Source organism: Metallumcola ferriviriculae (assembly GCF_035573695.1).
GTDB lineage: Bacteria > Bacillota > JADQBR01 > JADQBR01 > JADQBR01 > Metallumcola > Metallumcola ferriviriculae.
Map to the genome: position 1 here is coordinate 739215 of NZ_CP121694.1, position 230686 is coordinate 969900.

The 230686-nt window shown below is 42.5% G+C and carries 220 protein-coding genes, 1 tRNA gene, 1 other RNA gene, 5 pseudogenes and 1 riboswitch (2 of these 228 only partly in view); of the genes and pseudogenes, 173 read left to right on the forward strand and 54 right to left on the reverse strand.

Annotated features, from left to right (window positions below; translation table 11 throughout):
- The 13 genes from MFMK1_RS03745 to MFMK1_RS03805 form a co-directional block, all read left to right on the forward strand.
- Positions 1 to 126, forward strand: the final stretch of a protein-coding gene (locus MFMK1_RS03745) for a phosphoglycerate kinase (RefSeq protein WP_366923828.1). 1056 nt of this gene lie to the left of the window's left edge; the window shows 126 of its 1182 coding nt (coding positions 1057–1182); its start codon lies off the left edge, out of view; its stop codon occupies positions 124 to 126.
- A 44-nt stretch (positions 127 to 170) separates the two neighbouring features.
- Positions 171 to 926, forward strand: coding sequence for a triose-phosphate isomerase (gene tpiA, locus MFMK1_RS03750; RefSeq protein WP_366923829.1), 756 nt, complete (start codon positions 171 to 173; stop codon positions 924 to 926).
- 33 nt (positions 927 to 959) lie between these two features.
- Entirely contained in the window at positions 960 to 2522 is a 1563-nt protein-coding gene (gpmI, locus tag MFMK1_RS03755; protein ID WP_366923830.1) for a 2,3-bisphosphoglycerate-independent phosphoglycerate mutase, read from the forward strand.
- Positions 2523 to 2581: 59 nt separating this feature from the next.
- A complete protein-coding gene (eno, locus tag MFMK1_RS03760) occupies positions 2582 to 3865 on the forward strand; it encodes a phosphopyruvate hydratase (protein WP_366923831.1) in 1284 nt (427 codons plus the stop codon).
- A 208-nt stretch (positions 3866 to 4073) separates the two neighbouring features.
- Positions 4074 to 4295, forward strand: coding sequence for a preprotein translocase subunit SecG (gene secG, locus MFMK1_RS03765; protein ID WP_366923832.1), 222 nt, complete (start codon positions 4074 to 4076; stop codon positions 4293 to 4295).
- 27 nt (positions 4296 to 4322) lie between these two features.
- Positions 4323 to 6320 (forward strand): sodium-translocating pyrophosphatase, encoded by a 1998-nt coding sequence (locus tag MFMK1_RS03770; RefSeq protein ID WP_366923833.1) that lies wholly within the window; start codon positions 4323 to 4325, stop codon positions 6318 to 6320.
- Between the two features lie 231 nt (positions 6321 to 6551).
- Positions 6552 to 7340, forward strand: coding sequence for an alpha/beta hydrolase (locus MFMK1_RS03775; RefSeq protein WP_366923834.1), 789 nt, complete (start codon positions 6552 to 6554; stop codon positions 7338 to 7340).
- Entirely contained in the window at positions 7327 to 7740 is a 414-nt protein-coding gene (locus MFMK1_RS03780; RefSeq protein WP_366923835.1) for a PaaI family thioesterase, read from the forward strand. The genes MFMK1_RS03775 and MFMK1_RS03780 overlap by 14 nt, the downstream gene beginning before the upstream one ends.
- A complete protein-coding gene (locus MFMK1_RS03785) occupies positions 7733 to 8284 on the forward strand; it encodes an HDIG domain-containing metalloprotein (protein ID WP_366924861.1) in 552 nt (183 codons plus the stop codon). The genes MFMK1_RS03780 and MFMK1_RS03785 overlap by 8 nt, the downstream gene beginning before the upstream one ends.
- A gap of 82 nt (positions 8285 to 8366) precedes the next feature.
- The gene (gene rnr, locus MFMK1_RS03790; protein WP_366923836.1) at positions 8367 to 10481 is read left to right on the forward strand and encodes a ribonuclease R; all 2115 of its coding nucleotides are present in this window, start codon (positions 8367 to 8369) and stop codon (positions 10479 to 10481) included.
- A 153-nt stretch (positions 10482 to 10634) separates the two neighbouring features.
- Positions 10635 to 11099, forward strand: coding sequence for an SsrA-binding protein SmpB (gene smpB / locus MFMK1_RS03795; protein WP_366923837.1), 465 nt, complete (start codon positions 10635 to 10637; stop codon positions 11097 to 11099).
- Between the two features lie 67 nt (positions 11100 to 11166).
- Positions 11167 to 11523: a transfer-messenger RNA gene (gene ssrA / locus MFMK1_RS03800) on the forward strand.
- Positions 11524 to 11795: 272 nt separating this feature from the next.
- Complete coding sequence (locus MFMK1_RS03805; protein WP_366923838.1) at positions 11796 to 12764, forward strand: DUF2971 domain-containing protein; 969 nt, start codon at positions 11796 to 11798, stop codon at positions 12762 to 12764.
- A gap of 355 nt (positions 12765 to 13119) precedes the next feature.
- On the opposite strand, the gene MFMK1_RS03810 is transcribed toward MFMK1_RS03805, so the two are convergent.
- From MFMK1_RS03810 to MFMK1_RS03835, 6 genes are read right to left on the reverse strand one after another with little or no spacing between them, the layout of a single operon-like run.
- The gene (locus MFMK1_RS03810; RefSeq protein WP_366923839.1) at positions 13120 to 15627 is read right to left on the reverse strand and encodes a DEAD/DEAH box helicase; all 2508 of its coding nucleotides are present in this window, start codon (positions 15625 to 15627) and stop codon (positions 13120 to 13122) included.
- Positions 15627 to 17945 (reverse strand): site-specific DNA-methyltransferase, encoded by a 2319-nt coding sequence (locus MFMK1_RS03815; RefSeq protein ID WP_366923840.1) that lies wholly within the window; start codon positions 17943 to 17945, stop codon positions 15627 to 15629. Before MFMK1_RS03815 ends, MFMK1_RS03810 begins: the two co-directional genes overlap by 1 nt.
- 17 nt (positions 17946 to 17962) lie before the next feature.
- A complete protein-coding gene (locus MFMK1_RS03820) occupies positions 17963 to 19600 on the reverse strand; it encodes a DUF2326 domain-containing protein (protein WP_366923841.1) in 1638 nt (545 codons plus the stop codon).
- Complete coding sequence (locus MFMK1_RS03825; RefSeq protein ID WP_366923842.1) at positions 19578 to 19817, reverse strand: ABC-three component system middle component 7; 240 nt, start codon at positions 19815 to 19817, stop codon at positions 19578 to 19580. Before MFMK1_RS03825 ends, MFMK1_RS03820 begins: the two co-directional genes overlap by 23 nt.
- Positions 19804 to 21039 carry an ABC-three component system protein gene (locus MFMK1_RS03830; protein ID WP_366923843.1) on the reverse strand — a complete coding sequence of 412 codons (1236 nt, stop codon included), beginning with the start codon at positions 21037 to 21039 and terminating at the stop codon, positions 19804 to 19806. The genes MFMK1_RS03825 and MFMK1_RS03830 overlap by 14 nt, the downstream gene beginning before the upstream one ends.
- A 23-nt stretch (positions 21040 to 21062) precedes the next feature.
- On the reverse strand, positions 21063 to 21284 hold the full coding sequence (locus MFMK1_RS03835; RefSeq protein ID WP_366923844.1) for a helix-turn-helix domain-containing protein: 222 nt from the start codon (positions 21282 to 21284) through the stop codon (positions 21063 to 21065).
- Positions 21285 to 21548: 264 nt separating this feature from the next.
- Between MFMK1_RS03835 and MFMK1_RS03840 the strand changes: the two genes are divergently transcribed.
- From MFMK1_RS03840 to MFMK1_RS03910, 15 genes are all read left to right on the forward strand, one after another.
- Positions 21549 to 21758 carry a hypothetical protein gene (locus MFMK1_RS03840; protein ID WP_366923845.1) on the forward strand — a complete coding sequence of 70 codons (210 nt, stop codon included), beginning with the start codon at positions 21549 to 21551 and terminating at the stop codon, positions 21756 to 21758.
- 153 nt (positions 21759 to 21911) lie between these two features.
- Positions 21912 to 22400 (forward strand): RNA polymerase sigma factor, encoded by a 489-nt coding sequence (locus tag MFMK1_RS03845; protein ID WP_366923846.1) that lies wholly within the window; start codon positions 21912 to 21914, stop codon positions 22398 to 22400.
- Positions 22401 to 22519: 119 nt separating this feature from the next.
- Positions 22520 to 22735 carry a hypothetical protein gene (locus tag MFMK1_RS03850; RefSeq protein WP_366923847.1) on the forward strand — a complete coding sequence of 72 codons (216 nt, stop codon included), beginning with the start codon at positions 22520 to 22522 and terminating at the stop codon, positions 22733 to 22735.
- A complete protein-coding gene (locus MFMK1_RS03855) occupies positions 22722 to 23030 on the forward strand; it encodes an rRNA biogenesis protein rrp5 (protein ID WP_366923848.1) in 309 nt (102 codons plus the stop codon). Before MFMK1_RS03850 ends, MFMK1_RS03855 begins: the two co-directional genes overlap by 14 nt.
- Positions 23027 to 24154: a DUF2800 domain-containing protein gene (locus MFMK1_RS03860; protein WP_366923849.1), complete on the forward strand. Its 1128-nt coding sequence runs from the start codon at positions 23027 to 23029 to the stop codon at positions 24152 to 24154. The genes MFMK1_RS03855 and MFMK1_RS03860 overlap by 4 nt, the downstream gene beginning before the upstream one ends.
- Positions 24155 to 24156: 2 nt before the next feature.
- A complete protein-coding gene (locus tag MFMK1_RS03865) occupies positions 24157 to 24717 on the forward strand; it encodes a DUF2815 family protein (protein ID WP_366923850.1) in 561 nt (186 codons plus the stop codon).
- Positions 24714 to 26648, forward strand: a complete 1935-nt coding sequence (locus tag MFMK1_RS03870) for a DNA polymerase (protein WP_366923851.1) — start codon at positions 24714 to 24716, stop codon at positions 26646 to 26648. Before MFMK1_RS03865 ends, MFMK1_RS03870 begins: the two co-directional genes overlap by 4 nt.
- Positions 26649 to 26736: 88 nt before the next feature.
- Positions 26737 to 27528 carry a phage antirepressor gene (locus MFMK1_RS03875; protein ID WP_366923852.1) on the forward strand — a complete coding sequence of 264 codons (792 nt, stop codon included), beginning with the start codon at positions 26737 to 26739 and terminating at the stop codon, positions 27526 to 27528.
- Between the two features lie 2 nt (positions 27529 to 27530).
- Positions 27531 to 27947 (forward strand): DUF7768 domain-containing protein, encoded by a 417-nt coding sequence (locus tag MFMK1_RS03880; protein WP_366923853.1) that lies wholly within the window; start codon positions 27531 to 27533, stop codon positions 27945 to 27947.
- A complete protein-coding gene (locus MFMK1_RS03885; RefSeq protein ID WP_366923854.1) occupies positions 27944 to 30289 on the forward strand; it encodes a virulence-associated E family protein in 2346 nt (781 codons plus the stop codon). The genes MFMK1_RS03880 and MFMK1_RS03885 overlap by 4 nt, the downstream gene beginning before the upstream one ends.
- A 265-nt stretch (positions 30290 to 30554) precedes the next feature.
- On the forward strand, positions 30555 to 30836 hold the full coding sequence (locus MFMK1_RS03890) for a VRR-NUC domain-containing protein (RefSeq protein ID WP_366923855.1): 282 nt from the start codon (positions 30555 to 30557) through the stop codon (positions 30834 to 30836).
- Positions 30817 to 32172 (forward strand): SNF2-related protein, encoded by a 1356-nt coding sequence (locus MFMK1_RS03895; protein ID WP_366923856.1) that lies wholly within the window; start codon positions 30817 to 30819, stop codon positions 32170 to 32172. Before MFMK1_RS03890 ends, MFMK1_RS03895 begins: the two co-directional genes overlap by 20 nt.
- A complete protein-coding gene (locus MFMK1_RS03900) occupies positions 32172 to 32606 on the forward strand; it encodes a DUF1492 domain-containing protein (RefSeq protein ID WP_366923857.1) in 435 nt (144 codons plus the stop codon). Before MFMK1_RS03895 ends, MFMK1_RS03900 begins: the two co-directional genes overlap by 1 nt.
- Positions 32607 to 32710: 104 nt before the next feature.
- Positions 32711 to 33064 (forward strand): HNH endonuclease, encoded by a 354-nt coding sequence (locus MFMK1_RS03905; protein ID WP_366923858.1) that lies wholly within the window; start codon positions 32711 to 32713, stop codon positions 33062 to 33064.
- Positions 33065 to 33131: 67 nt separating this feature from the next.
- Positions 33132 to 33674 carry a hypothetical protein gene (locus MFMK1_RS03910; protein WP_366923859.1) on the forward strand — a complete coding sequence of 181 codons (543 nt, stop codon included), beginning with the start codon at positions 33132 to 33134 and terminating at the stop codon, positions 33672 to 33674.
- A gap of 324 nt (positions 33675 to 33998) precedes the next feature.
- Here MFMK1_RS03910 and MFMK1_RS03915 read toward each other — a convergent pair whose 3' ends face one another.
- Positions 33999 to 34517, reverse strand: a complete 519-nt coding sequence (locus MFMK1_RS03915; protein ID WP_366923860.1) for a hypothetical protein — start codon at positions 34515 to 34517, stop codon at positions 33999 to 34001.
- A 729-nt stretch (positions 34518 to 35246) separates the two neighbouring features.
- On the opposite strand from MFMK1_RS03915, the gene MFMK1_RS03920 reads away from it, so the two are divergent.
- From MFMK1_RS03920 to MFMK1_RS03940, 5 genes are all read left to right on the forward strand, one after another.
- Positions 35247 to 36476 carry a site-specific DNA-methyltransferase gene (locus tag MFMK1_RS03920; protein ID WP_366923861.1) on the forward strand — a complete coding sequence of 410 codons (1230 nt, stop codon included), beginning with the start codon at positions 35247 to 35249 and terminating at the stop codon, positions 36474 to 36476.
- Positions 36477 to 36541: 65 nt separating this feature from the next.
- Positions 36542 to 36853: a DUF6329 domain-containing protein gene (locus MFMK1_RS03925; RefSeq protein ID WP_366923862.1), complete on the forward strand. Its 312-nt coding sequence runs from the start codon at positions 36542 to 36544 to the stop codon at positions 36851 to 36853.
- A 104-nt stretch (positions 36854 to 36957) separates the two neighbouring features.
- A complete protein-coding gene (locus MFMK1_RS03930) occupies positions 36958 to 37722 on the forward strand; it encodes a virulence-related protein (RefSeq protein WP_366923863.1) in 765 nt (254 codons plus the stop codon).
- A 99-nt stretch (positions 37723 to 37821) separates the two neighbouring features.
- Positions 37822 to 38304 (forward strand): phage terminase small subunit P27 family, encoded by a 483-nt coding sequence (locus MFMK1_RS03935; RefSeq protein ID WP_366923864.1) that lies wholly within the window; start codon positions 37822 to 37824, stop codon positions 38302 to 38304.
- Positions 38297 to 39841: a terminase large subunit gene (locus tag MFMK1_RS03940; RefSeq protein WP_366923865.1), complete on the forward strand. Its 1545-nt coding sequence runs from the start codon at positions 38297 to 38299 to the stop codon at positions 39839 to 39841. The genes MFMK1_RS03935 and MFMK1_RS03940 overlap by 8 nt, the downstream gene beginning before the upstream one ends.
- 1 nt (position 39842) lies before the next feature.
- Here MFMK1_RS03940 and MFMK1_RS03945 read toward each other — a convergent pair whose 3' ends face one another.
- The gene (locus tag MFMK1_RS03945) at positions 39843 to 40250 is read right to left on the reverse strand and encodes a hypothetical protein (protein WP_366923866.1); all 408 of its coding nucleotides are present in this window, start codon (positions 40248 to 40250) and stop codon (positions 39843 to 39845) included.
- A gap of 224 nt (positions 40251 to 40474) precedes the next feature.
- Between MFMK1_RS03945 and MFMK1_RS03950 the strand changes: the two genes are divergently transcribed.
- The 26 genes from MFMK1_RS03950 (at position 40475) to MFMK1_RS04075 (ending at position 62436) form a co-directional block, all read left to right on the forward strand.
- Positions 40475 to 40777 carry a hypothetical protein gene (locus MFMK1_RS03950; RefSeq protein ID WP_366923867.1) on the forward strand — a complete coding sequence of 101 codons (303 nt, stop codon included), beginning with the start codon at positions 40475 to 40477 and terminating at the stop codon, positions 40775 to 40777.
- Positions 40778 to 40993: 216 nt separating this feature from the next.
- Positions 40994 to 41458, forward strand: a complete 465-nt coding sequence (locus tag MFMK1_RS03955) for a hypothetical protein (RefSeq protein WP_366923868.1) — start codon at positions 40994 to 40996, stop codon at positions 41456 to 41458.
- Between the two features lie 6 nt (positions 41459 to 41464).
- The gene (locus tag MFMK1_RS03960; protein WP_366923869.1) at positions 41465 to 42478 is read left to right on the forward strand and encodes a type II TA system antitoxin MqsA family protein; all 1014 of its coding nucleotides are present in this window, start codon (positions 41465 to 41467) and stop codon (positions 42476 to 42478) included.
- A 107-nt stretch (positions 42479 to 42585) separates the two neighbouring features.
- Positions 42586 to 43815: a phage portal protein gene (locus tag MFMK1_RS03965; RefSeq protein WP_428846287.1), complete on the forward strand. Its 1230-nt coding sequence runs from the start codon at positions 42586 to 42588 to the stop codon at positions 43813 to 43815.
- Entirely contained in the window at positions 43812 to 44522 is a 711-nt protein-coding gene (locus tag MFMK1_RS03970) for a head maturation protease, ClpP-related (RefSeq protein ID WP_366923870.1), read from the forward strand. Before MFMK1_RS03965 ends, MFMK1_RS03970 begins: the two co-directional genes overlap by 4 nt.
- The gene (locus MFMK1_RS03975; RefSeq protein WP_366923871.1) at positions 44515 to 45708 is read left to right on the forward strand and encodes a phage major capsid protein; all 1194 of its coding nucleotides are present in this window, start codon (positions 44515 to 44517) and stop codon (positions 45706 to 45708) included. Before MFMK1_RS03970 ends, MFMK1_RS03975 begins: the two co-directional genes overlap by 8 nt.
- Before the next feature lie 10 nt (positions 45709 to 45718).
- Positions 45719 to 45940 (forward strand): Head fiber protein, encoded by a 222-nt coding sequence (locus MFMK1_RS03980; RefSeq protein ID WP_366923872.1) that lies wholly within the window; start codon positions 45719 to 45721, stop codon positions 45938 to 45940.
- Between the two features lie 21 nt (positions 45941 to 45961).
- Entirely contained in the window at positions 45962 to 46237 is a 276-nt protein-coding gene (locus MFMK1_RS03985; RefSeq protein ID WP_366924863.1) for a head-tail connector protein, read from the forward strand.
- On the forward strand, positions 46237 to 46563 hold the full coding sequence (locus MFMK1_RS03990; protein ID WP_366923873.1) for a phage head closure protein: 327 nt from the start codon (positions 46237 to 46239) through the stop codon (positions 46561 to 46563). Before MFMK1_RS03985 ends, MFMK1_RS03990 begins: the two co-directional genes overlap by 1 nt.
- Complete coding sequence (locus tag MFMK1_RS03995) at positions 46556 to 46963, forward strand: HK97-gp10 family putative phage morphogenesis protein (RefSeq protein ID WP_366923874.1); 408 nt, start codon at positions 46556 to 46558, stop codon at positions 46961 to 46963. The genes MFMK1_RS03990 and MFMK1_RS03995 overlap by 8 nt, the downstream gene beginning before the upstream one ends.
- Positions 46960 to 47337, forward strand: coding sequence for a tail completion protein gp17 (gene gp17 / locus MFMK1_RS04000; RefSeq protein ID WP_366923875.1), 378 nt, complete (start codon positions 46960 to 46962; stop codon positions 47335 to 47337). The genes MFMK1_RS03995 and gp17 overlap by 4 nt, the downstream gene beginning before the upstream one ends.
- 3 nt (positions 47338 to 47340) lie before the next feature.
- Entirely contained in the window at positions 47341 to 47724 is a 384-nt protein-coding gene (locus MFMK1_RS04005) for a phage tail tube protein (RefSeq protein WP_366923876.1), read from the forward strand.
- A 14-nt stretch (positions 47725 to 47738) separates the two neighbouring features.
- The gene (locus tag MFMK1_RS04010) at positions 47739 to 48353 is read left to right on the forward strand and encodes a phage tail protein (protein WP_366923877.1); all 615 of its coding nucleotides are present in this window, start codon (positions 47739 to 47741) and stop codon (positions 48351 to 48353) included.
- Positions 48354 to 48358: 5 nt separating this feature from the next.
- A complete protein-coding gene (locus tag MFMK1_RS04015) occupies positions 48359 to 48679 on the forward strand; it encodes a hypothetical protein (protein ID WP_366923878.1) in 321 nt (106 codons plus the stop codon).
- Positions 48680 to 48720: 41 nt separating this feature from the next.
- Positions 48721 to 48990, forward strand: a complete 270-nt coding sequence (locus MFMK1_RS04020) for a phage tail assembly chaperone (RefSeq protein WP_366924864.1) — start codon at positions 48721 to 48723, stop codon at positions 48988 to 48990.
- A gap of 4 nt (positions 48991 to 48994) precedes the next feature.
- Entirely contained in the window at positions 48995 to 51175 is a 2181-nt protein-coding gene (locus tag MFMK1_RS04025) for a phage tail tape measure protein (protein WP_366923879.1), read from the forward strand.
- On the forward strand, positions 51172 to 53172 hold the full coding sequence (locus MFMK1_RS04030) for a glucosidase family protein (RefSeq protein WP_366923880.1): 2001 nt from the start codon (positions 51172 to 51174) through the stop codon (positions 53170 to 53172). Before MFMK1_RS04025 ends, MFMK1_RS04030 begins: the two co-directional genes overlap by 4 nt.
- 1 nt (position 53173) lies before the next feature.
- Positions 53174 to 55126, forward strand: coding sequence for a distal tail protein Dit (locus MFMK1_RS04035; RefSeq protein WP_366923881.1), 1953 nt, complete (start codon positions 53174 to 53176; stop codon positions 55124 to 55126).
- A gap of 13 nt (positions 55127 to 55139) precedes the next feature.
- Positions 55140 to 57482: a phage tail spike protein gene (locus MFMK1_RS04040; RefSeq protein WP_366923882.1), complete on the forward strand. Its 2343-nt coding sequence runs from the start codon at positions 55140 to 55142 to the stop codon at positions 57480 to 57482.
- A 10-nt stretch (positions 57483 to 57492) separates the two neighbouring features.
- The gene (locus MFMK1_RS04045) at positions 57493 to 57717 is read left to right on the forward strand and encodes a hypothetical protein (RefSeq protein WP_366923883.1); all 225 of its coding nucleotides are present in this window, start codon (positions 57493 to 57495) and stop codon (positions 57715 to 57717) included.
- A 1-nt stretch (position 57718) separates the two neighbouring features.
- Complete coding sequence (locus MFMK1_RS04050) at positions 57719 to 58126, forward strand: phage holin family protein (protein WP_366923884.1); 408 nt, start codon at positions 57719 to 57721, stop codon at positions 58124 to 58126.
- A gap of 1 nt (position 58127) precedes the next feature.
- A complete protein-coding gene (locus MFMK1_RS04055; RefSeq protein WP_366923885.1) occupies positions 58128 to 58838 on the forward strand; it encodes an N-acetylmuramoyl-L-alanine amidase in 711 nt (236 codons plus the stop codon).
- A gap of 64 nt (positions 58839 to 58902) precedes the next feature.
- Positions 58903 to 59340, forward strand: a complete 438-nt coding sequence (locus MFMK1_RS04060) for a helix-turn-helix transcriptional regulator (RefSeq protein ID WP_366923886.1) — start codon at positions 58903 to 58905, stop codon at positions 59338 to 59340.
- A 43-nt stretch (positions 59341 to 59383) separates the two neighbouring features.
- On the forward strand, positions 59384 to 59476 hold the full coding sequence (locus MFMK1_RS04065; protein WP_366924865.1) for an SHOCT domain-containing protein: 93 nt from the start codon (positions 59384 to 59386) through the stop codon (positions 59474 to 59476).
- A gap of 64 nt (positions 59477 to 59540) precedes the next feature.
- Positions 59541 to 60968: a recombinase family protein gene (locus tag MFMK1_RS04070; RefSeq protein ID WP_366923887.1), complete on the forward strand. Its 1428-nt coding sequence runs from the start codon at positions 59541 to 59543 to the stop codon at positions 60966 to 60968.
- A complete protein-coding gene (locus MFMK1_RS04075) occupies positions 60904 to 62436 on the forward strand; it encodes a recombinase family protein (RefSeq protein WP_366924866.1) in 1533 nt (510 codons plus the stop codon). Before MFMK1_RS04070 ends, MFMK1_RS04075 begins: the two co-directional genes overlap by 65 nt.
- 146 nt (positions 62437 to 62582) lie before the next feature.
- Here MFMK1_RS04075 and MFMK1_RS04080 read toward each other — a convergent pair whose 3' ends face one another.
- Entirely contained in the window at positions 62583 to 62735 is a 153-nt protein-coding gene (locus MFMK1_RS04080; RefSeq protein ID WP_366923888.1) for a hypothetical protein, read from the reverse strand.
- Positions 62736 to 62915: 180 nt separating this feature from the next.
- The gene (locus tag MFMK1_RS04085; protein ID WP_366923889.1) at positions 62916 to 63275 is read right to left on the reverse strand and encodes a hypothetical protein; all 360 of its coding nucleotides are present in this window, start codon (positions 63273 to 63275) and stop codon (positions 62916 to 62918) included.
- Positions 63276 to 63530: 255 nt separating this feature from the next.
- Here MFMK1_RS04085 and MFMK1_RS04090 point away from each other — a divergent pair, with 255 nt between their 5' ends.
- The 23 genes and pseudogenes from MFMK1_RS04090 to tnpC (MFMK1_RS04200) form a co-directional block, all read left to right on the forward strand.
- Positions 63531 to 63866, forward strand: coding sequence for a hypothetical protein (locus tag MFMK1_RS04090; RefSeq protein ID WP_366923890.1), 336 nt, complete (start codon positions 63531 to 63533; stop codon positions 63864 to 63866).
- A gap of 109 nt (positions 63867 to 63975) precedes the next feature.
- On the forward strand, positions 63976 to 65637 hold the full coding sequence (locus tag MFMK1_RS04095; RefSeq protein ID WP_366923891.1) for a hypothetical protein: 1662 nt from the start codon (positions 63976 to 63978) through the stop codon (positions 65635 to 65637).
- A gap of 36 nt (positions 65638 to 65673) precedes the next feature.
- Complete coding sequence (locus MFMK1_RS04100; protein WP_366923892.1) at positions 65674 to 66489, forward strand: hypothetical protein; 816 nt, start codon at positions 65674 to 65676, stop codon at positions 66487 to 66489.
- Positions 66490 to 66737: 248 nt separating this feature from the next.
- Positions 66738 to 67124, forward strand: a pseudogene (locus MFMK1_RS04105) (DUF4365 domain-containing protein).
- 94 nt (positions 67125 to 67218) lie between these two features.
- Entirely contained in the window at positions 67219 to 67788 is a 570-nt protein-coding gene (locus MFMK1_RS04110; RefSeq protein ID WP_366924867.1) for a hypothetical protein, read from the forward strand.
- Between the two features lie 30 nt (positions 67789 to 67818).
- A complete protein-coding gene (locus MFMK1_RS04115) occupies positions 67819 to 67998 on the forward strand; it encodes an SEC-C metal-binding domain-containing protein (protein WP_366924868.1) in 180 nt (59 codons plus the stop codon).
- Between the two features lie 10 nt (positions 67999 to 68008).
- Complete coding sequence (locus MFMK1_RS04120; RefSeq protein ID WP_366923893.1) at positions 68009 to 68821, forward strand: hypothetical protein; 813 nt, start codon at positions 68009 to 68011, stop codon at positions 68819 to 68821.
- Positions 68822 to 69046: 225 nt separating this feature from the next.
- Positions 69047 to 70030: a DUF2971 domain-containing protein gene (locus MFMK1_RS04125; protein ID WP_366923894.1), complete on the forward strand. Its 984-nt coding sequence runs from the start codon at positions 69047 to 69049 to the stop codon at positions 70028 to 70030.
- Between the two features lie 447 nt (positions 70031 to 70477).
- A pseudogene (locus MFMK1_RS04130) lies at positions 70478 to 70549 on the forward strand (hypothetical protein); the annotation flags it as partial.
- Complete coding sequence (locus MFMK1_RS04135) at positions 70550 to 70987, forward strand: recombinase zinc beta ribbon domain-containing protein (RefSeq protein ID WP_366924869.1); 438 nt, start codon at positions 70550 to 70552, stop codon at positions 70985 to 70987.
- Positions 70966 to 72558, forward strand: coding sequence for a recombinase family protein (locus MFMK1_RS04140; protein WP_366923895.1), 1593 nt, complete (start codon positions 70966 to 70968; stop codon positions 72556 to 72558). The genes MFMK1_RS04135 and MFMK1_RS04140 overlap by 22 nt, the downstream gene beginning before the upstream one ends.
- A gap of 2 nt (positions 72559 to 72560) precedes the next feature.
- Positions 72561 to 73763 (forward strand): recombinase family protein, encoded by a 1203-nt coding sequence (locus tag MFMK1_RS04145; RefSeq protein WP_366923896.1) that lies wholly within the window; start codon positions 72561 to 72563, stop codon positions 73761 to 73763.
- Complete coding sequence (locus tag MFMK1_RS04150) at positions 73681 to 75111, forward strand: recombinase family protein (RefSeq protein ID WP_366923897.1); 1431 nt, start codon at positions 73681 to 73683, stop codon at positions 75109 to 75111. Before MFMK1_RS04145 ends, MFMK1_RS04150 begins: the two co-directional genes overlap by 83 nt.
- A 290-nt stretch (positions 75112 to 75401) precedes the next feature.
- Positions 75402 to 76613: a hypothetical protein gene (locus MFMK1_RS04155; protein WP_366923898.1), complete on the forward strand. Its 1212-nt coding sequence runs from the start codon at positions 75402 to 75404 to the stop codon at positions 76611 to 76613.
- A 75-nt stretch (positions 76614 to 76688) separates the two neighbouring features.
- Positions 76689 to 76883 carry an AAA family ATPase gene (locus MFMK1_RS04160; protein ID WP_366923899.1) on the forward strand — a complete coding sequence of 65 codons (195 nt, stop codon included), beginning with the start codon at positions 76689 to 76691 and terminating at the stop codon, positions 76881 to 76883.
- A gap of 27 nt (positions 76884 to 76910) precedes the next feature.
- Positions 76911 to 78533 (forward strand): ATP-dependent nuclease, encoded by a 1623-nt coding sequence (locus MFMK1_RS04165; protein WP_366923900.1) that lies wholly within the window; start codon positions 76911 to 76913, stop codon positions 78531 to 78533.
- Positions 78526 to 80490 carry a UvrD-helicase domain-containing protein gene (locus MFMK1_RS04170; RefSeq protein WP_366923901.1) on the forward strand — a complete coding sequence of 655 codons (1965 nt, stop codon included), beginning with the start codon at positions 78526 to 78528 and terminating at the stop codon, positions 80488 to 80490. Before MFMK1_RS04165 ends, MFMK1_RS04170 begins: the two co-directional genes overlap by 8 nt.
- 352 nt (positions 80491 to 80842) lie before the next feature.
- A complete protein-coding gene (locus tag MFMK1_RS04175; protein ID WP_366924870.1) occupies positions 80843 to 81640 on the forward strand; it encodes a recombinase family protein in 798 nt (265 codons plus the stop codon).
- 419 nt (positions 81641 to 82059) lie between these two features.
- On the forward strand, positions 82060 to 84693 hold the full coding sequence (locus MFMK1_RS04180; protein ID WP_366923902.1) for an RCC1 domain-containing protein: 2634 nt from the start codon (positions 82060 to 82062) through the stop codon (positions 84691 to 84693).
- Between the two features lie 130 nt (positions 84694 to 84823).
- Positions 84824 to 85967 (forward strand): IS3 family transposase gene (locus MFMK1_RS04185; protein WP_366922096.1). Its coding sequence is split into 2 segments (ribosomal slippage): positions 84824 to 85098 and positions 85097 to 85967, totalling 1146 coding nucleotides; the frame shifts between segments, so codons are not numbered across the junction.
- Positions 85968 to 86251: 284 nt separating this feature from the next.
- Complete coding sequence (tnpA, locus tag MFMK1_RS04190) at positions 86252 to 86566, forward strand: IS66 family insertion sequence element accessory protein TnpA (protein WP_366923903.1); 315 nt, start codon at positions 86252 to 86254, stop codon at positions 86564 to 86566.
- Positions 86560 to 86916 carry an IS66 family insertion sequence element accessory protein TnpB gene (gene tnpB / locus MFMK1_RS04195; RefSeq protein ID WP_366923904.1) on the forward strand — a complete coding sequence of 119 codons (357 nt, stop codon included), beginning with the start codon at positions 86560 to 86562 and terminating at the stop codon, positions 86914 to 86916. Before tnpA ends, tnpB begins: the two co-directional genes overlap by 7 nt.
- Before the next feature lie 70 nt (positions 86917 to 86986).
- Positions 86987 to 88000, forward strand: a pseudogene (gene tnpC / locus MFMK1_RS04200) (IS66 family transposase); the annotation flags it as partial.
- A 57-nt stretch (positions 88001 to 88057) separates the two neighbouring features.
- Here tnpC (MFMK1_RS04200) and MFMK1_RS04205 read toward each other — a convergent pair.
- From MFMK1_RS04205 to MFMK1_RS04215, 3 genes are read right to left on the reverse strand one after another with little or no spacing between them, the layout of a single operon-like run.
- Positions 88058 to 89083, reverse strand: a complete 1026-nt coding sequence (locus MFMK1_RS04205) for a tyrosine-type recombinase/integrase (RefSeq protein ID WP_366923905.1) — start codon at positions 89081 to 89083, stop codon at positions 88058 to 88060.
- Complete coding sequence (locus tag MFMK1_RS04210) at positions 89076 to 90059, reverse strand: tyrosine-type recombinase/integrase (RefSeq protein WP_366923906.1); 984 nt, start codon at positions 90057 to 90059, stop codon at positions 89076 to 89078. Before MFMK1_RS04210 ends, MFMK1_RS04205 begins: the two co-directional genes overlap by 8 nt.
- Positions 90056 to 91252 carry a tyrosine-type recombinase/integrase gene (locus MFMK1_RS04215; protein ID WP_366923907.1) on the reverse strand — a complete coding sequence of 399 codons (1197 nt, stop codon included), beginning with the start codon at positions 91250 to 91252 and terminating at the stop codon, positions 90056 to 90058. Before MFMK1_RS04215 ends, MFMK1_RS04210 begins: the two co-directional genes overlap by 4 nt.
- A 194-nt stretch (positions 91253 to 91446) precedes the next feature.
- Here MFMK1_RS04215 and tnpC (MFMK1_RS04220) point away from each other — a divergent pair.
- Together tnpC (MFMK1_RS04220) and MFMK1_RS04225 are read left to right on the forward strand one after the other, a co-directional pair.
- Positions 91447 to 92034: pseudogene (gene tnpC / locus MFMK1_RS04220) on the forward strand (IS66 family transposase); the annotation flags it as partial.
- 134 nt (positions 92035 to 92168) lie between these two features.
- Positions 92169 to 92546 carry a hypothetical protein gene (locus MFMK1_RS04225; protein ID WP_366923908.1) on the forward strand — a complete coding sequence of 126 codons (378 nt, stop codon included), beginning with the start codon at positions 92169 to 92171 and terminating at the stop codon, positions 92544 to 92546.
- Between the two features lie 275 nt (positions 92547 to 92821).
- Here MFMK1_RS04225 and MFMK1_RS04230 read toward each other — a convergent pair whose 3' ends face one another.
- From MFMK1_RS04230 to MFMK1_RS04240, 3 genes and pseudogenes are all read right to left on the reverse strand, one after another.
- A complete protein-coding gene (locus MFMK1_RS04230; protein ID WP_366923909.1) occupies positions 92822 to 93517 on the reverse strand; it encodes a stalk domain-containing protein in 696 nt (231 codons plus the stop codon).
- Positions 93518 to 93815: 298 nt separating this feature from the next.
- On the reverse strand, positions 93816 to 94991 hold the full coding sequence (locus MFMK1_RS04235; protein WP_366924871.1) for an IS110 family RNA-guided transposase: 1176 nt from the start codon (positions 94989 to 94991) through the stop codon (positions 93816 to 93818).
- Positions 94992 to 95735: 744 nt separating this feature from the next.
- Positions 95736 to 96812: pseudogene (locus tag MFMK1_RS04240) on the reverse strand (transposase); the annotation flags it as partial.
- Here MFMK1_RS04240 and MFMK1_RS04245 point away from each other — a divergent pair.
- From MFMK1_RS04245 to MFMK1_RS04255, 3 genes are all read left to right on the forward strand, one after another.
- Positions 96813 to 98354 (forward strand): DUF5050 domain-containing protein, encoded by a 1542-nt coding sequence (locus tag MFMK1_RS04245; RefSeq protein ID WP_366923910.1) that lies wholly within the window; start codon positions 96813 to 96815, stop codon positions 98352 to 98354.
- A 264-nt stretch (positions 98355 to 98618) separates the two neighbouring features.
- Entirely contained in the window at positions 98619 to 99170 is a 552-nt protein-coding gene (locus tag MFMK1_RS04250; protein WP_366923911.1) for a hypothetical protein, read from the forward strand.
- On the forward strand, positions 99157 to 101196 hold the full coding sequence (locus tag MFMK1_RS04255) for a hypothetical protein (RefSeq protein WP_366923912.1): 2040 nt from the start codon (positions 99157 to 99159) through the stop codon (positions 101194 to 101196). Before MFMK1_RS04250 ends, MFMK1_RS04255 begins: the two co-directional genes overlap by 14 nt.
- A gap of 658 nt (positions 101197 to 101854) precedes the next feature.
- Here MFMK1_RS04255 and MFMK1_RS04260 read toward each other — a convergent pair.
- Both MFMK1_RS04260 and MFMK1_RS04265 read right to left on the reverse strand, forming a co-directional pair.
- Positions 101855 to 102058 carry a 2-hydroxymuconate tautomerase family protein gene (locus MFMK1_RS04260; protein ID WP_366923913.1) on the reverse strand — a complete coding sequence of 68 codons (204 nt, stop codon included), beginning with the start codon at positions 102056 to 102058 and terminating at the stop codon, positions 101855 to 101857.
- Positions 102058 to 103197 carry a YbfB/YjiJ family MFS transporter gene (locus MFMK1_RS04265; RefSeq protein WP_366924872.1) on the reverse strand — a complete coding sequence of 380 codons (1140 nt, stop codon included), beginning with the start codon at positions 103195 to 103197 and terminating at the stop codon, positions 102058 to 102060. The genes MFMK1_RS04260 and MFMK1_RS04265 overlap by 1 nt, the downstream gene beginning before the upstream one ends.
- A 207-nt stretch (positions 103198 to 103404) precedes the next feature.
- Here MFMK1_RS04265 and MFMK1_RS04270 point away from each other — a divergent pair, with 207 nt between their 5' ends.
- The 8 genes from MFMK1_RS04270 to MFMK1_RS04305 all read left to right on the forward strand — a co-directional run bounded on the left by MFMK1_RS04270 (position 103405) and on the right by MFMK1_RS04305 (position 110794).
- Positions 103405 to 104265, forward strand: a complete 861-nt coding sequence (locus tag MFMK1_RS04270) for a LysR family transcriptional regulator (RefSeq protein ID WP_366923914.1) — start codon at positions 103405 to 103407, stop codon at positions 104263 to 104265.
- Positions 104266 to 104421: 156 nt separating this feature from the next.
- Positions 104422 to 104979 carry a transposase gene (locus MFMK1_RS04275; RefSeq protein WP_366923915.1) on the forward strand — a complete coding sequence of 186 codons (558 nt, stop codon included), beginning with the start codon at positions 104422 to 104424 and terminating at the stop codon, positions 104977 to 104979.
- Between the two features lie 93 nt (positions 104980 to 105072).
- A protein-coding gene (locus MFMK1_RS04280; RefSeq protein WP_366922096.1) for an IS3 family transposase occupies positions 105073 to 106216 on the forward strand; the annotation gives its coding sequence in 2 pieces (ribosomal slippage) (positions 105073 to 105347 and positions 105346 to 106216; 1146 coding nt in all).
- A 630-nt stretch (positions 106217 to 106846) separates the two neighbouring features.
- Positions 106847 to 108556 (forward strand): sensor histidine kinase, encoded by a 1710-nt coding sequence (locus tag MFMK1_RS04285; protein ID WP_366924873.1) that lies wholly within the window; start codon positions 106847 to 106849, stop codon positions 108554 to 108556.
- Entirely contained in the window at positions 108528 to 109199 is a 672-nt protein-coding gene (locus MFMK1_RS04290; RefSeq protein ID WP_366923916.1) for a response regulator, read from the forward strand. The genes MFMK1_RS04285 and MFMK1_RS04290 overlap by 29 nt, the downstream gene beginning before the upstream one ends.
- Before the next feature lie 230 nt (positions 109200 to 109429).
- On the forward strand, positions 109430 to 110044 hold the full coding sequence (locus tag MFMK1_RS04295; RefSeq protein ID WP_366923917.1) for a sigma-70 family RNA polymerase sigma factor: 615 nt from the start codon (positions 109430 to 109432) through the stop codon (positions 110042 to 110044).
- Positions 110037 to 110414: a hypothetical protein gene (locus MFMK1_RS04300; RefSeq protein WP_366923918.1), complete on the forward strand. Its 378-nt coding sequence runs from the start codon at positions 110037 to 110039 to the stop codon at positions 110412 to 110414. The genes MFMK1_RS04295 and MFMK1_RS04300 overlap by 8 nt, the downstream gene beginning before the upstream one ends.
- A 122-nt stretch (positions 110415 to 110536) precedes the next feature.
- Positions 110537 to 110794, forward strand: coding sequence for a Nif11-like leader peptide family natural product precursor (locus tag MFMK1_RS04305; RefSeq protein WP_366923919.1), 258 nt, complete (start codon positions 110537 to 110539; stop codon positions 110792 to 110794).
- A 154-nt stretch (positions 110795 to 110948) separates the two neighbouring features.
- Here the strand turns inward: MFMK1_RS04305 and nlpM are convergent, their stop codons facing one another.
- Entirely contained in the window at positions 110949 to 112370 is a 1422-nt protein-coding gene (gene nlpM, locus MFMK1_RS04310; protein WP_366923920.1) for a nif11-like peptide radical SAM maturase, read from the reverse strand.
- 186 nt (positions 112371 to 112556) lie between these two features.
- On the opposite strand from nlpM, the gene MFMK1_RS04315 reads away from it, so the two are divergent.
- The 10 genes from MFMK1_RS04315 (at position 112557) to MFMK1_RS04360 (ending at position 129729) form a co-directional block, all read left to right on the forward strand.
- Positions 112557 to 114176 carry a transposase gene (locus MFMK1_RS04315; protein WP_366922135.1) on the forward strand — a complete coding sequence of 540 codons (1620 nt, stop codon included), beginning with the start codon at positions 112557 to 112559 and terminating at the stop codon, positions 114174 to 114176.
- Positions 114177 to 114585: 409 nt separating this feature from the next.
- Positions 114586 to 115710: an ABC transporter substrate-binding protein gene (locus MFMK1_RS04320; protein ID WP_366923921.1), complete on the forward strand. Its 1125-nt coding sequence runs from the start codon at positions 114586 to 114588 to the stop codon at positions 115708 to 115710.
- Between the two features lie 15 nt (positions 115711 to 115725).
- Complete coding sequence (locus MFMK1_RS04325) at positions 115726 to 116682, forward strand: NHLP bacteriocin system secretion protein (RefSeq protein ID WP_366923922.1); 957 nt, start codon at positions 115726 to 115728, stop codon at positions 116680 to 116682.
- A 60-nt stretch (positions 116683 to 116742) separates the two neighbouring features.
- Entirely contained in the window at positions 116743 to 118857 is a 2115-nt protein-coding gene (locus MFMK1_RS04330; protein WP_366924874.1) for an NHLP family bacteriocin export ABC transporter peptidase/permease/ATPase subunit, read from the forward strand.
- A gap of 26 nt (positions 118858 to 118883) precedes the next feature.
- Positions 118884 to 121592, forward strand: a complete 2709-nt coding sequence (locus MFMK1_RS04335) for an NHLP bacteriocin export ABC transporter permease/ATPase subunit (protein ID WP_366923923.1) — start codon at positions 118884 to 118886, stop codon at positions 121590 to 121592.
- 441 nt (positions 121593 to 122033) lie between these two features.
- Positions 122034 to 122195: a hypothetical protein gene (locus MFMK1_RS04340; protein WP_366923924.1), complete on the forward strand. Its 162-nt coding sequence runs from the start codon at positions 122034 to 122036 to the stop codon at positions 122193 to 122195.
- 89 nt (positions 122196 to 122284) lie between these two features.
- Positions 122285 to 124696, forward strand: coding sequence for a heavy metal translocating P-type ATPase (locus MFMK1_RS04345; RefSeq protein ID WP_366924875.1), 2412 nt, complete (start codon positions 122285 to 122287; stop codon positions 124694 to 124696).
- 75 nt (positions 124697 to 124771) lie between these two features.
- Positions 124772 to 125002: a hypothetical protein gene (locus tag MFMK1_RS04350; protein WP_366923925.1), complete on the forward strand. Its 231-nt coding sequence runs from the start codon at positions 124772 to 124774 to the stop codon at positions 125000 to 125002.
- Positions 124986 to 126152 (forward strand): radical SAM protein, encoded by a 1167-nt coding sequence (locus MFMK1_RS04355; protein ID WP_366923926.1) that lies wholly within the window; start codon positions 124986 to 124988, stop codon positions 126150 to 126152. The genes MFMK1_RS04350 and MFMK1_RS04355 overlap by 17 nt, the downstream gene beginning before the upstream one ends.
- An 865-nt stretch (positions 126153 to 127017) precedes the next feature.
- On the forward strand, positions 127018 to 129729 hold the full coding sequence (locus MFMK1_RS04360; protein ID WP_366923927.1) for a stalk domain-containing protein: 2712 nt from the start codon (positions 127018 to 127020) through the stop codon (positions 129727 to 129729).
- Between the two features lie 89 nt (positions 129730 to 129818).
- Here the strand turns inward: MFMK1_RS04360 and mntR are convergent, their stop codons facing one another.
- From mntR to MFMK1_RS04380, 4 genes are all read right to left on the reverse strand, one after another.
- Positions 129819 to 130307, reverse strand: coding sequence for a transcriptional regulator MntR (mntR, locus tag MFMK1_RS04365; RefSeq protein WP_366923928.1), 489 nt, complete (start codon positions 130305 to 130307; stop codon positions 129819 to 129821).
- A gap of 124 nt (positions 130308 to 130431) precedes the next feature.
- Entirely contained in the window at positions 130432 to 131784 is a 1353-nt protein-coding gene (locus MFMK1_RS04370) for a nucleoside recognition domain-containing protein (RefSeq protein WP_366923929.1), read from the reverse strand.
- Positions 131781 to 132563: a FeoB small GTPase domain-containing protein gene (locus MFMK1_RS04375; RefSeq protein WP_366923930.1), complete on the reverse strand. Its 783-nt coding sequence runs from the start codon at positions 132561 to 132563 to the stop codon at positions 131781 to 131783. The genes MFMK1_RS04370 and MFMK1_RS04375 overlap by 4 nt, the downstream gene beginning before the upstream one ends.
- A gap of 16 nt (positions 132564 to 132579) precedes the next feature.
- On the reverse strand, positions 132580 to 132819 hold the full coding sequence (locus MFMK1_RS04380) for a FeoA family protein (protein WP_366923931.1): 240 nt from the start codon (positions 132817 to 132819) through the stop codon (positions 132580 to 132582).
- A gap of 286 nt (positions 132820 to 133105) precedes the next feature.
- Here MFMK1_RS04380 and MFMK1_RS04385 point away from each other — a divergent pair, with 286 nt between their 5' ends.
- Both MFMK1_RS04385 and MFMK1_RS04390 read left to right on the forward strand, forming a co-directional pair.
- Positions 133106 to 134080: an arsenic resistance protein gene (locus tag MFMK1_RS04385; protein ID WP_366923932.1), complete on the forward strand. Its 975-nt coding sequence runs from the start codon at positions 133106 to 133108 to the stop codon at positions 134078 to 134080.
- 12 nt (positions 134081 to 134092) lie between these two features.
- Complete coding sequence (locus MFMK1_RS04390) at positions 134093 to 134338, forward strand: 4Fe-4S binding protein (protein ID WP_366923933.1); 246 nt, start codon at positions 134093 to 134095, stop codon at positions 134336 to 134338.
- 58 nt (positions 134339 to 134396) lie between these two features.
- Here MFMK1_RS04390 and MFMK1_RS04395 read toward each other — a convergent pair whose 3' ends face one another.
- The gene (locus MFMK1_RS04395; RefSeq protein WP_366923934.1) at positions 134397 to 135689 is read right to left on the reverse strand and encodes a (Fe-S)-binding protein; all 1293 of its coding nucleotides are present in this window, start codon (positions 135687 to 135689) and stop codon (positions 134397 to 134399) included.
- Complete coding sequence (locus MFMK1_RS04400) at positions 135661 to 137106, reverse strand: FAD-binding oxidoreductase (protein ID WP_366923935.1); 1446 nt, start codon at positions 137104 to 137106, stop codon at positions 135661 to 135663. The genes MFMK1_RS04395 and MFMK1_RS04400 overlap by 29 nt, the downstream gene beginning before the upstream one ends.
- Positions 137107 to 137292: 186 nt before the next feature.
- On the opposite strand from MFMK1_RS04400, the gene larAH6 reads away from it, so the two are divergent.
- From larAH6 to MFMK1_RS04430, 6 genes are all read left to right on the forward strand, one after another.
- The gene (gene larAH6 / locus MFMK1_RS04405) at positions 137293 to 138549 is read left to right on the forward strand and encodes a nickel-dependent malate racemase, LarAH6 family (protein WP_366923936.1); all 1257 of its coding nucleotides are present in this window, start codon (positions 137293 to 137295) and stop codon (positions 138547 to 138549) included.
- Between the two features lie 40 nt (positions 138550 to 138589).
- Positions 138590 to 139843: a nickel pincer cofactor-dependent isomerase, group 22 gene (locus MFMK1_RS04410; RefSeq protein ID WP_366923937.1), complete on the forward strand. Its 1254-nt coding sequence runs from the start codon at positions 138590 to 138592 to the stop codon at positions 139841 to 139843.
- Between the two features lie 333 nt (positions 139844 to 140176).
- Positions 140177 to 140884 carry an ABC transporter ATP-binding protein gene (locus MFMK1_RS04415; protein ID WP_366924876.1) on the forward strand — a complete coding sequence of 236 codons (708 nt, stop codon included), beginning with the start codon at positions 140177 to 140179 and terminating at the stop codon, positions 140882 to 140884.
- Complete coding sequence (locus MFMK1_RS04420) at positions 140881 to 142656, forward strand: efflux RND transporter periplasmic adaptor subunit (protein ID WP_366923938.1); 1776 nt, start codon at positions 140881 to 140883, stop codon at positions 142654 to 142656. The genes MFMK1_RS04415 and MFMK1_RS04420 overlap by 4 nt, the downstream gene beginning before the upstream one ends.
- 4 nt (positions 142657 to 142660) lie before the next feature.
- Positions 142661 to 143983, forward strand: a complete 1323-nt coding sequence (locus tag MFMK1_RS04425; protein WP_366923939.1) for an ABC transporter permease — start codon at positions 142661 to 142663, stop codon at positions 143981 to 143983.
- A 201-nt stretch (positions 143984 to 144184) separates the two neighbouring features.
- On the forward strand, positions 144185 to 145297 hold the full coding sequence (locus MFMK1_RS04430; RefSeq protein WP_366923940.1) for an FUSC family protein: 1113 nt from the start codon (positions 144185 to 144187) through the stop codon (positions 145295 to 145297).
- Positions 145298 to 145302: 5 nt separating this feature from the next.
- On the opposite strand, the gene MFMK1_RS04435 is transcribed toward MFMK1_RS04430, so the two are convergent.
- The 3 genes from MFMK1_RS04435 to lipS1 are packed head-to-tail and all read right to left on the reverse strand — an operon-like array spanning position 145303 to position 147922.
- Entirely contained in the window at positions 145303 to 146112 is an 810-nt protein-coding gene (locus MFMK1_RS04435; RefSeq protein ID WP_366923941.1) for a lipoate--protein ligase family protein, read from the reverse strand.
- Positions 146109 to 147062 (reverse strand): LipS2 family lipoyl synthase, encoded by a 954-nt coding sequence (gene lipS2, locus MFMK1_RS04440; protein WP_366923942.1) that lies wholly within the window; start codon positions 147060 to 147062, stop codon positions 146109 to 146111. The genes MFMK1_RS04435 and lipS2 overlap by 4 nt, the downstream gene beginning before the upstream one ends.
- Positions 147059 to 147922: a LipS1 family lipoyl synthase gene (lipS1, locus tag MFMK1_RS04445; protein WP_366923943.1), complete on the reverse strand. Its 864-nt coding sequence runs from the start codon at positions 147920 to 147922 to the stop codon at positions 147059 to 147061. Before lipS1 ends, lipS2 begins: the two co-directional genes overlap by 4 nt.
- A gap of 139 nt (positions 147923 to 148061) precedes the next feature.
- Between lipS1 and MFMK1_RS04450 the strand changes: the two genes are divergently transcribed.
- Together MFMK1_RS04450 and ald are read left to right on the forward strand one after the other, a co-directional pair.
- Positions 148062 to 149624, forward strand: a complete 1563-nt coding sequence (locus MFMK1_RS04450) for a sigma 54-interacting transcriptional regulator (RefSeq protein WP_366923944.1) — start codon at positions 148062 to 148064, stop codon at positions 149622 to 149624.
- Positions 149625 to 149849: 225 nt separating this feature from the next.
- Positions 149850 to 150953, forward strand: a complete 1104-nt coding sequence (gene ald / locus MFMK1_RS04455; protein ID WP_366923945.1) for an alanine dehydrogenase — start codon at positions 149850 to 149852, stop codon at positions 150951 to 150953.
- A 27-nt stretch (positions 150954 to 150980) separates the two neighbouring features.
- Here the strand turns inward: ald and crcB are convergent, their stop codons facing one another.
- Positions 150981 to 151385: a fluoride efflux transporter CrcB gene (gene crcB, locus MFMK1_RS04460; protein WP_366923946.1), complete on the reverse strand. Its 405-nt coding sequence runs from the start codon at positions 151383 to 151385 to the stop codon at positions 150981 to 150983.
- A 38-nt stretch (positions 151386 to 151423) separates the two neighbouring features.
- A riboswitch (Fluoride riboswitch) is annotated at positions 151424 to 151487 on the reverse strand.
- 44 nt (positions 151488 to 151531) lie between these two features.
- Complete coding sequence (locus MFMK1_RS04465) at positions 151532 to 152599, reverse strand: Mrp/NBP35 family ATP-binding protein (RefSeq protein ID WP_366923947.1); 1068 nt, start codon at positions 152597 to 152599, stop codon at positions 151532 to 151534.
- Between the two features lie 174 nt (positions 152600 to 152773).
- Here MFMK1_RS04465 and MFMK1_RS04470 point away from each other — a divergent pair, with 174 nt between their 5' ends.
- Genes MFMK1_RS04470 through MFMK1_RS04480 form a run of 3 tightly spaced genes read left to right on the forward strand, consistent with a single transcriptional unit; the run spans position 152774 to position 155179 of the window.
- On the forward strand, positions 152774 to 153652 hold the full coding sequence (locus tag MFMK1_RS04470) for an MBL fold metallo-hydrolase (RefSeq protein ID WP_366923948.1): 879 nt from the start codon (positions 152774 to 152776) through the stop codon (positions 153650 to 153652).
- Entirely contained in the window at positions 153642 to 154304 is a 663-nt protein-coding gene (locus tag MFMK1_RS04475) for a YczE/YyaS/YitT family protein (RefSeq protein WP_366923949.1), read from the forward strand. Before MFMK1_RS04470 ends, MFMK1_RS04475 begins: the two co-directional genes overlap by 11 nt.
- A gap of 32 nt (positions 154305 to 154336) precedes the next feature.
- Positions 154337 to 155179, forward strand: a complete 843-nt coding sequence (locus MFMK1_RS04480) for an aminotransferase class IV (RefSeq protein WP_366923950.1) — start codon at positions 154337 to 154339, stop codon at positions 155177 to 155179.
- Between the two features lie 235 nt (positions 155180 to 155414).
- On the opposite strand, the gene MFMK1_RS04485 is transcribed toward MFMK1_RS04480, so the two are convergent.
- Positions 155415 to 155795 (reverse strand): DUF4363 family protein, encoded by a 381-nt coding sequence (locus MFMK1_RS04485; protein ID WP_366923951.1) that lies wholly within the window; start codon positions 155793 to 155795, stop codon positions 155415 to 155417.
- Complete coding sequence (locus tag MFMK1_RS04490) at positions 155795 to 156505, reverse strand: DUF421 domain-containing protein (RefSeq protein WP_366923952.1); 711 nt, start codon at positions 156503 to 156505, stop codon at positions 155795 to 155797. Before MFMK1_RS04490 ends, MFMK1_RS04485 begins: the two co-directional genes overlap by 1 nt.
- Positions 156506 to 156702: 197 nt before the next feature.
- Between MFMK1_RS04490 and MFMK1_RS04495 the strand changes: the two genes are divergently transcribed.
- Positions 156703 to 156900, forward strand: coding sequence for a PspC domain-containing protein (locus tag MFMK1_RS04495; protein WP_366923953.1), 198 nt, complete (start codon positions 156703 to 156705; stop codon positions 156898 to 156900).
- A gap of 86 nt (positions 156901 to 156986) precedes the next feature.
- Positions 156987 to 158675 (forward strand): glycosyl hydrolase family 18 protein, encoded by a 1689-nt coding sequence (locus MFMK1_RS04500; protein ID WP_366923954.1) that lies wholly within the window; start codon positions 156987 to 156989, stop codon positions 158673 to 158675.
- Positions 158676 to 158731: 56 nt separating this feature from the next.
- On the opposite strand, the gene MFMK1_RS04505 is transcribed toward MFMK1_RS04500, so the two are convergent.
- The 3 genes from MFMK1_RS04505 to MFMK1_RS04515 all read right to left on the reverse strand — a co-directional run bounded on the left by MFMK1_RS04505 (position 158732) and on the right by MFMK1_RS04515 (position 161824).
- The gene (locus MFMK1_RS04505; RefSeq protein WP_366923955.1) at positions 158732 to 160819 is read right to left on the reverse strand and encodes a diguanylate cyclase; all 2088 of its coding nucleotides are present in this window, start codon (positions 160817 to 160819) and stop codon (positions 158732 to 158734) included.
- Positions 160820 to 160928: 109 nt separating this feature from the next.
- Complete coding sequence (locus MFMK1_RS04510; RefSeq protein ID WP_366923956.1) at positions 160929 to 161213, reverse strand: hypothetical protein; 285 nt, start codon at positions 161211 to 161213, stop codon at positions 160929 to 160931.
- Between the two features lie 221 nt (positions 161214 to 161434).
- Positions 161435 to 161824 (reverse strand): DUF2680 domain-containing protein, encoded by a 390-nt coding sequence (locus MFMK1_RS04515; protein WP_366923957.1) that lies wholly within the window; start codon positions 161822 to 161824, stop codon positions 161435 to 161437.
- Positions 161825 to 161952: 128 nt separating this feature from the next.
- On the opposite strand from MFMK1_RS04515, the gene MFMK1_RS04520 reads away from it, so the two are divergent.
- The 4 genes from MFMK1_RS04520 to MFMK1_RS04535 are packed head-to-tail and all read left to right on the forward strand — an operon-like array spanning position 161953 to position 165974.
- The gene (locus tag MFMK1_RS04520; RefSeq protein ID WP_366923958.1) at positions 161953 to 163818 is read left to right on the forward strand and encodes a glycoside hydrolase family 125 protein; all 1866 of its coding nucleotides are present in this window, start codon (positions 161953 to 161955) and stop codon (positions 163816 to 163818) included.
- Positions 163772 to 164542 carry a nitrilase-related carbon-nitrogen hydrolase gene (locus MFMK1_RS04525; RefSeq protein WP_366923959.1) on the forward strand — a complete coding sequence of 257 codons (771 nt, stop codon included), beginning with the start codon at positions 163772 to 163774 and terminating at the stop codon, positions 164540 to 164542. The genes MFMK1_RS04520 and MFMK1_RS04525 overlap by 47 nt, the downstream gene beginning before the upstream one ends.
- Positions 164543 to 164545: 3 nt before the next feature.
- Entirely contained in the window at positions 164546 to 165595 is a 1050-nt protein-coding gene (locus MFMK1_RS04530) for a nitrilase-related carbon-nitrogen hydrolase (RefSeq protein WP_366923960.1), read from the forward strand.
- Positions 165596 to 165641: 46 nt separating this feature from the next.
- A complete protein-coding gene (locus MFMK1_RS04535) occupies positions 165642 to 165974 on the forward strand; it encodes a YkuS family protein (protein WP_366923961.1) in 333 nt (110 codons plus the stop codon).
- 33 nt (positions 165975 to 166007) lie between these two features.
- Here the strand turns inward: MFMK1_RS04535 and MFMK1_RS04540 are convergent, their stop codons facing one another.
- Complete coding sequence (locus MFMK1_RS04540; RefSeq protein ID WP_366923962.1) at positions 166008 to 166631, reverse strand: class I SAM-dependent methyltransferase; 624 nt, start codon at positions 166629 to 166631, stop codon at positions 166008 to 166010.
- Positions 166632 to 166756: 125 nt separating this feature from the next.
- On the opposite strand from MFMK1_RS04540, the gene MFMK1_RS04545 reads away from it, so the two are divergent.
- The 13 genes from MFMK1_RS04545 to MFMK1_RS04605 all read left to right on the forward strand — a co-directional run bounded on the left by MFMK1_RS04545 (position 166757) and on the right by MFMK1_RS04605 (position 177859).
- Entirely contained in the window at positions 166757 to 167458 is a 702-nt protein-coding gene (locus tag MFMK1_RS04545; protein ID WP_366923963.1) for a c-type cytochrome, read from the forward strand.
- A gap of 116 nt (positions 167459 to 167574) precedes the next feature.
- Positions 167575 to 168219: a CBS and ACT domain-containing protein gene (locus MFMK1_RS04550; RefSeq protein ID WP_366923964.1), complete on the forward strand. Its 645-nt coding sequence runs from the start codon at positions 167575 to 167577 to the stop codon at positions 168217 to 168219.
- Complete coding sequence (locus MFMK1_RS04555; protein WP_366923965.1) at positions 168212 to 169396, forward strand: acetoin utilization protein AcuC; 1185 nt, start codon at positions 168212 to 168214, stop codon at positions 169394 to 169396. Before MFMK1_RS04550 ends, MFMK1_RS04555 begins: the two co-directional genes overlap by 8 nt.
- Positions 169397 to 169544: 148 nt before the next feature.
- Complete coding sequence (locus MFMK1_RS04560; RefSeq protein WP_366923966.1) at positions 169545 to 170207, forward strand: GNAT family N-acetyltransferase; 663 nt, start codon at positions 169545 to 169547, stop codon at positions 170205 to 170207.
- Positions 170208 to 170497: 290 nt separating this feature from the next.
- Positions 170498 to 171046: a signal peptidase I gene (locus MFMK1_RS04565; protein ID WP_366923967.1), complete on the forward strand. Its 549-nt coding sequence runs from the start codon at positions 170498 to 170500 to the stop codon at positions 171044 to 171046.
- Between the two features lie 25 nt (positions 171047 to 171071).
- A complete protein-coding gene (locus MFMK1_RS04570; protein WP_366923968.1) occupies positions 171072 to 171281 on the forward strand; it encodes a hypothetical protein in 210 nt (69 codons plus the stop codon).
- Between the two features lie 159 nt (positions 171282 to 171440).
- Positions 171441 to 171956: a GNAT family N-acetyltransferase gene (locus tag MFMK1_RS04575; protein WP_366923969.1), complete on the forward strand. Its 516-nt coding sequence runs from the start codon at positions 171441 to 171443 to the stop codon at positions 171954 to 171956.
- Between the two features lie 142 nt (positions 171957 to 172098).
- A tRNA-Ala gene (locus MFMK1_RS04580) sits at positions 172099 to 172174 on the forward strand.
- A 316-nt stretch (positions 172175 to 172490) separates the two neighbouring features.
- On the forward strand, positions 172491 to 173297 hold the full coding sequence (locus tag MFMK1_RS04585; protein WP_366923970.1) for an epoxyqueuosine reductase: 807 nt from the start codon (positions 172491 to 172493) through the stop codon (positions 173295 to 173297).
- A gap of 412 nt (positions 173298 to 173709) precedes the next feature.
- Positions 173710 to 175299, forward strand: a complete 1590-nt coding sequence (locus tag MFMK1_RS04590) for a hydrogenase iron-sulfur subunit (RefSeq protein WP_366923971.1) — start codon at positions 173710 to 173712, stop codon at positions 175297 to 175299.
- Entirely contained in the window at positions 175292 to 176203 is a 912-nt protein-coding gene (locus MFMK1_RS04595) for an NADH-quinone oxidoreductase subunit B family protein (protein ID WP_366923972.1), read from the forward strand. Before MFMK1_RS04590 ends, MFMK1_RS04595 begins: the two co-directional genes overlap by 8 nt.
- Entirely contained in the window at positions 176196 to 177620 is a 1425-nt protein-coding gene (locus MFMK1_RS04600) for a Ni/Fe hydrogenase subunit alpha (RefSeq protein ID WP_366923973.1), read from the forward strand. The genes MFMK1_RS04595 and MFMK1_RS04600 overlap by 8 nt, the downstream gene beginning before the upstream one ends.
- A complete protein-coding gene (locus MFMK1_RS04605) occupies positions 177620 to 177859 on the forward strand; it encodes a hypothetical protein (RefSeq protein WP_366923974.1) in 240 nt (79 codons plus the stop codon). The genes MFMK1_RS04600 and MFMK1_RS04605 overlap by 1 nt, the downstream gene beginning before the upstream one ends.
- On the opposite strand, the gene MFMK1_RS04610 is transcribed toward MFMK1_RS04605, so the two are convergent.
- The 9 genes from MFMK1_RS04610 to MFMK1_RS04650 all read right to left on the reverse strand — a co-directional run bounded on the left by MFMK1_RS04610 (position 177830) and on the right by MFMK1_RS04650 (position 188909).
- Positions 177830 to 178300, reverse strand: coding sequence for a hydrogenase maturation protease (locus MFMK1_RS04610; RefSeq protein WP_366923975.1), 471 nt, complete (start codon positions 178298 to 178300; stop codon positions 177830 to 177832). The two genes, MFMK1_RS04605 and MFMK1_RS04610, sit on opposite strands and share 30 nt — an antisense overlap.
- 35 nt (positions 178301 to 178335) lie before the next feature.
- Positions 178336 to 179178: a response regulator gene (locus MFMK1_RS04615; RefSeq protein WP_366923976.1), complete on the reverse strand. Its 843-nt coding sequence runs from the start codon at positions 179176 to 179178 to the stop codon at positions 178336 to 178338.
- A 13-nt stretch (positions 179179 to 179191) separates the two neighbouring features.
- The gene (locus tag MFMK1_RS04620; protein ID WP_366923977.1) at positions 179192 to 180037 is read right to left on the reverse strand and encodes a CheR family methyltransferase; all 846 of its coding nucleotides are present in this window, start codon (positions 180035 to 180037) and stop codon (positions 179192 to 179194) included.
- The gene (locus tag MFMK1_RS04625) at positions 180027 to 181139 is read right to left on the reverse strand and encodes a CheB methylesterase domain-containing protein (protein WP_366923978.1); all 1113 of its coding nucleotides are present in this window, start codon (positions 181137 to 181139) and stop codon (positions 180027 to 180029) included. The genes MFMK1_RS04620 and MFMK1_RS04625 overlap by 11 nt, the downstream gene beginning before the upstream one ends.
- Before the next feature lie 16 nt (positions 181140 to 181155).
- The gene (locus MFMK1_RS04630; protein ID WP_366923979.1) at positions 181156 to 182055 is read right to left on the reverse strand and encodes a chemotaxis protein CheW; all 900 of its coding nucleotides are present in this window, start codon (positions 182053 to 182055) and stop codon (positions 181156 to 181158) included.
- A gap of 102 nt (positions 182056 to 182157) precedes the next feature.
- Positions 182158 to 183735, reverse strand: a complete 1578-nt coding sequence (locus MFMK1_RS04635) for a methyl-accepting chemotaxis protein (RefSeq protein ID WP_366923980.1) — start codon at positions 183733 to 183735, stop codon at positions 182158 to 182160.
- On the reverse strand, positions 183719 to 186739 hold the full coding sequence (locus tag MFMK1_RS04640) for a hybrid sensor histidine kinase/response regulator (protein WP_366923981.1): 3021 nt from the start codon (positions 186737 to 186739) through the stop codon (positions 183719 to 183721). Before MFMK1_RS04640 ends, MFMK1_RS04635 begins: the two co-directional genes overlap by 17 nt.
- A gap of 393 nt (positions 186740 to 187132) precedes the next feature.
- On the reverse strand, positions 187133 to 187939 hold the full coding sequence (locus tag MFMK1_RS04645) for an ABC transporter permease (protein ID WP_366923982.1): 807 nt from the start codon (positions 187937 to 187939) through the stop codon (positions 187133 to 187135).
- Positions 187932 to 188909, reverse strand: a complete 978-nt coding sequence (locus MFMK1_RS04650; protein ID WP_366923983.1) for an ABC transporter ATP-binding protein — start codon at positions 188907 to 188909, stop codon at positions 187932 to 187934. The genes MFMK1_RS04645 and MFMK1_RS04650 overlap by 8 nt, the downstream gene beginning before the upstream one ends.
- Positions 188910 to 189207: 298 nt before the next feature.
- Between MFMK1_RS04650 and MFMK1_RS04655 the strand changes: the two genes are divergently transcribed.
- Together MFMK1_RS04655 and MFMK1_RS04660 are read left to right on the forward strand one after the other, a co-directional pair.
- Complete coding sequence (locus MFMK1_RS04655) at positions 189208 to 191118, forward strand: ABC-F family ATP-binding cassette domain-containing protein (protein WP_366923984.1); 1911 nt, start codon at positions 189208 to 189210, stop codon at positions 191116 to 191118.
- 112 nt (positions 191119 to 191230) lie between these two features.
- Positions 191231 to 192388, forward strand: coding sequence for a DEAD/DEAH box helicase (locus tag MFMK1_RS04660; RefSeq protein ID WP_366923985.1), 1158 nt, complete (start codon positions 191231 to 191233; stop codon positions 192386 to 192388).
- Here the strand turns inward: MFMK1_RS04660 and MFMK1_RS04665 are convergent, their stop codons facing one another.
- A complete protein-coding gene (locus MFMK1_RS04665) occupies positions 192389 to 192505 on the reverse strand; it encodes a DUF421 domain-containing protein (RefSeq protein WP_366923986.1) in 117 nt (38 codons plus the stop codon). It abuts the gene before it with no gap.
- Positions 192506 to 192617: 112 nt separating this feature from the next.
- On the opposite strand from MFMK1_RS04665, the gene MFMK1_RS04670 reads away from it, so the two are divergent.
- Entirely contained in the window at positions 192618 to 192968 is a 351-nt protein-coding gene (locus tag MFMK1_RS04670) for an HIT family protein (protein WP_366923987.1), read from the forward strand.
- Between the two features lie 628 nt (positions 192969 to 193596).
- Here the strand turns inward: MFMK1_RS04670 and MFMK1_RS04675 are convergent.
- Positions 193597 to 195030, reverse strand: coding sequence for a transposase (locus MFMK1_RS04675; RefSeq protein WP_428846297.1), 1434 nt, complete (start codon positions 195028 to 195030; stop codon positions 193597 to 193599).
- 160 nt (positions 195031 to 195190) lie between these two features.
- On the opposite strand from MFMK1_RS04675, the gene MFMK1_RS04680 reads away from it, so the two are divergent.
- The 5 genes from MFMK1_RS04680 to MFMK1_RS04700 all read left to right on the forward strand — a co-directional run bounded on the left by MFMK1_RS04680 (position 195191) and on the right by MFMK1_RS04700 (position 199179).
- The gene (locus MFMK1_RS04680) at positions 195191 to 195544 is read left to right on the forward strand and encodes a hypothetical protein (RefSeq protein WP_366923988.1); all 354 of its coding nucleotides are present in this window, start codon (positions 195191 to 195193) and stop codon (positions 195542 to 195544) included.
- The gene (locus MFMK1_RS04685) at positions 195514 to 195798 is read left to right on the forward strand and encodes an iron-containing alcohol dehydrogenase (RefSeq protein WP_366923989.1); all 285 of its coding nucleotides are present in this window, start codon (positions 195514 to 195516) and stop codon (positions 195796 to 195798) included. Before MFMK1_RS04680 ends, MFMK1_RS04685 begins: the two co-directional genes overlap by 31 nt.
- Before the next feature lie 218 nt (positions 195799 to 196016).
- Positions 196017 to 196868 (forward strand): AAA family ATPase, encoded by an 852-nt coding sequence (locus MFMK1_RS04690; RefSeq protein WP_366923990.1) that lies wholly within the window; start codon positions 196017 to 196019, stop codon positions 196866 to 196868.
- Between the two features lie 9 nt (positions 196869 to 196877).
- Entirely contained in the window at positions 196878 to 198116 is a 1239-nt protein-coding gene (locus MFMK1_RS04695) for a vWA domain-containing protein (RefSeq protein ID WP_366924877.1), read from the forward strand.
- Between the two features lie 46 nt (positions 198117 to 198162).
- On the forward strand, positions 198163 to 199179 hold the full coding sequence (locus MFMK1_RS04700) for an aldo/keto reductase (RefSeq protein ID WP_366923991.1): 1017 nt from the start codon (positions 198163 to 198165) through the stop codon (positions 199177 to 199179).
- Between the two features lie 19 nt (positions 199180 to 199198).
- On the opposite strand, the gene MFMK1_RS04705 is transcribed toward MFMK1_RS04700, so the two are convergent.
- Positions 199199 to 199714, reverse strand: coding sequence for a DUF3231 family protein (locus MFMK1_RS04705; RefSeq protein ID WP_366923992.1), 516 nt, complete (start codon positions 199712 to 199714; stop codon positions 199199 to 199201).
- A 141-nt stretch (positions 199715 to 199855) separates the two neighbouring features.
- On the opposite strand from MFMK1_RS04705, the gene MFMK1_RS04710 reads away from it, so the two are divergent.
- From MFMK1_RS04710 to MFMK1_RS04740, 7 genes are all read left to right on the forward strand, one after another.
- Positions 199856 to 201388 carry a spore germination protein gene (locus MFMK1_RS04710; protein WP_366923993.1) on the forward strand — a complete coding sequence of 511 codons (1533 nt, stop codon included), beginning with the start codon at positions 199856 to 199858 and terminating at the stop codon, positions 201386 to 201388.
- Positions 201381 to 202541 carry a Ger(x)C family spore germination protein gene (locus tag MFMK1_RS04715; RefSeq protein WP_366923994.1) on the forward strand — a complete coding sequence of 387 codons (1161 nt, stop codon included), beginning with the start codon at positions 201381 to 201383 and terminating at the stop codon, positions 202539 to 202541. The genes MFMK1_RS04710 and MFMK1_RS04715 overlap by 8 nt, the downstream gene beginning before the upstream one ends.
- Positions 202542 to 202545: 4 nt before the next feature.
- Positions 202546 to 202785, forward strand: a complete 240-nt coding sequence (locus tag MFMK1_RS04720) for a hypothetical protein (RefSeq protein ID WP_366923995.1) — start codon at positions 202546 to 202548, stop codon at positions 202783 to 202785.
- Positions 202769 to 203848, forward strand: a complete 1080-nt coding sequence (locus MFMK1_RS04725; protein ID WP_366923996.1) for a GerAB/ArcD/ProY family transporter — start codon at positions 202769 to 202771, stop codon at positions 203846 to 203848. The genes MFMK1_RS04720 and MFMK1_RS04725 overlap by 17 nt, the downstream gene beginning before the upstream one ends.
- A gap of 89 nt (positions 203849 to 203937) precedes the next feature.
- Entirely contained in the window at positions 203938 to 204084 is a 147-nt protein-coding gene (locus MFMK1_RS04730) for a hypothetical protein (RefSeq protein ID WP_366923997.1), read from the forward strand.
- A 147-nt stretch (positions 204085 to 204231) separates the two neighbouring features.
- Positions 204232 to 204357, forward strand: coding sequence for a DUF1540 domain-containing protein (locus tag MFMK1_RS04735; protein WP_366924878.1), 126 nt, complete (start codon positions 204232 to 204234; stop codon positions 204355 to 204357).
- Positions 204358 to 204372: 15 nt separating this feature from the next.
- The gene (locus MFMK1_RS04740) at positions 204373 to 204528 is read left to right on the forward strand and encodes a DUF1540 domain-containing protein (protein WP_366923998.1); all 156 of its coding nucleotides are present in this window, start codon (positions 204373 to 204375) and stop codon (positions 204526 to 204528) included.
- A gap of 137 nt (positions 204529 to 204665) precedes the next feature.
- On the opposite strand, the gene MFMK1_RS04745 is transcribed toward MFMK1_RS04740, so the two are convergent.
- Positions 204666 to 205211 carry a hypothetical protein gene (locus MFMK1_RS04745; protein ID WP_366923999.1) on the reverse strand — a complete coding sequence of 182 codons (546 nt, stop codon included), beginning with the start codon at positions 205209 to 205211 and terminating at the stop codon, positions 204666 to 204668.
- 177 nt (positions 205212 to 205388) lie between these two features.
- On the opposite strand from MFMK1_RS04745, the gene MFMK1_RS04750 reads away from it, so the two are divergent.
- The 6 genes from MFMK1_RS04750 (at position 205389) to MFMK1_RS04775 (ending at position 211792) form a co-directional block, all read left to right on the forward strand.
- The gene (locus MFMK1_RS04750; protein WP_366924000.1) at positions 205389 to 206066 is read left to right on the forward strand and encodes a GNAT family N-acetyltransferase; all 678 of its coding nucleotides are present in this window, start codon (positions 205389 to 205391) and stop codon (positions 206064 to 206066) included.
- Positions 206067 to 206315: 249 nt separating this feature from the next.
- Positions 206316 to 207908, forward strand: a complete 1593-nt coding sequence (dcuS, locus tag MFMK1_RS04755) for a DcuS/MalK family sensor histidine kinase (protein ID WP_366924001.1) — start codon at positions 206316 to 206318, stop codon at positions 207906 to 207908.
- Positions 207909 to 207924: 16 nt separating this feature from the next.
- On the forward strand, positions 207925 to 208596 hold the full coding sequence (locus MFMK1_RS04760; protein WP_366924002.1) for a response regulator: 672 nt from the start codon (positions 207925 to 207927) through the stop codon (positions 208594 to 208596).
- Between the two features lie 18 nt (positions 208597 to 208614).
- On the forward strand, positions 208615 to 209625 hold the full coding sequence (locus MFMK1_RS04765; RefSeq protein WP_366924003.1) for a TRAP transporter substrate-binding protein: 1011 nt from the start codon (positions 208615 to 208617) through the stop codon (positions 209623 to 209625).
- A 12-nt stretch (positions 209626 to 209637) separates the two neighbouring features.
- Complete coding sequence (gene queG, locus MFMK1_RS04770; RefSeq protein WP_366924004.1) at positions 209638 to 210750, forward strand: tRNA epoxyqueuosine(34) reductase QueG; 1113 nt, start codon at positions 209638 to 209640, stop codon at positions 210748 to 210750.
- A gap of 31 nt (positions 210751 to 210781) precedes the next feature.
- On the forward strand, positions 210782 to 211792 hold the full coding sequence (locus MFMK1_RS04775; protein WP_366924005.1) for a lytic transglycosylase domain-containing protein: 1011 nt from the start codon (positions 210782 to 210784) through the stop codon (positions 211790 to 211792).
- 21 nt (positions 211793 to 211813) lie between these two features.
- Here MFMK1_RS04775 and MFMK1_RS04780 read toward each other — a convergent pair whose 3' ends face one another.
- Entirely contained in the window at positions 211814 to 211972 is a 159-nt protein-coding gene (locus MFMK1_RS04780; protein WP_366924006.1) for a hypothetical protein, read from the reverse strand.
- Positions 211973 to 212102: 130 nt separating this feature from the next.
- On the opposite strand from MFMK1_RS04780, the gene MFMK1_RS04785 reads away from it, so the two are divergent.
- Entirely contained in the window at positions 212103 to 213341 is a 1239-nt protein-coding gene (locus MFMK1_RS04785) for a substrate-binding domain-containing protein (RefSeq protein ID WP_366924007.1), read from the forward strand.
- Between the two features lie 53 nt (positions 213342 to 213394).
- On the opposite strand, the gene MFMK1_RS04790 is transcribed toward MFMK1_RS04785, so the two are convergent.
- The 3 genes from MFMK1_RS04790 to MFMK1_RS04800 all read right to left on the reverse strand — a co-directional run bounded on the left by MFMK1_RS04790 (position 213395) and on the right by MFMK1_RS04800 (position 214844).
- Positions 213395 to 214129, reverse strand: a complete 735-nt coding sequence (locus MFMK1_RS04790) for a glucose-6-phosphate isomerase family protein (RefSeq protein WP_366924008.1) — start codon at positions 214127 to 214129, stop codon at positions 213395 to 213397.
- A gap of 166 nt (positions 214130 to 214295) precedes the next feature.
- The gene (locus MFMK1_RS04795) at positions 214296 to 214454 is read right to left on the reverse strand and encodes a hypothetical protein (RefSeq protein WP_366924009.1); all 159 of its coding nucleotides are present in this window, start codon (positions 214452 to 214454) and stop codon (positions 214296 to 214298) included.
- 24 nt (positions 214455 to 214478) lie between these two features.
- On the reverse strand, positions 214479 to 214844 hold the full coding sequence (locus tag MFMK1_RS04800; RefSeq protein ID WP_366924010.1) for a hypothetical protein: 366 nt from the start codon (positions 214842 to 214844) through the stop codon (positions 214479 to 214481).
- A 219-nt stretch (positions 214845 to 215063) separates the two neighbouring features.
- Between MFMK1_RS04800 and MFMK1_RS04805 the strand changes: the two genes are divergently transcribed.
- The 10 genes from MFMK1_RS04805 to MFMK1_RS04850 all read left to right on the forward strand — a co-directional run bounded on the left by MFMK1_RS04805 (position 215064) and on the right by MFMK1_RS04850 (position 227177).
- On the forward strand, positions 215064 to 216959 hold the full coding sequence (locus tag MFMK1_RS04805) for a PrkA family serine protein kinase (protein ID WP_366924011.1): 1896 nt from the start codon (positions 215064 to 215066) through the stop codon (positions 216957 to 216959).
- 9 nt (positions 216960 to 216968) lie between these two features.
- Positions 216969 to 218111, forward strand: coding sequence for a sporulation protein YhbH (gene yhbH, locus MFMK1_RS04810; protein ID WP_366924012.1), 1143 nt, complete (start codon positions 216969 to 216971; stop codon positions 218109 to 218111).
- Between the two features lie 77 nt (positions 218112 to 218188).
- Complete coding sequence (locus tag MFMK1_RS04815) at positions 218189 to 219538, forward strand: SpoVR family protein (protein WP_366924879.1); 1350 nt, start codon at positions 218189 to 218191, stop codon at positions 219536 to 219538.
- Between the two features lie 329 nt (positions 219539 to 219867).
- On the forward strand, positions 219868 to 220914 hold the full coding sequence (locus MFMK1_RS04820) for a tripartite tricarboxylate transporter substrate binding protein (protein ID WP_366924013.1): 1047 nt from the start codon (positions 219868 to 219870) through the stop codon (positions 220912 to 220914).
- Between the two features lie 50 nt (positions 220915 to 220964).
- The gene (locus MFMK1_RS04825; RefSeq protein ID WP_366924014.1) at positions 220965 to 221402 is read left to right on the forward strand and encodes a tripartite tricarboxylate transporter TctB family protein; all 438 of its coding nucleotides are present in this window, start codon (positions 220965 to 220967) and stop codon (positions 221400 to 221402) included.
- A gap of 12 nt (positions 221403 to 221414) precedes the next feature.
- Positions 221415 to 222884 (forward strand): tripartite tricarboxylate transporter permease, encoded by a 1470-nt coding sequence (locus MFMK1_RS04830; protein WP_366924015.1) that lies wholly within the window; start codon positions 221415 to 221417, stop codon positions 222882 to 222884.
- Between the two features lie 37 nt (positions 222885 to 222921).
- A complete protein-coding gene (locus MFMK1_RS04835) occupies positions 222922 to 223578 on the forward strand; it encodes a GntR family transcriptional regulator (protein ID WP_366924016.1) in 657 nt (218 codons plus the stop codon).
- A gap of 24 nt (positions 223579 to 223602) precedes the next feature.
- A complete protein-coding gene (locus MFMK1_RS04840) occupies positions 223603 to 224934 on the forward strand; it encodes an MmgE/PrpD family protein (RefSeq protein ID WP_366924017.1) in 1332 nt (443 codons plus the stop codon).
- Between the two features lie 9 nt (positions 224935 to 224943).
- Entirely contained in the window at positions 224944 to 226386 is a 1443-nt protein-coding gene (locus MFMK1_RS04845) for an SLC13 family permease (protein ID WP_366924018.1), read from the forward strand.
- Positions 226387 to 226583: 197 nt separating this feature from the next.
- On the forward strand, positions 226584 to 227177 hold the full coding sequence (locus MFMK1_RS04850) for a SpoVR family protein (protein ID WP_366924019.1): 594 nt from the start codon (positions 226584 to 226586) through the stop codon (positions 227175 to 227177).
- A gap of 224 nt (positions 227178 to 227401) precedes the next feature.
- Here the strand turns inward: MFMK1_RS04850 and MFMK1_RS04855 are convergent, their stop codons facing one another.
- Entirely contained in the window at positions 227402 to 228166 is a 765-nt protein-coding gene (locus tag MFMK1_RS04855) for a DUF421 domain-containing protein (protein ID WP_366924020.1), read from the reverse strand.
- 272 nt (positions 228167 to 228438) lie between these two features.
- Between MFMK1_RS04855 and MFMK1_RS04860 the strand changes: the two genes are divergently transcribed.
- The 4 genes from MFMK1_RS04860 to MFMK1_RS04875 form a co-directional block, all read left to right on the forward strand.
- On the forward strand, positions 228439 to 229167 hold the full coding sequence (locus MFMK1_RS04860; protein ID WP_366924021.1) for a DUF421 domain-containing protein: 729 nt from the start codon (positions 228439 to 228441) through the stop codon (positions 229165 to 229167).
- An 89-nt stretch (positions 229168 to 229256) separates the two neighbouring features.
- Entirely contained in the window at positions 229257 to 229544 is a 288-nt protein-coding gene (locus MFMK1_RS04865; protein ID WP_366924022.1) for a DUF4363 family protein, read from the forward strand.
- Between the two features lie 45 nt (positions 229545 to 229589).
- On the forward strand, positions 229590 to 229925 hold the full coding sequence (locus MFMK1_RS04870) for a hypothetical protein (RefSeq protein WP_366924023.1): 336 nt from the start codon (positions 229590 to 229592) through the stop codon (positions 229923 to 229925).
- A 180-nt stretch (positions 229926 to 230105) separates the two neighbouring features.
- Positions 230106 to 230686, forward strand: the 5' end (the start) of a protein-coding gene (locus MFMK1_RS04875; RefSeq protein ID WP_366924024.1) for a sigma-54-dependent Fis family transcriptional regulator. The gene runs 1363 nt beyond the window's last position; only the first 581 of its 1944 coding nucleotides appear in the window; it begins with the start codon at positions 230106 to 230108; its stop codon lies beyond the right edge, outside the window.

Below are 230686 nucleotides of genomic sequence, written 5' to 3' on the forward strand. Positions count from 1 at the left end.
GTGGCAGCAGTGGAAAAGACCGGTGTGGCGAGTCAACTCACCCACATTTCTACCGGCGGCGGTGCATCGTTGGAGTTTTTGGAAGGCAAGGAATTGCCGGGTATCGCAGCTTTGACCGACAAGTAGTTTCAAGCAGGTAAACTGAATATTTCGCTTAGGGGGTTTTCAATATGCGTAAACCGATTATTGCTGGTAACTGGAAAATGCATAAGAATGCTGCTGAAGGGACTGTGTTGGTAAAGGAATTGAAACAGCTCTCAGCCGGTAACACCAACGTGGAAGTAGTGGTATGCCCGCCATTTACCGCTTTGGCCGGGGTAATAGCCGAAGCCAAAGGCAGTGGGATTAAGGTAGGTGCTCAAAACATGCATTGGGAAGAAAAAGGCGCCTATACCGGCGAGATTTCGCCCACTATGCTGATGGAAATGGGACTGGATTATGTTATTATCGGGCATTCGGAGCGGCGTCAGTATTTCAGTGAAACGGATGAGACGGTAAATAAAAAGGTAAAAAGCGCTTATGCCCACGGTATTAAACCAATAGTCTGTGTCGGAGAAACACTGGAACAGCGCGAAGCAGCCAGTACCGAACAGGTAGTGGGAAGACAAATTGAGGAGGGCCTAGCCGGTTTGGAGCAGGGTCAGGTGTCGGAATTAGTGGTGGCATACGAGCCCATTTGGGCCATTGGCACCGGGAAAACTGCCTCCAATGCTGATGCGGAAAAAGTAATTGCTCATATTCGTCGGGTATTGGCCGGAATGTATGGCGAGCAGTCGGCTGAGCAGGTAAGAATACAGTACGGCGGCAGTGTTAAACCTAACAATATTAATGAGCTAATGGAGCAGCCTAATATTGATGGCGCTTTAGTGGGTGGCGCGGCGCTGCAGGCGGAGTCTTTTGCCGGAATAGTAAATTTTAAAGCATAGCCGCAGGCATTATACCCGCCAGTTTCTGCTTCAATGAGGAGGATAAATGTGGCAAAACCGTTAATGCTAATGATACTAGACGGATGGGGTATCAGTACCCGGAAACAGGGTAACGCCCTGGCCGATGCATCACTGCCCAATTTTCAAGCGTTACTTAAACAGTATCCGCATACTGCCTTACAAGCATCGGGAGAGGCTGTGGGATTACCTGAAGGGCAGATGGGCAATTCTGAGGTGGGGCACCTAAATATTGGTGCCGGCAGGGTGGTTTATCAGGAGATTACACGGATAAATAAAGCCATCAAAGAGGGAGATTTTTCTAAGAACCCTGCTTTCTTGAAAATAATGGGCAGGGTAAAGGAACAGGGTGGCGCTTTACACCTGATGGGTTTGTTATCCGACGGCGGTGTACATAGTCACATAGAGCATCTGTTTGCTTTATTGGAACTAGCAAAAGCGCAAGGCGTTGAAAAGGTATTTGTCCATGCTTTTCTCGACGGTCGTGATGTACCGCCGGCTAACGCTATGGAATATTTCGATGCGCTGCAGAAGAAATTTGCTGAATTGAAGCTGGGCCAGGTGGCAACTGTAATGGGACGCTATTACGCCATGGACCGGGACCAGAGGTGGGAACGCGTCGCTAAGGCGTTTAAGGCAATGGTCAGTGCAGAGGGAATTAAGGCTACGTTTCCTAAAGCAGCAGTAGAGCGTTCTTATGACCGACGGGTTACCGATGAGTTTGTAGAACCCACGGTAATTGTGGACAAAACAGGACAGCCTGTGGGCCAGGTTAACAATAATGACGGGGTTATTTTTTTTAACTTTAGGGCAGATAGGGCCAGGGAAATTACTCGGGCATTTGTGGATGAGGATTTTCAAGGATTCGTCAGACCGGATGGATATAAACCGATTCCCTTTGTCTGTATGACCCAGTATGACATAACCATTGATACTCCCACGGCGTTTCTGCCGCAAAATTTGGTGAACACTTTGGGAGAGGTACTTGCGGCAAAGGGTATGAAGCAGCTGCGTATTGCCGAAACGGAAAAGTATGCTCATGTCACTTTCTTTTTCAACGGTGGCGCCGAAGAGGAGAATGAAGGCGAGGACCGGATATTAATTCCTTCACCTAAGGTTGCTACATACAATCTTAAGCCGGAAATGAGTGCCTTTGAGGTGACAGAGAAGGTGTTAGAGCAAATAAAGGCAGATAAGTACGATGTAATAGTGTTGAACTTTGCCAACCCAGATATGGTGGGGCATACCGGAATAGAAGAAGCGGCGGTAAAAGCAGTGGAAACTGTAGATGAATGCATCGGTAAGATAAGCAGGGTAATGCAAAAACGGGCAGCACCGCTGCTCATCACTGCAGATCACGGTAATGTGGAAAAGATGGTAGACTTGGATACCGGCGAACCTCATACGGCGCATACCAACGATTTGGTACCCTTTATTCTTGTGTATGATAAATTAAAACACAGTACATTGGCAACCCAGGGTTCTTTACGGGATGTGGCGCCGACGATGTTGAAACTGCTGGGTATCCCGTTGCCCGAAGAAATGAGCGGGAAAAGTCTGGCGGGGGAAGAAAAATAATAAATTGCTAAAAGATTATGCGTAACCTTACGTAAAATTGCAATAGGAGGTTTTTATAAATGACCATTATTAATGAAGTAGTGGCAAGGGAGATATTGGACTCTCGGGGTAATCCCACCGTGGAGGTGGAAATGGTTTTAGAAAGTGGTGCAGTGGGTCGCGCCGCAGTACCTTCAGGTGCTTCTACCGGCGCCTACGAAGCAGTGGAGTTAAGAGATAAGGATGACAACCGTTATATGGGCAAAGGTGTGCTGCAGGCGGTAAGCAATGTAAATAATATCATCGCTCCGGAAGTACTTGGGCTTGATGCAGTTGATCAGTTGGGTATCGATGAACTGCTTTTGGAGTTAGATGGAACAGAAAATAAGTCCAAGCTTGGTGCCAATGCGTTATTGGGGGTATCTTTGGCTGCTGCAAACGCCGCCGCAAACGCCTTAGGGCTGCCATTATATCAGTATTTGGGCGGTGTTAACGCCAAAGAAATGCCTGTGCCCATGATGAATATCCTTAATGGCGGCGAACATGCTGACAATAATGTGGATATCCAAGAATTTATGGTTATGCCGGTGGGGGCAGAAAGCTTCCGCGAAGGCTTAAGGATGGGTGCCGAAATATTTCACAATCTGAAAAAGGTGCTTCAGGCCAAAGGGTTAAACACCGCCGTGGGTGATGAAGGCGGCTTTGCCCCGAATCTCAAGTCTAACGAAGAAGCCCTGGAAGTAATTGTGGCAGCTGTTGAAAAAGCAGGATATAAGCCTGGTGAGGATGTGGTATTGGCTTTGGATGTGGCTGCAACAGAGCTGTACAAGGAGGGTTCTTACCGCTTTGAAGGCCAAGGGGAAACCTTCACATCAGACCAGCTGATAGACTTTTACAGCAGCTTAATTGACAAATATCCCATTATTTCAATTGAGGACGGTTTATCTGAGGATGACTGGGAAGGATGGCAGCGTTTTACCGCTAAACTGGGTAAAAAGGTGCAGCTGGTGGGGGATGACTTATTTGTTACCAATACTACCAAACTTGCTCAAGGTATTGAGATGGGGGTAGCCAATTCCATCCTGATTAAGGTCAATCAGATCGGTACATTAACCGAAACTTTTGATGCCATTGAAATGGCGAAGAAAGCAGGGTACACTGCGGTAATCTCACACCGCTCAGGTGAAACGGAAGATGTAACCATTGCCGATATAGCGGTTGCTGCCAATGCCGGACAGATAAAAACCGGCGCACCGTCAAGAACTGACCGAGTGGCAAAGTATAATCAGCTTTTACGTATTGAAGAAGACCTGAGTTATCTGTTTAGGTATAAAGGTAAAGGAGTTTTTTACAATCTCAAATAGAACACCTGAGTGGAAATTATTCGATATTTTGCAGGAAATCTTGGGGAAAAGTAGAATTATTGAATAGTTTTAATTTTATGAAATTTTTCAATCGTTGAAAGGGGGGCGGATTGAGTAGGTGTAAAGGCCGGTATAAAGGTGCTTGTTGCCACGGGACAACTATTATGCTAAAATATATGTGTTATTCCCCTTTAGGAGGTGGCAGGAGATGAAGACAGCATTAACAATTCTGCAAGTACTGGTTTCCTTGGGCTTAATTTCCACTGTTCTACTACAGTCTGGAAAAAGTGCTGGAATGTCAGGAGCTATTACCGGCGGCGCGCAGACTTTTTTTGGTAAGAAAAAGGGTATGGATGAACTGCTTGGAAAGATTTCTATTGGATTGGCAACTACTTTTATCGTGTTAACCTTATTATTATCTATTGTATAACCCCCACTTAAGGAGGTAGAAAAGTTAATGTCAAACGCTTTGTATCTTGCTCCCATTGCCGGGGTCATTGCTCTTATTTTCGCGTTTTATCTAACATCTAAGATTAATAAAACTCCTCCCGGCAGTAAAATAATGGTGGAGATAGCTGACGCCATTCATGAAGGGGCACTGGCTTTCCTGAAAAGAGAATATGCTGTGTTGGTTTGGTTTGTGGCAGGTTTAGCGGCAATAATTGTAATAGCCGGGATACTCACTCCTGGTTCTGATAGCATGCAGCCCACAACTGCAGTTGCTTTTATCCTGGGTGCTATTGCTTCCGTTACTGCAGGTTGGATTGGAATGAATGTGGCTACCAAAGCCAACGTGCGTACCGCTAATGCTGCTCAAGAAAGTGCCAATAAGGCCTTAGGAGTTGCCTTCTCCGGCGGTGCCGTAATGGGTATGTCCGTTGTAGGATTGGGTCTTCTAGGTCTAGGTATTGTGAACATATTATTCGACAATCCTCAGGTCATTAATGGCTTTGCTTTGGGCGCTAGTTCCATTGCTCTGTTTGCTCGTGTAGGCGGCGGTATCTATACCAAAGCTGCCGACGTGGGTGCTGACCTAGTTGGTAAGGTTGAAGCTGGTATCCCTGAAGATGACCCGCGGAACCCTGCGGTTATTGCCGATAACGTAGGTGATAATGTGGGTGACGTAGCCGGTATGGGCGCGGACTTGTTTGAGTCCTATGTGGGATCTATCATCGCCGGTATCGCTTTGGGTGCTACCATGAGTAATACTAATGCTACGCTGTTGCCGCTGATGGTAGCTGCAGCAGGTATCATTGCATCTATTATCGGGACATTCTTTGTACGTACCGGTGAAGGTGCGAATGCTCAAAGTGCTTTAAACATGGGCACATTGGTTGCCAGTATTTTATCCATAGCGGCTACTTATTTCTTGGCTACATCTTTACTGCCGGAAATCGGTATGGGTGTCTTTGGTGCTACTGTGGCCGGTTTATTGGCCGGAGTGCTTATTGGAAAAATTACCGAATATTATACTTCAGAACGCTATACTCCGGTTAAGGAGATTGCCAAGGCATCTCAGACTGGTACCGCTACCAATATTATCTCCGGTATCAGTTACGGTATGATGAGTACTACGCTGCCTATCCTGGTAATTGTAGTAGCTATTCTTTTGGCTTATAAATTTGCTGGATTGTATGGTATTGCTTTGGCGGCCGTTGGTATGTTGTCTACAACTGGTATGACCGTAGCAGTTGATGCCTATGGTCCTATTGCAGATAATGCCGGCGGTATTGCGGAAATGGCCGGATTAGATCCGAAGGTTAGAAAAGTTACTGATGCACTGGATGCTGTGGGTAACACCACTGCTGCCATCGGTAAGGGATTTGCCATCGGTTCCGCGGCATTGACAGCGCTGGCCTTATTCTCTGCATATACCAAGGCGGCAAACATTCAATCAATTGATATTATGTCGCCTCCGGTAGTTGCTGGATTATTCCTGGGCGGTATGCTGCCCTTCCTATTTTCTGCCTTGACCATGAAGGCGGTAGGCCGTGCGGCCTTTGATATGATTGAAGAGGTTCGCCGTCAGTTCAAGACCATTCCCGGACTGATGGAAGGAAAAGCTAAGCCTGACCATAAGACTTGTGTAAGTATTAGTACCGACGCTGCTTTGAGAGAAATGATTATTCCAGGTCTTCTTGCTGTATTTGTACCTATCGTGGTGGGTTTGATGCCCGGTTTGGGTAAAGAAGCGCTGGGCGGCCTATTGGCCGGCGCACTGGTTGCTGGCTTCTTGCTGGCGATTATGATGGCAAATGCCGGCGGTGCTTGGGATAATGCTAAGAAATATATTGAAGGCGGTGAATATGGCGGTAAGGGCTCCGAAGCCCATGCTGCTGCAGTAAATGGGGACACAGTGGGTGACCCTTTTAAGGATACTTCCGGTCCGTCTATTAACATACTAATCAAGTTGATGACCATCGTATCCTTGGTATTTGCACCCTTATTTATGTAATATCCGGGTTTTTGAGGGAGTGTTGGGCTTGGGTCCAACACTCCTTTTCTTATACCAGTCTGGAAGCATAAGTTCTAAGTATAAGTTCTGGAGGCATAAATTTCGACTAAGCCTTCCGCACCTATAAAGGGCACGCGGAGTATAAGTGCATTTGCTAAATACGGTTGTTAATATCTAATATATGAGATGCTTTTGTTTCTTATTGAGATATTGAGTTTGGTGGTGGTTGTTTTGGGAAAAGTTCCGGCAATGAAAGAAGCATTTTACTTTCGCGGTGGCCAGGCTGCCTGTCTCTTAATTCATGGCTTTGCCAGTACACCTTCGGAAGTTAGGTGGCTGGGGGAAAAGCTGCACCAGCAGGGTTTCACTACCCAAGGGGTGATGTTGACCGGACATGGTGTCACCCCCGAAGATTTGGCCCGAACCCAATGGAGCGACTGGTACCATTCAGCCGAGGAGGCATTTTTAGAGCTAAAGCAGCGGTATGAGATTGTATTTGTAATTGGAGTTTCTATGGGCGGCTTGCTCGCTTTAATGCTGGCGGCAAACTACCCCAATCATGTCACTGCGGTTGTGACAGCGGGGACGCCGGGAGGCAGGCGTTTTTTCCGGGACCGCCGTATCCATTTGGCTGCTGTGGCGAAGTATTTCGTGCCATATCAAGAACGGCGGGTGCCGGCAGATATTAAAAAACTGCATGAAGAAATGGGAAGGGTCTACTATTCTAAGCGGCCTTTGGCAGCTGTACACAGTTTATTAAAATTGGTGGATAGCACTATTAAGTTGCTGCCGCGAGTGACCTGCCCGACATTGATTATGCATTCCCGCAGCGATGATGTGATACACTGGCAAAGCGCACCGTTTATAAAGAAACATTTGTCAAACGCGCGGCTGGGTTTTGTGGAGAATTCCGCGCATATTATTACTGTGGACCAGGAACGGGAAAAAGTACTGATGTATATTGAAGGGTTTTTTAGGGAAATAATGGAAGAGGAAGGTGTAATGTTTGAATTCGATTAGCGGAAATTATTGTTTTGCCTGCGGCGAGGATAACCCCAGAGGACTTCGTCTTGAATTTGTCTGGGAAGAGGATAAGTTTGTTACCTATTTTACCCCTGAAAAATATCATGAGGGTTATCCCGGCATAGTTCACGGCGGCATTACAGCAGCATTATTGGACGAGATAATGGGAAAAAGTATGCTGAGTATTGGCTGTCCCGTTATGACTGCCGAGCTCAAGGTTCGCTATAAAAAACCTCTGCGCGTTGGTCAAGAATATAGAGTCGTGGGTTGGATAGTTGAAAGGAAAAGCCGGGTGATATTTACCCAGTCCGTAATTCAAGACGTGGAAGGTAATGTAGTGGCTGAGGGTGAAGGGAAAATGATAGTTTTAAAGGAGGAGGATAACGATGTTGAGTAGGGAAGAAGCATATCAATTGCTAAAAAAACATTTGAAAAACAAAAATCTTTTTAAGCATTGTTTGGCGGTAGAGGCGGTGATGCACCGATTGGCGGAGCATTTTGAGGAGGATACCCAACTCTGGTCCATAGCCGGACTGTTGCATGATATTGATTATGAGAAGACTAAGGATGACCCTGGTCAACATAGCATCGTGGGTGCGGAAATGCTGGCAGCGGAAGGGCTGCCTGAGGAACTGGTCTACGCTGTTAAAGTACATAACGATCACCATGGCTTGCCGAGGAACAGTCAATTGGATAAGGCACTATACGCGACTGACCCACTTACCGGTTTGATAGTAGCGGCGGCCTTGATTCGTCCTGAGAAAAAGCTGGCCATTATAGATGTGGACTTTCTGGTTAACCGTTATAATGAAAATTCCTTTGCTCGGGGTGCACGGCGGGATGTCATTGCTTCCTGTGAGGAATTGGGGTTGACTTTGGAGGAATTTATGGGACTAGGTTTGGAAGCGATGAAAGATAGTGCCGCTGAGCTGGGACTATAGTTAAAGTGCAAAGTTATCAATCATTGGCTTAGTGGGAATACTTTCAAGTAATATCAAAACTTATGATACAGGTGGGGTTATAGTGAACAAGCAGGATATTTTAGAATTTATGCGGGAAAAGACATATAAACCGCTGACCGCCGAGGAGTTAGTGGCGGTACTTAATATTCATGATACTGGGGAAGTGGAAAGCTTTTTGTCCATTCTTCGGGAGATGGAACGCCGCGGTGAGGTAATTCTTACCAGGAAAAGTAAATATGGTTTAGCGGAAAAAATGGGTTTAGCAGTTGGTCGGCTTCAAGGCCATGCAAAAGGCTTTGGCTTTATCATAACCGATCAGGTTGGAGAGGCAGATATTTTTATCAGCCCAGAGAACATGAACGGTGCTATGCATAACGACAGGGTGGTGGCGCGGCGGCAAAGTTCCGGTCGCAACGGCAAACCTGAAGGCGAAATAATTAGGATATTGGAACGGGCCAATGAAAAGATTGTCGGTACTTTTGAACGGAGTAAAAACTTTGGCTTTGTCGTTGCCGATGACCGGCGCATCAGGCAGGACATCTATATTGCCAAAGGGGGAACCATGGATGCCCATACTAAGGATAAGGTAGTGGTGTCAATCATCCATTGGCCTCAGGGTGGGCGCAATCCCGAAGGCCGGGTTATCGAGGTTCTAGGTAAAGAAGATGACCCGGGCGTCGATGTGGTTTCAATTGTGCGTAAGCACCAATTGCCGGAGAATTTCCCTGATAAAGTAACGTCGGAGGCAGCCCGGGTTGCGAAAATATCCGAAGAGGATTATCGGGACCGTAAAGACCTGCGTCAGTGGAAAACAGTTACCATTGACGGTGCGGATGCTAAGGACCTGGACGATGCTATCACCATCGAAAAGCACGGTAACAATTATCGCTTGGGAGTACATATAGCGGATGTTAGTTACTATGTTAAGGATGGAAGCGAGCTGGATAAAGAAGCATATAGTCGCGCTACAAGTGTCTATCTGGTGGACCGGGTAATTCCCATGCTGCCGCCTCAGCTTTCCAATGACATCTGCAGTTTGAATGCCGGAGTGGATAGGCTGGCTATGTCGGTTATTATGGAAGTCACTGCTGATGGAACTGTAGCCGACTATGAAATTACTCCTTCGGTTATAAATGTTAACCACCGCATGACTTACGCGGCCGTGCGGGAAATATTGGAGGAAAAGGACCGGGATTTAGTCGAGAAATATCAAGAGTTTGTACCGGAATTCGAAATGATGGCCGAACTGTGCGGGATACTGCGGAAAAATCGGCTCAAACGCGGCGCTATAGATTTTGAATTCCCCGAAAGCAAGGTTATTTTAGATGAACAGGGAAAACCCCAGGAGATCAAAAAAATTGAGCGTTCGGTAGCAGAAAAACTAATTGAAGAATTTATGATTTTAGCCAACGAAACAGTTGCGGAACATATGTTTTGGGCGGAAGCGCCTTTTGTCTACCGGGTGCATCAACAGCCGGACCCTGATGATTTTGGTGAGTTAAATGACTTTTTACACCGGTTAGGGTATCACATTTCCGGCAAAGCCGATAAATTGGAACCTGCCTCTTATCAGGAGGTTATCGCAAAAGTTCAAGGCAAGCCGGAAGAACGGGTAATCAGCACCGTGATGCTGCGTTCAATGAAGCATGCCCGTTATGCATCTGCATGCTTGGGGCATTTCGGCCTAGCTTCAAAATATTACAGCCACTTCACATCGCCTATCCGCCGCTATCCGGACCTGGTAATTCATCGTATTATTCGCGAATTTTTCAGCAAGGAAAAAATCAGTCAGGATCGCCTGAATAAGTTAGAAGAATTTGTGGCCGATGCTGCCGAACAATCCTCCATCCGTGAAAAAGTAGCAGAAGAAGCAGAGCGGGAGTCAGTAGATATGAAGAAGGTAGAGTATATGCAGCGCCATTTAGGGGATGTATTCCCCGGCTTTGTCAGCAGCGTATTACCCTTCGGATTGTTTGTAGAACTAGAGAATACCGTGGAAGGCCTAGTGCATGTATCTAGTTTAACAGACGATTACTATGAATATTTGGAAGACCGGCTAGCATTCATCGGCCAGCATACCAATAAAATGATTAAAATCGGTGACCCGGTTAAAATCCAGGTAGCCAAAGTTAACATAGCCGCCCGCGAAATTGATTTCGAACTAGTAGAAGAATAACTTGACAAAATGGTGTCAGGCACCATTTTGTCAAGTTATTGCAAAGGCAGGGCTTCTTGACTAAATGCTGAGCTGTGCTATAATTGTTAATACGCTATCAATTTCCCTTGCCTGACATGAGTGGGTCAAGGGACTTTTTGTCGGGGTGTCCATATGGCAGATAAAAAAGTTATTACGGAAAATAGAAAAGCCAGGCATGATTATCATATCCTGGAGGTATTTGAAGCCGGGATTGCCTTGAAAGGTACTGAGGTGAAATCCTTGCGGGCTCATAAGGTAAACTTGAAAGACAGTTTCGCTCTAGTGCATAATAACGAGGTTATCCTCTATAAAATGCACATCGGGGCGTATGAGCAGGGTAACCGCTTTAATCACGAGCCGGAGCGCGAGCGCAAATTGCTCCTTAATAAGGCGGAAATCCGGCGTCTGATCGGTAAGACTAAGGAAACAGGTATGGCATTAATTCCTTTGCGGGCATATTTCAATGACCGCGGCTTGGCCAAGATAGAAATGGCGCTGGCTAAGGGTAAGAAAACGTATGATAAGCGGGAAGATATTGCCAAACGGGATGCCAACCGTGAAATCCAACGGGCGCTGCGAGAACGGCAGAAGCTGTAAATGCTTTAGTTTTCGTTCTGTGTTATAATATTAATAGAGTAATGTAAAATAATATGCTATTCCTCTTGGGGGCGAATTGGCTTCGACGGGGGAAGTGTTGGCATAGGTGGCCAGGCGAGATTCCATCGGCTCGTTAAACGGTGGACCTTATATTAACTGGCGAAGATAATTTCGCACTAGCTGCGTAAATACGCAGCTCATCCGCCCGGTTCTTGCCCATAGAGCCGGTTCCGGGTGTCAAACTTAATGGGCTACCCTGAACACTTTACCTGTTGGTTTTAGGGGACACTTAAAGCAGGTTAGTCTTTAAGGAAATCCTGTCTCTGGGAGTTCCTTTGGGCGAATTTTAAATCAGAGACTATCCTGGTAGAAGCTTATGCAGGTGCTCTTTCGGACGTGGGTTCAAATCCCACCGCCTCCACCAAATAAAAACTCAAATTTTGATACAATGAAAATCCCTTGATACCAAGGGGTTTTCTTGATTCAAGGGGTAAAAGGTCGTCCAGAAACGGGCGATTTTTTATTTTGCACACCTTTTTGCTAAAAAGTATGCACCGGGGGGGGGTGCAAATTGGGGCAGGGGTGTGCATACTTTTTAGCGGGAACGGATAGCTTGAAAAATATGAAATATAAAAGGAAATTAATAGGCTATGTAGAATGAGAATTATTATGTTAACAATGATTTGGGGGAAAAGAATGTTGACTGAATCTTATGTTTTAAAGAAAGAAACCATGATTCCTAAAACCATTTTTCACTATACGAGCTTTGAGAAATTTAAATGTATATTGCAATATGGCACATGGAGATTCAAATTAAGTACCCAATCAAATGATTTACTTGATACAACATACATCGTTGACATTATTAAGAATCTTAAAATAGAAAGCAAAAATCTAGCTGAGGATCACCTTAAACTATTGGATCTGTTAATAGGTTACTTCAAGCGGGATGCATATGAGAGACAGTTTTTATCGTATGTAACGTGCTTCACGGGTAAAGCTGATTCCAGGCTACTATGGGATGCGTATACGATAAACAGGCCGGTAGTAAATGAAGATGACGTAAGAGATTATAACGGCGTGTGTATTGGTGTAAATAGAGATAAACTGCTCAATATATTACATAGTAAAAAACCTGAATATTGCGATGCAGGATTTTTAGCGCTAGTTTATTACACTCTTCAGCAACAGGTGGTTGCACTTAATTTTCTATGCAAAAGTGCCTTAGGTACTTGGGATAAACTAAAAGATGGCAAAGATCAATTACAAGAGGCAGTCCCTACAATTCGAACGGCTTATTCTATTCAAATCGGAGATTATGTTGGGAAACCACATTTTATTGAGATGAACCTGAAAAAGTCTTTTATAAACTCCATGTTTTCCTACATTGAATCTGTAGAGAAAACAGCACCTTTTTTGAAACATCAGTTTTGGGAAGAGGAAAATGAATATAGAGCTGCATTGAATTTGCATATTTCAAAAAAGCCCAGTCATGATTATATTGATATAAATATTAATGAAGAACTGATTGATTTTATAATTCTTGGGCCTACATTCTCAGATAGGGAAGAGGAAGTTATTAGGAAGATTAAAGATGCTAAGTTAGACTTTAATAAGGTCAGTAAAAAACAATCTGTAGGAACTGGAATCATTCAAATGAAATGAACTAAACTTTAAAATACACAAATTGGGAAACAGGAAATGTCAAGTAGTTACTTGTGGATATGTTCCCACATACGCAAGGTTCGAAAATCAGCCAAAGACATCAATACTGCCTCACGAGCCACGTAGATTGATGTCAAGAGTGGATAGATAGTAGAACTGAAAAAGCTTATAAACAAAGGGTTTCCAGAAATTAAGTTTATCTTATGGCTACCTTGCCAAAAGTGCTCATATCAGGAAACCCTTATTTTATTGTTTGGGGTAACATATCAACTGCTCTGAAGGTGATGGAGTTGAGTTGACAGATTGGATAATGCTTATTATTACAGGGGTTGAGGAGACAAATTAGCTGTAGGCTTTAGTCTTCTCGTATCGCATCCGTATCAAATATTCTGTCAAGCTCTTCATTTGATGTTATGCCACGCACCTTATTTCTAATCGTTGTTTTTTCCATGTCTAAACGATAGAAATGCTCACGTCCATCAACGCCTTTCATTAAGCGTATCAGCTGAATTCTTCCGAATTTATCCCAGTGATTTTCTGCAAACTTTGCTAGTCCAACTGCTTTAGGATAATTGTCTTTGCGGCTAGGATCATGTGGTTCTAAAATATCAAAAACATAGCCGTGGGAATCTGCGCGAACAACTACCAAATCTGGGAACATAGAAGTGGTAACTCCACTGACTTCATATGGAATTTCGAGCGACCACTTCTTACGGTCAAGATTACGCAGCCAACAGACAGCACCGTTTTTAAGTTCCTCTTCAATAATTCCATTTTCCCAAGTGTTCAAAGATGTGTGGAATTGACCATCTTCAGAACAGTAGAGATGCTGATCATAACCTGTGTTGCTATCCGGAACAGAAACATCAATTGAATCCGGTAATATCCATGGTATAGAGATTGGCTTTGTTGAAGCATTTGTTAGTCTCTCATAAAAAGTTTTACGTAATTCATTTAACTTGGCGATTGATCTTTTATTGACCTCATACAATGCAATAAACTTTTCTTCTGCATAAGCATTTAACTCTTCCATTGTAGCAGTATCGTTTGTTAGAACAATAACTTCAATTTTTACATCAATATGATTGCGTGTACTATTTCGAATCCAGTACTCTTTGTGCAAGCCTTCTCCTAGGAGTCTGCCAGATTGTTCAAAATGCCTTGAAATATCGTATTCTGACACAGTCATAGTCTGTGATGATTCGTCAAAAGAATATGCATTGTCTCCATAGTCAAATGTAAGTGTACCAAGTGGGAACCCGGTGATTGAAGCGGCTCTTTCATTAAAATCAGTATTTTCTTTAATTCTATTAATTTCGTTACTCATTTTTGACAGGACTTCATTTTTTATGGTTTTCTGAGCTCCCAAGTCAATACCGTCCATCGTTAGTGCACGTGATATTTGCATTAATAGCTTTAGCGGTGATTGCTTACGGACTGAATCTATACGATAGGTAACAAGAGTGTCCATTGCATCAAATACATCAGTAAATTCTAAGTTTCGTTCAAGTGTAACAAGTTCTTTGTTAGTTCCAGTCTCTGTTGGTAATATAGCTTCGCTGTCTCGGAGGGCATTAACAACATTCTCTACTGTTTCCTCATTGAAATATGGAAGGAATAAGCTAACGCTATTAAGCTCAGCATCAGAAGAAATCCTTCTGGCTAAAGGTGTACGAATTACACGTCCCAATAATTGAGCTATATAAGTGTAATCCTGTGCACTACGGAACGACATCATTGTTTCAGCCCTTGGACAATCCCAACCTGTTGAAAGATTCATTTTAAAGAAAACTACCATAACCTTTTCTTCGTCATTAATTCGTGAAGCTTCGATTTGCGGAATGTCTACATTACGAACATTAAGATTGCTGCGGTCATTAAATGTGTGAACAACTTCTCCTGGTTGCAATTTCCGGCCCAGTGTTTCTTCAAGCAATTCAATGCAAGTCCCTAAATCAGTATGAGTTGCTTCACGATCATTACCGTCCTCTACTTGAATTACCAAAATTGGACTAACCATATTTTCATCTTCGCGTTCACAATAAGCTTTCCAATGATTGCATTTTTTTTGCCAGTTATCAACCGCACCTTTAAACATTGTCATGTCCGCCCTTAATTGAATATCAGGATAATGGATGATGATTCTATCTTTTAATAGACCAGATTCACGAACCTGTTCAGGTGGAACGATAACTTTTTGAACGGTTGATGTGGTTCCTGCAATCAAGTTATCGAACCTCTGGGGTGTTGCTGTCACACCCATAACTAAAGGCATGACGCTAAGTCTATCATCCTTGCTACCTTTGATGAATTTTTGCATTATTGACTGTGCCTTATTTTCTGCTTGAACAGATGTATGAGTTCCCCGATGTGCTTCATCAATTACAACATAAAACTGTGTAGGATTACGTTTAGCTGTATTTGTGAGTGTTTCCCAGATGGAGTATTGACGAGTATCGGAGGTTCCAGTTAGCAATTTATCGGTGCCTAGTTTTTGAGTGTTCAAAAAATATATGTGGCCTCCTTCAAAATACTCAGCATTAAAATTTGAGTCAATTGTAACCAAATCACGGATTTGTATCTTATCGGATTTACTTTCAATTTTCAATCTAGTTTGTTCGTTAAGTTCAGGAGAATCGGATAACCACACAAAAATTGAATCTGGATCTCCAATATCATCAGCACTGCCATATAAAATATCTTCGAAAAGTGTTGTCATTATGATAGTTTTACCTGAACCGGTAGGAGCAGAAAATGAGATTATCTGGGGATCTCGTTCGCTCCACATCGTGTGTGCTTTTTTGATCTTATCATGTAGTTCATCAAGAGCTGTTTCTTGAAAAGGAAATAATATATCTCTCATTATGAATCCCTCCTACTTCCTAATACAAAGTTATCAATATAATCACGATACAATTGATAGGTGTTTTTAACTTTTATTCCGGCAGTCATTTCGCGAAAAGCATCTTCAGAATTAGTTACAAAATAGACTACTTGGATATTACCCTCTTCAGCTAGTTTTGCTGTGAATTCTGAATACATAGTTTCATCAACTAATACTGCAAAACCATTTTGAGGAAGGATTAACATTTCCGGCTCATCATTGATACTTAATTCAGGTCTTTTACCTTTAGCACCAGACTTAAGCCAAAGCAACGGCAGTATTTCGTGAAATTGCTGTCCTAGAGTTACATTATTTCTATCTAAGAACCCTAGTTTAAAGTATTCAACATTCGAAGGAAACCCTTCACTCATTGGTCGTCTAATTTGAGATGTAACATTCACTGGACCAAGCAAATCGGAAACTTTTTCTTTTATTTCCTTAAATAGTTTCGTCTCTTTAACAACGATATAAAAATCAGTAATGTGATCTTGATCATTTAACGCTTCCAACCATTCATCAATTACGCTTGTATCAAAAATTATTGAGGCTGTATGTTTATTAGAAACAATATATTTAGTATTCGCTTTTACTAAAGTTTGTGGAAGTTGGGTCTTTCCATCTTTATTGCGTAGCAAAGAAAGTAATTGTTTTTTATCTTTGGCTTTTAATTTAGAAGGGTCCCCTACAAACCCAAGGTGATAAAACGATCGATTTACTTCTTGGATTGTCGTTTGGGTACTTATATAATCTCCGCCAATTGGAGAGCCCTCTACGCACTTTCCTAATATGCTGTATTTTGTTCGCGGCCAGGTTACTGATCGACATATACCTAGTTCTTCCCATTTTCGGTCACCGGGTTGGTGTCCATCTTTTCGTAGTGTCTTAGCTTCAGAATCAGATACTTCATTATTAGTCACTAAAATACATCTACGCTTACCTTGATCCTCTGCGTTTATTAGGTTTACAGCATGAAGAGTTGTTCCACTACCTGCAAAGAAGTCAACAACCAAGGCGTTAGGATTTTTTGATAGGGCTGGTTCAATTGTTTTTAATACAGTATATAAAGATTTTGGGAAAGGAAATTTTGTTTTGATAATTTTTTCAACCAGTTCACTTCCATAAACACCACCAGCATCGAGTTCAGGTGCGGACCATACTGTTTTTGGTGGAGATAACTCAGAAGTAAGGAATAAATCAATCCCATTATCTTTAGGTAATGCTACGATTCGTTCAAAATGAGAAGAAATTTCATTATAAGAATAATTCCAACGTCGTTCAACTCCATCTTGATCTATAGGCCATACTTCAATAACCTCATTGTCCAATTGAATATTACGGCCAGACGGATGAAAGTCATCAGGTGGTTGTTCCCCAATATCTACTATATGCCCGGTTTTAACATAAATTGGATAGAACATAGAACGTCTATCTGTACGTAATGAAAAATGTCCCCAACGTCTTAATTTTCGTGGGGTTTCATTCTCTGATGGTGTACGAGCCAGTGTTTTTGCTGATTTTGGTGTCAAATAAACAACATACTCATTAGTTCTTGCGAAGTTATTTGTTATGTTTCCACGTGGATTGTGAACGACTGTAATAATCGTCATTTCATGGTTATCAAATAAACCGTTAGTTTCTAGGAGACAATAAAGATGCGCTAGTTCATTATGATCTATAGCAATTGCCATTACACCGCTTGGTTTGAGAATTCGACCAGCAATTTTTAACCGTTTTTGCATCATGGATAGCCATTTGCTGTGACGCCAGTTATCGTTTGAATCTACATAATTATTGTTATATTTCCAGTCGCGCGCACCAGTATTGTACGGTGGATCAATATAAATGCAGTCAACTTGTTTGGGATAAAGATATTCTAGTAGTTGGAGTGCATGATAATTGTCTGCCTCGATAATACTGTGCCATAAGTTGCTATCAGAAGCATTTTCAATTAAATCAACAGGTTGGAGCATCGGAAATATTGGTTCACCAAATTGAGCAACAGAAACCAATTCAGTTAGCAATAGATGCTCAACATCCCCGGTTGATTTGTTTCTGCATAAAGCCGTTTCACCATTCAGTTTTAATACTAAATATAGGTCATTTATATTTCCTGCTTTATGTGCTACTGTTGAACCGCTTTTAATCGCAACATCATAAAGAGGGGTGCACTCAGGAATATGTTCTTCAAATAATAGTCCAAATTTTTTATTCTTTGAAATACGGGCAACTTCCTGGCTCAAGCGATTACGCAATGATGAGTCTGGAATTTGCCGTAATAAATCATTAATTGCAGCCATATTTTAGCCTCCTGTGTTTAATTACTTGATTTGTACTTGCTCCATGAACGTCCAAATAATTCATTGCCATCTGATAAGCGTAGAATTGTAGTATCTTCTAAAATTTCATGTGCTTTCTCAGTAGTTGAATCAGCTTTATCAAAAGCAATAAATATTTGTCGTCTACTTGATTGGTAGCGTTCCAATATATGTTCTAAATGTATGTCCTCAATGCGTTTAATAATGTTGGAATCATGAATCAGGGTAGGTAGTGGGCATAGTTCCAATATGCTTAAATCGTACACCACAAGGCTCTTAAACGCTGTACCTTCACTGGTGTTTCCCGGTGTTTCAAAGAATATTTCTTTTTTGGGAGTAATTTGTAGTTTAGGAGCAGTTTCGTGTTGTTCGGTTACTATTCCATTGATTATCTTCATTTTATAGTTGACTGCTTCCTGTATTTCTTCTAATTTTTCTGTTTGCATTGATAATAAGTTCTCCATTTTATTCTCAGCTTGGGCTCTAGCTTCCTGTAGTTCTTTTTGATGGATTAATTCAGCCGTCTCTTCTTCCAATTTATCAATACTTTTTGAAACATTAACGCATTGAGATAAGACCCTCTCAGACATTTCTTTAGCCAAACCAGAATCTTCAATTTTTGCATTTAGCACTTCAATTTCCTTGTCATACTGATAAATAAGAGGTTGTATCTGGATGATCTCTTGATGCATTTCATCATTTAATATTTTCCTGATTTTTACATGAAATTGCTCAATTTCTTCGAAGGCCTTTAAATTTGCATCTGGGAAAAAATGTGTTAGAGAATGAAACTCATCAGAGATTTCTGATTTACTATCTGAAATATTAGTTTTAATAGCGTTAACTTCAGATTGAAGTCTATTTCTCTTTCGATTGAAATGATTAAGCTCCTTTTGAATCTTAGTAATTCTTTCAAAAGATTGAGTATCAAATCCAAACATTGCTAATTGCGCATCTTCATTACTTTTCATGAGTTTTTGCAGTCTTACCTTAAGTGACTCTATTGCTTTTTTGTTCATTTCGATTTTTTCTATATCGACCTGCTGGCGCTGCTTCGATTTATACTGTAATGCTTTTACGCCCAGCTCTTCTTCCATAGTTTTGATTGAGGTTAGTATTTCACTATGCCCGAAAAACTTCATCAGGAAATCAACAGCTTTTTCATCTTGCTCTCTAGGTTTAATTAATAATGGATATTTTTCTAGTGTGTTTTTTCGTCCATAAATACGAAAAAATCGCTCAGTAATTTCTCCGAACTTGAGCATGGGTAGTCCAATGCTATATTCCTGGTACAGTAAGGCTCTATATTCTTCTAATGATAATTTTTCAATTAAATGGTAGTCTTTGTCGCTTCGATATACATTCTTTGGATCTTCAGTGTTTCGATAAAAATAATGCGGTTTACCTTCAAACTCGAAAACGAAAAAAATAGTATGTGGCCCAATCTCTGATTTTATATCATCTGAGAGAGAGTAGTAACTGTCACCACCGAAGACATAGTCAATAATCCAAAGAAATGTTGATTTGCCGATAGCATTGCTTCCGCCATCATTACCTAAAACTGTATTAAGGCCGGAACTAAAATCTATTGTTTGATGCCCTGGAGCAAATTTATCACAGTGAATCTGTTTTAACATAGTGTAGTACCCTCCCTTCCTCAATAATTTCAATTTGGCCTAATGCAAACAAGCAATCTAAGGCGCTTAAAAAATCCCCCATAGTTCCTTTACCTAAAGATACTTGTTCAAATAGTTCTTTTGGTATCATATCGCTTTCTTCCAGTGCTTCTAGGATATTAGGGAAGAGGGCAATGATGCTGTTTGTATATGTGGTTACTTTATTAGGTAATCTCATCGAACACCTCACACCTTTGCACGAAGTAGGAGATAATTATCTCACAAGCTTCTCTGTATTTTCGTCCTGTTTTTTCAAATAGTGTTTGTACCAGTAGGTGGTATAGATCGCTTTGTGATATGTTTGTTTCATTCGCATCTTCATACATTCTTTTTATGCTTTTTGCAAATTTATTGGTATTCAATTTATTCTCTCCAGCTAAGCGATCTAAGGAGTCGTTAACCCCCTGGTACAATCTGTTGACATCGTAAAGTACGCGCTCTCTTAAGCGCTTTTCAGCAATTTTATTTTCTACTTTTACAGGCTTTATTTTAAGTTGCGTATCGACTGTGACATCCATTAAATCAACTTCTCGTAGAACATGCTCGATCTGTTTTTCAATCTTATAACGTGAAGTTGCTTCTCTTGCAGTTATAAATGTTTCCAAATCATGTTTTGCAGACAGTAGGGCTTGTTTCTCTCCATCAGAAGCATTTTGGATTTCACGCTCACATTCAACACACAAAACAATATCTTCATTTTCGGAAAGGTTAATGATTTTAGCGTAGTTGACATCGTTGCCTTCTTTTTTTATGCCTAAAACTTTACTACAACGCTGACATTTACCTCCGGTTTCCGATAGTAGAACCAAAGTGCGTGCATCCATAGCAATTTCATGGGCCGTTTCAGTAGAAAAATTGCTGTAGCTACCCTGAAAGATTACATTGATTTTTTGATCTTCAAAGCTTTCTATGTACTCATGGGTTATTTCTTTTATACTATCTTCGCAGTTTCTATTATTGACATTAAGGACTGTATAAAGAAATATCCCTGCTAAAAAATCTCCTAAGACAAAAGCATTACGGTTAGCGATATCTTCCTTTGTCATATCGTTCACAATTTCAATAACAGTATCATTTTCGATTGTATCATCAGAATCAATTATATCTTTCAATGCTAAAACTATCAGGCTTCTTTTATTACCATCTAATAAAGGCAATACACTTCTTTCAAAGTATTCTGACAGTTCTTTCTTGTCTGCTGTTAAAGCAAGTTCAGTGACATGAGGAGATAGGTTTTTCTTCCCTTTCAACAAATCTGAAACAGTCCCATCGTCGTGACGAATATCATAAGTAGGCGCAATAGAAAGAAGCAATGTACCACACAGCCACTTTTGGGTAACACTCTTCACTTTGCAAAGTTTTAGTATTGTTGTGAAACTACCAAAACATAATTTTTTCATAGATTGCAGCCCCTTTCAATCACTTATTTATTGGTAGATTTTTCGTCATCTACGTAATCTACAATGTCTCCTATGTTTACATCAAGTGCTTTACAAATTCTACCTAACACATCCATGCTTACAGGCAAATCCTTGCTCATTTTAGCCATTGTTGTTGATGTTAAGTTTGTTTTAGCCATTAAGTCTTTTTTCATCATTTTTCTATCAATTAACAATTTCCAAAGTTTGTTATAACTAAAAGCCATTATTATCGCCTCCAAGCATTACCGCATGGTAATAAAACTCATCTCTATAATTATAGCTTTTATATTAGCGAATTACAATCAAATATTTAAAAACGCTTATTTATGCTTTATATTAGCTGAGTTAATTTGTGCAAGAATATTTTAATTAAAAGTGAGTCTTAGCGGAGTCCTAGCCGAGTCTTAGCTGAGGATTTGAAGGGATTAAACATATAAAATTTAGATAGAAAGAAGACAAGCATCTAATTAGTCAAAGGAGGAGCATTAATGGAAGATATTAGGGATTGCAAAGGGCGTTTAGCATGTAAGGGCAATGCGACTACAGGTTTTATCGAAATTGCATATAAAAGATGTAAGACAAGCACTCAAATACCAATAGGAGGAAGGTTGAAAATTGAACGAGATGATGTTGTGACAATAGTTTTAAGACCGAATAATTCTACTTTTCATGTAGAAAGCCATGTTCAAGCAGCATAGCAAATAATTGAATAGATAATCCGCAGAGCTGTATGACGGCCAGGATTAGTTCTCACATTAGAGGACTATCCCTGGCCGTTATTTTTGTTCTACGGATTTTAGGCTTCTGCGGATTTTCAAAACCAAAATTTGAAAACCAAAGGAGCCAATAATATGCAAAAAAAGTACAAAACAAGCCCAAATAAGAGAACGGAGTATATTTACTATCCAGCAGATGGAACTAAAATTACCATTAGCCCTGGAGAAGCTTCGAATTCATTTATTGAATTACTGCACAGCATGGATGATAACGAAGTAGATGAACAGAGACGTTATGACTATCGAGTGACTACTCATCTGGATGCATACCATGATGGTGAAGATGAATCTGCAAATGACCGCAATAAATATCTTGCAGACAATAGCACTAATCCAGAAAAGCTACTTATTGAAGCTGAAAAAGAAGCCGAGCATCTGGATATGCTGGACAAGTTAACCAAGGCTATGGATTGCCTCCTTCCCCAACAAAAGGAGCTCTTTAAGAAGGTCTATATCGAAAACCGAACCAATGTGGATATCGCTACAGAAGAAGGAGTTACAGAGACAGCTATTCGTAAACGATTGAAGAAGATGCACGAAAAATTAAGAAAAGTACTTTCATGAGAATGGGGTTCGAAAGAACCCTACCTCAATATCTTTCCTGAAAAGGGGGTTCGAAAGAACCTTCTTTTTCGCTTATTGGTGAGGGGCAAATAAATCGCCCCCCGGAAAGGAGACGGACAATGAGCCTAAAACACAAAGTCACTATCAATGTGACAAAGCCCGGTGGCGACAGAAAACCTGTAATTGAAAGCAGCAAGAAAACCGTCCGAAGTAAAATGCTCGATTGGTTACTCGGCAAAAATCTAAACTTGCTTGTGATTACACCTGGTGACTCAGTCGAGACGGTAGAAATCAAGGAATTAAAGGAAGGAGGTGTGAGCCATGAGCAAAACTAAGCTTTTTCTTGATGTAGTCTCTGGCCTGAGGTCACTCGCAGACAGTGTTCAGGCAGTTGCTGATGCAATCACTAATAATGATGAAACGGAAAAACAACAACATGAGCCGGTAAATGAGCCAATCAACAAGCAGATTACTTTGGAAGAGGTAAGAGCTGTACTTGCTGAAAAAAGCCATGATGGATTCACTGCTGAAGTGAGAGAACTACTTCAAAAGTATGGTGCATCCAAACTCAGCAAGATTGATCCATCAAAGTACGCTTCCCTGCTCTCTGATGCGGGGGGATTAAAATGAGCACTCATGCTATTCTTTCCGCGTCAGGTTCCCATCGCTGGTTGAATTGCACACCATCGGCCAGGCTTGAGCTTGAATTTGATGATAAAAGCGGTGAAGCTGCAGCCGAAGGAACAGCCGCCCACGAATTAAGTGAACACAAGCTTCGAAAGGCACTTAAGATGCAGTCAAAAAAGCCTGTCTCACCTTATGACTCCGATGAAATGGACAATTACACTGATGGTTATGTGGAATTTGTGCTTGAGATTATTGAACAGGCAAAGCAAACCTGCAATGATCCACTCGTTTTGATAGAACAGCGGCTGAACTTCTCGAAATATGTGCCTGATGGGTTTGGAACCGGTGACTGCGTGATTATCGCTGATGGAAGCCTTCACATTATTGATTTTAAGTATGGACAGGGCGTTTTAGTAAGTGCAGAAGATAATCCGCAAATGAAGCTCTATGCACTTGGTGCACTGGAAATCTTTGATGGGATCTATGACACCGACACAGTATCAATGACAATCTATCAACCAAGACGGGAAAATGTTAGCACATATACAGTTTCAAAAGAAAGCCTATATCAATGGGCTGAGGAAGAGTTGAAGCCCAAAGCTGAACTAGCCTTTGCAGGTGATGGCAATTACTGTGCTGGTGAATGGTGTCAATTTTGCCGGGCGGCAGTGAAGTGTAGAGCAAGGGCGGAAGCCAAGATGAAATTAGCAACATTTGAGTTTGCACTGCCGCCACTACTTTCAGATGAAGAAATTGCAGAGATTTTATCATCGGTTGGTGATCTTACCAGCTGGGCAAATGAAATCATGGCTTATGCAACAGATGCAGCAGTGAATCATGGAAAAGAGTGGCCTGGATTTAAGGTAGTGACAGGTCGATCCAATCGCAAGTACACAGATGAAAAAGCAGTAGCAGAAGCAGCAAAGAACACAGGATATAACGATATCTACAGGCAAAGCCTCATCACGATTACCCAAATGGAAAAATTGATGGGAAAAACCAAATTTAAAGAAATCTTAGGTGGTCTGATCAAGAAGCCGCCAGGGAAACCAACGCTTGTACCTGTCTCAGACAAGCGTCCTGAAATAACAACTGGGACAGCAAAAAATGATTTTATGGAGGAATAATTATGTCAAATAAAGCAAAAAGAACAAATCCTACGAAAGTAATCACTGGAGTTGTAAGACTCTCTTATGCAAATGTTTGGGAACCAAAATCAATCAATGGTGGCGCTGAAAAATATAGCGTGAGCCTGATTATTCCTAAGAGTGATACGAAAACACTCGGTGCCATTAATGAAGCAGTAAATGCAGCAATTGAAGAAGGTAAAGGTAAATTTGGCGGCAAGATTCCTAATAAGGCAGCTTTAAAGCTTCCTCAACGAGATGGGGACATAGACCGTCCTGATGATGAAGCCTATGCGAATAGTTATTTCGTCAATGCAAATAGCAATACACCACCGCAAGTCGTAGACAAAGACATCAACCCAATTTTCGAGCGTTCGGAAATCTACTCAGGGGTGTACGCAAGAGTAAGTATCAACTTCTACGCTTTTAACACAAATGGCAATAAAGGAATCGCCTGCGGCCTTGGAAACATTCAAAAGATCCGCGACGGTGAGCCTCTAGGTGGCAGAACAAATGCAGCTGAAGATTTTGTCACCGACGTGGATGATGATTTCTTAGCATGAAAACCCTCAGTATAGATATAGAAACATATAGTAGCGTAGACCTCGCCAAAAGCGGGGTCTATCGTTACGCTGAAGCACCGAATTTTGATATTTTGCTTTTGGGCTACAGTGTGGATGGTGGACCGGTGCATGTGGTTGATCTGGCATGTGGTGAAGAAATTCCACAGCAGGTACTGGATGCAATTTTGGATGACAAGGTAACAAAATGGGCTTTCAATGCGCAGTTTGAACGCATCTGTTTATCCCGTTATTTTGGTATGTGGCTAGAGCCTGATTCATGGCGCTGTACGATGGTGTGGTCTGCGTATCTTGGGCTTCCCCTTTCCCTTAAGGGAGCAGCGATCGTAACAGGAGCGGATAAGAAAAAACTGACCGAAGGGAAAGAACTCATCCGCTATTTCTGTCAGCCCTGTAAGTCGACAAAGACCAATGGTGGCCGCACACGCAATTTGCCAGGACATAATCCGGATAAGTGGGATCGATTTAAAGCATATAACCATCGAGATGTTGAAGTTGAGCTCTCTATACAGGCAAAGCTTCAGAAGTTCCCTATGCAGGAGGATGAGTGGGAAAACTATATCCTTGACCAGCAAATCAACGATCGAGGCATTCAGTTGGATCTTAAGTTGGTGCATCAAGCCATCCGATGCGACGACAAAGTCAGAGAAGAATTGATGGGACGCCTGAGAGAGCTTACAAAACTAGAAAACCCTAATTCAGTGGCCCAGATGAAAACTTGGCTATCCGAAAATGGTCTGGAAACGGATAGTCTTGATAAAGCATCCGTCAAAGCGTTATTAAAGAAAGCTCCAGCCCATCTAAGTGAAGTATTGGAGCTACGTCAGTTACTTGCTAAGTCCAGCGTAAAGAAATACACCACAATGGAAAATGCAGTGTGTTCTGATGGAAGAGCGCGTGGACTGATACAGTTTTACGGTGCCAATCGAACCGGCAGATTTGCAGGAAGGCTTATTCAAGTTCAAAACCTCCCACAGAACCATTTGCCGGATTTGGAAGAGGCACGAAAATTAGTGAGGTGTGGGTACTTTGAGGCATTGGAACTTTTATACGAGTCTATTCCCAATGTCTTATCTGAATTAATCCGTACTGCCTTTGTTCCAAAAGAGGGCCACAAATTCATCGTTGCTGATTTTAGTGCCATTGAAGCTAGAGTAATTGCTTGGCTTGCAGGCGAAACGTGGAGAAATAAAGTCTTCGCTACTCATGGGAAAATATACGAAGCATCCGCTTCTCAGATGTTTAGAGTCCCCCTGGAGGAAGTGACAAAAGGAAGCCCCTTAAGACAAAAAGGTAAAATTGCAGAATTGGCTCTTGGATATGGCGGATCCGTAGGAGCTCTAAAGGCTATGGGCGGCTTGGAGATGGGACTTGCTGAAGAAGAACTAAAACCTTTGGTTAACGCATGGCGAAATGCAAATCCCAATATTGTAAGGCTATGGTGGGATGTCGATAGATCAGTGAAAAATACTGTTAAAGAGCGAATCAAAACTCAAACGCATCGCATCCGCTTTGAATACCGCAGTGGAATGCTTTTAATATGGCTTCCGTCCCGGAGACAACTATCCTATGTAAAACCAAGAATGGGCCTTAATAGCTTTGGCAGTGAAGCGGTGACATACGAAGGTGTAGGAGCAACAAAAAAATGGGAGCGCATTGATAGTTACGGTCCGAAATTTGTTGAGAATATCGTGCAAGCCATCTCAAGAGATCTTCTTTGTTATGCCATGAGAAACCTAAACAAAGCAGGTTATCGGATTGTCATGCATGTCCACGATGAGGTGGTTTTGGAAGCGCCCAAGGAGGAATCCGTCGAGAAAATTTGCGCTATTATGAGTCAGATCCCGCCTTGGGCTAAAGGGCTTATGCTACGTGCTGATGGCTTTGAGTGTAACTTTTATCAGAAAGATTAAATGGAGGGGGTTCGATACCTCCTCTTTTTTGGCTTATAGGTGAGGGCAAGGTTTTGTCGCCCTACAACTATATGCTGGAGGCTTTGATATGAAAGATTTAAAGGTTTTTAGTTACGAAGGCAGCGCAGTTAGAACTGTAGTGAAAAACGGAAGCCCTTGGTGGGTGCTCAAAGATGTTTGCAGTGTACTGGACATTGGAAACAACCGCGATGTTATGGCCCGCCTGGACAGTGATGAAAAGGGAGTCGATATTATCGACACCCCTGGTGGAAGACAAGAAGTATCTATTATCAATGAAAGCGGTCTTTATAGTGTCATATTGGTTTCTCGAAAACCGGAGGCCAAAAATTTTAAGCGTTGGGTAACCCACGAGGTTCTCCCTACTATTCGAAAGCATGGGCTCTACGCAACAGACGAGTTGCTTGCCAATCCAGATTTTCTAATTAAGGCATTACAGGAGTTAAAGGCGGCAAGAACAAAGAACGCTGAACTTACGACTGCCATAGGTATTCAAGAACAGCAGATTGCAGAGATGAAGCCCAAAGCAAGCTACTACGACGTGGTGCTTAATTGCAAGGATGCGGTATCCATCACTACCATTGCCAAGGACTATGGAAAATCCGGTCGCTGGTTCAATGAATACCTGCATAATCTTGGCGTTCAATTTAGACAGGGTAAGATTTGGCTTCTGTATCAAAAATATGCCCGTCATGGATATACGACTACGAAAACCCATACGTACCCCGGAAATGATGGAACGATGCATTCTAAAGTACACACCTACTGGACTCAAAAAGGGCGATTGTTCATTTATGAGCTTCTAAAGGACCATGGCATGCTACCACTGATTGAACAAGACTCTGATGATGAGGTGGAGTAGTTATGGACAAGTACAATGCAGAAGGTTATCCAGATCCCACAGCAGCAGAAGCTTTGGCTAATGTGGCACTAGAGGAAAAGAAGCAATTCCGTCGGCTCGTTTATGTCTGCTCCCCTTTTGCGGGTAACATTGAACACAACATCAACCGTGCGCGTGGCTATTGCAGGTATGCAGTCAACAAGGAGTACATACCCCTTGCGCCGCACCTTCATTACCCGCAGTTTATGGACGATGAGGATCGCGAACAGCGCGAACTTGGACTATTATTCGCTCTCATCCTGCTCTGTAAATGCGATGAGGTATGGGTCTTCGGTGGCAGGGTGTCGGGCGGCATGGCTAGGGAGATCAGTAAAGCGAAAAAGAGGGGCATTCCCATCAGATACTTCACCGAAAAATGCGAGGAGGTGCAGGAAATATGAAAATAGCGGTTGGCAACAGCCGTATGGATAAGAAATGGAAGAACAAAGACATCACCTGGGAGGACTTCACTGCCCGCGTTAGGACAACCATCCGGACAACCGAAACGGTATCCGAGTTTCGCAAGATGAGTCGCGCTCAACAGGATGCTATCAAAGACGTGGGCGGCTTTGTAGGCGGTGCCCTGCGTGAAGGCAAACGCCGAAATGGTTATGTGCTTTGCCGTTCTCTACTTACCCTTGATATGGATTATGCAAAACCTGGAGTCTGGGATCAGATAGAGACACTGCACGATTTTAAATGTTGTATCTATTCTACCCACAAAAACACCCCCAAGTTCCCTCGACTAAGGTTACTTATACCACTGGCTCGCGAGGTCAGTGAAGATGAATACCCGGCTCTTGGACGAATGGTAGCGAAGGAAATAGGCATTGATTTCTTTGACGATACCACCTATGAACCATCCCGTTTGATGTATTGGCCATCAACACCTTCAGACGGAGAGTTTGTTTTTGAAGAAAAAGAGGGGCCTCTACTTGACCCTGATGTATACCTTTCCTATTACGAAGATTGGCGGGATACCTCGATGTGGCCGGTATCCTCTAGGCAGTCAGAAGTGGTTCAGCGCAAGATCACCAAGCAGGCGGATCCGCTCGCCAAAGAAGGCGTCATCGGTGCATTTTGCAGAGCCTATACTACGGAAGAAGCTATTGACACGTTCTTACCAGATGTTTACGAGCCAAGTGCAATGAACGGTCGCTTTGACTATATCCCAGCGGACTCATCAGCCGGGCTGGTGGTTTACGATGGAAAATTCGCATACAGCCACCATGCGACAGATCCTGCAAGTGGCACCCTGCTCAATGCATTCGACTTGGTTCGAGTGCACAAATTTCAAGATCTCGATGAAAAGGTATCCATCAATACTGCGCCAAGCAAGCTGCCTTCCTTCAAAGCCATGACCGATTTTGCTTTGAAAGATGAGCGGGTGAAGGAGCAATTTGCTGAAGAAAGAAAAGCACAGGCAGAAAGTGAGTTTGTTGATGAAGATTGGGAAAACCAACTGGAACTCGATAAGACCGGTACCGTTAAAAACTCACTTCGAAACCTGATCTTAATTTTAGAAAACGCTTCGGACCTGAAAAGCATTGTATATAATCAGCTATCCGACAGCCTTGAAATTAAAGGAGACGTGCCTTGGCCTCACCCATCTAAGTTTTGGCGTGATGCGGATGATGCACAGTTAATCAGCTATATTGACACGCTCTACGGAACTTTCTCTGCAAGAAACTACGATGTAGCGGTAGCGAAGGTCGCCGATGATCGCTCATACCATCCCATCAGGGAGTTCATTGAAGCATTACCAGAATGGGACAGAGTTCCCCGTGTGGACACCCTCTTGATCGATTATCTGGGTGCAGCTGATAACCCCTATGTACGCTCGGTAACCAGAAAAACGCTTTGTGCTGCTATTACCCGGGTGTTAACCCCGGGAATCAAGTTTGACTCCATGTTGGTGCTTAATGGCCCGCAGGGTGGAGGTAAAAGCACACTTATTGCTAAGCTTGGCGGCGAATGGTTTTCCGATTCACTCAGCCTTTCAGACACAAAAGACAAAACCGCCGCTGAGAAGCTGCAGGGGTATTGGCTACTGGAGATCGGAGAGCTCGCCGGACTTAAAAAGGCTGAGGTGGAAACCCTTCGCAGTTTCCTATCACGCCAGAACGACATCTATCGCGCCAGCTTCGGGCGCAGGGCAACCCCTCACCTCAGGCAGTGCGTCTTTTTCGGCACCACCAATGCGGAAAAAGGCTACTTAAGAGACTCGACAGGTAATCGCCGCTTTTGGCCGGTAAAAACCCCGGGAAGCAGCAATAAACAATCTTGGCAGCTTACCCAAGAAGAAGTCCTGCAGATATGGGCAGAGTCGCTTACTTATGTCAAAACCAATGAAAAGCTCTACCTGGATGTTAGTCTTGAAAAGCTTGCTAAGGATGAGCAGCGGGAAGCGATGGAGTCTGATGAGCGAGAAGGGCTGGTCCGGGACTACTTGGACATGCTCCTGCCGGAGGACTGGGACAGCATGGACTTATATGAACGCCGGGCTTTTATTAACGGTACAGAATTCGGTGAAAGTAGACGCATGGGTGTATGGAAGCGTGAATCCGTCTCCAATATGGAGATATGGTGTGAATGCTTTGGGAAAGATCGAGCCAATCTCCGCCGGATGGATGGCAACGAAATTTCAGCAATTATGGCAGGTATCGGTGGTTGGAGTGGCCTTGTGAAAAAAGAGCGAATTCCGCTATACGGGCCACAGTGGCTTTACGTTCCCAAGGCATGAAAAAATTTGGTTCACTTGGAACAAGTGCATTCTGGGGACAGAATAGTTTGGTTCCGATGAACCAAAAAACATCTTTCGGTACACCACATCGGAACAGGCGCCAGCCCCTTATAAAATGCGTTGCCTAATACCCTGTGTTCCTATGTTCCGAAGATTACTATTAAAAATAATAGTAAAGAAAGAGAGAGATAACACACATGCAGACGCGTATATACGCGCGTATAGGGTTTTTTCGGGACTAGGAACACAGTTTTATGGAGGATATATGAGAGAAAAAACTGTAGAGCAAAAACTGATCAGAGCGGTAAAAGACATGGGCGGCCTTGCACTAAAGTTTATATCACCTGGTTTCGATGGAATGCCAGACCGCCTGATTCTACTGTCTTATGGAAAAATAGCTTTTGTGGAAGTGAAAGCCCCAGGAAAGAAAATGCGTCCTTTGCAGGAAAAACGAAAAAGACAGTTGGAGTCACTTGGGTTTTTGGTTTTCTGTATAGATGGACCAGAACAGATTGGAGGGATCCTTCATGAAATACAGACCACATGAATACCAGGTCTATGCAACAGACTATATCCTCTCCCATCCCGTTGCAGCAGTTCTGCTTGATATGGGGCTTGGTAAGAGCGTTATCACGCTGACTGCTATTTTTGACTTGACACTGGACAGCTTTCTCGTCCGTAAGGTGTTGGTCATTGCCCCACTTAGAGTAGCAAGGGATACCTGGCCAGCCGAGATTGAAAAATGGGATCATTTGCAGGGCTTGACATACAAGGTCGCTGTGGGCTCGGAAAAGCAAAGGAAATCAGCTCTCCTACAGAAAGCACAGGTGTATATAATCAACCGGGAGAATGTTGAGTGGCTCGTTCACCGAAGCGGCATTCCCTTTGACTTTGACATGGTGGCCATCGATGAGTTGTCTTCCTTCAAATCCCACCAGGCTAAGCGGTTTAAGAGCTTGCTGAAAGTCAGGCCCAAAGTAAAAAGGATTGTAGGCTTGACCGGCACGCCTTCCTCAAATGGACTAATGGATTTGTGGTCAGAGTATCGGCTCTTGGATATAGGGCAGCGGTTAGGAAGATTTATCGGTAAATACCGCGATAACTACTTTGTGCCGGATAAGCGTAACCAACAAGTGGTGTTTTCCTATAAGCCAAGACCTGGAGCAGAAGAAGCAATCTATCAGCTGATTTCTGACATTACCATCAGTATGAAGGGTTCTGATTATCTCAAACTGCCGGAACTGCTACTAAACGAAGTGCCTGTCCGGCTATCGGAAAAGGAAATGGAAACTGTCAAAACCCTAAAACGAGACCTTATTGCTACAATCAAAGGCGAAGAAATCACAGCATCAAACGCAGCTGGGCTATCCGGCAAACTTTTGCAGATGGCAAATGGTGCCGTGTATGACGATGATGGTGCGGTGATACACATTCACGACCGTAAGCTAGACGCTTTGGAGGATCTAATCGAAGCAGCCAATGGAAAGCCTGTCCTAATAGCCTATTGGTTTAAGCACGATATTGCCCGAATCAAAAAGCGGTTTGCAGTGGAAACACTGGACAGTTCTGATTCCATCAAACGGTGGAACAGCGGTGAAATCCCCATTGCAGCAGTCCACCCCGCTTCGGCCGGACATGGATTGAACCTGCAAACTGGCGGATCCACCCTTGTTTGGTTCGGTTTGACATGGAGCCTGGAACTTTATCAGCAGACCAATGCCAGGCTTTGGCGGCAAGGACAAAAGGACACTGTAGTCATTCACCATCTTATAGCTAAAGAAACGATAGACGAGCGAGTGATGAAAGCTCTGAAAGATAAGGACAATACACAAGCCGCACTCATCGATGCGGTCAAGGCTACATTCAAAGGGGGATTGATGTAATGAACGCAAAGGAATATTTATCCCAGGCCTTTCACCTAGACCAGAGAATTAATAGTAAACTTGAGCAGGTGGCTAACCTAAGAGAACTTTCTAGCAAAGCCACTGCTACCATTCATGCCGAGCGAGTAAGCGGTACAAAGAACAGAAGTCCCATGGAAAATGCCGTTGTTAAGTTGGTAGATCTTGAGCATGAGATTGATAGAGATATTGATAAGCTGGTGGATTTAAAACGGGACATCATTAATGTTATTAATTCAGTGAAGCAACCCGAGTATCATCTTTTGCTGGAACTTAGGTATTTGAATTACAAGACTTGGGAAGAAATTGCAGAGCACATGAACTACGGTTGGCGTAATGTCCACTATATTCATGCAAAAGCATTAAAAAAAGTAAAACTGGACATTTCTTTGCATTGTTTTGCACAGTCACCCTAAGATATAATATAAACTGTACAAGAAGCATATAACGCAGGCCCTTGGAGGATGTTCCTTCCAGGGCTTTCTTTATGCACACTTTGATAAGTATGGAGTTGACATAGATGCCAATGAAACCCAAGAAGCCTTGTAAACATCCGGGCTGTCCTTTACTCGCTGACGAAACCTATTGCGAATTTCATGTGCGGCTGCATCAAGGTGACAGACCAAGTGCCAGAGAGCGTGGCTATGGCAATCGCTGGAGGAAAGCCAGTAAGAGGTTTTTAAAAGTTAATCCCCTCTGCAAGTACTGTGAAAAGGAGGGAAAGCTTACCCCTGCTACGGTAGTGGACCACATACAACCGCATCGGGGAGATAAGACTCTCTTTTGGGATGAAAATAACTGGCAGCCTTTATGTAAGAAATGTCATGATCGGAAGACGATGACAGAGGATCGACACCCAAGGTATAGCTACTAGGCATACCAAATAAAGGTAAGATATGCTAGTATTTAAGTAAGGTATTTTACAGTGGGGGAATTAAAGCATGGATATGGCGAAGGCCTTAGAAGCTATTGAAAGAGTAGAACCGGGGTTAGAAAAGTATTTACAAATAATGAAATTGCTGCATAAGGTTGATGTCTCAAAAGACACGCAGTTTCGGAAAAAGTATAATGGCTTTTACCGCATGCGCCAAAGAAAGGCGGAATTTTATAAAGAGTACTATCTGTACATGGAAAGGAATAAATCCAGGGAAGTTACTTTCTCTGAAGTGCTTAAACATTTCTACAACAAATTTGAAAGAATAGAGGCATCTTTTTCTAGCAAGTTAGCAGCAACAATAAATCCCCAATTGCCTGTCTGGGACACATTTGTCCTGCAAAACATCGGTTTTAAAAAACCAGCTTATTCAAGTAAGAATCGACTTGAAAAGACTATCGATATCTACAGCAGGATTAAACATTGGTATGAAGCGTTTATGGTGACTGCTGATGCAGAAAGACTAATCGAACTCTTTGACAACCGATACAAGGACGTTAACGTAAGTGATATCAAAAAAGTAGATTTAGTTTTATGGCAAATGCGTTGAAGATTTACCGACCCCCCAGGAGGCCTGAAATCCCTACAACCCTTGACCTGGGGACCGTCCGCCCCCTTCGCGTAAATTTTCGCGGAATTTAATAAGGGGGGTTATCCTTTAGATGGTGAAAGAGTTATAAAATTCAGTAGCGATAAGACTTTACGACCTCTTGGAATTTGCGATGAGGTTATAAATAAGTTAAATGTATTTGGCTATTATTTTGCGGTTGAAGTAACGGTGCCATTGGAATAAGCTGTAGTACATGGTTTATATGCAGTAGTTAATTTTGCAAAAAGTTTTTTAATTACTTTGAAGCTCCAAAATTGCCTGGACTTATTTTGTTTTATGTGAACTGGAGTTACGGCTAAAAACCTTTGTAAAATAATCAATTCTAGTTTCGATATTTTTTTGTTCTTTTTCCTTATGGTTTAACTTTTCTTTTTGTAAATTTTCCTTTCTGATGACAATATCTTTTTCAAGATCCTCAACTTGGGATAGAATCTCAATGCACCAGGGACCTTGATGAATCCAATTTAAATTACTACTAAACTCTCTATTTTCTTTATCATCATACGTCCGACCATCAAGTAAATTAAACTCAATAGGAGCCTTATAAACAACTAGACACGCATTTCCATTTAATAAAGTAATTGTTATATCTACTATAGTTTCGTCTCCATTAGTACCTCCTTGCTCACAAAACCGTTTCATTATTTCAGCGTTTTCAAGTTTAAGTGCAATGGTTTTCCAGTGGTCATGCAAGGTATATTCACAATTGCTAATCTTATGTATTAAAGCATTGTTTAAAAGATCATTAAGTCTTTTTGCAGATAACTTCGATCTAAAAAACATACTGGATTCAACACCTCCTTCTATTTGTTTAATCGTATGCCAAATCATACAACTTTTATGACATAATGTATAACTGGTAAAAATCTTTTCTTTACGAAATCAAGGGCATAACTAATTAATTTATAATAATATTATTTAAGGTCGATTATATCGAAAGTACTGCACATAATGTAAAAACTGTGCCACTACAGCTGCAAATTTAGATTAAACGAAAGAACGTTTTAAGAAGCTGATATAGAGCTATCTAAGACGTTTTTTTGTTGCCATTTTGAACACAGCACACGAAGAAAGGAGTGCGAGAGATGACGGAAGTGGAAAAGCAGCAAATTCATGACCTCCGGCTTAAAGGGGTTGGATATAAGGCCATTGCTGCAGTGCTAGGGAAGTCCCGAGATAGCGTTCGTGGCTATTGTAAAAGAAATGGCCTCGATGGGGATTCGAGAGTTGTAGCACTTAACGTTAAAGAAAAAATTAAAAATCATCTCCTCTGCTCCTATTGTGGCAAACCTATTAAACAAAAAGGACGCGGAAGGGTGCGGAAGTTTTGCTCGGAATTTTGCCGGCGGAAATGGTGGAGAGAAAATCCCCAAGCAAGGAACAAAAAGGACACAGCAACCTATCAATATACTTGCCCGCATTGCGGCAAGGAGTTTAGCTGCTACGGGAACAAGAAACGAAAGTATTGTTGCCATGACTGCTATATCAAATCAAGATTTTGGAGTGAAGAAGATGGAATTTAAAAAACTAAAAATAGATGATATGATTCCCGCTGGTTACAACCCAAGGAAAAAACTTAAGCCGGGTGACAGCGAGTTTGAAAAGATTAAGAACAGCATAACTGAATTCGGTTATGTTGATCCCATTATAGTTAATAGGGATATGACGGTGATTGGTGGACATCAACGGATTACCGTTTTAAAGGAATTGGGTTATACAGAGATTGATTGTGTGGTAATCGACATTGATAAAACAAAGGAAAAAGCTCTGAATGTGGCCTTAAATAAAATTAGTGGCGAGTGGAATAAAGAGCTGCTGGCTGATCTGATTAAGGATTTGCAGTCTCTGGATTATGACGTTTCCTTCACCGGTTTTGACCCACCGGAAATTGATCAGCTTTTCAATGAGATCCACGATAAAGAGATTGAGGAAGACGACTTTGACGTAGATGAGGAGTTGGCCGAACCGGCGATAACAAAAAAGGGTGATGTGTGGTTGCTTGGAAGGCACCGACTTGTGTGTGGGGATAGTACCGACTCAGAGATTCACCGGGTGCTTATGAATGGGCAGAAAGCCAACCTGGTAGTAACGGACCCGCCATATAATGTGAATTACTCTGCCCAAGCCGGCAATATTAAGAACGATAACATGAGGGGTGAAGAGTTTTACAAATTTTTGCTTAAAGCCTTCACCAACGTAGCTGCTTATATGGAAAAGGATGCATCCATCTATGTTTTCCACGCGGATACCGAAGGCTATAACTTTAGAAAGGCCTTCAAAGATGCAGGCTTTTACTTATCCGGTGTTTGTATCTGGGCCAAGCAGAGTCTTGTTCTTGGCAGGAGCCCGTACCAATGGAAACACGAACCTATTCTTTTCGGATGGCTAAAAGAGGGTAAGCATAACTGGTATACCGACAGAAAACAGAGTACCATCTGGAACTTTGATAGGCCGTCAAAGAATGAACTTCATCCGACTATGAAACCGGTGGCTCTTTGCGCCTATCCAATCCAAAACAGCAGCATGAGCAATTGCATTGTCCTTGACCCTTTCGGTGGTAGCGGCTCTACCCTTATTGCCTGTGAACAAACAAACCGAATTTGTTATACGGTAGAGCTGGATGAAAAATACACCGATGTCATTGTAAAGAGATTTATTGAGCAAGCCGGTTCAGATGCTGGGGTCTTTCTTGAACGAGATGGTAAAAAAATATCTTATAAAGATGTACCAAAACCAGAATAAACCCTTGCTAAATCTTGTGTTTAGAGTGATATATAGAATACCACAAAACACAGGAGGTAATGAGAATGAGAGCACTTTTCGGAAGAAAAATGGCAAGCCTTGAAGAACTCATGGAGGCTACCAGACAAGCAAAGAAAGAGGGATTTACTGGATCAACTTATGAGGTAACAAAGGAGATTACACTTAACGATTATGCTTTTCAGGAATTCGTAAAGGACCTGCTTGAAGACCAACCTTGGATTGAGAAAGACGATGGCGGTTCAAATCAAAACGGGGAGATAAGGTGCATCAGGGTGACAAATCTTGATACCGGCGAGCGGGTGCTAGTAAACAGCGAAGGTTATGATTACCCAAGGTATACGGCCATTGAAGAATGAACAGAAGCGGGCTTAGCGGCCTGCTTTTTTGATTAGAAACATCTTGCTATTTCCTGTGTTTAGAGTGATATATAGACTACCAAAACACACAGGAGGGATAAAGAATGGATAGAAAAGAAATGGTGAAAAAGCTGAGTGAGTTCCTAGGGGTAAAACATAAGTACTTAGGAGCGCCCAGTTTTGCTTATGAAGTTGCGGCAGGAGAAAAGATCTACACCATTGACAGGCAGGGAACCATTACAACTGCAGGTGGGAAGATTACAACTTTGGAAGAGATTTTGCAGGCAGAGCAGCCCGAAGAAACGGGTACACCAGAAGGTAATGAAGATAAACCAGAACTCATTGGCTTTGACGGTTGTGAAGTCAAACTACCCCTCGAAGGGCACACCGGGGTGACATTACAAAACATCGTGAACATGCTTGCCAGCAAACAACACCTCATCATGAAGGCTTTTAAGTTGACGGAGGAATTGTTGGATAAGACCTTTGCAGAGGATTTAAGCTCGAAGGAAATTAGTACGATAGAAGATTTTAAAACAGCCCTCATGGAACTGGGGCCAGAAAGATGCCAAGGCTTAACTTTTGATTTTGAACAAGAGACCCTTACCTTTAAACTGGCAGCGGAGAACTTGGATGCTGATAAGATAGCTGCTTTTCAAGACCTTATAGCATTTATCAACCAAACTGCCCAAAAGCTAAAACGCTCATCTTTTAAACCAACCCAAGATGACAATCCCAAGTATGCTTTTAGAACTTGGCTAATTCGGTTGGGGATGAACGGTAAGGAGTATAAAACCACTAGGAAGGTGCTGCTTGTTAACCTTGAGGGCAGCGGGGCTTTCAGGAAAGTGGATATGAAAGATGAGTAATACAACCATAAAGTATTAGGGGTTAATTTTACTCGGAATTGAGTCTATCAGAAGATAGGCTCTTTTTCTTATGGCGGTTTTGGAGAGGAGGTGATACCTGTGGCCCAACGTGGAAGAAAACCAAAACCCACCGCAATTAAAGAACTAGAAGGTAACCCTGGAAAAAGAGAGCTTAATCAGAATGAACCTAAACCGGAAAAGAAAGCGCCAAGATGCCCAACATGGCTGGAACCAGACGCGAAAAAGGAATGGCGTAGGATGGCCAAGCAACTGGAGCAGCTAGGTATACTTTCAGAAGTTGATATGGCTGCCTTTGCTGGATACTGCCAAGCTTATGCAAGGTGGAAAGAAGCGGAAGAGTTTATCACTAAACATGGAACCATTGTTAAAACGCCCTCCGGGTACTGGCAACAAGTGCCCCAGGTATCCATCGCCCAGACCTACTTGAAGATTATGAACCGATTCTGTGAGCAGTTTGGGTTAACACCTTCTGCCAGAAGCAGACTTGTTACGGATAAGTCCGGTGATGCGGATGATCCGATGGAGCTGGTGCTCTTAAAAGGCGGTGGTAAGGGTGCATGATGAGAGAAAAGCACAGCATGCCGTCAACTTTATCAACTGCTTAAAACATACAAAAGGCCAATGGCGAGGCGTGCCTTTCGACCTTCTGCCTTGGCAGGATAAAATCATCCGGGATGTGTTTGGTACGGTGAAGGAAAACGGCTACCGGCAATATAACACCGCCTATATTGAAATTCCCAAGAAGAATGGTAAAAGTGAGATGGCAGCTGCGGTTGCATTACTCATGACCTCTGGTGATGGTGAGTGGGGTGCTGAAGTATATGGTTGTGCTTCGGATAGACAACAGGCCTCCATTGTATTTGACGTTGCTGTTGATATGGTGGATCAGTCCCCCGCCCTTAAGAAGAGATTTAAACCGGTGATGTCTGTGAAGCGTCTGGTCTATAAACCGACAAATAGCTATTATCAGGTGTTGTCTGCAGAAGCGTTCACCAAACATGGACTTAACGTTCACGCGGTTGTCTTCGATGAATTACACGCGCAACCGAACCGGGACCTATATGATGTGATGACAAAAGGCTCTGGCGATGCAAGACTTCAACCTTTGTTTTTCCTAATAACCACAGCAGGAACAGATAGGCACTCCATCTGTTATGAGGTGCATCAAAAGGCAGTGGATGTCCTGGAAGGAAGAAAAATTGACCCCACTTTTTACCCAGTGATTTTTGGGATTGACTATGAGGCTGACTGGTCCGATGAGAAAAACTGGTATAAAGCTAATCCATCTCTAGGCCATACCATTGATATAGAAAAAGTTAGAAATGCTTATCTTAGCGCAAAAGAAAATCCTGCGGAAGAAAATCTTTTCAGACAGCTGAGGCTTAATCAGTGGGTGAAGCAATCAACCCGCTGGATGCAAATGGAGAAATGGGATGCCTGTAATGAAAGAGCTGATATCGACAAGCTTCAAGGCAGAGAATGTTATGGCGGCCTTGACCTTTCCAGCACCACAGATATTACGGCGTTTGTGCTGGTTTTTCCACCAAGGACAGAAGAAGAGAAATTCATTGTGCTTCCTTACTTCTGGATGCCGGATGACAACCTGAAAGTAAGAGTCAGGCGGGATCATGTGCCCTATGATATTTGGGAGAAGCAGGGCTACATCAAAACCACTGAAGGAAATGTCGTCCATTACGGCTTTATTGAGGCTTTCATTGAAGACTTGGGGACAAAGTATAACATTAAGGAAATTGCTTTTGATAGATGGGGTGCTGTGCAGATGGTGCAGAACCTTGAAGGGATGGGTTTTTGTGTGGTTCCCTTTGGACAAGGTTATAAGGATATGTCGCCACCTTCGAAAGAACTGATGAAACTGACCCTTGAAAGGAAAATTGCTCATGGGGGTAACCCGGTTCTAAGATGGATGATGGACAATATCTTTGTAAAAACCGACCCGGCTGGTAATATAAAGCCTGACAAAGAAAAAAGCACCGAGCGTATTGACGGTGCTGTAGCTCTTATTATGGCCTTGGATAGGGCTATAAGGAATGAAAATAGAGAAAGTGTTTATGATGGGAGAGGGATTTTGGTGCTATAAACTAAATCTGTTCAATCCTTCTGACTACTCTCATGGTAGCCGGTCCTGTTTTAGCATAGGTCATGGCTGAAGTGACAAACCTTGCGTTATAACTTTTAGGAATGTCTTTCTGAGATTTCGTTAAATAACCGAAGGGTTCAAGGACAATACGTACCATCGTTCCGAGTGCCTGCTTAGTAAAATTATCCCTTAAGTCAAAGGTGGGAAATGCTTGGCTTAAGTAATAATCTTCAACTTGTTCCAGGCAAGCGCATAATGCAGGCTTTCCTGCTTCACTAGCATCAATCATTACAATAATGTTTTGATCATCAGAAAGGATCTCATTAAAGATATGGATTGCTTCTGCATTGCCTTTAAATTTCTTGTAGTTGGGAGCTTTCCTAATGAAGTCGTTAAAAGTTGCTTTCATAAATAAAACCTCCTCATATTATAAGTAGTTTCAGTTATCTGAAACACCATAACTAAAATACCATATTATTGGAAAAAGCACAATAGAATTTACAAAAAAAATAAAACTTTCTCTACGATAGAAACAGGGCCGTAAGATTTTTCGATAATTGACGTATGTAAACTATCAAATTGCTAAACCGGGTTACCAAATATTGTGATATAATCCCCTCTAGGGGTGATGATATGAGAAATGATGCGTTTTCTGATTGGCTAGTGTATGTGGATGGTAGGGATAAAAGACAAACCAGCGATAATTTATCAAGAGTGAGACGTGTGGAAGAAGCGCTTACAGAGCATTTAAAGCGAACGATAAATCTAGATGACGAGTACAACAAGGACCGATGTAACCTAATACTTGAGACAATATCCTTCGAGTGTTCAGAGAAAATAGTAGAAACTGTCAATCTTCCCAAGGACAAAAATGGGTTATCAAGTTTAAGGACAGCAGTAAATAAATATGTTAAATTTTGTGACACGAAAAAGTAAGATTACCGCTCTTATGGAAGGGCGGTTTTTTTCATAAGTTTCGGAATACGACCCTAAATGCTAGAATTTGATAAATTCTGACACCGATAACGCCAAGGGGCTTCCTTTTCAAAATGCTTTATGAGATAATTACTTTGGCTTTGGCATATTTAACCAGGAAATATCGGTATCAATTGATACCAAAAAAATTGACAAAGGAATTTTGGGAGTGTTATAATGAAGAAAAGCGAAGCACATGAAGAAAAAAGAATAGAAAGAAAAGCGGACATCTCAACGTATATAGATCGATTACAATATGCAATAAACAGCGGTAATGCTAAGGTTCAGTTTCAAAAAGATCGTAAGGTAGATGAACGCAGGGATAAAAAATACACAAACCGGTATACTATGCTAACCCTATTTCCAGATGAAGATGAAGTAGAAGTTATGAAAAGAGAGCTAGAACAGCTAACTGTAGAGGACTATATTGAAACAGTTAAAGATAAAAGATATCCAAAGCGATCAGAAATGACAGTATTCGGCAAAAAATATTCTGATGAAGATGTCTATATAAAAATTAGAGTAGAAATTCTAGATGCGATTGCTGCTGGCGGCGATAACCATATCTTTGTTATGTCGTTCCATTTTGCTGAAGAGAAGTTTGTGGATGATGATTTTCCTTATAGGAAAAAACAGGGGTGAATGAAAATGGAAACTTTAAGAAGCGAGCACAAACTCTGTTTGAGTTGTATGGAAGAACATGATGTAAGTATTGTTGAAATTGAGGAGAAAGAGATTTTTAAGGGCGGCGAGGTAGAAATCACATCCATCTATGAATATTGCTCTAACACGGATGAATTGTTGGAAACAGAGGATATGATTAGAGCAAATAACCTTGCTGTAAAAGATGCTTATAGAAAGAAAATGGGTTTATTAACCTCCAGTGAGATCAAGAATTTAAGAGAAAAGTACGGAATTAGCCAAAAAGACTTTTCTGAAATCCTTGATTGGGGAGGAGCCACAATAACACGATATGAAAACCATCAAGTACAGGATAGAGCTCATGATGATGTTTTAAGAAAAATTGACTCGGACCCCAAATGGTTACTGGATATGCTTAAAAGAGCAAAAGATAGATTATCAGAAAAAGCTTTTGCTAAATATTTTCATGAGGCTAATGAAGAATACAATAAAAGAAAGAACCAATATCTTATAGACGCAATCTATGCAATTTATGCCGACTTTGAAGAAGAAACTGTGCCTGGCTCTATGGAACTAAGGCTTGATAAAGTTGTTGAAGTCATTAATTATCTTGCCCAAAGAGTTAGTAATCTTCACAAGGTGAAACTTATGAAGATGTTGTGGTACTCAGACATATTAAACTTTAAAAGGCATGGAAACGCAATAACAGGTCTTGCGTATAGTGCATTACCTATGGGCGCTGTACCAGAGGGGCATGACCAAATTGTAAAGTTAGAAGGAGTCAGTTTTGATATCGTTTTATATGACGAAATTGCCTATAAATTTAAGCCGACTCCAGGTTTTGAAATTAAGAACCTTTCAGATGATGAGATTGCTTCAATTGATAAGATTATTAATGAATTCGGGGAACTTACCACTCCACAAATTGTAAAAAAGATGCACGACGAAGAGGCGTACAAAAACACACCAAAGAATTGCGTAATTCATTATTCGTTCGCAGGGAGTCTTTCAATTGAGTAACAAATTAATTCAAGGACGGTTAAAGTAAGTTAGACTATCCAACCGCATGTTATTTAGCATCTCAATATGAGGTGCTATTTTCATGCCCATTTTTAGGAGGAAAGTGTATGAAGATACCCTTTTTGTCAACGTTATTCCAGTCAAGAGCCAGCCCGAAAAACAGCTTATGGCCAAGCACCTATAGCTTCTTCTTTGGCAGCGCCACAAGCGGAAAAGCAGTAAATGAAAGAACTGCCATGCAGACCACTGCAGTATATGCCTGTGTTCGGATACTGGCAGAAACCATAGCAAGCCTGCCGCTTCATATATATAAACACACCGATAGCGGCAAGGAAAAAGCGGTGGGTCACAACCTATATTACAAGCTCCACGATGAGCCAAACCCAGAGATGACTTCATTTGTGTTCAGAGAAACACTGATGAGTCATCTTTTATTATGGGGAAATGCCTATGCACAGATTATCAGAGATGGCAGAGGAAATATCTTAAGCCTCTTTCCCCTGCTCCCTGACAAAATGACGGTGAACCGCACTTCTAAAGGCGAGCTTTACTATCAATACCAAACAGAAACCGGCACAGCAATCCTTAGAAGCGAAGAAGTCCTTCATATACCGGGGCTTGGCTTTGACGGTCTGGTGGGATACTCCCCTATCGCTATGGCTAAAAACGCTATCGGGATGGCCATTGCCACAGAGGAATATGGAGCTAAGTTCTTCGCTAACGGGGCCAGCCCCGGCGGAGTTTTAGAACATCCCGGGGTGGTGAAAGACCCGGCAAAAATCAGAGAAAGTTGGAACACAGTTTATCAGGGAAGTGCTAATGCGCACCGCATTGCAGTCCTAGAAGAAGGGATGAAATTTCAAAGCATTGGCATTCCGCCTGAGCAAGCGCAGTTTTTGGAGACGAGGAAATTTCAGACGGAGGAAATCTGCAGAATCTTTAGAGTTCCTCCCCATCTTGTGGCTAGCCTTGACAAGGCGACTTTCAGCAACATCGAACATCAGTCTATTAGCTTTGTAGTGCATACCATAAGACCTTGGTTGGTAAGGATCGAGCAATCCATAAATAAAGCACTGTTTAGCAAAGCGGAAAAAGGTAAATATTTTGCTGCCTTTTTAGTGGAGGGCCTTTTAAGAGGAGACTACACTTCCAGGATGCAAGGCTATGCTGTGGGAATACAAAACGGTTTCTTAAGCCCAAATGACGTAAGAGCTTTGGAGAATATGAATGCAATTGAGCACGGAGATGTTTATGCCATGAATGGAAATATGCTTAAGCTTGAAGATGTTGGTGCATACGCAAATAAGAATACCGGAGGATTGGAGGGAGATAAGTGAATAAAAAATTTTGGAATTGGGTCAAGGATGAGGACGGAAGAACCCTTTATCTTGACGGAGTCATTGCTGAAGAGACCTGGTTTGGCGATGAGGTAACACCTAAACAGTTTAAAGCAGAACTATTAGATGGTACCGGTGATATTACCATCTGGATTAATTCACCTGGGGGTGACGTCTTCGCAGCAAGTCAAATATACAACATGCTGATGGAATATAAGGGTGAGGTTACAGTGAAGATTGACGGGATTGCAGCTAGTGCCGCGTCGGTTATTGCTATGGCTGGCGGTGAGGTGCTGATGTCCCCTGTTTCCATGATGATGATCCATAACCCCATGACCATCGCCTTTGGAGATGCAGGGGAAATGGAAAAGGCCAAGGGTATGCTCAGTGAGGTGAAGGAAAGCATCGTCAACGCTTATGAACTGAAGACCGGTCTTTCAAGGGCAAAGCTTTCACACCTAATGGATGCTGAAAGCTGGTTTAATTCGAAAAAGGCAGTGGAGCTTGGCTTTTGTGACGGCGTCATGTTCGCAAAAGAAAATGATCAAGCATCACCAGAGGAAGGAATGATTTACAGCCAAATGGCAGTCGTCAATTCATTCTTAAATAAACTGCCGCAAAAGACAAAGAAAACTGGAACAGATATCACACAACTTGATAAGAGGCTTGGCCTCTTAAAACCTAAAGGGGGAAACCATAATGAGTAAAATTTTAGAGCTGCGTGAAAAAAGAGCAAAGGTTTGGGAGCAGGCTAAAGCCTTTCTCGATTCCAAAAGAGGAGAAGATGGTTTAATCTCTGCAGAAGACACGGCCAATTATGAAAAGATGGAAGCAGAAGTGGTAAGTCTCGGTAAGGATATTGACAGATTAGAAAGACAGCAGGCCCTTGATTTAGAGCTTGCAAAGCCAGTTAATCGCCCGATCACTTCAAAACCCGGTGGAACAGATGAACATAAAACCGGGCGAGCAACCGATGAATACAAAGAAGCTTTCTGGAGAGCCCTAAGAAACAAGAATAGCTTTGATGTGCAAAACGCCCTGCAGATTGGAACTGATTCTGAAGGAGGCTATCTGGTTCCAGATGAGTTTGAAAGAACCCTGATCCAAGCTCTTGAAGAAGAGAACATTTTTAGATCCCTAGCCAAGATCATCACCACATCTTCCGGGGATAGAAAAATTCCGGTTGTCGCTTCTAAAGGGACAGCATCCTGGGTGGATGAAGAAGGACCAATTCCAGAATCAGACGATGCATTCACCCAAGTATCCATAGGCGCTTACAAACTTGCCACTATGATTAAGGTGTCAGAAGAACTCCTTAATGATAGTGTTTTTAATTTACAGGCATATATTGCCAAGGAGTTTGCCCGCCGTATTGGCGCTAAGGAAGAAGAAGCCTTCTTTATTGGCGATGGAACTGGAAAGCCGACCGGTATTTTCAATGCTACCGGCGGTGCAGAACTTGGCGTGACTGCAGCTTCTGCCACAGCCCTTACAGTGGATGAAGTGATGGATCTGTTCTATAGCCTCAAATCGCCCTACCGCAAAAGAGCTGTCTTTGTAATGAACGATGCAACGATTAAGGCCATCAGAAAGCTAAAAGACGGTAGCGGCCAGTACATTTGGCAGCCTTCAATTACAGCGGGTCAGCCGGACACCATCCTGAACCGCCCGGTGAAAACTTCTGCTTATGTGCCGACGATTGCAGCATCGGCTAAAACAATAGCCTTTGGTGACTTTGGCTACTACTGGGTGGCAGATAGACAAGGCAGGTCCTTCCAAAGACTAAATGAACTTTATGCCGCAACAGGTCAGGTTGGATTTAAGGGCAGTCAGCGAGTGGATGGAAAGCTAATCTTAGCTGAAGCCATTAAAGTGCTGCAGCAGAAAGCGTAGGTGAAATGTAATGAGTAATGTTAAAAACTATACCGAGCAGGGCGGAGAGAAAACGGTTATCGGTGGAACCCTTGAAGTGGCCACTGGCGGGAAACTAGCCTTTAATGGCATAGAGCTAAAGCCTGCAGCACTGCAAGCGGACAGTGTAGCAGCAACAGTAGCGGACTTAGTTACTGATTTTAATGCTCTGCTTGCAAAGCTAAAAGCGGCAGGACTGATGGCTTCAGAGTAATAAACGGAGGGGAGCGTATTGGTGGTTACACTTGAGGACACAAAAGCTTGGTTAAGAGTAGACTCAGCCGATGAGGATGCGCTCATCGAAAGCTTCATTGCTACAGCGGAGGATATCGTAGAAGGTATCCTCCGTTTTCCATTAAGCGACTATGCCGGTGTGGTGCCTGAACCAGTTAAACACGCCATCTATTTTGCAGTTTCCAAGCTATATGAGGAACGAAACGAGTTGAACACAACAGAGCTGACAGATGTTTTAAGAACACTACTATTTGCCTACAGGGAGGTGGAATGGTGATGAGGATTGGCAAACTGAGGCACCGGGTCACCATTCAAGAATATGTCGCTTCAAGGGATAGCTTTGGCGCTGAGAATCCGGAATGGATTGATCTCAAAACGGTATGGGCAAATGTCTCACCTGTTTCGGGTAAGGAATATTTTGCTTCCCAGCAGCTAAGCGCAGAGATAACTACAAAAATTATGATGCGTTACCGGCCAGGGATCACGCCGAAAATGCGTGTGATTTTTGATGACAGGATATTTGAAATCATATCGGTCATTAATCTTGAGAGTCAAAATATCGAGCTTAACCTCATGTGCAAGGAGGAGGTTCAAGGTGGCTAAAAGAGCCAGGGTAAGAAAGCTCAAGACGCATATCGAGGGTATGGACGAGGTCATAAAGCAGATGGAAGAAATGGGTGATGCGGCTACTGAAGTATTGGATAAAGCGTCTAAAGCCGGTGCGGATATTGTGCTTTTTGAAGCCAAGCAGAGGGTTCCGGTGGATACTGGCAGGCTTAAAGAGAGTCTGATACTGAAAAAGAGTAAACTCAAAAAAGCGCACATTAAAAGCCAGTACTATGTGACAAAGAAAGGCAGAGTAAAGTATTTTGCTCCGGTGGAGCTAGGAACCTCCAAGATGAAAGCGCAGCCTTTTTTAAGACCGGCTGTTGACAAAAACATGAGAAAAGTAGCCAGAACAATTAACGAGGAAATCTTACAGGCGATTGGGAGGATAAAATGATGCGGCTGGAAGAAGCGGTAAGCGCGCATTTGCAACCGAAACTGAATAACAGGCTCTATCCTTTCCTGCTGCCGCAAAACATACTACTGCCGGCCGTTGTTTATCTACCGGTATCGGTGGAAAGGCTGCGCAGTCTTGTCGAGGATTCAGGCTTCATCAAGCAAAGGCTACAGTTTTCCTGTTACGCCACAAGTTACAAAGAGGCTGTCCAAACAGCGAGAATTATCCAAAGCGAATTACAAAACTTTAACGGACCGATGGCTGGACTTAGTATCGGTAGTGTTTTGTTAATGGAAGAAATAAGCGATTATGAACCAGATACCGAGATATATTCGGTATCTTTTGAATTTGAGTTTCAATTTGAGGAGGGATAACCCATGGCCATTGCAGGCAAAAGCGGAAAACTGGGGCTGGGTGTAAGTACCGTAGTGGATGTGAGCAGTTGGTCTCTTGATCTGGGTGTTGATACACTTGATGTGACCGCCCTGGGTGATGATTGGAAAAAGTTTATCGCAGGCTTAAAGGAGTGGTCAGCCTCGGCAGATGGGTTTTATTCGGTGCATACCGATGCCACCGGACAGAAAGCACTGCAGGATGCCTATTTAAATAGCACCGAGGTATCACTCAAGCTGTATGTCAATGCAACTAACTACTATTCAGGAAACGCTTATATTTCAGGACTGTCGGTGGAAGACCCGGTGGACGATACGGTGAGCATTTCCTTTGAATTTCAGGGAACTGGTCCACTGACCTACAATTAAGGTGGTGATGCTAGATGACAATAGCAGGTAAGGTTGGTGCGGTGTTTTTGCAAACAGAAGATGTGCATGAGACATTCATTAAAGAAGCAGCCACAGCCAATATTGAATTTACGCACTACACTATCACCGATGAGTTATGTCGGTACTTAGATAGAAACTCTCCCATAACCGTCTATATAAACGATGTCCAATATAATGGCAATTTTGAAGCCCGGCATTTGGGCGGTGTCATTATCTTTCCCGTACCCCTGCTTGGTACTGATACTGTGACAGTCAGTGGAAAGAGCATTCGGGTAGACCAGGCAGGAGGCTTCTTTAGCTGGAGCGCAGATCTTTCATCGGACACTGTTGATGTGAGCACCTTTGAAAGCGGTGGCTGGAAAGAGAACCTCCCCACCATAAACGGCTTTACTGCTGCTGCAGAGAGCTATTGGGCTGATGAAAGACTGTCCTCAAGGCTCGGCCAGGAAGTGATCATTGCCTTGTATTTGGACACTGGTACCAATAAAAAACGATATGAGGGCTATGGGAGGATTTCGGGGGACAGCATTAAGCTTTCAGCTGATGGTGTAGTAAATGAAAGCATTGAATTTGAAGGCAGCGGTAAGCTGTATTATAGGGAGGATTAAAGAAGATGAAGCAAGGAGTATCCATAGAGCTTGATAAGCCAAGGACCTTTAGGTATGGGATGAACGCTCTCATTAGGATAGAGGAGCTTACCGGTAAAAACCTTACGAAACTTGAACTAGATAATATCTCCATCAAAGACCTGCGGACCATCGTCTATGCGGGTCTTTTTCATGAGGATAAAAATCTGACGCCGGAAAAATGCGCAGACCTGATCGATGAATATAGTGACATCGGCACTGTGGCCGAAAAGCTCGGTGAAGCCATGACCCTGGCTTTTGGTACAAAGCCGGGAAACCCACAGGCGGTGGAGACAGTCAAAGCTTAAACTTTGACGAGCTGTTTTCCATCGCAATAAAAAAGCTAAGACTGAAACCGGCTGAGTTTTGGGAGTTAACCCCTTATGAGCTTGCGCTAATGTTCGGGGGCCACGCGGAAGAGAAATCAGAACGAAGGCAGGAACTTATATATCTGGCTTGGCATGTGGAAGCATTTGCAAGGCAAAAGAGGTTACCGAGTCTGAAGAAAGTTCTAAAGGACAGCGAAATCAAGAAAAAAACGAGTAGTCGCCTGTCAATAGAGCAGCTAATAAAGGTTGCCAAGAGTAAAGGGCTGAAAGTGCCGGTGAAATGGAGGTGATGGGATGGCAGTAATTAGAAGTGTTGTGGTGAAAATCGGAGCGGATATTTCAGAGCTACAAAAAAGCTTGAACAGTGCTGCAAAAAAATTGGATAAAGCCGGTAAAAGCCTCGCTTCCATTGGTGGCACCTTAACCAAGGGGCTGACTCTTCCCATCGCCGCCGCTACCACAGGAATTTTAAAGCTGGGGATGGACTTTGATGATACTTTCGAGAAAATTCGAGTCGGAACCGGAGCCACAGGTGCAGCACTTCAGGACCTTCAGGATGATTTCAAGGCAGTTTATGCTTCCGTTCCGGCTGGAATGGAGGATGTGAGCACTGCCATTGCCGATCTTAATACGAGAACCGGGCTTGCAGGCAAACCACTGCAGGAGTTATCCACCCAGATGCTGAACCTCTCTCGCATTACTGGAGAGGATTTATCAGGTATGATATCAAGTTCATCGCGCCTTTTTGGAGACTGGAGTGTGGCGGCCGGTGATACTGCAGGCACCATGGACTATTTGTTTAAGGTTGCCCAAAGCACCGGAATTGGTTTTAATGATCTGAACGCCAAGATGGTGGAGTTTGGAGCGCCACTTCGTCAAATGGGCTTTGACCTAGAGACCTCAGCTGCTATGCTCGGTAAGTTTGAAAAGGAAGGGGTCAACACCGAGCTAGTGCTTGGCGGACTTCGTATAGCACTGGGCAAGATGGCCCAAGAAGGTATTACCGATACCAAGGCGGCTCTTGAAGAGGTTACTAAAAGAATAAAGGAGGCAGGCTCCACCGGTGAAGCCAATGCCATCGCCCTTGAAATGTTCGGTACTCGCATAGGCCCCGATATGGCTGCTGCCATTAGGGAAGGCAGGTTTGAACTGTCAGATCTAGTGAAAACCTTACAAACGAGCAGTGAAACTATCAACGGAGCCGCTTTTGAAACCATAGATTTTGCTGAGCAGCTGACCATAATGAAAAACAGGGCTGCTGTTGCATTAGAGCCACTCGGTTCATCTTTGATGCAGGCGGTCAATTCGGCCATGCCTGCCATCGAGGGCCTTATTGGAAAGCTGACTGGTTTAGTCGATTGGTTTGGAAACCTTGACAACGGCTCGCAGATACTGATTCTTTCCTTCATCGGTTTTGCCGCAGCAATAGGTCCTCTCCTTTCACTTGTGGGCAATCTCACAAGTGGTGTCGGCGCTGCAGTGAATGCTGTGAAGTGGCTTGCCGATGCGGAAAATATCGCAGCAATAAAGACAACCGTTTTGTCTGTGGCTCAAAAGGCAGCGGCAGCAGCTCAGTGGCTACTTAATGCGGCCATGTCAGCCAATCCCATAGGTCTTGTTGTTATCGCCCTGGCCGCATTGGTGGCAGCAATCGTCTATCTATGGAATACCAATGAAGACTTTAAAAAGGCGGTTATCGCTATCTGGGATGGAATTGTTGATGGAGTTAATAAGGCTATTGATTTTATGGTCAATCTGTTTAACAACGTGGTTAGTTTCTTTAAAGATAATTGGCAGAGCATCTTGCTCTTGATGGTTAATCCCTTTGCCGGAGCATTTAAGTATCTTTATGAGAATTGCGAGCAGTTTCGCACCTTTATCAATAATCTATTGGCTGCTATTGGCCGGTGGTTTACCGGGATTTACAACGGCATTAAAAGCACCGCTTCAAGTATCGTCTCAAGCATTCAAACTACATTTAACCGCGTTAAATCATGGGTGGCTGATTTTATCTCTAACGGTGCCCAGTGGGGAGCAAATCTTATAAAGAATATTGCTGATGGCATCTTATCCGGTATTAAATGGGTAAGAAATGCTACTGCAAGGGTAGCAGATACCGTGAAAGGATACCTAGGCTTTTCCTCGCCAACTGAAAAAGGGCCGGGCAGTAAAGCTGATAGATGGATGCCCAATATGATCTCTATGCTGGAAAGTGGCATCAAAAAGGGTATTCCCGATATAAGGTCTGCTGCCATGGACCTAGCAGGAAGTATTTCGAACTTAGGCAATACAAATATTTTAAAAGAGGCGGTTCCTGCGGATAGAACTACCAGCCGGACTTCTAGTTTGCAGATAGAGAACTTACTCTCGGTAGAAAGAATGGAAATGGCTAATGACCTGGATATATATAAATTGAGCCAAAAGATAGCAGAGCTTTTAAAAGAACAAATGTATTTGACTGGGGTGAGGTTATGAGAAGCGCCTTTGATATACCGAATATTATTAACACTAAAAACGGTTATGTGCTTGATTTGTCCCCGGAGCGTTTGACCTCAGCCTTAGCAGCAGAGGGTTTTAGCCTTAATGACTCAACTTTGCACAGTGATTTTGCCGGGCGGGCCGTACTAAGTGACCCTACTTCTGAAATAGCGATGGTGCTAAATGATCAGATATCCAGCGTAGATATACGCCCTTTCTTATCTATGCTGTTAGCTAAGTCGGGAAAAAGAGATGTCAATACGGCCATAGCGGCTAAAACCTGTGACATGGGCTACTATCCTTTGGTAGCGAACACCTGTAATTCCGAAAATACCAGTTTTGAAACTAAGTTTAAATGTAAAGATGGCTATCCTACCGGTATTGTGGAGTGGCACTATGCCAGGGACTATAACGGCAAGGTACGTGCCTTAGATATACTATCCTTTTCGCGAAATAACGTACTGTACATAATTGCCGATGCCCAAAACATCAATGATTTAAAGATTGCCATGGAATGGGTAGGGTGGGATTCCGGCCAGCCAGATAAACATGATTTGTCTGCAGCGTACGAGATTTATAATGGCCAGGGCGTAATTTGGGTAGAAGAACATAATAGCGGCTGGTTTGCGGCTTTAAGCTGCACCAATATGAATGAATATCAGGTGGATTCAGTTCAGTTCACACCTATCTATGCATTGGATGAGACTAAAACTACTGTTAGCCATTCAAGTTGTTTTGTTGGTATGGGTACGGATGGTCTGGGTGAACGCGGTAGTGTAGTTTTTGCTATCGCCATAGGCAGGAGTAAGGCTGAGGTAATGGAAAAAGCGGTAGCTGGCCTCTCAAATTGGGAAAGTGAATATACGGACGCAGAGAACATGTGGTGTGAATACTTTTCCGGTTTAGAAAGGCAGTGGTTTGCCCCGGAAGCAATAAAGGCCAAGGGATATTTTTCTCTCATGCAAATCCTTAATTTGTCGGTGGGCGGCTATTTGTCAGCGGGAATTCCCAATTGGCCTTATAACTGGGTGCGTGATACTGCCTGGGCGATCCATGCCCTCATCCCAATAAAACCGGCACTAGCTGCCCAGTTTCTCAGCTGGTTTGAAGGTAAGAACATGTTAACAGTAAACGACTTTGATATAGATGGTACCGGGGAATACAACTATAACAACACCGATAATGCGGCTGTATTCCTGGCGGCAGCCGGTAAATACTTTAGGCACACTAATGATAAACAATTGCTGTCAGGGTTAAAACCGCAGCTAGATCAGTTGTTTACCTACCTAGAGGACAATTTTATAGAGGCAGATAGACATATTTTAGCCCGGCATGTTCATGATTATTGGGATGACTATGCTAGTGAGATAACAACATCGTTGGTGAAATATGAAAGCATGGTGGATATCTTATGGATTTATGCTCTTGAGAATCTTATCCCGGTATATAGAAGCTTAGGTGATAACAGCAGGGTTACCTTTGGGGTGAACGCACTTAGTCTTCTTAAGCAGGGGTTAGCTGATTACCGCCGGGAGGACGGGGGCTTTGATTATGCTATTAAACAGGATGGGACGCTGTATGACAGTGTTTTAACGGTGCCAGCTAATATTTTCGCAGCCTGGATGCTTAATGACAAGTCATGTTTCAATTGGCTTAAGAGCAGAACTGCAGTTGCAACCCTGGGAGGGCTGGGGTTACAACTTGACCATGGGGTAGGCTTTTCCCAAAGCAGCACAGGAACAGCAAAAAAGAAAGATATCTGGTTTCCGCATGTCTGTATTATTGCCATGTTAGCGGCTGAAGAGGGTGATTTAAAGCCGCTTAAGCTTCTAGCTAATAATTTTCCTTTCGGGTCCTTGCCTGAATATGTGCAGGCAGATTTAAAGAATGGGAATAGGCTTGGCTATTTAAGCGGAGCCTGGTCCTTTTCCTGGTCATACGCAGCCTATCTTGAAATGATGAACCGCCTGTTTTTAGCAAGCGGGGGTAAATAACATGCGAGAACTATTGAATAGTAAACTGATTGTCACTGATAGCGCAGATAGTTTTTACCGTCTTTTCCCTAACCCCCCGTTGGGATTGGTATTACTTAATTATACAGAGGGTGCCGGGGAAGCAACCAGAGCGGCCACCCTAGTTCCCTCCAGCGCCTGGACGCTTATTTTCTTATGCTCCTATGGTACTAAGGACGCGATAGATAAGGCTAAGCTAATCGCAGATAATTTGATTGATAATATTATCGAGACTACTGTCAATGGCCAAACCATGTACTTTCAATCCATACATTACTTTAATACTGATAATCAGCAATGGCAAAGACGAAAAGATGATGGTTATTGCGAGGTATATACAAGGGATTTGTTCTTATCAGCTTACGGTTTAAGCCGCTTATACCTTCGTTGTGGAGAAGATACTTACAAACAGTGGTCTTTAAAGCTGATTGAGAGCATTTATAAAGTGCAGACTGCTTTTTCTTCCCTTTGCGGCACCGAACTGCCTGCATATTTGGACGGTGCTTTTCCTGAATTTTATCTCCGCACAGATGCCGGAGTAGAATTCTATCCCGTTAACGGGCGTGTGCCACTGCATCTCGGGGATATTGCCTATGACCTGGTGCAAACTGCAATAGCTGCATTTGGAAATAGCCAGCAAACTGCTGAGGGCGGGACTTACTATATCGGGGACATTAATGATAGATTTCATAACTTTATCCGCACAAATTGCATACAAAGCCAGCGGGGAGTAATGGAAACGGTAGGTCTGCCTTATATGTATATGGCCCCCATAGAAGGCACAAGTGATTATACTGGCAAGAACCTATCGCCGGTATATAACCAGTGGGGAGATGTTAACTGGACTTCAGATACAGTTCTGTGGTCGGTGCTGGGTTTGGCTAAAAATGAAGGCAGTGGGGCCGCGATCTTTGTTGCTAGGGCTAAAGCTTTAATGATAAACGGCTTTTTCTATGATGTATATACCTATACAGGAGTAAAGGATAGCGAGTTCCCCGATCTGGCTACTCAAGCCACTATTTTTTACCTTGAGGCCCTTCGTCTTACAGGAGGGACGTATGACTATAAAACAGAACAAGCGTTGATGAAGGTGCAGGTAGATAGTCTAGACCCTAATTCCAACGGACTATATTACTGGTCACTTGAAGATAAAACGGTGGAGATGGTAGCGACAGCGCGTATATTCACCGGCTTTTTTAATCTAGAAGCCTTTGCTAGCGGTATGCCAAGAAAGCTTTATTTTGACGGAGTGGATACCTCAACCTTTGGACTTTCCATCATTGATGTTAAGGGGCGCTGGGAAATTCCTGAAGGGGAGGAAACAAGCACAAAGCTTCCTGGCATGGATGGTACCTACTATCATCACACCGAATTCAAGGAGCGAACCATTGTAGTAAAGGGCCTATTAAAGCATGATAGCCGGTCGGCCTTAGTAGCTGCCCAGAAGGAGCTAAATACTTTGCTTAATCCCAAAAAGGGAGAATGTGAGCTTCGCTTTGATGATGAGTATTTCAATGTTTATAAAGGAAGGCTTCGGGGGAAAACCGTCATGGAAACTGTCGGTTCAATGGAAATACTTAATCTTCAATTCAATTGTTCGAAACCTTTTATTTATGGTGTACCCCAGTATTACAAAACCTCAGGTAGCGTTTGGCTATTAAACCGGGGTTCACAAAAAACGCCTCTCAGGTTAACCCTTACTGGTCCGGCAGAATTTCCGGTAATTAGCATCGGTGACAGCCAGATATATATTAATACATCACTTGGCAGCACCGATATATTTATTGTGGATAGCGAAAAATTAGAAATCACCTTAAACGGTGCCCCGGCAGCACATTTGGCTGAAGGGGATTTTTTATATCTTGAACCGGGCGAAACTGAGATCAGTACCTCCGCTGGAAACTTAGAGATAGAGTTTTCGGAAATGTGGCTGTAAAGGTGGTGATAAGATGCTTGAGATATATGATGCAGCTGGTATCAAGCGATTAGGCTATTTGGGACAAAAGGAACTAAGTGATTTTTGTCGGGTAAGAAGTAGTAATGGCATGAGCACCCTAAAGTTTAATTGCCTGGTTAATGAAAAGACCCTGCGGCTTATCGAAAGCGAAAACAGAATTTACTTTGAGGGTAGTGAGTATATCATAAAAAGCCCTTCAGCCACTTTGACAGATGAGGGGTTTATCAGTGTATCCTGTGTGTGTTCAGCAGAGGAACTGCTCTATCGCTATATTGACGGCGAGCTAGCCTTTTCTAATGCTAGTATGAGCTATGCAGTAGCCAGGGTACTTGAGAATACGGGCTGGACTTTAAAGTATTGCGACCCCACTATCACCACTCTCCGTGATGTCCGTTTGGAAAATCTTAATCGTCTGGAAGCTTTAAACGAGCTACTTAAACTATACGGGGCAGTGGAGGAATATTGTTACGGGCCTTTCGTGCAATTTGATACTCTGGAAAAAACAGTGAGCCTATATAACGATATTGGCCAGGATAACGGGGTGACTATTCGTTCAGGAAGAAATTTAGCCAGCTTGGATTTAAGCTACGACTCGAAGGGGCTGGTAACCAGGCTATATGTGAAAGGAAAGGATGGCGTAGATATCGCTAGTGTCAATGGTGGCTATAGCTATATTGAAAACTTCTCCTTTTTCACAGCCCTCGGCTACAACACGGCTGACAGCATCATAAGGGAGCGTTTGGTGCGAGAAGATGTGGTTACCTATGACAAGATCGCTGACCCTAGTGAATTGTTGGAGCAGGGGCGAAGAAAGCTCGCGGTCGTCGCTTGGCCCAAGCTTAGTGTGAGTGTGAAGCTGGCTGACCTTTACCGCTTGTATGCTGAGGCCCTTTATAAAATAGAGGTGGGGGATTGGGTAACGGTAGAATATACCGGGCCGCAAGATATCTCTGTACGCTTAAGGGTACGAGTAATTGAAATGGTTGAATACCCCTATGAACCGCAGAGAAACAGCATTAACGTGGGAACTCCGAAACCGCAGATAAGTGATGCTGTGAAACCGGCTGTGACTACTGCGAGAATAATTACCCGGAACCGCCATGCCAATAGCCTGTTACAAGGCTTTATCAATACCGCCACCACCTTAATCAATGGTACAAATGGGCTGCTAACTATTACTGACAACACAATAGACTTTTGGGGCATTGATGCTGAAGGCAGGCGAAATGGCAAGGGGGTACGCCTATCGCCAGGGGGACTTGGTATCACTGAAGACGGTGGGCAAAGCTACAAAACAGCAGTAACCGGAGAAGGTGTGCTATCAAGTACCGTAGTGATTAACGAACTTTATGCATTATCTACCGCTGATGAATATACCAAAATCATGTCTGATGGTTTACATGTATATGATGAGAATAATATTGAACGCCTCCATGCCGGTCATTGGCAGGTGGACGCTACAGAGCGTTTTGGTTTAAGGATTACAGCATCAGATGGGACGACAGTTATTTTAGATGATCGTGGTATGCTGCAAACTTGGCAGTTGCATGTAGTAGATAATGTAGATGCCACTCATCCCCTTAAGATAATTTTCTATGTTCCACCTGGAGCCAATCTATTAAATGGTAAGCAGTTTAAACTCAGCTTTACCAAGGAATGGTTTAGAGCCTATGAAACCGGAGCAGCATCAGGAGGTGGTGTTTATGCATCCACTGAAGATGGTGGTTATACCTTTACATCCACTGAGTCAGGTGGCGGCGACATAGATACCAGCGAGCCTGGATTGTGGATTCTCTCTCCCTCACAGTATCTATTACCCGATTTTATGGATATGGCGGGCTATCATTTTCACGATAATACCATGGAGAAAGATGGTACGCATAACCATGGAATTGAGCATGGCACTACCCTTATCACCGATACGGGTAGTGTTTCATGGGTACAAAGTGGCTATCATGACCATATTCTTCACAATACTTATGCCGGAGATCACGCTCACGCTATGCTATCAGTTTCCCATACCCACGCTGTTTCTTTGCCGTTTCATGCTCACAACATGTATTTACCGAATCATCGCCATATGGTTTCTTTAGGGGACCATACTCACAATTTGGTTTTTGGTATATATGAGGGAACTGCCCCGGCTGACATATCAATTACTCTGGACGGAACTGATATTACTGCGCAACTTGGGGGGCCATTTAACGAAAACAAGAATGAACTCCAATTATCCCCCCATATAACGTCGCCAGGCTGGCATAATTTAGAGCTAGGCAGCAGTATTTTAGGTAGGATAAATGCCAGTTTGTTTATTCAACTATTTATGTATATGTGAGGTGAAAGAGATGTCAAAGCATATTAAGGTTGAGAAAGATAAGGAAGGAAACTTTAAGGTGATTCATTCACTAGAGCTGGACGAGCAAGGGCTATTAGGAAGGAAAAAGCAGCTTGAAAAATCTATCAAAGCTTATGACTTTCAGCTTAAGGGAATGACGGAGGCAAAGGCTCAGCTTCAGGCAGAACTGGATTCTATTAATCAAAGTTTAGTTAAAGAGAATGGGGGGACTTAATTTGAAAGATACAAGCACCTTTCAATTAACTTTTGCAGCCGTTGGGGGCTGGCTGGGATATCTTCTTGGCGGCCTTGACGGTTTTCTTTATGCTCTGATAGCTTTCGTGGGCATAGACTACTTGACCGGTGTGATGGTGGCTATCATCGAGAAACGGCTCTCGAGTGAAGTTGGTGCTCGAGGGATATTTAAAAAGGTACTGATTTTTACCTTGGTTGGTATTGGAAACATAGTAGATGTTCATCTAATAAAGAACGGTAGTGCAATTCGCACCGCCGTTATTTTTTTCTACTTGTCTAACGAGGGTATCAGTATTTTGGAGAATGCCGCCATCATCGGCCTGCCTATACCGGAAAAGCTTCAAGATGTTCTGTCCCAACTGAACGGTAAAGCCAGGGAGGAAGATTGAAATGGAGTTAATAACAAAATATATGACTCGTAATGATTGCTACAAGGCAGGACGAAAAATTAACCCCACGGGCATTATGGTACATTCAACCGCTACTCCCGGTATGATGGCGGTAGACTGGTTTAGTCGTTGGAATAAATCATACCAGGCGGGGGAGATAAACCGGCAGGTATGTGTCCATGCTTTTTTGGATGACAAGGAAGTCCACCAATACCTCCCCTGGGAGCATCGGGGGTGGCATGCTGGTGGGAAGGCGAATAATACCCACATTGGCTTTGAAATCTGTGAGCCAGGTGGGTTTTCTTATGCTGGTGGGGCTAACATGGTGGGCTATGATGTTTTAAAGCAGGAAGCTTATTTTAGGAAAGCTTGGCAGAATGCGGTGGAACTTTGTGTGATGCTCTGTAAGAAATATGGGCTGAGTGAACAGGACATTGTGGATCACTCTGAAGGTCATAAGCTTGCCATAGCTAGTAATCACGCAGATGTGAAGCATTGGTTTCCTAAACATGGTGAGAGTATGGATACTTTTCGGAAGGCTGTGAAAGTCGCTCTTAAGGCAGAACAATCCGCTAATAGTAATGATCCAATCGCTAAAGCCAAAAAGTTATATCGTGTTCAAGTAGGTGCTTTTGCCAATAAACAAAACGCAGATGCCATGTTAGAGAAGATTAAAGCGGCAGGTTTTGATGGCTATGTGAAATACGAATAACACTAATCAATCATTATGGGGAGCGACTCAAACGGGTCGCCCCTTTTTTCATGGAGGTAGAACCATGACGACTAAGCAAAAGCTAAAAATTCAGCAGCTGCGCAAGCTTGGACAGAGCTACGGGAAAATAGCTGCAGCCCTTTCAATCTCAGAAAACACAGTGAAATCCTATTGTAGGCGCAACAACATCGGTAATAGTAAAAAGCCCGTTGAACATGAAGACAAAGAATCAAATATCAACTGCAAGCACTGCGGGGAACCCTTGACACAAGGAACAAAGGGACACCCTAAGAAATTTTGCTCTGAACAATGTCGTCGAGCATGGTGGAAAGAAAATGACAGCCAATATAAAAAGAAAGCCTATTACACACTGGTTTGCAAAGAGTGTGGGAAAACATTCGAAAGTTATGGCAATAAAACCCGCAAGTTTTGTGGGCATGCCTGTTATATAAAGCACCGTTTTGAAAAAGCGAGGGATGATTGTGACGCATGCTCAGTTTGAACGTGAAAAGAACTATCAGGTATCATTTGCCATAGCAAAAACCATGCTCTCAAAAGGGTTAATTAATAGGAAGGAATTCGCCAAGATTAATTCACTTCTCGTTGCCAAATATCAGCCTTTAATAGGTAGTTTGTGATATGTTAATTAGCTTGCTATGTATCAAAATCAGAGTTAACATGTCACACTAGGGAGGTGATTATATGGCGCGAACCATCCGAAAAATCGAGCCAATAAAGGCAACAATACCAGTTAAGAAGCGCGTTGCCGCCTATGCCAGAGTATCCAGTGGCAAAGATGCAATGCTTCACTCTATATCAGCTCAAATCAGTTATTACAGCGACTATATTCAAAAGCAACGCGGATGGGAGTATGCCGGTGTTTATGCAGATGAAGCAATGACCGGCACCAAAGATAACAGAGCAGAGTTCCAGAGGCTCTTGAGCGACTGCAGAAACGGTAAAATAGACTTAGTTCTAACCAAGTCCATTTCCAGGTTCGCAAGGAATACGGTTACTATGTTAGAAACGGTACGAGAGTTAAAGAGCATCAATGTTGATGTCTATTTTGAAAAAGAAAATATCCACTCAATGAGCGGGGATGGTGAGTTAATGCTTACCATCCTCGCTTCTTTTGCGCAAGAAGAGAGCCGTTCGGTCAGTGAAAACTGCAAGTGGCGTATTCGAAAAGCTTTTGCTGACGGAGAGCTTGTAAACTTAAGGTTTTTGTATGGGTATCGCATTGAAAATGGTGAAATTGAAATTGACGCCAAACAGGCAGAAATAGTTCGCATGATTTTTGCAGATTATATCGGCGGTATGGGCTGCACCTTGATTGCAAAAAAGTTGTCTGGTATGGGTGTTGCACGACCTCGAGGGGGTACTTGGAACTCGGAGAGAGTTGCGGAGATCATCAAAAATGAAAAATACGCAGGGAATGCGTTGCTTCAGAAAAAGTATGTTAAAGACCATTTGACAAAGACATTGGTGCGCAACAAAGGTATGCTTCCAAAATATTATGCTGAAAACACCCATCCACCAATAATTGATGAGATTACTTTCCAAAAAGCTCAGGGGATTATGGCTAAAAACAGAGATAGTAATGCTGGAAAAAATGACCCCAAGCAATACCCTTTCACCAGTAAAATTGTCTGCAGCAAATGCGGGAAAAATTATAACCGAAAAGCTGCATGCGGGCGGGCTTCATGGAAATGCTCTACCTACCTGCGATATGGCAAGGATAGCTGCCATACCAAGCAAATCCCCGAGGACATCCTGCTTTCGATAGCTGTAGAGGTATTAGGACTTAAAGAGTTTGATGAAACGGTATTTGAGCAAAAGATAAAGGAAATACAGGCTATTGATTCTAACCTGCTGGTATTTGTTTTCCGTGACGGCCGCACTGTCCAAAAGGAATGGCAGAACAAATCACGCAGTGAAAGCTGGAGTGAAGAAGCCCGTCAGCAGGCCCGGGAACGCCAGCTAAAATACTGGAAAGGAGGAAAGCTACATGTGTTCAGCAAGAGCAGTAAAAGTTATTCCGGCAACAGCAGAACGCTTTGCACCGATAACTGCCGGAACTCCAGCCACAAGACGGGTTGCCGCCTACGCAAGGGTTTCAACGGACAATGACGAACAGCTTTCAAGCTACGAGGCGCAGGTAGATTATTACACGAGGCACATCAAATCAAATCCGGCTTGGGAATTCGTAGAAGTCTATGCCGATGAAGGTATATCAGCTACAAGCACAAAAAAGCGTGAAGGTTTCAACAGGATGATAGCCGACGCTCTGATCGGTAAAATCGACCTTATTATTACAAAATCAGTATCCCGATTTGCCAGAAATACTGTTGATACTCTTAGCACCGTCCGACAGCTTAAAGAAAAAGGCGTGGAAGTCTACTTCGAGAAGGAAAACATCCACACCATGGACAGCAAGGGTGAACTGCTTATAACCATCATGTCCAGCTTGGCCCAGGAAGAGAGTCGGAGTATTTCAGAGAACGTTACCTGGGGTCAAAGAAAGCGGTTTGCTGATGGAAAGATTAGCCTACCCTACGGAAGATTCCTTGGTTACGAAAAGGGTGATGATGGGCTTCCTAAGATTGTTGAATCGGAAGCCAAAACAGTGCGGTTGATTTATAAATTGTTCCTTGAAGGTAAGACTCCTTCGGGTATAGCAAGGCATCTTACGAAAAGTTCCATACTGACGCCATCGGGCAAACAGAAATGGCAAACCAGTACCGTAACGAGCATCCTTCAGAATGAAAAATATAAAGGTGACGCGATGCTTCAGAAGACTTTCACCGTTGATTTTCTTACCAAGAAAAAGAAGGTCAATGAAGGTGAGATTCCACAGTATTACGTGGAAAACAGTCATCCTGCAATCATAACGCCGGAAGTTTTCGATCTTGTCCAGCATGAGCTTAAGAAACGGAAAAATGCCAAGGGATATAAGACGGGTGGTGGTTGTTTTTCAGGAAAAATTATCTGTGGTGAGTGTGGGGGCTTCTTCGGCAGTAAGGTGTGGCATTCTACCAGCAAATACCGCAGGACCATTTGGCAATGCAATCATAAGTTTAAAAACAATAATAAGTGCCAGACACCGCACCTTTATGAAGATAAAATCAAAGAGGCATTTTTAGATACTTTTAACAGCCTACTTGAGAATAAAGGGGAAATCCTGCAAAACTATGAAGCCATTATTAATGACCTAACCGATACGTCAGAGTTTGAAAAAGAAAGCGCCAAGTTCCAAAGTGAAAGTGAGGTTGCGGCAGAACTGCTCCGAAAGTGTGTGGAGGAAAACGCCCATTCTGCTCTTGACCAGGGGGAATACCAGCAGCATTATACAAGCTTGGTGGAACGTTATGAAGCCGCCAAAAAAGGACTTGATGAGATTGATAATAAGCGGCTGGAACGAAATGCCAAACGTGAAAGTATAGGGGCTTTTATTCGGATGTTGGAGAAGAGTGACACGCTCTTGACTGAATTTGATGAGGAACTTTGGAATGCAACAGTGGATGCGGTGACGGTTCATCCTGAGCATGAGATTGTTTTTACTTTTAAGGACGGAATGGAACTGAATTCAAAGATATAGGAACAAAACTAAACCCGTTATATTACAGAAATGCTTATCTAATGATGCCAATGCAGTAGTTTTTTTATTGAATATAAGCAATATGAGTGGCTATGCTTAACGCATAAAAGGGGGGATATACTCCCCCTAAAAAATTTTTTATGTGATTACCCAAGTAGTTTATCTAAAAGACTTTTTCCTTCCTGCTTTTTGCCCGCGTCAGATCTTTTTTTCCGCCAGGTTCCCTTTTGCGTACGAGAACGTGGCTGTTTTCCGACATGTGGAACATTCTTTTTGCCGGCTCTTCGATCTGTGCTCATTTTTCTCCTCCTTTCTTTGCCCGGGAGAAAAAACTATGGTATTATATATTTACAGTTTTTTAATACACAGGCTTTAATAGGCCTGCCCAAGTTAGTTTTTTCTCTTGGGGTAATACTAGGCTAAAATGCCTAGTTTTTTTTCTCCTTGCCGTACTCATATTCACCTCCCCTCCCCTATGATTATTCATTTTGTTCCCCTTTGAAAAGGAAAGCAGCTAATAACGCAAGGCCGATTGCGATGAGTATTTTATTACTCATCTTGCTTGCCTTATCCCCTAAAGAGTCCTTAGCTTTACAAACAGCTTCATCAGCATAATTAAAAGTGGGTTCTTTTAATTCTGAAGCATTTATTTTTCCAGGATCGTTTTCCGCAATAAATTGAATTTTTTCATCATCATTTAAGGTGGCGAAATTTGCAAGGCAGATTTCTATCACGTTGCTCAGTGGGAGACCTGTTTTTTGCGCTATTTCAGCCAGTTTGTCGTTTAACCGGATACTGTAAGTAGATCTTGCTTTAAAATTCTCTTGAATAGTTTGCATAGGAAGATCACACCCCTTTTGGTAAATTTATACTATCACAGACATTAATACATAGTCAAGGGTTTATAACACAAAACCCCCAAAGTACAATATAAATATTCAAAAATAATTGCGGAAACGTATCAATAAAATAATCTTTTTACCGTTATTGAAGCTAGGGCTTTAGGCGCAGGCCTATGATGCAAATTTGAGGTAGATAATTATATGGAATAATTATACAATATTAAAAAGCACACAAAGGGGGAGGTGAAGCACATGGGTAAATATACAGATGAAGAAATAAGGAGTTTCTCCAAAATCACATGCAAAATAGCGGCTGATTATCTTGGAATATCACCTACGGCTGTGAGCCTCGGAATGAGAAATGACTTATTACCAATTGGATTTGCAATTCGTAATGAGGACCGGTATACCGACAGCTGGAGTTACCAAATTATTGATGAGCGACTTATTGCATATAAGCATGGAAAGATAACCAATGTTCAGGTTGAAAACATTGAGAAGAACCTTAACACCATCATTTCGCAATTTGAAGAAATGAAAAAAGACCTGCTTTTTATATTAAGCGAAAGCGCGGAACAAGGGACATAAAACTATTTGAATACGCGTTTTCGCTGGATTCAGATTCAACAGAGGAGACCACTGATGCCGAACATATTTCCCCGAACCAGAGAAATAAGGAAAGAAAGGAGGGCTGATTTTGACAGAGCAAACCACAAAATTATCCAGAGAACAATTGTATAATGAGATCTGGGAGATCTCCGTGTCCGGTGTCGCCAAGAAATATAATGTGCCTTATGCCAAATTACTTAAGTTGTGCAAAGAAACAAATATCCCATACCCACCATCGGGATACTGGACTCAATTGAATTTCGGCAAAACCGTAACAAAAACTCCGTTGCCGGAATCCTCGATTACTGAAGTTACGCTGCCCGACAACTCGGCTCCGAAAAGGTCAAAACGCACTGCCGTATTTACTACTGTTACCGAAGTTAGTAAAGAGGTCAAAGTTGAGGAAAACTTAAATTCCGAAGTTAACACTACAGAAGAATCTGAGGCAACTGATAATCAGCTGGTCACTGAAGGTTCGGGTACACCTCGTGACAAGCAGCATATTTATCGTACTGTGGATGGTAAGCATAACATTTATAACCGTGAAAAATTATATGAACAGGTGTGGGCAAATCCGGTTGTTGATGTTGCTGCTCAATATGGAGTGTCAGACGTTGCAATACATAAAATCTGTAAATCGCTTAATGTACCTGTTCCACCCCGTGGCTACTGGTCAAAGATTCGTGCTGGGGCAAAACCCAAAAAGACCCCGCTCCCAAAAACAAAGGGGGTCACTGAAATAGTTGGGGCAAGAACCTTTGAAGGAGAAAAGGAAACTAATACAGCTTCGCAGCCGCTCGCTTTTTTATCAGAAGCCGAGAGAGAAAAAGTACTACTTGCTGCACAACAAATCAAGGTATCACCTGAAAATGTGAAACTGCACAAAAAGATAACAGCCTACAAGTCTGTGGTCAAAGAATGGAATAAAAATAACATGAGACCTGAAGGCGCACAAAAAGGCTTCAATAATTATTACTATTCTAAACGTCCGCCCTTTCTTGCCGGAGTTATTTCAAATGAAACCCTCCCACGAGTTTATCGCATACTTGATGCTCTTTTTCGACAGGTTGAAAACCTAGGTGGTACTGTCAATGATGATCTATCTCTCCAGATTAGAGGTGAGTATGTGCATTTTGAAGTTTCTGAGTCCCAAGATAAAATAAAGCATGAAATCACTAGGCAAGAAGCAAAGGACTTGCTTCTTTATGAAGACGCAAAACGCCATAATACATGGGCCAGTGAACCCCAAATCAGAAAGTATGACTACGTATTCAATGGGCGGCTGAGAGTTAGTATTCGGAAACGCAGACATTTCAGAGAAACCGATAAGATGTCTATTGAATCCAGGCTAGGTGATATTTTAATAGCACTTTACGAAGAATCCCAAGTTCTTAGACTTGAGCGTGAAGCCAGTGAAGAAGCCGAGCGTAAACGTATGGAAGAAGAGAGGCGGGAGGAAGAACGCCGGAACCGATATAATGAAGAAGTCGAGCGGACAATTGCGCTGGAGAACGCGGCCTTGGACTATGAGAGAGCGTCTAGAATAAGAGCCTATGTCAAAGCTATGGAGGATTCTGCTAGCCAAGATGGAATGGATGAAGAAACGGTGAACTGGATAGATTGGGCAAAGAAAAAAGCTGATTGGTTGGATCCAATTGTGGCTAGAGAAGATGAGTTGTTTGGTAAGCGGGAGCACGAAAAAAACGAGGATCAGAAAGCGTTAAAAAAGTTTGGCCAGCATTGGTGGTAGTAAAGTTAAATCTTTTAAGAATTTGGTGATGATCAATTGATTTTTGATATTAGCACACCGGACGCAGCTTTCAAGTTCATTCAAGATTTTTTTAATATTACAGGTAGCGGTTTTATAGATGAGTATATAATCGAATGCAATAATGATTTTGATTCATTTTGGAATAAACGATTGGACTACATCGACTCGACTAACATTGATCACTTAAAATATAAGGCTCTTCACGTAACATCTAACTGGGATGATTGTTTGGAAATTAAAATGCAAGGGATAAAAAATTTACAGGCGGTTTTGTCGGAGCAGACAACATTAAGGAATTTATTATTAGAATATGGTGTTAAATTTGATATCGAGAATAAAGCCCTCGTTATAGGCGAGAAAGTAATTGATATTGACTATGATAAATTTAGGGGTCGATTTAGGCTTACATCTGAAGAAGAACGCATTAGAGAAGTTGCTAGAAAAATATATTTCGATCCGCAAGTGAATGCCTTTTTTTCAATAGATGATATTGCCCGTTATGGAACAGATATTCATTGCAGACCGGAATTTTTAATGAACTTATCAAGTCTTATTCCACGCATAAAAGAGGTTGAAAAAATTTGGTGCACAAAGAGCAAAGGGTATATTGTTACCTTTCTTGCTGATTTCGATCAATTTGCTTGGTATTCTTTTTATGATTATGAAGACAATTATTGGGAAGATATGGAGAGTAGGTTAATACTTAAGAAATGGCTGATTTCAAATGCCGTTAGCAGAAGTTTCGAACGTGGCGGTTCGGAAATTATTGCTTATATGGGGAGTGGGGTTACTATTACACCTGAACAGATTATCGATTATACTGCGTTATGAGGTAAAAATACCACTTGAATTTATTGGGGAATAAAAAAGGCTGGCAGGTTTGATCCAACTGTAGATCGGACTAATGAGTTGTTGGACAAATAGGCTCTTAAAAAATATGGGAAAAGGTGGTAAGATAAAAATGTATATGGTGAAATTTGCTCAACAAAATTTATTAATGGAGAATTGAGATGCCTAATACAATTTGGTCGCGGTTAAATAAACTGCAGCTTGGTAGATATGCGGAGTATTATGCGAAGATGGAATTTGCTTCTTACGGATTTGAGGTATATACATCAGAGGTTGATGATCATGGAATAGATTTTATAGCAAAAACGAAGGAAGGACGATTTTTCGAGATTCAAGTAAAGTCAGTACGTCAAACCAATTATGTTTTTATGTAAAAGGAAAAGTGGAACATAACTAACCAGGATAATTATCTTGTACTATTTATATTTGAAGATGGCAGGCTGCCGGACGCTTATCTTATTCCTGCAGTTACTTGGAAAGCCCCCAATGACCTCTTTTGCGATAAGGACTATGAAGAGTTAAAAAGCAAACCAGAGTATGGGCTTAATTTGTCCAAGAAAAACATGCCGAGGCTTCGTCCATACTTATTTGAAAAGATGATAACATCTCTTTTATGAGCCCAAAGGGGGGGCTTAGTCTAATTTTCTATGGATATCTAGATTGTACGATTGTTTCAGAAAATCAATGGGGAAGACTTTGTGATTACAGGTGGTGGCTTTGTTGTTAGAATTGAAAAGGTTAGTTGAAAGCTTTTTTAAGTTTGTTAGAGACAAAAACATAGAAATTTATAATGAATTCAGCCTGGTACATGAACTGGGGATTTACTTAAGAACCATGCTGCCGCAGTATAAAGTGCAATTTGAGCGTAATGTTTCATTTTTCACACGAGATAACAAAACGATAAAAAAGGAAATTGATGTTACAATCTTTACACAAGACAAACATGAAAAGTATGCTATAGAGATGAAATGTCCAATGAATGGTCAGTATCCTGAGCAAATGTACTCTTTTGCAAAAGACATAAAATTTATGGAAGAACTTAAGGATCGGGGATTTAATAAAACTGCCTGTGTTGTTCTAGTATCGGATAGACCCTTTTACGAAGGAAGAATAAACGATGGTATTTATAGATATTTCAGACAAGAATATGCTGTCTATGGAGACATTTACAAACCTACCGGTCGGGCAAAGAATGTCGACTTCATATCTCTATCGGGTAGACATGAATTTGTATGGGAAAATTTAAACGCCCATAGTAAATTCTATATTATTGAAATGTAAGGAGAATTATTTTGTTTTTTACTAATTTATATACGAAAGACTGAGCCCTGTCCGTGTGGTAGTGGAATAATTTATAAGGATTGTTGTTTGAATAAAGATGACAAAATAGATAAAGATAGCAGGAAACCGGTTCCGGCCATGAGCGTAAGATCAGGGGCGTCGGGAACACCAAGACGTTACATGCCATTCCAATATTTATTAAACCAATGAGGTGAATAATGTGGAATTAATAGATTTGAGAAAGAGGATTGTTGAAAACTTAGACAAACAGATTAATAAGGAGTTAAGTGAATTTGTAATTCCTAGGGACATTATGAATAGGAAAGAAAAGTTATTAAACGGAAAAGATGAGGATGAAATATTTGCTGAAGCAAAAATAGCAGATAATGAATTTGAGACATTCATAAATTTGTGGCTTAATAATGCGTACAGATTTAGAGAGATTGAGCGTGCTATGGGTATGTTACTTCTTTTTTATAAAACTGGAAGCATAGAACCTTATATATCTGCTATCGAAAATAAATCAGCTGACTTTAGTCAACATTTTTGGCAAAGCTATGGTGATTTTCAAGTAAGAAGCTGTAGTTTATTGGATAGTGTAGGCCTATATTTAGCTTTTGTGTTTTATGGAATAATTGATGCTCCTTTTTATTTTAACAATGTTATTGACTCAATAAAACTCAAATATGGCGATAATAAACGCCGAATTCTAGATGGAGATCCTTTTAAACTAAAAAATAGAGATGATTGGAAAGTATTACTTGAAGCTAAACGTAGATATGGGGATATTAAGAGATGGAGAGATGAAGTAACTCATGCATTCTCACCTTTAATGTATATGTTAGATGGAAATGATGAGTTTGATCTCGGCAAAAAACAGATATTAAGGAGCCCGACATTAAATGCTGAAAAAGCGATAGAAGAATGCAAAAAGTCTTATTGTTTACTAAGTTTAGTGAATATTGCTGCAGATACTTTTGCAGTTAGTTTTATAAATACGAATTCATATCACAGAAATCATTATCACGTTTAGATATTAATTTTAGGCTGAGAACGGCATATAACACGAGCACTCCAGCCCTTTTTCACAAGACTTGCAGATTTGGGATGTGTTTAGGGATTTAGTATTACGCACCCTATTGGGGTGGACACGTCAGGAATTCCGGGGACGATATATAAATATTGTACTTCTCATTAGGGTAATAATGCGAATGACTATTAGTATAAAAAGATCAATTTGTTTTAAGGGTGGCTAGAAATGGACTTTTCTGATTGCAGTTGTATAGAAGATATTAAATTGAAACAAGAACTACTCCAATCAGTCTCTGTTATTCCTAATGATAAATTACAGTATCATTATACATCGCCAAAGGGTGTAGATGGTATTTTGAAAAATGAAAACATAGAATTAAGATTTACAAGAATAGATTGTGTAAATGATACAACAGATGGAAGTTATATAATTGAATATTATAAGAATATATGTAAGCAGTTATTGGAAAACAAAAATATAGATAAAGATTATTTCAATTCAATAATTAATGTTTTACCCTTTAAGGAATTTCCTTTTATCCATAAAGCAATTCCACCCCTAATAATAGATGGAGTAGAATATAAAGAATGTTGCATATCTGAATATGTTACATATATATTCTGTTTTTCAACGCTCTCAGACTCATTACCAATGTGGAATTATTATCTTAAAAACGGCCAATATGAGGGTTGGAACTTAGGTTTTTCTTCTTTAAAATTGAAGGAAGCCTTTCACTATCATCCTTATAAGAGAAATTTCTTAAGCGAATTAATTGTTGTTGAATATGACGACCATGAAAAAGACGATATATTGAAAGATTTTGTACAAGCATTATATAGATACCGTCATAAAGATGATACACAATTATCAAAAACTAAATTAGCAATTTCATGCGAACTGTTTAAATGGCGATGTGCTTTTAAATCAAAGAATTTTTCACATGAGAAAGAGGTAAGGCTTGCAATTCACTTACCATTAAATGAAGATAAAACAGCATTAAGTCCATTTGCCAAAACTGAACTTAGATATGGTAGTAACGCTGGGATTCCAAAGTATATTTTTGTACCTCTTTTTGATAAAATGGCAATATGTGAAATTACAGTTTCTCCGCTTTTTAATGGGAAAAAGCAAAAAAGGCTTTTAATGCAATTGACTAATAAAGGTTACGATGTAAAAGTTAATCATTCAAAAATACCGATTAGATTTTAATCTGGGTACCTACGGTTAAGGGGAAAAGGTTATTGACTAAGGGGACATGAGAATAGATAGAAACCTGAAGAAGCACTATTCTAAAAAAAATCAGCGAAGTTATGTGGTTTTGAAAAACTTGATTTTCAGAAAAGCTCTCGGATAAGTGCATTCGGTTGCATAGATCAAGCTTATTCACATAATCCTTTCACTCGAAGAGAAAACACTTCTATTTTAGGAGAGTTGAGGGACGAATTTCTAAGACCTTAAGCTTATTGAATTTCGCCCGGGGGGTGTGTACTTTTTTGCGTTAATCCCGTACTTTTTAGCGTAAATCAATATCGCTAAATTGTATCAATATTTTAGTCATTAGACAAATAAAAACTCAAACTTTGATACAATGAAAACTCCTTGATACAAGGGGTTTTCCTGTTTTAAGGGGTAAAATGGTCGTCTAGAAACGCTACCGTGCTTTCAGGGCAAATCGCTCACACAAAATGGTATGACCTATTCCCCGATCCTACCATCGCAGATGCTATCATGGATAGAGTCATACATAATTCATACATACTTGCTCTAGATTCAAAAAAATCCATGCGAGAAGTATGCGGTAAAAACTACAAACGCAAGACCACACACGGACGGATTTCGTGGAACTGCTCTACTTACCTGAAATTCGGCAAGGCATTCTGCCACACCAAGCAAATCCCCGAAGACATCCTGCTTTCGATAGTTACAGAGGTTTTAGGGCTTACGAAGTTTGATGAGACGGTCTTTGAGCAAAAGATTAAGGAAATACAGGCTATTGATTCTAACCTTCTGGTATTTGTTTTTCGTGACGGCCAGACTGTCCAAAAGGAGTGGCAGAACAAATCACGTAGTGAAAGCTGGAATGAGAAAGCCCGACAACAGGCGCGGGAGAGACAACTAAAATATTTGGAAAGGAGGAAAGCTTCATGTATCCAGCAAGAGCAGTAAAAGTTATTCCGGCAACAGCAGGACTTTTTGCACCCATAGCTGCCGGAACTCCAGCAACAAAACGGGTTGCTGCCTACGCAAGGGTTTCAACGGACAATGATGAACAGCTCTCAAGCTACGAGGCGCAGGTGGATTATTACACTAGACACATCAAATCAAATCCAGCTTGGATGTTCATTGAGGTCTACGCTGATGAGGGTATTTCAGCTACAAGCACAAAAAAGCGTGATGGTTTCAACAAGATGATAGCTGACGCACTGGCCGGTGAAATCGACCTGATTATTACCAAGTCGGTGTCCAGATTTGCCAGGAACACTGTTGATACGCTGACTACTGTCCGACAGCTTAAGGAAAAAGGCGTGGAGGTTTATTTTGAAAAGGAGAACATCTACACATTAGACAGTAAGGGTGAGCTATTGATCTCAATTATGTCAAGCTTGGCTCAAGAAGAATCAAGGTCAATAAGCGCTAATGTCACCTGGGGTCAGCGCAAACGGTTTGCCGACGGTAAAGTCAGCCTGCCATACGGACAGTTCCTTGGTTACGAAAAAGGTGAAGATGGCTTGCCGAAAATTGTCGAAAAAGAAGCTGAGTTTGTCCGGTTGATTTACAAACTCTTTCTTGAAGGTAAGACGCCTTCGGGTATAGCAAAGCATCTTACAGAGAAAGGTATCAAGACTCCTGCTGGTAAACAGAAATGGCAACCCAGTACCGTAACGAGTATCCTTCAGAATGAAAAATATAAAGGCGATGCTGTGCTGCAGAAATCATTTACAGTGGATTTCCTTACCAAGAAAAAGAAAATTAATGAGGGTGAGATTCCCCAGTACTATGTGGAAAACAGTCATCCGGCAATCATAAGCCCCGAGACATATGAACTGGTTCAAGAAGAGTTCAGGCGGCGTAAAGCGGCAGGAAGATATACAAGCGCCATTAACTGCTTTGCCAGCCGGATTGTTTGTGGGGACTGTGGCGGATTTTACGGCAGAAAGATATGGCACTCCACCACCAAGTACGCCAACACCGTTTGGCAGTGCAATAATAAGTTCAGAAAGAGAACCTATTGTAACACCCCTCACCTGAAAGAAGAAGTCCTGAAACGAGCCTTTGTCGAGGCCTTCAACAGCCTTATTGAAAATAAAGATGAGATTTTATCCACCTATAATGAAATAATTGTAACGATTACAGACTTCAAAAAGCAGGAGAAGGAGAGCCAAAAAATCAATGAAGAATGCACAGTCATTGAAGCGGCAGTGGAAAAGCTGATTGCTGAAAACGCAAGGTCAGCAATAGACCAGAAGGAATACACCAAGAGGTACACCCCCCTTGCTACCAGATATAACGAGCTGCAAAACAGGAAGCAGGAGCTTAATAGCGAAATCGCAATCTTAAAAGCCAGGCGCAATCAGATGAACGCCTTCATCCGCCAACTTAAAGAGCAAAAAGAACTACTGACCGAGTTTAACGAGAGCCTTTGGTGTGCGACTGTTAACGCAGTGGTTGTAAAATCCAATGAAGAGATAACTTTTCAGTTTAAAGACGGAACTGAATTGCCATGGGGGATTGAATAACCATGGTGAAAAGAAAGATAACTGAAATAAAAGGAAGCCTCAATCCCTTCACCGTACCTCCAAAAATCAGAGTTTGTGCCTATGTACGTGTATCAACTGAACACTCCGGGCAGATGAATTCCCTCCAAAACCAGACCGAATACTATGAACGAAAGCTAAAGTCAAATCCTGCGTATGAATTCTGCGGCATTTTCTCAGACACGGGTATATCCGGCTTAAAAATAGACCGGCCGGGCCTAAAGGCTATGCTTGAAAAAGCAAGAGCAGGTGAAATAGATATTATCATTACAAAGTCGGTTTCCCGATTTGCAAGGAATACTCTAATGCTGCTTAAATATGTCCGCGAATTAAAAGATGCAGGTGTGGGTGTCATCTTCGAAGAGCAGAACATCAACACCATAAATGCTGAGGGAGAATTAATGCTCACTGTCCTTGCAGCCATCGCGGAAGAAGAACGAAAGTCGGTCTGTGCCAATGTTCAATGGGCCATGCAGAACAAATTCAAGCGCGGAGAGGCGATGGTAGACGTTAATCGCCTCATGGGTTACGACCGGGACGAAAATGGCAGTCTGGTCATAAATAAAAAGCAGGCAGAAATCGTCAAGCGGATTTATAATCTCTATCTAAATGTTATTTCCGGGTATAAGATTGCGCAGATACTAAATGACGAAGGTGTCCCTACCTATACTAAGAATCCATGGCGTTCGCACCGGATTTTAAGTATCATCTCCAACGAGAAATATACCGGCGACTGTTTGATGCAAAAAGCCTTCGTTAATGAGGAGGGTAAGCAAGTTTTAAATAAAGGGCAAAAGCCCAAGTACTACGTTGAAAATGCCCATCCGGCAATTATTCCAAGAACAAAGTGGAAGGCGGCCCAAACCATCCGTGAAGGCAGAAAAAAGAAAGAATATCCCTTTACCGGCTTATTAAAGTGTCCGTACTGTGGAGCATCGCTCATCAGAGTCATCCATCAAGGCGGCTATGTAAGCTGGATTTGTGCAACCTATCAGCAAAAAGGTAAGGCCGTATGTATAGGGATGCGCATAGCAGATGGAATATTAGAAGCGCTTTCGAAGGATTATGCAATAACTGAGCCTATGGTTCTGGAGGAGGTGAATCATGACCTCCGTAGAAAGAAGAGGTCCGAGAAGGATTTCCGTCTTATACCCGTTACCCAGTACAACGGATGGCGAGAAGAATGAAACGAATAAACAGAGAGTTGCGGCTTACTGCCGGGTCTCAACAGGCAGTGACGAGCAACTTTCAAGCTATCATGCACAAATAACCTATTACGAAAATTATATAAGATCACATCCTGATTACTCTTTTGCCGGAATTTACGCTGATGAAGGCATCTCCGGAACTGACCTTAAAAAGCGCGATGCTTTTAACCGTCTGATGCAGGACGCCAGAGATGGCCATATAGATATGATCATTACTAAGAGCCTCTCCCGCTTCGGTCGCAATACTCTTGATTGTCTTAACTGTATTAGGGAATTGAAAGCCCTCGGGGTGGATGTCTATTTTGAAAAGGAGAATATCCACACCATGAGAAGCGAAGGAGAGATGCTTTTGACGCTGATCTCAGCAGTAGCGCAAACCGAAAGCCTTGCTATTTCAGAAAACGTTAAATGGGGCATCCGCAGAAAGTATGAGAGAGGTAATATCAAAAGCATTCCAAGCGGTAAATTCCTGGGTTATGACAAGGACGAAGACGGTAATCTCATCATTAATGAAGAACAAGCCAAAGTAGTGCGCCGGATCTACCAGGAGTTCCTTGACGGGTTCGGTACCTTCCAGATTGCCAAGCGCCTGACCACAGAGAAAGTACTGATGGCTTATGGCGGGAAGGAGTGGTGTGCAAGCCATATCACAAAAGTTCTTACTAATGAAAAGATGAAGGGCGATACAAGGTTTCAAAAGACTTATAACGCAGATTATTTAACAAAGCGGCGTGTGAAGAATGAAGGGGAATTGCCACAATATTATTTTGAGAACACCCATCCCGCAATTATCGATAAAGACACATGGAAATGCGCGCAGCTTGAAATGAAGCGGCAGGAACAGTTTGCTAAAGACCACTACATGAATAAGTTTCACCGGCATAGTGAGGAGTATCCCCTCAGCGGGAAAATCATCTGCAAAGAATGCGGACATACATTTTTGCTTCGAAAATCAAAGCGAAAAGAGGATTATGGAAAGAAGTACTGGATTTGCAGTAACTTCAAGGCTGGACGCTATAAACCGGTTGGGGAGGATACCTCCCGGAATGGTCAAAGGATTTATGCAGAGATTGCAGAAAAGGAATTCATCAAAGCATGGAACCAACTGGTTGATGATAAAGAGAGCTTTTTGCCAAAGCGGCAGCAAACCATAAACGGCGACGATACTTTGGCTGCATATAGGGCTAAGGAACTGGTGTGCATGATAGAAGAAGTCGGGTGCATTGAAACGATGCCATATGAATTGATGCTTAAGACACTTGACCATATTGAAATCGGGCTTAATGGCAAACCGGTGGTTGTTTTTCTTGCCGGAACAAGAATTTGAATACGAAAATTAGAATCCCGCAGGGTTGGCTTGGTGCTGAACTTGCGGGTTTTTTTTGTTTTTATAGGGGTTTTTTGGGGAAGGTTGCTTTCATAGGAAATGTTTGTATACCGTGTATTAAAAAAGAAAGGAGCTTTAATTTCTTTGGAATTTTTATGATTAACAGGAAACTTTTAAGAAAATATAGAATAGCTTAACGATGTTTCATTGCAAAATTGCACAAGTTTTGCAAGTGAGAAGCCGATAAATGTTTAAAGAACCGGTTCCATCAATTACGAGGGAGATAATTAATGATTCCTTTAGATTTCTTAGATTATGGCGAAAACAATAGTATTGATATGAAAGTCACAGAAAATGTAAATGGAAACCTAGCAGTAATTGTAAGAGTACTATTAGATTATCTGAATAATGATCCAGATTTCGGGATGGATGGTTTTCTACCTAGAGATTATTTAATGCGTAGACCACAAGAATGTAGATGTCTTGTAGATGAATTATATGAACTAATCTTATCCCCTGAACTTAGATATTATATAAATCCAAAATACGAGTATCTTTTATATACTATTTTACAATGGTGGGAAGATTGTAATGATAATCCCTCTGAGCTTATACCTAATCCAATAAACAAAGACCTTTTTTCTCTAATATCAACTAATCCAAATTATTTAACTAACGATGGTACAAATTATGTTTTAAAAGAAATACAAAATTATGAATCGTATTATTATTTCTGTTTCTGCGATCATGATTTTCTCCCCTCGCAATTAAGTAAGATGTTAACGATGTTTTTACGTAATGAAGAATTGTTTTCAATGTTTTTTCCAGATGTAAATTTATATGATTATATAGATCTCATGCCAGTAGATTTGAGAAAACAATACTTAGGAAAATTACAGCTACCCCAGAGTCCAAAAACAAAATTAGAAGCTATTAACATTGAAAAGGGAGTGATTACTGAATTATATAAAGTACTTCGTAAATTCCAAAAGCGTGTAGTTGAATTTCGTAATCGTGGTGAAACCGAGATAAGCAACGATATACATGATAGTATCGAAGAAGTTCTAAAATCTAAGTATGATTTACAAATTACAAGAGAATTTCCGATGGGAAGAGCTATTAAAACATTAGGGGAAACTGACTTATATATTTATGGGGATGAAGACTATGCCATTATTGAAAGTAAACACATTGAAAATTTTTTAGATCAATTTAAACAATTGTTGGGTTATTTAAATCATTATTTTCATTTCGGCATTACTATTTCTATAAACAAAAAATATAATTTGCAAGATGCTATAGATAAAATCAAGGAGAACCTAAACAATTTTGTAGACGATAATTTTAAATTAGTTTCAGTAAAGGATTTAGAACAGCAATATGTTTTTAAGAGTGTTCATATAATTCCTGAAGATAAAGCTAAGCATATGACTGTCTATCATTTTATTCTTCATTTGAATGATTATGACCGTGAAAGAATTGCTAAAGAAGCGAGAACTTAGAATTAGACCCATCTTAAACATTATGTTTTGTGCTATAAAAAGCTTCACCTTCAATAAATTGTAATGGAGGATTCTATGTATATTTCTAAATTACGGATTGAAGGTTACAAAAACACAAATCGGGAATCAAGCGTCATCCTTAATAAAGGGTTAAATATTCTCGTTGGCGAAAACGGCTCTGGAAAGACTGCAATAATTAATGCACTTAGGCTACTATTGAGAGAAAAAGAATCAAATACTGCTTTTTCGGAAGGAGACTTATATTGTTAATTAGATAAAAAGAACCGTGCTGATGAGGTGAAAATTACCGCCGAATTTTCTCGTTTGACCGAAGATGAAAAAATCACTTTTTTGACATGGTGTGGTGCGGATTTTAATGCACATTTACATTTATTGATATCGAAAAAATCCTCTCGATTTGGCTATTTCAAACGTAAACATTGGGGTGGCAACTCATCTGCCAGTATTTTTGAAGAAGATACGTTTGACTGTATTGAGTGTATATATTTGCCGCCATTGCGTGATGCGGAAAATAAACTAGCAAATGCCAGAAAGTCGAGATTAGCCATGCTTTTAAAGAAAAAGTATGGCGATAATACTAATTCGCTTGTCGAGAGTGTAAAAAAATTCAATGATGCCATTACTGAAAATACCGATGGGAAATATGCTGAGATTGATTCGGTAAAAAAGAGTATTAACACAAAAATCAAAGAATCCCTTGGAAATGAACTTGGTCAAAGTGTCAATTTACAGTTTACTGAAACAACATTCAATAAAATAGTCGAAAATATAAAAATGGTATTCTTTCCGAAAATCGGCGAAATAGATATAATGAAATTCAGAGATTTGGCCACCAATAGTTTGGGGTATAATAATCTCCTTTATATTGCTACTGTGTTTGCTGAATTGGAATTAATCAAAGATTCAGACATATTTACAGCGTTGTTAATCGAAGAACCAGAAGCTCATTTGCATCCGCAATTACAAGTGAAATTTATCAAATATCTCGAAACATTGTCTGATACTTTGCACAACGCACAGATTATTGTTTCTACGCACTCACCTGTGTTAGCTTCATCAGTTAGCGTTAATAAAATTATTCATGTTTCAGAACAGGATGAATGTATTAATGCGATAACTCTGAAGCAAAAGGTTTTTGGCGACACTGTTTCTGAAAAATATATTAACAGGTGGCTGGATGTAACAAAATCAACCATGCTTTTTTCGCGAGGAATTATCATGGTTGAGGGCATAGCTGAAGCACTAATACTTCCAAAATTAGCTGTAAATGTATTGAAAAAATATAATCGAAAAGCTGTTGCTGAAGGGAAGCGAGTATTAGCAAATAGTATTGAAGAAATGGGCATATCGGTTATCAATATCAACGGTATAAATTTCAAGTATTTCATGAAATTATTTTGTAATTTTGATAATTCTTCAGGACCGAATATACCAATCTTCTGTGCAGGCTTGAGCGATCGTGATCCTGATAAAGAAACTTATCCATTAAAAGGAGAAATGGTCACAGGAAATAATTCTGTATGCGATTATATTAATGATATCAATAGTAATAAATATTCCAGACTCTTTATATCGCCACTCAAAACGTTTGAATACGATATGGCTATGCTAAATCCAGCAGTTATGGCAAAGACATTGAAATCTCTATGGCCTACTGCAGATGGAACAGTATCTCCTGATCTTCAAAAGATTGTTGACAAACATAATAATTACCATACAGATTTATGTTCGTTACGTGATGATGCTAAATTCATTTATAAGCATGTTGATAATTCACAAGTAGGAAAAGGCTTGTTTGCATATGCACTAGCCGAAGCTATAGACGAAGAGTATATTGTACCTGAATATATTGCGAGAGCAATATTATGGGCTTGTGGAGGCATCGAAGAGAATGTCTAAAAGAGAAAAGGAAAATATTCTTTCTGCGACACTATGTTTAGCTGATGATGCACACACATGTACATTTTTAAACGATAGTAAATGCAATAAACATGATAAATGCAGAATTTGTGAAAAGACAGAAAAGCAAATAGACTATATTCTTTCGCCTGTAAGTAAATGCACATACTTGTCGGCTTGTGCCGGAAGTGGTAAAACAGAAGTCCTTGGGATGAAAACTGCCTTTGAAATATGTCGTTGGAGTCAGAAGTCTTCTGGAATCGCAGTTTTAACTTTCACGAATGAAGCCGCAAACACAATCAAGGAAAGAGTTAGGCTGTTTTATCCTCGTGATATTCCGACAGTGCATTACATAGGTACTCTTGCAAGTTTTATTCACGGATATATAGCTCAAAAGTTCGGATATGCTTTTTTTCAAAGGAATAGGGAAATATCAGATAAATCTTTTTCCGTAATAGATAAGAGTACGAAAATTTATGATAATACTTGGCTCAACAATTACACACTTAATTTTCCTATTCCGCCCAGAATGAGTTCTATTTATGCCAATCAAATATCATTTCAACATAGCGATAATAAGTGGTACATTTACTTTGGCGAAAGTAATAGTATAGAAATTTCAGAGTATTATAAACAACCTACAATGCAAGAAAATATCAATAAAATACGTAAGCGAAAGAAAAAAGATTATCTATTCAAATACAATTTCTTTAAAGACAAGATATTGGAATGTAAAAAGAAATTCTGGAGCGATGGCTTTGCAAGTTTTGAAGATATGAACTTAATTGCTAAAAGTTGCTTAAAAGATGGTGGTATCGTAAAATTGCTAGCAAAAAAATTCCCGTTGATTATGGTAGATGAATGTCAAGATTTATCTTTTATTGAACTAGAAATGTTGGGCTTACTTAAAAATGCAGGAAGTAGCATTCACTATATTGGTGATTTAAACCAAGCCATTTATTCTTTTAAAGATGCAAAGCCACAATACCTGATAAAGCAAATATCCGAAAAAGGGTTCGAAACAATGTATCTAAGGGACAACTTTAGAAGTTGCCAGAAAATTGTTAACGTAGCTTGCGCATTGCAAAGTATTAACCGAGATATCATCGGACATGCGCAAGACTTGTGTTGTGGCAACGCGGCGGTATATTATGAATATGAGAATGAAGAAGAGGCAGTTGATTTCTTCATAGAACTTTTACGTCGCTACCAAATAGCACCACAAGATGCTATTGCATTGACACGGAATTCAAGTTTAAAAAATAAACTTAATACTGGCACAACGTTAGACCATAAACAGCATGCTATTATTTACGCAGTTCAGTTGTGGAAAATTGACACACAGGAGAGCAAAAAGGAAGCCCTATTACTTATAGGATTGCAAATTCAAAAGTGGTTAAAAAGCAGGGGGAGAAAGGATAATTATTTTTGTCCGGATACTTTCGATGACGTATTTAAGTGGCGATTGATGTTAAGGGATGTTTTAAATGGTTTTGTTGCTTCAGATGTTGTGAATGCGTTTAATGATAAAACTTATGCTGATTGGTATCATTCCGCTAAAGAAGAAGTAATAAAGATTGTAGACCAATATATACAGCAAGTATTGGGGCCTGACAAATCAATATATGGTAGTGCTACTTTAAGGACACCTTCTGGAACATCGTCAATATCAATACAAGTAATATCAGGTGACGAGTTTACCAAGCTTCGAATTGATACAATTCATTCCGTCAAGGGATGCTCTTATGACGCCGTCTTATTAGTTTCATCACCTGATGGACGCGGAAAAACGGGATATTGGGAAAACTGGATAGATGATAAGGATGAGACGACAAGATTTGGATATGTTGCAAGCACTCGGCCAAAATATTTATTAGCTTGGGCGGTTCCAAAACTGACTAATGAGCAACGTATTAAAATTGAAACTATAGGTTTACAGAATTGTATTGTAAAATGAATAAACTAACTTCACCTGATCCATATCACTTAAGAAAAAAATCTCTATTATAGGAGAGTTGAGGGCAGAAGTCTTAAACTTTAAGCTTATTGAATTTCCCTTGATAGGGGTGTGCACCTTTTAGCGTTAATCCTAAACTTTTTAGCGTAAATCAATAACGCTAAATTGTATCAATATTTAAGTCATTAGACAAGATGAAAGCCGGTCCATTTCAGAAAATTCCACATGGGGCATCAGAAGACGCTTTGAACAGGGCAGGCTTCATATAAACCATACAAAGTTTTTAGGATACGATAAAGATGAAAACGGTAACCTTGTCATTAATAAAAAACAGGCCAAGATTGTTAGGAGAATTTATAAGGATTACCTCGATGGAAAGGGGCCAAACCGGATAGCTAGAGAGCTTGAAGATGAGGGAGTCCTTAACTGGAACGGAAAAGCTAAATGGTATGAAAGCAGCATTAGGAAGATGCTTAGTAATGAAAAATATAAGGGGGATGCCCTGCTTCAAAAGACCTATACGGTAGATTTTCTGACAAAGAAAAGAACGGAGAACAACGGCCAAGTACCAAAGTACTATGTAGAAGAAAGCCACCCAGCCATTATCGATAAGGATATGTGGGAAGCAGTGCAGCTTGAGATGCAAAGAAGAAAAGCCTTTGCAGAGAAACATGGTATTAAAAAGATAGACTACGCCACCATAGATAATCCCTTTGCAGGCAGGGTAATCTGCGGCCATTGCGGGAGCCCCTTTGGGAGAAAGGTGTGGAACTCTACCAATGATAGCCTGAGAAGGATAGTCTGGCGGTGCAATAATAAGTACGCTACTAAAGGAGAAAAAGGCTGCGAGAACAAGCATGTGGATGATGGGGTTTTATACCAGGCATTTATAAATACCTTTAATGCCATGCTGGAGAATAAAGATTACTTCATGGAGAAATGGTGGCAGAAGCAAGACAGCGGGGATTTACTTGAGAGATACAAGGCGCAGCAGTTTATGAGGATTATTAAAGAAGCTAAACCTAAGCAAGAGTTTGATATGGATTTATACTTTAAACTGGTTGAGAAGCTGACGGTGATTGAAGGAGATAAAATAATTATAACCCTGCTTGATGGGACGGAAGTTGAATGTGAATTTTTACCCAGGTGAATGCGACAACCCTCCAATCGTGCAAGTCTAATAATCGGTTAGCTGCCTTCGGTTGGTTTTAAATACCAATATTTTTAAAAAAAAGGAAGTATTGCAGGGGAATTAGGACGGGCGAAAAAAGAGATAGAGAGGTAATGGGAAAATATGCCTAATAAGGATGGTGAAATATGTACTCACACGGGCTTTATAAAATAAATGGTTTCTTTTCCTATTATCATTTTACTTGTTTGAAAAGGATGGTACATATCATTTTCGGGTGAGGTGCAATGGCGGTGTCTCCTTGTATATTGAAAGATTAGGCAGCAGTTTTGTCTTTTAGTTGAAGCTAGTTATGGTCAAAAAACTTTTGTATTGACAATTTTTGAGTCGTTTCTAGTGAAAAGGGTTTGGCTTATTATTCATTTGGAAGGTGGTCTAACATGGGAATAAAGAAAAAATTGTTAGGATTGGCGGTTATTATAATACTTTCTATTTGGACAAGTGTAGGGGTGGAAGCAGCAGATGGACTGTTGCCTGTTGAGCACAGGTCAATTTATGCGGGTTCTGCAGTATCTTACTATATAACTGCTGGAGGTAAACTTTATGGTGCTGGTAGAAATACGCAAAATCAGTTGGGAAATGGTACCAAAATAGATAGCGCTACGCCTATCTTAATACTCGAGGATGCCGTTTTTGTTGAAGGTGGCCTCAAAAACTATGCTATAACTTCTAATGGTGACCTATACACTTGGGGAGTTGATCGTGACGGTCCATTGGAACCAGCAATTAAGCCCCATAAGATACTCAGTAATGTTTCCTCAGTTTCTGAATGTGGGGGCAGAGCTGTTGCTGTTTCTAGAAAAGGAGAATTATACGAAATTGATTATTATGATAATACAAGGAAACTTATGGATAATGTTAAGTCAGCGTCCGTGGGATATAGTTTTACAGTTGTAGTAAAAAGGGATGGAACAGTGTTGTTTTGGGAGGGTAGTCTAGAAAAGGGGACTGCTCAACCAAAGGAGGTTCTTGATAATGTCGTACACGTTGTTTCTGGGTCGGGCCATACTTTGGCATTGAAGAATGATGGGACATTATGGGCTTGGGGAAATAACTATGATGGGCAGGTAGGTGTCGATTCTCGATATGCTAGAAACGGGAAAACTCCAACAAAAATTATGGAGAACGTCAGATATATAGATGCAGTTAATGGTCCTTCGGATTCGGAAAAAAATGGCGAAAGTTCGTTAGCAATAAAGAATGATGGCAGCCTATGGATATGGGGGAAGCGTGCTGGAGGAGGCCCATTTGGTGATGATATGCGTATGGATGTGCCATACAAAGTAATGGATGGTGTACTGACAGCTTCAATTGGGTCACATCTGTTAGCTGTAAAAATTGATGGGTCGCTGTGGGCAATGGGTTATAATAATACCGGACAGTTTGGAAACGGACAAACGTATTGGGTTGATCAGCCGGTTAAGATAATGAGTGACGTTAAGGATATTGCTGCTTCTGAAACATACGGGATGGCTATAAAGAATGACGGTACGGTCTGGGCATGGGGAAAAATAAAGAATGCTTCGGATGGAGATCGGTGGAGAGTGTATCGTGGCTGGGATGATATACAAAATGAAAAGGATTTGATTTCGAATACTCCGGTTAGAGTCTTTGATTTTGACAATGCGATTGAAATTGCAGCTGCGCCTGAACACAGACTTGTTTTGTTGGAGGATGGTTCTCTTTGGGCGTGGGGAGATAATTACGCTAGTAAATTGGGAGACAATACGACTAAGGATAGTGCTAACCCCATCAAAGTTATGGATGAGGTTAAAAGCATTGAAGTAAATCGAAATAACTCTCTTGCATTAAAGTATGACGGGACATTGTACTCTTGGGGTGAGATTGAAACCCTATCTGAGTATGCTTCGAAACCGCCTCAAAAAAAAGCTGATAATGTAGTAGCATTTGACTCTATGTGGGATGGAATTATTTACGTTTCAGAGGATGGGGAAATTTACAGCAGTGTTCATGCTGGCGAAGCTAATCCTAAGGTTGAAAAGGATCTATATAATGGTGATAACATCTGGGTGGTGCCGACAAACAATACTGGTCAGCCCTATGTACTACCGACAAACGTTACTAAACTTTTGGGTAACAGATTAACAGGGTTACATTATACCTACGCCTTAACTTCAGATGGAACGTTCTATGGTGCTAATGCAGTTTCGGATAAGTTTGATTCAGAGCAGCAACCAATAAAAATTATGGATGACGTAAAGGATATATCCGGAATGAATCCATACATTGTAAAGAGTGATGGTACTTTATTTAGATACGAATATGGTGACCCCAATAAACCTATACTCAGTAACATACATAAAATCGATACGGCATGGGAATCTGGATTAAAATTAGCACTAGACAATGATGGAAACGTATATGCTTGGGGAGGTAACACTTATGGACAAGTAGGAAATGGTACTCAATCATTTTATGCGGAACCAGTGCAGCTTCGAAACGGAATAATGGTCCCGAAAGATGAATACTCCCCTTCCCCCTGGGCTGTAGGTGAGATAGAGAAAGGGAAACAGTACAATCTTGTGACAGAAAAGGTACTGTCTTCATACCAGCGAGACATTACCAGAGAAGAATTCTGTGAAATTGTCGTTAAACTCTATGAAGCCTTGGCAGGAAAAACAGTCGCAGAGTCTTTAGATAGTAATTTTAGTGACACTAATAATCAGGAGATTTTAAAAGCTAACTCCCTGGGTATTGTCAAAGGTATCAGTGAAACTGAGTTTGCCCCATACGCTATCATTACAAGAGAGCAGATTGCAGTAATGTTTTACCGAACATTAATAGCATTAGACCCTTCTCTGGCTAAAGAAAAATGGGAAGTAAATTTTGCCGACAAAAGTGAAATATCCAGTTGGGCACTTGATGCGATAGGTTTTATGAACGCCAATGGGATTTTGGGCGGAATGGGAAACAACAAGGTTATTCCTAAAGGCAATGCCACCAGAGAGCAAGCTATCGCCCTTATTGTTCGTATTTTTGAGAAATTTAATTAGGGTATATGGCAAATAATTAGGAGGGTGAAGTTTACCCGAGTGAATATGTCGAATAGTTATTTGATATCCCATAAGGTGAACCTGATATAATAAACGGCAGGAAAACTGTCAGAAAGAAGGTTCATACAAAATGGGAAGACGAAAATTTACAGCCGAATTCAAAACTAAAATCGTACTGGAGCTACTCAAAGAAGAAAAACAGATCGGCGAACTAGCAGCCGAACATGAGTTAAGCCCCAATCAACTGCGCAACTGGAAAAAAGATTTTTTAGAGAATGCACCACAGGTGTTCTCACAAAGCAAGCAAGAAAAAGAGCTTCGTGCCCAAGAAAAAGCTTTGGACGAAGAAAGAACCGAATTAATGGCAAAAGTCGGTCAACTCACTATTGAGAATGACTGGCTCAAAAAAAAATCTAAAGAAGTTCTTGGGGTCGACTGGGAGAATAAGTCTGGTTTCAAAAAATAACAAACTGCCGGTTAATCGGCAATGCCAGTTACTTGAGATCAATAGAACCAGTTTTTATTACACACCTAAAGAACCTGACAGAGAGCGCGAAAATATGATTAAAAACAGGCTTGATTACTGGCATACCAAGATGCCATATCTAGGGGTTAGGAAGCTTCGCAAAAAGCTACAGAATGAAGACCACATTAAGGTTGGCCGTAAGTTAATTAAACGCTATATGGACGAAATGGGAATATATGCGGTCTATCCTAAACCCAACCTGTCAAAGCGTAATAAGCAGCACAAAATCTATCCTTACCTGTTAAGAAACCTAGATATTAATCGGGCAAACCAGGTTTGGGCCATTGACATTACCTACATTAAGATGGGCAGAAGTCATATGTATCTAACAGCCGTCATCGACTGGTATAGTCGTTACATAGTAGGCTGGGAACTATCAGATACTTTGGACACCGCACCGGTGTTAGCAGCAGTTAAAGAAGCTATCAACAGATACGGCACGCCGGAAATTATCAACAGCGATCAGGGGTCTCAGTTCACAAGCGCTGATTACACAGAATATTTAAAGAGCGTGAACATCAGACAAAGCATGGACGGCAAGGCCCGTTGGATTGATAATGTTATCATAGAGCGATGGTTTAGAAGTCTAAAAACCGAACAAATCTACACACATGAATATCTAACACCTAGAGACCTAAGGATCGGTATTAGAGAATATATCCAAGAATATAATATAGAACGACCACATCAAACCCATGACTACCTAACTCCTCAAGAAGTCTATCTGGGGATAAGCAAGGCAGCTTAATAATAGCAAGACATATCGTATATCAAAGTCAAGTAGGCTGATGGATAGTGCCGCCATGTGGACAACCCTCCGCTACGCTCCAGGTTGACGCACAAGGCTTGGACAACAAAAACCGTGTTGTCCACACTCTCCACAGCCTCGGCGACTGGTCTAAAGTTTACGACGACGATAAAATCATTTCAAAAGAGGCAACTAATGTAAGCGTCAAACCATACCCACGTTGTTTCCTTAGTCCGGCTGTGTCATAATCTTCCTCAAAGATCCTAAGAGAGGAAGATTTTACTGTGACAAGAGCAGAACTAAGAAAACTATGGGAAGAACGGGTATCCGCCTTTAAAGCCAGCGGTCAGAGTGCCAATGCCTGGTGCAGAGATCATGACTTAAAGCCCAACCAGTTACATTACTGGCGTAAAAAACTTGAACCCAAAGAAGCTGCCGAAACACTATCGTCTAAATGGCTACCGCTAGAAATAAGCGATAAGTCCTATGAAGAAAACAACCTTTTCATAACGGTAGGGCAAGCTACTGTAGAAGTAAAGCCAGGGTTTGACCCGGCACTTCTTTTAGAAGTGGTGAGGACCTTAAAAGCATTATGCTAAACGATGCCAGTGTAGAGAGAGTATATCTCGCCTGTGGCAGCACAGATTTACGTAAATCCATTGACGGGTTAGCTGTCCTGGTCAAAGAAGGATTTGAACTAGATCCCTTCTCTCCGTATCTCTTTGTTTTCTGCAATCGCAAACGCGACAAGCTTAAGATTTTGCAGTGGGAGCACAATGGTTTCTGGCTTCATTACCGCCGCCTGGAAAAAGGCAAATTTCAATGGCCGGCAGACAGAGAATTTACACCTTTAAAGATTAGCCGACGTGAGTTACGGTGGCTTTTAGATGGACTGCCTATTCAGCAGCGTCAGGCTCACCCCAAAGTTACAGCACGAACGGTGTTATGACCTAAAATAAATCATGCTTTAAGCCTTGATTTTAAAGGGTTTTAAAGGGTTTTTGTCGAATCTATATACTATGGATAATATAGCTAAAACTAACGAAGAACTTCAAAATAAATGCAGTCAATTAGAGCAGCAAAACGCTGAACTTACTGCCAAACTTAAATGGTATGAAGAGCAGTATCGCTTAAGCCAAAAAAAGCAGTTCGGAGCTTCCAGCGAAAAGTCTGATCCCAATCAGTTGAATCTTTTTAATGAGGCCGAGGTAGAGAGTAAACCTCCTAAACCTGAACCAACCATGGAGGAAATCACCTACCGTCGCCAAAAGAAACAGGGACAGCGTGAAGAACTTTTAAAAGAGCTGCCGGTGGAAACAATTGAGTATCGCTTGCCTGCCGAAGAACAGATATGCTCGTGCTGTGGCGAAAACTTGCATGAAATGAGCACAGAAGTTAGAAAAGAGCTTAAAGTCATTCCGGCTCAAGTCAGTGTCGTTGAACACGTGCGTCATGTCTATGCTTGTCGCCGCTGTGAAGAAGAGGAGATTAAGACACCTGTTGTAACAGCACCTATGCCTCAACCGGTGCTTGCGAAAAGCTTAGTATCCCCTTCAGTAATGGCCCACATCATGACACAAAAATATGTAGAGGGTATGCCCCTCTATCGGCAAGAGCAGCAACTGACCCGTCTTGGAGTAGGCCTGTCCCGGCAGACCTTGGCCAATTGGATGCTCCATGGTGCCGAGAGGTGGCTTTACCCACTTCATAAGAGAATGCATGAAATTCTCATAAAGCAGGACATCCTGCACGCCGATGAGACCACACTGCAGGTACTGCGTGAACCAAACAGACCGGCAGAAAGTACTTCCTACATGTGGCTTTACCGCACCGGGCGGGAAGGCCCGCCGATAGTACTTTACGATTATCAGACCACCCGGGCAAGTAAACATCCCCGTAAGTTTTTGTCCGATTTTAAAGGCTATCTGCATGTAGATGGCTATGCCGGTTACAATGGACTATCGGATATCACTTTGGTCGGGTGTTGGGCTCATTATCCAAGAAATATGATTATCCGAGAAGAAACACTAAAAACCGCATAAGCCTAGGAGATTCTTTTCTTTTTCTCGGATAATCTAAATCTAACTTGACTAAACGTTTAAGAAATCTGGCATTTCATTTTTCTTTCTGGATTCTTTCATTGCCTCAGAATCCGGGGAGAACCATTTCTCATTCCATTCTTTCAAGTGCTTGTCCACTGTGTTCTGTGACAATTCCGCATATATCTGCGTTGTTTGGAGTGATGCATGCCCAAGGAAATTTTTTATGACTACAATTGGAACACCCGCCTCCAACATATGGCTTGCAGTTGAGTGCCTCATGGAATGCGGCGGATAACTGTCTTCTCTAAATAAAGCCAGATTCTCTGCCTTAGCCTGTCGTACGTATTTCTTAAAGATACCTTCAACGCAAGAAACAGCCATTTGTTCATGGGTTTGACTTGAAAAAACATGCTTGTCAGGTTTTGAACTCAGTCGCCGGTGATATATATATTTCTGCAGCATCTTCGCACAGTTGTCCGGAATGCCAATGCGCCTTGATTTTCCACCTTTCCCTTTAATGTTCAGGGTGGCTCCTTTCATATTGAATTGTATGCTTCCTACCGTCAGGTCGCAGATTTCTTGGGCCCTTGCCCCACTTGCATACATTAAGCTAAGTAGCACTTTATCCCTGAGGCCGATATCCTTACTGTCGTTAGGTAAACGAAGAAGTATCGAAACTTCCTGCACTGATAACACCGCACGTTGCTTCTTTTGGACTTTTTTCATAGGGATTTTAATAACACCGCTCCGAAATACGGATGCAGCAGCAAAATCCCGGTTCTGAGCATACTCAGAAAAAGAAATGATTGCTGACAGTCTCTGGTTTTTCGTTGATGCGCTACAGCCCCGGTCTTTCTCAATCCAGTCAAGAAATTCTGTCAGGGTGCTGAAGTCTAGCTGCTCAAAGGCTATCTTATCGGCGGAAATCCCTTTCTTGGAATACATGAACTCCAGCAGCAGCCGGAAAGCATATTTATATGAAGTAACCGTATTAGGGCTGGCCCCGACTGAACGGGGCATGTAGTTTGTAATATAACTGTTCAGTAACTCCAGAAATTTCGAAGGTTTATTCATCGAAATTCACCTCCGGAAATATCTGGGCAGTGTATCCATCAAACAGTTCCATTGCATCCGGAAACATCTCACTGCTGAATTTCAGGTATTTTTCTGTTTCTTTCAGACTGTCATGTCCCAGATAGATGGAAAGGTACGGAACAATGTCATCAATCCTGCGGCCAGCTTTCTCTGCATTGGCAAAAGACTTAAATACAAACACATGCCTAAGGCAATGAAGGCAGGGACCCCTTTGATGTTTCTTTCTTCCAGGAAGGAATATATTACCTTGTTCCAGTATGAAATTGAACTTATGCTGAGCATTATGTACTGTCACTGGTTCCATCGGATCAAATGTGGGAAAAAGATATGCTTCCGGATATCCGATCATCCCCATAGCCATGCAGTATTGCCCAAGGATCTTTGTCAACGTGGGATGCATAGGAACAAGCCTTTGCTTGTCACCTTTAGTATATTTCAGTGTCAGCACACCGATATCAAAATCTACATCTTTCATTTTTAATAAAAGTGTCTCACCGATGCGAAGCCCGCATCCACACATGAGGCGCAGAATCATTGGAAACTCCACATGAATGAGAGTATTCTTACGCGGTTTCCCCATCTGTAGGGTATCTGCAATGGAAAATATAAGCTTCATCTCGTCGTCCAAAAATATATACGGAACGTAATCGTCACTGACCCTTGGAATCGGTGGAATATAAGCATTAACACCATAACCCTTAAGCTGTGTTAGAAAGATTCTGACAACAATCACCATGTTGGCAATGGAACTGCTCTTTCCTGTAAGGGTACCGCTCCAGCCGGTTACCTGCTCTTCTGTAAGATCTTTGTCGTCACATTTTATAGAGCAGAGGTATTCGTCGAATAACTTAAGTGTGTGCCGGTCGTGGTCATAGGCACTTTTGCTTTTTGATGATTTCCGAAGTGCCAAGAACCCAGCAATCTCATCTTGCAGTACACTCTTGAAGTGGATCATGACTGTCCACCTCCATCAAGAAATGCTTTAAATGAGCCCGCCGGTTCTGGGACTTCTATTGCACATTCACGGAGCTTTTCTATGTTAAGCTTTGCATAATGCTTTATTGCGTCAGGATCAGAATGCCCGAGGATGGTCCTGACAGCTTCATATGGAACATTATCATTAACCATTGAACTGGCCAATGATGACCTAAATGCATGGGGGCCGTGTTTCTTTCCTGACATATCAATACTGGCCAAACAAAAGTACTTTGATGTCGCAAAACGAAGGACAGAAGTGGTGATTCCCTGATAGGGCGCTTTATGGCGCAGGAATACCGTCTTGCTTGCCACTCTGGGACGTACATTGTTAATGTAATCAGCCAGCGCTTTTCCGACTTCCGGCAGCATGGGGAGATGTAACATTTCTCCGTTTTTTTGCTGTTTAAAGCAGATCTCTTCATGCTCGAAATCCAGCTCGTATAGAGACAGTTTTGCGATATCCCCGGATCTCATACCAAGTCTTGTCGCCAAGAGCAGCATTGCATAATCCCTCTTGCCAACATCGCTCATGCGATTGATGGCTGCTTCGAATCTAAGGATATCTTCTTCACTATAGGTTACTGGTATATCCATCGACCGCCTGTAGCGTGGAACAAGTGTAGAAAGGTCTGACTTGGTGGTTCCCCTGATACTTAAAAATTTCAAGAAGACCATGACCACGGCCAAACCATCCTTGTTTTCGACTGCCAGGCATGCTCTAGTAACATAAGACGCGTTCAAAGATTGAATGTCCGGGCATCCAAATGTAATGCATTCTCTTAGGAAACTGCGAATAAATCGCTTCTTTGACTCAATAGTGATATCTTTGTTGCCAGCTCCGGCACACTCCGTTGCATACATTCCCAACGCATGTTCGTAATTACTGGGCAATAGAGTAATTTTATGTTTCTGCTGAATCCGATATTCCATGCCGGAATAAAAGTCATTGAGCCTCCGGATTGCCGTAAACATAGCCTTTTGCCGTGCATCCTCTAATTCATTCTCTACAAGATAGGTTTCATAGTACTGCATGCCGATTTCAGGAGTATAAGCATCGATACCATGCTCAATCATAAATGGTTCAATTTTCCTAAGTGTCCGGCGATAGTTGACTAGCGTCAACTCAGTATAAGACTTGTCCTCAAGATCGTGAAGCAATTCGTCAAGCAAGTCTCCAAATGATAGATTTCTAATTTCTTCTTGATTCATAACAACACCTCCCTAGATTTATAATTCCATTCTAAAGGAGATGATCATTATCAGAGAAGATGTCAGATGAAGAGTGTATTTATGCTGCTTTCAGATATTCTTCTCGGATAATCATATTTCTTGGATAATGAGCCTTATTCGAGAAGTAAGATAAGGCTCATGCTAGACGTAAATTTGATGCGGCATTAAACGCCCTGCCGGCTGATAAACGGGATAAAGATGTAGTCGCCAAAGAGGGCTTAGATTTTTGCAACCAACTCTTTGCCATTGAACGCGAACTACAAGATTCTACATTCAAAGAACGATACGAAATCCGGTTACAGCGCAGCCAGCCGGTGTTGGATGCTTTTTTGGCATGGCTAAAATACCATAAGCCACGAGTTCTTCCCAAAAGTGCCTTTGGCCAGGCTATTAACTACTGCCTGAACCAATGGGATCGGTTAAAAGTCTTTTTACAAGATGGCCGCTTAGAAATTGATAATAACCGCAGCGAACGCTCCATCAAGCCTTTTGTTATAGGCAGAAAAAATTGGCTATTCAGTAATACTCCAAAGGGAGCTAATGCTAGTGCAACGATCTATAGCATCGTGGAAACTGCTAAAGAAAATGGATTAAATCCATTCGTTTATCTCCAGTATCTCTTTGAAAAACTTCCTAATATGGATATCGAAGATGAGAGTGCTATTGATGAGCTGCTTCCCTGGTCTGATGCTTTGCCTTCAGAGTGTCAGGTTAAAAAATAATTTTTACATTCTTGCCCCGCCTGTTGTTGTCAAGGTGGGGTTTATTTGACGCTTACTTAGATACAAATACCGGTATTTTACAAGTAACAGGAACTATAACTGTAAATTACCTATTTAACGGGGGACAATGGGAAATGGTTTCTTGTAAAAGAAATGATGACTTTGAAGTAACCTGGGACCTTGTTGGGTTATGGGAAGGCAAAGACCTTGATTGGAACTTTTATTTTTCTCTTAATATTACTGATTTAACCGAAGATGGCAAAATTACTTTTGGGGGCACCAGAGGAGGATTTCAGATTTATAAATTTTATGATAAACAAGGTCAAATAAAGAATATGAGTTTTAATACTGACAGTTCTATTAGTGGAACCATTTTTCCATTAGAAAATACAATAAAAGGTGTGTTCGGGGGCGCTGATTTTATAGTTAAAGCAGTTAATCCTCCCAGTAGGCCTCAAAAAACTTCTTCTATGTATGAGATGAAAACACTTTATACCAATAATGGCCAATAGTACGGTACTATATGCTGGTGGTAACAGATGGGTAGTGCCGACAAATTTTACTTTTTGGGTTAGCCTAAAAATAGGGGAATAATTCTGTGACAATATATTCTCCCCAATAATATTGCTCTACGTTGCATCAAGAAAGTCCTTCTCCGGTATTTTAAGATGACTTTAATATCCTGAAATAATTTTTCACTATTGGCTGTGAAAAAACATTTACCTAATTGCAAAAGAAAAACAGCGGAATGTTCTTAAGCACATTCCGCTGTTTTGAATTAATAGTTTCACTTTATAAGTTTAGCATCAATTAGTCCAAAACCATCAAGTTCCTCGGACTCAAGGATTACTTTTAATTTTAAAACACCGGTCAAGTCTACGTCTACTTTAATTGGGGTAGTTATATCTGAAGGTATGGGTCCGCTTTCGTAAATCTTTTTTCCATCACCATATAATGCGAGATGTCCCAAATTATCTTCCTTTCTCGTGCTTGACCAATCTTCCTCTGGTGCAAGTAATGCTTGAAATTTTTTGTATTTTCCGTCAACAACATACTCGCTTCTGATGTAGCCATCATAAGAATAGGTCCAAAATGCGTTATAGTATTGCTCTCCCATATTGGTTTTGAAACTTGTAACAAACTCTGCATCATGTTTAGTTGATGTTAAAGTTCGCATATCTGACAGATAAACAATTTCCCCACCAGGCTGCTCACCAACGTAGATACTATAAGAACTTCCTTCCCAGCCTACTTCCTTTCCTAACGCCTCACTAACAAAACGCAAAGGAACGTAAGTAGTACCATTATAGATAAATCCGCTCTGACCATCTGGAGCCTGTCTTTGCACACCGTCAAAATAATACTTCAATGGGTAGAAAGTAACCTCAATGTTTTTTGTAAACCCTGCTGAATATGCAACTCCGGTTAGTAAAACCACCGCTATAAGAATACTGAACACTAAAACAGCTTTTTGTTTGATCAATTAAACCGCCTCCTATAAAGGTATAATCTTTTTAGTGTAATACTTCAGATGGCCCACCAAATCCTGCATATTAATGTAAATAAAGTAAAAAAAGGAATTTAACTCATAGAAGCAGAATTTATGCGAAGATTGTTTCTTTTGCAAATTAATTTTGAGTCCTGCGGTAATATGTCAAGTACCTACAAAAGAAATTTGGAAATAAATTAGCCAATATTTCTTAAAAAAGACATTACTAAATAGCCCCAGTTTCATTTTACAGAAACTGGATATTACCAAAGGATATGAGGAGGTGTTTACCTCATCGATTCACCTTCCTTCTAGGCGTGTAGATTTGGTCGTTACGTAGCAGCGCATCGACCAGACGCACAAGTTTTCTTGCGGTTAAGACGAGGGCTCTTTTATGCTGGTGCTTAGGCACCTCATGATACTTCTTGTAGTAGTAAGCGCGAAACTCCGGTTCATAGTTTTTAACCGAGTTGGCAGCCTCAACCAGGTAAAAACGGAGATAACGATTACCAGACCGTATCATGTTAGTTTCATCAGCCGTAAACTTTCCCGACTGATGCTTACTCCAAGTAAGGCCCGCATATTTAGCCAAGGAAGCTTGGTCTTTGAAACGATGAATATCACCGATTTCCGCCAAGATACCGGCACAGTAAACAGGGCCAATACCGGGAATGGACTTTAAGGTATTAGGAATACCGGATAAAAGCCTTTCAATGGCTTTATCAAGCTGTTTGATTTGAGCTTTAATACTTCTGATAGTTTCAATGGGTGTTGCCATTAAGATATCGACTGAGTCTTCAACACATTTAGAAAGTCTGTAGGAAGATCGAGCAGCCTTTTGAATACATTTAGCAACCCCTTCAGGGTCAGAAAAGCGATTCTTACTTTTTTCTTTTAGGAAATCGGCAAGAACAGCAATATCCATAGCAGCAATTTCATCAAGGCTATATTTTTCAAGGAAGAGATCTATCATGGCGTTACCAAATACAGAGGATTCAACCTCAGACCTAAAAGCATTGCATTTAAAGAATAAGTGCTGTAAGAAATGCTGTTTTTCACGGGTAAGACTTTTGACCAAGTGATAGCGTGACCTTGTTAGTCTTTGCAGGGCAACATATTGTTCCTGCATGATCATGGACAAAGGGAGCCTGCCGAAGCGTAGACGGTCGGCAATAATCCAGGCATCAATATCATCAGTCTTATCAAGGTCGACATAAGCATCTTTAAACCTTTTGATAAGCTTAGCATTAATAGTGTAGACCTTGGCCTGGCGCTTTTTAAGCTCTTTGTCTTCATTAAGGAACATGGCAGGATGCCAACTGTAGACAGAAGTGGACTCCATGCCAATCTGGATTTCCTGGGAGGAATGCTTGTCCGCCAAGGCAACGATTTGGTCACGTAAGAATTCTGAACCAGGAAGGTTATTGTCAACAGTAAAAGACTTTAAAACATCACCGTCCTGGTTCATAACACACACTTTTAAATCAATAGAACTAACGTCAATACCGATAAAAAATTTGTACAATGGGGATCACCTCCAATTCATTTAGGATAATGAGGAAATGGACTTTTCGGGATATCCCCAGCGCACTCGTAAGATCAATCAGCCTCGCATATGAGAACTCACCCCGGTCCATGGGCTACCTGGAAACTGCTACATTCCAGCAGGGGTTGCCGGAGGGAACAGCCTGCGGGTTAGAAGTACAAACGAGAGCTGGGGATGCAGACTTCAAAAAGTAGTCAAAGCTACAGGAGTGATTAGCATTTCCCCAAATTATCCTCTATAGATAATTATCTGGGAACATCACGAACAGTCCAACCCCAAATTTTTAGCATCTAAGACGCCCGCCCTTGACGGTGAGCCTCTGGCCGCATGGTTACACAGCCTGGGAGCCATCCCCTAAAGGGAAGTGGCTGTGCAGCCAACGAGCCTACCATGCGGCCCACTCACCGTCAAGGGTAAAGTGAACGGGCTACTGTTGAGATAAGAGTTAGTTTTGAGTTTTCAAAGAACAAAACCTTAACTGGAAATTCTGTGATTTGACTTGTTGAAACATATAGGTAATTGCGAAATTCAAAATTTAACGTAGGCAGCTAATCAGAAAGTTTAATAAAGAGGACAGAAAATTTTAAGCAGAGGTTGGACAGAAAAAATTCGGCACAAATAACCGCAAGTATTTTGCGGGTTGAAAGAGCAAGTATAAAGGATTTGCTAAGCCAAAAGAGGTTTAAGGCTTCTGATGAGTTCGTGTTTATGGAGTTTGTCTGCAAGAATAACGGTAAGCAGTTGAGTAATTCCTGCAAGGAGTAAGTCAGCCTTAATGGTTAAAGCATTTGTAGTTTTTCTGTTGGCGACGCCAAAATTGGATTTAAAGTGTTGAATGGTTTGCTCAATAACGCAACGATTTTTGTAGATATCAATCCATTCAGGGGTGTCTCTAATAATGCCAGGATAAAGTCTTAAGTCTTTTTCAGGATAGGTATAAAACATTCTACCAGAAGGAGAGTCGGAGCAAGGATGTTCACATAAAGTAATGCGTTTAGAACCTTTCCACTTCATTTTTGGGCAAACCCATTTATCTCTAACAACGCCACTCCTTAAGGGCGCTTTACCTTCATATTTCATGGGTAAAGAAGAATCTAACGGACACAGAGGTTGTCCAGATTCGTTGAACCCGGGTTCAGGGAGGTTCTTAGAACCTCGTTCGTTCAGAGGAATGACTGTTTTTAAAAAGTGACAATCCTTCAATAAAAAGTTATAGGAATCGTTTGTATCAAAAGCAGCATCGCCAATAAACGTGCTGGGTTTAAAATGAGTATGTGTTTTAAAAAAGTCGCGCAGAACAGGTTTAAGTGCTTTAGAATCGGATAAGGATTTATCTTCATCAGGGGAATCAGACTTTTTCTCTATTGGGATTTCAGGGTGTGCATTTATAAAGTCTTCATCAAAAAAGGAAATATTTCTGACTATACCAAGGCCATTTGTGAGCATACCAAATTTATAGACATAGCAAAAATGGCCATTGATGTAAAGCTGTTTGACATTTGGATTTGATGATGCGCAGGAAGGCATAATGCCGTATGCCATTTTGTATGGGTCAACAGAAGAGTTGCCTTTGTATTGAGACTTAAGCTGCTTGATTAAGCGATTGATAAACTTAGGATTATTCTCAGTAACGTAAGCTTCAACGCCAGAGGTATCAAAGACGAGATATGAAGCAAGTTCTGAGTTAATTTGCTCACAAATAGGTTCAGTTTGATCAACAAGGTTATCAAAAAGTGTTTGAAGATGTACATTTTTTACGATAAAGGCGGGTGGATTTTAGAGGATTTAAGAACTGACCAAGAGAGTGATTGGACTACAGTCCCAATGAAGGGTGTTAATACAGAAATATTACGGGATGAACTGCTGCAAGGTGGTCTTGAAAAATGGGAGCAATTCGGGATAGGCTCCCATTATGAAGAGGTAGCGGTTATTAATCAAGAAACAGATTTAGAGAACTTGACTGACACAATAAAGGTTGCTTTAGCGACAAACACCGATACCTTAAAAGTGTCAGGAAGTGTTACTTTAAATTACACGTTTAAAGAGGGGGCTTGGGAATTAATTTCATGTGATAAAAATGAAGACTTTCAATTAATTTATCCTCAAGGAAATTCGGTGGGCAATATCATTAACGCAGGATTAGCCGTAATGCAAGGCGATTGGATATATTATACCAACCAAAATGACGGTTACAAAATTTATAAAGTTCGTACCGACGGTACTAATCTCACTAAAATAAGCGATAATATAGGTATATATACTGCTATAGTTGACAACTGGATATATTATGTGGCTTTGAATCAGTATGGCCAAACTCAGGGTCAATATAGGATGAGTATTGATGGTAGTGACTCTACAAAGTTGAATAACGACAAAAGTCACTATCTTAGTGTGGTTGATGGCTGGATATATTACGTAAATAAAAGTGATGGATATAAACTATACAAAACACGTACCGATGGCAGTGAACGCACCAAGCTGAACGATGATGAGAGTGTTTTTATGAATGTAGTAGGCGATTGGATATATTATTCAAATGTTAATGATAGTTATAACCTATATAAAATACGCACTGATGGCAGTGAGCGCACCAAGCTTAATGATGTCAAAAGTTATTATGTTAATGTGATAGATAATTGGGCATATTTTTCGAATGGAAATGACGGTAATAAACTGTATAAAATTCGTACCAACGGAAGCGAACTTACAAAACTGAATGAAGACGAAATTAGTTGGCTGAACGTCGCAGATGATTGGATATATTATTCTAATGAAAGTGATGAGGGTAAGCTCTATATAATTCGCACCGATGGCAGTAATCGTTCCCGACTGAATGACACTTCAAGCCGGTATATCAATGTGGTGGGCGATTGGATATTCTGTACAGAGGGAGTGTCACTTGTATCGGGCCGCTTCTATCAAATCCGTATCGATGCCAGCGAACAACAGACTTTAAATCCACAAACAGAAAATATAGAGTATTACAAAAAACAAGTGGAGCTTACTTTGGAGAGGGTACGGGCTAACCCCAATGATCCTAGCTGCCGAGTAGATTTGGGAATGGCATACCTGCAGCTCGGCGAATATATTAGTGCAGTTACCGCATATAAGAAAGCAATAGAGATTGACCCTAATTACGTTCTAGCTTATATTAATCTTGGCCTTGCGTATGAAAAGCTTGGTAGAAACAAAGAGGCGCTTACCCAGTATCAGAATGCACTAACGATTGCTCCAAAGTATAAACCGGCTTTGGACGGATTGAAGCGCGTGCAGGATGAACAGTAGACTGAAGTAGAAGATGAAAACTAAAGGCGGATTGGCTTGACCCCTTTGTAGAATAAAGAATATAAAATCTTAGGTAAAGGCTCTCAAATGTTTAACCTAATAGCTAATTTTGGGTGAATATATATATCCGGGCTGGCTTTTATCATTGCCGAACATATAAATCTCCAACGAAATAATTATAATAAGTAGTAATATTGATGTTTTAGAGAGGCAAAGGGTATTTAAAGAATATTTCAATAAGCGAGTTTGAGGAGGTGCTCTAGCATGAACAGGAAGTATGTGAAGTCTGGTATTCTTGTGCTCATTACCCTATTTATTTTAATTTTAGTTATTTATTTAATCTCAAATGGTTGTTCACAGGAAAAAAGAATAGCCAATGTAGAGGCTGTGAATGAAGTCATTAATAGACAGGTTTTAGAATTAATGATTGAACCCAGTATTAAGTCCTCTGAATTTATTAATATATTGAATCAAGAACTATCTATCAATGTTATAGAGATTTCTAAGATTGATGGACAAGATGTTGCTGTTGTTAACATTACTGCACCAGATGTAGCAAGTGTGTTAGAGGATTTCTATCTCAATCATAAAGATGAAGAAATGACTTATCAAGAGCTAAAAAATATTCTCACGGAAAGCATTAGGGGAGCTTCTCCGGTGGAAAAGGAAGTTGTTGTTAATATTTACAAAGAGAATGGAGCAATAGAGGTTGAATTCACTGAAGATTTTATTAATGCCATGTATGGTGGAATATTTAGATTTTCAAATGATTTCTTCCGCGAGATAAGTCAGGAGGTTAATAATGCTGTCGATTAGCCAAAAATCAATTGTTTTATTAATTCTCCTAGGTATCATTTTTGGAATAGTCACGCCACCTGCAAATGCCAACGAGTCTTTAAAAATGATTAGTGTTTTATATGATACGGATACCGACAAAAAAAATATGAACGTTATCCAGGAAAATGGCGAACTGTATATGACCACGGAAGACCTGGCAGAGGTCACCGGGTATAAACTTAGTCAAATGACTGATAATGTCGTATATTCGCGCGGATTGAAAAAGGTAAACATTGATATCCAAACCAACACAATGATAATATTAGGGAACAATTACTCATTAAAGCCTGTTATAAAAGAAAAGGGTAAAATTTGGTTGCCCATGTCAGAACTTTTGCCTTGGCTTAATGTAAGTTGTTATGTAGAAAACGGTGTTCCCAATATTGCTTCCGATCCCGTATCCTATTGGGAAATCGAACAAAATTTTAATCCTATGGATTATTATTTTCTCATCGAAGACGAATTAGGGGGGAAGAAATCAACGGTAACCGTGATGCTTAGTATGTTTCTGTTTGATACAATCCTGGGAATCCGTACCGACAGAGCCATAGCTTACAAGGGTGAAACTCTGAGAGATTATAGCGTATATATGGATACTTTTAAGGAGTTTGCAACCGATGATATTATCATTTCAGATTTTGTGCTGAAAGCAATTAAGAGTGGAAATCAATTAGCCGATGTTGAAAAATTTGCAGCATTTTTGCAAAACTACGCGGAAGTTAATAAAGCTGAATCATTGTCAAAAGTATTAGAACCTTTCGATGATATTCAAAAGGAGATTAGAGAGTTAAAGGAAATAGGTGATAAGGCAAAGCTAAAAGAACTATGGGGTGCGCTGAATATTATTGAAACTTCTATGCGTGCTCAACAAGATTATTATAAATCCTTTGAATATATCTATAATATAAATTCTAAACTGCCGGAATCAATTGCTGAAATGGCAGCATATAAATCTTATGAAATATTCAAAAGTAAAGGTAATGCTGCCGCTATTGCAGTATTAGATTTTACCGGTAATTGTTTAAAAGAAATTGCAAAAGACAGAGCCAAAGATGCAATGAGTAAGGCATTACAAAATCACCTTGTTATGCTAAATGCGCTGGATGCGGTTTTATCAATAGTATGGCCGGTGAATAAATCGGCAGAAGAAATAGCAAATTTACCGGTATATGTTAAAATTCAGCAGGATGCTCTTAATAGTTATAATAAGTACTCCTACCCCCCTAGTAATATGTCAAAAGACAATATCATCGCTGCAAGGTTGTCGGCCATCATGTATTTACAAGCCGGGCGAAAGGCCGTAGAATCAAAACAAAAACTGATGGACCAATTTGGCGGAAAAGGGTTATCAGATTCTAAAATTGAGCTCTATAATGAGCAAATCACCCAATTGGTACTGTCAGCTTCTGCAACAGAAAATGATGCGATTGATGACAAATCTGCAAATACGGCAGGTTTATTAGAATTATTTAAAACGATTGAATATGCTGATGCTGAAAGCATCGCCGTTTGGCAGGAATTATACATAAGTAAGGCAAAGCCGTACATTGATGAGGGGCATCACTATTACCAATTTTGTTTGTATGATATTGATAAGAATGGTATTCCTGAGCTGATGCTAAAACCAACTGGAGCAAGGCTTCCCGGTACTGCGTACACGGTAAACCAGGGAGGAATTATCGGTCTGGAAGGTATTATATGGGGCAATTTGTATGCTTCCCGTCGCCCTCAAAGTATTGTTTCCTCAGGTTCAGCAGGAACAGGGATGCTGTTTACCACCCTATACACACTAAATGACAACAAATTAGTTGAGATGGGCAAATTAACATATGACGAACATTCTGAAGACTATCCTGATCACCGGTTTTTCTTTAATGGAAATAAAATATCAGAAAAAGAATATGAAAGAATATACTCAGAGTTAATCTCGGAGGCTTCAAAACTCACATGGGAACCTTTAGATGAAAAGACTTTGCATTACAGTTTAACCAATAACTCGCGGTAATTAAAAGGCTTTAATAGAAATGAGCTTACAAAAGCTACCCCCTTGTTTTTGGGGGGTCTTACTTTTACGCATAATAATAATTCCGCGCACCAGTATCACTCTGCAGCCAAAACACACGTGGAGTGTGTTGTGTTGATAGAGCGGAAATGGCTTGGTATCAAGGGGTTTAGAGGTTTTGGGGCAAAAATTAATGTTGTTTTATGTTCCCTCAGACTGATGGTTTGGGGGAACTTTAGGTTTAGGGGGTTGCACTTTTACGCAGAAATATACAAGGCTTGGACAACAAAAACCGTGTTGTCCACACTCTCCACAGCCTCGACTACTACATGTTTTTTACGACGACGACAACATTTCAACCCATGCAAAACAGCGTCGCTTCGCTCCGATCCTTTTCCCTGATGGACGATTTCGCCGGAATATGCACCTGACACTTCTTCTTAAGGGTAGCAAGCTTTACTACCGCCGATATTATGTTAGATAGGGCGGGAAAAATAGGGGCATAAAGCATAGAAAATAATAGGGGTTGTTGAACAAAAATCAACAACCCTTAATTAATACTACTAGGAATTTATATTCACTTTACATTTTTGCAAAGTTGCTAAGGAATACAGTATAAAAACGCGCACTTTGAGGGAACTGAAAATGCGCGTCTTATTAATTATTGTCCTCTTTTACGTCTTACTGTTACCGATTCTCCACCGATACCCCAGTTGTCGGTTTCTACCTCATCAATTACTACTACTGTTGTTTGGGGGTTTTTGCCCAGGGTTTCCTGGAGTAGCTTAGTTACACCGGCAATTAATACCTCCTTTTGCTCCTTAGTGGCCCCTTCCCGGGTAATTTTGATGTTGACATACGGCATTAAAGTTCATCCTCTCGTAGTTTATTTTTAGGGCTTAAGTAGACCCTTAAATCACTGGTTCCAAAAGTTAATAAAATTATGGCTAAGAAAACAACAACCGAAGCAAAGATAATAGCCGCTCCATAACTTCCTGTTTGGGTGGTTAGAAAACCCGCTACTATAGGGCCTATCATCTGCCCAATAGCATAGACAAAGGTTAGGTAACCGATCACTTTACTGCTTTGGGTGGGATACATGTTTCTAGCGATGGAGAGGGTTATAGTGGTTATACCCATAAAAGTCCCTCCGAATAATAGAGCTCCCATGATAGCTCCAAAGCCATTTGGCAATACCAAAGGTAAGGATATACCGATAACCTGGATAAAATAGGCCAGCTTTAACATTGCGATATGTCCCCATCTATTAGCCATTTTCACCCATAGGATACAGGAGGGGGCTGCAGCTATCCCTACAAAAGCCCAGCTTATAGAGGAAGAGAAACTACTGAAACCACGTAAAGCGTTAATGATAGCCACTAGAAAGGTGCCACTTACAATATAACCCAAGCCTTCTAAGCCATAAGACATAATTAACCAAGGTAACGAAATGGATTTAGTAGCATTTTGTTGATTGGTAGTTTGGCTTTTTATTTCAGTCCGTTCGTCAAAGACCCAGAGCCAGGTTAGTGTCCCTAAAATAATACTAAGTACACCCAAACCTAACCAGGCACTTTGCCATCCTCCATAGAAATTAAAGAGGGGGACTAACAGCCCACTGATAAAAATACCCAAACCTACACCGCCATACAGTAGGCCTGCCCAAGAAGGCAACCCATTTTGGGCTATGAAATCCATAATTATACTGGCTATCAATACAAAAACTATTCCACTGGTTAAGCCAGCAATAAATCTTAAGATAAACCAGTAGCTGTAATCTACCGTTAAGCCCATAGCAACTATAGAAATAATATTTGCGGTAAGAAATAAGCGTAAAGATTTAGTTCTATCCTGAGGCCACTTGATAGCCCCTCCGGCCAAGGCTCCTAATAAATAGCCAAAATAATTAATAGAGGCCAGATATCCTGCAAACTTATCGGTAAAAGAAAATTCCAGCTTCATTAGAGGAAAGATAGGGGTGTAAGCAAATCTGCTAATGCCCATAGCTATCAATAAGGCAAATATTCCCCCCAGTAAATTCCTATGGTTTCTTGTTATGGTGATATTAAGTCCCCCAATTCATATAATTTTTAAGATTCTGCGTATAGTTCCCTTGATAGTTCTTATTAAGTATAATACAGTTATAAGCGTATCTTGTAAAATGATGAATATTGAGGTTTGCTATCAAAATTATTAATAGGGGTGGGGGTAGTGGACTTAAATGATTTAAAAGCCTTTGTTGTAGTGGCTAGGGAAGGCAATATCTCTAGAGCTGCAGAGCGATTAAGTTTTGTTCAATCTAATATAACCAATAAAATAAAGAAGCTGGAAAATCATTTTGATACTAAACTCTTTCACAGGCATCAAAAGGGGGTAACCCTGACTTCCACAGGCAAACAGTTGTTGGACTATTCCGAGAGTATCTTGCAATTATTTAACCAGGCGGAAAAAGCAATTAAATACTCTACTGTTCCTTCGGGGGTTATCTCTTTAGGCTCTATGGAGACTACTGCTGCTATCAGGCTTCCTAAGATATTAGCCCAGTACAGTGCTAATTTTCCTCAGGTGGAGATATTACTGGAAACAGGACCATCAGAATTATTACTAAATAAAATAAAAAACTATGAAATTGAAGGGGCTTTTGTAGCCGAAGGTTGTTTAGATGCTGAGTTGGAGGGGGAACTATTTGTCGAGGAAGAGTTAAGACTAGTTACATCCGGAAAACTCGCCATTAGTAATTTAGAACGTTTAAATTTGCTGGTTTTTAAAAAGGGCTGTAGTTATCGGAAGACCTTGGAAGAATGGTTGAAGTTTGAAGGAATAACTCCCGGTAGAACTATGGAGTTTGGGTCTTTAGAAGCAATTTTAGGTTGTATTAAAGCGGGCTTAGGTGCGTCCTTGCTTCCAATATCGGTTATTGAAAGATTAGATATGTTTAACACACTAAATATCGTAACAATTCCTGAAAAGTACTCTAAAATAAAGACATTATTTGTCTGCCGAAAAAATGTAGTATATAGTAAAGCTTTGCAAGAATTTATCAACCTAATGAAGGAAAAAAACTTAGAATAGATTTAAATGGAAAGCAACCACTAATAGCAAACACAGTTTACCTGTAGCCCCAAATTTACTAGAACAAAACTTTAATGTCGCAGACACCACAAGACACGGGGACGTTTCTATTGTCTTACTTGGTAATATCTGTTATTCTCTAATAGGGTGATGTAAATGGGAAGGGAAGCAAGGAAAAGAAGTTCAACTGGGATATATCATATTATGTTAAGAGGAATCGACAAGAGGGACATCTTCTTAGATGATGAAGATAAAATAAGGTTTATGGAAAAACTGATGAAAGCAAAGGAGACCGGAAAGTTTGAATTGTATGGTTATTGTCTGATGGATAATCATGTGCATTTATTAATTAAAGAAAATGAGGATATAGGGGCAAGCATCAAACGTATTACAGTAGGATATGTTTGGTGGCATAACAACAAGTATGGAAGAACAGGTCATTTATTCCAAAACAGATATAAAAGTGAACCGGTTGAGACAGAAAGCTATTTATTAACAGTATTAAGGTATATTCATCAGAATCCTGTTAAAGCAAAAATAGTTCTTCAGGCAAAAGATTATTCATGGAGTAGCTATAAACAATATTTATTATCTTATCAACAACAAAATGGATGTATAGATGATCACTTAATCAAAGCATATTTTAAAACAATAGCAGATTTTTGCCAATATATGAATGACCAAAACAATGACGAGTGTTTAGATTATATATAATGTACCCATGAATTCAGACAAAATTTTCGACAAACTAAGTGAACCTGATATAATAAACGGCAGGAAAACTGTCAGAAAGAAGGTTCATACAAAATGGGAAGACGAAAATTTACAGCCGAATTCAAAACTAAAATCGTACTGGAGCTACTCAAAGAAGAAAAACAGATCGGCGAACTAGCAGCCGAACATGAGTTAAGCCCCAATCAACTGCGCAACTGGAAAAAAGATTTTTTAGAGAATGCACCACAGGTGTTCTCACAAAGCAAGCAAGAAAAAGAGCTTCGTGCCCAAGAAAAAGCTTTGGACGAAGAAAGAACCGAATTAATGGCAAAAGTCGGTCAACTCACTATTGAGAATGACTGGCTCAAAAAAAAATCTAAAGAAGTTCTTGGGGTCGACTGGGAGAATAAGTCTGGTTTCAAAAAATAACAAACTGCCGGTTAATCGGCAATGCCAGTTACTTGAGATCAATAGAACCAGTTTTTATTACACACCTAAAGAACCTGACAGAGAGCGCGAAAATATGATTAAAAACAGGCTTGATTACTGGCATACCAAGATGCCATATCTAGGGGTTAGGAAGCTTCGCAAAAAGCTACAGAATGAAGACCACATTAAGGTTGGCCGTAAGTTAATTAAACGCTATATGGACGAAATGGGAATATATGCGGTCTATCCTAAACCCAACCTGTCAAAGCGTAATAAGCAGCACAAAATCTATCCTTACCTGTTAAGAAACCTAGATATTAATCGGGCAAACCAGGTTTGGGCCATTGACATTACCTACATTAAGATGGGCAGAAGTCATATGTATCTAACAGCCGTCATCGACTGGTATAGTCGTTACATAGTAGGCTGGGAACTATCAGATACTTTGGACACCGCACCGGTGTTAGCAGCAGTTAAAGAAGCTATCAACAGATACGGCACGCCGGAAATTATCAACAGCGATCAGGGGTCTCAGTTCACAAGCGCTGATTACACAGAATATTTAAAGAGCGTGAACATCAGACAAAGCATGGACGGCAAGGCCCGTTGGATTGATAATGTTATCATAGAGCGATGGTTTAGAAGTCTAAAAACCGAACAAATCTACACACATGAATATCTAACACCTAGAGACCTAAGGATCGGTATTAGAGAATATATCCAAGAATATAATATAGAACGGCCACATCAAACCCATGACTACCTAACTCCTCAAGAAGTCTATCTGGGGATAAGCAAGGCAGCTTAATAATAGCAAGACATATCGTATATCAAAGTCAAGTAGGCTGATGGATAGTGCCGCCATGTGGACAACCCTCCGCTACGCTCCAGGTTGACGCACAAGGCTTGGACAACAAAAACCGTGTTGTCCACACTCTCCACAGCCTCGGCGACTGGTCTAAAGTTTACGACGACGATAAAATCATTTCAAAAGAGGCAACTAATAGCATCGTTATTGCTGCTACTAAATGGGAATATCTGGTTCACTTAGAAAATTAAAATTTCTGTCTTGACAAGGGGGACACTTTAATAAGCCAGTAAAAAAAATTACGGATCTTGCTTTAGAAAAGGCAATTCGTAAAGAATATAATATTGACCATTTAACGGAACTACCGTTAGAAGAGAGAAATAAAATAATCAGGGATATGTACCATAACACAGGAGTTAGCATACGGCAATTAGGAAGAGTAATAGGGATAGGAAAGACAATTATAGAGAAAGCAATTAGACAAGACAGATGAAACGTCCCTGCGTCTTCGACAAGACAGATGAAACGTCCCTGTGTCTTTCCAAAAATTCACAATAAACCTGGTGGAGAAAGTTTTTAGTTAGGGGGGGAACCGTGCATTACCAATATAATCCCTACATATGGCCATTAATGGGCTCTGCATTAATTTCGCTATCACTCGGAATATATGCACTATTGAGAAGCAGAAATGTGAAAGGTTCCTCGCATTTTATCGTGCTAATGTTTCTGGTTGTAACATGGACTTCCGGCAATGCCCTAGAGATGTCCGGTGCAGATCTTTCTACTAAACTTTTTTGGGCGAACATACAGTATATCGCATATGGTTATTCTCCTGTAATCTTACTTGCAATGTGCATGGAATTCACTGGATATGACCGGTGGATTCGGAATAGAAAATTTTTATTATGGCTGGCGGTTATACCTACGATCATCATTCTACTTGTCTGGACTGATAGAATATATGGCTTGGTAAGGTATGACATACATATGGATTACAGTGGTTTTTTCCCAGTCATCGTAAAAAAATATGGACCTGCCTTTTTTATACATGTGCTGTACGTAAATATTCTCAATATATCCGCCTGGGTGCTGCTTATAGTGACGGTATTTTTTAAGAAAGGCGTTTACAGAAAACAAGCGATGGCGCTGTTTCTCGGATTAAGTTTAACCTTAATACCAAATATTATCTATGTATTAGGTCTCAGTCCGCTGAAAGGATTTGATATTACACCGGTGCTTTTTGGACCGGCAAATTTGATTATTGCTTGGGGCATCTACCGCTTCAAGCTGTTAGACGTAGTTCCTGTAGCGCGTGCTACTGTGATTGAGACTATGGCTGCAGGGGTTATGGCCCTAGATTTACAAGATAGGGTATTGGATATTAATCCTGCCTTTGAAAAGATACTCGGCCATACTGCGGCACAGATTATTACAAAACCAGTTGGGGAAGTGTGTGCTGAAAATCCTGAATTGGTAAGCGCCTGTGTTGATAGGAATACTAATCAAAGAGAGTTTCTCTTAAACACGAACGGATTGTCGAAGGTTTATGAGTTATTAATTTCTCCTCTTCACGATCACAAGGGCACATTGATAGGCAGGCTTGTTGTAGCATATGATATAACAGAAAGAAAGAAGGTACAGCAGGAATATATGCAACAGCAGTGGAAGCTTGCTGTTGCAGAGGAAAGGGCACGGCTTGCCAGAGATATGCACGATAATTTGGGGCAGACAATGGGGTTTATCAATCTTCAGGCGCAGGGCATAAGGCAGGAGCTATTAAACGCAGGAGTAGAAATTGCTTCACATAAGCTTGACAGACTGGTGGAAGGTGCTCAATCGGCGCATCAGGAAATCAGGGAGTATATCCGAGATGCCAGGAATACAGAATTAATGGAAAAGAATTTTATTACTGCGTTGACAAAGGATATTATGAATTTTGAAGAACAGACCGGCTTAAAGATAAAATTAGATATTCCGAATGGATTTACAGGAGAAGACTTGGAACCCAATGTGCGTATCAATTTGCTCAACATTTGCAGAGAAGCCTTGAACAATATCCGGAAACATGCTGAGGCTGTTCAGGTGAAAATATTGATTTCAGATGTTGGAAACCAGCTAAGTGCTACAGTTGAGGATGACGGTAAGGGATTTGATCTTGCTAGCCATGATCATGGAACGAAGACTAAGTTTGGATTAGACATCATGCAGGAGCGTGTATCACAAATAGGGGCTCAAATTGATATTCAATCTACAGTTGGAAAGGGAACCAGAATAGATTTTTCTGTACCGCTGAAGGAGGGGGAAAAGGAAAATGCAGATGAAATTGATGTTGGTAGATGACCATTCCTTATTCCTGGAAGGCCTTCAATACCTGCTTGAAACCCATGGCATCAACGTTACCGGTACAGCCCATAATGGCAGGGATGCACTTGTCAAAGCCCGTATTTTAAAACCGGATATTATCTTAATGGATATCAAAATGCCTGAGTGCAGCGGAATGGATGCCTTGAAGCTGATTAAGGCCGAAATGTCGGATATTAAGGTTGTAATGCTCACCACATCTGAGGAGGATGAAGATCTTTTTGACGCAGTCAAATACGGCGCTTCAGGGTACCTGTTAAAAGACACTAATGCCAAAACACTTGTGGACATGTTGTCTGATCTTGAAAGAGGGGAGGTTCCTCTTTCGCCGGGCCTTGCTGCTAGGCTCTTAAGAGAATTCAGACTCAGTGGTAGATATGATCCTAAACCCTTGCAGCAGATAGCAGGCGACATCCAAGAAGGATATCTCACTAACAGGCAGTTGGAGGTTCTGGATATGGTGGCCAAGGGAAACACCTATAAAGAAGTGGGAGACGCTTTGGGAATTACCGAAAGGACTATAAAGTATCATATGGGGAGAATAATTGAACTATTGCATCTAGAAAACCGAGCACAGGTGATTGCCTATGCGGCTCGTAGAGGGCGAAATACCGGTGAATAAAGGGTTTGACAGTTATTAAAGGCGGGTTAGCAAAAAAAAAGTACAGTTTCCTACTATAGGAGACTGTACTTTTTTTATTTGTAAGACTGTACTTTGGTACATTGTAAATAAAAGGAAATAAATAATATAATGATAGAAACGGTCGGATAATAACTTTTTTTAGTAATAATCGGCGAATATGATCTAATTTCCAACGATAGTAAAGAAAAGTTGCAGCGCATATGCTTCGTTTGAAGACCAAGAAAGTTGTTTTTAGGAAGGATGGTTTAATAACGATGGTAATGCTGAATCAAACAGAGGAAACATCAGTGATAGCCCTGGCTAATGATGACGATATTGCATTTACTAAGCTTTACAACTGTTACTTTTCCCGGATTTATAACTATGTGCACTATCGTGTTTCAGATTTTCATACTGCTGAGGATTTAACCAGTCAGATCTTTGAAAAGTTGTTTTCCAAACTGAAAAACTACCAGCCGGAAAAAGCGCCATTTTCTACTTGGGTTTTTAGCATTGCTCGTAATACCATCACGGATTATTATCGCAGTCAAACGCGAAATCGCGTTACTTCCCTCGACACAACTAAAGAGCTCATGGATGTTGATTCTAGCCTCGATGATATCGTTGCTTTCAATGAAACGCAGCAGCACTTACGAAAGGCTTTAGCTTCTTTAAACCAACGTGAGCGTAATATTATCGCTTTGAAGTTTTGGAGCGGATGCTCCAATAGAGATATTGCTAGACTTGTCGGTATTAGTGAAAGCAATACAGGGGTTATATTATTTCGGGCCATGCGGAGGTTGCGCATAATCCTGGAAAGCCAGGGGTTGAACATTGATGGATGAAAAAACAAAGGCTGATATTTACCTAGAATACCTAGAGCAAATTCTATCAGGGAAAAAAGACATTGGACATGTAGAGGATGTAGAGATTGAAAAGCTGCTTCTGCTGGCAAAGACCATGGTAGCTGCTGAAATTAGCATCAACAATGAAACGAGAGAGAACTTGAAAAAACGGCTTCTAGCTCAAGTCACAAAAAACAATAAGTCACGTTTATCTGTGTTGTCAAGAAACGATGACGAATTAGATGAAGAAGATTTAGAGTATGTTGCTGCGGGATTTGGAGGACAATCCGGAGAGCAGAATAATATCTGTCCTTTCTGTGGGGCGAGGTTCAATAAAATCGCGGGGAAATGTTCTTTTTGTAATCGTTAGAAGTAAATTGTGCAAAAGATTAAAAAGATTGTTTTTAAGATGTAATACATTTTAGGGGAAAAACGTATTAACCCTTGAAAAGGCACACGATGTGTGTGCAAATAAAAAAAGGAGGTTATATAATGAGTGTTGAATCAGCAAAGAAGTTTTTGGAAAAGGTAAAAAATGATGAGGATTTTAAAAACAAGTTAAGTGGGCTGAAAAACGAACAAGAACGTTTGGATTTTTCTAAGGCAGAAGGTTTTGATTTTAGCGTGGCTGAGCTAACAGAAGCAAATGGTGGAGAGTTGTCAGACAATGATTTGGATGAAGTTGCAGGCGGTATTAGTGCGTGTGGAAAGATCTGTAAGTGGGGCGCGGAAATTAATGTCGAGTCGTAAATTTAGCTAGTAATGTTCAAAATTTAGATGCTCTAAAAAAGCAGGTTTACTCAATAAATAGAGGGAGCTGATAAAATCAGCTCCCTCTATTTATTGAGAATTTATATTTAGTAGACCAGAAACTATAAGTCTTTTTGAGCTACTAAAAATTGATTTAAAAATCAAGTGGACATGGTTTAGGAGGAAATATCTTGTGATCAAGAAGAAAATTGTGATCCTCGTGATCAAGCATACTATATATATAGGCAGATAGTTCAAGTTCGCGGCGCTTCAATCGGCATAAATCTTCAGATTGTTTAAATACAGAGTCGCCGGAACTGGCATTCATATGCTTGCATCCACCAGCGCAGTAATATTGGGCAAAACAATTAGCACATTTTTTAATAAATGTTCGCGGGGGCTTGTGATACATATCTCGGTCAAGATCTTCCATGAATACGTTTCCTAGCTTATATCTGTCTAAACCAACGAAACGATGACACGGATACACATCGCCACTACAGGAGACGCCTAGATACCCTACGCCTGCTCCACACGGATAATGAATTTTTTTGTTGTGTAGGATGAAGAAAATCCCTTCATATAGATTTCCGTTTACAATAAGCTCTTTTAAAGATTTTGAATTTTTGCTTTTGGTATCATTTATCCATGTTTCCGCTTCTAGTTCCATCATGTTGAGTATCTTGCTCAATTCTTTAGTCGGTTTTACGCTGCATGATTCTCCCTCAAAGAGGGAGGCAGACATTATTGCAGTGGTAATTCGTAGAAAGCCGATTTTTTTTAATGATTCTGTTACAAGAATAGGGTCGGTACTTTCGTCTATTACAGCATGCCCCCTAGTCTCAGGTAAGGCTTTAAGTAGTTTTTTTATTTTAGGAAGGATGATATCGTAAGAACCTTTGCCCTTTGTGAATGGCCGCTGCATATCCTGTATTTCTTTGGGGCCGTCAATACTGACAGTAACATTTACTTTATGCTTTTCTAAAAATGATATTACATCATCGTTTAGAAGAGTAGCGTTGGTTGTGACATTAAAGCTAATTTTCTTATCAACTTCATTAACTCTTTGCTGAGCATATTGTATAACTTTCTTCATCAGGGGAAAATTTAAAAAGGGTTCGCCGCCGAAAAAAACGATATTAATTTTCTTTTTTTCCTTGGATTGTTCTATCAGCCAATCTACAGCTTGTAAAGCAGTTTTTTCTTCCATAGTGCCGCCAGTACCATATTCCCCACCTTCTCCAAAGCAATAAACACACTTTAGATTACAGGTTTGAGTTACGAAAAGGGCCATAGTAACAATTGGAACGGCTTCTTTCTTTGTGGTATTGTTTTTTTTCTTCCTGTCTTCAGAAATTAATCCAAGTTTTTTTAGACTTTCTTCCATGTCCAATGGCAAAGACATTTCCAGCTCATTATCAATCATATTAAGAGTTTCTGCAGTTAGCCTATCAATCCGATTTGCCTCCATACGTTCAATATTAATCACACAATGGCTGCCATGATGATGAACCAGATGAAACGGCATAATATCTTTTTTATTCATAAAAAGTATCATTCCTTTCGCTGTGCTCAAGGCACAAAACCTCTCCGATTATATATTTAATACGTTTAAGTGGAGATATCATTACAAACAAGGATTCCCCTGCAAAAACCCCTAAAAAAAGGTCTTAAAAAGGAAGATTTTACCCCCTTCGCGTCGAAGTAATAATGGTAGAAACCATTGGTAGGTCTACACTTGAGGCGAAGGGGCGTGCAAAGAATGTTTAGAAAAAACGATGGTCATTTGCAGGAAGAATTGTTCAGTCACTATCAAACCATGAACCCTAAAATAGCTAAAATGCTGAAAGATACCTGGGCACCGATTTTTTATGAGCATGTCTTTTGTAAAATAGATGAAGAAGTGTTTGCTCCACTTTACTGTTTTGATAACGGCAGGCCTAATTTCCCGGTAAATATCCTTTTATCATTGGAATTAATAAAGAATATGTTCGACTACACAGATGAAGAAATCTTAGAACAATTCTATTTCAATTATCAGGTAATCTACGCTTTAGGTATCAAAAATATTGGCGAAATATACTTTGCTGAACGCACCCTGTATGAATTTAGAGAACGCCTCGTCAACTACGTTAAGGAACACCCCGATGAAGAAGAAATCATGTTTAAGCAGTTTGAAATCTTAACTCGGCATTTCATCGATAAAGCCAATATTAAAACAGACGAACAAAGAATGGACTCAACCTATGTTACCCCTAATATTAAAAGAGCTGGAAGGTTATCCCTTGCTTATGATTTTTTAGAAAAAGCCGTGAAAGCAATACCTCAAAAACATTTAAGCAACTCACTAAAAGAAGTACTGGAGCCTTCCTTCAAGACCAAACTGCTGTTTAAAACCAAGGCCAGTAAGATAAATGCCAAGCTTGAGACAGTACTCATACTTTGTACAGAAATTTATGACCTCGCTAAAGCAAAACAACTAACTTCAAAAGAGGAAATCAAACTGTTAGCTCGTTTTCTCAATGAACAAGCACATTATGATACAGAAAAGAAAGTCTGGGTGCCCGAAGATAATAAAGAAATTTCTTCCGCATCCATGCAGTCTGCCCATGATACGGACGCTACCTTTAGAAATAAAAACGGTAAGACGAACCAAGGCTATGTTGTTAATCTAGCTGAAACATGTTCGAAAGATAATCCGGTGCAGCTAATTACAGATTACGATCTGGATGTCAATATAAAAAGCGATACAGAACTGGCACGAAAACGTGTAGATACTATCAAGAAAAATACTGATGTTACTGACCTCTACGTAGATGGCGGCTATTACGGCGAAGAAACAATTAACAAAGCTGATGAAGCAGAAGTCAAACTGCATTTTACAGACATGACCGGCAGGAAAAGTACCAGTAACAAATTACCTCTGACAAACTTCAACTTCAATGAAGAACATGAGGTGGAAAAATGTCCTGCAGGTAAAATACCACTTCGAAGCGACTATAGTAAGAAATCTAAAAGTACAACGACCCATTTTGAGAAGTCAGAATGCCTTTATTGCCCCATAAGAGAGCATTGTCCCGTAAAGCCGCAGAAAAAATCAATGGTACTGAGAGCCAGTAAAAAAGCAATACTAGCAGCCAACACCCGCCAAGAAATTTCAAAAAAGGAAATACGACGTGAAAACACCAGTAAAAGGGCTGCCATAGAGGGTACCAACTCTGCAATTAAAAGGGGCCAAGGTGCTAACAAACTTAGAGTAAGAGGCCTGATCAAATGTCAGTTACAAATTGGCCTCAAGGTAATTGGTCATAACTTCAAACAATTTTCCCGAGCAATGAATAAGCCTAAACCAAAAGGCAGGGAAGTGGTGTGTCCAATGTAGAGCAAAACACAGTGAAAACAAGGATTTATTGATGTATATGCACATCATATACCTGAAAAAATCCGGCTTTGAGGTAACTAAACAAAAAATGAGCTTATTTTAAATTCTCCCAAGGGGTTAATAGGGGGTAATCACTCCCTTTCAGCAGGGGAATCAAACAAGAAGTTTTGTAAAAGACAGAAAAAAGTTTTCTGATGTGTAATACATTTAGGGGTAAAACGTATTAACCTTTAAAAAACGTAGGCCCGGTCAAACGGTCTCATTTTTGTAAGATATGATGGCGAAATATTTTCATGTTTTGAACTATTTACATATGGAATTTACAAATGTTATAAAGCCATATATTAAAGAGAAAGCTGACAGGATCGGATTAAGCAAATTCTTCAGGTAAGGAAAAGGTGGTGGAGCTATGTTTAAGAAAATTACAAAGTGCCAAATCGTTATTCTTTGTATTGTTATCTTCCTTTTATTAACAGGCTGTACACAAATAGAAGAAAATAATGAGATAGTCATAGGCGTGGCATGGCCGTTTGCAACCAATAACAATTTATTTAATGAAGGAATTGATCTTGCTGTCCAGGAGATTAACAGCAGCGGTGGGATTAAAGGTAGAGAACTTCGACTACTTAAAGAGGATGACGGCTCCGAACTTGAAAAAGGGATGGCAATAGCCCGGTCTTTTACAGAAAATATGACAATCCAAGCTGTGATTGGGCACTATAATTCTTTTATCTCTATCCCTGTCTCCGCTATTTACAATAATGCAGGTCTCGTGATGTTATCACCAGGTTCCACAGCGCCGGCACTCACAAAAAATGGCTATAAGCATATTTTTCGTAACATACCTTCTGATGATGAAATAGCACGACAATTGGCGGTTTATCTTGCAGACCAAGGTTACCGGCGCATGGCCATATATTATTCTGATGACGATTACGGTTCTGGGTTGGCCAATTCTTTTGAAGACCATGCCAGAACGCAGGGTATAACGATAGTCGATAGGTTTAACTACTACAGCAGCACGGAGGATTTAAGGCGTCTAAATAGCAGATGGCAAGCCTTTGGATTGGATGGAATTTTCATAGCTAAAATCATGCCTGAAGGAGGCCAGTTTATTTTTGATGCCGGCCAAGCAGGGATTAATGTGCCTTTTATTGCTGGAGATGGTCTGGATTCTCCTTTACTCTCAGAAATAGGTGGTAAGGCGGCAGAAGGTACAATTATAGGTTCAGAGTTTAATCCTGATATAGATCGTCTAGAAGTAAAGAGATTTGTGACGGATTTCCTAAACGAGTACAATGAAATGCCCAACTCTTATGCTGCGTTGGGCTATGACGCAGTAAAGATGCTGGCTGCTGCCATAGCAAAATCTGACTTGAACAACCGCTCCACAGTTGCCAAAGAATTAATGAATTTAAGCAGGTGGTCGGGTGCAGTCGGTATTCATGAATTTGACGAAACGGGAGATGACATCGGTAAGCTGGTAGTGCTTAAAAAATTAAAAGATGGAAAATTTGAATATCTTGAGAAGTAGATGGAGGTGCGAATCATGAGTGAAGGTGTATTTCGTGAAGTATCCCTGGAGAGGCTTTCATCTCCGGAGCAGCTCGATGAACTAATAAAGGTGACATCCCCTAGGTCTTGGTTTGCCCTGATAGCGATTGGCTGTATTCTTATTAGTGCGGTTGCTTGGAGTTTTTTAGGCAGTATTCCTACAAAAATAGATGGTCGGGGGATTCTTATTAATGATGGAGGTGTTTTCACTTTACAGCATCATACCGCCGGACAGGTGATTGACGTTAGATTTATGCTAGGAGATATGGTGAAAAAGGGCGATGTCGTAGCAAGAATTGCACTGCCTCAACTGGTTGCCGAAATTAATAGTCTGCAGAGCACTCTCAATGAGATGGGAAATAACCAACGAGCCGATTCGCCTGAGTATAAAGTAATAGAAGACCAAGTGCTACAGCTTCGTGAAGAATTAGATTATAAGTCTCAAATTGTTTCCCAGATTGATGGACGTATATTAGAGTTAAATATCGAGAAAGGAAGCATCATCCAGCCAGGAGACCCCCTGGTTACCCTGGAGCAATATGGTGGAACGGTGAAGATGGAAGCAGTGATCTATGTTCCTGCTGAACAAGGTGGTATCATCCTGCCCGGGATGGAAGCCCAGATTTCTCCTACGATTGTGAATAAAGAAGAGTATGGTTTTATGTTAGGAAGGGTTATTTCTGTTTCTGAGTATCCTGCTACGACGCAAAGTATGATGCAAACTTTAGGAAATGAAAATTTGGTTGCTCTGCTCTCGGGGCAAGGTGCTCCTCTGATGGTACGGATTGACTTAATTCCTGACGACAGCACTGAAAGTGGTTATCGGTGGTCATCGCATGGGGGACCTCCTATGTACATTCATAGTGGTACCATTGTTGAAAGTGCTGTAATTACCAATAGGGAAAAGCCGATAAGCAAGGTAATTCCTTTGTTTGGAAGTGCAGTTCATTAAAAGCGGGGAGGTGATAAGGTGAAAAAAAATAGAAGAGCTAAGGTTCCTACTGTACTGCAGATGGAAGCTGTGGAATGCGGCGCAGCCTCTCTTGCCATGATTTTAGGCTATTTTGGCAAATACATACCGTTAGAGGAACTAAGAACAGATTGTGGCGTATCCCGAGATGGCAGCAAAGCAAGCAATATACTGAAAGCAGCTAGAAAGTATGATCTGGAGGCCAAGGGTTATCGTAAGGAACCTGAGTCTTTAAAAGAAATTCCAATGCCCATGGTTGTGCATTGGAATTTTAGTCATTTCCTAGTGTTAGAAGGTTTCCATCAGGGGAAAGTCTTTTTAAACGATCCAGCCTCCGGCAGGCGGGTCGTGACAGAAGAGGAATTCAGTCAGTCCTTTACAGGGGTAGCATTGGTTTTTATACCACTGCCTCAGTTTCAAAAAGATGAAAAAAAACCCAGCCTTATCTCCGCTTTAAAAAAACGTTTGCATGGATCAGAAACTGCTTTGATCTATATAGTCTTATTAGGGCTGGCACTGGTAATCCCGGGATTAGCCATTCCTGTATTTGCCAGAGTTTTTATTGACGATATTTTGCTAGGTGGAAGGGATTTCTGGCTCGCGCCCCTGTTGTTAGGCATGGGAATAACGGCGGTCTTAAGGGGAATTTTAACCTGGCTGCAGCAGTATTACCTTTTAAGGCTGGAAACTAAAATAGCCTTGACGACATCAGGACAGTTTTTGTGGCATATTTTAAGGCTGCCAACCGAGTTTTTCTCTCAGCGATCTTCCGGGGAAATAACTTCTAGGATGCAGAGCAATGATAGGGTAGCGAAAATATTGTCAGGACAACTGGCCACTACAGCTTTAAATTTTGTGATGATTTTTTTCTATTTCACTTTAATGTTACAGTATAACGTTATCTTAGCTTTAGTAGGACTGGTTATTGCCCTTATCAATGTTCTTTATTTAAAATTGGTTTCTGCTAAAAGAGTGGACCAGAACCGAAAGCTATTAAAAGACCGAGGGAAACTAGGTGGTACGGGCATGTCCGGTCTACAAATAATAGAGACTCTAAAAGCTACCGGATCAGAATCGGACTTCTTTGCTAAGTGGTCAGGATACCAGGCAAAAGCACTAAACTCTGAACAAGAACTAGGTGTTTCTTCTCAATTTTTATCTGTCTTTCCTACTTTTCTTACGGGAATAAATAATACGATTGTATTAGCTTTAGGCGGTTTTTTAATCCTGGAAGGGCAAATGACCATCGGCATGCTGGTAGCCTTTCAAAGTCTGATGGCCAGTTTTATGAGTCCTGTGACAGGAATCGTTGGGCTTGGAGCCGAGCTGCAGGAAATGGAAGGAGAAATGAACCGCTTAGACGATGTCTTGAAATATCCTCTTGATCAAGAAGCTGGGGGTGAAAGGGAAGAAACTACCCCCTATGCAGGGCAAAAGCTGGAGGGATATATAGAGCTTAGTCAAATAACCTTTGGCTACAGTTCTTTGGAGCCTCCATTGATTGAAGATTTTACTTTATCACTCAGGCCAGGGTCTCGGGTAGCTCTTGTCGGTGGTTCCGGCAGCGGGAAATCCACAGTAGCAAAAATAATTGCTGGAATTTACCGACCCTGGTCTGGAAAAATACTTTTCGATGGCCAACCCCGTACATCATTTCTGAGGGTTGCAATTAGTAATTCCTTGGCCATGGTAGATCAGGATATCAATATGTTTCAAGGGACAGTGCGGGACAACATCACCTTATGGGATGAGACTATCTCGGAATTTCAGATGATCCGTGCTGCCAAAGATTCCTGCATCCATGATGATATTACTTCTCGGTCCGGGGGGTATGACCATTCGGTAGAGGAAGGCGGAAAAAACTTTAGTGGCGGGCAGAGGCAGAGGCTGGAGATAGCCAGGGCGTTGGCTCAGAATCCAACGATTATCATCATGGACGAAGCCACCAGTGCCCTTGATCCTGTTACCGAAAAAATTGTTGATGAAAACATCCGGCGTCGTGGCTGCACCTGTATTATAGTGGCTCACCGCCTGAGTACCATTCGGGACTGTGATGAAATCATTGTTTTAGAAAAGGGAAAAATTGTGGAAAGAGGTACCCACGAGGAATTGAATAATCGTGCTGGAATTTATGCAAATCTGATCCAAACGGGTTAATTAACGAATTAAAGTAGGTGAGCTAAATGAAGGTTGGGGATTTTTTTAACCAAGAAGGCATCAAGATTCCTATTGACGGCAGCAAACCTCGGATTTTAGACGATGCCGGCTATGTTTGGATGGTTGGGGAGGGGAAGATTTCTGTCTTCTTAACGGTTCTAACAAAAGAAAACAGGACAGGTGTAAAAAAATACTTGTTTGAAGCAAAACAAGGTGATTTACTTTTTGGAATTGAGCCTGGGGGTTTCCCCGATCGAAAAGGTCTTATGGCATCTGGTTTGATCGGTTCCAGCTTAATGCGTCTTGAGGTAAAGCAGCTTAGAAAACTATTAGAGGAAGATATATCTGAAGAAGTTATAAAGCTGGTGAAGCGATGGCTTGAAGTTTTAGCTAAAGTCAATAAAAGTGACGATATATCACGCATAGAAATTGCTGCTGCAGAAGAAAAGGGATTATCTGAGTATGAATATTTAAACGACCCCTTGATTATGGAAGATTATCATAGTCGGATTCTTCAGTCTATTACCGACTTATGGGAAAAACAAAATCAAGGGGAAAAAATTCGCCTGCGTGAAAAAGAAAGATACGATAGACGTCTAATGGAAAACTCAATCTCTAGGCTAGCATCAATTAACCAAAAGGAGAAAACAGTAAGCTTGGAGGAAGAAAGTGGGGATATTCTGCTAGATGCCTGCCGTTTGGTAGGTCGGAGTTTGAATATCGAAATCGTTACACCTGCCTTCAGTAGTCCTGGGAGCCGGAGTAATACTCAATTAGATGAGATTGCCCGAGCCTCACGCATCCGTACTAGAGAAGTGACTCTGCAAGGGGAATGGTACAGACAAGACGGCGGCCCCATCCTGGGTCATATGCAGGAAGATGATAGACCGATCGCCCTAATCCCTGCATCGCCTTCTAAATATATCTTACATGACTTTGTTTTGGGGATAGAAAATGTTGTGGACAAGGAAACTGCTGCAAAAATCAAACATTTTGGTTTTGTCTTTTACCGTCCGTTTGAACATCAGGAAATTACTCTTCGCGATCTGCTATCCTTCGGCTACAGAAGCTGCTGGAAACGAGATTTAGCAATGATAGCATTGATGGGTGTCCTGGGGGGGATACTAGGCACTGCTATTCCCCTGGCAACGGGGATAGTCTTTAGCAGTATTATTCCTGAAGGTGAAAGAGGCCAGTTGCTACAAATCGCTTTTTTTCTAGGGGCAAGCGCCTTGGCCGCCATGCTCTTTCAATATACTCGTTCTCTTGCTACGCTGCGCATGGAAGGTAAAATGGACAGTTCTATTCAGGCTGCTGTTTGGGATCGATTACTAAGCTTACCCGTACCTTTTTTTAAGCAGTTTTCTGCAGGAGAATTAGCCATGCGGGCTATGGGTATCAGCCGGATACGAATGATCCTCTCAGGAGTGACTCTAAATACAATTCTATCCAGCATTTTTTCTGTTTTTACCTTTGCTTTGCTTTTTTATTATGATATTAAGCTAGCCGGGGTAGCGGCTGTATTGGTTGTGTTAGCCATAATTGTGATGGGTTCTTTAGGCTACTGGCAGGTACGCTACGAGCGTAAAGTATTAGAAATTTCTAATAGCATCTCCGGCATGATGCTGCAGCTTATCGGAGGAATAACCAAATTCCGTGTAGCAGGAGCAGAAAGCAGGGCTTTTCACCGATGGGCAAAAGAGTTTGGTGAACAACGGAAGTTATCTTTTAAAAGAGAGACTTTGGGCAGCTGGCTGGCCACTTTTAACTCTTTTTTTCCCGTCCTATCGAGCATGGCTATTTTTTATACCTTGACTTCATCCAACAGTATTTTATCACCAGGTCAGTTTATTGCTTTTAATTCAGCCTTTGTTACTTTTATGTTTTCCATGGTTTCTTTGTCGGAGTCATTAATCAGTGCAAACATTGTTATCCCCTTATATCAAAGAGCTAAGCCTATACTTGAAACTTTACCTGAATATGATGATACCAAGATAAACCCGGAAACCCTTACCGGCTCGATAGAAGTTAGCCATGTATTTTTTCGCTACAAAGCAGATGCTCCCTTAGTGCTGCAAGATGTCTCTTTTCAAATTAATGAGGGGGATTATGTAGCCTTAGTGGGTACTTCAGGCTGCGGGAAGTCTACCTTATTTAGAGTCTTGCTGGGCTTTGAAAAACCAGAGACAGGGAAGGTTTACTACAATGAGCAAGACTTATCTAAAGTAGATATTCGCGCTGTACGCAAGCAACTGGGTGTAGTGTTGCAAAACGGGCAGCTCATGTCCGGGAGCATCTTCAGTAATATTGTAGGTGCCAACCCTTACCTGACTATAGAAGATGCTTGGGAAGCGGCCAGGATGGCCGGCATTGAGGAAGACATCAAGGAAATGCCGATGGGTATGCATACTGTCATCAGCGAAGGAGCAGGTACAATCTCCGGAGGACAAAAACAGCGATTGATGATAGCTAGAGCTATCATCAATAAACCTAAGATTATATTCTTCGATGAGGCCACCAGTGCTCTAGATAACCGTACCCAAGCCATAGTCAGCAAAAGCCTTGACCAACTCCAGGCTACACGGGTAGTTATTGCACATCGTCTAAGTACTATTATGAACTGCAATAAGATCATCGTTATGGACCGGGGAAAGATTGTGGAAAGTGGGACTTATCAAGAGCTTATGGAGAATAAAGATATTTTTGCTGACCTAGCTAAAAGACAGCTAGCTTGACATACATTACAAACGAAAAAGTTTAACTGTAAAAAAAGTGTCAGAAGCATTGCTTCTGACACTTTTTTTAGGGAGTTGGTCTCCAGGATCAATAAACTAAGGGTCAAATATCACAGACGTACTGTGGAAAATATTCGCAACGATCAAATTAAACCTGTTGAAATCCAAAACAAAATGGGCAAAATATTGAAGCTTATTGTAGCTAGCCCTGAAAAGGGCTGTTAAAAAGGGGCAACTTGAAATTGCATAGAGACAGATGATCAAGAATACAACGCTTGTCTGAAAATTACTACGGGAATTTAGCACCCGTGGTCTTTTTTTAAAATCAGGGTAAATTTATCGAATTTTATTCCAATACCCTTGACGGCAACTACTAAGTGTAGTAAATTGAATATATACCCCCTATAGGTATAAAGAGGGGGCTAAACGGGAGGCGAAAGAATGTCTGATTTTCTTAATAGTTATGGAAGCTGGATTTTGTTTGGAGGGTTGATGTTATTGATGATGCGTATGCATGGCTCCGGCGGTGGTTGTTGTGGCGGCCAGCAACATACTACGCAAAATAAAGATGATGGTGCAGACCATAGACCGCATCAGCATTAATGGATGTTATAAGTTTAGGATGATTTGCTGTACAGAAAGGGGAGAGCAATCAGGTGAATACTACTTCAGTTAACTTACCTATTTCTGGCATGAGCTGCGCAGCATGTGCCAGCAGAATCGAAAAAGGACTTAACAAACTAGATGGTGTAGAAAAAGCAAATGTTAATTTTGCAGTTGAAAAAGCTACGCTGGAATACCATCCTGATCGATTGGGCGTAGATGATTTCATCAAAACTGTTCATGACCTGGGATATGAAGTTGGTACCGAAAAAATTGAACTAAAAATTGGCGGCATGACATGTGCGGCATGCGCGAGCAGAGTGGAAAAACAGCTTCATAGTCTTGAAGGGGTTATTAAGGCCGGAGTAAACATTGCCACTGAAAAGGGTACTGTAGAGTTCATTGCAAGACAGCTTAAAGTTCATGACCTGCGGCAGGCAGTAGAAAAAATTGGCTATACGGCTGAGCTGGTTGAAGAGCTTAATGAAGATAAGGAGAGGCAGCAGCGGCAGAATGAGATTGTTCGTCAGCGGAATGTATTCATTCTCTCAGCGATACTTTCCGTTCCCTTGCTGTTGACCATGTTTGCTCACATTTTCGAATGGGCTTGGTACCCTGAAATCTTAAAGTCGTCGTGGGTTCAATTATTGTTGGCGACACCTGTCCAATTTGTTGCAGGCTGGCAGTTTTATCGCGGCGCTTATCTCAACCTTAAACATGGGTCGGCAAATATGGATGTACTGGTTGCCATGGGTACTTCTGCCGCCTATTTTTACAGTCTGGTGAACACGTTTATTGGGGGACCGCTTTATTACGAAACAGCGGCGGTATTAATCACTCTAATCATTTTGGGGCACATGTTAGAGTCAATTGCCAAGGGTAGAACTTCTGAAGCCATTAAAAAGCTCATGGGGCTTCAAGCGAAAACTGCCAGGGTAATCCGTAACGGAGAAGAAATGGACATCCCGGTTGATACAGTAGAGCTGGGCGACGTGATTGTCGTTCGTCCCGGTGAAAAAATTCCGGTAGACGGAAAGGTGATTGAAGGTACATCGGCAGTAGACGAATCCATGCTGACGGGTGAAAGCATTCCGGTGGACAAAAAAGCCGGCGATGAAGTGATTGGTGCCACCATCAATAAACATGGTTCCTTTAAGTTTGAGGCAACCAAAGTGGGTAAGGATACGGCGCTTGCACAGATTATCAAGGTTGTAGAAGATGCGCAGGGTTCAAAAGCACCTATCCAGAAAATGGCGGACATCATTTCCGGGTACTTTGTGCCGGTGGTGGTGGCAATTGCAGTAGTTACCTTTTTGATATGGTATTTTGTCGTCACACCCGGTAATTTACCGGTAGCTTTAATTAACTTTACCGCCGTACTAGTGATTGCCTGCCCCTGTGCGCTGGGGTTGGCTACACCGACCTCAATTATGGTGGGTACGGGTAGGGGTGCAGAAACCGGTATCCTTTTTAAAGGCGGCGAACACCTTGAAAAAGCGCACAAACTAAATGCCATTGTTCTGGATAAAACCGGAACCATTACTAAAGGTCAGCCCGAAGTCACGGATGTGGTGTCATTGGACGACACTCGGGAGGAAGACTTACTAATAATTGCCGGGGCAGTAGAGAAAAATTCCGAGCATCCGCTCGGCCAGGCCATTGTGAAAAAGGCCGAAGAGAAGCAGAGACTGCCTCAAACCGACAGTTTTAATGCTATTCCCGGCCATGGGATTGAGGCTCATATCGATGGGAAGCGAGTATTGGTAGGTAATACAAAATTAATGATTGAACGCGACGTCAATGTATCTAATTTTGAAGAGCAAAAGGCAAAGCTTGAGAACGAAGGGAAAACAGCCATGCTCATGGCAATCAATGGCCGTCCTTCTGGTCTCATTGCAGTGGCTGATACCGTGAAACAGCATTCAAAGACCGCAATTGCTCAACTTAAGCAAATGGGGATTGAAGTCTACATGATAACCGGGGATAACCGGCGTACGGCGAATGCTATCGCCAAGCAGGTAGGCGTGGATAATGTTTTAGCAGAGGTACTGCCTGAAGATAAGGCCAAAGAAGTACAAAAACTAAAAGATGCCGGCAAGAACGTGGGTATGGTTGGTGATGGTATCAATGACGCACCGGCTCTGGCGACGGCTGATATCGGTATGGCAATCGGGACAGGAACCGATGTTGCGATGGAAGCCGCTGACGTCACCCTCATGCGTGGAGATTTGCGTAGTATAGTTGCTGCTGTACAGCTTAGTAAAGCCACTATGAAAAACATCAAGCAGAATCTATTTTGGGCTTTAATTTACAATACCATTGGTATACCCGTTGCAGCGAGCGGTTTACTGAACCCGATCATCGCCGGTGCCGCTATGGCGTTTAGTTCCGTATCTGTGGTGAGTAACGCTCTTCGCCTGAAAAGATGGCGTTTTCATATGGAAACCGGAGAAATGCATGTTGAAGAAGCAGATCAGAGCCGCGTTTCGGCAGCAGTATAGTTAGCAGGCAGTGAGTGGGCGGTTAGTTTGGCAAGGGATGTCCAACTAGGTTATTTACCAAGGAGGCGAAAGAAAGTGGCAAACTATTGTTTTCCTAATTTGAAAGCAAACATTGAGAACTTAAAGAAAAAGGATAAGGACTATCTTACCGGCCACGAAGGCTGCGTTGAATTGTTCTGCAAGGATTGTGATTTCTTTCGAGAAGATGAGAGGGACTTGGAATGCGGGGCTTTTAAATTGCTAAAGAAATTGATGGATAATAAAATCATTACTCCCGAGGATATCTTCAATGTCGTCAGCGATTGATTCGCTAAACTTTAACCCGGCATTTTCCCTCAAAAATCTGGAAGAACCTGTGATATATGATAAGGTAAACGACGAACTTTACGAACTTAACCAGGAAGCATACCAATTCTTATTGTCTTGTGCACGGGGTAATGTTCGTGTGAAAGACGTACCTACGGATGCTGAGGCGAAGGAATTCATAGATTTCTGCATTGAGGAAGAAATATTGGCGGTTAAGCCTGTCAGCGCGCCGGTAGAGGTTGTTGCTGACAGTACACCAAATCCTTCGTTGCGCTATCTTGAAGTTCAATTAACTGATCGCTGCAACCTTCGCTGCCACCATTGCTTTCTTGGCGATACCCAGGGACATGATATGGGATTGGAACACTTTTATGCTGTGGCGCAGCAGTTTGAGGCTCTGCAAGGACTCAAAATGATGTTGACAGGGGGAGAACCGCTTCTGTACCCTCATTTCTGGGAGATAAATGAGAAGTTGCCGAAATATGATTTTCGAAGCGTGTTGCTTTCTAACGGGCATTTAATCAGCAGGGAAGCGGCTCAAAAGTTGAACGTGCATGAAGTACAGTTAAGTATTGATGGCATGGAAGAAGCACACGATTCTCTGCGAGGTAGGGGCAGTTTTAGGAAAGTGACGGAGGCTTTGGAAGCTCTATTGGCATGCGGTAAGAAAGTATCTATCGCTACCATGATTCACGCCCGTAACCTTAATGATTTTGCCCAACTGGAAAAACTAATTGACCAGTACGGCATAGATGAATGGAACATTGATTTTCCTACACCAACTGGTCGTCTTGCACAGAATGAAATCTGCCAAGTAACGCCGGAAGTGGCTGCGCCGTTAATGCAGTACAGCAGAAGTGGAGGACATTTTAACGGCAACGGCCCTTGGGCATGTGGCGCACATTTGGCCACAGCCACAGTAGACGGGCATCTGGAAAAGTGCAGTTTTTATTCGACAAAGGAAAATCCAATTTTCGAAATAGGACTCCGCGCGGCTTGGGTTAATACGCCTCGGGTAACCCTAGTAGAATTGGAATGTGACTGTGAGTACCTGGAACAATGCAAAGGAGGCTGCAGGTTCCGAGCGGAGACCTTTGGCAATCCCAAAAGTCCTGACCCGCTGCAATGCCATTGCTGTGGTGTAATCTAGCTTTTAACCCTTGGAAGGGTTGAATATAAAATTTCATAAAGGAGGTGTTAAGGCATGAAGATTAAAAAAGTATCCAAGCGTCAGTCCAACCTGTGCAAGTGCCATGCATCCTGCTAATAAGTGTGAAAAAAGATAGCCCCCTGTCAGGGGGTTTATCTTTTTTTGACTTCATTAGCCCTCTCTTCACAATTAATAGCGACCGCAAATGATACGTTTGTGAAAAAGTTATCGTTTGAGCTGTTTTCAACGCACGCAAGAGGGCATTGACTAATACTACCCATTGTAGTACGATTAAAGAAAATATATATTATCGTATGGGGGTATGGTATAAAAGTCCGGACAATACAGGTGGCTGGTAACTCCAGCAAGTCATGAGCTTGATTATTCACTTATTGGTTATGTCTCTCCGGATTATTGGTCAAAAGCAAGAAGAAAATCTGAGAAACGTTAAAAGGGAGTTTCCAAAAAAACTGAAGCATCTCCCAAAAAGGGAAGGTGCTTTTTTTGATTCACGTAGCAAGCTAGGAACGATTCTTTAATATAATTACCTAGTAAGACTAAGGCCGCCCAAACCATTAGTCAATTTTAAGTGACTGGCATACGGATTATTTTCGTTTTTTGCTATACCACCCTCCCATTATCAATTATTCTGCCGAAGTACTATAGTGAATGCCATAAAATAACCTAATAATTAAAGATAATTTAAATGGAACGTTTTTCAAGTGGCTAACGTCTATTCTAGGCGATAGTTTATTTATGCTTTTTTGCGCGCAATATCACCAATGCAATGCTAAACCGATTGATGTATTAGTTACATAATCAATGCTTGATTTTGATAATTAGACAACAAGAAGGAGACATAACTATGCCTAAAAACTCGTACTGGTTAGCAACAAAAAAATTTCGAATGGCTCTTAAAAAAATTTCACTATCTACATGTTCAATCTTTCTGGCAACATCCATGTTAACTGGGCCGCCCCTTCTGGCTCGGGAGGATTCAAGTGGGCGGGGGCAGATAAGTAGTGAAATTGAAGTGGCAGCGAACGAAGAAGTTTTGCTAGCCGATCCGAATTTGATAACAGCTGTTCCGATTACCGCAGGGGCAATAATGGAGGAATATCATTGGCAAACGGCGGATGGGCCGGCCAAGGCTTGGGTAACAAAGGTAGATATTAGTGATCCCAATATCGAATTAGCGGTCATTCCCGGGCAGGGAAAACTAACAGAGCGACTTAATGTCACTGCCATGGCTAAAAACACGGGGGCAGTCGCTGCCATTAACGGTGATTTTTTTAATACGAAAGGAGAAGGGGTTCCTATCGGGCCCATGGCCACGGGGGGAAGTTTAGCAGCTTCACCTGCGCAGCTTGTGGGCTGGCATGCCCTGGGAATAACCGCTGATCGGCAGGCTTACATAGAGTCTTTTGCTTTTTCAGGCAGCGTAAAGGCAGCCAACGGAGCAACATTTGAATTGGCGGGCTTGAATAAGACAGCCTATTGGGAGCAGCCAGGGGGAAGCCACAGTCATGTGGACAAGCTGCATTTGTATAATGATCTATGGGCCGGGCATACCCGCGGCGAGGACAGTTATACCACTCCTACGGAAATACTGGTGAAAGACAGCAAAGTAGTTAAGATTAGTCATGGGGAGTATTTGGATATTCCTGTACCCAAAGATGCTTATATCCTACGGGGCCACGGTAAAGCAGCGCGCTTTTTGGAGGATAATTTCGGGGTAGGTGATCCCATTGATATCGAATATGCAGTTAGCCCTGACCGAAATTGGAGTACGATTATGGGCGGGTACAGTTTGCTGGTGGATGGCGGAAAAGCCGTTCCACTCCCTAAGGAAGTGCTTGCTTCCCTAGATGGGGTGCGGGCGCGTTCCGCTGTAGGTATTTCTAAAGACCGGAAAACTATCTATTTAGTGGGGGTAGAAGGGCGTACTAAGGCCAGCAAGGGACTCAGATTAGGTGATTTGGCTGGGTTTTTCGAAGAATTGGGGGTTTGGCAAGCCATTAATTTGGATGGTGGCGGTTCTACCACTATGGCAGCCAGGCCGTTGGGTGAGTGGCAGGCCAAGAGAGTGTTTTCACCGGAGCAGGGGGCAAACGAGCGCCTGATAGTGAATGCATTGGCGGTCTATTCTACTGCACCTCAAGGTAAGCTGGAGGGCCTAATTATGTCGGGTAACCAAGTGGCATTAATTGGTGAAGGAGTTAGCTATTCTTTAAAAGCCTATGACCAGTATTTCAATCCAATGGATACAGCCAAATTACCGATAACTTGGACCAAAAAAGGCGAAGTAGGTACCTTGCAGGCCAACCGCTTTGTGGCTAAGCGTCCGGGAATAGTTGAGATTATTGCCGGTGCCAATCAGGTGGGCACTAGGCTGCCGATTGAGGTAGTAGGTAAGGGAGAATTAAGCGCGTTAAACCTTACTTTAGCGAAAAATGATGAGCAAATAAACTTGGGGCAGGGAATACCTCTAGCCCTGACTTTAGAAACTGTTACCGGCAAGACCAGGGAGATACCCGCGGCGTTTGTGGACTGGCAGCTGCATAACTTGAAGGGGGAAGTATCTTCAGATGGAATACTGACTGTACAGGGAGCAGGAAGCGGCGGAAGCGGAATTGTAGTAGCCAGATATCAAGGCTTTAGTGCACCGTTAGCTGTGACAGTAAGGAAAGGGGTGCCAATACCGTTGTTTAATTCATTGACGGACCTCTCTTTCTTAACATATCCACAAGAAGTGAGCGGAAGGATAAAACGGGTGGCGGACCCCGTGGATGCCCAAGGTCGGCAGGTAACAGCGCTGGATTATGATTTTACCGGCGTTACTGATGCAAATGCTGCTGCGTATATTAAACTTGGCGAGGCCGGACTCGTGATAGATAAGGAGGCCGAAAGCCTAACGCTGGATGTCTATGGCAGTGGGGGCAGCGAATGGCTGAGGGCCGAATTGGAGGATGCTGAGGGTAATAGTCAGCGGGTAGATTTAGCGAAGCGTATTGATTGGCAAGGTTGGCAATCGGTAGAGTTGTATTTTGGGGAACTCACTAATAGTAAACCGTTAACTGTAAAGCGGATTTATGTAGTCACTGCTGAAAATGAGCAACAAGTGCGGGCACTTCAAGGGCGACTGTTGTTTAAGAATTTGCGATTAAACTATGACCGGGAGGAAAAACCCGTCGTAACCCAGCCTAGGTTGTCCTTGGGGTTAAAAGAAGGCCAGCGGCAGATGAGTGTTAACGGTACAGTAACGGAAATGGATGTAGCCCCGGTGATAGTGGCTGGGCGGACATTGGTACCGGTAAGGTTTGTCTCCCAGGCTCTAAACGGAACGGTGCTTTGGAATGGTAATACCGAAAACGTGACTGTCATTCAAAAAGATAACTGGATAGACTTATGGTTGGGAGACCAACAGATGGTGGTCAACGGGAAAGCCATATCTTTGGAGGTGCCGCCGGAGTTAACAAGTAATCGGACTATGCTGCCCCTAAGAGCCGTAGCGGAAGTGCTGGGGTTAACGGTCCAGTGGGATGCGGAAACCCGGGGGATCACCTTGAGTAATTAATTGGCCAATCTACCATTAATTCTACTTTTCCACCGCATACTTTTGAAATCGTATCCAGGTTGTGTTGTTACCTGTGGAATATTACATTACTATACCAAGTTATCCTCTAAATAGGCAAGGAATTTTTTTAACCGCTTTTCATCATCCAGCATAAAGTCCACCAGAATACGGATGCGCAGCATGGTCATTTCGCTAATGTTGTGCTCAATTTTCTCTGTCTCCTCTAACACTCCTTCGGTTACACCGATTATTTTTAAGAATTGTTCTATGCTTTCGTGGCGTTGGAGCAAGTAATCGCCCAACTCATTGCCTTTTGTGGTAAGCTCGATGATGCCATATTTTTCGTAATTCAGGTAATTAAGCTCAGCCAATTTCTGTACCATTTTACTGGCGGAGGGCGGTTGTACGTTTAATGCTCTTGATAGATCGCCAATCCTGGCGTAACCCTTGTCTTTAGAAAGGCGGGCTACCATCTCCAGATAATCTTCCATACTGGGTGTTAGGGCATCATTTTCCCGGTGGAGTAAAGCATAGCCCCTAACGGTATAGAACTGTTTTTGGTCGTTTTTTTGTTTCATAAGATTACCTCCAAGTAATATTTACTACTTGATTGCAGGGTTTATGCTTTGCAGATCAACATTTTCAAAAAGGTCAAAAAGAAAAGGGACGGCCATAATCCGCCCCCGTTTAGCACATAGTTTGTTAAGCCCAGCCAAAGTAATAGACAGTTTGGGCTACTAAGAAACACACTGCAACAGCAACTAAGGTGGGGATTAAAAATGCCAGGAAGGTCCATTTTTTGCTTTTAGTTTCCTTTAAAATGGTGATTAATGTAGTACTGCATGGATAATGAAGTAGAGAAAAAAGCATCATATTTAGAGCAGTGAGCCAGGTCCAACCGTTGCTTACCAGCAGTGTACGCATCTCTTGCAGACTACCCATCTCCATCATTGCTCCCGTGGACAGATAACTCATCACCATAATCGGGACTACGATTTCATTGGCCGGAAGACCCAGGATAAAGGCCATCAGTATCAGGCCATCGAGACCGATTGCTTTGGCGAAGGGGTCTAACCACCGGGCTATAACGGCAATCAAACTGATGCCGCCCACATGAATGTTGGCCATGAGCCAGATTATCATTCCAGCAGGTGCGGCCACCATTACAGCTCTACCCAAGACAAAAATTGTTCGGTCCATTATGGAAGTTATTATTACCCGTCCCATCTGAGGCGGGCGATATGGAGGAAGTTCCAAAGTAAAAGTTGACGGAATTCCTTTCAACAAGGTTTTTGACAACAGATAGGATACTGCTAAAGTTATTATAATGCCAAATAAGATTAGACCTACTATTATAGAAACTGTGGACATACTATTGAGGGGTCCCGGGGCAATGCCTACCATGAAAATGCTGGCAATAAGAATAAGGGCGGGGAAACGGCCGTTACATGGAACAAAATTATTGGTCAGCATGGCAATCAGCCTTTCCCGAGGCGAATCGATAATTCTACAGGAAGTTATTCCGGCGGCATTACAGCCAAATCCCATGCACATCGTTAGTGCCTGCTTGCCGTGGGTGCCGCATTTTTTAAACAAATAATCCAGGTTGAAAGCGACCCGGGGAAGATAGCCCAGGTCTTCAAAAAGGGTGAACAACGGGAAAAATATCGCCATGGGTGGCAGCATTACCGCTACTACCCAGGCCAAGGTGCGGTACATACCTTTGACAAATAAACCGGGTATCCATTCGGGTATGTTGGCGGCAGTCGCAAATTGCAGCAGCTTCGCTTCGATACCAAATAAAAAATCAGCGATTACTGCGGACGGATAGTTGGCACCGGCCAGGGTAATCCAAAAAACAGCGCCCAATAACAGAAGCATTAGCGGATAGCCAAAGAGTCGGGAGGTTGCGATGTCGTCAAGAATTTTATCCCATTTGAAGGCCGGTTCTGTCTGTTTGGATACGACTCTATTCGCAATGGCTTCCGCCTGGCGGTACAAGTTAGTGACTATTATGTCTCTATGATCACTGCCTAAATGGGTATTATCTTTCACACATAAAGCCCCTTTCCGAAATTTTTAATCTTCAGTAGATTACTATCGGCATTATTCAAGGTTTCGAATATTGTTGTGTCCCCTTCCAGCAACCTTAAAGCAAGCCAGCGAGGACTTATATCCCGGCCAAAATCATCAATTACTTTTGGCAGGAGTGTTTCTATAGCCGATTCAATTTCGGCATTATATCTTGGTTGAATGGGTTGAGGTATAATTCTTTCTTCCGCAATATCGGCAATTGCCTGCATCAGTTTTTTCAGCCCCACTCCTTTGCGGGCAATTGTTCCCACGACGGGCACCCCCAGTTCCTGGGCCAGCATATTAACATCAACAATCATTTTCTTTCTTTCCGCTTCGTCCAAAAGATTTACGCAAACCACTACCTTAGCAGTTATCTCCACCACTTGGAGCACAAGGTTTAGATTTCTCTCAAGACAGGTAGCATCTACCACCACTACGGTCACATCGGGCTTGCCAAAACAAATGTAATCTCTCGCTACCTGTTCTTCTACGGAATTGGCAAATAAGGAATAGGTGCCGGGAAGGTCTACCAATGTATATGGCTTCCCATTGAACAGATATTCACCTTGCACCTGGACCACTGTTTTTCCGGGCCAATTACCTGTATGCTGCTTCAGCCCGGTAAGATTATTAAAGACAGTGCTTTTACCTGTATTGGGGTTTCCGGCTAAAGCTATCATTAAGCTTTTTTTGTCCAGCCGCTTATTATATTGTTTTTGGGCCGCATTACGACCTTGAGATTGATGCGTTAATCCCATTGTTAAGCCCCTTTCATTACTTTATCGGCATTATTTTGATCAGCTTGGCTTCATCCCTGCGAAGAGCAATCATGGCGCCGCGTATTGCATAGGCCTTTGGGTCATTAAAAAGACTTTGTCGTTCGCATGTCACTAGAGCTCCCGGGATAAACCCCAGGTCCAATAACCGCCGGCGTAATCTGCCGCTGGCTGTTAAACTGTCAATGATACCGCCCCTGCCGGTGTCCAGTTGATACAACGTCATCTGCTTTTCCATTAGATTTCCCCCTTGGTTTGCCGCGTGAAAAAAATTTATTAGCGGCTATAAGAGTTACCCCAGACTAACTTTTGTTATTATACTATGGCTCAAATCCAATGTGGTTACAGCTTTGCGGTATTTTAAAAGGTGTAATTCGCTTTATTTCAATTTAGAAGGGAATAACGGCAAGAGTTTTGCATATAATTATAAGTTATCGATTTACGCTAAAATATGAAAAATGGGCTTGATAGCGTAATCAACATATAGTATAATAAAAACCAACTTAACCCTAGGGGGGTATTAAATGACAATATTTAAACTAATTAAGGACAAATTACCTTATTTGATTATGGGAGCTATTGGGTTGGGGCTGGTAAACGGCTATTTTAACGAAGTCGGTTATTACAAGCAGTTTCTGACCCCGGTAATATTTCTGATGATTTACCCTATGATGATTAATCTGAAAGTTACCGACGTGTTGTCGGGTTTTTCCACACCCAGGCCGCTGCTTTATAGTGTCGCCATAAACTTTATTTTTTCGCCTTTACTTGCATATGTTCTTAGCAGACTTTTTTTCGCGGACTACCCAACTCTGACCATGGGTCTGATGTTGATTGCATTAGTTCCTACCAGCGGCATGACAGCTTCCTGGACGGGGCTGGCAAATGGTAATATGAAAACCGCATTATTAATAATTTCAGTGAACCTGCTGTTAGCAATTGTGATGATACCGCTTTACCTCAAACTACTACTGGGTCGGGTAATCCCATTGGATACCATGTTGGTTATAAAAAGTTTGGTGCAGGTAGTGGTTGTTCCTTTGATTTTGGGTGACTTGACCCGGCGCCTGCTGACTAAGAAATACGGTATGAAGGGATTTAAGGCAATGAAACCGCAGTTTGCCGGCATCAGCTCAACTGGTGTGATTTTAATTGTTTTTATTGCCACGTCCTTAAAAAGCAGGACTATTTTAGGCGATGGTCAGATGGTGTTAAATGTGCTGGTACCGTTGGCAATCTATTATGCTTTAATATTACTGGCCAGTAACTTACTGGGGCAGAAATACTTGGATTATGGTGATCGGGTGGCCTTGATATACGGCACTACCATGCGCAATCTTACCATTGCCATGGCTCTGACCATTAGCTCACTGGAAGCGGGGCTGGCAGTGTTTCTAATTGCTGTGGGCTATCTCTTGCAGGTACCTTTCGCAGCTCTATATATGCGTTATCTCAATTGGCGGGGCAGCGATGCGCTGAATGTCGAACATATATCATGAGGAGGAATAGAAATGCCTATCTATGTTGACCCAGATATCTGCGATAATAGTAAGGACTGTCCGGCGGCGTCCTATTGTGTACCGCTGGCCCTGGAGTTCGATAATGAAAAGGGGAAAATAGCTTACGATAAGAGTAAATGTAAAAGCTGCGGCACTTGTGTACATCACTGCGGTCCCGGGGCCATTTACCTGGCCAAAGATGATGAGGAATTGGAAATGTTAGTAGAGGAACTGAATAAACTGAAAGAAATGGGATAAAAAGAAACCGTGCACTGAAAGGGTGCACGGTTTCTTTATTACATAGCCATTAATCTCTCTAGCTAATTTTGGTAGAACGTTTGGCCTGGCGATAAGCTTCCGCCAAAAATTCTACCGGATGTTTAACTGTTAGGGGCATAGCGTGTTCGTTGAGGCCGTGGCCTAACTGCATCGAACAGGCAGGGCAGGAAGTGGTGAGTATTTCGGCACCGGTGTCCTCGATGGCCTGAATTTTTCGGTCCAAAATTTTCCGGGATAGGTCATAGTGACCCATGCTGAAAGTACCGGCGCCGCCGCAGCATTGGTCGGCACCAACCATTTCTACTAATTCCACACCGGGGACCATATTAAGCAGCTGCCGGGGCTCTTTTGTAACTCCCTGACTTTTGACCAAGTGACAGGGGTCGTGATAGGTGACCTTTACGGCGGGAAGCTGCCCTAGATCATTGTTCAGGTCCACATGATCAATGAGAAATTTGTTTAAATCATAGATTTTTCCTTTAAAGTGAGCTATCTCTTCCGGCAGCTCTTGGAAAAGCTGATCGTAATAATCACCCTGCAGCATACTGCTGCAGGAAGCGCAATCACTGATAATTACATCCACTCCAGCGTCAAAGAAAATTTTGAAATTATGCCGAGTCATGGCTGCGGCAGATTCTGCATCACCGTTAGCAATATGGGGCATGCCGCAGCAATGCAGATCTGAAGGTGTGAATACCTCGCAGTTATTTGCCGTCAGAACTTCCACAGTATCCCTTGCCCGCTTTGGATAAAACATATTAGTGGCACAGCCAAGGAAATAGCCCACTCGGATTTTGCGTTTGCCTTTTGCTGGGGCCGTTTCCGGAATGTTTTTGCTGGCCATGGTGCCGGAAACCGGGGCAATCAGTTTATTGGCCTTATCGAGATCTTTTGACACGAGTCCCAAGACGCCTGTCTTTTGAACTAGGCTTTTTATACCGGTTGACTGGTAGCTTTGGAGCAGAAAACGCGCCCGCCCCAGTGCTTTTCTATCTTTAAACATATGATTGAGCATTAATTTTTTGGTAGTATCATTATTCAAGTCGTGGAGGTGATGCCGCATGGCAACTACCATTTGGTCCACAGGTATACCTGAAGGACATTCCTTACTGCAGGATTTACATAGCAGGCAGCGGCTGGCCCGTTCGGCCACGTCGGCAGTGGCGCCTAGCTCCCCATCTCGCATCAATTGCGTGAGAAAAACATGGGCTCGGGGTGCGGCCCCTTCGTTTTTTATTTCTTTGAAGATAGGGCAGACGGAACGGCATTTGCCGCAGCGCACACATTTACGCAGTAAGTCTTTAACTGCCGGAACTTGTTGAAGTGCCATGTTTGTTTCCCTCCTCAGGCAGTAGCTTTCCCGGGTTCATAATATTTTTGGGGTCTAGGGTTCTTTTGATTGACTGCATTACATCCAGCGCGGCACCGTGTTCTTTCCGGGCATATTGGGACCGCACAGCTCCTACACCATGTTCGCCGGTGGTGACGCCGCCCATGGCAATAGCTAGAAGGTGAATTTCGTCGGCTAAGGCTGCACCTAGCTTCACTTCTTCCGGGTCTTCAGGATTGATTACCGGAGCAGTGTGTACGTTGCCGTCGCCGATGTGGCCGTAGTTGACTACACCGATTCCATATTTTTTACCTATTTCTTTAATCTTTTTTAAGGACTCAGTTACTTTGTTTAAAGGAATACTAATATCTTCACCGGCAAAGATACGGCTGCCATCTTCTCTAACTCGGGCAGCTGCCGTGGCCGTTACTGCCCGACCCTGCCAAAGCTCTGACATGCGTTGGGGGTCGGTGGACCATTCCACATTGGCAGCCAGTAACCCGACAATGCGGGAAACTTCTTCACCTTCCCATTTGACACTGGCGGGGTTGCCGTCCAGTTCGTATAATAGGATTGCTTCGGCATTAGGCAGATTGATGTCGGGCTTATATTCGTTTACCGCTTTAATGGCGGAAGAATCTAGGATTTCTATCCCTGAAGGCAGTATACCGCCTTTATATACATCCAGCACCGCCTGGGGTGCCTGCTCCAAATCATTAAAGACAGCCATCAGGATGCCTCGCGCTTTGGGCTTGGGCCAGAGACGCAGACGAATTTTGGTGATAATGCCCAGGGTACCCTCAGAACCAACGAAGAGTTTTGTCAGGTTCAAACCGGACACGTTTTTAATGGCCCGACAGTTGACACCGCCCGTTACGATTACTTCACCGTTGGGCAGCACGACTTCAAGGCCTAATACATACTGCTCGGTAGTACCGTATTTAACTGCCCGCAGACCGCTGCTGTTGTTGGCTACCATGCCGCCTACGGTACACATTTGGGAACTGCCCGGGTCTGGTGGAAAGAAGAGGCCGTATTCAGCCAATCTTTTATTAAGTTCCGCATGAATAACACCGGGGCGCATCTGTACCTGCATATTCTCCGCGTCGATTTCTTCTATGGTATCCCAGGTGGCCAAATCCATGACAATGCCGCCTTGAATTGCTAGAGAGCCGCAGGTTTCTCCAGAACCGGCACCCCGGGGGGTGACAGAAATATTATTATTAAATGCGTACTTCATCACCTTGCTGACCTCTTCAGTACTAGTGGGGGTAATGACTACATCGGGGACAAAACGATTGTTGCGTGCCATAAAGGAACTATCATAGGAATAACTTAATAAGTCCAGCTTCTCAGAGAGTACCTTAGCACTGCCCAAGATAGCTTGAAGGTCTTTTACTAACTGTTCATTTTGCATTCTTTTCACCTCGCATAATATTATACAGCAAATTTCTAAAAACTTGAATTGTTCCAATAAAAGTATCATGTATACATTTTCTAGCAGCCATGATTGTATCAAATATTTATGATAAAATAATAAATTGGAATAGTATATAAACGACAATTAATTTTTAGAGGTGGTGAGCCCTGCGTAGGGGAGACAATGGAGATTAAATTGGCTTATGGTAAGGAGTATGTTACGGGCAAATTAGACCGAAGTAATGTCCTGGCGGAGGTTGATCCTAAACTGGTGGCAGGAGTGGAAAATCCTTTGGCTGCCGTGAAAAAGGCCCTGGCCCAGCCTATTGGCAGTGATACCTTGGCAGAAATAGTTAATAAAAAACGGCCGAAAAAGATTGCAGTGGTGGTAAATGACGTTACCAGGCCCACGCCATATAACTATATGCTGGCACCGCTGGTGGAGCAATTGGTACAGGCGGGGGTAGAGGATGACCAGGTAGTATTTGTGGTAGCTACCGGAATCCATCGGCCAAATACCGACCAAGAGAATCGAGATACCTTCACACCGGAAATAGCGGACCGTTTTCGGGTGGTTAATCATGATTGCGATAATGATTTAGTTTCTTTGGGCAAAATGACTGACGGTACTGAGCTGGTGATTAATCGGGAGGTTGCCGAAGCAGATATGGTTATTACCACCGGCTTAATCGGCCTGCATTACTTTGCCGGCTATTCCGGCGGACGGAAGTCCATTCTTCCCGGTGTTGCAGCCCGGGAATTAATTACCAACAATCATTCTCGTATGACTGAACCGGGAGCAGCAACCGGCAGCTATAAGGAAAACCCCGTTCATTGGGTTATGTTGGAAGCAGCCCGTATGGCCGGAGTGGATTTTATCCTCAATGTAGTTACCAATAGTAATAAGGAAGTAGTGTCGGTAGTGGCCGGAGACTTGGATCAGGCCTGGCTGGCCGGTGTCAAAGCCTGTGAAGAAATGAGTGTGGTAAAAATCTCCCGGCAGGCGGATGTGATTATTGCCGGGGCAGGCGGACATCCTAAGGATTTGAACATTTACCAAGCGCAAAAAGCTCTGGAAAACGCGGCCGGGGCGGTAAAACCCGGTGGTACAATCGTGCTGATTGGGCGGTGCGCTGAAGGTTTTGGTGAGGATACTTTCGAGGAATGGGTCCGGGAGGCTGACAAACTGGCGGACATTTTCGAGCGTTTCCATAAGCAATTCGTCTTAGGCGGCCACAAGGCTTTTGCAATAGCTCAGGTGCTAAAAGAAAAGGATGTAATCTTGGTGTCGGATATGTCCCGGGAGGATACAGAAAAGATGTTTTTCCGTTATGCGGCTAGTTTGGATGAAGCGCTGCAGATGGTGCGGGACAAACACGGTGAAAATTTCCTCAGCTACTTAATGCCTCAGGCGAGCTTGGTACTGCCTCAGGTGGAATAGAAGTCATTTAATAGTTGGTAAAGTTAAGGGGTGGCATAATATGCAAAGTTTCCCAGAGTTTTATAAAATCAGACAGGTTTTTGATGACCAAAAGGAAGAAAATCTGGATAGGGCGATGAAACGGGCCTTTTCCGAAGCGGGCATTGACCAAAGGATAAAACCTGGACAGAGTATTGCCATCACTGCTGGCAGCCGAGGAATAACTGATATTCCTCGGCTACTGGCACTTGTGGGTCAGGAAGTTCGCGCTCTGGGTGGTGAACCCTTTCTTGTCGCGGCCATGGGCAGTCATGGCGGCGGTACTGCTGAAGGAATGTTAGAGGTGCTGCATAGCTTAGGCATTACCGAGGATACGGTAAAAATGCCATTGGCAGTATCTTCCGAAACGATACAGCTGGACGAGACATCTAAGGGGCTGCCGGTCTTTTGTGCGGTGGAGGCCAAGAAGGCGGATGGCGTGATTGTAGTAAACCGAGTTAAGGCCCACACCGCCTTTCGGGGTGACCATGAGAGCGGCTTATTGAAAATGCTGGCGGTGGGTTTGGGGCGTGCCGCCGGTGCAGCGGTCGTCCATCGGCACGGCCCTGCCCGGATGGCGCAGACAGTGGTGGAGATGGGGAATGCTACGTTACAATGTCTGCCGGTAATTGGTGGTATCGGCATTATAGAAAATGGTGCCGAGGAAACTGCGCTGCTGGCAGGGGCGGCGCCGGCCGACTTTCAGCGGGTTGACCGAGAGTTGCTTCAGAAAGCCAAGAAAATGATGTCCCGCTTGCCCGTTGATAATTTGGACCTGTTGGTGGTGGAGGAAATGGGTAAGAACTATAGCGGCACTGGTATGGATACCAATGTTATCGGCAGGTTTTATTTGGAGGGAGTTGCCGAGCCCAAACTACCGGAAATCCGACGAATCGCAGTATTAGGTTTATCAGCGGCATCCCATGGTAATGCCAATGGTGTGGGCCTAGCTGATATTATAACCAGGAAACTATATAATGCCATAGATTTTCCCGCTACATATAAGAACGGTCTCACTACCAATTTTTTGGAGCGTATTAAAATACCCGTGGTTATGCCTGATGATGAGCGGGCATTGCTTCAGGCATGGGCGAGTCTCGGTCTTGATGCTCCGGAATGTGCACGGGTGGTAATGATTCACGATACGTTGAATTTACACGAGATGTATCTTTCTCCGGCTCTGAAGGAAGAAATTAAAGATTTGGAGCATATTACGGTCACGGGGAAGTACACATTATCATTTAACCGGGGAAGGCTTCGGTTTGTCCAAAGTTAAATAAAGATAATGCCGCTCAACTACGGTGGGCTTTTCGAATAACCTCTTTAAACGAGCGTTTGAAAAGCGCATCACAGCGGACGCAAAAAGTTAGGGCATCAATTGCGCCAGAGCCAGCAAACTGGAAATACCTGCAGGGTACGTTTCCAACAGCCTTTTTAAGGGTTATATTTATCCGGGGCTGTTTTTTTATGCCTGGTTTGGGAACTTTTTCCCAGCCTGTACGTCTAATAGTTGTTAGATTAACGTAACTTGAAAAGGATAGCTGGAGGAAACTAACAATTATTGGCGAAGAACTTAAGTGTTAGGTGGTAGATTGGGGGGGAGAGTTTGCTGTTAAAATTAGAACAGGTGGCCCGTCAGTACAAAAGTGGACAGGTGCTGGTTGATGCATTAAAAGGAATAGACTTGTCAGTGGAACAGGGGGATTTTGTTTCTATTATGGGTCCTTCCGGTTCGGGGAAGTCAACACTGTTAAATATCATCGGCTGCTTGGATAGACCCAGCGCCGGGCTGTACGAGCTTTCGAGTCAGCGGGTGGAAAAGCTTAGCGACAGCCGCTTGGCTGATATCAGAAACGACTTTATCGGTTTTGTATTTCAAAGCTTTCATTTGCTTCCTGACCTGGACGCTCAGGCCAATGTGGAGCTGCCGTTAATATACCGAGGTATCGGGGCTAAGGAACGGCACCGGCGAGCGGCGGCATCTCTTGAGGCAGTGGGGTTGGGTGAAAGGGTTCACCATCGGCCGTCTCAGCTTTCAGGTGGTGAGCAGCAGCGGGTGGCTATTGCCAGGTCTTTGGTAGGGGAACCGAAGTTGATTCTGGCTGATGAGCCCACCGGTGCATTGGATTCTAAGACCGGTGATAATATTATGGCTATATTTCAAAAGTTAAACAAAGAGCAGGGATTGACTATCGTTCAGGTTACTCACGAAGAAAATATTGCCTGCTTTGGCCGCCGTATCATTCGTTTGCTGGACGGTGAAGTAGAGCGGGAAGAAACGGTAAAGGAGAATAAAGCGGAGGTGAATGTGCAATGATGCAGCGCTTGGGAATGATTCTGGTAATAGTGACTGTGGTATTAGGTGGCGGTTATTACGCTTACCGTCAATTGGTTCCACCGCCGGCTGAAGAAGCCCAGGGGCCGGTATACGCTACGGAAAAGGTGGTGCGTGGTGACATCGCGGTAGGCGTAGATGCCACTGGCACATTAAATCCATCTAACGGTGGTGGTATTCAAGTGCCCGGGGGCTACGGCCCTAGGACGTCGGGGGTTTCCAGTTACATAGTTGACGAAGTTTTGGCGAAGGAAGGCGATAACGTCAAAAAGGACCAACTGTTGGTGAAGCTGAGTTCGCCGGAGTTGGAAACTAAAATAGAAAATATGGAAAAGCAGCTTAAATCAGATAAAAAGGCACTGGCAGAGCAGTTTAACATACCGGTAAGCGAGCTAAGCCAGATAAACCCGGCCCAGGGCATTACCTTAAGAGCACCCATCAGCGGTCGGGTAATCGGTCTTGAGGTGTCTGAAGGTGAAGAAATGCTTGCCGGCTCAATCGTGGCGAAAGTGGTGGATGATTCTCGCTTTAAGGTTACCGCCAGCTTGACCCCGGGAGAATTTGAAACCGTGAAGAAAGGTCAACAGGCGGTACTGCGTTTTTCGGAATTTGGCGGATTGATTGAAGCTAAAGTTACCAATGTTAATTCTAGTGCCGCGCCGATACAGCGTTCTCAGCTGAAGGATGCTCAATATGCCGGTGATGGTGACGGTAAGGAGCAGTATCAGCTAATCTACCGGGTTACACTGGAAGGTAAAAACCCTGGTCTGGTGCGTCCCGGAATGCTGGTTCAAGTGGGGCTGCTAACCACTGCTCTTGCAGTGGGCGAAGAACCGGATGCCACTCAGGCGAACTGGCTGCGATATTATGCTGAAGTCAAGGGATATGTGGATGAGGAATCTGTGCTCAGCACCGCTGAAGCTATCGCCACAAAAATCTATGTAGATGAGATGGAAACTGTAGAGGAAGGCGCACCTCTCGTTTCTCTGTCCGGAGAAGATGCCCGTCAGCAGATCCGGGAAGATTTAGATGAGATTCAACAACAGGAAATGGATCTGCAGCAGCTCTATGCTCAGTTTGAACAGATGGAGGTACGTGCGCCCATGGATGGCATTGTAGCAAGGATAGAGAGCGAACCTGGGCAGACTATTGAACCCGGGCGTTGGCTTGGGCATATCTACACCACCTCAGATATGCAGATGTGGGTGCAGGTGGATGATGTAGATGTATTACTTGTGAAACAAGATGCACCGGTAACAGTGACAGTGGCGGCTCTGCCTAACAAAACCTTCGAAGGTAAGGTTACCCATGTTTCCACCATGGGCAGTGACCAAAACGGCATTCCTCGTTTCCAAGTGGGTGTTCAAGTCACCGGTAGTGCAGAACTGAGGCCGGGAATGCAGGCCCAGGCCTTCATTGACGCGGGTAGCGCTGAAGATGTGCTGATGGTGCCGTTGGAAGCTATTTTCGAAGAGGATAGCCAATCTAAGGTAGAGGTGCTCCAGGATAACGGTATGCCTAAAGTTGTCAAAGTGGAAATTGGTTTGATGAATGATCGCAATGCTGAGATAAAAAGCGGCTTGGAAGAAGGGCAGCTTGTGGTAACCGGAAGCACCGCGGACCTTCTGCCCAGCCAGCATATACAGTCTCAAGACGGCCTGCTGCCTTCCAACGGTGATGGCGGCGGTGAAGAGCCGGCTAACGGAGGAGATAACGGTGGGGGCAGCCAGCCTGCACCGGCCAAGGGAGAGTGATAGCATGGCCAAGAAAATGCGCGGATTATTGGTGCGGCTTTGGTTTACCGCCCAAATGGCTGGGCATGGCGTCCTGGCTAACCCGCTGCGCTCAGCATTAACAATTCTCGGCGTGGCTATTGGTGTTGCTTCGGTGGTCAGTCTGATGGGCATTGGCGAAGGAGCGCGACAGGCGGTGGTGAGTCAGTTCCGCAGCATGGGCACCAATGTAATTGTAGTCAAGGTTCAGGATCCGAAGGTGGAATTCGCTCCGGAAGATGCGGCACAGTTGGTGGAACGGGTGGAAGGATTAGAGATGGCTACACCGGTAGTACATACCAAGGGCTTAATGCGCTGGCGCCGGGCTCGGGGTAATGCAGATATAATCGGTGTCAATTATGAGTTTCCGGAAATACGGGACCATGCATTAATGGCAGGACATTTTTTCACTAAATGGCATGTAAAACAGCGCTCGCCGGTGGCGGTGCTGGGCTATAACATTGGCGTAGGACTACTGGGCGGGCGTAACCCGGTGGGCCAAACCTTTGCGATTAACGGTCGTACCTATCGGATTGTCGGTGTTCTTTCCGAAAAAGGGGAAGGTAACGCTGAAGGTATTGACAATAAGATATTAGTTCCTTATACTACCGCCCAGAGTATTGCGGAAAAGAAGACGGTGGAGGAAATTTGGGGGAAAGCCGGTTCACCTCAAGAAGCAGATCTGGCGGTGGTTCAGTTAGGGCGTATATTCCGTAGACAGTTGGGATTGGACCAGAAGGCCCCCACACCGGCAGCCCCCGGGGAGCAGGAAGGTGAGCCCGGCATGCCGACGGCAGAAGGAAAACCGGGTATGCCTGCGCCGAGCGGTCCGGATAAAAATGAACTGCCGGTGCTTTCTACCAGTGAAGATGTGATTACTATTACAAACCTCAATCAACTGGTGGATGAGGCGAATACTGCCAACCGGGTGATGACCTTGCTTCTAGGCGGCATTGCTGCGGTATCACTGCTGGTAGGTGGTTTGGGCATTATGAATATTATGCTGGTGGCGGTTACGGAAAGGACCAGCGAAATCGGCGTGCGGCGGGCGCTGGGGGCAAAGCAAAGCGACCTGTTGGTGCAGTTCCTCCTGGAGGCTTTGTATTTAAGTGCAGTTGGGTCAATTGCCGGGGTGGCGGCCGGTATTTGGGGCATAAATCTTTTTGCCCAATATGGGTTTGAGACGGCCATCAGTTTCCAGTCCATTGAGATTGCCACTGGAGTTGCGCTTGGTGCCGGCCTTTTGTTTGGTGTTTATCCGGCAGTATCCGCATCGGCTGTTCCCCCGGTTGAGGCACTCAGGCGTTAATTGTATAAATGGTTCTTTATTTCTTGGATTAAGGGAGTAAGCATTCGGGCTTTTGGGTTCGGGTGCTTTTTTTCTTTAGACTTTTAACGGTGCATTTGATATAATACGCAATTATGACCACAAGTGGGGCAGCGCACTTTTCGCTCCTGCTGCGATGGACTTTTCAAACTCGTACTTAAAGCAGGAAAGGGAGATAAAGTTATGAATGTCGGACCACGCATATGGAAAACCGGATTGGCAGTAATATTAAGTATCTGGGCCAGCGAACTATTGGGAATTCCTGCTATGCTGGGAGTAATTGCTGCGATTATCGGTATTCAGCCGTCTTTGGCACAATCCTTTACTGAAGGATGGAACAGGGTGGTAGCTACCATAATCGGCGGGTTAGTGGGCTTTGTGATGGCTTATTTTCTCGATACCGACCCGGTACTGGTGGGGCTGGCAGTAATTATCTCAATTATTATTACGCTCAACTTGAAACTGCAGAATGCGGTGGTGCTTACTGCAATTACCGCTGCCGCAGTAATGACCAATGTCACTGGGCCGGCATACCTTTATGCCGGCGAACGGCTGTTCTCCACCATTATCGGCATTATTATTGGCGTATTAGTTAATTTTCTTTTTGCGCCGCCCAATTTTGAACAAGATCTCTTTGTAAATATAGAGACCCTTAATTATAAGCTGAAAGCATTTTATGTCAAAGTGCTTACTGGTTTTATCGCCGGCAGGGGTTATCATGAAGAAGCGATTAACAATGTGGTCGGTGAAATCCGGGAGGCATTGGATGAAACACGCAAAAGTCTGTTCCAATTTAAAAACGAAATTGGCTTTCGACGCGGTAATAATAACAATGAAAGAGTGATAATGTATGAGAGCATGTTATCCTCATTCAACTTAATTTTCGAACGAATTTTGGGGATTTATAATACGGAGTACAATCGGGCCATGCGCGATATTAACCTATCAGAAGCAACTCCGGAATATGAGGAAATCATTAAGGTTATTAAACAGCTTTTGGCGGCGACCGTCAGTGTCCAGGATAATCTAATTGCATTTTTGACTACCAGGGATGAGGACATACATGACTATATCTTATCTAGATCCGGGGAAACTAAGGAACTTGCTGCCCAATTAAAAGAAAAAATCGGCCAGTGGCATCTAGTGGCGGAAAATCGCGGCAATGTTACATCCTTAATGGAGTTGGCCAACATCGGTTATGAAATTGAACAGATTATTAATTTTCTTGAACGAATTGTACGCATCTACCGGGAAAACAAATCCCAACTAAGGGGAATTAAGCAAGGTTCGCTCTAATTAGGTTAACTAAATACGGCCTTTCCTTTGGCCTTGTTCATTCGTCCGGCGATAAGCCGGTTTTCTTTTTTGGTCAGTTTATCCGGTACAGCATTTATCTGCCATTCATCTATAAAGCCATTTGTCAGGGCTTTTGTAACTTCTTGGACAGTAAATTGCCGGGGCATTATTTGATTTATGGCACAGGCCCGGTCTGCCATCATTCTTTTAAACCGATCTTTTGCTTGGGGGCCGGAGAATTTCATGGTGTCGGCCAACTCGTTAATGTCCAGATCAAGCAGTATTGAACCGTGTTGGAGCAGTGCTCCTTGTTTCCGGGTCTGGGCACTGCCCGCCAGTTTTTTCCCCGATATAGTTAATTCATACCAGGAAGGCGCATCAAAGCAGGCGGTGGTTAAACCCTTTTTTTTGCCGCCGTGGGGCACCAGCTCTGCCGGGATGCTGAGTGAGCGAAGCCCTCGAAGCAATGCTTTGCTGATTTTTAAATAAGATTGGATGATGGAACCTGAGACTAAGGTTTCGTTTTCCGAGGCAATGATACTATAAGTGACTTCGTAGTGATGCAGCACCGCCCTACCGCCGGTAATTCGTTTTACCACATCAATATTGCGATCCCTGCACCCTGCCAGGTCAAGCACTTCTTCCGGTTTCTGAAAATAACCCAAGGAAATTGCAGCCGGTGCCCAAGAATAAAAACGAATGATAGGCAGGCTGTCACCGGTAATTACCTGGTGCAGCAGCTTCTCGTCTACGGCCATATTATAGGCGCCGGGGTTACAGCCGGTGTTGAGCAGACGCCACTTTGATTTACTCAATTTAATAACCCCAGTTCCCGTAGAACTGCTTGTTTTTCCTCTGCATGTAATGCCCGGGGATAGTTATAGAGGGTACTGCCTGGACTTTCGTTATAGTAAGGTCGGTTACAGCCGGGACATCCACTGGTGCGGAAGGCCTGGCCAGTGGCTAGCAGGCTGCAGAGTTCTCCCGCAGGAAGACCAAAGTCAGTCAGGATGCCATCCACGAAAGTAAATGAATCTTTTTCAGTAAATTTATTTACCATCAGATAAAGGGCGGCCTGCAAACGCCGATAACTTGGTAGCGGCGGAGGCGAGGCATGCTCCAGGCGAGTACCCCGCACCGGCGTAAAGGCAAAAAGTCCGATGGTAACACCGGATTTGATTAACAGGGACATGATATCTATCATTTCCTCCTCTGTCTCGCCCAGCCCCGCAATTAGGTGGGTGCTGATCTTGCCGGGCAGTATGGCTGTCGCTTCGATTATTAAGGCCAAACGACTGTCAAAAGAACCTCCTTTAGTATGTCCATAAATTCGGGGGCAGGCTGCATCAAGTGGGATGCCTACTCGTTCGGCTCCCGCTTCTATTAGTGCTTCGGCTTCCTTAACGTGAGAAAGAGCTGCAGAGATACATACGGGCACTGTAGATTTGTTTTTCAGATGCTGTAAAAATTCCTTTGCGTTTGATAATGCGTTCGTTCCATGGGTCAGCTGTAAGCAGGTTCGCTGCAGCCGGCCTGCTTTAACGGCGGTACTAATCTTAGTCAAAACGCTTTCAACCTGGTAATCGGGCCAGGTTATTCGGGACAACCTGTTGCTGTTCTTAGGGACACTGCGGCCCTGGGGACAGAAAGCGCAGTCCCTGCTGCATTTATCACCTGCCATCAGGTATGCTGTGGTGGGCGGAGCATCGGTGGACAGTTTTTTTAAACCCAGTACATCCGCGGTACCTGCAGAAACTCTTATCATAATACACAGCACTCCTCTCCATTTTTGATAGTTAAACCCAAATCAGAGGCGGTCTTTACAGCAGCTTTTACCGGAAGGACGATTTTATTGACACCGCATTTTACAGCTAGACAATCAAGCTTCTTCCGGTAGAGCCCACCGGGTCGCATACAGCCAAGATGAATTGCAGTAGTGGGAAACATATTTCTGGCCCGGGCCAGCAGTTCTCCCACTTCTTCCAACGGCGGCGGTTGGTTATTAGCTAGACGGGTACCCCGAGTGGGCACAAAGACCAGGAAGACCAAACCGTCCGCCCCATCGTCGGACAGAATATCCAGGGCATTGTATTCGCCGCTGATTTCCCCCCCGTTTAAACCGATACAGATATGGGGAAGGGTTTTTACATGACGACGCAAATTATTATAGCTTTCCCTTAAGTCGGATACGGAAAGGTTAAGCCCATAAACTTCTTGAATAGTCACATCGTCTCCCACCATATCAAAGGAAACTGTGTCGCAGATTTCCGGGAGCATGGCTGCTTCCCGAGATGATACCAGCCCCGAATGAAGGTTGATTTTACCCTGTTGCCGGAGATGCTTAATAAGCTCTTTATTTTGTTCCAGCGGCAGTTTGCCATCTTTGCTGCAGCCGCCGCTGACCAGATAGCTGTTGTATTTTTCCGTACTACCGGCCTCTCTTGATGCAGGCTGCATCTGTTTAAGGTAATGGCCGCCGCAATGAGCACAATTAAGGTCACAATCTTGACCGGTAAGACTAAGCGCTTTAGTCTTATGCGGGTAATCAAATTGAATTTCCCGAGGAAAAAATTTAACCCGAGTTTGCCAAGCACTATCTATCAGTGAAGTGAGTTTAGTATCCACCTTAGTCACCACCTGCTCCTTATTAGAATGGTATTCTCTTTACTAAAATTCTTTATTCTCTTCATTGTTATGTATTGCTAAAGGAATATGAGCTTAAAAACGAGAAATTAGTGTCAACTTGGGCAAAGGATGGATTGCTATGGCGGTATTAAAATTTAAAGTGTTAAACCAAGATCGGGTGGGACTGCTGCAGGATATTTCGGCAGTGTTAACCCAAAATGATATCAATGTCAACAATCTGGAAGTAGTACCGAACAGCATGTTTTTTGAAGTAGAAAGGGAAGGGGTAGTGGCACGGGGCCTTCTTTTTAAGGAAATAGAAGCTGTTGTGGGAGTCGGTAAATGTGTGGAAATAGAGCTGCTTCCCTGGGAGGGAGTGACCCAGCGTCTGCAAGCGGTTCTTGACTCTGTCAGTGAAGGGGTACTGTCTATTGACTGGGAAGAAAGGATTACCACGGTAAACCCCGTGGCAGAGGCAATATTCGGGATGAAGCGGGATGAATTAATCGGCGAAAAAATAAGCAAAATTTTACCGGCTGATTTGCCCATGCTGCACTGTTTAGCCAACGGCCAGGCTTATAGTCATCAGGAGATATGTATTAATAAAGGACGCAGGAAATATCATTATGTCACCAGCGGTCGCCCCATCAAGGACAAGCATCAGCGTGTGGTAGGGGTGGTGGCTACTATTAAAGATATGACTGAGGTACGGCGGTTGGTTTATTCCATGACCAAGCCCACCATGGTAACATTCGAAGATATAGTGGGCGATAGTGATAAACTGCAGTGCGTAATTCAAATGGGTGAAAGGGTGGCCGAGGGAAGTTCTACGGTACTCTTACGCGGTGAAAGTGGCACCGGCAAGGAACTGTTTGCGCGGTCCGTTCATATGGCTAGTCCACGCAGAGAGCAGCCTTTCGTACCGGTGAACTGTGCGGCGCTGCCGGATTCCCTGCTGGAAAGTGAGTTATTCGGCTATACTGACGGGGCCTTTACCGGTTCCAGGAAAAACGGCAAACAGGGTTTATTCGAATTTGCCGGCGGCGGTACAATCTTTTTGGACGAAATAGCCGAAATATCGCCCCACCTGCAGGCAAAGTTGCTGCGGGTACTGCAGGAGGGTAAGGTTCGGCGGGTTGGTGGACAGGAAGAAACAGCTATTGATGTCCGGGTCATAGCTGCCACCAATAAAAACCTAGAAGAGATGGTAGAAAAGAATGAGTTTCGTAAAGACCTCTATTATCGGCTTAACGTTATTCCATTATTCTTGCCGGCGCTGCGTGAACGGATGGAGGATATAGCTCCGTTGGTGAACCACTTTTTAGCTAAAATGAATATACGTTTTGGCAAAAATGTGGAGTTTGTCAGCAAAGAAGCTTTGGAGAAACTGTACCATCATGATTGGCCGGGCAATGTCAGGGAATTAGAGAATGTGGTTGAAAGAGCTGCTAATCTAGTGGCCGGCAAATGGCTCACTGCCGACGTGATTATGATTGACCCCGGTGTCGGGAGGATGGATAAAGAGGGGTATGAAGGGCAATCTCTGGCGGAAATTATGGATCAGGTTGAAAAACAGGTTGTTAGCCGTACTATCCAAAAAACCGGTTCTATTAGGAAAGCGGCGTCACAGTTAGGGGTTTCTCATACAACAGTGTTGAATAAAATTAAGAAATATAACATTCCTCATGGCAAAAATAGTTGACAGTGGAAATTTTTCTTTCCGAACAATAAAAATCACCTAAAACCCTTTAAACTATATAAATAACCAAGCCAAAAGACGGGATGTGGAAATAATTCTTTCCACATCCCGTCTTTTGGCAATTCTGATAATCAATCAAAGCCCATAAAATAAGGGTTTTCGACCTCGAAAGGGTTTGGTATGGAAGTTGCAAAAGTATAATGAAAACTATTTGTGGGGTGAATCGTGATGATAATTGGAATACCTAAAGAGATTAAAAATAATGAAAACCGCGTTGCCATTACTCCTGCTGGTGTGGAAGCTTTGGTTGCTAATAACCATCAGGTAATTGTGGAAGAAAATGCCGGGATGGGCAGCGGCTTTAATGACGGGGAATATAAGAATGCCGGCGCAGAAGTTGCGGCAGCGGCGGATGTTTTTTCCCATTCAGAAATGATTATGAAAGTAAAGGAACCTCAACCCGAGGAGTATGACCTTTTCCAGGAGGGGCAGATATTATTTACTTATCTGCATGCTGCGACGGGACCAGAATTGATAAAAACGCTGTTGGCAAAAAAAGTGGTAGGGATTTCTTATGATACGGTCCAACTGGAAAACGGCGCTTTGCCTTTATTGGCTCCAATGAGCGAGGTTGCCGGTCGTATGAGTGTGCAAATCGGCGCCCAGTTTCTTGAAAAACCCAAAGGGGGCAGGGGAGTTCTTTTGGCCGGGGTACCCGGTGTGCCGGCAGCTAATGTGGTGATCGTAGGTGGCGGTGTAGTAGGTACCAATGCAGCCAAAATGGCGGTGGGTATGGGTGCCCGGGTTACCATACTGGATATTAACCCGGACCGACTGATGCATTTGGACGACTTGTTTGGGTCTAAAGTGCAGACCCTGATGTCCAACAGCTTTAACATCGAACAGGCGGCAAAAACCGCTGACCTTTTAATCGGTGCGGTACTGCTTCCCGGGGCCAGAGCACCTCAGCTAGTGACTGAAGCGATGGTAAAACAGATGAATTTCGGTGCGGTGATTGTGGACGTGGCTATTGACCAAGGTGGATGCATTGAAACGATTGACCGTATAACCACCCACGACCAACCTACTTACACCAAGCACGGTGTCCTGCATTATGCGGTGGCTAATATGCCTGGCGCCGTGCCTCGCACTTCAACTTTCGCTTTGACCAATGCCACTATGCCTTATGCGTTGAATATCGCTAACAAGGGCTATCTACAGGCTGTCCGGGAAGATTTGGCTTTGGCCAAAGGATTGAATGTCTGTGCCGGTAAAGTGACCCATCCGGTGGTGGCGGACGGTCTAGGGTATCCTTTTGAGCCGATTGTGTAGAAATATTTAAAGGGTTCATTTAGCATTTTAGTCGTTGGACTGCTCTTTTTGCTTACTAGAAGCTAAAAAAAAACTGGCTGTACCATGACCCAAGGCTGCGGCAGCCAATCCCACAACAATACTGATGAATAAATAGAAAAGACCGTATTTGATTCGGCCCTGCTCTAACAGAACCAATATTTCGTTGCTGAAAGTGGAGAAGGTAGTAAAAGCGCCAAGAAAGCCAACGGTGAGCAGGGCTTTGGTGCCGTCGCTGACGTTTGTCTGCAGGCCAACAGTATAAAGAAGGCCTAGTAAAAAACTGCCTACAGTGTTAACTGTCAGAGTACCTATGGGTATGGCGCTTACGAAATGTTCGGCAGTCCAATTGGAAACCAGAAAACGCATAATGGCACCGATAGCACCGCCCAAACCGATGTAGACAAATAACATAAAGTCACCTCCATAACCTAAAGACATGGCTCCTACCCAACCGGGTAGGAGCCATCAGCTTACTGCCAAGCGGTTTTGGCGAGCTCCATCGCCATTTATCTAAAATAATATTGTTTTTGGTTTATAATGTCAATACTAATGCAGTGTTAAGCTTTGAATTTGGTTTGTTTGATTATGCCTGCGGCCAGTTGATGGTAGTTGGCCGCCAGGGGATGCTCGTCGTTTAAAGCGATCGGTGCGCCTTCATCGCTTTTTTCCCTAATTTCCGGAGCCAACGGTATTTGCGACAGCAGCTCCACATTTAGTTCGGCGGCAATTCTTTCTCCTTGGCCTTGACCAAAAATGAAATATTTATTACCACAGTCAGGGCATTGGAAATATGACATATTTTCTGCTACTCCCAGGATATCAATGTTCATTTGCCGCGCCATGGAACCCAGTCGAACGGACACCTGAGCTGCAGCGGACTGAGGTGTGGTCACTAACAGCAGGTGTGCTTTAGGAAGCTGCTGCATAATGGTTAGAGGGATGTCGCCGGTACCCGGAGGCAGATCAATTATTAGGTAATCTAAATCGCCCCACTGGACGTTATAGAAGAATTGGTCCAGCACGCCGCGAATTACCGGTGCCCGCCAGATTAAAGCTTGATTTCCTTTGGTGAGGTTACCCATGGATAGGGCTTTTAAGCCGTACACCTGGATTGGCAGGATAGTCTCTTTGTCTAAAGCCATCGGGCGCTTATCTTCAATTCCCAGCAGGGTGGCAACGCTGAAACCCAGCACATCGGCGTCCAAGATGCCAACGGTTTTACCGGCCTTCTGTAGGGCGACGGCCATGTTAACGGCAACAGTGGACTTACCTACGCCGCCTTTACCACTCCCCACCGCGATCACGGAGACACCCTCAAAGACCGCCCCCTTTTCTTGCTGCGTCCCTTTTAAGGAGTTGGCCAGACTTTGTTTTTCTTCTGCGGTCATTTCGCCAAATATCACTGTTACTTCATCTACATCATTCAGTGATTTTACCGCCTGCTTTACATCGTCTTTGATGGTTTGTTTCATGGGACAGCCCTTGACGGTAAGATTTACTGTAACGGATATAGAATTGCCCTCTACGGACACATCCTTAATCATGTTCAGTGTCACCAGGTCTTTACCTATTTCTGGATCATTGACCTGCTTAAGTACTTCCATTACTTGTTCTTTTGTTGCCACATAGACCCCTCCGTTTTTTTTGATACTGTTTTTATTCTTTTTCTATTTTCTCACGAATATCCCTCTAATAAAAACGATGGCTGAAAATTCACGCAGGAAATGAGGTTTTTTAGGAGAATTCTATCTTACTGGAAGAATTTAATCTTAGCTAATTGATGACAAGGAGTGTATTTGTTGCGGAATATTGCTGATGGAGTAAAACTGGTAATAGGGGAGAATGACGGACGCCCACCCTATTGTAATGGCCTATTTATTGATGATGATATAAAAATTTTAGTTGATACAGGAAGCGGCCGGGAGCCTTTGGAGAAACTTTTGGAGCAGGTCGGCCATGTGGATGTGGTGATAAATTCACATTATCATTTAGACCACATTGCCCATAATAGCCTCTTTAAGGAATCGGAATTCTGGGCCCATGAATATGACGCCCCGGCACTGCGGTCTAAGGAAGACTTCTGCCGTTTTGTCGGTATCGACGATAAATTTTGGACAGAGCTGTTGAAGGCATTTCCTGTACCAGACGATCTATATTCTACTGAGGTAGACAAAGTATTGACAGATGGGCAGTGGATTAATACCGGCAGAATGCAGTGGCAGGTAGTACATCTACCCGGACATACTCCGGGCCATATTGGGCTGTACCAACCGGAAAGAGGAATTTTATTTACCGGAGATATTGATTTAAGCTCCTTTGGCCCATGGTACGGTAATAAGAGCTCTGATATTCAACAGTTTTTGCAGTCCATTGAGCGGGTGAAGCAATTTCAACCTAACACAGTGGTTACTAGTCATGGTAAGGTGGTTACCGAAAAGATAGAATTTGCTCTGGACCGATACGCAGGAGTAGTTTTTGAAAGAGAACAGAAGATTACAAATGCTCTAAAGGAAAGGCCAATGTCTTTGGCAGAGTTGGTACCTAAATGTATCATCCATCCGCATCAATCTAAACAAGCACATGAATTTTTCGAGGGCATGATGTTGGAAAAACACCTCGGGCAGCTGCTTGAGCAGGATAGGGTGGAATGCAGTGGAGGACTGTACCATGTCAAGTAGACGTACGGTTTACATGTTTAAATATTTATACATGATAGCTGGTTTTGCGATTATTGCTGTGGGCATTGATATGCAGCGCCAGGCTCAGGTAGGTCTACCCAGTTACGGGGTATTACATCAGGGCATTGCTATTAAGACTATGCTTACTTTTGGCCAAGCAAGCATATTGGTAAGTCTTCTCTGTATAGTCATCAGTACTTTGCTGGCGGTGAAACCGCGTATGGCTACAATACTGAACATGCTTTTTATTGGTTACTTTGTTGATTGGTTTTACCCAGTAGTGGTTTCTTTACAAACTGCCGATAAGCTCTGGCAGCAGCTATTACTCTTTCTGGCGGGGACTGCGTTGGTAGCTTGGGGAATAGCCATGTATATCAGTGCCAACCTGGGTTCAGGCCCCAGGGATAGTCTGATGCTGGCCCTGGTAAAGAAGATAAGACAGAGAGTGGGTTTGGTGGTAACCGGTATTGAAAGTATCGTACTGGTATTGGGGTTTTTATTGGGCGGTCCGGTGGGATGGGGTACTATCATATCTGCTCTCACCATGGGCTGGTTTGTAGAAATCGGCTTAAAGTTTTTTCGGTGGGTAGGCACAATGAATAGATTTAGTCAGGTGATTCAAGTCACGGTGGAACAGTCGGCAAAACACTAGTTGCTGCAATTCTTTAATCGGGGGGTTTAGAAATGTATGTCTATCAAAACGGTGTCATCAAGAAGAAGGAAGATGCAGCATTGTCTATTGACGACAGGGGATATACTTTCGGTGAAGGCATTTATGAAGTAGTAAGAGTTTACGGGGGGCGGGTATTTACCTTGGCGGATCATTGGCAGAGACTTAAGCGTAGTGCCGATGAAATGGAGATACTGCTGCCCGATTATTTTACTAGGAAACATTGTATGGAAACAATCAGCCAATTAGTAGAAAAGAATAATCAACCGGAAAGCTGGGTCTATCTGCAAGTAACTCGTGGTGTTCAATTTCGCAGCCACGGTTTCTTAGACAACATGACGCCGATGATAACCATGTATTTAATTCCTGCAGGAAGTTGGGAAAAGGAACGTCAGGGGGTCAAAGTATCCCTGGCCGAGGATATTCGCTGGCATCGGTGTGATGTTAAGAGTACCATGCTGATGGCTAACACGCTGATGAAGACTCGGGCTGCTAGGGAAGGGTATTTTGAAGTAATTTTTGAACGAGAGGGTTTTATTACTGAGGGGTCGGCCTCCAACGTGTTTTTTGTGAAGGAGGGAGAGCTTATCACCCCGCCCTTATCCAACTATATTCTTCCGGGTATTACCCGCAGTTATATCATGCAATTGGCGGGTAGATTATCGCTAAAATGTATTGAACGCCCGGTGAAAGTGGCGGAACTGCCCACCATGGATGAAATATTTGTCACAGCCACCGGCATTGAAGCCATCCCGGTAAGTGCTGTTGGGCAATTGGATTATCGCTCACCGGGTCCTGTCTATACCCAATTGATGGACGAATTTAACCAAGATATTGAAAAGTTAAAATGGCTTTAAAGGCAAGAACAAAAGCATTTCATGCCTTTCGGCACTTAAAGGTAATGCTTTTGTTCTTACCCAGGGAACCCCTGGTTCCCTAGGTCGCTTCGCTATGACCCTCCTAAAATTAACATAAGGGGGCACACCCCCTTAATAACCCCCATGTATAGGAAATTATCCACAACCCATAATTTCCTATACATTAAATTACGCCCCCGGCATCCCGGGGGCTTTTACATGGGCAGAAAAAGTACTACCAGATGTTTTGAAAGTTGAAGGCCTCTTTTTCAGGAATGTGTTTTAAGTAATGTTTTACAGTGCTGATTTCCCCCAGGGCCAATGTTTCATCTTTTGTTTTAAGATATTTTTTAAGTTTCGCTAAAGAACCATCGATGTTATCCATTTCGTGATGCTCAATAATCATGTCCCAGTGGAACTGTACTTTTTGCCATTGCTGTTCCATTGTTATCAAAGTTTTTTGGGCCTGCTGCCATTCCCCGTCTGATACCATCAGTTCCATATCTACAAAGTAATTGCTTAATTCCTCTGCTTGACTGGTAAGGCCACTGTTGGAATATAAACCAAACGCGACCAGCACCACCAGAAATGCTATGGCTACTATTAAAATGCGCATTAGTGGATATCTCCTTCATTGTCAATTATAATCGGCGGTCCGTTTTTGGGCTGAATATAAATTTGTCCGGTGGTGTCCAGGTTGACCAGAAGCACCTCTTTTAATTTGGGAAAGTTATTTTCTTCAAGCAAATTATGCAGCCATTCTTTTGAAAGATGTGCCTTGTGCAGGTTACTTTGGTTGATCTGACCATCCATCACCAGATCCAGGGGCAGTCCTTCGTATTCTGTCGGTACCTCCATGTCATCGGGGTTTATTGGGCGCTTCTGCGCCCGGGGAATTACCGTTAGCTCGCCGGTGGTTTCTAAGATAGCATATTCTACGTCTGCAATGTTAGGCATATTCTTCGCACGCAGTTGCTCTAATAAATCGTTGACATTATAGCGCTGGTGCCGCAATTCTTTGTCAACGATCTTGCCGTTCTCAATTAAGATGCTGGGCGTACCGCAGATAATCGCCCGGGCAGTCTGGCTTTTTAAAGTTAGATAGGAAAGAATTACCTGCAGAGCAAACAAGGTGAATATGGGTACGAGCCCGTTTAGCAGGGGGATCTCCTTATCCTCCATTGGCACTGAGGCAAGTTCAGCAATCATCAGCGAAATCACCAGCTCGTACGGATGTAGCTGGCTGAATTGACGTTTCCCCATCAATCTCATGACTAGTACAACTACAGCAAAAAGGATTACCGCTCTGAAAAAAACGATTAGCATGATAAGTCACTCCGGTGTCTTTGCTAGTTTTTGGCCTTTTTTTACTGTTCTTGTATGGCGCAATTATTATTATTGCCGGAAACAAAAAGATATATAAACTGGGTAATGGTAAAAAATTTCAAGCAGGGTTTAGACAATAATGTGCGAATAAAGAATAAGTTAAAATAAAAAGTTTTTACAAGAAGGGAGTATTTATTATGGCGAAAAAATTATACCGATCCCAAAATGATAAGATGTTAACCGGTCTATGCGGTGGTATGGCAGATTATTTTGATATGGATGTATCGATGATGCGTTTGATTTGGGTACTGGGTACCCTGCTGTTGACAGCCGGATTTGGAGGATTATTTATTTATTTAATTGCCAGTATAGTGGTGCCGGTAGAACCGGTGTAAACTAAAAAATTTATTCCCCCTCCCAGTAGTTGTTATTTAGTTTTGTAGAAAAATGCGGTAAAATGATGAACGGGGGAGGTGGAAAATTGGAATTAGAGCGTAAAAAAAGGTATTACGGGCCGCCATGGCTTTTTTTCTTTTTATCCCTGGTAGTATTGTTATCTTTTGGGGCGGGTCTCTATTTTTATCCTGCTTTCATTAAGCAGTCCTTTGAAACAAAGCTCCATTTAATTCTCGAGGATAAAGACTTGGGCAGGGATAAGGCGGACGTAATTAACGGTGATGTATATTTACCTTTGGCGATAATAAGAGAACATTTGGATGAGAATATCTTCTGGGAGGAAGATACGGGTACGGTGGTTGTTACTACTAAAGATAGAGTAGTGCGTATGGCTACTAAGGATTTGACGGCGAGGGTTAATTCCCAGGAAGTGACACTACAGGCGCCGGTGATTGAGAGGGATGGCGTGCCGTGGGTACCGGTAGAATTCTTGGCGCCTCTTTATAGAGTGGATATCAACTATTTTTCCGACACCGGGAGAGTGGTAATAACCCGCTTAGATAAGCGGCAGGATATAGGGCGAGTACTTAAAGAAATTAAACTACGTACAGCATGGGGCTTCCGCAACCCGTGGCTTAAGGAGTTAGAGCCTGGTGCGGTTGTGACGGTATTTGAAGTTAATGCGGGTTACGCAAGAGTTCGTACAAAAGGTGGACTGCTAGGATATATTCCGGCGGATAGTATCCACGACAAACGAACTATTGTACCTGAATCTCAAGAGGAACCAGGGGCGGCCAAACTGTGGCACCCTGAGGATAAAAAGATAAACCTGACTTGGGAATTTGTTACCGGTAGAAATCCAGATACCACAAAGATTCCCCAATTGACCGGAGTAAATGTGGTCTCACCCACATGGTTTTACCTCAGCGACTCTCGGGGGAATATCGCTAATAAGGCAAGCAGCAGTTATGTCTCTTGGGCGCATCGGCAGAATTACCAAGTGTGGGCTTTATTTAGCAATGACTTCGACCGTGAGCGCACCCACGCGGTGTTAACATCGGCCGGTAAGCGGGAGCAGGTTATCGATCAACTGCTGGTTTATGCCAGTCTTTACCAATTGAATGGGATAAACATCGATTTCGAAAATGTATACCTTAAAGACAGGGAACTGCTGGTACAGTTTGTCCGGGAATTGGTACCCTTAGCACATCAGCAGGGACTGGTGGTATCCATTGATGTAACGATCAAAGGGGGCAGTGCAAATTATTCCCTCTTTTATGACAGAAAGGCCCTGGGAAAGGCCGTGGATTACGTTATTCTCATGACTTATGACGAACACTGGGCATCAAGTCCTAAGGCGGGTTCGGTTGCTTCCCTTCCCTGGGTGGAAGATGGCGTGCGGGGTTTGCTTGAGGATGTGCCGCAGGAGAAATTGGTGTTGGGCGTGCCGTTCTACACCCGTCTATGGATTGAAAAAGAGGCTGAAGATGGCTCACTAACGGTAAAGTCTCAGGCACTGTCCATGAATGCGGCTGAGCGACTATTGGAGGAAAAGGGAGCGGAAGTTACCCATGACAATGCTGCGGGGCAGCATTATGCCAGTTGGCAGCAGGGTGATATCGTCTACGAAATATGGTTGGAAAATGAAGAATCGATGCGGCAGCGGGCATCCCTGGTGAAAAAGTATGGGCTGGCCGGAATTGCCTCTTGGCGTCGCGGCTTTGAAAAGAGTTCCATCTGGCAGGTAATTGATGAGGAATTAAAACGGAACTAAGAAAAACAAAAGGCGTATCTCTCCTTCCTTGGAGAGATACGCCTTTTGTTTGTGCGCTAGTTAACATTAACTGCTTTTTCATCTGCTGCTATAGCGATAATAAATGCCTCGACAATCTCCGGGTCAAATTGGGTACCGCTGCAGCGCCGAAGCTCTTCAATGGCTTCTAGATGGGTCTTACCCGGTTTATAAGGACGATCGGTGGACATGGCATCATAGCTATCAGCCACGGCCCCTATCCTGGCAATGAGCGGGATGTCCTTACCCTTAATACCTTCAGGATAGCCGGTGCCGTCGAAGTGTTCATGATGATACATGATAAACGGTACTGCCGGCTCCAACTGACCGAGGGGCTTGATTATATCGGCCCCCATAGTCGGGTGCTGTTTGATAATATCAAACTCTTCTTTAGTGAGGCGTCCCGGCTTGTTCAAAAGGGGTGCGGCGATTTCTATTTTGCCTATATCATGTAGAAAAGACCCGTAGCGAACGCTGGTAAGGGTGTCTTTATCCAGGCCCAACTGTTTGCCAATAATTGTAGCGTAGTGCATTACCCTTTCAGAATGACCATATGTATAGCGGTCTTTAGCTTGAATTACAGAGTTAAAGGTCTTAATGGTATTGAAAAGATTTTGATCCGACTTTTTCAAGTCTTCCTTGAGTTCATCTAAAACTGAATAATAAACTTCAACCTTATTCTTCATTGATGCATATTTCGCCTTGTAAAGCGCTTGGTCTGCGATTTTAAGCAGTTCGTCTTTGCTGCCGCTATGTGCGGGAAAACAGCCAACGCCTACGGAAACTGTTAGTTTACCCAGGGGCAGGTTTTCCTCACCGTTGAAGTGAAAGTCGGCTATTGCCTGCCGGATAGTCTCTGCTACAGAAAGTGCAGTTTTTGCAGCAGTCTCGGGAAGGATGATGGCGAACTCTTCACCGCCGTAACGGGCAACAAAATCTTGGGGGCGACAATGTCTCTTAATAATTTCACTTATTTGCAGTAATACGGCGTCACCGGCTTGATGACCGTAGGCGTCATTATAGTAGCGAAAGAAATCTAAGTCCAGCAGTATCAAATTAAGACTTTCCTGACTTTCAGAGTGTTCATCCACCAGTGCCTTGAGCCGGTCGTGAAAATAACGGTGGTTATGTAATCCGGTGAGACTATCGGTTATTACCAGACGAGATAATTTTTTATTGGTTTCCACCAGTTCGGTTTGCTTGCGGGTGAGAATAACACCAAACCTTATCAACAAAAAGAAAACCGGACTAGCCATAAGGACAAAGAATAAAAATGGCCCAAACAATTTACTGAACATGCGGTTGTATGCGTAATGCTGCGGTACATCTACCACAACCAGCCATCTGCTATCAGCAACCTTTTGATATGCGAGAATTTCTTGAGTAGCTTTCACTTCGTCAAATGTAGTCAAAAAGCCCTTAGCAAGATTTGTATTTCGTAATATTTTGCCCGTCGAAAGCGGTTGTCGCTTCTTAACTAGGTTATTGTCGGGATGAATCAGGGGAACGTTATTACCGTCCAACAAATAAAGGTGTTCCCCAGGATCTAAGTCAATGTTACCAAGGCGTTGTTTCAGAATATCCAATTCCAGTAAGGCATAGACCACGCCATCAAGCTGGTTGTCGGTGCTTAGAATCGGATTTGCTATCACTACGATAGTTTCATTGTCTATTTTATCCAACATACCATCCGTTACAATTAAAGCTTTTTCTTCTGCCGCCTGTTTGAAAAAGGGCCTGGATGACACATTGAACTCAGGAAGGACATCGGAAGAAGTCGAAATAACATTACCGTCGGCGTCAGCAAGGGCTAGACCTTTATAGTAAGGATAATGTTCTCGGATTTTAGCCAGGTAATGGCGGGTTTCTTCGGCGTTTAACCGTTTGACTGGTTGGGATGCACTGACGGTACGAAGCAGGGAGGATGTTTGGCCGATAATACCATTTACAAAGGCGGCCGCTGCAGTGGAATTCTGGGTCATATCTTGTTTCAGATCCTTTTCAGTAACATTCAACAAGTAGGCAAAAACAACTACAGCTACTATTATTATAGAAGCTAAAGCGATACTGATGCTCAAAAGATTTGGCCTTAATACTTGCTTAAAAAGCGTTCGAAAATAACTCATGTCCTCACCTGCTGTTATGGAAAATTACGGTACAGACACTATTCGACGCTTAAATTTAAAATCCCTCCAAAAAGTAGCTCATTTACCAACTACTTAGGTAATTTTTTTATCAGACTCCGCGTGGGAATTTGCGGATTACTCTGCCGTTTTCATATTTTGCAAAGTAGGCGCTGTCTTCACTGAGTTCAGTCAGGGTGAGGTCTTCCCAGACATTAAAACCCAGCTGCTCCGTGATGGGTACCAGTTCACTGACCGCAGATTCAATGGTAGCGGTTTTTTCAAATTTGGATAGGTCTTGTGAAAATTCATAGCCCATTGGTTCAAGCATATTTTTTAATTTTCTTAAGCGTTCGGCTTTCATTCCTTTAAGACTGCCGTTAACTTTATTAAGCATGTTGTTACCTCCCGGGAAGTTGTTAGTATTAATTTGTCTAAATAAAGAGGGAATCATACCAGTAAATGAACAAAAGTGCCATCACCTTCAACTCACAGGTATGAATGAAAATATGGCTATTTTCGTGTAAAAGCATTCCTTTGGCTGTAAGGGGATGTTTTCTCGCACTTAAAAGACCCATCCGTTGAAGGATGGGTCCGATTAGGAGGTCTGAATAGATTCTATAAGGGGTTTGAGCTATTTTGGAATCCGCCGGCATTGCCGTTAGGACCAAAACCGCCCATCATGCCGCCGTAGCCCGGGCCGCCAAAACCGCCCATCATGCCGCCGCCCATACCGCAGCCGCCTCGGCCCATACCGTAACCAGGACCGTAGTTGTAGCCGTTTTCCTGCTGGAATTCTTGCGCTGCTTCCATGTGCTCTTTCATGTAAGCGCCTTGTTCCTCAGTTAACTGACCTTGATTCACATACTCGTCAACTATCTTTTGTCTGGTTTCAAACATTTGATTGAAAAGGTCGCCAAGTTTGCTGTTAGCCTCTGTGTCAGCAAATGCAGGTAGAGCCATGGCCAACACCAAAATAGCTACTGCTAAAACAGTGAATTTTTTCATAGCTTTTCACCTCCCATAGGTTTATTTTTTTACTGCCAACTATAGTATAAAACTAAAGTGTGGTTACAATATGATAGAAGTATGAAGAAACTGTGAAGATTAATATTTTTACTGTGGAGTGAGATATTATGCTGCTGACGGTGCCCGGTGAAATAAACAAACATAACAGATATATGCTGACAGGTAATGACTATGTCAGCCTGCCTTGGATTGGTACGGATGGCTCAATCAAAGAAGCCGGAGTAGTACACTATGGAAACAACTGCTTGGTCAGATTTTCCAGCAGTTCAGCGGAAGGTTTGATAAGCCCAATAGTGAGCATCGATGGAAAAGTAAAAGAATTTCAGTGGCACTGGCATCTATTGGAGCATTGGATTCCAATGGGAAGGTTAATGTATGGTGATGTGGTAGTGACTATCACCGTCCTGACACCGGTTGATGAGAAGGGATTTTGCTGTCGGCTGTCTGCAGCCAATAGGGGGCCGGAGAATCATCGGGTGGTGCTGGGCTTTAACGTGGCAGCGGGTGAAGTACAAAAACATATTTTCAGTTCCATGCCGCTGCCGCATTCAAGGCATTTTTTTCACCAATGGACGCAGACGTTGGTGCTGGATGGAGGACCAGGGGGGCCTGCGCTGGCCATGGGTGGAGAACTAGAGTGGGAAGCATGTGATCGCAGAGGCAGGTACCGATTTAAACAAAAGGAGTTTTTGTTAAGTCCCGGGGAACAGATTGGAATGACTTTATATGCGGCGGTAAACAAAGAGGCAGATGGGGCTGCTACCGGGGTAATTCATTTGAGGCGTGTGGGCTGGGGACGATTACTGGCAAGGACTGTTAAGTGGTTAAGTATGCGGAAACCGCTTTTCCCCCAAAATGACTCATGCGGTTTATTTTATCGTAATCTTTGGTTTAACTACTTTTACGCAGCGGGTAAAGCGGTGGATAACGGGAACCTAGTTTCGGTTACTTCTCGGAGTCCATACTATTATGTCAGCGGCGCTTTTTGGGCTAGGGATTCCTTATTATGGTCATTTCCAGCCTTGCTGCTGGTATCGCCGGCAAGGGCTAAGGGAGTGCTAAAGGCCGCGTTTGTCAGACATCTTAGACATGCAGGTAAGCATGCTCATTATCTGGATGGGACGGAACTTTATCCCGGTTTTGAACTGGATCAGCTGGCGGCGTATGCAGTAGCAGTGAAGAAGTACCTGAGCAGGACGAGAGATTTTTCCCTCTTAAGAGGGGCCGATATCAAAAGGGGATTGGAATCACTGGCAGCGAAACTTTTGGCATGTAAAGGAAAAGAAGGGCTTTATCGGACATTTCTTGACCCTTCGGATGACCCTGTCAGTTACCCATATCTAACTTACGATAATGTACTCTGCTGGCGTGCATTGAGGAATTTGGCAGGATTTTTTCAAATTATGGGTAATAGGGTAATGTGTACCCGAATTAACAAGGCCGCCAAGGAGTTAAAAAACAACATTTACCGCCGCTGTATGACAGACGGACCTTGCGGCAGGATGTTTTGCTGGGCGGTTGACGGCCGGGGTAATTACGAACTTTATGATGCACCTCCTGGTAGTCTGCAGCTGATTACCTGGTATGGATTTTGTACGCCGGAAAGCACAGCCTACCGTAACACAGTCAAATGGATATATTCTCGACATAACCCTTACTATATCCCGGGAAAATATAAGGGACTTGGCTCTAAGCATGCCTATTTTCCCTGGGTGCTTTCCCTGGCAAATGATCTGCTTTCCGGAGCGCACCATGACGTGTCGGCGGTGCTGGAGGGTTTGACCATGGACAATGGTTATGCGTGTGAAACATACCGGCCGGAGAATGGCATGGCAGCAACTGGTGCTGCCTTTGCTGCATGTGCCGGATTTCTCGCTAATGCCCTTTGGGAGCATTTTTCTCGAGGTGAAAGAAAAGGAGAAAGTGATGCAGAAAGTAACCGCCGGTATATTACCAAAATTAAAGAGAGATAAACAGGGATTGCATGACGATATAAGCAGAGCGGCAGCAGCATTATCGGGGGAAATAAAACTGTTGGCACTTCCTTCTTGGCGCGGCAATGAGGGTCATCCTGACGGATTGGTAGAGCAGTTGGCGTTAGTGGCGGAAAAGCATCGCACTTACTTCGCCTTTCATGCCTATGTTCGGGAAGGGAAGCAGTTATATTCTCGCTGTTGGTTAGTAGATGACCGTGGGCAAGTATGTTTCCGGCAGGATCAGACTCACGACCGGAGCGGCACGCTGACAATAGGTGATAGCCTGCATATTTGCAGAACATCACTGGGGACAGTGGGGTTTTTACTCGGGGACGATGTGAGGGTGCCGGAAGTTGGGCGCATCTTACGTCTTCAAGGGGCTAATCTTTTTCTTGCTTATTCTTTTCTACCTGCACCCGCCAATCCATGGCGGCAGTGGGCAGGCGTTTGGCAGCAGGTGCAGCAAAACCAGGTTTTCGCCCTGGAAGCCAGTTTTAACGGTCAGATTGACGGACATGATTATGCCGGTGATAATGTTATCCATGCTCCCTGCGAAATGACTGTGGGCGATAGTGGATTTCTAGCCCGGGGCAGCGCGGGGGGCTTGTCTGCCGACTTGAATTATCAAACACTTGAGCAGGTAAAGGGGGATTATCCTCTGCATCAATATTATAATAATAGTTTCTATCAAAATAATTTAGCAAATTGTTACCGGAGGTAGGACATGGGTTGGAAACAGCTGCAGGAACAAGCGCTAATTAAATATTTGCTTTGGCGGAGCAGACCGAAGCGCCTTCGTCGTTTTCTTGCAGGCAAAGAATATTTCCCAATCCCTTCTACGGTGGGGGACACGGTCAAGGTGGCTGCGGTGCAGCAGAAGCTCAGCCTAATATCTGATCCACTGGCTTACGCCGGTGAAATGTATGCTCGGGTGAGGCAGGCGGTGGACATGGGCGCTCAGTTGGTGGTGTTCCCTGAGGACAATACTACTCAATTGCTTGGTATGCTGCCCGGCTTATCTGCGGCGGATAATGTAACGGAAGCGGTGGGTGAACTAGATCCCCAGCTGAAAGTGGCGGATATCTTTAATTATTTATCTCCCGTAACCAGACAGGTATATTACAATGTCTTTAGTTATTTGGCTGCCCGTTTTAATATTCACCTCTTGGGCGGCAGTATAATTGTTTGCGACCGAAGGGGAAGGACCGTGAATCAGGCCAGCCTTTTCGGGCCCGACGGCAAGATATTAGGGACCCAGATGAAACTGCACCTCCTACCGGTAGAGGTGGAGTGGGGTCTCAGTTGTGGGGAAGAACTTTCTGTGTTTGATACAGCCGTTGGTAAACTTGCCTTTCCTATCTGTATGGATGCCACATATTTTGAAACTTTCCGCATAGCGGTGAGCAAAGGTGCGGAGTTGGTAATAATTCCAGCTGCTAACCCCGATGAGTATAACCCATGGAAGGAACTGCGTGGAGTTTGGCCCAGGGTACAGGAAAGCGGGGTTTATGGTATTAGGGCGAGTATGGTTGGGGAAGTGCTGGGCATGAGATTGACCGGTCGGTCAGCCATATTTGCGCCATTGGAGATTACCCCCAACCAGGATGGTATTTTAGCTCAGGCGGAGAGTTTTGACCAACAAGAAATGGTTATATCTGAGCTGGATTATAAAAAACTGCGGCAATACCGCCGGCAGTTTGGTTTTGAAAGTTACCTAAATAAGGAGCTATGTAAAAAATATCTACCCCATCTCTATGGCACTTCTCCTGGATAAGTTTGAAAAAGGGTGCACATAATAATATGTGTGGAGGTGGATAATAATGAAAAAAAGAGTTGCTGTTGAGCAAACATTACGAAATGTAGGACAATTTTTATCTGAAAAAGGTTATGAGATTGCTTCCTTGGACCCTCTCAGCGAGAGCAAAGCGGAGCTTCATAACGTCAATGCGGTAATTATCAGTGGGCAGGATGAAAATCTGATGGGAATGGAAGACACCAAGACCCGGGTCCCGGTAATCGACGCCCGGGGAATGACACCGGAAAACATCTATCAACACCTGCAGCAGTTGGAGCAAAATACAGACAAACTGCAAGTCAGCAATGCTGCCAGGGAACAAAAAGCTTATAAAGGATATACTAAAACAGAAGTATAAAAATTGACCGGGTAATCCCGGTCAATTTAATTATTATTTACCCGGTAATGCTTCGATGAGAAACAGGATATCCGACCAGAGAGGCGTGACGCTTTTAATTTGCAATCCTGCCTGTCGGATATTATTTTGCGTGTCCCGGTTAATATTTGTACCAATAAGACTGCGTACTACCGGGTTAATTATGTCCATTAGCGGACCTAATAAGGGGCGGCAGCTGCGTACATGTTCGAGCATTAGCACCTGTCCAGCGGGTTTGCATACCCGCTTAATTTCTCTTAAACCTAGGATTGGGTCGGGCACAGTACAAAAGACACATGTGCTGACAACTGTATCAAAGCTATTGTCTGGGAAATCCATTCTTTGAGCATCCATTAATCTCAATTCCACGGGGTGATGAAGTTTTTCCTTGCGCTTTACTGCCTTGGCTAACATGCGTTCGCTGAAATCAATACCGGTGACGGAGGTGTTATCAGGATAATACGGAATATTTTTGCCGGTACCTACGCCTACTTCCAGGGTCTTACCCCGAGCATGACTCCAAACCATTCGGCGATGCTTATCAAATTTATGCATCTCCATCGGTGACTCCATCAGGTCGTAAATAAGAGCGACCCTGTTGTATTTGCGTCGGACAGAGTCCGTATGAATTTGGTCCATGGAATTACTACCTCCCGTAGTATATATTTAATAGTTTATTTCTTAGTATGTGCTAAAAATCCTGCCGGCATAAAAACAAATTTATCGTAAAAAATAAAGGTAGCTTTTTAAAGGAGGTAAATTATATGGCTGGAAAGACTTGGGTAATACTGCTCGGGGGCTTATTGGTCGGTTTTTTTGCGGCTTTTTTGTTAGTACCAGTGCTTTCACCCCAGTATGCAGGAAAGCCGATCGGTTTAAGCAACCAGTGGGGGGCGGGGATGATGCCCCGGGGATATATGGCACCTAATGGCAGTTACAGCCAGACAGCTCCGGGCGGTAATTACCCATGGATGGGATATGGTATGATGGGCCAGGGTATGATGGGTAACGGCATGATGGTCGTACCCGGGGCGAATAACGGTTTTGGTGCGCAGAACTTAACTGTCCCATCGCAATTTAATTCAAACGGTCAGCAAATCTATTTTACCGGCACAAGCAGATCAGGTAGGCCCATAGGTGCAAGGATGATGGGCATGCAGATGGTGGATATGCGTATGGGCTGTGCGTACTGCCATGGTGATAAAGGTCAGGGAAGCACTATTACGATGCCTATGGGCACTTGGAAAACACCGCGCATCTCTTATAACTACCTGACGCAAACCGACCACGGTCAGAATATGGAGAGTGCGGAAAGGCATGAAGCGTATACTGACAGAACCCTTAAAAGAGCAATTGTGGACGGTGCGAATCCTGACGGGGAAACACTGGAATTCCCCATGCCCCGTTGGAGTATGAGCGATTCTGATTTAAATGACATTGTCAATTATTTAAAGAAATTACCATAGTGGGTATGGACCTGCCCTATCTGTGGGGCGGGTCTTTTTTATCGGAAAAGAAAAACAGGAAAAAGCGTCCTTTTGCAGAATATTCGTAATAGGATATTAGTAAGGGGTTGATTGCCTTGTTTGTCGAAGATATAATGCGTAAAAAATTAATTACCATTAAAATGGAGCAGACCATACTGCACGCGCTGCAGTTAATAAAAGTTAACCGTATTAGGCATTTGCCCGTCCTTCATAATGGGGAATTGGTAGGTATTGTCTCAGACCGGGATTTGCGCGATGTCAGTCCGTCGGTACTCCTTAACGAACATTCGTTCATTTTGCAAAATACTTCGGTCAAGCAAATAATGAAGCATGAGGTTATCGTTATTCATCCGCTTGATTATTTGGAGGATGCCGTCAAACTGATGTATGATCACAGGATTGGCTGTTTGCCGGTCACTAGGAACGACCGATTGGTGGGTATTGTTACTGAGACAGACTTGCTTCGGGCATTGATTGAATTAACCGGTTCCACCGAGCCGGGTTCTACCCTGGAAATCCGTGTGCCTGAACGCTACGGTCCGCTGGCGGAAATTACTAAGATTGTCAAGAATAATAAAGTAAGTATTAACAGCTGTTTTATCCGCCCTGACCAATCACCGCAATACCGCCTCATTGTGATGAGGTTGAAGACCATTGATCCAGCGAACATTATTCAAGAGATTCAACAGGCAGGATATCAGGTTCTCCGTCCGCTGGTAGGAGGGGATATTGATGAGTAGCAACCCCTGTCTGATTTATGTGCCGGAACTTTTGCAATATAACTTTGGGCCGCAGCATCCATTTAACCCGCTGCGGTTAAAGCTAACCATAGATTTAATAGACCAGTTGGGGCTTTTAACACCAACACTACTTTATCCGCCGGAATCCGCTGTGGATGCAGACCTGCATACTGTTCATGACCGTCACTACGTGGATGCGGTTAAGAAAGCGGGCGATACGGGTGAAGCGGAACCTCAGGATACCCAGTATTATGAATTAGGCACAGAAGATAACCCGGTCTTTTCCGGTATGCATCATGCTTCACTGCTGCTGGTAGGGGGGACACTAACCGGTGCAAAAAGAATTGCTTCGGGTAAAGCAGACCACGTGCTTAATTTTTCCGGTGGTTTACATCATGCAGTAAGGGCTAAGGCTTCGGGCTTTTGCATTTATAATGATCTCGCTGTAGCTATTTCTTATCTTCGCAGCCAGGGGATGCGGGTCGCTTATGTGGACATAGATGCCCATCATGGGGACGGGGTGCAGTGGTTATTCTATGATGACCCAGAGGTTCTGACTATTTCTTTTCATGAATCCGGGAAATTCCTTTTCCCGGGAACAGGGACGGTATATGAACGTGGCAGTAAAGCAGGGTTTGGCTATTCGTTAAATATACCATTAGAGCCCTTTACCCAAGACCAAAGTTTTAAAGAAGTGTTGGACATGGTGCTGCCTGTAGCGTTAGAGCAATTTAGACCGGATGTAATCGTCAGCCAGCATGGCTGTGATGGCCATGAATTCGACCCATTGGCCCATCTTTCTTTTACAACAGAAGCTTATTCTTATGCTGCCAAGACAATACACCAATTGTCCCATCGGCTTTGCGACGGTAGATGGCTGGCCACTGGGGGAGGCGGTTATGATTTTTGGCGGGTAGTGCCGCGGGTATGGACCCTACTTTGGGCGGAGATGATAGAAAAAGGTGATTTGGTTGATATGCCGGGAGAGTGGTTGAAAAAATACGGCAAGCATTCGCCGGTGGCGTTACCGGAAATGGTATCTGATGACACGGAGGCATTTTCCCCAAAACCCAGGCATGCCGAAATTATGGAAAAGAATCGGCTTACGGCGGAAAAGGCGATGAACCCGCAGTTTCTACTGAAAGGCGACCCGAGCAGGACCCAACTGGCAAAATAATAGACAGATTTGTCAAAGTATTGCTAAGGTTTACAAATATAAAAACATTGCAACTTTATTGTGAAACATTGAACAAACAAGCTGCTTAGGGGTATAATGCAGGCAAGCCAAATATTATGAAGCTTTTCAAACGCTTGGAGGAATTTGCATGCCCCAAAAAATTAGTCAATGTGGACGCCAGCCGCTAGAAAGCGGGCTTCGCTGTAGGGCTCTGCACACCGAAAGTGGTCAATTATTTATCACCGGCCCGGTGGAAGCAGAAGAATTGGCCCAGTGGCAGTTGGACGAAGGCCTTCGTTCATTTCGACCACCGGTAAGGCAAAAAGAAGCACTTATTACCATAACCGGGATGAAACACGGCCAAGTATTTGTGGCCCGTTTTGATGAAACAATTGTCGGATATGTTACATTTCATGTGCCGGAAGATTTTGAGCGTTGGGGTCAGAGTTCTTTGGAATGCATTGTCGAATTGGGAGCTATTGAGATTAGCTCCGCTTGGCGGCAGTACGGCATTGGCAAAGCATTGATGGACATTGCGTTTAATGGAGGGGCATTCGACGAATATATAGTAATTGCAACAGAGTATTACTGGCACTGGGATTTACGCAGCAGCGGTCTTAATGTCTGGAAATACAGAGATTTGATGACAAAGCTGATGGGCAGAGGCGGATTGGTACCGATGAATACCGACGAACCGGAGATATGTTCCCATCCCGCAAATATGCTGATGGTAAGGATTGGCTCTGAAGTATCTCGGGATGATATATTAACTTTCGAAAACCTAAGATATCACCGAAAGAAAATGCTTTAAAAGAAGCCCTTAAGGGCTTCTTTTTTAATGAATAGGAAATGATGACGTGGATAATCGATTACCTTAATCCGCCGAAGGCGATCAAATTGCTTTTTGTACCCGAGTGCATTAGATGGTATTTTTTTACAAAAATTCTATATCTAAGTCGAATATATCGCGAAATTTGCGTTTATTGGTTCTGTTGTTACGACAGATATCTGTCCCTGTAGTTGATATAATCTAGCATGAGGGTGTTAACCAATGTTAGTTAATGAAATCGGCATTACAGTCGCTTTTCTGAGGAGCCTTTCATGAAACACTGGTTTATAATTCTGTTTTACATTGTGGTGATTTTCAGCTTAATTCTTAGTACGGTTCTGCTGATAGAAGGGAAGGCTTTCCCGGACAAACCCGCGGACATTTTCGGATATGAACTGATGGTTGTCGTCAGTGGCAGTATGGAACCATCGGTACCATTGGGGTCCATCATTGTGGTTAAGAACGGAGGTTATGGCTTTATCAAGCCGGGCGAAATAATAACATTTAGGACCGGTAACACTGAGCCGCTTTTAATTACCCACCGGGTGGCAGCCATAAAACCTGACGGAAGTTTAGTCACCAAAGGGGATGCCAATTCGGCCGTGGATAATGTTTCTGTAGGACTAAGGGATGTTGTGGGGAAGGTCTCGTTTACGGTACCCTATGTTGGTTATCTAGCCATATTTGCCAGATCCAAATGGGGAGGGATTTTAATCCGAACTGCTGCGGGCGTTTTGGCGCTTATAGTATCGCTGGATATGATAAAAGGTGCTAAACGCAAGATTGTATCCCAAAAAAACCGGATGATGCGGCAGTTTTAAGAACTAGCTTACCAGGAGGGGTTTTATGCCTTATAAATTATGTCCTCACTGTCAAGGAAAATCATATTCAGCCAGCAATTTAGGAAGGTGGATATGTCCTTATTGTCGGCGGGATATCAGCAGCAGCCGGGAAATATCGCGGAGCGTTAAATGGAGGGTAATCCAGGGCAATGTATATTTGCTTCCATGGGTAAGAGAGGAACAAACCGGCAACCACGAAGTGCTTGTTAAGTAGCTGAATTTTTGACCGCTGTAAAAATTTTTGTTATTATTATAAAGTGACAAAGGAACAGGTGCGGCATTCGCGACTGTTTCTTTTTTTTGAAGCACACTGTTTAGAGTATTAATGCCGCTGAAGGTATGAGACCGTTTTTAATACTGAAAGGATGGTAAAATGGATTCCCAAGACATTATTTTGCGTCGCGAAGTTTACAGGGATGACCTTTATTGTCTGCTTGGTTGGGTCAATGATGACCAAGTGACTAAACATCTGAATGAACAACAATCATTGGGGCGAGACATTGAACAAGCAATTAATGGCAGCAGCAATGAGATTTTCACCCATCGGTTCAATCATAATGGCCGCTTTTTTCTAGTGGAAGAAGAGGAAGAAGAACAGCCCATTGGTTATATGCGCTTAGTAAACAAGGCCGAAGAGGGCGAAATTGTCCTGGCCATTGGTGAAAAGGATAAATGGGGCCAGGGATTGGGGAAACAAACCCTCTGGGAAGGGCTCAAAGTGGCCTTCTTTAACATGCGTTTGGATGGTCTCTATGCTAAGATAAATAAGCAAAATAAACGTTCCTTGAAGTTATTTAAAAGAATGGGCTTCAAGAATATTAAGGATACAGACCAGGAAAAAGTATATTACCTGTCCCAGGAAAAGTTTTTGGAATTGGCAGTCGCGTAAATATTTACTAGCAAAAGGAACTTGATTAATTGCCTATTTTGTGGCATAATGAATTTTGCGTCAAGTGACGCCAATTGGGGCCATAACTCAGCTGGAAGGACATCTAAGCTGAAATGCTCCCCAGAAAAACTTCATACCCTGTGGGGGCGTAGCTCAGCTGGGAGAGCGCTAGACTGGCAGTCTAGAGGTCAGGGGTTCGAGCCCCCTCGTCTCCACCACATTTCATGCGGGATCCACTAGGTGGATCAGGGCCGTCCAGGCCTTGGTTCGGGTGCGATTCCTGAGTCCCGCTCCAGTAGATAAGATAAGAGTAACCTTTTGGTTGCTCTTTTTTTATGGTGGAACAGTATGTCGCTTTCTCGTATTAGGTTTTATTTCATTCAAGGATATTAGGGTATATCTGTAGAAACGGTATTAATAGGCTTATTGCAGTAATAAGTTAAAAAATAAATGCATTTGGATACAAAAACGCACTTTACAAGAAATGCTTGCAGGATGCTGATGTTATTTTTATTTTATATGAGGAGGCAGATTATGAATGTATTAAAGCTCTATTCAAGAATTTTGTCAAAAGCAAAAGAAGAAGGAGCATCACTTGTGGGAATTGCAAATGTGCAAGATTTAAAAAAGGCACCTTCTTACACAGCCGCACCTGTAATGCCACCTTATAATGGTGTTGGTGCAAATAAGGAAAGAATAGAAGGCCTTAAAAGCGGTGAAGTGAGGTGGCCTCAAGGGGCAAAGTCTGTAATTGTTATAGCCTATGCTCACCCTAAAGAAAAGCCTGAGTTGGACTTTCGTTATGGAAGTAAAGGCCCAAGTGGTAATAAAAAACTTATTCAGATTGCTGATAACCTCATAAAATGGCTGCAGCAGGAGCATCTTGGGGTCAACGCAGTCAATTTGCCCTACCATGTGGAAAGGGGCGGTATATACTTAAAGGATGCTGCTGTATTTGCTGGTTTGGGGTGCATCGGAAGGAACAATTTACTTGTTACACCTGAATATGGCCCTCGTATTAGGTTAAGAGGCATAGCAGCAGATATTAATCTCCCTTCCACCGGACCCACATTTTTTGACCCATGCGAATATTGCGACGAACTATGCAAGGAGCCTTGTCCTCAGGATAGTTTTAAGGAACAAGTATATACCTCTCAACAACTTGGAAGAAAGGAACTGCCGGGTAGAGTTGGTGATTATAACCGTACAATATGCAATATTCAAATGAAAATAGATGAAGATAAGGCAAAACCGCAAAGCGTAGAAGGTATTGAACGAAGGGTGCGTGTAGTCAAGTACTGCAGGGTCTGCGAGTTTTCATGCCCGATAGGACAGTCTTAAACATAGAACGAGCCCCATCGCCTCCAGCATATTTGCGGGATCCACTAGGTGGATCATGGCCGTCCAGGCCTTGGTTCGGGTGCGATTCCTGAGTCCCGCTCCGATACTTAAGAGTAACCGAAAGGTTACTTTTTTTGTTTGCGAGGATACCTGCCGATGTAGAAGGATTTCACTTGCTACATTGTTATTAAGACCACATTTTGATAAAAAGCGTCATTTCATAAGCCGGTTAGATACCAAAACATAAGTTGCTTATTCAACTGGATAAAAGAAAACATCAACCACTATGTTTAAATAAACTTATTGGAATTTTTAAGAAAATTCATTTAAAAACAGGAAGAAGATTCCTTATTGGCGAAAAACATAATATAATGGTTCATTTAGTCGATACGGGCAGAAGGGGGAAGTGAATTTGCATATTGGGTTGTTCTTTTCTACTGTCAATGGCTTAATCACGCAATCAGTAGACGTCCACAAGCTAGCCAGGGATTATTCTGATCAGTTTGTTGTTTCAGTGTTTGAGGATTTTTTTAATGCGCAGGAAATACAGGATATGTTAATAAAAATGGAGGTTAATTCTTTAGATGCGGTTCTATTGATTGGCGAATCGCCTTTAGCATATAGAAACCGCCGGTCAGCTGATTTCATGCTCGAAGGTATTGAGGGTTTGGGGATAAATCCCAATAAGGTTGGATTTGTGAATTTGAAGGAACAGTTAGCTTTAGTTCATCCAGGTAAAAATTCTGTTCATACAGAAAAGGCAAAGCTGCTAATTGATGCTGAGATTGCGAGATTAGTAGAAGCCCACGATTTAGAAATTATCCCAATTGCACCAAGGAAGACCGTAGCAATTATTGGTGCTACGCCGGCAGGTTTTTTAGCTTCTCAACAACTACTGCAAAAGAATTATATGGTGCATATGATTGAAAATGACAAGGTGGACTTAAATCAGTTAGCTAAAAGTTCACGAGACCTACATCCAGTGATTACCTACGTACATAGACATTCAAACTTTCACTTGCACACAGCGGCCACCGTTAATGAATTTTACGGATATGTCGGAGATTATTCATTGCAACTTGATATAGCAGGGGACTCCGTTTCTTTAGCTGCCGGGGCTGTTATTATCGCTGACTTTAATAATTTGGATTTGGTCCGTAGGATGCAGTCTTTGCTGCACATAGATATTGATGAGGATGGGTATTTTGCCTCTCGGAATCAAGATACCTTGGCTGTACATAGCTCTGAGCCAGGAATTTTTCTCATACCTACTGGGCAGGAGCGCATAGGATTTACCGCTGCTATGGCTGATTCGGCGGTGTTAGCAGTAATAGAACTACTGGATTGTCGGGAAATAAAACATAGGGTTGCCATTTCTGACATTAATACAGAGCTATGCAGTGCTTGTGGCACCTGCGTCAAGACTTGCCTTTTTCATGCATGTAAAATAGATTCGGTAGCCAAAGTTTCTATTATTGATGCAAAACGATGTAAGGGCTGTGGCAGTTGTGTAACAGCCTGTCCTACTGGTGCAAGAGACTTACTGACTTATCCCAAACAGTATTTGTTCAAAGCAGTCAGTATTTTATCCCAGTTGGAAACAGAAGAACATAAGATTTTGGTGTTACTGTGTGAAGGTTGTGGGTATCAGGCGTTAGATGAAGCGGCTTTACAGGGAGTGCAGTATCCCGTTGGCGTGTTGCCGCTGAAGGTGCGCTGCGGTGGTATCATTGATACGCAGCTTATTTTAGAGGCGTTCCATCAGGGCTTTGATGGGGTTATTATTTGTAAATGTCAGGATGGCCATTGCTCTAATATAACCGGCAATATTGATTTGGATAGAAGGGCAAACCTATTTAGGGAAGTACTGAGGAGCCGTAAGATAGACCCTGAGCGGATGCGCATTGTTGATGCGTCTCAACAGGACGGCAATAGGTGTATTGAAGCGATTTTAGAGCTTGGCCAAGGTTTATCTGAAAGAGGGGGTGGGCGGAATGAGTAAGAAGACAGTCGCTACAGCTTGGCTCCAGGGATGCTCTGGCTGTCACATCTCAATCTTGGATTTACATCAAGAATTAGTGGAACTGTTAGGTGACATCGAGATATTGAGCTCACCGTTGGTAGATATAAAGGAATTTCCTCGGGTGGACATCTGCTTAGTCGAAGGCGCAGTTGGAACTGAGGGTGATGTTAGAAAGTTGCAGGAACTGCGGCAAAAGTCAGATGTTTTAGTTGCTCTAGGGACCTGTGCTTGCTTTGGTGGGATTTCCGGGTTACGAAACTTATACAAGAAAGATGAAGTACTTGAGCACTGCTATACTAATGTCAGAAATGTGAATAAGAATGGGACTATACCTTCATCAGAAGATGTTCCAGCATTGTTAGAGAGTGTTAAGCCGGTGGGGGAACTTGCTAAGATAGACTATCAAATTCCTGGCTGTCCGCCTTTACCAGGGACCATAAAAACGGTTTTACAAGCACTAATTACCGGGAAGGAACCCGTACTGCCGCAAAGAAGTCTCTGTGCTGAGTGTGACCGGGAGCAGCGGGAGTTGTTAAAGCCAACCCGTGAATTTATTGCGGACTCAGTTGTTGCATTCATGGAACTTGAGGAAATTGACCCGGTTAAGTGTTTCCTGGAGCAAGGAGTGCTTTGCATGGGGTTGGCAACCAGAGAAGGATGCCATGCCCGTTGTTTGAAAGGGAATGTTCCTTGTCGTGGCTGTATGGGGCCTACTCCTGGGGCCATGGAACAAGGGGCCAAGCTTATCAATTCTTTAGCTTCTGTCTTGCCCGCAGGAGGATTAATGTTTATGGAAGATATAGTGGGAACTGGTTACAGATATTCAATGCCATCCTCCATCATTCCTAATATTAGCAGAAAGGAGGAGGAAATTGATGAGTAAAAAAATTATTATTAAACCTGTAACAAGAATTGAAGGTCACGGTAAAGTTTCAATCCAATTAGACGAGCAGGGCAATGCTATAAATTCAAAATTTATTGTCGAGGAATTTCGTGGCTTTGAAAAATTCTGTGAAGGAAGAATGCTGTGGGAAATGCCTTTAATTACCTCGCGAATCTGCGGCATCTGCCCGGTTAGTCATCATTTAACTGCCGTAAAGGCCATTGAAAATGTGCTGAATGTTCAGGTGCCGCCGCAGGCAGAACTGTTGCGTAGGTTAATGCATATGGCCCAGTTTATCCATAACCATGCACTACATTTCTTTTATCTTTCTATGCCAGACTTATTGTTTAGTCCCGATGGTGACCCTAAGGATAGGAATTTCTTTGGCGTTATGGCCAGCGCGCCGGAGCTAGCTCAGAAAGCTATCCGCTTACGGCAGATCGGTCAGAATATCGTTCATAGAGTAGGCGGACGATCAATACATCCTGTCACGGCTATTCCTGGTGGCATGAGCAAACCCCTGACTCATGAAGAGAGGTTTGAATCCTCTAAAGAGATTGATGAAGCATTAGCATTAGTAGAATTGGCATTAGATACTTGTAAAACATTATTTGAGGAACATGGGGAATTGTTGACTAAGCTTGGCTCTGTAGACAAGAACTACTTGGGGTTGGTTAAAGAGGGGTCTTTGGAACTTTACGATGGGATGTTACATTTGGTAAACGGAAATGGTGTTTTAGTCAAACAATTTGCAGGTGAAGATTACCTTGATTATATTGATGAATATAGTACTAATGATACTTATTCTAAGTTTCCCTATTATAAAGAACTGAATTACGATAAAGGAACTTACCAGGTTGGTCCCTTAGCTAGGCTTAATATAGTTGGACAAGTGAATACGCCTTTGGCTAACAAAGAACTTCAGAATTTTAAAGCCTTTGCAGAGGGGTATTCGGTTAACCAAACCATGTATTATCATTATGCGCGAATGATTGAGCTGCTGTATGCAGTAGAGCACGCTAAGCAATTGTTAGATGAAGATGCTATCGTTAGTAAGGATGTTCGGGTGTCTGTGAATCGGGCTGGAGGGAAAGGGAGCGGTGTAATAGAGGCACCGCGCGGGACCCTTATGCACCATTATCAGGCAGATGATACGGGTAAAATAATAAAGGCCGATATTATAGTGCCTACAACTCATAATAACGCTGCCATTAACGAGTCTGTCAATCAGGCGGCAAGGACATTTATCAAAGGCGGAGAGGTTGCGGAAGGCTTGCTTAACCGTGTTGAGATGGCAATCCGTTGTTATGACCCATGCTTATCCTGTTCTACTCATCAAATAGGGATGATGCCTCTCATTATTAATATACGTTCCGCCGATGGCGAACTAGTTAGTAGCATTAGGAGGGATGGTTGATGACGCCTTCTGAGGCTATGGGAGAAATAAAAAGGGAATTGGAGAATGTTTTTGGAAAAGGGTTGACGGGTATAATTATGATAAGTGCCCGGAAAATTGCCAACCCATCTCCTATTATGAAGAAGGAGCATTATTTGGAAATGGTTCAGCAAATTTGTGTGGATAAACGGGTGGTAGAAATGTTAGGGGCTGCTGGTGCAAAACAAAAATCAAATAATTGGAAAAAGCTCCTCGATTAGCTCACGCACAGTGTTGGCACCTTTCTTTGCTATGACATCGGTTTCATTAGATACGGTGGAATTAAATGCGAAATCACGACAGGCTAAAGCTACTAAATAACATTCGGGGCTGCTGCCAAAGATTCTCTCAGTAAGATAAAGCAGATTTGGAATAGAACTAATATGGCTAGTGAAACCTGGTGTAGAATTTTTTGGTGCTAATTTTCTGACTTCTGCTATCCCTTCCTCAATTCTAGCATCAACATCCACAAAAATTACGACTTTATAATCTTTTATCGATGTAGTGTGGGTTACATCAATTTGGTGCGCTGTTTCCAAAGTCACATATTGATTAAGAGATGTTGGTAAAGTTTTTTCTAAGGTTTTTATTACTAGTGAGCCGGTGGTATCATCACCCCGTAATGGATTGCCCAGACTGATAACAAGTATTTTAGGTTTCATACGATTCTCCTTAGCTAACATTTGTTATGAAGTAATTACCGTGAAATAAACAGGTATAATTTCATTGTGACATTAATTTCCTCGATGGTAAAGGTGTGGGATGTGAAGGATAGGTGATTATTCATAACTGCAAGGCTATGTTCCTTTATTAACCCTGTCATAAGGACTGGGGTCAGGACATCTGAAGCTGTTCTACCTGATGCATTAAGTGCTATTTTGGAAATGATGTTTGAAATACCTTTTAATAAATTACTATCCGATATGCCCTCAATAGGTTGCTGGGATTGTAATGAGACTACTTGCGCTGCACTTTCTTTTTCGATAATGATAAAGCCTACTCCATATTCTCTGCCCCAGAAATTAATTTGCCCGCTAATAAAGCTCTGCTCCTCCGAGGATAAGGTATGAGGTTTTTTCTCCGAATCATTCAAGTTATAAGTTATCTTTTTAGCTGTTATCTGATGCAAAGTTTCCTTAATGGCAATGCTTAAAGATCTACTAAAGGGTTCTACAGCGCCGGTACAATCTGTGATCTTTTTTATCAATTCTTGGGAAGTAAAGGGTTTCGTCAGGTAGTGGCTGGCACCGGCTTGAATAGCTTCAATAATACTTTTACGTTCATTTTTAGTAGTGGTCATAATAACAGGGATATCTTTTAATTGGCTATCCTGTTTAATAGTTACTAGTACCTCCATACCATTCATTTTTGGCATATTCCAATCCAAAAGTACCAAATCAATGTCTTGATGTTGGCCACGTAAAATTCTTAAGGCATCGACACCGTTTTCTGCCTCCAGCACTGTTACTTCTAAAGATGAGGTAGCCTGTTTAATAAGGGTCCTAATTAGCCGTACATCGTCTACCGCAAGTATCTTCAAAATAATTCCTCCTTCAGTTCAAGCTTCTGTAAAAAACATCTCCGGCATGTTTTTCCATTATAAAACCAGATTTATAGTTGGGAAAAACCTCCGAATTCCCTAAAAAAAGTGCGCCTTTTGGTTTTGGCATCTTTGATATCTTGTTAAAAAATTTGACTTTCACGTCATCAGAGAAATATATGGTAACATAACGACAGAGGATAACATCAAAACTTCCTAACGGCCAGAAAGGAGCGACAAGATTAAATTGCTTAAACTGAACCATTTTTTTGATCTTTTCATTAAGGACCCAGGTCCCGGATTTTTGCGTGAAATATTTCCGTTTAAGCGTTTGTGTCAGACCACGCGCCATCGCAATGCTGTCATAGGCTCCAGTCTTCGCAGTAGCCAATGCACTGGTGGAAACATCAGTTGCCAGTAGTACAAAATCCCGTCGTAAATCCAGTCTGCCTCGGCAGGATAAATAATTATTAATGCATATGGCAGTAGAATAAGGTTCTTGACCGGTAGAACAGGCAGCACTCCAGATGCGTACTTGGGAACGTTTCCCTTGGTCAAACTCACTAAGGTAGAGGGGGAGGAGGACATCCTCCAGCACTCGCCAGGGTGTTTTATCTCTAAACCACATGGTTTCGTGATTGGTAGCTATCTCGAATATTTTCTGTGTTAAAGTATTGTCGGATCTATTATTAAGGTTGTAATATAATTCTAAAAAGCTCCGATAACCAAAGGTGCTAAGCAGCTTGGTCAACTTATTTTCGATGAGGAAAATCTTTTCTTGTGGGATATGAATTCCCGTTAGCTGCGTTATTTTCTTTTGAATAAGCATAAATTCTTGATTAGACAGCTTAGCATTCACGTTTTACATCCCCACTTGAAACTATTTTTATTATTTCCATGGCTAAATCTTTCAAGTCTTTCACCTGGTCAACCAGACCAGCATTTACAACGCTTTTAGGCATTCCGTAAACAGCGCAGCTGCCTTCATTTTGGGCCAGACAATAGCAGTTACAGCTACTTTTTAATGCTTTTACACCATTTGTACCATCTGTGCCCATACCTGTTAAAATGATAGCTAAAATATTTTTTCCGGCATAAGCAGCAGCGACAGAGCTAAATAGCACATCTGCAGCCGGCCGGACACCATTCACAGGTGGTGTTGCTAATAACTTAGTAATCCTTTTCCCCCGAGAGATACGTATGGTTGAATGTAGACCGCCGGGAGCGATCATTATTTGGCCAGGCTCAATAGGGTCTCCTTCATGAAGTTCGGTCACGGGTAAAGAGGATACCTTATTTAAGGAACGAGCCAGGTTTTTAGTAAGCTTTATTGGCATGTGCTGAATAACCAAGATGGGTATATCAAAGTTTGGTGGTAGTTTCCTGCAGATACTTTCCAGGGCAGCGGGGCCACCAGTTGAAGCAGCCATCACCACTAATTCAACAGGTTTTAATTGAGTTTGGGCGGCAACCTTCCCATTGGGTATCATTTGTTCAAACTCTGGCCCGATAGTGTTGGGTACCAACCTTTTCTTAGTAATGGATGTAAATTTGTTAGTGATTACTTGAGTAAAAATTCCATTGAGTTGATTGCGTATCCCTTCAAAATGTTTCTTCGTGCCGCATTCATGTGGGAGGAGGAGGAAATCCAAAACATCCAACTCTGGAAGCGAATGTAACCGCACGATACTATCTTTTTCGTTATGTTGAACAGCTAAAATTAGGTGAAGATTTGGATGAGTCTGACTAATAACATTAACGGTGGAAAGGACTGCTTTTTTTGGTGGTACCCCTATGATTATTAAAACATCAATTGTTGAAGATGATATCTTCTCTAGCATAGTTGTTTCCTCGGATGTGGCACATACAACTTGAGCAAGCTCTGTGCTTTTCACGGCATCAACCAAATGTCTTTTGTTCAAACTGTTTGCAGTCAGTATTACAACGTTCAACTTATTCAAGGGTTCACCAGCCTATCTATTGGTATTCCAGTATCGCATTATGATCGATTAACCTCAGCAGTTCATGCTCCAATTTAATTACTTTAGACACAAATTTATTCTCCTGCTCCCCAATATTTGCCGGGGGATGCTCGGACATTTCCATATTAATTTCAGTAACTGATCCGGGCTGGTCAATTAAGAAGCCAACGAAATTATGATCGCCGCCTGCACATTTTAGAATTATACAGCAAGATTGGGTTAGACTTTGAGATGTTTCACAGTTTAACAGTTTTGCTAAGTTGATTAAAGTGACAACTTGGCCCCGCATATTAAATAACCCTACAATATGGTCGGGCGTATCCGGCACCAATGTAAACTCGATTTTACGGTTAATTTCTTTAACAGCGGTTATGTCCAATCCGTAATGATTGTTGGAGAGATAAAAGGAAAGCACCTTACTTACCGGAGCTGCCAATGTTTCAGTTTTATAAACTGTATTTTTTTCAATTTCAGTTTCAGTGTTTAGCTCCACCACTGGAGGTTGATCGGTTACGGCATTTGGGCAAGTGTTAATAAACAAAGACAACTTATTTAATTCATGAGAGATATCTAAGTTATCGCTGTTTTCAACATCTGCGACCATTTGTTTCAAACAATCATTAGCTGATAAGAGATTATCAATCATTTCATCAGTTGTCGCCGTACCATTTTTAACTTTATCAAAAATGTTTTCCATAGAGTGAGATAACTGAACAATATTTTGCAAACTAAAGAATCCGGCTGTTCCTTTGATACTGTGCACAGCTCGAAATAGCTCATCAATGGTTTTGTTCTCGGTAGGGCCGTTTTCCAAATTAAGCAGCTCTATTTCAACAGTTTCTATGTGGGTTAAGGCTTCTTCCACAAATTCTTTTAAAAGCTCGGCATTTTCCACTTTGCGACACCTCTTTATCTAAAGGGAAAAATAAAAATCACCCTTGGATATTATAAACTGAGCAAAATTTCTTCCTTGGCGTTTTGCTATAATCCCTCACTTTCACCGTGTTTTGAGGAATTCAAGTTTATCGCCATGGGACGTCATTATCTCAAAGGAAGCGGCTAGTTCTTTTGTGAAACCATCTACTTCTTTCGCCGCCGCAACTGTATCATTAGCTTCTATGCTAACTTCCTTAATGCTGGCTGTAGCTTGGGTGATATTTCTAGCTACATCTGCTGCATCATCGGCAACTTGAGTAACTTTTTCTGAAGCAGTAAGGGTGTTTTCAGCAATTTCGTTGGCCGTAAGAGATAGTTCATTGGCTGATTGGGCTATTTCTTGGACACCTTTAGATGCCTCCGAAGTATTGCTGGCAACTTGTTCCGAATTAGAAGCAACTTCCGTAATTTCATTAGTAATAAGACTGACCTTTTCCGCAGCGGATATGATTGATTTCGAGATTTCCCCGGTTGTGGCTGATTGTTCCGCAACTGCGGTGGCGATGGTATTAGTAATGGTTGTGCTTTCGTCAATAATTTGTGTGATGGTTTCTACGGCATTAACCGCTCCTTGCATGCTTCCCTGCATGGTTTCAATCTGTTGACTGATTTCATCTGTTGCTTCAGCGGTTTGTTTAGCCAGTTCTTTTACTTCATTAGCTACTACGGCAAAGCCGCGGCCTGCTTCTCCAGCACCTGCTGCTTCTATCGCCGCATTTAGCGCTAACATATTTGTCTGATCGGCAATGTCGTTAATAACACCAATTATTTTTCCTATCTGTTTTGAGGAATTGTTCAATTTTTCAATAATTTCTTTTGTCTCCCATGCACTAGTTTCTGCTTCAGCCGTGATTTCGGTAGAACGTTCACAGTTATTACTAACTTCATTAAGCGATATGTTAATCTCCTTAACAGCTGTGGCAACGTTATTAACGGCTTCGGACATGTCCTGGGCTGAGTGGGAAATATTATTTATGCTAATGGATATTTGGTCTACACCATCGCTGACTTGGTCTACACTTACAGAGATTTCTTCGGAGGCGGAAGCTAAACCCTGGATGGTAATAAACATTTCGTTCGCTGAAGAAGCAATAAGGTTGATGCGGTCGCTGGCTTCGGAGGAAACAGTAGCGGTACCTTGGACGTTTTCGGAGGTTTCCGTAACTGTTAGGGCTATCGTTTGGGCTTGTGCGGCCATAATTTCGGTTTTTGCTATCATATTACCGGCGCCCACATGCAGGTTTTCCAATGTCCCATTGAAAGTGGCACTGCTAATATTAACATCCGTGAGTACGCCTTCGATTTTATCTAATAACGTATGGCACGAAGCAGTTAGCTGTCCTATTTCATCATTTTTGGAATGGAACTCCTTAGTTGCTATTAATTCTCCTTGGTCAGTCTGAGGTAGTATTGCTTGGAGGTTTTTGATAGGATTAACTACCAGGCTTGTCAGCACTAAATTAAAGACCATAGTAGCAAGTATCACTACAATAAATGCAGCAGTTAATAAAGCTCCGGGGATTGCTAAAGTTTGGGCTTGAGAATGGTTATAAAAGAGGATCAGTAGTAATGACACTGCCATTAGAGTGATAAAGGTGACCGTCAGTTTAAATTTAATACTTCTAAAATTTTTTTTCATAATATTCCCTCCCAGTTTGGCAAATACTTTCTTCCAATTCAAAACCATCATTTGCTGATGAGTTACCTGCTGCCTTGTTTTCTTCAAGGGCCAGCCGCACTTTAGACAGAAAGCGGTCTTTGCTCAGCTTGATTTCGTAGTAGTCAAACCCTGCCTCTATGCCTTCTTCCATGCTTCGCTGGTCGTTTCTGGTTGTGACCGCAATTACGGGTAATTTAGCCAATTTGTTGTCGCTGCGTATCCGTTTTACTAGCTCAAACCCATTCATCACAGGCATTACGATATCGCTAACCACCAAGTCCACTTTAGTGTGCTGCAGCAAATCCAAAGCTTCTCTGCCGTTAGCCGCTGATAATACCTGGTATCCTGCTGATTCTAAGTAATTTTTTTCCGTTTTTGCAAAGAAGGGAGTATCTTCAACTAACAGAATGGTGTTTTTCTTATCTGTTGCATACTCCTTTGGAGAAACATAATGTTCCGGGTCAGCCAGCTCAAACAGTTCGTACATGTTGATAATAAGGGTGATACGATTGCCCAATACAGCAGAGCCTAATAAGCCTTTCTCTTTTAAATCATGGGGATTGAAGGAAATGTTAGTTTCTACCGTATCTACCATTTGCTCTATAAGAATACCGATTGGGTGTTTAACCAATTTAGGGATGATTACAAATAATTTATTGCTATTACTTTCTGTTTTGCCAACAGAAAGGTAATTTTCCAGCCGAATAACTCGCAGTGCCGTTTCTCTAAACTGAATAAATTCTTTATCACCAATTGTTTCTATTTGTTCAGCCGTGATCTTTTCCACTCGTGCTACCATACTTAGGTCAATGCAGAATGTCTCCGGTCCTGAACATTTGAATAAGAGCAGGTTTTGCTTCTCGTTGAGGTGGTCCTCAGTAACAAGGCTATGAGAAGAAACTATTTCTTGTTTTTCAGAAAATTTAAATCCAGCTTTAGCAGCAATTCCTTCCAAATCCAATATCATAGCAATTTTACCATCTCCCAGCACCGTTATGCCAGAGTAACACGGGCAGTCTTTTAGATGTCGGGGTAGGTTCTTAACTAAAATTTCTTCGTCATCCAGAATACGATCAACAATTAAGCCAAATCTTTTTGACCCGCTTTTAACCACCAACACCCTGATTAGTTGGGTTGATGTATTGTTTTCTGCGATACCTAGTACATCACTAAGACGAACAGTGGGGACGAGCTTTCCTCTTAGTCGTAATACCAAAGAGTCTTGGAAGACCTGCAGTTTCCCAACAGATTCTTCGGGCTTTATCCGCACCATTTCCTGAAGGTTTACCTGGGGAAGAGCAAATTTTAGCCCCTCTACTTCAATTAACAAGGAATGAACTATTGCTAAAGTAATTGGAAGGGTTAAGCGGAACGTAGCCCCTTGCCCCGGGTTGTTGAGGATTTCCATCACACCGCCCAGCTTATCAATGTTATTTTTTACTACGTCCAGACCTACCCCTCTACCGGACAGATCCGTAACTTGATCGGCGGTGGAGAAACCGGTACGAAACAAAAGGTCTAGCAACTCACGTTCCCCCATAAGAGCTAGCTCACTGGTATCTACAAGTGAATTTTCTTGTGCCTTGGTTTTTAGTTTCTCCAGGTCAATACCGCTGCCGTTGTCTATAACGTCGATTATAACGTGACCGCCTTCGTGGTATGCTTTTAGAGAAATAGTCCCTGTTTTTAGCTTACCTAATTGTTCCCGCTGTTCAGGTGTTTCAATGCCGTGGTCTATTGAGTTGCGAACAAGGTGAGTAAGCGGGTCACCTAACGACTCAACAATGGTCTTGTCCAACTCTACATCATTACCTTCAATTTTAAGTTCAATATTTTTGCCGGTTTGTTTGGACAACTCACGCGTCAGTCGAGGGAATTTATGAAATACTTTTGCTAAGGGCTGCATCCGAGTCTGCATAACTTTTTCCTGCAATTCGGTGGTAATCCTATCAACATTTTGCAGCACACCGTTGAGACCGGGAATATCCTTTCGGTGTGTTTCTACCACTCTGAGAAGACGGTTTCTCCCGAGCACCATTTCACTCGCTAGATTTAACAAATCATTAAGCAAGTTAATATTTACACGAACCACTTCACTATTGTGCAATGTTTTGCTGCTTGGCTTGCTAGTAATAATAGCTTGGTTAGCATTCCTCGATACGTTGGCTAGAGACTTGCCATAGTTAAAAGTGTTCTGCGTGTCTTCAGTATGTTCTTTATCAAATAATGCGAGGGGAGAGGGAGAGGGGCTTTTTTTAGTACATTCTTCCCTAGCTGTTTTGACATCTAGTTCTTCAATATTTCGTACAGGGATATCTAAAGCGGCAGCGACCAAATCTTTTTCCAAGACAGTAGTTATGACAAACACCTGACCGCTATCAGATGAAGGCGTAGTATCTGTTTTAAAATAGTAGTGGTGGACAATTTGGCCAATTGTTGCTACATTTTCAACCATCCCCCGCGGGGTTTGGCAGGAAAATTTAAAGATATTATGGCCGTGGCTAACCGCATCAGTCAGCATAAACTGGTAGTCCATGGAAGCTGACGGTGTAGTTTCGTTAAAGGACATTTCATCGGAAGACGTGCTGTTTTTGCTAAGCCCAAGTTGTTGGCATTCAATAACTTCAGTTAGTTTGGATAAGTGGTCTGATATATCCATATTAGTGCTGTTAGCTGTATCTTGAACCATTTTATTTAAACAGTCATTGGCTGACAGAATATTGGTAGTAATTTCATCAGTAATAATTAGGCTGCCGTTTTTAACCTGGTCGAATATAGTTTCCATGGCGTGAGATAATTCCACGATGTTTTGGAGGCTGAAAAAGCCGGCGGCACCCTTGATACTGTGCAAGGCACGAAAAATTTCGTGTATAGTATCCGTGTCACCTGTGCCATTTTCTAATTTCAGCAGTTCACTTTCCACTGCACTTATATGTTCAAGGGTTTCTTCCCTAAATTCCTTTAGAAGTTCATTAGTTTGCAAAAGACTCACCCCACTTTAGGTACGACTAGGTTGAATACTTAATATGAAGAGATAAACTAAAAGTATATAATTACCATTAAGATTATAATATTTCCCATTAAGGAAGGGATTTCCTGCAATAAATGTCGAGAATTCCGTATAGTTGTTGTTTATTAATATATTTGGGAAGATTAGGTAGGTGGGAGTTACGTTTTATTGAAGATTTTATTGTCCTAAGGTCGTACAAAATTTACCGTCGGGTACTTTAGGCAGAGTGTTTGTTGTAGCATGTTCGAGAGTATTTGTGCAAAATCGGATGGAGTTCTCGCTATATGTAATGACTAATAAATACCGGGGAATAAGTCCCCGGTATTAAAGCGCACTCTTTGCAAAAATTTTAAGATAGCCCTTGTTTTATTGCACCAGCCTGTTCTTCACCATTACCAATGGAATACGCAATGATGCAAGCGTTACGACCCCAAGCCAGGCTACATGCCCCAGCAAAGTTGAATCGACGTTACCTAACACCAGGGGCCGGATAACTTCTACCGCATGGTAAAGCGGAGTTAGCCCGGGCAGGAACCTGATCCCTGCAGGCAAGTTGTCGATGGGAAAAAAGATACCGGAGAACAGGAACATGGGCGAGATAAAGATAGTAAAAAAGTAGCCAAAAGAATCGTAGTTAGGTGCCAAGCTGGTCCAGATTAAGGACATGGTGGAAAAAATCGCCGCCATCAGGGCCAAAGGAATAATTATCAGGAAAAAGAGCGGGGAATGAACAAGACCAAACATGGCAACTACCAGGAAGAAAACTATGCCATAGAGGACTCCTTTAAAAGTACCATATAATATTTCACCCATAACCACGTCGTCCATACTCACTGGAGTGGCGACCATGGCATGAAAGGTCTTCTGAAGGGTCATTCTGGTATAGCTGCCGTAGGTAGCTTCATAGGTGGTTGAAAACATGGCAGAGGAAGCGATGAGACCAGGGGCCAGGAAGCTAATATAGGAGAGGCCATTTATCTGACTAACGTAAACGCCCAGGCCAAAACCCATCGCCCATAGGTAAAGCAGGGGTTCCATAAAGTTAAACATCAGCTGGGCTTTCCAAGTCTTTCTGAAGACCGACAAGTTGCGGTAGAATACCCGCCAAATCAGGGGCAGGGAAAGGTCGGGCCAAGTGAAGAATTCTTTGAGCAGCTTGCTTGTATTACTCATGTTCGCCATCCCCATATTCCCCAGGGTTGTCTTTAAAGGTCTCCCCGGTGAGTTTTAAATACACATCTTCCAGGTTGGTGGAACGTAGGCGGCGGGACGACAATGAAACGCCCAGGGATTGTGCGCCGGAAGCAATCCGTTCCTCCAGTTCACTCCCACTGTTGGTGAAAAGGATTAAGATGTCCCCCAGTACGTGATGAGCCTTAAGGAGTTCTCCGGCCCTTTCCAGCAGAAGGCTATGCTCCTCCGGCTTTACACCCAGCTCCAGGGCTTGTCCGCCCACATGCCGTTCAATCAGCTCTAGGGGCGCTCCTTCCTCCAGGATCTCGCCCTTGTGCAGGATTATCAGCCTGTCGCAGAGCTGGCTGGCTTCCTCCAGGTAATGGGTAGTCAAGAGCATGGTGATACCCATTTTTTTTAGTTTGCGCAGGCGCTGCCAAACAAGATGGCGGGCATAGGGATCTAGCCCCGTAGTCGGTTCGTCTAGGATCAGAAGTTCGGGCCGGTTGATAAGAGCCCTGCCAATGGTCAGGCGGCGCTTAAGCCCCCCTGAAAGCTGGTCTACCAAAGACCCGGACTTCCCTGTAAGCTCCATAAACTCCAGGATTTCAGCGGCCCTCTCTCGGGCTGTCTTCTTGTTTATCCGGAAGTAACCGGCATACACCAACAGATTATTAAACACTGTCAACTCCGGATCCAGATTGTCTTCCTGGGGAACCACCCCGATTTTGGCCTTTATTTCCCGTCCATAGCTGTTGATGTCCCGACCGAATACTTCCAAGGTACCGGAAGTGACCGGTGAAAAGCCGTGGACCATCTTGACAAAAGAAGTCTTGCCCGCGCCGTTGGGGCCTAAGAGCCCGAAACACTCGCCACGGTAAACGGTCAAATTCAGACCCTTAACGGCTTCAAGTTCGGCAAACTTTTTGACCAGGTTAGTGGCTGTTATAATATTCTCGCCAATACTCATAATGCTCTCTCCAATTCCAGCCTAATCCGCGAATGGTCCGCTGGTCCATGAGCTACATTAACCAGTTCCGGACTAAGGGGACTACTATAGGATCCTCTATATTGCACTTCCCTACTTTTAATATTACTTGTAATATATTTACTTTAGTAATTATAGCTTGTTAGATGGAAATACACAAACATACATGCCCTAGGTCCAACGACCCACGCACATGCGCCTAATTGGCGGAGTTTTATTTATGCCTATTATGGACTATAATGAATTTTGAGCTAATTAAAAAACTTAAAGAGGTTATATTATGAGTATTTTGACAGTAGAAAATCTAACAAAATCATATGGTGAAAAGGTTTTATTTAGTGATATCTCTTTTACAATTGCTGACAAGCAGCGGATTGGTTTGATTGGGGTCAACGGGACCGGCAAGTCAACTTTATTAAAGATAATTGCCGGTATTGAGACTGCGGAAAAAGGGAAGGTCACACATGCCAATAAATTTCAGATTGAATACTTACCGCAGCATCCCATTTTGGACGGTCAATTGACGGTTTTAGATCAAATCTACTTTGGCGATAATTCTTTGATGAAAGTATTGAGAGATTATGAGCAGGCAGCTAATGAACTGGAGAAAAATCCTAATAATACGGGCAAACAGGACAAACTATCTTTTCTGCAGCAAGAAATGGATCGCATGAATGCTTGGGACGCTAGTAGTATGGCTAAAACAATCTTGACTCGTTTGGGTATCGAAAACTTTAGTCAGCCTGTGAAAGAATTGTCAGAGGGTCAGAAAAAAAGGGTTGCTATTGCTAAGGCATTGGTGCAACCTGCAGATTTGCTGGTGTTGGATGAACCGACCAACCATCTGGACAATGAAATTATTGAATGGTTGGAGCGGTTTTTAACACAGTATCAAGGAGCTCTATTGGTTATAACTCATGATCGCTACTTTCTAAATAGGGTGACTAATAGGATACTTGAGTTAGACCAAGGAAAGCTCTACGGCTATGAGGGAAACTATGAAGCTTATCTTGCCGGTAAAGCCCAGCGAGAAGAGCAGACGATTACTGCGGAAAAAAAGCGGCAGAATCTTCTTCGCAAGGAATTAGCGTGGCTTAAGCGGGGAGCTAAGGCCCGGTCCACTAAGCAAAAAGCACGCGTACAACAGGTGCATCAAATACAGGAACAAGAAGTGGACATGCACAAAAAGGACTTGGAGTTTGCCATCGGTTCCCAGCGATTAGGGAAAAAAGTGCTGGAACTAAAGGGGATATCAAAAAAGTATGGCGGAGAAAGGTTAATTAGTGATTTTAGTTACCGGATCGGGCCTGGTGAGAAATTAGGCATTATCGGACCTAATGGTGCCGGCAAGACAACACTACTAAAAATAATGGCTGGTTTTATTGAACCGGATGCCGGTGTTGTCGAAATTGGACAGACAGTAAAGGTTGGCTTTTATAGCCAGAACTACGTGGACATGGACCTTGATTTAAGAGTTATCGAGTATATTAGAGAAGGGGCAGACAATGTTAAAACGGCGGACGGTCAGTGGATAACTGCCGAACAGATGCTGGAGAGATTCTTATTTCCCCGTAGTCAGCAGTGGGCCTATATTGGAAAATTGTCCGGTGGAGAGCGGCGACGCTTATATCTTTTGCGGAGATTGATGGAAGAGCCTAATGTCTTATTCTTGGATGAGCCTACTAACGACCTGGATACCGAAACATTGTCAATTTTGGAAGACTACCTAGAACAATTCCCCGCTAGTGTCATTACCGTATCTCATGATCGTTTTTTCCTGGACCGGGTGGTAGATCGTTTGATCGCTTTTGAGAATGATGGTGTCATTAGCAAGTTTGCAGGTAATTACACAGAGTATTTGGAGTTACAAAAACACGAGAAAGAAAAGAAACCGGCTAGCAAAAAGGACCAAAAGAAGAGTGTGCCCACCTCGATTAATAAAGAACAACCTAGAAAACTATCATACATGCAACAGCGGGAATGGGATGAAATTGAGGGTAAGATTGCTTCCTTGGAACAGCGGAAAAACCAATTGCAAGAGGACATTACCATGGTAGGAAGTGATTATGAACGTGTGCAGCAACTATATAAAGAGCAGCAGCAGGTGGATGAAGAATTAGACCAATTTATGGAACGATGGACTGAACTGTCTCTTTTAATTGAAGAGATTGAACAAAGAACACAAAAGTAAAGGTAAAGATTAGAAGGGTTTTGGGTAATAATATCCACAAGTCTTCGATTTAACAGGAGATAACTTAAAATTTAGACGTTTTAAATCTGGTTAAAAGGTGCTGATTGAATATATGGAAAAGCTATTTGGACAATTAGGATTAAATGAAGCTATCATACAAGGTTTAATTAAAGATGATATTAATAACCCGACAAAAATCCAAGAAGAGGTTATCCCCAAGGCACTGCTAAAAAGTGATATTATAGCTGAATCTGAAACAGGGAGCGGAAAGACCTTAGCGTACGTGCTTCCGTTATTTGAGAAACTAGACCGATCAACAAAAGATACCCAGGCAATAATCCTACTGCCTACCCATGAACTAGCAATTCAAGTACATAGAGAAATAGAGAAACTCGCCCGCAATTCTCAGATGCCGATAAGATCTGCGGCGGTAGTTGGAAATGTAAGTATAAAAAGGCAAACAGAAACTATCAAAAAGGACAAACCTCATATTGTAGTAAGCTCTCCAGGAAGAGTACTGAAGCTTATTCAGATGAAGGTGATTAAAGCGCATACGGTTAAAACCATCATTATTGATGAAGCTGATAGACTCTTAGATAAAAGTAATCTAGCGGAAATCAAAGCTGTTATCAAGACTACATTAAAAGAACGACAACTGATGTTATTCTCTGCAACTATTACTAACAAGACTTTAGAAATAGCTAAAGAGATGGTCAAGGAGGATTATCAACTAATAAAGGTTGACCAAAAAACTGTTATTAATGAAAACATTACGCATATGTTTTTCAGTTGTACGGGAAGGGAAAAAATTAATACTCTCAGGAAACTAATGCACATATTAAAACCCCAAAAAGCTATTGCTTTCATTAACATCGCATATGAGATAGAAAATGCGCTAGAAAGTCTTAAGTATCATGGATTAAGAGTAGAAGCAATTTATGGCAAAATCGGTAAAGAAGAGCGCAAAAAAGCCCTGCAAAATTTCCAAACAGGAAAAGTCAATCTTTTGATAGCATCTGACTTAGCAGCAAGGGGACTTGATATAAAAGATGTAGATTATATATTTAGCATTGATATTCCAGACGATGCAGAAAATTATCTACACAGAGCAGGTAGAACGGCAAGAGCAGGAAAAGAAGGGGTATCAATCTCAATCATTACTGATCGCGAAAAACCACTGATGGAAAACTATCAGAAGAAATTAAAAATAAAAATAGAAGCCAAGGATATGGAAAAAGGGAAAATAATTGATGTGAATGATAAACACTGATTAAATATGAGTATGCTTACTCTTCAAATTTTCACCGATTAGATTGCCATCCTCAATTACGATTACAGGGTAAACCTCATAATCAGTATTTACTTTTATGTCCTTGGGGGTCAACATGCGGTTTTGAGACTTCGGCAGTATGTTTATTTTCCCATTTGGTTCCAGAGTAATAAAAAAAACTCAATTACTGGAAGACTATAGATGAAAATTAGGACGGGAGCGATATCGAATGGTTGTTGGAAACTGTATTTTTTGTGAAATACGAAGTGATCAAAAATTATTTGAAAATGATTATGCTTTTGCCATTGCGGATAAATATCCCATTACCCGGGGACATACTTTAGTCATACCCAAAAGACACTTTGTTGATTTCTTTGAAATAAGGAAAGAAGAGCGGGACGCTATTATGGACCTATTAATACAGAGAAAAAAGCAACTGCTGGAAGGAGATAGTTACATCGAGGGTTTTAACGTTGGTGTGAATATAGGAAAAGCTGCCGCGCAGGCTGTTTTTCATTGCCACATTCACCTAATCCCGCGCAGAATTGAAGAGACGCCTAATTGGAATGGGAGAAGTTAAAAGTGAGAACAAATAATCAAGCTATGGGGCGCAATTAAAGGTAAGTGGGCGGTTGTCGCTTAGTTTGTTAGGAAAAGCAAAGGTTGAGGCGATTGTCATGCTGCAAGTCTCGGAAATGTAGGTCTATAAGAATTTTATACAAACTTTAAGGCGGCCGGCATGGTATTGCCTTATTTTTTTTGTTTGGTAGAGGGATTAGTTAGAGGGTGGGATGATATACTTACACGCGCAAATTTCTACACTCACAGTTAATTTATGTCAGTTCAGCCTAAAAATATTGTAATATTCTGGGTAAAGCTTTTCAGAAGGACGATGGTGTTTGGAGGGACTTCAGAAAGTCAAAAAGTTTATTGCGCTGAAACTGGCTTTAACAGGTTTCTGGTGGTAGTTAATGAAGGAATGTTGTTTTTGACATACTTAAGGCCTATCCCAAATATAATTTTAAAGTGCGGACCTAAATAAATTTAAAATAATTAGGTAATTGCGAAATTCAAAATTTAACGTAGGCAGCTAATCAGAAAGTTTAATAAAGAGGACAGAAAATTTTAAGCAGAGGTTGGACAGAAAAAATTCGGCACAAATAACCGCAAGTATTTTGCGGGTTGAAAGAGCAAGTATAAAGGATTTGCTAAGCCAAAAGAGGTTTAAGGCTTCTGATGAGTTCGTGTTTATGGAGTTTGTCTGCAAGAATAACGGTAAGCAGTTGAGTAATTCCTGCAAGGAGTAAGTCAGCCTTAATGGTTAAAGCATTTGTAGTTTTTCTGTTGGCGACGCCAAAATTGGATTTAAAGTGTTGAATGGTTTGCTCAATAACGCAACGATTTTTGTAGATATCAATCCATTCAGGGGTGTCTCTAATAATGCCAGGATAAAGTCTTAAGTCTTTTTCAGGATAGGTATAAAACATTCTACCAGAAGGAGAGTCGGAGCAAGGATGTTCACATAAAGTAATGCGTTTAGAACCTTTCCACTTCATTTTTGGGCAAACCCATTTATCTCTAACAACGCCACTCCTTAAGGGCGCTTTACCTTCATATTTCATGGGTAAAGAAGAATCTAACGGACACAGAGGTTGTCCAGATTCGTTGAACCCGGGTTCAGGGAGGTTCTTAGAACCTCGTTCGTTCAGAGGAATGACTGTTTTTAAAAAGTGACAATCCTTCAATAAAAAGTTATAGGAATCGTTTGTATCAAAAGCAGCATCGCCAATAAACGTGCTGGGTTTAAAATGAGTATGTGTTTTAAAAAAGTCGCGCAGAACAGGTTTAAGTGCTTTAGAATCGGATAAGGATTTATCTTCATCAGGGGAATCAGACTTTTTCTCTATTGGGATTTCAGGGTGTGCATTTATAAAGTCTTCATCAAAAAAGGAAATATTTCTGACTATACCAAGGCCATTTGTGAGCATACCAAATTTATAGACATAGCAAAAATGGCCATTGATGTAAAGCTGTTTGACATTTGGATTTGATGATGCGCAGGAAGGCATAATGCCGTATGCCATTTTGTATGGGTCAACAGAAGAGTTGCCTTTGTATTGAGACTTAAGCTGCTTGATTAAGCGATTGATAAACTTAGGATTATTCTCAGTAACGTAAGCTTCAACGCCAGAGGTATCAAAGACGAGATATGAAGCAAGTTCTGAGTTAATTTGCTCACAAATAGGTTCAGTTTGATCAACAAGGTTATCAAAAAGTGTTTGAAGATGTTTAGAAAAATCTTGCTTAAATCGTGTAAATTTTGATGCATCAGGTACTTTAGAAAAACCACAGAATTCACGGATTTCCTTGGAAAAATTCAAAAAAATAATCAGAAGCGCATCTGTAGGAATAGAAAAGATTCTCTGAATGATGAGTGCATAAAGAAAAGACTCAAGCTTAAATTTTCGTTTGCGACCAAAGTGCTTGTAAAAAGCCTGATAGAAACTCAGCGAAATATACTCTGAAAGTTGAATATGCTCTTCAAGAAGCGCTAGAAACCGAGGTTTATCCTTATCAACGAAATCAAGACAACCGTCATAAATATCAGATAGGGATAATTGTTTAAATTTCACAGAATAGATCTCCTTTCTTGTTGAATGTAGATATTGCCTGTTAACTATATTTTACACAAGACAAGTGAGGAGTTCTATATAACTAAGCAAGAAAAAAGATAGAATTTGCAAGGGTTGCGGCGTTTTGCAAACGCCTAAAATTTAAAATAATAAAAGTGAGGTGGAATTTATGTCTAATGAAAGACCGGCTTGGCTAATTGACGATGGGATGATGCAGAACTTATTTCGAGCAGCCGGGGCTACCAGTTATCGCGGAACACAGACCACATATATAGCCCCTAGGATACTTATGGAAACGGATGCACTCATTGTATTTCGTGGACTAGTGCCGGCGATAGTTCCAAGAAAGAAGGCACTTATTATTACTGATAAGGTGATAAGAAATCTGGCTGAAAAGGTGGCAGCCGTCTTAAGTGCAGCGGAAATGGAAGTGAAAATCTGGGATGAGGTTATTCCAAAGCCACCGGTGGAAAGTGTCTTAGTCGGAGCGGAGTGGCCCGGGAGTTTGAACCCGGTATTTTGATTGCTGTGGGCGGCGGTTCAGTGATTGCTGCAGCTAAGTGTATCTGGATAGGCTATGAACGGCCCGACCTCGATATTCGTATGGTCAATCCTCTCGAACCTTTGGGTCTAAGAAAGAAGGCGTTTTTTGCGGCGGTACTCACCACTTCGGGCACGGGTTCTGAAGCCACGGGGGCGGCGGTTATCACCGATGGACAAAAAATGTCAGTAGTTCATCCTGAGCTGGTTCCGTCCGCGGAAACTTTAGGTGTCTGACGCTGAGGGGATTGAAAAGCTGTTGGGAGAGATGTCGGAAAACCAAGGGGCAGGTAAACTCTTGGCTCTGGAAATAATGTATAAGGGGTTATCCTTTGCTAAAGGATAGCCCCTTTAGTATGCCGATTTAAACAGGAAAAGATAGCTAGACTATAGAATTATGCAATAGAATACATAAAAACAATCGTTATGTAAGGCTTAAGGAGGGGAATTAAATTATGAAACAAGTACATAGTTATCAGGGAACCGGCGATTATATTGCGTCGCCGGAGCTGCTTGATACGGTCGGTGTTGCCCATAAGCTGGGCAGACCACTTTTGATTAAAGGGGAACCGGGTACCGGCAAGACTATGCTGGCCCAAAGTGTCGCTGAAGGGTTAGGTAAAGAATTGATTGTCTGGAACATAAAATCCACCACTAAGGCCCAGGAAGGACTTTATGTTTACGATACGGTGCAGCGGCTTTATGACAGCCAGTTTGGTGAGAAAGACGTAGGGGACATTAAACAGTACGTCAAACTGGGAAAATTGGGAGAGGCATTTAACGCTGATGAACAAGTGGTGCTCTTAATTGATGAAATTGATAAGGCGGATTTGGAATTTCCTAATGACCTCTTATGGGAACTTGACCAGATGAGTTTTTATATCCCGGAAACCAGGGAAACAGTTAAGGCCCGGCAGAGACCTATTGTTATCATCACCAGCAACGCGGAAAAGGAGCTGCCTGACGCATTCTTGCGTCGCTGTGTCTTTCATTACATTGAATTTCCTTCACCGGAAATGATGGAAGAGATAGTAAGGGTGCATTATCCGGATATTGAAAAAAGGCTGCTGGACCAGGCATTAAAAGCATTTTACTGGCTGCGGGATATGTCCCGGCTGCAAAAGAAAGCCAGTACCAGTGAATTTTTGGACTGGGTGCAGGCATTGAGTCTGGGTGGGATTGCACCGGATGTAATTGCCGACCAACTGCCTTTTTTAGGGATACTGGTCAAGAAAAACGATGACTACAAAATGGTTTTGGATAAGCTGCATAGCCGAGGTTCTAGGCAGGGGGTGAGGGGCTGGTAGCCCCGTTTGATGTTTACTCGTTTCTTTTTTGATTTACGGCGCGAAGGTATTCCTGTCACTCTTACCGAGTGGTACACATTAATGGAAGCCCTGGCCCTGGGTTTGGCCGGCAGCAGTTTAACGAATTTTTATAGCTTGGCAAGGTCTATTCTGGTCAAAAATGAAGCATATTTTGATAAATATGACCAAGTCTTTATCAGCTATTTTGAAGGAATAGAAAGTATGGAGGAAATAGCTGAAGAAGTACTTAAATGGCTGGATAATCCGTTTCCCCCTCTGGAATTAACCGAAGAGGAAAAGGACACATTGGCTCGACAGCTTAAATCTTATGATTTGGAAGAATTAAAAAGACAGTTCCAGGAACGTATGAAAGAACAAGAGGAGGAGCATCACGGCGGCAATCATTGGGTGGGAACCGGCGGGACATCGCCCTTCGGTCATTCCGGCTATCACCCTGCAGGTGTTAGAGTGGGCGGTCAGGCACGAAATCGCTCGGCAGTTAAGATAGCAGCAGAAAGACGCTTCCGGGAATATAGAACCGATGTTGCTTTGGGGGTAAGACAATTTCAGGCAGCCCTTAAGGAATTAAGGCTGCTAAGTAGTAGAAACCAGGGACCTAAAGACCAGCTTAACTTGGAGGAAACCATTGAAGCTACCGCCGATAATGCCGGGTATCTCAGATTAATTTTCGAAAGAGAGCGTAAGAATAAGATAAAGGTGCTGCTGTTGATGGATGTAGGCGGTTCCATGTACTATCATGCTCAGGTCTGCAATCAACTGTTTACCGCGGTTAACCGGATGACTCATTTTAGTGATTTACAAGTATATTACTTCCACAATACCATTTATCAAAATGTTTATCGCACTCCTGCCTGCAGTGACGAGGAAAGCGTAAGCACGGCGTATCTTCTTAAGACTTTTTTGTCAGAATACCGGCTGTTTATTGTCGGTGATGCTTGTATGGCGCCCAGTGAATTGAGCATGCCCGGCGGTGTGATTTGGTGGGGTGAATATAACAAAGAGGCCAGTATCATCTGGCTTCAAAGATTGAAGAAGCACTTTACCTACAGTGTCTGGCTTAATCCCGTGGCTTCTAAGGCTTGGGATACGGTTCACGGCAGTTATACTTTGAATATGGTCAGGAGCATCTTTCCGATGTTTGAATTGACTGTTCAGGGTTTGAGCCAGGCGTCAAAAGCACTGATGCAGGTGAAAGCCCCCACCGCTCGAAAACCTGGCGTGGTATAATAAAATTAATCTGCTGAATTAATTACGTTAAAGGGAGGTTCAATTTATGAAATATAGGGTGTTGGGAAAAACAGAGCTTAAAGTTTCAGCGATAGGTTTTGGCGGTATTGCCATTCAGCGGGTAGACAGCAATCAAGCAGCTGAAATAGTAAATGCCGCGCTGGATAAGGGTATTAACTTTTTCGATACGGCCCGCGGGTATACAGACAGCGAGGTAAAATTGGGTAAAGCGCTGAAAACAAGGCGAAGCGAAGCAATAATTGCTACTAAGTCCATGAATCGTACCAAAGCAGGAATGGCTAAGGATATCAGGATCAGTCTTGATAATATGGGTACCGATTACATAGATTTGTATCAACTGCACAATGTAAAGGACTATCAAACACTGAAGCAGGTCCTGGCACCGGATGGAGCGCTGGAGGCTTTAATAGAAGCCAAGGAAGCGGGCTTGGTAAGGCACATTGGCATTACCGGCCATATCAAGGATGTGCTTAAGGAAGCTTTGGCCAATAAACAGTTGGAGACAGTGCAGTTTCCCTTTAACCCGGTGGAAACTGAAGGGGCTAAGGAACTGCTGGAATTAGCTGAAAAAGCCAGGATGGGTGTAATTATAATGAAACCGCTGGCTGGGGGCGCATTCTCACAGGCTGAATCATCCCTGAAGTTTATCCTGTCTCACCAGGTAAGTACAGTGATACCGGGGATGGATTCCGTTGAGCAGGTCAATATTAATGCCGCAGTGGCAAGTGGAGATATCACTTTGGCGGCCCGGGAGAAGACGCTGCTGGATGAAGAAGTGGGCCGGTTGGGGAATACTTTTTGCCGACGCTGCGAATATTGCCAGCCTTGCCCCGAAGGTGTCAATATACCGGCTATGTTCTTACTGGAAGGATATTATGATAGATATAACCTGCAGCAGTGGGCCAGAGAACGCTACTGGGCCATGGATGTAAAGGCAGAGGCATGCCAAGACTGCGGCGAATGCGAAGAACGCTGTCCATATGATTTGCCCATCCGGGAAATGCTTAGCCGGGTTGGAGAAAAATTAGATAAACAGCAATAAGACAGGCCTTGGCCCTGTCTTAGTTTTTGTACATTGGCGGCACCTCTAACCACCCTTTTGTTTTTCCATATTTACATAATTTATCAAAAAAGAATAACTCCTTTTTCAAAAACCCGGCAAAAAGGGATCTTAGATTATCGTTGATGATCATGGAACGGGTAGTTCTAGCTAAATAATCAATGTATTCTTGGCAGCCGCTAAAAATCTGACGAAAGATGAATTCATCATCAACTTCGACCTCTTTTTTATTAAGATTCTTGAAAGCTTTTGGGTTTCTCTTGGGTAGTGGTAATTTATACTTTTCCATTTCCTTTTCCACTTTGGCAGCTTGTTCCGTCAATATTTCAGAGATACCGGTCCTTAGCATGACGATAAATTCCGGATCTTTGGCAATATTTAAGTAGATGTTGGTTTCTTCAAGGCATTTATATCTTCCCACCAGAAAGTCCCACAAGTAGCCCGCCTCTTGAATACTTAAAGAGGGTGGTTGGGCTTCCCCGGCATTGCCAATGTGTATATTACCCAGTTGAACCATATTTAGTCTCCTCCAAAAAGTAAGATTACGTTATTATATCCACTATCTTTTCTTTAATACAGCAAGAGAAAATAAGAACATTGTAATAATAGCCGCCATCTGAGGAACTATATCAAAAAAGACTTAAAGGATGGCCTGACGATGAAACGTACTTTGAAGAAGTTAAAAGGTAATAAACCCGGCAAAATTGCAAAGCCATCAACCGTCAACAGCCCGGATGATATGTCGCTGGATTATCGGCGAAAATTTCTGGAAGAAAAACTCGGTAACAGCGATGATTTGGTTTTCCGTAATATAAAGGTTGCTGAAGCAAAGATATGTATTGTGTACATAGCTAATTTGGTAGATCAACAAAAGTTAAATAAATTTCTTTTATCGCCAATCACAGCGCTAAGCTCGGTTACCATCGATTCATTAGCCAGCACAATCCCCGCACCCATGCTAGAAATTGAGACGAATATAAATGTGACAGTAGGAGGTATTAACGGCGGCAGCTCTCTGCTTCTTCTTGACGGTGCACCGGAGATGCTGGTAGTCGGCACCGCGGCCGAGGACTATCGGGCAATTGCAGAGCCCACTGACGAGCTGGTGGTTAGGGGGCCTCATGAGGGTCTTATAGAGTCTTTGGACAAAAATATCGCCATGGTGCGGCGGAAAGTTCGGACCGACAGCTTTCGCATGGTTGACTTGACATTGGGGGATTATACTGGTACCCGGGTCGGTGTCTGCTATATTAAAGGAGTGGCGAAGGACGATGTTGTTGATGAAGTGCTGAAAAGATTGGACCAGGTGGACCTGGACGGGATATTGGAAAGCGGCTATTTGGAGGAGTTTATCGAGGATGCCCCCTTTTCTCCCTTTCCCACGGTGGGATTTACCCAAAAACCAGACGTTGTGGCGGGAAAAATGCTGGAAGGCAGAGTGGCCGTTTTTTGCGACGGGACACCGGTGGTATTAACAGTACCCTTTATATTTTTGGAAGTATTTCAAACGGCTGATGATTACTACCAGCGGCCTATTTTCCCGAGTATAATTCGTGTGGTAAGGTTATTGGCAGCATTTATTGCGGTGCTGCTTCCTGCCACTTATGTAGCAATCGTTAATTTTCATCCCGATTTTTTACCAACAAAATTGTTATTAACAATTGCTGCATCTTCAGAGGGTGTACCCTTTCCAAAAGTGGTGGAAGTCCTTTTGATGGGGCTAATATTTGAAATTCTGAGGGAATCAGGATTGAGAATCCCCACTCCTATGGGTCAGACCATCAGTATCGTAGGGGCATTGGTGCTCGGCGATGCGGCGGTTCGCGCGGGCCTAGTGGGGCCACCGGTAATTATCGTCACGGCGCTGACAGCCATATCAAGTTTTGTGATACATATATCGATGAGCGGGCCAATGGTGCTATTTCGTTTGGTTTTTATCTTTAGCGCTGCATTTATGGGCCTTTTGGGGGTAAGTTTTGCCTTTTTAGGAGTAGTCATTCACTTATGTTCGCTGCGCTCATTTGGTGTTAACTATTTATCGCCCATTGCACCTTTGGAAACCACGGCACTCAAAGATACAATAGTGCGCATCCCCTGGTGGATGATGCTTACCAGGCCAAGACAGATCAGCAGAAAAGAAAAAAGGCGGGATAAGGGCAAACGGCCCCGTCAGGTGAGCATGGATGATTAAACATGGAAAATTAATGTTAGTTGTTATTTTAGTAATGATGCTATCCTTCGTAAACGCCGGCTGCTGGGACAATAAAGAGCTATCCGAAAGAACAATCGTACTGGGAGCCGGCTTTGATGTTCTATTAGGCGGGGAAAGGGGCGCGCTGGTTACCGTTGAGTTTCCAAAATTCGTAACTGGTGGTTCTGAAGCGGGTAAGATTGAACCAAAGGTATCTTCTGAAAGCGGTCCCAGCCTATTTCAGGCGATCAGGCACTTTACCCTGCATCTGGGAAAAAAACTTTTTTGGGGTAACGTAGCGGTACTTATTGTCGGTGAGGATTTTGCCCGTGAGGGTCTTTTTGCGCTGGTAGACTTTTATGTCAGAGACCAGGAACTACGCCTTTCGCCATATTTATTAGTGGCCAAAGGCAGCAGAGCTACGGAAGTAATTAATGGTCTAAAAGGTGAAACTTCTACACTGGGCAGTCAACAAATTCTTGCCACCATGGAGGGGCAGGCAGCTACCGGCGAAATTAGAGCTAGAAAAGTCAAAGACTTTTTGCAGCAGTTAAATACTGAAGGGATTCAACCAAGTTTGGCGGTTATTGAACGGGAGGGCGGCAGTAAAAGTTATACCGTCAAGGGGACTGCGGTTTTTAAGCAGGACCAACTAGTGGGCTGGCTTAACACTAAGGAAACCAGGGGCTTAAATTGGCTAAGCGGTGACATCAAAGGGGGCCTGCTTAATGTAGATTATGAAGGGAAAAAGGAGGCTCTAACCCTGGAAATATTCAGGGCGTCTGTAACAAAGAAGGCAGAGTTAAGTATGGATGAGGAAATAATTTATCAGCCGGAGATTTCCGTTGTGGTAAATATCGCTGAATTAAACCAACCAGTAGATATCAGTGCTCCCGGCTACTTGGATAAGGTTAAAAAAGCAGCAGCGGTGGAAATCGAAAAGGAAGCGCAGCTGGCCTTTAAAATGCTGCAGCAATTAAAATCCGATGCCATTGGTGTAGGGCATTTCTTTTATCAGAATAATACCCAGCATTGGCAGGAAGTTAAAGGAACCTGGGATGATGAGGTGTTTCCCCGGATTAAACTGCAGCCGAAGATAGAAGTAACCGTGAAACGCAGTAATTTGATTCTAAAACGGGTACAGGTCAGGTGATGTAATGAAGTTACTTTGGGTTATGCTGGTTGGGGGGATGTATACCGGTATATTTGTCTATCAGGGACTGCCGTTATTGAGGAATAAACAAATTAAAGATGGACTGGTGTTTTCAGGTTTGTTGTCTATGGGCTTTGCCTTAACTGTATTACAGATATTGGGGGTGAAAATTCCCAGTCCCGCTGACTACATTGAGGCGTTTATTAAATTCTTATTGGGGTGGTTTAATGGGGCAGGAAGTTAATTTTAATCAGGTTATCTATCTAATATTTGGCTTCATTACCGGCAGCTCGGTGCTGCTTCTACCGGGCTTGGAAGCAGAAAACGCGGCTTGGATAGCTGTAGCTCTGGGTACTTTAATCGGGATGCTGTTGATTGCATTTTACCTTAAGCTTTCCAGTATCAATGAAGGAGCGGATATAATCGGTGTTTCCATCATGCGGTTAGGGCCGGTGTTGGGCAGGGCGGTTGCCTTAGGGTATGTATGGTATTTTCTCCATTTAGGTTCTTTAATTGTCCGCGATGTAACCGAATTTTCTACAACCGTTTCTTTTCCCCAAACGCCACAGGTGGCTATTGCAATTATACTCTTATTACTAATGGTCTCCCTGGTGAGAAATGGGGTGGAAGCGATGGCCAAGTTTACCCAAGTGGTTGTCCCTGTCCTGTTGATTTTCGTATTCCTACTGGTGACGCTCTTATTGAACAAAGTTAATCTTAGTAATCTAAAGCCCTGGTTCCCCGTAGATTTGAAGATGTTTGCTAAAGCAGTATTTTCCACCGTCAGCTTTCCTTTTGCGGAAGCTGTGGTTTTAACGGTTCTTTTTCCTTTTACTCAGATTAATAAAAAATCAATGGTCCTTGCGGTAGGAACTGTAGCTTTTAGCGGACTAATACTGGTGCTGGCAAACACTATTACCATCTCGACCTTGGGAGCATTTGCTTTCAATGCTACTTTCCCTGCTTTTGAGGCAGCAAGAAATATTGAAGCCCTTAACTTCGTTGAACGGGTAGAGGTTATGTCCAGTATTACTTTTTTGATTGGTGCCATGATTAAACTATCTGTATGCCTATTTGGTGCCAGTGTGGGGTTGGCCCAGATATTCAAATTGTCAAGCTATCAGAGTATGGTAATTCCTGCGGCTGTTTTGATAGGTAACATGTCTATTTTAATGTATGAAAATCTTTATCAGCTGATAACTTGGTCGATAGATATTTATCCATATTATGCACTGCCATTTGAAATACTGATTCCGGGGCTTTTGTTCGTTATCAGCTTGATGGGGAAAAAAGCTAAACCAGCTTAATTTTGTATATATTTTAGCAGGAAAAAAAGTTTTGTGTTAGAATATTATAAGAGTGTAGTAACGGCAAAAAGTCCTGGGAGGCGATTTGGGTGAAAGGTTGGAAACTATGGGTAGTAGTTGCTCTTTGGATAGTATTAGGTCTTGTTGGCACATTTATTAATAATTATCATGTGGGAAGCAGTCACGGTGAACCGGAAGCGGGGCACGGTGGAGTAGCAGTGGAAGAATCTCATTAAACCACAAACGGCCGCCTTTATTGGCGGCCGTTTTTTGCTTCAATTATGGTGCCTCAAACTGAGTATTATTACTAAAATTGGTTACACTAATTGAGAACTTCATTAAGGAAAGGGTGAAGGATTTTGCGTCAAGAAATTGACTGCACTGTGACGCGCTGCAAGTACCAAGGAAATGATGTCTGTACCCTCGACAGTATTGAAATTAGTCCTTGTCCGCATAACCGGACCGGGGAGATAAACGAAACAGATTGTGCCAGCTTTAATCCTGAATAATAGGAGGTGTCACTGATGGACCGGATCAGGTGCTCAGTAACCAGCTGCTTTTACCAGAAAAGGGATCAATGCAGCTTGGAGAAGATAAGCGTGGTGGAGTGTGAGACCGGAAACCCATTGGAAACAGATTGCGCCAGTTATAAAAGTAAAAATGCGTATGTAACCGATTAGCAGAGATTTAGCACCCTGGGTCGATTATCAACTTAGGGTGTTTTTATTTTATGTATAGGAAATTATGGGTTGTGGATAATTTCCTATACATGGGGGTTGTTAAGGGGGCATGCCAAAACTCTACAGCAACAAAGTTGCTAAGAGTTTTGCAACAGCGAAGCGGAGTAGAGTATTTTTAACGATAGGTTGTCTTCTAACCGCAGTTTTGAATCCCAGATTACCAAATCCTTAATACGATAATCCTTCATCAGCAGCTGCCAGGATAAGTAAAGATTTGCTAGGTACTGACTGTTAAGGGCGTCGGGACTGAGTGGGCAGACATAAGGCAGTTCTATGGTTTCTCTCACCAATATGAGCTTGTCATCCTTTAAGTGTGGCGCTGCGGGAAAGGTGCGGCATTGCATTGGGCGAAGGTGCCGAGTGCAGTTGCCCCGGCAGTGGGCAAACACTACCGGACCATTCCAACTGGGAGGGAAATCATAATCCTCGGCTTCTTGATATTGAAATTGAAGCCAAGGTTGGGTGTTTAGTATTATCTCTTCTCCGGGAAGCAGGTAGATGCCCATCTCTTGGTCCGTACCCTGACAGCAAGCCCTATCGCAAAGAGTGCCGCAGTCAAAACCGGTAAAGGCGGTATCGTTGGTAAGTGAATAGATGTACCTAATTTCTTTGTTAGACAACACAATATTACCCCCTGTTGGTCTTGATTATTATTATAGCGTAACCTTAAGTAAAAAGCAGGCAAGTACCAATAGACAGACAATTTCTAATATTAGAACTTATTTGTGAAATGTTGCACAAATGAAAGAGCGGAGTTATAATAGAGATAGGAAAAAATAACTTTTTTGGTGGTGGTTGCCATGCTGGCAAGGCAACTTGAATACCCTGACAGCTTAATAAATGTCCATCATTGTCTCACGTCAAAGATATTGCATACTGATGCGGGTATTATTTTGGTGGAAGGGCCGGTGGCTCCTGATGCGTTCGAAAAAATGCATTTACACCCTGGTTTAAAAAGCTTCCGCGAAGCTGACAAACAGCACCGAGCATTAGTGGGGATTGCTGCCTTAAAAGAAGGAAGAATATTTCTAGCAAGGATTGATGACATGATAGTTGGCTATGTTACCTTTCATCCGCCGGATGAATTTGAACGGTGGGGAAAGGGTTTTATGCCCTGTCTAATAGAATTAGGCGGGATAGAGGTTGCCCCTAAGTGGCGCGGGTATGGACTGAGCAGCACTTTGCTAGACATTGCTTTTAGCGGCAGTTGGGTGGAAGACAATACAATTTTTGCTACAGAATATTACTGGCATTGGGACTTAAAAGGGACCGGATTAAGTGTCTGGCAGTACCGAGATATGATGGGGAAGTTATTTAACAAGGTGGGACTAGAAGGGTGCAGTACTGACGACCCGGACATCTGCAGTCATGCAGCCAATATGCTTATGGTACGAAGGGGTAAGAGGGTTTCCCATAAATTATACCAGCAATTCCAGCGGATTTGCGTGCAGGGCATTGGTATGGAATGGTTGGTATAAAAAAGAGAGAAAGAATGGAGTCGGTGAATAGTGAATAGCCGGCTCTTTTTTTTGTACCAGGCTTCCCTTGACCAGTCGAAACAACTAGCTTATTATAACAATTGTATTATTTCTGAAAACTTAAATAAGGTTCCGGCTTGGCAGTCGTATCAAGGGAGATATGTTTATGGCTAAAAGAGACAAAAGGAATGACTGCCCTAGTGTAGAATTTAAAAGCAGGACAAGCTTTCAAGAAGGGGGAGAAAGCAGTTGGCTCGTAGAAGGCGTGAAATTTCTATACGCACTCAGATTACCTGGCTGTCTTCCGGATTGGTACTGCTCTCTATCATTATTGGTGGTATTTTCCTGGTAGAGAATTTCTCTTCTCAACTAGAAAAGGAGCTTGGTTCTAAAGCATTATCCATTGCCCGGACCCTTGCTCAATTAGAGGAAATTCAAGAAGCGGTGGGAAAACCCGGCGGTTGGGAGGTAATTCAACCGCTGGCAGAAAAGACCCGATTAGCTACTAATGTTGAGTATATTGTGGTACTTGATATGGATAAAATTCGCTACTCCCATCCGCTCCAGGATCGCATTGGTACCAAATTCAGCGGTGGGGATGAGGATCCGGCTTTTGCGGAGCACGAATATACATCTCCTGCCGAAGGGGTGTTGGGGCCTTCTATCAGGGCATTTGTACCCATTATGGCTAACGAAGGAACCAAACAAGTGGGTGTGATAGTAGTAGGTATTTTAACCCCGACTGTTTCCAAATTGGTGCATGGAATGAGATTTCAGCTATATTTATCTTTACTTGCGGGGCTCGTGGTAGGGGTAATTGGTTCTATGGTACTGGCAAGAAATATTAAAAGAGCTATGTTTAACATGGAGCCCGGGGAAATTGCTCGGCTGCTGGAAGAACGGGTGGCTGTATTCCAATCTATCGGTGAAGGCATAATAGCCATTGACCGCAATAATAAAATCACAATTATTAACGATGAAGCCCGGCGAATTGTCGGTATTTATGAGGATGTGGTGGGCAAAGATGTCGGTGTAGTGATTCCCAACACACGCCTGCCTGAAGTTTCTGAAACCGGTGCGGCGGAATATCAGCAGGAAATGATTATCAATAAGATTAATATTTTGGCCAATCGCATTCCCATTAAGGTGAAGACGGGTATTGTGGGCGCTGTGGCTACTTTTCAGGATAAGACTGAAGTGCGCGAAATGGCGGAGGAACTTACCGGTGTAAAAAAGTTTATCGAAGCACTGCGGGTGCAAAATCACGAGCACCTAAATAAGCTGCACACTATTGCTGGATTAATTCAATTGAAAAAATACCAGCAGGTACTTGATTATGTGTTTGCAGTTACTGAAGAACAACAGGAAATTACTGGGTTTATCACCAAAAATTTCACTGATTACAGTATTGCGGGTTTATTATTAGGTAAATATAATCGAGCTAAGGAGCTAAAAATCGAGCTTGATATTGATAAAACAAGCAAACTAACTACCCTGCCTAGGGGATTGGACAGCGGGGCCATGGTGGTGATTTTGGGTAACCTGCTGGAAAATGCTATGGATGCGGTGGAAGGCCTGGAAAAAAGCAGGCGCACCATCAAGTTGCATATATCGGAAGACCACCCGGGTGTTAAAATTCGGGTGAAGGACCAAGGACGGGGTATTGCGCCGGAAGATAAGGGAAATATTTTTACTACCGGTTTTTCTACCAAGGGTACTAAAAGAGGATATGGCTTGGCTTTGGTTAAAAAATATGTTGATGCGGTGGATGGCAGCATTAAATTAGAGGCTCAGTTGGATTTTGGTACCCAAGTTGAAATATTCCTGCCTTGGCACGGGTAGAAAAGGGGGGAGAGTTATGGTCAGGACAGTGATAGTGGAAGATGACCCGATGGTGATGGAGGTAAACCGTCAATACATTGAGAATGTCGATGGTTTTCAGATTGTGGGTACTGCGGAAACAGGTGCCGAGGCCATAGAAATAGTGAAAAAGATCAAACCTCAGTTGGTGATATTGGACATTTTTCTGCCAGACAAGGATGGGCTTGAGACATTGCGGGAAATTCGTCAGTCTAATCTACCCACTGATGTTATTTTGGTTACTGCAGTCAGAGATGCGGAGACTATCCGGCAGGTATTTCGTCTCGGTGCAGTGGACTATATTGTCAAACCATTTAAATTTGAACGGATTAAAAGTGCGTTGGAGGCTTATAAGGCACTGTTAAATAAATTAAACAAAAAAGAGTCTCTCAGCCAGGAAGATATTGACCAAATAACCACATTAAAAACTCAGGAATTATCGGAGGAGCTGCCCAAGGGGTTGACTGAGGTAACTATGAAGCAGGTAATACTCTATTTGTTTAAGCAAAATGAAAGCCTTTCTGCCGAAGAAGTAGCAGAAGGTATTGGCCTTGCTAGGGTGACCGCCAGGCGTTATCTGGATTATCTTGAAAAGACCGGTAAGGTAAAATTGGAGGTCCAATACGGCTCCGTCGGTCGGCCGATTAACAGATATCGTAACAATGCATAGAGCAGTGGAGGGAATTTTATGTCTAGGAAATTGATTTGGTTGGTATTACTGCTAAGTATGTTCGTAATAAGCGGATGCACTGAGCGTGCCAAGGACTTAGAGCAGGTGAGTGCTAACAAGCGCATAGTCATCCGTTTTTCTCATGTGGTGGCGGAGTCGACCCCTAAGGGCTTGGCAGCAAAGCGTTTTGCGTATCTGGTACATCAGCGTACCGGAGGCAGGGTGGAAGTGCAGGTTTATCCTAATTCTACCTTGTATAAGGACGGGGAAGAGTTTAAAGCGCTGACCGAGAATAATGTTCAGATGATTGCCCCGGCAACGGCAAAGCTTACGGATATTTTTCCCCAGTGGCAGATATTCGACCTGCCCTTTCTCTTTGAAAACTATGCCGAGGTACACAATGCGATGGATGGAGAGGTAGGTCAGAAGCTATTCGATGTGCTGGAAGAAAAAAACGTCAAAGGCTTAGCCATGTGGGATAATGGTTTTAAACAAATGAGCGCAAATCAGCCGCTGCATACTGTGGAAGATTTTCGGGGGCTTTCATTCAGGATAATGCCTAGTAAAATGTTGGCGCGTCAGTTTCAACGGTTAGGGGCTAATGTAAAGGAATTACCATTTAGTGAAGTATATCGTGCACTGCAGTGGGGAGAGGTGAACGGTGCAGAAAACCCCCTGTCTAACTTCTATACAAAAAAGTTTCATCAAGTGCAGTCGGATGTGACTATTAGTAATCATGGATATTTGGGGTATGCTGTAATGACCAATAAGACATTCTGGAATTCTCTTCCTGAAGATATTCGTAAAATAATAAAGGATACACTGGAAGAGGTAACGATGTGGGAGAGGAAAGAAGCACAGCGACAGAATCAACAGTTCCTTACCAGACTGGAAAACACCAAAGATATTACCATCCATCATCTCACTCAACAAGAAAAATTGCAGTGGAAAGCTGCATTATACCCATTGCGGCAGGAATTCACCCCGGAAATAGGTGAAGAGCTGCTTGAAAGTATTATCCGAGAGTAAAGGTGATTAAGGATGCAATTTCTACATGACTTTGCGCAAAGAGAGGGAGTAGTGCTTGGCTGGTGTAAGCCTGAGGTTGATAGTGACGCTGCTGCATTCTTGGCAGAGCGCCAAGAGCTGGGTTTAGCGGCACCATTTGTCCGTTGGTCTCCTACGGAAAGAACGCAGCCGGGATTGCTGCTGGATGGAGTTAGGACCGTTATATCTTTAGCTTATCCTTACGAAATATCCCATAATAATCCGGATACGGAAGCGCGGGGAACGATTGCACGCTTTAGCCGGGGGCGGGACTATCATTTGGTTGTTAGGCAAAAACTGGAACGTCTGGCGGAAATATGCCAAGCGCGGTTTAATACCGCTAACATTGCATGCAACATTGATACCGGTCCATTAATTGATCGGTATTGGGCCGCCAAGACGGGCTTGGGGGGCTATGGCAAAAATACCGCCATTATTACTGAGGAATATGGTTCGTGGGTAACCTTGGGCGAACTCCTATTGGATGTGGGACTATCGGAGGTGCAGCAGCACGATCCCTTTATGGCGGGTACTTGCCAAGGATGTAACCGCTGTATCAGTGCTTGTCCAACCGGCGCCATTGAAGCGCCGTATCGGGTCAACCCGTACAAGTGTTTATCCTTTCTCACCCAGCAAAAAGGAATATTCCCCAGGCATTATCGCGACAAGCTGGGAAACAGAGTATATGGGTGTGACCGCTGTCAGGAAGTCTGCCCTTACAATGTAGAGCTGCTCCGTGAGGGTATCAAGAAAAAACCACGCATTTCCGATGACGATGTAGAGAAAGTATACCCGCGCTTGGATTTCCTGCTAGGCTTAACTAATAAAAAATTTAAATACTTCTTTGCTGGTACGGCCTTAGGTTGGCGTGGTAAGGCAGTTATTCAGCGTAATGCATTAATCGCTTTTGGTAACTTGGGCTATCTGACTGAGGCAGTGTTCCAAGCCGCAGAATGTGAAAATCCTAATTTACGTACGCATGCTTATTGGGCGATATCAAAGGCTGGCGGAAGCAAAAACATAGACTATCTCATTAAGAGATTGAAATTGGAAACTGATCCGGAGGCATTAGGGGAATTACACTATTGCCTCAGCAGGTATGTATGAAATATAGAACGGGGTAGCTGGAGGAACTTGCATGAAGATATTGCGCCGCTTTGGTAAAACGATGTATCGTACCTTTTACAGACTGATGATGACCGGCTTGGTAATGCTGCTCATCTTTCTCGTGATTGTGCAGGTGTTGGGTCAGATCGATTTTCAACACTACGAAGAAGGATTTATTCAATACCTGATAGATAAGGATGTCAAGGAGTTTAAAAATACGGATTTTGAAAAACAATGGGTTCAAGAAATGCAGAACATGCTGGGACAAGCGCCGCCAAAAATTTCTATAGACATAGCGCGCACTAAGCAATATAAGACGGAGCAATGGCAATTATTTAAGCAGGGAATTGATGACACAGTGCTACTGATGCTGGACGTATTGGGTTTGGGCGGTAAGAAGGTGGGCAAAGAAGAAAGTGTTGATCGGGCAAAGGTCGACCTAGATTTGGCTCAGGATGACCGAAAAATTAGTAAGTCATGGCGGGGTATTGCGGTGGATAACTTGTGGGATGCGGCCGTAGCCCTATATCGTACCGTATCGGTAAATGTGGTGCTGGTAGATGACAAACCGGTGACCATCGTCAAAAAGACTGTAATACCTTTTGACCGGACTGATAATATTTTACGCTGGGCACCGCAGATACAGGCTGCGGCACAGAAATATGACATTGACCCGGCTATTATTGCGGGGGTTATGGAGCAGGAATCCGGTGGCAATCCCAAGGCCATTAGTCATGCCGGCGCCGTTGGCCTGATGCAGTTGATGCCTGGCACTGCGAAATATCTGGGTGTTGATCCGTATGACCCTCAGGCAAATATTGAGGGTGGCGCGCGGTATCTCTCTATGCAGTTAAAAGAATTTGGCAATTTGAAGCAGGCGTTGGCGGCTTATAATGCTGGGCCTGGCAATGTATATAATTCACGCTATCTTTATATTTCCGAAACACAAAACTACCTACGCAGAGTGCCTTCCTTGATAGATAAATACCAGAAAAAATTTATAGGAGTACGGGTTACTGCACAATCTCAGGATAAATTATAAACTCGGGGCGGTGCCCCGAGTTTAATACAACTGCAGTTGTTTTTTCGCGGATAGCATTTTGCGTTTGATGTCCGCGATTTTTTTATTGTGCTGACCATTTCTGTTAGTCTTTTCTAACAAGCTAAGGTAGCTGTTTCCTTGTTTCATAAAAAGTTTCAAATCCATCTTAGTTTTAGCCATAATACACTCACCTCTATAAGATTTTATAGCTATTATTACCTTAATTTGCCAATCATAAACTCTTCAAAAGTGTTTTTGATTGATTAATTTTAAATCCGTTGTCACAAACTATGATTGTAGAGGTGATAGTATGCGTTATTACAAATATATATTTATGTTTGTTATAGTGATCAGTTTAATATTATCGGCGGCATGCAGCAAACCCCAAAAAAAGCCGGCCCCACAAGAGCAACAAATGATAGGCGTCAGTTTACCTGACCTAAATAGTGCTCGGGATAAAGCCATCAAGAAAGCAATGGAAGATAACAAAGGTAAACAGGTAAAACTGATGTTTCAGGATGCAAAAAACGATGCTGCCCAACAGGAACTGCAGGTACAGCAGCTTTTAGACAAGAAAGTCAAAGTATTGGTAATAGAATTTCTTGAACCTTCCCAAGCGATGCGGCTGGTGGAACAGGCGAAGGGTAAAGGAATAAAGATTCTGGCTTTAAATAACCTGCCGCCCAATGTACCGCTGGACGGTTTTATCGGGGCGGATTTTGCCAGGGTAGGAAAACTACAAGGTCAATTTATCCTTAATCAAGACCAACCATTAAAACAGCCGGAGGTACTGGCCCTAGTGGCACAGAAAAAGCCTGCCGGTCCAATGGGTTTGGCGGGTCTGGAAGAAAGTTTATCAGGACAGTTAAACATAACGAAGGGCGAAATAGCGACTGATAATCCTACAATAGCTAAAACCGAGCTGATGCGCTTGATGTCAGCTAATTCTCCGGGAGCGATTACCACATCATCCCCAGATTTGACCAAGACCTTATTGGAAAGTGCCATTGACCCTACGCTAGTAACAGTGGGTGCGGGTATTACTAAAGAAAGTGCCCAGGCGTTGTTAATGGGTGTGCATGATGCGGATGTCGATTTGATGCCGGATCTAGTAGGTACCTATGCGGTAAAGGCAGCAGAGGATTTGGCAAAGAATGGCTTCTGGCAGTCAGACACGGTGGTTAATGATGGTAATTACGACATTTCGGCGACATTGGTGCCGGTAAGATTGATTACAAAAGACAATCTTTTCTTAGTCCGTGAACGGTTGGGTAAACTGGAAGCTAAGCCCACAGAACAGGGCGGACAGGGGCAGCAGTCACAAAGCAGTGGACAGCAGGGTCAAGGACAGCAAAGCCAGGGCCAAGGCCAGGGTCAAGGTCAGAAGCAAGGCGGCGGGACCAAACTGATAATTGAAACAGCAGATGGGAAAAAGATGGAGCTGCAGATAGATGGTGAAATTAAGTCGGTGCAGATGGAAAAAGGCGGTAAGCAACAGGGGGGCGGCGGTCAGCAAGGTGGGGGGCAACAAAGCGGCGGACAACAATAATAAATGAAAAGAGGCCTGTTCCTGTTGGATCGTTGGAGGCCTCTTTTTGTTTGCTATTTTAAGATTTCAAAAGCTTCGGGGTTTCTGATAAAAGCATCATACAGACCTTCACCCGGCTGCATGGTTATTGGCTGTTCTAAGGAAGGTGCAGCCAACAGCTTAAGGCCTACAGAATTGCGGTAGTTTTCATTTTTTACGAATTCCCTTTTGCCATTGTCGCCCCTAATGCAGTAGTAGGCCGCGCCTCTTTTATCGGCGAAAGATTGATACAACGAAGAAAAGTTGCTTTCTATCAGGTTAGCCATCACTAACGGTTCTTCACCGGGATTAACGGTGATATGACCATAGTTGGAAGGAATATATACCTTATCGCCTTTTTTCGCCTCTACTGTCATGATTTCTTCTACTTCCCCGGCTCTGTTATTTTTTTGCAATAAATAAAGAGCTTCCCCGTTGAGAACTTCGTAGTATTCAGGAAAGGTTTCTGAAGATTGAGGCTTAAGGGGGTGGAAATGGCCGATGGTTTTAATATACTCTCGGTCAATTAAACCTGAGAGTATAATGGTAATATCATAACGGATATTATTATCCAAAAAAAGCTGGCGATCTTCCCGGTGGTGAACGCCCCGATACATATAATATAAAGGACGATCATTTAAAGGCACTGACCGATACAATACATCTCCAGCATCCTTTAACTGGCGTACTGCCGGCTGGGGTGCGTAGATATCTTCGGAAAAACTGAGCTCTCCGTTTGATAGGAGCTCAAAATCCTGTCCAAAAATCATGGAAAAGTCCTCCTGTTTAGGTAAGGTTTACTTTGCTCCTTATTATACCTCACGGTTATTAAAAATACAAAATAAGTTTTCCCTGCCCAATTTTTCACAGACTAAGCCCGGTACTCAAAGTTATAACAGTTTTTTTATCTGAGTACCGGGCCCAGCTCATTTGTACCTAGACTTGGTTGAGAGGCTGTTCACAACAATCGCCGCTTTGGGAGTAAGTGGAACCACAGGTTTCACAATAAAAGGTTCCTTGCTGCAGCATTGGTTTGCCGCAGCAAAAATCCGGCAGCCGTTTAGACTTGCCGCACGTGGTGCAGCCGTAAGCCATCAGTATCACCTCCCAGTAGGCAAGTTACTTTCCATACATCTCCCTGATGACTTGGGTAACTATGGGCCTTTCACTGTCATCCAGCATACGTTTCAAAGAGAATTCTACTACCGTGGTTAAAGAACCGTCTGGAAGTTCATAAATTTCCGACTTGACAATTTTACCAATACCGATTACCTCTTGGCTCTTGGCGATGATCAGAACTTCAAGACCCACGGGATAGACCAATTTATGTCCCTCACGAAAGAACCCTAAAATTATATTTCCGGAGGTCCTTTTCCATAATAGTAAATTCTCATTTTCATCATTTTGAATTTTCTGGCCCGGTTCTTTTGGCAATTCGTCAACCGGTAGTCGCAACAACCAAGTAAATTCAAATTTGTACCCCATTTTAAGTCACCTCTCCCTATAGCTTGAGTTTTCTCTACAATTATTATGCTTAAATTTACCATAATTTAGCCATATTTGCCACCTTTTTGGTCAAGCAGTGTACTTCTTTTTGATTTATGGCGGCATATATATTAACAAGACATACATGATACTCAAAGGGGAAAGGCCGTTAGGCCATTTAAACAATTTCCAGACTTCAGGGGCTAGGGGGGAGAATATATGGATGTCTTAGAACGATTACAGCAGTATCGCCAGCGGGAAAAAGCCTTGGCCTGGGGGGGAACCTTTGCAGATTACCTCCAATTGCTGAGAGAAAGGCCTGAGATAGGCCGGTTAGCCCATGCCAGGATATACGATATGATTGCCAGCTATGGCGTGGAACAAACCGAAAGCGGCAAACGCTATAATTTCTTTGCACCGGAAATCTTTGGCGTGGAAAAGGTCTTGGAACGACTGGTGGAAGAGTATTTTCACTCTGCTGCACGGCGCTTGGATGTGAGAAAAAGGATACTGCTGCTGATGGGACCGGTGAGCGGCGGTAAATCTACTATTGTTTCCATGATAAAAAGGGGATTGGAGCAATATACCCGCTCAGACGAAGGGGCAATTTATGCTATCAAAGGATGTCCCATGCATGAAGAACCGCTGCATCTGATACCCCGTCAGCTTCGGGAGGAATTCTCTCAGGAATACGGGGTTTACATTGAAGGAAATCTTTGTCCTGCATGCAGTTTAATGGTGGAAAAAGAATATCAAGGGCGGATAGAGAGTATCCCAGTGGAACGAATCCTTTTTTCAGAAGAGAAAAGAGTGGGGATAGGTACATTCAGTCCTTCAGATCCGAAATCCCAGGATATTGCAGACCTCACCGGCAGTGTAGACTTTTCCACCATAGCAGAGTACGGGTCAGAATCAGACCCGCGAGCCTACCGCTTTGACGGCGAACTGAATAAGGCTAACCGAGGCATTATGGAATTTCAGGAGATGCTTAAGGCAGATGAAAAGTTCCTCTATAACCTGCTCAGTTTATCTCAGGAAGGAAACTTTAAAGCTGGACGTTTTGCGCTGATATCTGCTGACGAGATGATTGTCGCTCATACCAACGAAGCTGAATACCGCGCTTTTATCAGCAACAAGAAAAATGAAGCGCTGCAATCTAGGATTATCGTATTGCCAATAACCTATAACTTAAAAGCTTCAGAAGAAGTTAAGATTTATCATAAGCTAATTGCCCAGAGCGATATGCAGGATGTGCATATCGCGCCTTATGCTTTAAAAGTTGCTGCTATGTTTTCCATACTTTCTCGTTTAAAGGAGTCTCGTAAGCAGGGGATGGATTTACTTAAGAAAATGAAGCTTTATGATGGTGAAGATGTAGAAGGATTTAAGCAAAAGGATGTTAAGGAATTGCAAGCGGAGGCAGAGGGCGAAGGTATGAGCGGCATAGACCCCCGCTATGTGATTAACCGCATCTCCAGCGCATTAATTACAAAAGACACCACATGTATCAATGCTTTGGATATTTTGCGCGCCCTTAAACATGGGCTGGATCAGCATACATCCATCAATAAAGAGGAAAAAGAAAACCTACTTAATTATTTGGCTGCAGCGCGAAAAGAATATGATGAGATGGCGAAGAAAGAGGTGCAGCGAGCGTTTGTCTATTCATACGAGGAGTCAGCCAGGACATTGTTCAACAATTATCTGGATAATGTCGAAGCTTACTGTAACGGTTATAAAGTTAAAGACCCAATTACTGACGAGGAACTTGATCCGGATGAAAAGTTGATGCGCTCGATTGAAGAGCAGATAGGGGTTTCCGAAAATGCCAAAAAAACTTTTCGTGAAGAGCTTCTGATTCGGCTGTCGAGCTACGCCCGCCAGGGTAAGTCTTTCGACTATAACTCACATGAGAGACTGCGGGAGGCAATCGAGAAAAAACTTTTTACGGACCTAAAGGACATAGTAAAAATAACTACTTCAGCGAAAACGCCCGACCCCGAGCAGTTAAAGCGTATCAATGCCGTTATGGAGCGGTTGATAGACAGCCATGGCTATTGTCATGTATGTGCCAACGAACTCTTAAAGTATGCGGGAAGTCTATTGAACAGGTAGGTGGGGGGCTTGACTGACAATCTTATTTCCAGAGACGACTGGTCCCTGCATCGTAAGGGCCGTATCGACCAGAAAAGACATCGGGAAAAGGTGAAAGATGCCATAAAAAATAATTTATCTGATTTGATAACGGATGAAGGTATTATTATTACTAAAGGTAAGAAGGTTTTGAAAGTTCCCATTCGTTCCTTGGAGGAATATCATTTTCGTTACAGTCATGAGAAAAATAAACACGGCGGTCAAGGGAATGGCAATAGCAAAAAGGGTGACGTGTTGGGAAGCGATCCTTCAGGAGGACCATCCGGAAGAGGCAAGGGGGCCGGCGACCAACCAGGAGTGGACTATTACGAAGTAGAGATGTCAGTGGAGGAATTATCGGAACTTCTGTTTGAAGAATTGGAATTACCGAACATGCAAGAAAAACAAAGCAAGGAGGTAGAGACAGAAGCATATCGTTTTACTGATGTGCGTAAAAGAGGTCTATCCGGCAATCTGGATAAAAAACGCACCATCCTAGAAAACCTGAAACGGAATGCCATGAAGGGAGAGCCAAAGATCGGGGGTATAACCCCGGAAGACTTACGCTATAAGACCTGGACCGTGCATAGGCAGTATAAATCTAATGCTGTCGTACTGGCGATGATGGATACATCGGGAAGCATGGGCAACTTTGAAAAGTACATCGCACGAAGTTTCTTCTTCTGGATGGTGCGTTTTTTAAGAACTAAGTATGAGAGTGTAGAAATAATCTTTATTGCTCATCATACCCAGGCGAAAGTGGTGACCGAGGAGGAGTTCTTTACCAAAGGTGAAAGTGGCGGGACAAAATGCTCTTCGGCATATAGTCTGGCCCTGGATTTAATTGATAAAAAGTATCCACCTGAAGAATATAACCTTTACCCCTTTCATTTCTCTGATGGTGACAACCTACCCTCAGATAATGAACTTTGCTATAAATTGGTCGCGGGTCTGCTGGAACGCTGTAATATGTTTGGCTATGGTGAAATTGTTAATCCCTACTATCGCAGCAGTACTCTGCTCAATACCTTTAAATCCGTCTCTGCAGACAATTTTAAGGCAGTGACAATAAAGGATAAGAATGAAGTGTTTTCCGCTTTAAAAGCATTTTTCAGCAGAAAAGATAGAGATTAATTCAATCTTTTCTGAAGGGGGAGCTTGACTTGAATGATAGTTTAGTGCTTAATACGTTGGAACAAGCAACGGAAGATATGGTAAAACTGGCCAAGGCATTTGGCCTTGATTTTTTTCCCATGCGGTTTGAATTAGTGCCTGCAGAGATTATTTATACTGTAGGTTCATATGGAATGCCCACTCGTTTTTCCCACTGGTCTCACGGCAAGGCATTTCATCGTTTGAAGATGCAGTACGACTACAACCTCAGCCGAATTTACGAGTTGATCATTAATTCCGATCCGAGTTATGCATTTTTATTGGAAGGCAATTCCACTATCCAAAATAAAATGGTTATTGCCCATGTGCTGGCTCACAGTGATTTTTTCAAAAACAATTCATATTTTCAAAAAACTTCTCGCAAAATGACAGAGACTATGGCGTGTAACGCCGCTCGGATAGAAGAATATGAGCAGCAGTACGGTCATCACGAAGTGGAGACATTTCTCGATGCCGTTTTGTCAATCCTTGAACATATTGACCCCAGGCACCACATTGGTGAAAAAAAAGAAGAGGCCCCTATCCCTAAAGTGACAGAGTACGATGATTTGTTTGCTTTGGGCAAAACAGCTTCCGATGTAAGCAAATTAAGCCGGCAAATAAAGCAGTTTCCTTCGCAGCCCGACAAGGACCTGATAGCATTTATTGCCCGAAATGCTCCCGGATTGGAAGATTGGCAGCGGGATATCCTCTGGATGCTGCGAGAGGAGATGCTTTATTTCTGGCCCCAAGTGGAGACAAAAATCATGAACGAAGGCTGGGCAACGTTTTGGCACCTACGTATCATGCGGGGGATGGATTTAACAGAAGACGAAGCAGTAGAATTTTCTAAGATGAACAGCAATCTGGTACTTCCATCACGTGCCTCTATAAACCCATATCATCTCGGCCTGGCCATTTTTGAAGATATTTACAAGCGATGGGATAAACCTTCAGCGGAAGAAACATTAAAATACGGCCGCCGTCCTGGTTTGGGTATGGAAAAAATCTTTCAGGTAAGGGAAACAGAAAACGACGGCTCTTTCCTGCGTAACTACCTTACTGAAGAATTAGTAGAAGAACTAGACCTTTACCTTTACAAAAAAGTAGGTCACGAATGGCAGGTGGTGGAGACTGACTGGGAAGAAGTGAGGGACGGCTTAATAAACAGCATCATGAATGGAGGCCACCCCTACCTCGAAGTGGAAAACGGTGACTATTGCGGCTCGGGGGATCTGTTGATAAATCACTGCTTCGAGGGGCAGGAATTAGATATAGCGTACCTTGAAAAAACCCTTCCCCACGTCTATCTCCTCTGGGGGAAACCGGTACATCTTAAGACGGTAATAGAAGGGAAACACGTGAAATTTTCATACGACGGAAAGAAAAACAGCCGCCAGCTGCTTTGAGTAGTTGGTGGCTTTTTCTATACTAAGCTAGATATGGGTAATCATTTGATGATTAATTCGTAAGTGCTGGTGCACTTTATATAAATAGTCGGTTTTAGTCAATCTATGGTAGTGTCAGCCCACCAAAAGTTATAAAGTGGTATACCAAAAAAAATACATAATTATATTACCTTGAGATAGCATAAAAAAAAATATCTAAATAACCTTTAAAATAAAGGCTATTTAGAAGTATATAAATAATATTCTAAATATTTCATATATTTTTTATATTGAAATATATTGCAAAATGGTATACAATAAATGCAATAAATGGAAAAGGAGAGATTTGCATGAAATTGGGCAAAATTTTTGTTTTGTTGCTAATGATTGGGGTACTAATATTCGCGTTAACAGCTTGTTCTTCATCGACGGCCGCTAAAGAAGAAAAAAATTCTGCAAAAGAAGATCAAAACCAAACTCAACAGGCTGAAGAAAAGGAAACTACTTATCCGAATAAATCTATCAAGATTATTGTTCATACCAGTCCCGGAGGGCCTACTGACACCATGGTCCGTAAATTGGCGGAGGTCACGGAACCCATTTTGGGTCAATCAATTGTAGTAGAAAATAAAAAAGGTGGTAGCGGAGCGGCTCAGATGGCGGCCTTAAAATCTTCTGATTCAGAGGGTTATACTTTGGCGTCAATCACACCTACACATGTTGGAGCATGGAATAGCAGTCTAAAGGGTCAATTTGGTCCAGAGGATTTTGCATTTGTCACTAGAGTACAATTGGATCCATATATTGTAGTTGTTAATGCCGAAAGTCAATTTCAAACTCTAGAAGAATTGATCTCTTATATGAAGGAGCATCCGGGTGAATTAAAAGTCGCTGGATATGGTGCTGTAGGATCGGGACATAATGTTGCATGGAATATATTTGCCGATGCTGCTGGCGTGGAAGCAGTATGGACTAATTACGAAAGTACAAGCGATGCGGTTACTGCTTTGTTAGGAAACCATGTGGATATCGCAAATTCTAATCCCGGCAAAGTAAGTCAGTATGTTGAGGCCGGTCAATTAAGAGTCTTAGGGGTATTTAATGATAAGAGACTGGAAGCAATGCCTGATGTGCCCACATATAAGGAAGCGGGAGTACCCGTAAATGTGGATTGGGCTCAGTTTAGGGGTATTTATACAAATGCGGGTGTACCTGAAGAGGTACTGCAAACATTAAGTGACGCATTTTTAGAGGCAATGCATACTGAGGAGTTCCAGGAATACATGAAGGACTCGCAAAAAGAATATGGAGATATGGATTATAAAGAATTTACCGAATTTATAAACGCGCAGATGAAAATTAATAACGATTGGCTGGTTAAATTAGGCATCAATTAGAGAATTTAGGGGACTTGTATAGTCCCCCCTCTTTTGGAGGAGGACTTTTAATGAAGCTAAAGAACAGTGAAATAGTTTCGGGGGTAATGTCTATAGGGATTGCTTTATGGTTTATTTTAAAGGCCCAAGCATTCCCGGACTCTCTGAACAAAGCAGATGTTGGGCCAGCTGCCTTCCCGGTAGTAACAGCTGTTTTGGTAATAATTTTTGCTACATCAATTATCATAAAAGCAGTAATAATGAGAACAGACGATTATTCGGTGACTATCAAAAGAGGAAAAAACATTCTGGCTTCTATAATTGTTATTTTGTTGTATGTAGCTCTACTGCCGCACCTTGGTTTTTATATTGCAACGGCTATTGCTTTTCCTATATTGCTTTTGTTAGCCAGTGAATCCAAATTGAAAATGATAATTACCGTTACCTTAGTGTTCGAAGCATTTGCATTTTTCATATTTGAAACAATGCTCAAGGTACCATTGCCATAAAGGAGGGATTAAATGGTCGAGAATTTATTAATGGGTTTCGGAGAAGTCCTTCAATTTCAACACTTTATGGGATTACTAATTGGTGTTATGATTGGATATTTTATTGGATCAATGCCAGGTTTAACTCCGAGTATTGGGATTGCTTTATTAATTCCTTTTACATTTACTATGCAACCTGTAATGGCAATGATTATAATTGTTTCATTGTATATGGCGGCTGAATATGGTGGGGGAATTACGGCCATTTTGCTAAATGCCCCTGGTACACCTGCTGCCGCAGCTACAGCATTTGATGGATATCCTATGACACAGAATGGGGAAGCAGCCAAGGCGTTAACGATTTCAATTATCGCTTCTTCAATTGGAGCGGTAACTAGTTCTATTCTATTGATCTTTACGGCTGTTCCTATGGCCAGTTTTGCATTAAAGTTTGGACCGACGGAATACTTTGCATTGGCTATCTTTGGGTTAAGTTTAGTAAGTTCATTAAGTAGAGAATCTTTATTAAAGGGCATTCTTAGTATGCTGCTGGGGTTACTTTTTGTAACAATAGGTTTAGACCCGGTTATGGGTACACCGCGCTACGTATTTGTGAACGATTTGTTTGAGGGAATACCATTTTTACCAGCTTTAATAGGTTTATTTGCGCTTTCGGAAGTTTTTTACCTTATGGAAGATGTAAAGACTAGGCCGCCAAAGGCAGAGAAGGTAAAAGGGCTGGGGGCGCCATTAAGTACTTTTAAACAAATGTGGGTAACTTTAGTACGTTCGTCCATTCTTGGATATGTAATCGGCGTTATTCCGGGAGCAGGTACAACAATCGCGTCGCTAGTTAGTTATAACGAGGCTAAAAGAGTTTCTAAAAACAGTGAAACATTTGGAAAAGGTAACCCTGAAGGAATTGCTGCTTCGGAAGCTGCAAATAATGCGGCGGTTTCGGGGGCCTTTGCTCCATTATTGGCATTGGGTATTCCTGGATCGGCCAGTGCTGCCATAATAATCGGAGCGCTGACAATTCAAGGGGTTCAACCAGGCCCTATGTTGTTTTCAAAAAACCCTGAAATTCCCTATTCCATTTTTGCGGCATTGTTAATAGCAACACCAATAATGTTAGCTGTGGGCCTGGGAGGCATTCGTTTATGGTCTCGTGTTGTATTAATTCCCAAAAGGATTTTAGCGGTATTTGTTTTTGGCATATCTGTATTAGGGGCGTACGCTTATAGTAATACAATGTTCCCGGTCTGGGTAATGATACTCTTTGGACTTATGGGATATGGGTTAAGAAAGGCAAAATTTCCTACAACCCCCATGGTTTTGTCCTTGGTTCTAGGTTTCATGATGGAAACTAACTTCAGGAGGGCAATTACCATAAGTGATGGGGAACTATTATTCTTTCTATCCCGCCCGATAACCTTGACTTTATTAATCTTATCTTTGGTTACTTTATTTGTGCCGATTATTCAAAACCTCAGAAGTAAATAAAGCATAACTAAGAGCTTTTAACGTAATGGAGGTTAAAATGAAATTAGAAAAAGATATAAAAACAGATATGGTATTTGAATATTTATATAACGGTATTATATCAGGGGAATTGCAGTTTGGTCAGATGCTGACTGAAAGGGAGATAGTAAGTAAGCTTGGAGTAAGCAGAACTCCTGTGCGCGAGGCTTTAAGACGTCTTGAAAAGTTTGGTTTGGTGGAAACCGAACCCCACAAAGGGGTAAAAGTAATTACTATAACTAAACAGCGCGTAATAGATCTATATAGATTTAGGGAAGTACTTGAAGGTCTGGGAGCCAAATTAATAGCAGAAACAAGGGATAAAAAAGTGATAGATAAGTTAAAAGTTTTTTTAGACGATGCTGAGAAGGCTATAGAATTGGGTGACATCAAAGAACTCTCTAAGATCAATAACGAGTTTCATATGGAAATAGCTAAAACAGCTAATAATAGTTACTTGTTTAGTGCTATTAAAACATTACAGTCTCACATTCATTTAGTTATGACCACGACGCTTTCAAATAAGAAACGTCCGTTGGAAAATATTAAAGAACATAAATTAATTCTTGATGCAATTTTAAGCTGGGACCCGGAGTTTGCAGAAGCGGTTATGAAGGCGCACGTAAGAAAATCCTATAAAACAGCGTTAAAAGAATTTGGCCTAACGGAACAATAAATTAAGCTGAGAGGGGAAAAGAGGATGCAGACTAAAGTATTAGTTGATAATATATTAAATACTCGATATGAAGATATTCCAGTAGAGGTTATAGAACATGCAAAAAAAAGTATTCTCAACTGGATGGGGGTAGCCATTGGCGCTGCTTATCACCCTTCAGTAGATATGGTGTTAGAATTGAAAAAGGATTTAAACTCGGGTGAACAAGTGTCTGTATTTGGTCGTAGCGAAAGAGTAGATTTACTACTAGCAACATTAATTAATGGAATGTCATCGCATATATTTGATTTTGATGACACACATCTGGACACCATAAATCATCCAAGTGCTCCTGTGGCCCCGGTAGTGTTTGCTTTAGGAGAATGGTACGATGTTAGTCCTAAGAAACTGCTAAAAGCATTTATACTGGGGGTGGAAGCAGAGTTAAGGATCGGTAATGTAGTTTACCCGAGTCACTATGACCTAGGGTGGCATATCACTAGCACAACCGGTGTATTTGGTGCTGCAACTGCTGCGGGCATACTGCTGGATTTAGATGCTGAAGAGCTGCTAAACGCATTCGGTATAGCAGGTACACAGGCAAGTGGTTTAAGAGAAATGTTTGGAACAATGACGAAACCGTTTCATCCTGGTAAAGCAGCTCAGAACGGTTTGTTAGGGGCACTGCTTGCGAAGAAAGGTTTTACGAGCTCTAAACAGGTCTTAGAGGCCAAAAGAGGATTCGCTTCAGTCCTCGCCACCGAATACGATCTTTCCCGTCTTAACGAAAATTGGGGAAAACAGTGGGAACTACTTAAAAATAGTTTTAAGCCATATGCTTGTGGTATTGTATTACATCCTTCTATAGACGCTTGCATTAAACTTAGGGAATATGCAAAGCCGGAAGTTGTCAAACAAATAGAAGTTAATGTTAATCCATATGTATTGGAATTGACCGGTAAACCTACTCCAAAGACAGGATTGGAAGGAAAGTTTAGTATCTATCATTCAGCGACAATTGGTTTTCTAGAAGGTAATGCCGGGGAAGATCAGTATCAGGACGAAGTGGTGTTACGACCAGATGTGGTATCATTCCGCGCCAAGATCAAGCCTCGGGTAAATAGTAACTTAAGAGAAGACGAAGCAGTAGCGAAAATAATCTTTAATGATGGAAGTGAAAAGTCCGTAACGGTGACGCATGCGACTGGAAGTATAAATAACCCAATGACACAAGAACGACTTAATCTAAAATTCAGTCAATTAACACATAAGATTTTAGACGAAGAAACTATAGAACGGCTAATCAAAAAGGTAATGGATTTTGAAAATGTTGTCACAGTTAAAGAGGTAATTAATTTATCTACGGTTAGTCAGTAGGTTGAAACTGTGGGAAATATTGAATTTAATGTTAAGCCCTATAAAGGACCAAAAACTAGAAGAACAGCAAAAATATTATTTGTGCTAGCCGCTATAACGTTTCTTATATTTTCACCCTTCCTGGGTGCACCTAAGCATATGGGAAGTAACGGAATGCCTGCATTAGCCTTATTTTTGTTGAGCGTGGCTCTATGGGGGACAAAGCTAATTCCTCCTGCAATAACTAGTATGATTGTTATTGTAATGTCTCCATTATTGGGTATTTTGGACTTCAAAGCTGTCGCTGGTGGGTTAGGGAATGAAGTGATATGGCTGATTATTGCAATGTTGATGATGGGGACAGCTATGGAGGAACATTCGGTCGATAAAAGAATTGCTTATAATATATTGATTGCTGCTAGGGGTAGTGTGAGAAAGACCGTGGTTCTCTTTATTGTTACTTCTTTTGTTTTGACATTTTTCATACCTAATGCGATGGGGCGGGTTTCTGTTCTGTTACCTATTGCCATCGGGTTGGTTAAGTGTATTGATAGTCGCTATGGCAATGTACATAAGCTTATTATGCTGACGATTACTTTTGTACCGTATATTACTACGATTAGCTTAATTACCAGTGCGGGTGGTTCTATTTATGCTGCGGGTCTCTTCAATTCGCTTTTGGGGTTTGAATGGAACTATTTTGGTTGGATGCTTCTGATGCTGCCGATTGTTTTCGCCACTTTAATTTTATTCGGCATCACATTGGTACGTATGTTCCCACCAGAAATATCTATTATTAACGGTAATCTGGGTTATTTCTATGAAGAAAGAAGGAAATTAGGATTTATTTCTTTTTCAGAAATAAAGCTGCTAGTGTTATATCTTATGTTATTTATTTTATGGGTGACAAAGGGCATTACTCACATGTCAATTGCTATGTCAGCAGTCTTAGTTTCAATTTTGCTATTTTTACCGGGTATTAATATACTAGAATGGAAAAGTACAGTAAAAAAAATAGACTGGGGTATACCTTTTATTTTTGCTGCCGGTTTTGCAATTGCAAATACCCTGGAAAGGGGTGGCGTAATCCAATGGATATTTTATGGAAAACGGTATGTAGAAACGTTACCTGTGTCTGGTCTCGTTTTGGTGACAATGTTGGGATTTATCCTTATTCGCATTGGTTTCACCAACTACACTGCAATGGTGGCGGCCTTTTTACCCGTGGCGTTTAAATTAGCTGAAGGTGCTTCCTATAATCCCATCTGGTTTGGAATGGTATGTACCATAGCCAGCAGTATTGGATACTTACTACCCTCCCAAACAGTTGGAGGAATGACAGTTTTCGCACTGGGCTTTTATGATATGAAAGACTTTTTTGTCACGGGGTTTATTTTAACAATAATTATTATGGTTGTTACGTTATTAGCGGCATTTTTCTACTGGCCGTTAATGGGATTAAATGTCTACTAGCTATGCCAATCCAAGCATCTAAATCTACGTCTAAATTTAAGTTTTGTTCAATAAAAATAGCGTGTAGACCTATATGTTAATGCCTTTTTTTTCAAAGCCTAGGCTCAAGTAGCTTTCGATATTTGTCAAGGATTTTTTAAGCACCTTTATTGAACGAAGGTTGGGCAACGTTTTGGCACCTACGTATCATGCGGGGGATGGATTTAACAGAAGACGAAGCAGTAGAATTCTCTAAGATGAACAGCAATCTGGTACTCCCATCACGTGCCTCTATAAACCCATATCATCTCGGCCTGGCCATTTTTGAAGATATTTACAAGCGATGGGATAAACCTTCAGCGGAAGAAACATTAAAATACGGCCGCCGTCCTGGTTTGGGTATGGAAAAAATCTTTCAGGTAAGGGAAACAGAAAACGACGGCTCTTTCCTGCGTAACTACCTTACTGAAGAATTAGTAGAAGAACTAGACCTTTACCTTTACAAAAAAGTAGGTCACGAATGGCAGGTGGTGGAGACTGACTGGGAAGAAGTGAGGGACGGCTTAATAAACAGCATCATGAATGGAGGCCACCCCTACCTCGAAGTGGAAAATGGTGACTATTGCGGTTCAGGTGATCTCTTGATAAACCATTGTTACGAGGGCCAGGAATTAGACCTTGCCTACCTTGAAAAAACCCTTCCCCACGTCTATCTCCTCTGGGGAAAGCCGGTACATCTAAAGACGGTAATAGAAGGAAAGCACGTGAAATTTTCATATGACGGCAAGAAAAACAGCCGCCAGCTGCTCTGATGCAGTTGGTGGCTTCTCTGTTACAGCCAAAGTACCAATCAGTTTTAAAAACCCCCAAGCTTATTTTTACGTATTTTTGCATAATCGTATTTTTACGGATTGTTTTAATGAGGGTATGTGAATTCTGCCAGAAAAATAAAGCGACTACTTGGCGGAAGAAATGATTATTCCGCTAAAGATCATAGGCGTAAATACGGCCCCGCACTGTTTCTACTAGAAAACCGTCAAATTCGTATTCTTCTAAAAAAAGCATACAAGGACTTTAGAGGTTTCACCGGTATCATTGCGGGCGGGGTTGTTTTAACTGTTCCATAGTGAACACCCTGGCGAGAGAATATTTCCAATTCTTTGCTTTTCTCTGCGACAAAGGCGTAGATAATATCTTGGAGCTTGATGGATTTTTTCCTCAGTTGTTGCTTAAGCCATTGTTCCGATTTGCTAACTAATTCTAAATTCTTTCGCTGCACTTGACCGTCAACGACGACAGCAATAGGCAAGCCTGAGTCTTTTATAGAAATGCCTAGATGTCCCACGGTTACTGGAGTATTTTCCACCTTTGGCACAATGCTGAGCTCACCAATTGGTTCTAGGACTGCATAGTCAACGTCTGAAACTTTGGGGTATCCTTTACTGCGTAGGATTGATAATAGTTGACTCACGGAAATAGAGGTCTTTTCCAAATTATCTTCAATGATTCTACCGTCCTGTATAAGCAAGGTGGGTTCACCTAAAAATAGACTTTTACCAATAGAGGCTAATGTTAATTTGGAAAAAATTATATGTAACGCTGTAAGTATTGCTAGAGCAAAAATTGTCGGCAAAAAATTTTCGCTTATTAAAGGCTCAGATACCACTGTACCGATTATAATAATAGCTAATAAGTCGTACGGTGTCATTTGTACGATTGTTGACTTACCCAGTAATCGCATAATAGCGATACCGATTAAATAAAGTGCCATCGACTTAACAGCAATCATCAAATATATCACAGCTAAATCAACCTCTGTAAGTTAGTTAGAAATTAATATTTCGAGATGCTTCAGCGTAGGAATCCCTGTGTTGGTACTCCCCCGAACACTTAAACACCTCTGTATTAATTATTCTTTATATCTGCAGCAATTAATATTCGATACCACCATTGTCTTTTTCTGATCTCGTTTTTAAAAAAAGATGTGAGCAAATAAAATTATTAAAGAATACCATTAGTTATGGTAACTAATAATAAATTATGAAAGCAAGGATTTTTAAAGGAGGCTGTACATTGTCTGAATGGTTAGTTGAATTAGTCAGAGGTTTAATTGCATTTTTCACACTTCTCATTTTTGCTCGTGTTCTGGGTAAGCAGCAAATAAGCCAGCTTACATTTTTTGATTACGTTCTTGGGATTACCATTGGATCAACAGCATCGTCTCTTACGACTGACCTGACCAGCAAGGCTTTTCCCCATTGGATCGGGCTTATAACTTGGATTGGGTCTGCTCTTGCTCTTCAGATAATAACCTTAAAATGGCGAACCGCTTCTAAATATATTGACGGGGAACCAACCGTCGTTGTAATGAACGGGCAAATCATGGAAGATACAATGGCACGGATGCGGTATAGAGCGACCGATCTCTTAGAGCAATTGAGAAACAAAGGAGTTTTTGACTTGGGTCAAGTGGAATTTGCGGTGCTGGAGACCAACGGCAAACTCTCCGTACAGAAAAAGTCCCAATACCAGCCGGTTACTCCTAAGGATTTGAATTTACCAACTCAATATAAAGGATTAAGCACGGAACTTATTTACGATGGAGTGGTGATTGAGCAAAACTTGAGAGGCTTTAATTTAGATCGCATTTGGCTAACAGACCAACTTAAGAAACAAGGAATAAATAGCGAAGAAGAAGTTTTTCTCGCTTTAATAGATACGGGCGGGCAGCTTTACATCGACAAATATAGCGACCATGTTAAAAAGCTAACTGATGTTAGTGATTATCCAGGTGCTAATTAGGGGGTAATTTTATCAAAAAGCTTACAGCGTTCTTAATACCAATCTTTATATTCGGTATTTTCTTTATTGTCCTGCAATCTACCACTATAATGAAAAAACCGTTTAACCAGTTTCAAGAAATTGACCAATTAATCATAGAAATTGGTAGCGACATATCATCCGAAAAATGGTCCGAAGCCAAAAGTCAAACTGAAAGTTTAGAAGTGGAATGGAAAAGAATTGTTCCCAAAATACAGTTTAGTTCAGAAAGGGATAATATTACTTCAATTACAAGAAACATTGCAAGATTAAAAGGTGCGATTGACGCCAAAGATAAGAGTGGTGCGCTACAAGAAATCTCTGAAGCGAAAAGCAATTGGCAGGATATCGGGAAGTGACGAGATGTTTAAAGCATTACTTTAACTATCTCACTAAAGGAGTTGGTGGAGGAATTAGACCTTTACCTCTATAAAAAGGTGGGCCACGAATGGCAGGTAGTTGAGACCGACTGGGAAAAGGTCCGGGATGGCTTGATTAACAGCATCATGAACGGAGGTCACCCCTTTCTTGAAGTAGAGAACGGCGACTACTCAGGCTCCGGGGATCTTTTGATAAATCACCGCTTTGAGGGACAGGAATTGGATATAGCGTACCTTGAAAAAACCCTTCCCCACGTCTATCTCCTCTGGGGGAAACCGGTACATCTTAAGACGGTAATAGAAGGGAAACACGTGAAAGTTTCATACGACGGTAAGAAAAACAGCCGCCAGCTGCTTTGATGCAGCTGGTGGTATTTTATATTGAGGTATCGTAAATTGATATCCAGTTCAAACCGGTGCTTAGCAATGTAGCTTTTAAAAAGGGAAATACTAAAAAATAAAATTGTCTGAATATTCTTAAACTAAAGTCAATAACATGTTATAATATATATGCGGAATCAGCAGGGAGGTATTTTGAAAATGCATCTTTTCGCGTTGTCAGAAAACAATATTGATCGGACGGTACGCAACATACAATCAGCGTGGAATAGTATGGTCAGCAGAAATTTACTTTATAGGGAACAAATAAGACCTATAATTGCTGAGTCGTGGGGGCGCTGTCTTAAACAGGGTGTTTCCTTTGAAAAGCAACAGGCACCTGTACCGATGAACAAAGCTATGCTTGATGCACGCAGGACAAACAGCGCCAAACTGCTTGAAATATCCCAACCTGTATTGGAACAACTATATAAGTGGAATAAAGGATTAGGTTTTCTGGTGGCTCTATCGGATACGGAGGGACTTTTATTAGAAGTACTAGGCGATAGTGATGTTTTGGAACAGGCCAGCCGAAATAACTTTGTTATTGGTGCCGATTGGAGTGAGGAAGGTGCCGGAACCAATGCTGTAGGTACCTGTGTAACTACAAAGCAGCCCATTCAAGTCTTAGCAGCTGAACACTTTTGTGTCGGGTGGCAGGATTGGACATGTTCGTGTGCGCCTATTCGGGATCCCTTTACAGGGGCTATCTTGGGCACACTAGATATATCAGGAGCCATAAA

Coding starts and splice junctions, on each gene's coding strand:
- tpiA (WP_366923829.1), top strand. CDS start 171: ATGCGTAAACCGATTATTGCTGGTAACTGGAAAATGCATAAGAATGCT.
- gpmI (WP_366923830.1), top strand. CDS start 960: ATGAGGAGGATAAATGTGGCAAAACCGTTAATGCTAATGATACTAGAC.
- eno (WP_366923831.1), top strand. CDS start 2,582: ATGACCATTATTAATGAAGTAGTGGCAAGGGAGATATTGGACTCTCGG.
- secG (WP_366923832.1), top strand. CDS start 4,074: ATGAAGACAGCATTAACAATTCTGCAAGTACTGGTTTCCTTGGGCTTA.
- MFMK1_RS03770 (WP_366923833.1), top strand. CDS start 4,323: ATGTCAAACGCTTTGTATCTTGCTCCCATTGCCGGGGTCATTGCTCTT.
- smpB (WP_366923837.1), top strand. CDS start 10,635: ATGGCAGATAAAAAAGTTATTACGGAAAATAGAAAAGCCAGGCATGAT.
- MFMK1_RS03805 (WP_366923838.1), top strand. CDS start 11,796: ATGTTGACTGAATCTTATGTTTTAAAGAAAGAAACCATGATTCCTAAA.
- MFMK1_RS03810 (WP_366923839.1), bottom strand. CDS start 15,627: ATGAGAGATATATTATTTCCTTTTCAAGAAACAGCTCTTGATGAACTA.
- MFMK1_RS03815 (WP_366923840.1), bottom strand. CDS start 17,945: ATGGCTGCAATTAATGATTTATTACGGCAAATTCCAGACTCATCATTG.
- MFMK1_RS03820 (WP_366923841.1), bottom strand. CDS start 19,600: ATGTTAAAACAGATTCACTGTGATAAATTTGCTCCAGGGCATCAAACA.
- MFMK1_RS03825 (WP_366923842.1), bottom strand. CDS start 19,817: ATGAGATTACCTAATAAAGTAACCACATATACAAACAGCATCATTGCC.
- MFMK1_RS03830 (WP_366923843.1), bottom strand. CDS start 21,039: ATGAAAAAATTATGTTTTGGTAGTTTCACAACAATACTAAAACTTTGC.
- MFMK1_RS03835 (WP_366923844.1), bottom strand. CDS start 21,284: ATGGCTTTTAGTTATAACAAACTTTGGAAATTGTTAATTGATAGAAAA.
- MFMK1_RS03840 (WP_366923845.1), top strand. CDS start 21,549: ATGGAAGATATTAGGGATTGCAAAGGGCGTTTAGCATGTAAGGGCAAT.
- MFMK1_RS03845 (WP_366923846.1), top strand. CDS start 21,912: ATGCAAAAAAAGTACAAAACAAGCCCAAATAAGAGAACGGAGTATATT.
- MFMK1_RS03850 (WP_366923847.1), top strand. CDS start 22,520: ATGAGCCTAAAACACAAAGTCACTATCAATGTGACAAAGCCCGGTGGC.
- MFMK1_RS03855 (WP_366923848.1), top strand. CDS start 22,722: ATGAGCAAAACTAAGCTTTTTCTTGATGTAGTCTCTGGCCTGAGGTCA.
- MFMK1_RS03860 (WP_366923849.1), top strand. CDS start 23,027: ATGAGCACTCATGCTATTCTTTCCGCGTCAGGTTCCCATCGCTGGTTG.
- MFMK1_RS03865 (WP_366923850.1), top strand. CDS start 24,157: ATGTCAAATAAAGCAAAAAGAACAAATCCTACGAAAGTAATCACTGGA.
- MFMK1_RS03870 (WP_366923851.1), top strand. CDS start 24,714: ATGAAAACCCTCAGTATAGATATAGAAACATATAGTAGCGTAGACCTC.
- MFMK1_RS03875 (WP_366923852.1), top strand. CDS start 26,737: ATGAAAGATTTAAAGGTTTTTAGTTACGAAGGCAGCGCAGTTAGAACT.
- MFMK1_RS03880 (WP_366923853.1), top strand. CDS start 27,531: ATGGACAAGTACAATGCAGAAGGTTATCCAGATCCCACAGCAGCAGAA.
- MFMK1_RS03885 (WP_366923854.1), top strand. CDS start 27,944: ATGAAAATAGCGGTTGGCAACAGCCGTATGGATAAGAAATGGAAGAAC.
- MFMK1_RS03890 (WP_366923855.1), top strand. CDS start 30,555: ATGAGAGAAAAAACTGTAGAGCAAAAACTGATCAGAGCGGTAAAAGAC.
- MFMK1_RS03895 (WP_366923856.1), top strand. CDS start 30,817: ATGAAATACAGACCACATGAATACCAGGTCTATGCAACAGACTATATC.
- MFMK1_RS03900 (WP_366923857.1), top strand. CDS start 32,172: ATGAACGCAAAGGAATATTTATCCCAGGCCTTTCACCTAGACCAGAGA.
- MFMK1_RS03905 (WP_366923858.1), top strand. CDS start 32,711: ATGCCAATGAAACCCAAGAAGCCTTGTAAACATCCGGGCTGTCCTTTA.
- MFMK1_RS03910 (WP_366923859.1), top strand. CDS start 33,132: ATGGATATGGCGAAGGCCTTAGAAGCTATTGAAAGAGTAGAACCGGGG.
- MFMK1_RS03915 (WP_366923860.1), bottom strand. CDS start 34,517: ATGTTTTTTAGATCGAAGTTATCTGCAAAAAGACTTAATGATCTTTTA.
- MFMK1_RS03920 (WP_366923861.1), top strand. CDS start 35,247: ATGGAATTTAAAAAACTAAAAATAGATGATATGATTCCCGCTGGTTAC.
- MFMK1_RS03925 (WP_366923862.1), top strand. CDS start 36,542: ATGAGAGCACTTTTCGGAAGAAAAATGGCAAGCCTTGAAGAACTCATG.
- MFMK1_RS03930 (WP_366923863.1), top strand. CDS start 36,958: ATGGATAGAAAAGAAATGGTGAAAAAGCTGAGTGAGTTCCTAGGGGTA.
- MFMK1_RS03945 (WP_366923866.1), bottom strand. CDS start 40,250: ATGAAAGCAACTTTTAACGACTTCATTAGGAAAGCTCCCAACTACAAG.
- MFMK1_RS03950 (WP_366923867.1), top strand. CDS start 40,475: ATGAGAAATGATGCGTTTTCTGATTGGCTAGTGTATGTGGATGGTAGG.
- MFMK1_RS03955 (WP_366923868.1), top strand. CDS start 40,994: ATGAAGAAAAGCGAAGCACATGAAGAAAAAAGAATAGAAAGAAAAGCG.
- MFMK1_RS03960 (WP_366923869.1), top strand. CDS start 41,465: ATGGAAACTTTAAGAAGCGAGCACAAACTCTGTTTGAGTTGTATGGAA.
- MFMK1_RS03965 (WP_428846287.1), top strand. CDS start 42,586: ATGAAGATACCCTTTTTGTCAACGTTATTCCAGTCAAGAGCCAGCCCG.
- MFMK1_RS03975 (WP_366923871.1), top strand. CDS start 44,515: ATGAGTAAAATTTTAGAGCTGCGTGAAAAAAGAGCAAAGGTTTGGGAG.
- MFMK1_RS03980 (WP_366923872.1), top strand. CDS start 45,719: ATGAGTAATGTTAAAAACTATACCGAGCAGGGCGGAGAGAAAACGGTT.
- MFMK1_RS03990 (WP_366923873.1), top strand. CDS start 46,237: ATGAGGATTGGCAAACTGAGGCACCGGGTCACCATTCAAGAATATGTC.
- gp17 (WP_366923875.1), top strand. CDS start 46,960: ATGATGCGGCTGGAAGAAGCGGTAAGCGCGCATTTGCAACCGAAACTG.
- MFMK1_RS04005 (WP_366923876.1), top strand. CDS start 47,341: ATGGCCATTGCAGGCAAAAGCGGAAAACTGGGGCTGGGTGTAAGTACC.
- MFMK1_RS04010 (WP_366923877.1), top strand. CDS start 47,739: ATGACAATAGCAGGTAAGGTTGGTGCGGTGTTTTTGCAAACAGAAGAT.
- MFMK1_RS04015 (WP_366923878.1), top strand. CDS start 48,359: ATGAAGCAAGGAGTATCCATAGAGCTTGATAAGCCAAGGACCTTTAGG.
- MFMK1_RS04025 (WP_366923879.1), top strand. CDS start 48,995: ATGGCAGTAATTAGAAGTGTTGTGGTGAAAATCGGAGCGGATATTTCA.
- MFMK1_RS04030 (WP_366923880.1), top strand. CDS start 51,172: ATGAGAAGCGCCTTTGATATACCGAATATTATTAACACTAAAAACGGT.
- MFMK1_RS04035 (WP_366923881.1), top strand. CDS start 53,174: ATGCGAGAACTATTGAATAGTAAACTGATTGTCACTGATAGCGCAGAT.
- MFMK1_RS04040 (WP_366923882.1), top strand. CDS start 55,140: ATGCTTGAGATATATGATGCAGCTGGTATCAAGCGATTAGGCTATTTG.
- MFMK1_RS04045 (WP_366923883.1), top strand. CDS start 57,493: ATGTCAAAGCATATTAAGGTTGAGAAAGATAAGGAAGGAAACTTTAAG.
- MFMK1_RS04055 (WP_366923885.1), top strand. CDS start 58,128: ATGGAGTTAATAACAAAATATATGACTCGTAATGATTGCTACAAGGCA.
- MFMK1_RS04060 (WP_366923886.1), top strand. CDS start 58,903: ATGACGACTAAGCAAAAGCTAAAAATTCAGCAGCTGCGCAAGCTTGGA.
- MFMK1_RS04065 (WP_366924865.1), top strand. CDS start 59,384: ATGCTCTCAAAAGGGTTAATTAATAGGAAGGAATTCGCCAAGATTAAT.
- MFMK1_RS04070 (WP_366923887.1), top strand. CDS start 59,541: ATGGCGCGAACCATCCGAAAAATCGAGCCAATAAAGGCAACAATACCA.
- MFMK1_RS04080 (WP_366923888.1), bottom strand. CDS start 62,735: ATGAGCACAGATCGAAGAGCCGGCAAAAAGAATGTTCCACATGTCGGA.
- MFMK1_RS04085 (WP_366923889.1), bottom strand. CDS start 63,275: ATGCAAACTATTCAAGAGAATTTTAAAGCAAGATCTACTTACAGTATC.
- MFMK1_RS04090 (WP_366923890.1), top strand. CDS start 63,531: ATGGGTAAATATACAGATGAAGAAATAAGGAGTTTCTCCAAAATCACA.
- MFMK1_RS04125 (WP_366923894.1), top strand. CDS start 69,047: ATGGACTTTTCTGATTGCAGTTGTATAGAAGATATTAAATTGAAACAA.
- MFMK1_RS04135 (WP_366924869.1), top strand. CDS start 70,550: ATGGATAGAGTCATACATAATTCATACATACTTGCTCTAGATTCAAAA.
- MFMK1_RS04140 (WP_366923895.1), top strand. CDS start 70,966: ATGTATCCAGCAAGAGCAGTAAAAGTTATTCCGGCAACAGCAGGACTT.
- MFMK1_RS04145 (WP_366923896.1), top strand. CDS start 72,561: ATGGTGAAAAGAAAGATAACTGAAATAAAAGGAAGCCTCAATCCCTTC.
- MFMK1_RS04150 (WP_366923897.1), top strand. CDS start 73,681: ATGACCTCCGTAGAAAGAAGAGGTCCGAGAAGGATTTCCGTCTTATAC.
- MFMK1_RS04155 (WP_366923898.1), top strand. CDS start 75,402: ATGATTCCTTTAGATTTCTTAGATTATGGCGAAAACAATAGTATTGAT.
- MFMK1_RS04160 (WP_366923899.1), top strand. CDS start 76,689: ATGTATATTTCTAAATTACGGATTGAAGGTTACAAAAACACAAATCGG.
- MFMK1_RS04170 (WP_366923901.1), top strand. CDS start 78,526: ATGTCTAAAAGAGAAAAGGAAAATATTCTTTCTGCGACACTATGTTTA.
- MFMK1_RS04180 (WP_366923902.1), top strand. CDS start 82,060: ATGGGAATAAAGAAAAAATTGTTAGGATTGGCGGTTATTATAATACTT.
- tnpB (WP_366923904.1), top strand. CDS start 86,560: ATGCTAAACGATGCCAGTGTAGAGAGAGTATATCTCGCCTGTGGCAGC.
- MFMK1_RS04205 (WP_366923905.1), bottom strand. CDS start 89,083: ATGAATAAACCTTCGAAATTTCTGGAGTTACTGAACAGTTATATTACA.
- MFMK1_RS04210 (WP_366923906.1), bottom strand. CDS start 90,059: ATGATCCACTTCAAGAGTGTACTGCAAGATGAGATTGCTGGGTTCTTG.
- MFMK1_RS04225 (WP_366923908.1), top strand. CDS start 92,169: ATGGTTTCTTGTAAAAGAAATGATGACTTTGAAGTAACCTGGGACCTT.
- MFMK1_RS04235 (WP_366924871.1), bottom strand. CDS start 94,991: ATGAACCAGGACGGTGATGTTTTAAAGTCTTTTACTGTTGACAATAAC.
- MFMK1_RS04245 (WP_366923910.1), top strand. CDS start 96,813: ATGTACATTTTTTACGATAAAGGCGGGTGGATTTTAGAGGATTTAAGA.
- MFMK1_RS04250 (WP_366923911.1), top strand. CDS start 98,619: ATGAACAGGAAGTATGTGAAGTCTGGTATTCTTGTGCTCATTACCCTA.
- MFMK1_RS04255 (WP_366923912.1), top strand. CDS start 99,157: ATGCTGTCGATTAGCCAAAAATCAATTGTTTTATTAATTCTCCTAGGT.
- MFMK1_RS04260 (WP_366923913.1), bottom strand. CDS start 102,058: ATGCCGTATGTCAACATCAAAATTACCCGGGAAGGGGCCACTAAGGAG.
- MFMK1_RS04265 (WP_366924872.1), bottom strand. CDS start 103,197: ATGGGCATTAGCAGATTTGCTTACACCCCTATCTTTCCTCTAATGAAG.
- MFMK1_RS04275 (WP_366923915.1), top strand. CDS start 104,422: ATGGGAAGGGAAGCAAGGAAAAGAAGTTCAACTGGGATATATCATATT.
- MFMK1_RS04285 (WP_366924873.1), top strand. CDS start 106,847: ATGGGCTCTGCATTAATTTCGCTATCACTCGGAATATATGCACTATTG.
- MFMK1_RS04290 (WP_366923916.1), top strand. CDS start 108,528: ATGCAGATGAAATTGATGTTGGTAGATGACCATTCCTTATTCCTGGAA.
- MFMK1_RS04300 (WP_366923918.1), top strand. CDS start 110,037: ATGGATGAAAAAACAAAGGCTGATATTTACCTAGAATACCTAGAGCAA.
- MFMK1_RS04305 (WP_366923919.1), top strand. CDS start 110,537: ATGAGTGTTGAATCAGCAAAGAAGTTTTTGGAAAAGGTAAAAAATGAT.
- MFMK1_RS04315 (WP_366922135.1), top strand. CDS start 112,557: ATGTTTAGAAAAAACGATGGTCATTTGCAGGAAGAATTGTTCAGTCAC.
- MFMK1_RS04320 (WP_366923921.1), top strand. CDS start 114,586: ATGTTTAAGAAAATTACAAAGTGCCAAATCGTTATTCTTTGTATTGTT.
- MFMK1_RS04325 (WP_366923922.1), top strand. CDS start 115,726: ATGAGTGAAGGTGTATTTCGTGAAGTATCCCTGGAGAGGCTTTCATCT.
- MFMK1_RS04330 (WP_366924874.1), top strand. CDS start 116,743: ATGGAAGCTGTGGAATGCGGCGCAGCCTCTCTTGCCATGATTTTAGGC.
- MFMK1_RS04335 (WP_366923923.1), top strand. CDS start 118,884: ATGAAGGTTGGGGATTTTTTTAACCAAGAAGGCATCAAGATTCCTATT.
- MFMK1_RS04340 (WP_366923924.1), top strand. CDS start 122,034: ATGTCTGATTTTCTTAATAGTTATGGAAGCTGGATTTTGTTTGGAGGG.
- MFMK1_RS04345 (WP_366924875.1), top strand. CDS start 122,285: ATGAGCTGCGCAGCATGTGCCAGCAGAATCGAAAAAGGACTTAACAAA.
- MFMK1_RS04355 (WP_366923926.1), top strand. CDS start 124,986: ATGTCGTCAGCGATTGATTCGCTAAACTTTAACCCGGCATTTTCCCTC.
- MFMK1_RS04360 (WP_366923927.1), top strand. CDS start 127,018: ATGCCTAAAAACTCGTACTGGTTAGCAACAAAAAAATTTCGAATGGCT.
- mntR (WP_366923928.1), bottom strand. CDS start 130,307: ATGAAACAAAAAAACGACCAAAAACAGTTCTATACCGTTAGGGGCTAT.
- MFMK1_RS04375 (WP_366923930.1), bottom strand. CDS start 132,563: ATGGGATTAACGCATCAATCTCAAGGTCGTAATGCGGCCCAAAAACAA.
- MFMK1_RS04380 (WP_366923931.1), bottom strand. CDS start 132,819: ATGGAAAAGCAGATGACGTTGTATCAACTGGACACCGGCAGGGGCGGT.
- MFMK1_RS04385 (WP_366923932.1), top strand. CDS start 133,106: ATGACAATATTTAAACTAATTAAGGACAAATTACCTTATTTGATTATG.
- MFMK1_RS04390 (WP_366923933.1), top strand. CDS start 134,093: ATGCCTATCTATGTTGACCCAGATATCTGCGATAATAGTAAGGACTGT.
- MFMK1_RS04395 (WP_366923934.1), bottom strand. CDS start 135,689: ATGGCACTTCAACAAGTTCCGGCAGTTAAAGACTTACTGCGTAAATGT.
- MFMK1_RS04400 (WP_366923935.1), bottom strand. CDS start 137,106: ATGCAAAATGAACAGTTAGTAAAAGACCTTCAAGCTATCTTGGGCAGT.
- larAH6 (WP_366923936.1), top strand. CDS start 137,293: ATGGAGATTAAATTGGCTTATGGTAAGGAGTATGTTACGGGCAAATTA.
- MFMK1_RS04410 (WP_366923937.1), top strand. CDS start 138,590: ATGCAAAGTTTCCCAGAGTTTTATAAAATCAGACAGGTTTTTGATGAC.
- MFMK1_RS04420 (WP_366923938.1), top strand. CDS start 140,881: ATGATGCAGCGCTTGGGAATGATTCTGGTAATAGTGACTGTGGTATTA.
- MFMK1_RS04425 (WP_366923939.1), top strand. CDS start 142,661: ATGGCCAAGAAAATGCGCGGATTATTGGTGCGGCTTTGGTTTACCGCC.
- MFMK1_RS04430 (WP_366923940.1), top strand. CDS start 144,185: ATGAATGTCGGACCACGCATATGGAAAACCGGATTGGCAGTAATATTA.
- lipS2 (WP_366923942.1), bottom strand. CDS start 147,062: ATGATAAGAGTTTCTGCAGGTACCGCGGATGTACTGGGTTTAAAAAAA.
- MFMK1_RS04450 (WP_366923944.1), top strand. CDS start 148,062: ATGGCGGTATTAAAATTTAAAGTGTTAAACCAAGATCGGGTGGGACTG.
- ald (WP_366923945.1), top strand. CDS start 149,850: ATGATAATTGGAATACCTAAAGAGATTAAAAATAATGAAAACCGCGTT.
- crcB (WP_366923946.1), bottom strand. CDS start 151,385: ATGTTATTTGTCTACATCGGTTTGGGCGGTGCTATCGGTGCCATTATG.
- MFMK1_RS04475 (WP_366923949.1), top strand. CDS start 153,642: ATGTCAAGTAGACGTACGGTTTACATGTTTAAATATTTATACATGATA.
- MFMK1_RS04480 (WP_366923950.1), top strand. CDS start 154,337: ATGTATGTCTATCAAAACGGTGTCATCAAGAAGAAGGAAGATGCAGCA.
- MFMK1_RS04485 (WP_366923951.1), bottom strand. CDS start 155,795: ATGCGCATTTTAATAGTAGCCATAGCATTTCTGGTGGTGCTGGTCGCG.
- MFMK1_RS04490 (WP_366923952.1), bottom strand. CDS start 156,505: ATGCTAATCGTTTTTTTCAGAGCGGTAATCCTTTTTGCTGTAGTTGTA.
- MFMK1_RS04495 (WP_366923953.1), top strand. CDS start 156,703: ATGGCGAAAAAATTATACCGATCCCAAAATGATAAGATGTTAACCGGT.
- MFMK1_RS04505 (WP_366923955.1), bottom strand. CDS start 160,819: ATGAGTTATTTTCGAACGCTTTTTAAGCAAGTATTAAGGCCAAATCTT.
- MFMK1_RS04510 (WP_366923956.1), bottom strand. CDS start 161,213: ATGCTTAATAAAGTTAACGGCAGTCTTAAAGGAATGAAAGCCGAACGC.
- MFMK1_RS04515 (WP_366923957.1), bottom strand. CDS start 161,824: ATGAAAAAATTCACTGTTTTAGCAGTAGCTATTTTGGTGTTGGCCATG.
- MFMK1_RS04520 (WP_366923958.1), top strand. CDS start 161,953: ATGCTGCTGACGGTGCCCGGTGAAATAAACAAACATAACAGATATATG.
- MFMK1_RS04525 (WP_366923959.1), top strand. CDS start 163,772: ATGCAGAAAGTAACCGCCGGTATATTACCAAAATTAAAGAGAGATAAA.
- MFMK1_RS04530 (WP_366923960.1), top strand. CDS start 164,546: ATGGGTTGGAAACAGCTGCAGGAACAAGCGCTAATTAAATATTTGCTT.
- MFMK1_RS04535 (WP_366923961.1), top strand. CDS start 165,642: ATGAAAAAAAGAGTTGCTGTTGAGCAAACATTACGAAATGTAGGACAA.
- MFMK1_RS04540 (WP_366923962.1), bottom strand. CDS start 166,631: ATGGACCAAATTCATACGGACTCTGTCCGACGCAAATACAACAGGGTC.
- MFMK1_RS04545 (WP_366923963.1), top strand. CDS start 166,757: ATGGCTGGAAAGACTTGGGTAATACTGCTCGGGGGCTTATTGGTCGGT.
- MFMK1_RS04555 (WP_366923965.1), top strand. CDS start 168,212: ATGAGTAGCAACCCCTGTCTGATTTATGTGCCGGAACTTTTGCAATAT.
- MFMK1_RS04560 (WP_366923966.1), top strand. CDS start 169,545: ATGCCCCAAAAAATTAGTCAATGTGGACGCCAGCCGCTAGAAAGCGGG.
- MFMK1_RS04565 (WP_366923967.1), top strand. CDS start 170,498: ATGAAACACTGGTTTATAATTCTGTTTTACATTGTGGTGATTTTCAGC.
- MFMK1_RS04570 (WP_366923968.1), top strand. CDS start 171,072: ATGCCTTATAAATTATGTCCTCACTGTCAAGGAAAATCATATTCAGCC.
- MFMK1_RS04575 (WP_366923969.1), top strand. CDS start 171,441: ATGGATTCCCAAGACATTATTTTGCGTCGCGAAGTTTACAGGGATGAC.
- MFMK1_RS04585 (WP_366923970.1), top strand. CDS start 172,491: ATGAATGTATTAAAGCTCTATTCAAGAATTTTGTCAAAAGCAAAAGAA.
- MFMK1_RS04595 (WP_366923972.1), top strand. CDS start 175,292: ATGAGTAAGAAGACAGTCGCTACAGCTTGGCTCCAGGGATGCTCTGGC.
- MFMK1_RS04600 (WP_366923973.1), top strand. CDS start 176,196: ATGAGTAAAAAAATTATTATTAAACCTGTAACAAGAATTGAAGGTCAC.
- MFMK1_RS04605 (WP_366923974.1), top strand. CDS start 177,620: ATGACGCCTTCTGAGGCTATGGGAGAAATAAAAAGGGAATTGGAGAAT.
- MFMK1_RS04610 (WP_366923975.1), bottom strand. CDS start 178,300: ATGAAACCTAAAATACTTGTTATCAGTCTGGGCAATCCATTACGGGGT.
- MFMK1_RS04635 (WP_366923980.1), bottom strand. CDS start 183,735: ATGAAAAAAAATTTTAGAAGTATTAAATTTAAACTGACGGTCACCTTT.
- MFMK1_RS04645 (WP_366923982.1), bottom strand. CDS start 187,939: ATGAGTAATACAAGCAAGCTGCTCAAAGAATTCTTCACTTGGCCCGAC.
- MFMK1_RS04650 (WP_366923983.1), bottom strand. CDS start 188,909: ATGAGTATTGGCGAGAATATTATAACAGCCACTAACCTGGTCAAAAAG.
- MFMK1_RS04655 (WP_366923984.1), top strand. CDS start 189,208: ATGAGTATTTTGACAGTAGAAAATCTAACAAAATCATATGGTGAAAAG.
- MFMK1_RS04660 (WP_366923985.1), top strand. CDS start 191,231: ATGGAAAAGCTATTTGGACAATTAGGATTAAATGAAGCTATCATACAA.
- MFMK1_RS04665 (WP_366923986.1), bottom strand. CDS start 192,505: ATGTTGACCCCCAAGGACATAAAAGTAAATACTGATTATGAGGTTTAC.
- MFMK1_RS04670 (WP_366923987.1), top strand. CDS start 192,618: ATGGTTGTTGGAAACTGTATTTTTTGTGAAATACGAAGTGATCAAAAA.
- MFMK1_RS04680 (WP_366923988.1), top strand. CDS start 195,191: ATGTCTAATGAAAGACCGGCTTGGCTAATTGACGATGGGATGATGCAG.
- MFMK1_RS04690 (WP_366923990.1), top strand. CDS start 196,017: ATGAAACAAGTACATAGTTATCAGGGAACCGGCGATTATATTGCGTCG.
- MFMK1_RS04695 (WP_366924877.1), top strand. CDS start 196,878: ATGTTTACTCGTTTCTTTTTTGATTTACGGCGCGAAGGTATTCCTGTC.
- MFMK1_RS04700 (WP_366923991.1), top strand. CDS start 198,163: ATGAAATATAGGGTGTTGGGAAAAACAGAGCTTAAAGTTTCAGCGATA.
- MFMK1_RS04705 (WP_366923992.1), bottom strand. CDS start 199,714: ATGGTTCAACTGGGTAATATACACATTGGCAATGCCGGGGAAGCCCAA.
- MFMK1_RS04710 (WP_366923993.1), top strand. CDS start 199,856: ATGAAACGTACTTTGAAGAAGTTAAAAGGTAATAAACCCGGCAAAATT.
- MFMK1_RS04715 (WP_366923994.1), top strand. CDS start 201,381: ATGATTAAACATGGAAAATTAATGTTAGTTGTTATTTTAGTAATGATG.
- MFMK1_RS04720 (WP_366923995.1), top strand. CDS start 202,546: ATGAAGTTACTTTGGGTTATGCTGGTTGGGGGGATGTATACCGGTATA.
- MFMK1_RS04725 (WP_366923996.1), top strand. CDS start 202,769: ATGGGGCAGGAAGTTAATTTTAATCAGGTTATCTATCTAATATTTGGC.
- MFMK1_RS04740 (WP_366923998.1), top strand. CDS start 204,373: ATGGACCGGATCAGGTGCTCAGTAACCAGCTGCTTTTACCAGAAAAGG.
- MFMK1_RS04750 (WP_366924000.1), top strand. CDS start 205,389: ATGCTGGCAAGGCAACTTGAATACCCTGACAGCTTAATAAATGTCCAT.
- MFMK1_RS04760 (WP_366924002.1), top strand. CDS start 207,925: ATGGTCAGGACAGTGATAGTGGAAGATGACCCGATGGTGATGGAGGTA.
- MFMK1_RS04765 (WP_366924003.1), top strand. CDS start 208,615: ATGTCTAGGAAATTGATTTGGTTGGTATTACTGCTAAGTATGTTCGTA.
- queG (WP_366924004.1), top strand. CDS start 209,638: ATGCAATTTCTACATGACTTTGCGCAAAGAGAGGGAGTAGTGCTTGGC.
- MFMK1_RS04775 (WP_366924005.1), top strand. CDS start 210,782: ATGAAGATATTGCGCCGCTTTGGTAAAACGATGTATCGTACCTTTTAC.
- MFMK1_RS04780 (WP_366924006.1), bottom strand. CDS start 211,972: ATGGCTAAAACTAAGATGGATTTGAAACTTTTTATGAAACAAGGAAAC.
- MFMK1_RS04785 (WP_366924007.1), top strand. CDS start 212,103: ATGCGTTATTACAAATATATATTTATGTTTGTTATAGTGATCAGTTTA.
- MFMK1_RS04790 (WP_366924008.1), bottom strand. CDS start 214,129: ATGATTTTTGGACAGGATTTTGAGCTCCTATCAAACGGAGAGCTCAGT.
- MFMK1_RS04795 (WP_366924009.1), bottom strand. CDS start 214,454: ATGGCTTACGGCTGCACCACGTGCGGCAAGTCTAAACGGCTGCCGGAT.
- MFMK1_RS04800 (WP_366924010.1), bottom strand. CDS start 214,844: ATGGGGTACAAATTTGAATTTACTTGGTTGTTGCGACTACCGGTTGAC.
- MFMK1_RS04805 (WP_366924011.1), top strand. CDS start 215,064: ATGGATGTCTTAGAACGATTACAGCAGTATCGCCAGCGGGAAAAAGCC.
- MFMK1_RS04815 (WP_366924879.1), top strand. CDS start 218,189: ATGGTAAAACTGGCCAAGGCATTTGGCCTTGATTTTTTTCCCATGCGG.
- MFMK1_RS04820 (WP_366924013.1), top strand. CDS start 219,868: ATGAAATTGGGCAAAATTTTTGTTTTGTTGCTAATGATTGGGGTACTA.
- MFMK1_RS04825 (WP_366924014.1), top strand. CDS start 220,965: ATGAAGCTAAAGAACAGTGAAATAGTTTCGGGGGTAATGTCTATAGGG.
- MFMK1_RS04830 (WP_366924015.1), top strand. CDS start 221,415: ATGGTCGAGAATTTATTAATGGGTTTCGGAGAAGTCCTTCAATTTCAA.
- MFMK1_RS04835 (WP_366924016.1), top strand. CDS start 222,922: ATGAAATTAGAAAAAGATATAAAAACAGATATGGTATTTGAATATTTA.
- MFMK1_RS04840 (WP_366924017.1), top strand. CDS start 223,603: ATGCAGACTAAAGTATTAGTTGATAATATATTAAATACTCGATATGAA.
- MFMK1_RS04850 (WP_366924019.1), top strand. CDS start 226,584: ATGGATTTAACAGAAGACGAAGCAGTAGAATTCTCTAAGATGAACAGC.
- MFMK1_RS04865 (WP_366924022.1), top strand. CDS start 229,257: ATGAAAAAACCGTTTAACCAGTTTCAAGAAATTGACCAATTAATCATA.